This is a genomic window from Cohnella luojiensis (assembly GCF_004564235.1).
GTDB classification, from domain to species: Bacteria; Bacillota; Bacilli; order Paenibacillales; family Paenibacillaceae; genus Cohnella; species Cohnella luojiensis.
The window spans coordinates 1-162,937 of record NZ_SOMN01000007.1 but is presented as its reverse complement, the minus strand read 5'-3'; the positions used below and the strand labels follow the sequence as shown (position 1 = coordinate 162,937).

The 162,937-nt window shown below is 51.3% G+C and carries 154 protein-coding genes, 2 rRNA genes, 2 pseudogenes, 2 riboswitches and 1 other annotated feature; of the genes and pseudogenes, 129 read left to right on the top strand and 29 right to left on the bottom strand.

What is annotated here, in order from left to right; translation table 11 throughout:
- From E2980_RS08360 to E2980_RS08345, 4 genes are all read left to right on the top strand, one after another.
- Window positions 1-126, top strand: a 23S ribosomal RNA gene (locus E2980_RS08360); the annotation flags it as partial.
- Window positions 127-290: 164 nt separating this feature from the next.
- Window positions 291-407: ribosomal RNA gene (gene rrf, locus E2980_RS08355) — 5S ribosomal RNA — on the top strand.
- 184 nt (window positions 408-591) lie between these two features.
- Window positions 592-1,029 carry an NfeD family protein gene (locus tag E2980_RS08350; protein WP_135151717.1) on the top strand — a complete coding sequence of 146 codons (438 nt, stop codon included), beginning with the start codon at window positions 592-594 and terminating at the stop codon, window positions 1,027-1,029.
- Entirely contained in the window at window positions 1,026-1,955 is a 930-nt protein-coding gene (locus E2980_RS08345) for an SPFH domain-containing protein (protein ID WP_135151716.1), read from the top strand. Before E2980_RS08350 ends, E2980_RS08345 begins: the two co-directional genes overlap by 4 nt.
- 49 nt (window positions 1,956-2,004) lie before the next feature.
- Here the strand turns inward: E2980_RS08345 and E2980_RS08340 are convergent, their stop codons facing one another.
- A complete protein-coding gene (locus E2980_RS08340) occupies window positions 2,005-2,559 on the bottom strand; it encodes a C40 family peptidase (RefSeq protein WP_135151715.1) in 555 nt (184 codons plus the stop codon).
- Between the two features lie 288 nt (window positions 2,560-2,847).
- Between E2980_RS08340 and E2980_RS08335 the strand changes: the two genes are divergently transcribed.
- From E2980_RS08335 to E2980_RS08285, 11 genes are all read left to right on the top strand, one after another.
- Window positions 2,848-3,435 (top strand): guanylate kinase, encoded by a 588-nt coding sequence (locus tag E2980_RS08335; RefSeq protein WP_135151733.1) that lies wholly within the window; start codon window positions 2,848-2,850, stop codon window positions 3,433-3,435.
- Window positions 3,436-3,711: 276 nt separating this feature from the next.
- Window positions 3,712-4,854: a nucleotide-binding protein gene (locus E2980_RS08330; RefSeq protein WP_135151714.1), complete on the top strand. Its 1,143-nt coding sequence runs from the start codon at window positions 3,712-3,714 to the stop codon at window positions 4,852-4,854.
- Complete coding sequence (locus tag E2980_RS08325) at window positions 4,817-6,058, top strand: TadA family conjugal transfer-associated ATPase (RefSeq protein WP_135151713.1); 1,242 nt, start codon at window positions 4,817-4,819, stop codon at window positions 6,056-6,058. Before E2980_RS08330 ends, E2980_RS08325 begins: the two co-directional genes overlap by 38 nt.
- Window positions 6,055-6,795, top strand: coding sequence for a type II secretion system F family protein (locus E2980_RS08320; RefSeq protein WP_135151712.1), 741 nt, complete (start codon window positions 6,055-6,057; stop codon window positions 6,793-6,795). The genes E2980_RS08325 and E2980_RS08320 overlap by 4 nt, the downstream gene beginning before the upstream one ends.
- Window positions 6,792-7,634, top strand: coding sequence for a type II secretion system F family protein (locus E2980_RS08315; RefSeq protein ID WP_135151711.1), 843 nt, complete (start codon window positions 6,792-6,794; stop codon window positions 7,632-7,634). Before E2980_RS08320 ends, E2980_RS08315 begins: the two co-directional genes overlap by 4 nt.
- A gap of 33 nt (window positions 7,635-7,667) precedes the next feature.
- On the top strand, window positions 7,668-7,865 hold the full coding sequence (locus E2980_RS08310) for a Flp1 family type IVb pilin (protein ID WP_135151710.1): 198 nt from the start codon (window positions 7,668-7,670) through the stop codon (window positions 7,863-7,865).
- 14 nt (window positions 7,866-7,879) lie between these two features.
- Window positions 7,880-8,566 (top strand): pilus assembly protein, encoded by a 687-nt coding sequence (locus tag E2980_RS08305; RefSeq protein ID WP_167747032.1) that lies wholly within the window; start codon window positions 7,880-7,882, stop codon window positions 8,564-8,566.
- 31 nt (window positions 8,567-8,597) lie between these two features.
- Window positions 8,598-10,877, top strand: coding sequence for a hypothetical protein (locus tag E2980_RS08300; protein WP_135151708.1), 2,280 nt, complete (start codon window positions 8,598-8,600; stop codon window positions 10,875-10,877).
- Window positions 10,840-11,817, top strand: a complete 978-nt coding sequence (locus E2980_RS08295) for a TadE/TadG family type IV pilus assembly protein (RefSeq protein ID WP_135151707.1) — start codon at window positions 10,840-10,842, stop codon at window positions 11,815-11,817. Before E2980_RS08300 ends, E2980_RS08295 begins: the two co-directional genes overlap by 38 nt.
- On the top strand, window positions 11,814-12,299 hold the full coding sequence (locus E2980_RS08290) for an A24 family peptidase (protein WP_135151706.1): 486 nt from the start codon (window positions 11,814-11,816) through the stop codon (window positions 12,297-12,299). The genes E2980_RS08295 and E2980_RS08290 overlap by 4 nt, the downstream gene beginning before the upstream one ends.
- 54 nt (window positions 12,300-12,353) lie before the next feature.
- Complete coding sequence (locus E2980_RS08285) at window positions 12,354-13,895, top strand: DUF6382 domain-containing protein (RefSeq protein WP_167747031.1); 1,542 nt, start codon at window positions 12,354-12,356, stop codon at window positions 13,893-13,895.
- A 33-nt stretch (window positions 13,896-13,928) separates the two neighbouring features.
- Here E2980_RS08285 and E2980_RS08280 read toward each other — a convergent pair whose 3' ends face one another.
- From E2980_RS08280 to E2980_RS08270, 3 genes are all read right to left on the bottom strand, one after another.
- A complete protein-coding gene (locus E2980_RS08280; protein WP_135151704.1) occupies window positions 13,929-14,834 on the bottom strand; it encodes a TIGR01777 family oxidoreductase in 906 nt (301 codons plus the stop codon).
- 20 nt (window positions 14,835-14,854) lie between these two features.
- Window positions 14,855-15,277, bottom strand: coding sequence for a hypothetical protein (locus E2980_RS08275; RefSeq protein WP_135151703.1), 423 nt, complete (start codon window positions 15,275-15,277; stop codon window positions 14,855-14,857).
- Window positions 15,278-15,358: 81 nt separating this feature from the next.
- Window positions 15,359-15,793, bottom strand: coding sequence for a DUF2621 family protein (locus E2980_RS08270; RefSeq protein ID WP_135151702.1), 435 nt, complete (start codon window positions 15,791-15,793; stop codon window positions 15,359-15,361).
- Between the two features lie 137 nt (window positions 15,794-15,930).
- On the opposite strand from E2980_RS08270, the gene E2980_RS08265 reads away from it, so the two are divergent.
- From E2980_RS08265 to ppnP, 4 genes are all read left to right on the top strand, one after another.
- Complete coding sequence (locus tag E2980_RS08265) at window positions 15,931-17,061, top strand: deoxyribonuclease IV (protein WP_135151701.1); 1,131 nt, start codon at window positions 15,931-15,933, stop codon at window positions 17,059-17,061.
- Window positions 17,062-17,106: 45 nt separating this feature from the next.
- Window positions 17,107-18,006, top strand: a complete 900-nt coding sequence (gene purU / locus E2980_RS08260; RefSeq protein ID WP_135151700.1) for a formyltetrahydrofolate deformylase — start codon at window positions 17,107-17,109, stop codon at window positions 18,004-18,006.
- A gap of 240 nt (window positions 18,007-18,246) precedes the next feature.
- On the top strand, window positions 18,247-20,259 hold the full coding sequence (tkt, locus tag E2980_RS08255) for a transketolase (protein ID WP_135151699.1): 2,013 nt from the start codon (window positions 18,247-18,249) through the stop codon (window positions 20,257-20,259).
- A 27-nt stretch (window positions 20,260-20,286) separates the two neighbouring features.
- Window positions 20,287-20,601 (top strand): pyrimidine/purine nucleoside phosphorylase, encoded by a 315-nt coding sequence (ppnP, locus tag E2980_RS08250; protein ID WP_135151698.1) that lies wholly within the window; start codon window positions 20,287-20,289, stop codon window positions 20,599-20,601.
- 73 nt (window positions 20,602-20,674) lie between these two features.
- Here the strand turns inward: ppnP and E2980_RS24615 are convergent.
- Together E2980_RS24615 and E2980_RS08245 are read right to left on the bottom strand one after the other, a co-directional pair.
- Window positions 20,675-20,998, bottom strand: a pseudogene (locus E2980_RS24615) (PilZ domain-containing protein); the annotation flags it as partial.
- 51 nt (window positions 20,999-21,049) lie between these two features.
- A pseudogene (locus E2980_RS08245) lies at window positions 21,050-21,931 on the bottom strand (NAD(P)-dependent oxidoreductase); the annotation flags it as partial.
- Between the two features lie 396 nt (window positions 21,932-22,327).
- On the opposite strand from E2980_RS08245, the gene E2980_RS08240 reads away from it, so the two are divergent.
- From E2980_RS08240 to E2980_RS08140, 21 genes are all read left to right on the top strand, one after another.
- Window positions 22,328-23,677: a glucose-6-phosphate isomerase gene (locus E2980_RS08240; RefSeq protein WP_135151696.1), complete on the top strand. Its 1,350-nt coding sequence runs from the start codon at window positions 22,328-22,330 to the stop codon at window positions 23,675-23,677.
- Window positions 23,678-23,765: 88 nt separating this feature from the next.
- A complete protein-coding gene (locus tag E2980_RS08235; protein ID WP_135151695.1) occupies window positions 23,766-24,551 on the top strand; it encodes a tyrosine-protein phosphatase in 786 nt (261 codons plus the stop codon).
- 820 nt (window positions 24,552-25,371) lie between these two features.
- Window positions 25,372-25,668 (top strand): hypothetical protein, encoded by a 297-nt coding sequence (locus E2980_RS08230; protein ID WP_135151694.1) that lies wholly within the window; start codon window positions 25,372-25,374, stop codon window positions 25,666-25,668.
- Window positions 25,669-25,918: 250 nt separating this feature from the next.
- Window positions 25,919-26,677, top strand: a complete 759-nt coding sequence (locus E2980_RS08225) for a YveK family protein (protein WP_135151693.1) — start codon at window positions 25,919-25,921, stop codon at window positions 26,675-26,677.
- Window positions 26,658-27,350, top strand: coding sequence for a CpsD/CapB family tyrosine-protein kinase (locus tag E2980_RS08220; RefSeq protein WP_135151692.1), 693 nt, complete (start codon window positions 26,658-26,660; stop codon window positions 27,348-27,350). The genes E2980_RS08225 and E2980_RS08220 overlap by 20 nt, the downstream gene beginning before the upstream one ends.
- A 199-nt stretch (window positions 27,351-27,549) precedes the next feature.
- Complete coding sequence (gene galU, locus E2980_RS08215) at window positions 27,550-28,455, top strand: UTP--glucose-1-phosphate uridylyltransferase GalU (RefSeq protein ID WP_135151691.1); 906 nt, start codon at window positions 27,550-27,552, stop codon at window positions 28,453-28,455.
- Window positions 28,455-29,150, top strand: coding sequence for a sugar transferase (locus E2980_RS08210; protein WP_135151690.1), 696 nt, complete (start codon window positions 28,455-28,457; stop codon window positions 29,148-29,150). Before galU ends, E2980_RS08210 begins: the two co-directional genes overlap by 1 nt.
- Window positions 29,151-29,173: 23 nt before the next feature.
- Window positions 29,174-30,289 (top strand): glycosyltransferase family 4 protein, encoded by a 1,116-nt coding sequence (locus E2980_RS08205; RefSeq protein ID WP_135151689.1) that lies wholly within the window; start codon window positions 29,174-29,176, stop codon window positions 30,287-30,289.
- Entirely contained in the window at window positions 30,282-31,604 is a 1,323-nt protein-coding gene (locus E2980_RS08200) for a hypothetical protein (protein ID WP_135151688.1), read from the top strand. The genes E2980_RS08205 and E2980_RS08200 overlap by 8 nt, the downstream gene beginning before the upstream one ends.
- Window positions 31,601-32,770 (top strand): glycosyltransferase family 4 protein, encoded by a 1,170-nt coding sequence (locus E2980_RS08195; protein WP_135151687.1) that lies wholly within the window; start codon window positions 31,601-31,603, stop codon window positions 32,768-32,770. Before E2980_RS08200 ends, E2980_RS08195 begins: the two co-directional genes overlap by 4 nt.
- Window positions 32,771-33,889 (top strand): glycosyltransferase, encoded by a 1,119-nt coding sequence (locus E2980_RS08190; RefSeq protein WP_135151686.1) that lies wholly within the window; start codon window positions 32,771-32,773, stop codon window positions 33,887-33,889.
- A complete protein-coding gene (locus tag E2980_RS08185; RefSeq protein ID WP_135151685.1) occupies window positions 33,889-34,461 on the top strand; it encodes a DapH/DapD/GlmU-related protein in 573 nt (190 codons plus the stop codon). Before E2980_RS08190 ends, E2980_RS08185 begins: the two co-directional genes overlap by 1 nt.
- Before the next feature lie 33 nt (window positions 34,462-34,494).
- Entirely contained in the window at window positions 34,495-35,526 is a 1,032-nt protein-coding gene (locus E2980_RS08180; RefSeq protein WP_135151684.1) for a glycosyltransferase family 4 protein, read from the top strand.
- Between the two features lie 3 nt (window positions 35,527-35,529).
- Complete coding sequence (locus E2980_RS08175; RefSeq protein ID WP_135151683.1) at window positions 35,530-36,429, top strand: glycosyltransferase family 2 protein; 900 nt, start codon at window positions 35,530-35,532, stop codon at window positions 36,427-36,429.
- Window positions 36,430-36,438: 9 nt separating this feature from the next.
- Entirely contained in the window at window positions 36,439-37,812 is a 1,374-nt protein-coding gene (locus E2980_RS08170; protein WP_135151682.1) for a lipopolysaccharide biosynthesis protein, read from the top strand.
- On the top strand, window positions 37,796-38,782 hold the full coding sequence (locus E2980_RS08165) for a polysaccharide pyruvyl transferase family protein (protein ID WP_135151681.1): 987 nt from the start codon (window positions 37,796-37,798) through the stop codon (window positions 38,780-38,782). The genes E2980_RS08170 and E2980_RS08165 overlap by 17 nt, the downstream gene beginning before the upstream one ends.
- Before the next feature lie 40 nt (window positions 38,783-38,822).
- The gene (locus E2980_RS08160; protein WP_135151680.1) at window positions 38,823-40,193 is read left to right on the top strand and encodes a sugar phosphate nucleotidyltransferase; all 1,371 of its coding nucleotides are present in this window, start codon (window positions 38,823-38,825) and stop codon (window positions 40,191-40,193) included.
- A gap of 26 nt (window positions 40,194-40,219) precedes the next feature.
- Window positions 40,220-41,560 carry a UDP-glucose dehydrogenase family protein gene (locus E2980_RS08155; RefSeq protein ID WP_135151679.1) on the top strand — a complete coding sequence of 447 codons (1,341 nt, stop codon included), beginning with the start codon at window positions 40,220-40,222 and terminating at the stop codon, window positions 41,558-41,560.
- A 25-nt stretch (window positions 41,561-41,585) separates the two neighbouring features.
- Window positions 41,586-44,810, top strand: coding sequence for a hypothetical protein (locus E2980_RS08150; protein ID WP_135151678.1), 3,225 nt, complete (start codon window positions 41,586-41,588; stop codon window positions 44,808-44,810).
- 72 nt (window positions 44,811-44,882) lie between these two features.
- Complete coding sequence (locus E2980_RS08145; protein ID WP_135151677.1) at window positions 44,883-45,473, top strand: hypothetical protein; 591 nt, start codon at window positions 44,883-44,885, stop codon at window positions 45,471-45,473.
- Between the two features lie 35 nt (window positions 45,474-45,508).
- Window positions 45,509-46,354: a hypothetical protein gene (locus E2980_RS08140; protein WP_135151676.1), complete on the top strand. Its 846-nt coding sequence runs from the start codon at window positions 45,509-45,511 to the stop codon at window positions 46,352-46,354.
- Here E2980_RS08140 and E2980_RS08135 read toward each other — a convergent pair.
- The gene (locus E2980_RS08135) at window positions 46,340-46,711 is read right to left on the bottom strand and encodes a helix-turn-helix domain-containing protein (RefSeq protein ID WP_135151675.1); all 372 of its coding nucleotides are present in this window, start codon (window positions 46,709-46,711) and stop codon (window positions 46,340-46,342) included. The two genes, E2980_RS08140 and E2980_RS08135, sit on opposite strands and share 15 nt — an antisense overlap.
- A gap of 204 nt (window positions 46,712-46,915) precedes the next feature.
- Between E2980_RS08135 and E2980_RS08130 the strand changes: the two genes are divergently transcribed.
- From E2980_RS08130 to E2980_RS08105, 6 genes are all read left to right on the top strand, one after another.
- Window positions 46,916-47,827: a hypothetical protein gene (locus E2980_RS08130; protein ID WP_135151674.1), complete on the top strand. Its 912-nt coding sequence runs from the start codon at window positions 46,916-46,918 to the stop codon at window positions 47,825-47,827.
- 29 nt (window positions 47,828-47,856) lie between these two features.
- Window positions 47,857-48,489, top strand: coding sequence for a YigZ family protein (locus E2980_RS08125; RefSeq protein WP_135151673.1), 633 nt, complete (start codon window positions 47,857-47,859; stop codon window positions 48,487-48,489).
- Between the two features lie 280 nt (window positions 48,490-48,769).
- On the top strand, window positions 48,770-49,576 hold the full coding sequence (gene cysT / locus E2980_RS08120; protein WP_420808630.1) for a sulfate ABC transporter permease subunit CysT: 807 nt from the start codon (window positions 48,770-48,772) through the stop codon (window positions 49,574-49,576).
- A complete protein-coding gene (locus tag E2980_RS08115) occupies window positions 49,573-50,370 on the top strand; it encodes a sulfate ABC transporter permease subunit (protein ID WP_135151671.1) in 798 nt (265 codons plus the stop codon). Before cysT ends, E2980_RS08115 begins: the two co-directional genes overlap by 4 nt.
- Before the next feature lies 1 nt (window position 50,371).
- Entirely contained in the window at window positions 50,372-51,436 is a 1,065-nt protein-coding gene (locus E2980_RS08110) for a sulfate/molybdate ABC transporter ATP-binding protein (protein ID WP_135151670.1), read from the top strand.
- A 43-nt stretch (window positions 51,437-51,479) separates the two neighbouring features.
- Window positions 51,480-52,562 (top strand): sulfate ABC transporter substrate-binding protein, encoded by a 1,083-nt coding sequence (locus tag E2980_RS08105; protein ID WP_135151669.1) that lies wholly within the window; start codon window positions 51,480-51,482, stop codon window positions 52,560-52,562.
- Between the two features lie 81 nt (window positions 52,563-52,643).
- Here E2980_RS08105 and E2980_RS08100 read toward each other — a convergent pair whose 3' ends face one another.
- Window positions 52,644-53,372: a protein-glutamine gamma-glutamyltransferase gene (locus tag E2980_RS08100; protein WP_135151668.1), complete on the bottom strand. Its 729-nt coding sequence runs from the start codon at window positions 53,370-53,372 to the stop codon at window positions 52,644-52,646.
- A 203-nt stretch (window positions 53,373-53,575) separates the two neighbouring features.
- Between E2980_RS08100 and E2980_RS24610 the strand changes: the two genes are divergently transcribed.
- Complete coding sequence (locus E2980_RS24610; protein ID WP_240702934.1) at window positions 53,576-54,520, top strand: GNAT family N-acetyltransferase; 945 nt, start codon at window positions 53,576-53,578, stop codon at window positions 54,518-54,520.
- A gap of 225 nt (window positions 54,521-54,745) precedes the next feature.
- On the opposite strand, the gene E2980_RS08090 is transcribed toward E2980_RS24610, so the two are convergent.
- A complete protein-coding gene (locus E2980_RS08090) occupies window positions 54,746-56,620 on the bottom strand; it encodes an LTA synthase family protein (RefSeq protein WP_338080643.1) in 1,875 nt (624 codons plus the stop codon).
- 126 nt (window positions 56,621-56,746) lie between these two features.
- On the opposite strand from E2980_RS08090, the gene E2980_RS08085 reads away from it, so the two are divergent.
- A complete protein-coding gene (locus E2980_RS08085; RefSeq protein ID WP_135151667.1) occupies window positions 56,747-58,438 on the top strand; it encodes a DUF6044 family protein in 1,692 nt (563 codons plus the stop codon).
- 57 nt (window positions 58,439-58,495) lie between these two features.
- Here E2980_RS08085 and E2980_RS08080 read toward each other — a convergent pair whose 3' ends face one another.
- Window positions 58,496-59,299 carry a Cof-type HAD-IIB family hydrolase gene (locus E2980_RS08080; RefSeq protein ID WP_135151666.1) on the bottom strand — a complete coding sequence of 268 codons (804 nt, stop codon included), beginning with the start codon at window positions 59,297-59,299 and terminating at the stop codon, window positions 58,496-58,498.
- Window positions 59,300-59,436: 137 nt separating this feature from the next.
- On the opposite strand from E2980_RS08080, the gene E2980_RS08075 reads away from it, so the two are divergent.
- The 4 genes from E2980_RS08075 (at window position 59,437) to E2980_RS08060 (ending at window position 64,536) form a co-directional block, all read left to right on the top strand.
- On the top strand, window positions 59,437-60,429 hold the full coding sequence (locus tag E2980_RS08075) for a Gfo/Idh/MocA family protein (protein ID WP_135151665.1): 993 nt from the start codon (window positions 59,437-59,439) through the stop codon (window positions 60,427-60,429).
- Between the two features lie 90 nt (window positions 60,430-60,519).
- On the top strand, window positions 60,520-62,268 hold the full coding sequence (locus tag E2980_RS08070; RefSeq protein ID WP_135151664.1) for a B12-binding domain-containing radical SAM protein: 1,749 nt from the start codon (window positions 60,520-60,522) through the stop codon (window positions 62,266-62,268).
- Window positions 62,269-62,317: 49 nt separating this feature from the next.
- Window positions 62,318-63,307: an L-glyceraldehyde 3-phosphate reductase gene (gene mgrA / locus E2980_RS08065; RefSeq protein WP_135151663.1), complete on the top strand. Its 990-nt coding sequence runs from the start codon at window positions 62,318-62,320 to the stop codon at window positions 63,305-63,307.
- A 269-nt stretch (window positions 63,308-63,576) separates the two neighbouring features.
- Window positions 63,577-64,536, top strand: a complete 960-nt coding sequence (locus E2980_RS08060; RefSeq protein WP_135151662.1) for an acetylxylan esterase — start codon at window positions 63,577-63,579, stop codon at window positions 64,534-64,536.
- A gap of 131 nt (window positions 64,537-64,667) precedes the next feature.
- Here E2980_RS08060 and E2980_RS08055 read toward each other — a convergent pair whose 3' ends face one another.
- The 6 genes from E2980_RS08055 to mnmL form a co-directional block, all read right to left on the bottom strand.
- On the bottom strand, window positions 64,668-65,186 hold the full coding sequence (locus E2980_RS08055) for a MogA/MoaB family molybdenum cofactor biosynthesis protein (RefSeq protein ID WP_135151661.1): 519 nt from the start codon (window positions 65,184-65,186) through the stop codon (window positions 64,668-64,670).
- A gap of 65 nt (window positions 65,187-65,251) precedes the next feature.
- Complete coding sequence (locus E2980_RS08050; RefSeq protein WP_167747030.1) at window positions 65,252-65,740, bottom strand: hypothetical protein; 489 nt, start codon at window positions 65,738-65,740, stop codon at window positions 65,252-65,254.
- 76 nt (window positions 65,741-65,816) lie between these two features.
- The gene (locus E2980_RS08045) at window positions 65,817-66,788 is read right to left on the bottom strand and encodes a type I phosphomannose isomerase catalytic subunit (protein ID WP_135151659.1); all 972 of its coding nucleotides are present in this window, start codon (window positions 66,786-66,788) and stop codon (window positions 65,817-65,819) included.
- Between the two features lies 1 nt (window position 66,789).
- Entirely contained in the window at window positions 66,790-67,191 is a 402-nt protein-coding gene (locus E2980_RS08040) for a VOC family protein (RefSeq protein ID WP_135151658.1), read from the bottom strand.
- 15 nt (window positions 67,192-67,206) lie between these two features.
- Complete coding sequence (gene mnmM / locus E2980_RS08035; RefSeq protein ID WP_135151730.1) at window positions 67,207-67,791, bottom strand: tRNA 5-(aminomethyl)-2-thiouridylate-methyltransferase MnmM; 585 nt, start codon at window positions 67,789-67,791, stop codon at window positions 67,207-67,209.
- A gap of 1 nt (window position 67,792) precedes the next feature.
- The gene (gene mnmL, locus E2980_RS08030) at window positions 67,793-68,752 is read right to left on the bottom strand and encodes a tRNA modification radical SAM protein MnmL/YtqA (protein WP_135151657.1); all 960 of its coding nucleotides are present in this window, start codon (window positions 68,750-68,752) and stop codon (window positions 67,793-67,795) included.
- Between the two features lie 310 nt (window positions 68,753-69,062).
- Here mnmL and E2980_RS08025 point away from each other — a divergent pair, with 310 nt between their 5' ends.
- From E2980_RS08025 to trmB, 3 genes are all read left to right on the top strand, one after another.
- Window positions 69,063-69,248 carry a hypothetical protein gene (locus tag E2980_RS08025; protein ID WP_135151656.1) on the top strand — a complete coding sequence of 62 codons (186 nt, stop codon included), beginning with the start codon at window positions 69,063-69,065 and terminating at the stop codon, window positions 69,246-69,248.
- Window positions 69,249-69,377: 129 nt separating this feature from the next.
- The gene (locus E2980_RS08020; RefSeq protein ID WP_240702933.1) at window positions 69,378-70,019 is read left to right on the top strand and encodes a phosphatase PAP2 family protein; all 642 of its coding nucleotides are present in this window, start codon (window positions 69,378-69,380) and stop codon (window positions 70,017-70,019) included.
- A gap of 13 nt (window positions 70,020-70,032) precedes the next feature.
- On the top strand, window positions 70,033-70,797 hold the full coding sequence (trmB, locus tag E2980_RS08015) for a tRNA (guanosine(46)-N7)-methyltransferase TrmB (protein ID WP_135151655.1): 765 nt from the start codon (window positions 70,033-70,035) through the stop codon (window positions 70,795-70,797).
- Between the two features lie 99 nt (window positions 70,798-70,896).
- Here trmB and E2980_RS08010 read toward each other — a convergent pair whose 3' ends face one another.
- Entirely contained in the window at window positions 70,897-71,421 is a 525-nt protein-coding gene (locus E2980_RS08010; RefSeq protein ID WP_135151654.1) for a phosphatase PAP2 family protein, read from the bottom strand.
- Window positions 71,422-71,585: 164 nt separating this feature from the next.
- On the opposite strand from E2980_RS08010, the gene E2980_RS08005 reads away from it, so the two are divergent.
- The 6 genes from E2980_RS08005 (at window position 71,586) to E2980_RS07980 (ending at window position 76,271) form a co-directional block, all read left to right on the top strand.
- Window positions 71,586-72,746: a glycosyltransferase family 4 protein gene (locus tag E2980_RS08005; RefSeq protein WP_135151653.1), complete on the top strand. Its 1,161-nt coding sequence runs from the start codon at window positions 71,586-71,588 to the stop codon at window positions 72,744-72,746.
- Between the two features lie 320 nt (window positions 72,747-73,066).
- Window positions 73,067-74,305, top strand: coding sequence for a glycosyltransferase family 2 protein (locus E2980_RS08000; protein WP_135151652.1), 1,239 nt, complete (start codon window positions 73,067-73,069; stop codon window positions 74,303-74,305).
- A 256-nt stretch (window positions 74,306-74,561) separates the two neighbouring features.
- A complete protein-coding gene (infC, locus tag E2980_RS07995) occupies window positions 74,562-75,146 on the top strand; it encodes a translation initiation factor IF-3 (RefSeq protein WP_240702932.1) in 585 nt (194 codons plus the stop codon).
- A gap of 16 nt (window positions 75,147-75,162) precedes the next feature.
- The gene (gene rpmI, locus E2980_RS07990; RefSeq protein ID WP_135151651.1) at window positions 75,163-75,363 is read left to right on the top strand and encodes a 50S ribosomal protein L35; all 201 of its coding nucleotides are present in this window, start codon (window positions 75,163-75,165) and stop codon (window positions 75,361-75,363) included.
- Window positions 75,364-75,398: 35 nt separating this feature from the next.
- Window positions 75,399-75,758, top strand: coding sequence for a 50S ribosomal protein L20 (rplT, locus tag E2980_RS07985; protein ID WP_135151650.1), 360 nt, complete (start codon window positions 75,399-75,401; stop codon window positions 75,756-75,758).
- Window positions 75,759-75,971: 213 nt separating this feature from the next.
- The gene (locus tag E2980_RS07980) at window positions 75,972-76,271 is read left to right on the top strand and encodes a 50S ribosomal protein L33 (protein WP_135151649.1); all 300 of its coding nucleotides are present in this window, start codon (window positions 75,972-75,974) and stop codon (window positions 76,269-76,271) included.
- An 83-nt stretch (window positions 76,272-76,354) separates the two neighbouring features.
- On the opposite strand, the gene E2980_RS07975 is transcribed toward E2980_RS07980, so the two are convergent.
- Window positions 76,355-76,804, bottom strand: coding sequence for a GNAT family N-acetyltransferase (locus tag E2980_RS07975; protein WP_135151648.1), 450 nt, complete (start codon window positions 76,802-76,804; stop codon window positions 76,355-76,357).
- Between the two features lie 571 nt (window positions 76,805-77,375).
- Between E2980_RS07975 and ilvB the strand changes: the two genes are divergently transcribed.
- From ilvB to E2980_RS07880, 19 genes are all read left to right on the top strand, one after another.
- Window positions 77,376-79,121, top strand: coding sequence for a biosynthetic-type acetolactate synthase large subunit (gene ilvB, locus E2980_RS07970; protein WP_135151647.1), 1,746 nt, complete (start codon window positions 77,376-77,378; stop codon window positions 79,119-79,121).
- A complete protein-coding gene (ilvN, locus tag E2980_RS07965; RefSeq protein WP_135151646.1) occupies window positions 79,118-79,603 on the top strand; it encodes an acetolactate synthase small subunit in 486 nt (161 codons plus the stop codon). The genes ilvB and ilvN overlap by 4 nt, the downstream gene beginning before the upstream one ends.
- Window positions 79,604-79,775: 172 nt before the next feature.
- A complete protein-coding gene (gene ilvC / locus E2980_RS07960) occupies window positions 79,776-80,768 on the top strand; it encodes a ketol-acid reductoisomerase (protein ID WP_135151645.1) in 993 nt (330 codons plus the stop codon).
- A 132-nt stretch (window positions 80,769-80,900) separates the two neighbouring features.
- Window positions 80,901-81,923 carry a potassium channel family protein gene (locus E2980_RS07955; protein WP_135151727.1) on the top strand — a complete coding sequence of 341 codons (1,023 nt, stop codon included), beginning with the start codon at window positions 80,901-80,903 and terminating at the stop codon, window positions 81,921-81,923.
- An 8-nt stretch (window positions 81,924-81,931) separates the two neighbouring features.
- Window positions 81,932-82,408: a hypothetical protein gene (locus E2980_RS07950; protein ID WP_135151644.1), complete on the top strand. Its 477-nt coding sequence runs from the start codon at window positions 81,932-81,934 to the stop codon at window positions 82,406-82,408.
- Window positions 82,409-82,693: a hypothetical protein gene (locus E2980_RS07945; RefSeq protein ID WP_135151643.1), complete on the top strand. Its 285-nt coding sequence runs from the start codon at window positions 82,409-82,411 to the stop codon at window positions 82,691-82,693. It begins immediately after the preceding gene.
- 6 nt (window positions 82,694-82,699) lie between these two features.
- The gene (locus tag E2980_RS07940; RefSeq protein ID WP_338080642.1) at window positions 82,700-84,031 is read left to right on the top strand and encodes a glutathionylspermidine synthase family protein; all 1,332 of its coding nucleotides are present in this window, start codon (window positions 82,700-82,702) and stop codon (window positions 84,029-84,031) included.
- Window positions 84,019-84,423 carry a DUF350 domain-containing protein gene (locus E2980_RS07935; RefSeq protein ID WP_135151642.1) on the top strand — a complete coding sequence of 135 codons (405 nt, stop codon included), beginning with the start codon at window positions 84,019-84,021 and terminating at the stop codon, window positions 84,421-84,423. Before E2980_RS07940 ends, E2980_RS07935 begins: the two co-directional genes overlap by 13 nt.
- A gap of 148 nt (window positions 84,424-84,571) precedes the next feature.
- The gene (locus tag E2980_RS07930; RefSeq protein WP_135151641.1) at window positions 84,572-86,122 is read left to right on the top strand and encodes a 2-isopropylmalate synthase; all 1,551 of its coding nucleotides are present in this window, start codon (window positions 84,572-84,574) and stop codon (window positions 86,120-86,122) included.
- A gap of 17 nt (window positions 86,123-86,139) precedes the next feature.
- The gene (locus tag E2980_RS07925) at window positions 86,140-87,339 is read left to right on the top strand and encodes an aminotransferase-like domain-containing protein (RefSeq protein ID WP_135151640.1); all 1,200 of its coding nucleotides are present in this window, start codon (window positions 86,140-86,142) and stop codon (window positions 87,337-87,339) included.
- Between the two features lie 408 nt (window positions 87,340-87,747).
- Window positions 87,748-88,827, top strand: coding sequence for a 3-isopropylmalate dehydrogenase (gene leuB / locus E2980_RS07920; RefSeq protein WP_135151639.1), 1,080 nt, complete (start codon window positions 87,748-87,750; stop codon window positions 88,825-88,827).
- Window positions 88,828-88,955: 128 nt separating this feature from the next.
- Window positions 88,956-89,504, top strand: a complete 549-nt coding sequence (locus E2980_RS07915; RefSeq protein ID WP_135151638.1) for a peroxiredoxin — start codon at window positions 88,956-88,958, stop codon at window positions 89,502-89,504.
- Between the two features lie 208 nt (window positions 89,505-89,712).
- Complete coding sequence (locus tag E2980_RS07910; RefSeq protein WP_135151637.1) at window positions 89,713-90,138, top strand: hypothetical protein; 426 nt, start codon at window positions 89,713-89,715, stop codon at window positions 90,136-90,138.
- 149 nt (window positions 90,139-90,287) lie between these two features.
- Entirely contained in the window at window positions 90,288-91,091 is an 804-nt protein-coding gene (sigI, locus tag E2980_RS07905) for an RNA polymerase sigma-I factor (RefSeq protein WP_135151726.1), read from the top strand.
- A complete protein-coding gene (locus E2980_RS07900; RefSeq protein ID WP_135151636.1) occupies window positions 91,088-92,305 on the top strand; it encodes an anti-sigma factor domain-containing protein in 1,218 nt (405 codons plus the stop codon). The genes sigI and E2980_RS07900 overlap by 4 nt, the downstream gene beginning before the upstream one ends.
- Before the next feature lie 160 nt (window positions 92,306-92,465).
- The gene (locus E2980_RS07895; protein ID WP_135151635.1) at window positions 92,466-93,854 is read left to right on the top strand and encodes an ATP-binding protein; all 1,389 of its coding nucleotides are present in this window, start codon (window positions 92,466-92,468) and stop codon (window positions 93,852-93,854) included.
- Window positions 93,855-93,898: 44 nt separating this feature from the next.
- On the top strand, window positions 93,899-95,434 hold the full coding sequence (locus E2980_RS07890) for a leucyl aminopeptidase (protein ID WP_135151634.1): 1,536 nt from the start codon (window positions 93,899-93,901) through the stop codon (window positions 95,432-95,434).
- A gap of 44 nt (window positions 95,435-95,478) precedes the next feature.
- On the top strand, window positions 95,479-96,762 hold the full coding sequence (locus E2980_RS07885; protein WP_135151633.1) for an MFS transporter: 1,284 nt from the start codon (window positions 95,479-95,481) through the stop codon (window positions 96,760-96,762).
- A 34-nt stretch (window positions 96,763-96,796) separates the two neighbouring features.
- Window positions 96,797-97,381, top strand: a complete 585-nt coding sequence (locus tag E2980_RS07880) for a sulfite oxidase-like oxidoreductase (protein WP_135151632.1) — start codon at window positions 96,797-96,799, stop codon at window positions 97,379-97,381.
- A 171-nt stretch (window positions 97,382-97,552) separates the two neighbouring features.
- Here the strand turns inward: E2980_RS07880 and E2980_RS07875 are convergent, their stop codons facing one another.
- Complete coding sequence (locus tag E2980_RS07875; protein WP_135151631.1) at window positions 97,553-98,749, bottom strand: MFS transporter; 1,197 nt, start codon at window positions 98,747-98,749, stop codon at window positions 97,553-97,555.
- Window positions 98,750-98,938: 189 nt separating this feature from the next.
- Between E2980_RS07875 and E2980_RS07870 the strand changes: the two genes are divergently transcribed.
- The 6 genes from E2980_RS07870 to E2980_RS07845 all read left to right on the top strand — a co-directional run bounded on the left by E2980_RS07870 (window position 98,939) and on the right by E2980_RS07845 (window position 103,298).
- On the top strand, window positions 98,939-99,508 hold the full coding sequence (locus E2980_RS07870; RefSeq protein WP_135151630.1) for a TetR/AcrR family transcriptional regulator: 570 nt from the start codon (window positions 98,939-98,941) through the stop codon (window positions 99,506-99,508).
- Between the two features lie 205 nt (window positions 99,509-99,713).
- The gene (locus E2980_RS07865; RefSeq protein ID WP_135151629.1) at window positions 99,714-100,493 is read left to right on the top strand and encodes a sporulation protein; all 780 of its coding nucleotides are present in this window, start codon (window positions 99,714-99,716) and stop codon (window positions 100,491-100,493) included.
- Window positions 100,494-100,671: 178 nt separating this feature from the next.
- A complete protein-coding gene (locus E2980_RS07860) occupies window positions 100,672-101,040 on the top strand; it encodes a hypothetical protein (protein WP_135151628.1) in 369 nt (122 codons plus the stop codon).
- A 172-nt stretch (window positions 101,041-101,212) separates the two neighbouring features.
- Window positions 101,213-101,488, top strand: coding sequence for a HesB/YadR/YfhF family protein (locus E2980_RS07855; protein WP_135151627.1), 276 nt, complete (start codon window positions 101,213-101,215; stop codon window positions 101,486-101,488).
- A 68-nt stretch (window positions 101,489-101,556) separates the two neighbouring features.
- Window positions 101,557-102,525, top strand: coding sequence for an aldolase catalytic domain-containing protein (locus tag E2980_RS07850; protein ID WP_135151626.1), 969 nt, complete (start codon window positions 101,557-101,559; stop codon window positions 102,523-102,525).
- A 140-nt stretch (window positions 102,526-102,665) separates the two neighbouring features.
- Window positions 102,666-103,298 carry a hypothetical protein gene (locus E2980_RS07845; RefSeq protein WP_135151625.1) on the top strand — a complete coding sequence of 211 codons (633 nt, stop codon included), beginning with the start codon at window positions 102,666-102,668 and terminating at the stop codon, window positions 103,296-103,298.
- Between the two features lie 16 nt (window positions 103,299-103,314).
- Here the strand turns inward: E2980_RS07845 and E2980_RS07840 are convergent, their stop codons facing one another.
- On the bottom strand, window positions 103,315-105,780 hold the full coding sequence (locus E2980_RS07840) for an MMPL family transporter (protein WP_167747029.1): 2,466 nt from the start codon (window positions 105,778-105,780) through the stop codon (window positions 103,315-103,317).
- A 117-nt stretch (window positions 105,781-105,897) separates the two neighbouring features.
- Complete coding sequence (locus E2980_RS07835; RefSeq protein WP_135151623.1) at window positions 105,898-106,221, bottom strand: hypothetical protein; 324 nt, start codon at window positions 106,219-106,221, stop codon at window positions 105,898-105,900.
- An 89-nt stretch (window positions 106,222-106,310) separates the two neighbouring features.
- Between E2980_RS07835 and pxpB the strand changes: the two genes are divergently transcribed.
- From pxpB to E2980_RS07815, 4 genes are all read left to right on the top strand, one after another.
- Window positions 106,311-108,104, top strand: a complete 1,794-nt coding sequence (gene pxpB, locus E2980_RS24430) for a 5-oxoprolinase subunit PxpB (protein WP_135151622.1) — start codon at window positions 106,311-106,313, stop codon at window positions 108,102-108,104.
- Window positions 108,101-108,820 (top strand): LamB/YcsF family protein, encoded by a 720-nt coding sequence (locus E2980_RS07825; protein ID WP_135151621.1) that lies wholly within the window; start codon window positions 108,101-108,103, stop codon window positions 108,818-108,820. The genes pxpB and E2980_RS07825 overlap by 4 nt, the downstream gene beginning before the upstream one ends.
- A 129-nt stretch (window positions 108,821-108,949) precedes the next feature.
- A complete protein-coding gene (locus E2980_RS07820) occupies window positions 108,950-111,073 on the top strand; it encodes a putative bifunctional diguanylate cyclase/phosphodiesterase (RefSeq protein WP_135151620.1) in 2,124 nt (707 codons plus the stop codon).
- A 2-nt stretch (window positions 111,074-111,075) separates the two neighbouring features.
- Window positions 111,076-111,474, top strand: a complete 399-nt coding sequence (locus E2980_RS07815; protein ID WP_240702931.1) for a gamma-glutamylcyclotransferase family protein — start codon at window positions 111,076-111,078, stop codon at window positions 111,472-111,474.
- Window positions 111,475-111,545: 71 nt separating this feature from the next.
- Here the strand turns inward: E2980_RS07815 and E2980_RS07810 are convergent, their stop codons facing one another.
- Both E2980_RS07810 and E2980_RS07805 read right to left on the bottom strand, forming a co-directional pair.
- On the bottom strand, window positions 111,546-112,640 hold the full coding sequence (locus tag E2980_RS07810; RefSeq protein ID WP_135151724.1) for a ribonucleotide-diphosphate reductase subunit beta: 1,095 nt from the start codon (window positions 112,638-112,640) through the stop codon (window positions 111,546-111,548).
- Window positions 112,641-112,894: 254 nt separating this feature from the next.
- Window positions 112,895-115,120 carry a ribonucleoside-diphosphate reductase subunit alpha gene (locus E2980_RS07805; protein ID WP_135151619.1) on the bottom strand — a complete coding sequence of 742 codons (2,226 nt, stop codon included), beginning with the start codon at window positions 115,118-115,120 and terminating at the stop codon, window positions 112,895-112,897.
- 156 nt (window positions 115,121-115,276) lie between these two features.
- On the opposite strand from E2980_RS07805, the gene E2980_RS07800 reads away from it, so the two are divergent.
- The 13 genes from E2980_RS07800 to zapA all read left to right on the top strand — a co-directional run bounded on the left by E2980_RS07800 (window position 115,277) and on the right by zapA (window position 132,286).
- Window positions 115,277-116,947 carry a copper resistance CopC/CopD family protein gene (locus E2980_RS07800; RefSeq protein WP_135151618.1) on the top strand — a complete coding sequence of 557 codons (1,671 nt, stop codon included), beginning with the start codon at window positions 115,277-115,279 and terminating at the stop codon, window positions 116,945-116,947.
- A gap of 33 nt (window positions 116,948-116,980) precedes the next feature.
- Entirely contained in the window at window positions 116,981-117,829 is an 849-nt protein-coding gene (locus E2980_RS07795; protein ID WP_240702930.1) for a sensor histidine kinase, read from the top strand.
- Window positions 117,826-118,503, top strand: coding sequence for a response regulator (locus E2980_RS07790; RefSeq protein WP_135151617.1), 678 nt, complete (start codon window positions 117,826-117,828; stop codon window positions 118,501-118,503). The genes E2980_RS07795 and E2980_RS07790 overlap by 4 nt, the downstream gene beginning before the upstream one ends.
- A 144-nt stretch (window positions 118,504-118,647) precedes the next feature.
- Window positions 118,648-119,286: a YcnI family copper-binding membrane protein gene (locus E2980_RS07785; protein ID WP_135151616.1), complete on the top strand. Its 639-nt coding sequence runs from the start codon at window positions 118,648-118,650 to the stop codon at window positions 119,284-119,286.
- An 82-nt stretch (window positions 119,287-119,368) separates the two neighbouring features.
- Window positions 119,369-119,473, top strand: a riboswitch (TPP riboswitch).
- A gap of 258 nt (window positions 119,474-119,731) precedes the next feature.
- On the top strand, window positions 119,732-121,495 hold the full coding sequence (gene thiC / locus E2980_RS07780; RefSeq protein WP_135151615.1) for a phosphomethylpyrimidine synthase ThiC: 1,764 nt from the start codon (window positions 119,732-119,734) through the stop codon (window positions 121,493-121,495).
- Window positions 121,485-122,648 (top strand): ThiF family adenylyltransferase, encoded by a 1,164-nt coding sequence (locus tag E2980_RS07775; protein ID WP_135151614.1) that lies wholly within the window; start codon window positions 121,485-121,487, stop codon window positions 122,646-122,648. Before thiC ends, E2980_RS07775 begins: the two co-directional genes overlap by 11 nt.
- Entirely contained in the window at window positions 122,626-123,492 is an 867-nt protein-coding gene (gene thiE, locus E2980_RS07770) for a thiamine phosphate synthase (RefSeq protein ID WP_338080641.1), read from the top strand. Before E2980_RS07775 ends, thiE begins: the two co-directional genes overlap by 23 nt.
- A 9-nt stretch (window positions 123,493-123,501) precedes the next feature.
- Window positions 123,502-124,314: a thiazole synthase gene (locus E2980_RS07765; RefSeq protein ID WP_135151612.1), complete on the top strand. Its 813-nt coding sequence runs from the start codon at window positions 123,502-123,504 to the stop codon at window positions 124,312-124,314.
- 2 nt (window positions 124,315-124,316) lie between these two features.
- On the top strand, window positions 124,317-125,456 hold the full coding sequence (gene thiO, locus E2980_RS07760; protein WP_135151611.1) for a glycine oxidase ThiO: 1,140 nt from the start codon (window positions 124,317-124,319) through the stop codon (window positions 125,454-125,456).
- Window positions 125,456-126,298, top strand: a complete 843-nt coding sequence (gene thiD, locus E2980_RS07755) for a bifunctional hydroxymethylpyrimidine kinase/phosphomethylpyrimidine kinase (RefSeq protein ID WP_135151722.1) — start codon at window positions 125,456-125,458, stop codon at window positions 126,296-126,298. The genes thiO and thiD overlap by 1 nt, the downstream gene beginning before the upstream one ends.
- Before the next feature lie 63 nt (window positions 126,299-126,361).
- Window positions 126,362-126,635 (top strand) — a binding site (T-box leader).
- Between the two features lie 48 nt (window positions 126,636-126,683).
- Window positions 126,684-127,718, top strand: a complete 1,035-nt coding sequence (gene pheS / locus E2980_RS07750; protein ID WP_135151610.1) for a phenylalanine--tRNA ligase subunit alpha — start codon at window positions 126,684-126,686, stop codon at window positions 127,716-127,718.
- A 35-nt stretch (window positions 127,719-127,753) separates the two neighbouring features.
- On the top strand, window positions 127,754-130,201 hold the full coding sequence (pheT, locus tag E2980_RS07745; RefSeq protein WP_135151609.1) for a phenylalanine--tRNA ligase subunit beta: 2,448 nt from the start codon (window positions 127,754-127,756) through the stop codon (window positions 130,199-130,201).
- Window positions 130,202-130,450: 249 nt separating this feature from the next.
- The gene (zapA, locus tag E2980_RS07740; protein WP_135151608.1) at window positions 130,451-132,286 is read left to right on the top strand and encodes a cell division protein ZapA; all 1,836 of its coding nucleotides are present in this window, start codon (window positions 130,451-130,453) and stop codon (window positions 132,284-132,286) included.
- A 73-nt stretch (window positions 132,287-132,359) separates the two neighbouring features.
- Here the strand turns inward: zapA and E2980_RS07735 are convergent, their stop codons facing one another.
- Together E2980_RS07735 and E2980_RS07730 are read right to left on the bottom strand one after the other, a co-directional pair.
- Window positions 132,360-132,734, bottom strand: a complete 375-nt coding sequence (locus tag E2980_RS07735; protein WP_135151607.1) for a cupredoxin domain-containing protein — start codon at window positions 132,732-132,734, stop codon at window positions 132,360-132,362.
- 198 nt (window positions 132,735-132,932) lie between these two features.
- Window positions 132,933-133,292, bottom strand: a complete 360-nt coding sequence (locus E2980_RS07730) for a phage holin family protein (protein ID WP_135151606.1) — start codon at window positions 133,290-133,292, stop codon at window positions 132,933-132,935.
- Between the two features lie 113 nt (window positions 133,293-133,405).
- Between E2980_RS07730 and E2980_RS07725 the strand changes: the two genes are divergently transcribed.
- The 16 genes from E2980_RS07725 (at window position 133,406) to uxaC (ending at window position 147,111) form a co-directional block, all read left to right on the top strand.
- Window positions 133,406-135,769, top strand: a complete 2,364-nt coding sequence (locus tag E2980_RS07725) for an endonuclease MutS2 (RefSeq protein WP_135151605.1) — start codon at window positions 133,406-133,408, stop codon at window positions 135,767-135,769.
- Between the two features lie 25 nt (window positions 135,770-135,794).
- Entirely contained in the window at window positions 135,795-136,205 is a 411-nt protein-coding gene (locus E2980_RS07720; protein ID WP_420808629.1) for a DUF350 domain-containing protein, read from the top strand.
- Between the two features lie 106 nt (window positions 136,206-136,311).
- The gene (locus E2980_RS07715) at window positions 136,312-136,875 is read left to right on the top strand and encodes a hypothetical protein (RefSeq protein ID WP_135151603.1); all 564 of its coding nucleotides are present in this window, start codon (window positions 136,312-136,314) and stop codon (window positions 136,873-136,875) included.
- On the top strand, window positions 136,872-137,789 hold the full coding sequence (gene cysK / locus E2980_RS07710) for a cysteine synthase A (protein ID WP_135151602.1): 918 nt from the start codon (window positions 136,872-136,874) through the stop codon (window positions 137,787-137,789). The genes E2980_RS07715 and cysK overlap by 4 nt, the downstream gene beginning before the upstream one ends.
- 136 nt (window positions 137,790-137,925) lie before the next feature.
- Window positions 137,926-138,150, top strand: a complete 225-nt coding sequence (locus E2980_RS07705; protein WP_135151601.1) for a hypothetical protein — start codon at window positions 137,926-137,928, stop codon at window positions 138,148-138,150.
- A gap of 10 nt (window positions 138,151-138,160) precedes the next feature.
- Window positions 138,161-138,523, top strand: a complete 363-nt coding sequence (locus tag E2980_RS07700) for a spore coat protein (protein WP_135151600.1) — start codon at window positions 138,161-138,163, stop codon at window positions 138,521-138,523.
- Window positions 138,524-138,673: 150 nt separating this feature from the next.
- Entirely contained in the window at window positions 138,674-139,165 is a 492-nt protein-coding gene (locus E2980_RS07695) for an Lrp/AsnC family transcriptional regulator (protein ID WP_135151599.1), read from the top strand.
- 31 nt (window positions 139,166-139,196) lie between these two features.
- Entirely contained in the window at window positions 139,197-140,429 is a 1,233-nt protein-coding gene (locus E2980_RS07690; protein ID WP_135151598.1) for an aminotransferase class I/II-fold pyridoxal phosphate-dependent enzyme, read from the top strand.
- 122 nt (window positions 140,430-140,551) lie between these two features.
- Complete coding sequence (locus E2980_RS07685) at window positions 140,552-140,803, top strand: aspartyl-phosphate phosphatase Spo0E family protein (RefSeq protein ID WP_240702928.1); 252 nt, start codon at window positions 140,552-140,554, stop codon at window positions 140,801-140,803.
- Between the two features lie 83 nt (window positions 140,804-140,886).
- On the top strand, window positions 140,887-141,489 hold the full coding sequence (locus E2980_RS07680) for a bifunctional adenosylcobinamide kinase/adenosylcobinamide-phosphate guanylyltransferase (protein ID WP_135151597.1): 603 nt from the start codon (window positions 140,887-140,889) through the stop codon (window positions 141,487-141,489).
- Window positions 141,461-142,051 (top strand): cob(I)yrinic acid a,c-diamide adenosyltransferase, encoded by a 591-nt coding sequence (locus tag E2980_RS07675; RefSeq protein ID WP_135151596.1) that lies wholly within the window; start codon window positions 141,461-141,463, stop codon window positions 142,049-142,051. Before E2980_RS07680 ends, E2980_RS07675 begins: the two co-directional genes overlap by 29 nt.
- On the top strand, window positions 142,038-143,003 hold the full coding sequence (locus tag E2980_RS07670; protein ID WP_135151595.1) for an RluA family pseudouridine synthase: 966 nt from the start codon (window positions 142,038-142,040) through the stop codon (window positions 143,001-143,003). The genes E2980_RS07675 and E2980_RS07670 overlap by 14 nt, the downstream gene beginning before the upstream one ends.
- Window positions 143,004-143,039: 36 nt before the next feature.
- A complete protein-coding gene (locus E2980_RS07665; protein WP_420808627.1) occupies window positions 143,040-143,414 on the top strand; it encodes a Spx/MgsR family RNA polymerase-binding regulatory protein in 375 nt (124 codons plus the stop codon).
- Entirely contained in the window at window positions 143,411-144,598 is a 1,188-nt protein-coding gene (locus tag E2980_RS07660) for an aminotransferase class I/II-fold pyridoxal phosphate-dependent enzyme (RefSeq protein ID WP_135151594.1), read from the top strand. Before E2980_RS07665 ends, E2980_RS07660 begins: the two co-directional genes overlap by 4 nt.
- Before the next feature lie 10 nt (window positions 144,599-144,608).
- A complete protein-coding gene (locus E2980_RS07655; protein WP_135151593.1) occupies window positions 144,609-145,529 on the top strand; it encodes a 5'-3' exonuclease in 921 nt (306 codons plus the stop codon).
- 175 nt (window positions 145,530-145,704) lie between these two features.
- The gene (uxaC, locus tag E2980_RS07650; RefSeq protein ID WP_135151592.1) at window positions 145,705-147,111 is read left to right on the top strand and encodes a glucuronate isomerase; all 1,407 of its coding nucleotides are present in this window, start codon (window positions 145,705-145,707) and stop codon (window positions 147,109-147,111) included.
- Window positions 147,112-147,169: 58 nt separating this feature from the next.
- Here uxaC and E2980_RS07645 read toward each other — a convergent pair whose 3' ends face one another.
- Entirely contained in the window at window positions 147,170-147,445 is a 276-nt protein-coding gene (locus tag E2980_RS07645) for a hypothetical protein (RefSeq protein WP_135151591.1), read from the bottom strand.
- A 60-nt stretch (window positions 147,446-147,505) separates the two neighbouring features.
- Entirely contained in the window at window positions 147,506-147,802 is a 297-nt protein-coding gene (locus E2980_RS07640; RefSeq protein ID WP_205699943.1) for a DUF3055 domain-containing protein, read from the bottom strand.
- Between the two features lie 220 nt (window positions 147,803-148,022).
- Between E2980_RS07640 and E2980_RS07635 the strand changes: the two genes are divergently transcribed.
- Window positions 148,023-149,021: an HRDC domain-containing protein gene (locus E2980_RS07635; protein ID WP_135151590.1), complete on the top strand. Its 999-nt coding sequence runs from the start codon at window positions 148,023-148,025 to the stop codon at window positions 149,019-149,021.
- Window positions 149,022-149,106: 85 nt separating this feature from the next.
- On the opposite strand, the gene corA is transcribed toward E2980_RS07635, so the two are convergent.
- Window positions 149,107-150,042, bottom strand: coding sequence for a magnesium/cobalt transporter CorA (corA, locus tag E2980_RS07630; RefSeq protein ID WP_135151589.1), 936 nt, complete (start codon window positions 150,040-150,042; stop codon window positions 149,107-149,109).
- A 362-nt stretch (window positions 150,043-150,404) separates the two neighbouring features.
- A riboswitch (SAM riboswitch) is annotated at window positions 150,405-150,517 on the top strand.
- A gap of 93 nt (window positions 150,518-150,610) precedes the next feature.
- Between corA and metA the strand changes: the two genes are divergently transcribed.
- The 4 genes from metA to mqnC all read left to right on the top strand — a co-directional run bounded on the left by metA (window position 150,611) and on the right by mqnC (window position 155,164).
- Window positions 150,611-151,543 (top strand): homoserine O-acetyltransferase MetA, encoded by a 933-nt coding sequence (gene metA, locus E2980_RS07625; RefSeq protein ID WP_135151588.1) that lies wholly within the window; start codon window positions 150,611-150,613, stop codon window positions 151,541-151,543.
- A gap of 16 nt (window positions 151,544-151,559) precedes the next feature.
- Complete coding sequence (locus E2980_RS07620) at window positions 151,560-152,717, top strand: PLP-dependent transferase (protein ID WP_135151587.1); 1,158 nt, start codon at window positions 151,560-151,562, stop codon at window positions 152,715-152,717.
- A gap of 28 nt (window positions 152,718-152,745) precedes the next feature.
- Entirely contained in the window at window positions 152,746-153,924 is a 1,179-nt protein-coding gene (locus tag E2980_RS07615) for a MalY/PatB family protein (RefSeq protein ID WP_135151586.1), read from the top strand.
- Window positions 153,925-154,027: 103 nt separating this feature from the next.
- Window positions 154,028-155,164, top strand: a complete 1,137-nt coding sequence (gene mqnC, locus E2980_RS07610; protein ID WP_135151585.1) for a cyclic dehypoxanthinyl futalosine synthase — start codon at window positions 154,028-154,030, stop codon at window positions 155,162-155,164.
- 69 nt (window positions 155,165-155,233) lie between these two features.
- On the opposite strand, the gene E2980_RS07605 is transcribed toward mqnC, so the two are convergent.
- The gene (locus tag E2980_RS07605) at window positions 155,234-156,346 is read right to left on the bottom strand and encodes a GGDEF domain-containing protein (RefSeq protein WP_135151584.1); all 1,113 of its coding nucleotides are present in this window, start codon (window positions 156,344-156,346) and stop codon (window positions 155,234-155,236) included.
- 117 nt (window positions 156,347-156,463) lie between these two features.
- On the opposite strand from E2980_RS07605, the gene ytxC reads away from it, so the two are divergent.
- The 5 genes from ytxC (at window position 156,464) to E2980_RS07580 (ending at window position 162,582) form a co-directional block, all read left to right on the top strand.
- A complete protein-coding gene (ytxC, locus tag E2980_RS07600; RefSeq protein WP_167747028.1) occupies window positions 156,464-157,357 on the top strand; it encodes a putative sporulation protein YtxC in 894 nt (297 codons plus the stop codon).
- 379 nt (window positions 157,358-157,736) lie between these two features.
- The gene (thrS, locus tag E2980_RS07595) at window positions 157,737-159,677 is read left to right on the top strand and encodes a threonine--tRNA ligase (protein WP_135151582.1); all 1,941 of its coding nucleotides are present in this window, start codon (window positions 157,737-157,739) and stop codon (window positions 159,675-159,677) included.
- A gap of 181 nt (window positions 159,678-159,858) precedes the next feature.
- Complete coding sequence (locus E2980_RS07590) at window positions 159,859-160,380, top strand: RNA polymerase sigma factor (RefSeq protein ID WP_135151581.1); 522 nt, start codon at window positions 159,859-159,861, stop codon at window positions 160,378-160,380.
- A gap of 302 nt (window positions 160,381-160,682) precedes the next feature.
- Window positions 160,683-162,128 carry a methyl-accepting chemotaxis protein gene (locus E2980_RS07585; RefSeq protein ID WP_135151580.1) on the top strand — a complete coding sequence of 482 codons (1,446 nt, stop codon included), beginning with the start codon at window positions 160,683-160,685 and terminating at the stop codon, window positions 162,126-162,128.
- Window positions 162,129-162,225: 97 nt separating this feature from the next.
- Window positions 162,226-162,582 carry a hypothetical protein gene (locus tag E2980_RS07580; protein WP_240702927.1) on the top strand — a complete coding sequence of 119 codons (357 nt, stop codon included), beginning with the start codon at window positions 162,226-162,228 and terminating at the stop codon, window positions 162,580-162,582.
- Window positions 162,583-162,937: the final 355 nt, after the last annotated feature.

Here is a 162,937-nt window from a genome sequence, read left to right as displayed (position 1 = left end):
GCCTGCCTCAAGATGAGATTTCCCAATTCGTAAGACCCCTGGAAGAACACCAGGTTGATAGGCTCGGGGTGGAAGCGCGGCAACGTGTGCAGCTGACGAGTACTAATCGGTCGAGGGCTTATCCTAAACGAATGACACTGTAATGCAAATGATACTCACCAACTTCTTCTAAGCTTTGCTTCGCATCCAGTTTTCAAGGCGCAAGCCTTGTCTAACGCACATCTGCAACACGTTGTTTCACAACGTTGCCTGCAGACATGCGATTCGTGACGACTTCGTCGCACGACCGGTCTGGTAATAATGGCGGAGGGGTTCCACGCGTACCCATCCCGAACACGACCGTTAAGCCCTCCAGCGCCAATGGTACTTGGACCGCAGGGTCCTGGGAGAGTAGGACGTTGCCAGGCCGGATAACAGAGAAAGCACCCTCGCGGGTGCTTTTTTCGTGTCTGACGAATGTATACAGATGACTAAATACCAAGGAACGAAATACAGTATTAAACCTTTGCGAATAGCGAGGGTTTTTAGTGTTCACTGTGTAATGAGAGCGATCGAACAATCGTAGAATGTAGGAAGAGGCGGTGATACGTTATGGAGTGGTGGGCAATTTGGCTTATTGTTGGTGGAGCGTTGCTCATAGCCGAGATGCTTACGCTAACGTTCTATTTGCTCTGGCTTGGGATAGGAGCGGTAATCGCAGCGGCAGTCGCACTTATTTTTCCCGAATGGTTCATGGTTCATGCCTTGACGGGTGGTGTCGTTGCGCTTGCGCTTACCATTTTCACCAAGCCGCTAACTCGGAGGTTTAGGGAATCCAAGGGCTACCGAGACGCGATAAATGAGCTTGTGGGGAAAACGGGAATCGTGATGGAGGAGATTTCTCCTGGTAATCCCGGCATCGTGAAGGTAGGCAATGAATCTTGGAGCGCCATTTCCATCGACACCTTAAGCAAGGACGACCCTATAAGAGTCATTAGTCGGGGAACAACGGTGCTAGAAGTACAAAAATGGGGAGGTTCATCGGAATGATCTATGTCGTTTTTCTGATTTTGATCGTTATCGTCTTGATCGTGATGTTGTCCATCAAGATCGTCCCGCAGCAAAGGGTTGGCGTTGTTGAGCGGCTTGGCAAGTACAATCGCCTGTTGACGCCGGGAGTAAACGTTCTCGTTCCGTTCATCGACAATGTGCGCGTGTATCATGATTTGCGAATTCAGCAAGCGAACGTCCCTCCTCAAACCGTTATTACGAAAGATAACGTACAAGTACAGATCGACACGATTATTTTCTATCAGATCGTCGCTCCGGATCAAGCTACATACGGAATTTCCGATTATGTATACGGAGTTCGCAATATTACTACGGCTACCTTGCGGCAGATTATCGGGAACATGGAATTAGACGAGACGTTGTCCGGGCGGGAGAGAATTTCATCTAATATACGTTTAGCGCTAGATGAGGCGACAGAGAAATGGGGTGTTCGCATCGAGCGGGTGGAGGTGCTTGATATCAAGCCGCCATTGGACATCCAAGAGGCAATGGATAAGCAAATGAAGGCCGAGAGAAGCAAGAGGGCTATCGTTCTAGAAGCGGAAGCGGCAAAACAGGACGTGATTTTGAGATCCGAGGGAGACAAGCAGAGTAAAATCCTTAAGGCGGAAGGGGAGAAAGAGGCTCGTATTCGTCAAGCGGAAGGCTTACGTCAGGCACAAGAGCTGGAGGCGCTCGGGCAAGCGAAAGCGATACAGGCGGTAGCCGAGGCAGAGAAAATCAGGATTGAATTGCTTCGCGCGGCAGGTTTGGATGAGAACGTGTTAGCTTACCGGTCTTTCGAGGCATTAAGCGAGATCGCCAAGGGAGCCGCGAATAAGGTGTTTCTGCCGGTTAGTGCGGTGGATACATTAGGCAGCATCGGAGCGATTGGAGAAGTATTCAAAGCGAAAAAACCCGAATAGCGAAATAAGTAAAACCCCGCAATGTCGTCATTGCGGGGTTTGTTTATAACTAGCCTACGCGACGAGCGGTAATGTAACGCTTCGTGTAAGAGCTAGAGTTAATGTTGCTGATCAGAAGACCGTTATGGGAACTGCCAATCGTGTTGTGAATGAACAGGCCGCCGCCGATGTAGATGCCGACGTGATTGATTCTGCCGGGCTTGCTGACGCTGAGGAAGATCAGATCGCCCTTCTGCAGGTTTTTCCGGGCGACGAACGAGCCTTGTTTACTTTGAGCCACGGAGCCCCACTTCAGACTAATTCCTTGTTTTCCGAATACATATTTAGTGAAGGAGGAGCAATCGAACCAAAGCTTGCTTGGATTGTTAACTCCGAATTTGTAGCGTACTTTGCCGATTAAGCTTTTGGAGTGAGCGATAATGGCATTTTTCTTCTGAGCTGACGTCGAGCTTGCAGTTACCGCGTTTTCTTGAACAGCTGTATTTGCGGTTACCGTTGCAGCATGAGCGGATTGCTGTCCAGCGACAACGCCGCTTCCCGTAGCCATAATCATGAAGCATGCAGCACCGATAATGAATTTCTTGAATTGGATATTTTTAGTCATATTAACCCTCCTATAGGTGATCTAGGTGACAAATGGAAGTATAGCACGCGGCTTGTCCCCATGTAGGAAATTTGAGGGCTTCTTAATTAAGGGAAATTGTGGTCGATATTTTTTTTATGAAATAAGAAGACGGAAATGGGCGAATTCAGAAGCATTTTGGCGATAAACGTATCATTTCGGGCATTTTATTGACGTTCTGATCGCAGATCTCCTATACTAAGTAATAATCAGATAATTCTGCACATAGTGAGTATTACATCTTTTTTCATGAAGAGGGAGATGGTGCGGATGTACGAGCTGAACGACCGGAATAAGATTATCGTATTTACGGGACCCGACGGATCGGGACGGAAATCAGTAGCGGAGGCCGTAGGTCAAACCTTCGGGATGGAGAAGATCGTATCTTTCGTGACTCGTTCGCAAAGACCTGGAGAAGTAAACGGACAGGATTATCACTTTATTACGCATGAAGCTTACGACGAAATGGAGAAGCAAGGCGAATTTCTTGAGAGCGTCGAGATTGACGGTAATCATTACGGAATTCGTAGCTTGGATATTGAGAGCAAGCTGAACCATATCGACTCTGTATATCTCATTATGAATCATGAGGGCGCGAGCATTTTAAAGAAGATATACGGGGATAAAGTTATTCGATTATTCCTTTACACCGATCGAAGGACGGTGGAGGAACGGGAGCGCGCGCTTGGCCTACCGGAGGAAGTCATCGAAAAGCATCTCAGTCACTATGACTTAGAGATGGGTTATCGAGGCTCCTGCGAGCATGCATTCGAAAATTATGATTTAGGGCAAACCACTTACGAAATAACGAATACGTTGGAAACATACCTGCAGCGCGACTTGATCGATAAGGACTAATCTTTAAGCAATTCAGCATAAAAACCCGCAAATCCAGGACCTCAGCCTGGGTTTGCGGGTTTTTCGAATATTAACATTCATTATGGGACAGGCTATCGTTTATAGATTTATTCAGTGCAAACAAAAGAAAATTTTTAACGGCATCATTGACGAAAATGGTAACTCATGGTATCTTATCGATACACATTCACAAAAGCTATGCGGAAGCACCGCAAACTCTGACGTTAAGCGTCGGGGTTTGCGGTTTTTTGTATTTCCTGACAAGGAGGAATAGGGATGGCGAAAAGGGTTGTGCTGGCGATTTCGCATCGCGAATATGCAGCTAAGCTTGCGGAATATTTGCGTGAGGAAGAAACGGGATGGGACATTGGGGTCTACACGCATGGCAGCGCATTGAGAAAAGAGCTTCAGAATAACGCTATGGTCGACCTATTGATCGGGCAGGCGGATATGTTACTAGAGGCGGGTACATTGTGCGATCGGGCAGGGAAGGTCATATCGTTGGTTAAGCAGAAGGGGATGGTCGACGGGCGATGGCAAGAGATTGTTCAATACCAGCCGTTACCCAGCATCCTATCGGGAATTAGGTCTGGGATGGCCGCGAATCAGGGAGGCTCTACTTCCGGATGCCAGGTGGTAACCGTTTTCTCCGCTTCGGGTGGAGTTGGCAAAACAACCGTAGCTTTGAATTTAATCCGTCAAGCAGGAGAACGCGGATTGCGTACCTTCTACATGAATATGGAAGCCTTGAATGCGACTTCATTACTATTCGGCAAGGGTGAACCGGATAGCTTGTCTCGCTTGCTTTATGCGTTGCAGGCACACCCTGAACAATGGGATTCTTTGCTGGAGCAGCTCTGCCGTCACCAGCCGCAATTACGCACCGATTATGTCGATGCGCCTGATCATCCAGGAGAACGGTTAGCGCTGACTCCGGAATTAATGGAGGCACTATTAGAAAAATTCCGTAACATGGGCCGATATGACATGATCGTGATCGATCCCGATTCGGGAGCGGGTGAATGGCATCGCAGGCTTCTGGATTTAAGCGATCGGGTCGTATGGTTGATTGCCGATGATGCTCAAGGGCTCATGAAGTCGGAGAAGCTGCTTCGTTATTGGCAAGCCCATATTTCCGAGAAGATATCTAAGCTTTCGTTTGTATTGAACAAAGCTATCGGAGGAGGCTTAATCAATCAGTGGAATTTACCCGGGGAAGCTCCTAAGGTTGTACTTCCGTACATCCCGCAATGGAAAACGATAGATCAACCGGGGAGACTGCTCGCTTCTCCCGCTTTCTCAGGAGCGGTTGAGCAATTGCTTCTTGGATTGGAGATAGGAGGGAATTCACCAAGCGTAAGAAGAAGGAGGGAAGAAGGTCATGGAAATCAGCGGTCTCACGTTAGAGGAGCTGGCTGAGCTAAGGGAAGCCGTACGCTCGCGGTTATCGTGGGATAGCTCTCTGTCGGATGACCAGCTAGGGCAGTTGATCGAGAATGAGCTGTTCCGAAGGGAACGAACTCGCACGATGACCGCAGGAGAGCGTAAGTCAGCGGTCAAGAGGTTATTTCATTCCTTCCGCGGATTGGACGCGCTGCAGCCATTATTGGAAGATCAAGAGATCACGGAAATCATGATCAACTCGCACGATGAAATTTATATCGAGCGTCAAGGAGAACTGAAATCGGTAAATTTGGGCTTCGAAAGCCCCGAAAGGCTGGAGGATCTTATTCAAAGCATGGTGGGGCGGGTGAATCGGATCGTGAACGAGGCTTCGCCGATCGTCGATGCCCGTTTACCTGATGGCTCAAGGGTTCATGTGGTCTTGCCTCCGATTGCTTTGAAGGGGCCGACGGTTACGATACGACGGTTTCCGCATAGCCCGCTTGGAATGAAGGAACTGATAGAAAAGGAGACCTTGTCGCAAGAGGCCTCCGATTTCCTTCGCCAGATGGTTGAGGCCAAATATAACCTGTTCATTAGTGGTGGAACGGGCTCGGGAAAGACCACCTTTCTTAACGCGCTATCCCAATGGATACCGGCGGATGAACGGGTAATCACGATTGAGGATGCGGCGGAGCTGCAAATACGCGGCGTGCCAAACCTAGTATCTTTAGAAACGCGTAATGCTAATAGCGAGGGCAAGGGTCAGATCGGCATACGCGAGCTTATCCGAGCCTCCTTGCGAATGCGTCCTAACCGTATCATTGTCGGCGAGGTCAGGGGAGCGGAGGCGCTTGATATGCTTCAGGCCATGAATACTGGACATGAAGGCAGCTTATCGACCGGACACTCGAATGGAGCCAAGGATATGATCTCGAGACTTGAGACGATGGTGTTAAGCGGGGCGGAATTGCCCGTGCCGGTAGTCAGACAACAGATCGCTTCGGCAGTAGATGTGGTTATTCAACTAAGCCGATTCCGCGATTCTACGCGCAGGGTAACGGAGATTTGCGAAATCGCGGGTATCCGGGATGGGGAAGTCGAGCTGAGCGTATTATTCCGCTTCGAGGAAGAGGGTGAACATAATGGCCGTATCGTAGGAAGATTAAGGCGGGTTGAACCACTTCGTGATATTCGTAAGCTGCGTCATGCCGGACTTCTGGGAGGGGAAGCAGGATGACGGAGTACGGAACTTATCGTCTAAGTACTATCGAGAAGCTTTGGGCCAATGCCGTAGGTTGCGTATTGTGCTTCACGGTCATTTGGTTGATGTATCGTCATTCGATTATCGCGCTGGCGGCGACACCGGTCGGTTTGCTCTACCCCCGTTACTATGCGAAGGCTTTGTGCAGAAAGCGACGGGAAAAGCTAAGGTTGCAATTTAAGGATGCCTTGCACGCTCTATCTTCGTTGCTATCCGCGGGTAGATCGGTCGAAAATGCCTTTATGACATTGGAGAACGATCTGGTTCTTCTTATCGGAGATACACGGTCTGATTTAATAATCGAGCTAAAGGCGATTGCCAATCGGCTCAAGAACGGGGAGCAGTTGGAAGCATGCTTGCGAGATTTCGCGAAGCGTTCGGACTTGGAGGAGTTGAAGAGCTTCGCGGACGTCATCGGTATTTGCAAAAGGGCGGGGGGCGATTTGGTGGAGGTCGTTCGCAAGACCTCGCAGCTTATCGGGGAGAAGCTCGAGGTCGAGCTTGAAGTTTCCGTGCTGATCTCGCAAAAGAAATTCGAGTCGCGGATTATGATGGGGATGCCTTTCGCTTTCGTTGGCATTCTTGGATTTATGGCCGCCGATTATATGCAACCCCTGCATCAAGGAATGGGAATCGTGTTACTAACGGTATGCATTCTCCTATTAATGGGTTGTAGCTGGTGGATGTCTCGAATTATGGATATTAAGCTATGAGCGATTGGATGCCGAAGATGGTCAGCGCGTGCTTAATAGCGTTTTATGCGGGATTGGTTATTAAAGCTTGGAGGGTTCGCGAGGAGAACCGGTTTCTGATCCATATTGAGCCTTTCGTCGTCATGCTGCGGATACGTCCGGTCCACGAAAGATTGCACCCGTTGCTGCATAAACAGAGATTATCTTTGTCCTTGCTGAACGGGGGGGACAGCTCTCTTGGTCTATTGATCGCATGGACAGCCGAAAGTATCGGTCTTTCCTATATCGCTTTAACGATTACAAGCCTGTTAGCCTTGATGTCGGGTAACCCAGGTTTACTGCTTATGGGTTTCATAATCGCTTGCTGTTTGCCTGTGCTTCGGACGAAAGAGCTCTTCGGTAAAGTCAATAGAAGGCGCCAAGAGATCGTCATGGAATTACCCGAGCTGCTTAGCAAGCTGCTGCTCATGGTGAACGCCGGGGAGAACGTAATGCGGGCATTGACAAGAATCTTAGAACAGAAAAAGGGGAGCAAGCATCCCCTATACGTGGAATTAATGGCCGCAATCGAGATGATGAAGCGAGGGGAGAGCCTTTCGCTTGCCCTTGAAGAGATGGGGAGAAGATGCGCTGTGCCTGAGGTAAAGTTGTTCGCAACTACTTTGCTCATTAACGCGCGAAGAGGGGGAGATGACTTCGTGCCGGCCTTACGGGAACTAACGAGGCAAATGTGGGACAAGAGGAAGGCGATAGCCCGTACGCTTGGAGAGCAAGCTTCTTCGCGTTTGGCTTTTCCGCTGACGCTCGTATTTTTATTGATTATGGTGCTGGTAGGAGCTCCTGCGATGTTTATGATGTAAGATCCATTACTTGGGAGAAAGGATAATGATCGGATGGAAAACTTACTACGAATCGGAACGAAGTCGGTTTGCGCACTTTGGAGGGATGAGGAAGGACTAAGCACGTTAGAGCTCGTATTAATCGCGGCTGTTCTCATTATCGTTGCGATTTTGTTCAAGGATTGGATCCTGGAGTTTCTGGGCGAGCTAATGGAATCTGTAGAAGGCAAAGCCGATTCCGTATTCGAGTGAGCAGGGACTGCGGAATGATTCCGCTCACGAGATACAAATGCAAGGCAAATACGTCGGGATCGATCTCCTTGGAAGCGGCCTTGATATTTCCTTGGGTTGTTATGATTACCTTGATCCTTCTGTTGTTCGCCTTATTCGTTTCTCAGAAATCGCTTCTCTATTACAGTTCTACGGTGACAGCGGAGCGAACCGCTTTCGGTTGGTCAAACTCGGCTAAGGATACACATACCGGTGCATACCCGGAGGGGAAGTACGACGGATTATATTGGAGGTTGACCGAGGACAGCCTCGTCCAAGGCTTGTTCGGCTTAGTTTCGGAGAATCGGGAGGTTAGTGCCGGGATTAACTCTGAATCGGAGGGCAGCAATGGTTCTTCCGCAGTGGATAAGTTGAGGAAATATAGTGTCGAGCCGGCTTCTTCCCATAAGGTCGGAAACGGAGAAATGAGATACGAGAACATCGGAATTCAGCGTGAAGTTGCCGTGGAGCTATCTAGCTCATGGAATGTAAAGCCGCTTAATTGGCTTCGCGGGAGAGGCGAAGCTGAATCCGAGGTTTCTGCTCTGATTGTAGAACCCGCGGAGTTTCTTCGTACCTTTGATTTAGTGCGCTATTACGCAGCCAAGATGAAGGGGGCGAAGGAGGGGGAGTCGGAATATCGCGACAAAGCAGGAGGTGTTCTGCGAAAACGCAAGCCGTAATTTTACTTTCAGAAGAAAGGGGGTGAGTTGAATGGACGGTTCAAGCAATAGGGGAAAGTCCCCTAGTCGCGGCTTGCAGGCAAGCGTATGTACGACAGCGGGCTCGGCTTCCATTTATTTTATCGTGATTACCGCGGCTTTCGTATTGCTTACAGCTTTACTGATCGATTTCGCGAGGATAGCGGCATTCCGCAAACAGGCTGAATTATCTGTTAAGTCGGGCGTTCGTTCAACTCTGTCCTCCTTTGATCCGCTAATCTATGCAAAGTACGGACTGTTCATCCGGGGCGGGGAGTCGGCCAATGAGCTGTTTAGAAATACTTTGGAAGGGAATATCGCGCCGGAAGGAACAGGGGCATTTAGGTTCTTGGATACTCGGTGGGAGGAGACGGATGTCACGGAAAGCCGACCGCTGGGCGACCACGACGTTATTCGCAGGCAAATCCTCGAGGAAATGAAATATAAGGCCCCGATTGATTTGACTTTGGAGGTGGCGGATCGATTTCGAGGAGTATCCGTGGCCTTGAAAGAGGCAACGGAGACGGTAGACCTATTGGAGAAAATGCGGAAGGCATACGATAGGCGGGAATCTGCCTTTGATGAAGTTCTGAATGCTCAGAAAAGCGCGGGTGCGGGCATCCAACAGTTATTGGCTGAGGTTACTGCCAGTCAGTCTTCGGGCGATATCAGCACCATAGCCGATCTCGCGGCTCAATATGATGATTACGTAAACAAACGACAAGAGGATGAAGCGCGGGCGGAAGCTCAACGGATTCGCATGGAAGAGAAAAAGGGACGGGAGGAAAACGGTGAAGATACGGATGAGGAGCGTGCGGATGATGAGGTGGAAGGGCCGCGATATGGCGCTATTATCACAGCTTACGAGTCTGGAGCCATCTCATTATCGGCAGTCCTTTCCCAACGCTCGACTGCAATTCGTGCTAAATCCGAGAAATTCGGGGAACAAGCTAACGCAGCCTACCTTAGAGCTAAGTTAGTCAATGACGAGATGAGGGCAATTGTGGAACAAGCGAGAAGCACAGCAGAGGACTCCTCATCCGCCGAAGTATCGGCTGGGGAAGACAATAATGGGGTTGGCGATCAAATACAATCACTGGAGCAGCTTCGAGATATGGCTGATGATTTAGTGCTGGATTCGGTTTTCTTCGATCAATATGCGGCTGAGATCAGTCTTCAACAATCGCAAGGCCTGATTCTCGCGAACGAGGCGGCGTCTTTCTCTTCCTTGGCTGCATCCGTTCCGGGATCGACGGGGATGGGGGCGGCTTTACGAGGCGGAGCTGCTCGGTTGCAGAGCATGTTTTCAGACTTCGCGCAGGCATACGGCCCGAATGGTTCGATATGCTCCGAGCGTCTGATGAAGCTGCAAAGGCATCGTTCAAAGGATAGCGAACGCAAGCTAGAGGAGCAGAAAGCGAAAACGGAATGGTCTGGCGCGATGCATTTTTTGGGAACGTTAAGCGGCTTCTCCGGGTCCGAGGAGGAGAAAATAAGCTTTGAAAGGACTGAAGGCCTTTACGATAACAACAGGGAATGGAATCAAACCGAGGAGGAACAAGCTAAGTTGGAGAGAAACGGCAAACCCGCCGAGGCAAGGGACGAGGCGATGTCGGAATCCAGCGGATTGATGAATGCTTTAGAAGATTCCTTGCTTGGGACTCGGGATCAATTGTATTTCTCCGAATATTCGATTTCCCGGTTATCCCATTTCGATCCTTCACTCGCTAAGGAAATGCTGCATGGCGGAAAGCCGTCGCTTGATATTCATCTGCAAGAAGTAGAGTACATCTTGTACGGATTAAACAATCCGGCAGGGAATATCGCGGCTGCATATGGAGAAATATTCGCTTTTCGATTGGCTATCCGAACGATGGAGGGATTGATTGAAAGCCGAGCGCTGGGACACCCTCTCTTGGTTCTAGCAGCGGCGCTTGTTTATGGCATTCGCAATGCCATGCTCGATCTGAACCTCCTAATCGAGCATGGAAAAGTCCAACTGTCTAAATTTATTAAAGTGGATACGGTCTATACGGATTATCTAAGGCTTTTCTTGCTTGGGCACGGAGGCTCGGGCAACCAAATGGCTAGAACGATTTCCGTGATGGAACATGCATCGGGCTTGGACTTTCGCAGGACATATACTTATGCGAGCGGAGAAGGAAGCGCATCGGTCCGATTGTGGTTTTTTCCTGGGGTGCTTAAGGCGATGGGACGCCTCGGGGATCTTGGGGGGACGATAAAGGGGAACCGTTATGAAGCGACATATACCGCAGATATCTCTTATCAATAAGAAGAGAAGATCCTTCGCTGCCGATAGCGGCGGATTAACCTTGGAGACGGCGCTCGTGATGCCGGTGTTCCTGATGATTGTGATGTTCTTGATCTTCATGGTGCAGACGGCTGTCATATCCATGGCGTTGCACGGAGCGTTATCTCAAACAGCCAGGCAAGCAGCTTCGGCATGGTATCCTATTTCTCTTGCGTTGGAGCAAGCGCGGGCATCCGAACTTAACCAACAAATCGAGAGTTGGAACAGTAAGTGGTTGAATGTTGCGGAGATCTTGGACGAATATGGGGAGTGGTTGCCTTCTCCGATGACGGAGTGGGCAGAGCAAGCCTCGAAGGGCTCAGTATCCTTGGAACAAGGAGCTTCAAAGCTGGCATTCAGCCAGCTTATGAAGCAATTTTTAGACGATGATATATTGGATTCCGCAAGGCTTACCCTTACTGAAGTCGGACTGCCTGATGAAGTGGACAGGGGGAGCGCCTATTTAACCATTGAAGCGGAATATGAACTCCCTGTTCAAGTTCCGTTTTTAGGCCGGAAATTAATATTAAAAGAATCTGCCAGAGAGCGAGCGTGGATCGGAGGCAGTCCGTCAATGTCTCGGGTAGCAGAGGATGGGAAGGAAACCTTTAACGTCAGCTTTGTTTCCTTAGAGCCGAATCCGGTAAGACCGGGCCGCAAAGCGACGTTAGTCATCCGCACAACACCGGGAGCAGTGATTGACCTCACCATTATATACAAAAGCGGGTTAAGCCAAGCGAAACATCTGGGAAGTGCCACCGCAGATGCCTCCGGACTGGTTTCGTGGACTTGGCATGTATCGGGCAGGACGACGCCAGGTCAATGGAACTGGCAAGTCTCTAATGCGGAGGGGGGCATCTGGACGCAGTCGTTCGAAGTTGCGGGCAAAACCACTACCGATTTCAAGGAGGTTGAGCAGTGAGTATAGGGGTGTTGGTGATGGTCAGTATTCTGCTCGCTGCCGGGTGCTGGACGGATTTACGAACGATGCGGATCCCTAACGGTTTAACCGTAGCATTCGCGGTTGGAGGAATCGTCTATCAGCTTCTAGGGCATGGGATCGGCGGAGCGGGGTGGGGGCTGGCAGGCGCGTTGGCGGGCTTGGTTCCTCTGTACGTCATGAACCGCTTCGGCGGAATCGGAGGGGGAGACGTGAAATGGTTCGGAGCTTTCGGGATATGGGCAGGCCCTTATATCACGCTTAAATTGCTCGTTCTCTCGATCCTTTTTGCCGGAGGCATAGCGTGTTTGCTGCTCTTACTGCGCCTTCCTGGTATAAGAGCGATGGGGAGAAAGCTGAAATGGCCGTGGGGGGCGCATCCGTCGGCGGGAGGAAGAGCCGTGCAATTTCCGTTTATGCTCGCGGTTGCTCCAGGCTTTATTACCTTATTGGCGAGAGGATAGGGATGATTGATGGAACCTTTGATAGTTAGATTTGAGCAGAAGCGGGGACACCACATGATCATTGAACGCGATCCCCCTTTCTCCTGCGAAGAATTGAATGAGATACAGCTTCACATGCTGAAGCAGTGCGAGATTCCCGGGCTGCTCCCGATGGAGACGGAAGAATTCGATGGTCGCGTATCCTTGAGGTATTCCTTATCGGGTACACGCATGCTGACGGAAGCGACGCGAACGACCAATTGGTCTATGTCCGATATGATGGGGGCGTTGTGCAGGCTAGCCGAAGTGCTCGAGGAATGCAGGCTCTATCTGCTCGACGCTGATCGGGTTAGGCTCCAAGAGGAGTATATCTTCGTAGGGAATGACTGGCACGACTTAAATTTCACCTATCTCCCGATCGACATGCCTACCCTTCACCGGGCGGATGATCTGGAACGGCTAATCATAAAGTGGATGATGAAGGTCCAAGAACCGGATGGGCATGTTTTGCAAAATGTGCTGCGTCTTGTTGCATCGACCGGCTTTACGCCTATCGTCTTAAGTCGATATTGTAAACAATATTTGGCGAATGTGTTAAAGGGGGAAGGCGAAAGAAGGAACCAATCTCAAGCTCCTTCTGTATCGGACATTCCCATAGCGAACATGCCTTTAGCGGAAAGGAAACCGATCCCTGCAAAACCTTCTCGTTCTTGGGATCTTCTGCAGCCGATATCGGGCGAACTTCACTCCGTGTCCGAAATGTGGGGAGACATGGCAGAACCGGCGGTAAGGAGCATGCAACGTGCTTCATCAGAGGGAGGGCCGAATTCAGCAGATGATCAACGGGAAGAGGATTTGGATATCGGGAAATGGAGGATCATAGTCGTTTGCCTTATGATATTTCTTAATGCAATAATCTGGAGATTTTTGTATTTATCTCAGCCATCCGAACAAAAGTTTTTATTATGCCTGTGTTTGACTTTAGTGTCCGTTGCCGGAGGATTGCTACTGTGGAAAGGAAAGCCTGGATGGATGAGTAAGCGGGAACGAGTACGGGAATCTTCGAACAAAATGAAGATGGAAGCTTTTGAATCGTCATGGAGGGAGAGCGGGATGGAATACGGGGAGCGTGCCATACCCAGATTCCCCGCGCCGGAGTTGCGAGGATCTATGCTTTCCAACATGCCGGATCCCTTTCCCGCGAACGATTCACTTCTACAGGAGGACAATAATTCTGCTATAGCGGCAACCTCATGGTTATCGTCGGCGAATGATCGGACGACATTTCTGGAGCATACTCCGAAATCGGAAGCCGATACCTGTTTTTTGGTATGGAGCACTAAGGATGCCGGGTTCAGAATTCCCCTTCAAGGGAAATCATTGGTAATTGGCAGATCAGCGGATGCTGCTCAGCATGTCGACGATTCGATGGGGATTTCGCGAGCTCACGTTGAACTATTGAGGGTGTCTGAGCAATGGAAGGTCAAGGACCTTGGATCGAGGAACGGTACCCGGCTCAATGACAAACCGATGGCTCCCTATGAGCTATATGCCCTGCAAGCGGGTGATTGCTTGAAATTGGCCAACTCGCAATACCAATTCCAGCAGGCGGAATGAAATGGCGGTCTCGCTCTTAATAAAAAAGAAGCCTTAGCGGGTAATATCCCGCAAGGCTTCTTCAAGTTTAGGAAACGCGAACGTAAATCCGTGGTCAAGTAGCTTTCTTGGCATTGCCTTCTGACCGGTTAATACCAGAGTACTCATTTCGCCAAGAATAGATTTCAACAGGAATTCCGGAACGGGAAACCAATGGGGCCTTCTCGTCACGCGTCCTAGAACGCGTCCGAATTCATCGTTGGACACCGGATCGGGAGCGACGGCATTAACCGGACCCGATAGGGTGGGGTGATCTAAACAGAATAAAATGAGGGAAACCATATCCTGCAGGTGAATCCACGGCAAGCCTTGTTTTCCGCTGCCTATCCGACCGCCGCCGAACAGGCGATAAGGCAGCCGAATCAGGGGGAATGCGCCGCCTTCGCGGGCACAGACGAGACCGATTCGGAGCTTAACTAAACGTTTGACGGGAATCTGATCCGCGGCTTCTTCCCATTTGACTACGGTCGTCCCCAGAAAGTCTGCCGGCATAACCGGAAAGTTTTCGTCAAATACCTGTTTACCGGAGTGGCCATACAGAGAAATTCCAGAGGCGTTAACGACAACGCCGGGCGGCGAACTCATACGTTTAAGATTATCCGCGATCCGAGCAGCCGCTTCTATCCGGGAATTTACAATCCGTTCCTTAGACGACTTTGTCCATCTTTGATTAATGGATTCTCCGGTCAAGTTCACGATGCCGTCAACGTCACCTATAAGATCGGGATTCGCGCTCCATTCCGTCCAAGTTAAGTAATGGGGATGGGGGAGGGCGTCGTCGTAAGGGGATATCACAGGCTTCTTCCTCGTAATAATCCACACTGTATCCCCTCGGGATAACAGCGCGTGCGTCAGAGCTCTACCAATGAAACCCGTACCTCCGCACAACAACAGGCGCATTGCGCCCCTCCTCACATGGGTTACTGCTTATCGATCGATAAGATAGTAAGCTGGTCGACTTTCTCGCCGTTCGCTTCTAATATTTCGGATTTATATTGAAATTTAACGGGAGTTTCCTCTTCCCATGAGCCGACCTTCTCGGAGATTTCCGGGCTAACCTGGAAAGCGGTCGGTCCTTTGTCCGTCGTGATTTCAATTGTGTGGTTATCCTGCAACCCTGCGTATTTGCCGGTAGCATCAATGATTTCGGGTGAAGCGGACGGGCTGGCGACCTCCGATTCGGTCGGCGCGCTTGCGCTCGGACTTGGGCTAGCTGAAACGGAAGGACTAGCGGATGGCGAAGAGTTGGCGTTATTATTGGCGTTGTTACATGCTGTACCCATCAAGACTAGAGTAAGTACGGCAACGCTCATGGCCATCGCTGTTTTGTTGTTTTTTTTCATTATGACTTACACCTCCTAAGAGGTTAGACGAACAAATGCAACAAAGGTTTCGTTTTTCTTATGGCAGCCAATCGCCGTTCCTTATTTTAGGAGATGGCTATATGCGGAATAGTCAATATTATTTTTCTCCAGAAAGTCCTTCAGGCTGCGGTGGTCACGAGGGGGAGTAGCACGTATGTAGCCTTCGATGCAGTGCTCTTTCGTAACCTCGGAGGAGCCGCTTTCCACCGCGATTTGTCCGATCTTGGCGGCAATGGAATGGCTCGCTATGTCGCGGAAAGGACCGGGGACGGGAGATACGAGCTTATGGAGCATGTCCTTGGATTCTTCGGTCCAGAGCCCGCGGCTTTTCTCTACCCAATAATTTTGCCAATCGAGCTTTGATTTTCCGTCTTTTTGCGGCAATACCTTCAAGAATTTGCGGAACATGAAAAATCCGCCTACGCTCATGAACAAAACCAGCACGATGGTCCAAAACCCGATGAAATACATAAACCAATCGGGGGAGTTTTTCATCCCTATCACCTCAACTGAAATTATAGCTCATTTCTAGATTTATTTCGACGTTCGCGATACAATAAGGAAATGATTGCGAGAATAGGTCGCGGGAAAGGCTTCCGGGGCACGGATAAAAGGGCGAGAGGAGCAATATTATGTTGAAGATTGGATCGCATGTGTCATTTTCGGACAAGGGCTTGCTGACGGCGACTAAAGAGGCGAATTCCTATGGATCTAGCACTTTCATGATTTACACGGGGGCACCGCAGAATACGCGCAGGAAACCGGTCGAGGATCTTTATATTCCGGAAGGCAAAGAAATGATGGCCGCGAACGGTATCGAAGAGATTGTCGTTCACGCACCTTACATCGTTAATTTAGGCTCTTATAAGGAAGATACTTATCGGCTGGCCGTCGATTTCCTTCAGGAGGAAATTCGCCGAACGCACAAGATCGGAGTCAAGAATATCGTTTTGCATCCCGGCGCTTACACGGAGAAGGATGCGGAATACGGCATCGCCCGAATCGCCGAAGGCTTGAACGAAGTACTCGAGGCCACCAAAGAAACCGACGTGAATATCGCTCTCGAGACGATGGCGGGCAAGGGAACGGAGATCGGTCGCAGCTTCGAGGAGCTGGCTCAGATTATCGACAAGGTGCAGCTAAACAACCGTCTGACGGTATGCATGGATACTTGCCATATTCACGATGCGGGTTATGACATCGTAGGGGATATCGATGGCGTTCTTCGCAAGTTCGACGAGACCATCGGCTTGGACCGGATCGCCGTCGTTCACGTGAACGACAGCAAGAATCCCGTTGGGGCTGCCAAAGACCGCCATGCTCCGATCGGTTCGGGATGGATTGGTTACGAAGGAATCGCCGGAGTGGTCGGACACGAGCTTCTCAAGGGCAAGCCCTTCATTCTGGAAACGCCTTGGATCGGCAAAACGGAATCCAGCGAGCGACCGATGTACGAAGCGGAAATCGCGATGCTGCGTGGAGACATGGAAGCCCGTTTCGGAGGAGAGTTCTTGGAAGACGTTGAACGTCTGCATTACTTCTTCGACAAAGTAGGTATCGAACCTCGTTTATATGTCTTGAATACGTGGGAATTGATTAAATCCGATGCTAAAGCAAGGAAAGCGGATCCTCGGGAGCCGATGGAACGGTTATTCGATATGTTGATGGAACAACGCGTGCTATCCGGCGATTACAGCGAAGAAGCCGTGAATCAGCGCTTGCTCGGATTCCTTGCAGGCCGGGATTGGCTGGATAGTTTATAAGTTCTTTTGAATGGCAGCGTTATGCAGAGAGGAAGATAAACAACAATGAGTCACAGTTATCAGCCTCAGGAAAACAAGCGGCTGGAGGATAAGAGCATTCGCGCGCGGATGCTGATATCTTGCCCTGACCGGGCGGGAATCGTGGCCGCGGTATCGCAATTCTTGTATGAACAGGGAGCGAACATCGTTCAATCCGATCAATATACGATGGATCCGGAGGGCGGCATGTTCTTCATGCGGATCGAATTCGATTTGCAAGAGCTGGAGCAACGCTTGCCTTCCCTTCAAGAGGATTTCACTCGGGTGTCGGATCGCTTCTCCATGAGATGGAGCATCTTCCGCGCGGCTCGGCGGAAGAGAATCGCAATCTTCGTATCGAAGGAAGACCATTGCTTGGTAGAGCTTCTGTGGCAATGGCAAGCGGGTGATCTCGATGCGGAGATCAGCATGGTTATTAGCAACCACGAGGATATGAGAGGTCTTGTCGAGTCCTTCGGCATCCCGTATCACCATGTCCCGGTTACCGCGGACACGAAAGCGGAAGCAGAGCAAAAACAACGGGAGCTCACGGCCGGTAAAGTCGATCTTATCGTACTGGCTAGATACATGCAGATTATTTCCCCGAAATTCATCGAACAGTACCATAATCGCATCATTAATATTCATCACTCGTTCCTTCCGGCTTTCGTGGGAGGAAAACCTTACCAGCAAGCATACAATCGCGGAGTCAAGCTCATAGGGGCGACCGCGCACTACGTGACGGAAGAGCTGGACGGCGGACCGATTATCGAGCAGGACGTGCAGCGCGTGAGCCATCGGGATAACGTAACGGAGCTTAAGCGCATGGGACGTCATATCGAGAGAATCGTTCTTGCCCGCGCGGTCAAGTGGCACGTGGAAGACCGGCTGCTCGTCTATCAAAATAAAACCGTGGCGTTTGTATAACTTGGGCTACATGGACGGAAGAATGAACTAAGAAGCGGCGACGACGGTTAATGCGGGAAGGGTTGCTTAGGGCAGGCTGCTAAACATGAATAAATATGCACTTGTACGGACATGTGTAATGGAAATCGCAAAAAGACCATGATACAATGAACAAGATTTGTGAAAACGGGTTGGAACTGTACGATTCTTAGCGAAAGCATTCGGAACGTACGTGAATAGAATTAAGGAGGGTATTTGTTAATGACAGTCAGTACCAAAGAAATCGACCAGTTGTCTATTACGACGATCCGCACGCTTTCCATCGATGCCATCGAGAAGGCTAAATCCGGACATCCAGGTATGCCTATGGGCGCCGCTCCAATGGGTTACCAACTATTCGCGAAAACCATGAAGCATGATCCGTCCCAACCTCAGTGGATCGATCGCGACCGCTTTGTTCTATCCGCGGGACACGGCTCCATGCTTCTGTATTCTTTGCTTCATCTTAGCGGTTACAATCTTCCGCTCGAAGAGCTTAAAAGCTTCCGTCAATGGGGCTCGCTAACGCCAGGTCACCCGGAATTCGGACATACGGCCGGCGTTGACGCCACGACGGGACCGCTTGGACAAGGAATCGCAATGGCGGTGGGAATGGCTATGGCCGAGTCCCAATTGGCTTCGACATATAACCGCGAAGGTTACGACATCATTAACCACTTTACTTACTCCATCTGCGGAGACGGCGACTTGATGGAAGGGATTTCGCACGAAGCGGCTTCGATGGCCGGCCATATGGGACTCGGCAAACTCGTTGTACTGTATGATTCCAACGATATTTCGCTCGACGGCGAGCTTAGCCTTTCGTTTTCAGAGAGCGTCCTCAAACGCTTCGAAGGTTACGGCTGGCAATATCTTCGCGTAGAAGACGGCAACGATCTTGGCGCATTGGCGAAGGCAATCGAGCAAGCCCAAGCGGATCTCAGCAAACCGACGTTGATCGAGGTCAAGACGGTCATCGGCTTCGGTTCTCCGAACAAAGGCGGCAAAGGCGGTCACGCGGGTCCTCATGGATCTCCGCTTGGTATCGATGAAGCGAAATTGACCAAATCCTTCTATGAATGGCCGTATGAGGAATTCCATGTTCCCGAGGAGGTTCGCGCGCATTTCGCTAAAGTGAAAAAAGCGGGCGAACAAGCTCACGCGGCATGGGATGCCCTGTTTGCCAAGTATAAAGCCGCTCATCCTGAGCTAGCCGCGCAATTCGAAGGCGCGCTCGCCCGCGAATTGCCTAGCGATTGGGATGCGGACCTGCCGGTCTACTCAACTTCCGACAAGCCGCTATCTACTCGCGTGGCGTCGGGTAACGCACTGAACGGCTTAGCGAAGAACGTTCCTTTCCTCGTAGGCGGATCCGCCGACTTGGAAAGCTCCACGATGACTCACCTGAAAGGCCTTCCGCTTTTCAAGCCGGGAAGCTACGACGGCCGTAATATTTATTTCGGCGTTCGCGAGTTCGGCATGGCGGCAGCTATGAACGGAATTATGCTGCACGGCGGTCTGAAAGTATATGGCGGTACGTTCTTCGTATTCACCGATTACCTGCGTCCAGCCGTACGTTTGGCAGCGATCATGGGTCTTCCGGTTGTGTACGTATTGACGCATGACAGTATTGCGGTCGGCGAAGATGGCCCTACGCATGAACCGATCGAGCAGTTGGCTTCCATCCGCATTATCCCGAACCTGACGGTTATCCGTCCGGCAGACGGCAACGAGACGTCCGCGGCATGGGCATATGCGCTTCAAAACAACGGGAATCCGGTAGCGTTGGTGCTCACGCGCCAAAATTTGCCGATTCTCGAAGGAACGGCTAACGCGCGGGAAACGATTTCCAAAGGCGGTTACGTTGTGTCCGAAGCGGCTAACGGTCAGCCTCAAGGTATCCTGATCGCAACCGGCTCGGAGGTACAGCTTGCCGTCGCTTCCCAGAAGGCATTGGCGGAGCAAGGCGTTCACGTACGAGTTGTTAGCTTGCCGAGCTTCGACCTGTTCGAGAAGCAAGACGCCAGCTACAAAGAAAGCGTCCTTCCTAAAGCGATCAAAGCACGCCTGGCTATCGAAATGGCCCATCCGTTCGGTTGGGAGCGTTATGTCGGAGATAGCGGCGCGATTCTCGGAATCTCCACGTTCGGGGCTTCAGCTCCTGGAGATCGCGTTATTCAAGAATACGGCTTTACGGTGGATAACGTCGTAGCCCAATTCAAAAAGCTAGTGTAAACCAAACGGGGGAGCTGGGGAGAGACCATGTCGCAATACAACAACGTATCCGTAGTGAAGAAGGCCAACGTGTACTTTGAAGGCAAGGTAACAAGCCGCACGGTTTTGTTCGAGGATGGATCCAAGGTAACTCTTGGCATCATGCTTCCGGGCGAATACGAATTCGGTACCGCTCAGAAGGAAATCATGGACATACAAGCGGGAGAGCTCTCCGTCCTGCTGCCGGGCAACGACAAATGGCTGGAAATCAACGAGCCTGCGAAATTCGAAGTACCGGCTAACGCCAGCTTCAAGTTAAAGGTTAAGACGGTTACCGATTATATCTGCTCGTATATCGATTAATGACAACAGCGCAACAAACAAAAAGGGCAGGAAGCCGAATAGCGGCTCCTGCCTTTTTTTGCTTGTATTATAGTTACTCCGACTGTGTCGCGATATATTCTTGAAGCTGCAGGCGCTGGTACAAAGGCAAGGCAGTGAGCATGCAGCCGTATTTGAACGCGCCGTTATGGCGTTCAATGCGGATAATCTTCGCGGTCATCGGAGGGAGCTCCGATTCCTGGAGGAAGTGAATAACGATGAACATATCCTTCTCCAGCGGGAAATCGGACTCGATCTGAATGCCGTCCTCGGAGAGATCGCGAAGGGAACCATTGACGGATTGGCCGGTGAAGCCTCCACCGCCTGTCCATTGGTAAATGGACATCTTAAGCGGGATATCGAGCGGCAACCGGGTTTTCTTCCTTCGTTCGGCGCTTTTCTTATCCGTAACGACCGGTGCAACAGGCTCTCCGATTTTCTTGCCGATCCAATTCTCATAGATATGGGCGAGAGCGGCAAGATCGGACTCTCCGTATCCGGCGGATTGACCGAGCTGAAACAAGCTCTTCGCCGCCTCCAACATCGGAGTCGATACCCCAAGGGCATCCGTGAGAACGGAGGAGAGGCGGAGATCCTTCAACATGAGCGCCAAGGAAAACTGCACGCTGTAATCGCCATCGATAATCTTCTGTCCTTTAAGGTCCGCTTGCTTGCTTGCGGCGCCTCCGGATTGAACGACGCGCAAGAAGGAAGATCCGTCGATTCCGCTTTTGGCAGCAATCGCCATGCCTTCAATCAAGCCGGCCGCATTGATTCCGACGATCGTATTGTGAGCAAGCTTCGCGGTAGCGCCGCTTCCGCTTTCGCCCATATATATAATTTCCCGGCCCATGGCCAGAAGGATATCCTGATGCTCCATGATGGTCGTCTTATCCCCGCCGGCCATAAACAGAAGCGTCCCGTCAATAGCGGCAGGTTTGCTGCCGGTAACCGGCGCATCAATGAAATCGCAGAACCGATCCGCGACTTCCGCGGCGAGTTTCTTTGCCAAGGTCGGGGAAATCGTGCTGCTGTCAATGATGGTCGTGCCGGGCTTTAACTCCTTGAGAATGCCTTCCGCTCCGAAATAAACCTCTTCGATCGCTTGATCGTTGCTGATCATGGTGATGATGACATCCGCTCTTTTGGCAACTTCCAGCGGAGTTGCGGCCGTATCCGCGCCCAGTTCTACTAGCGGGTCCGCCTTGCCTGGCGTACGGTTATACACGAACACGGAATATCCCTTTCGCAACAAGTTGGCGGCCATCGGCTCGCCCATCGTTCCAAGACCTATAAATCCAATCGATTTCATCTGATCGTCTCCTTGTACGTCGTTTCATTATTCGCATTGATTCGAATCATGCCCGTACACTCTATTATCCGTTTCTTTCGCGAATTTCGGAAGGGTAACATTGGAATTGCTCCATAAATAATTTGGTCGGGCATTTGTTAAGTATTTGACAAAAGTTACTCCGTTCCTCCCGACGTACAGACGATTCCCGTCGCGCTCTCGGGATTCATAACGGAGCGGTTAAAGGTTAATACTTTCTATAAACAGGAGCCAGCGGAGATTATTCCGGCGGCTCCTATAGCCGTTCGGCACAATCTTCATCAAACCTTCATCGAGCCTTGCTTGTGTCGGAGAGGTTTATTCAGTATTCTATAGCTAATGTGTAGGACCGCCTGAGGTCCCGAAAGGGAGATGGAAATGAGTAAAAACATTCAATTCGATTATTCCAAAGCGCTGCAGTTCGTCGGACAGCACGAGATCGACAACTTGGCACCGGCAGTAAAGCTGGCGCATGAGCAATTACATAATGGAACTGGCGCAGGCTCCGACTATTTGGGCTGGATCAACCTGCCTTTCGATTACGACAAGCAAGAGTTCGCGCGTATACAGCAATCGGCTGCTAAAATCCAATCCGATTCGGACGCACTTATCGTTATCGGAATCGGCGGATCGTATCTTGGGGCGCGTGCCGCGATCGAAATGCTGCAGCATTCTTTCTACAACACCCTGTCGAAAGAACAGCGCAAAACCCCGCAAATTTTCTACGCGGGCAACAATATCAGTTCCACCTACGTGACGCATCTTCTGCAAGCCCTCGAAGGCAAGAACTGGTCCATCAACGTCATCTCGAAATCGGGAACGACGACAGAGCCTGCTATCGCCTTCCGTATTTTTCGCGAAGCGCTCGAGAATAAGTACGGCAAGGATGAAGCCCGTAAACGCATTTACGCCACGACCGATAAAGCGCGCGGAGCCTTGAAAGTACTCGCAACGGAAGAGGGCTATGAAACCTTCGTTATTCCGGACGACGTTGGCGGCCGTTATTCCGTATTGACTGCGGTAGGTTTACTTCCGATCGCAGCCGCAGGCATCGATATCGAGTCGATGATGAAAGGCGCACAGGATGCGGCGACCACGTACAACAATCCGAACCTGAGCGAGAACCAAGCCTATCAATACGCGGCTGTCCGCAACGCGTTGTACCGCAAAGGCAAAGCCGTTGAAATTCTCGTGAACTACGAGCCTGGCTTGCACTTCGTATCGGAATGGTGGAAGCAGCTGTACGGCGAGAGCGAAGGCAAGGATTACAAAGGGATATACCCATCCTCAGTCGACTTCTCCACGGATTTGCATTCGATGGGACAATTCGTTCAAGAGGGCAATCGGATTATCTTCGAAACGGTTTTGCAAGTCGGAGAGGTCAAAGAGCAAATTACGATTCAGAGCAGCCAAGACGACCTTGACGGACTGAACTTCCTTGCCGGCCAAACGCTTGATTTCGTCAATAAAAAAGCTTTCCTCGGTACGCTCTTGGCGCATACGGACGGCAACGTGCCTAACCTGATCGTCAACCTGCCCGACATGAGCCCCTATACGTTCGGGTACATGGTTTACTTCTTCGAGATCGCGTGCGGCGTAAGCGGATATCTGCTCGGCGTTAACCCGTTCGATCAACCCGGCGTGGAAGCGTACAAGAAGAACATGTTCGCGCTGCTGGGCAAACCGGGTTTCGAGGAGCAGAAGAAAGCACTGGAAGCCCGCCTTTAATCCCGATCGGCTTTCGTGATAGAATAGGGTCAAGTTGCCTCCGAGGCAGCTTGACCCTATTGTTCTATTCAAGGGAGTGAGAATCGACATGATTGACATCCATACGCATATTTTACCCGGGCTGGATGACGGTGCCGCCAATTGGGAGGAAACTTTGAATTTGGCCCGTGCAGCCGCAACCGAAGGGATATCAACCATCATTGCCACCCCTCATCATGCCAATGGTCGCTATACGAACAGAGCAATCGAAGTTGCGAAGCACGCCCTTCGCATTAACGAGCAGTTAAAAGCGGCGGGCGTGCCCGTTGTTATTAAGACTGGACAAGAGATACGGATTCACGACGATTTGCTGGATGCCTGGTACAGGGAAGAGTTGCTGACTTTAGCCGGCTCCAATTACGTGCTTATAGAACTTCCTTCCTCGCATATACCTAGCAAAATCCATGAGTTGATTCATGAATTCCATGTCATGAAGCTTAAGCTTATTATCGCTCATCCTGAGCGTAACGCGGAAATAGTGAAATACCCGGAGCGATTAGCTCAACTGGTCGATGAGGGTGCGTTCGCTCAAGTTACGACTCACTCGTTACTCGGCAGCTTCGGCAGGCAAATCGAACGTACTGCTTGGTCGCTTTGCAAGAGCGGTCTCATTCATATAGTCTCTTCGGATGCGCATCATCCGGACCGCAGGGGATTCCGGATGCGCGAAGCTCATGCGGTTATCCGTGAACGTATGGGAGAGCATTGGGAGAACTACTTTCTAAATAATGCGTTTTGTATTGTAGAAGACAAGCCTTTTGGCAGCCAACCTTCTGAAGCACCATCGTCCAAGAGGGCTCTGCATCGTTTTCTTTCCTATTTTTCCAGTAATTAGCTTATACAGGGCAGATTGTGTGAGAGCTAAGCCCTATGAGATGTAAATTTATCCCGACTCTTGGTAAAAAACTCCCGATAGCTGCTCATTTTAGGAGGAGAGGGACTGGAATTACGGTTATCGGATTGTTAAAAAGGCAGTATTTTTGAAACTGGGCAATCCCGCAATTCGTGGGAATGCCTGGTTTTTTTGCGTAAAAGAGAAGTGAAACGCTTACAATTTTCTGAAATCCTCCCCTATAAAAGTTAAGATAATCTCAGAATGGATTTATTTTGAAGATCATTTCTAGGACTCTGGCCGATAGTCCCTATTTGTCGACACATTTTGCAACGTGTCTATTAATATACAAATTGTATCACTGGAAGATATACTGATATCTATGCGTTCACAAAGGAAAAGGCATTCGATGTGCGTGGTCATAATCGGGTCTAAAGTCTGAATAATGATACAATTGAATTAAGCGCTTCCATCTGACATGGCAATCATCTCGGCAATAAAATGGAGTGAATTTCCGATTGAAAACCATTATGAAAATGAGTAGGAATGTCTAATCGAGACCATGTCTTTATTCCCTCATGAATTTCCGTTATCTATGTCATACTTATTTGCAAGAGGATGCAATGGCTGATGAGTCGCCTAATACTTGTAAGAAGAAAAATTAGAAAATTCTAAATTGTTAATTATAACTATGATTAAAACCTCCTAATATAGTTGAATTCTATGTCGAGTTGTAGCAAGCTAGACTTGTCAAAGAAGATATCTTAAGTCCCATAAAGCCATGCAATCGATGGGATGACTTGATGATTGGAGGAGATTACAGATGAACATTTCGAGTCAGAAGCAGAAGCAAGAAAGGCTGAAGCAATTTCTTAGAATGCTTTCCGAAGATCCTTCTCTATTAAATCAAGATTCAGTTGAGGAATCGTGGTCGCTATCCGAGCTTCTCATGTACACCGGCTATCTGCCAAAGAACGAACCCGTTGACATGTCCGAGCTGGTATCGATGCTGTTAAAGAAGATGGGACTTGACGCTTGTTCGGATGACATGATGAATTACGTCATGAATGGCGGAACGGTCGATGATTTTATGAACACTGGGAGACAAGAAGCTACATAAACTGCGCATAGGACATCATCGAGTGGATATTCGTATGGTAAACCACTACCCATATGGTCGCGAAATGAATAACTAAATGATCGTTATATTCACAAGGAGAATTCTGGCCTTGTGGTTTGATGCTTCTAATGTAAAACCATTGCCTTAAGGTCGCGAAATGAATATTATATTATACTCATATATTCAAGTTGAATAATAAATCCAGAAACATCGCAGAAGAGATGACTTTACAAGTAACGGAGGAGAAGATTTGGAACTCAAACAATATTGGAACATCATAAAAAGAAGGCTGGCATTGATAGCTTTGATCATTACCGTTAGCTGTCTGGCCGTCGGCATCTATTCCTACTATTTCATCCAACCGCAATATTCGGCTTCCGCCAAGCTAATCGTCAACGATTACAAGGGCAGCAGTTCGCTTCTTCCGAGTATAGACGTTGGCTCCATCAACTCCACGATCGGGCTCATCAAAACCTACAAAGAAATCATCAAAACCCCCCGAATCATGAAAAAAGTCGTCGAAGAGTACCCGGAGTTGAACATGTCGTACGGAGAGCTCATCGGCAAGGTAAGCGTAAGCTCTGTGAATGAAACCCAGGTCATGTCCGTATCCGTTAAGGATGATTCTTATGAGAAGGCGGCCAAGGCCGCGAACGCCGTTGCCGTCGTTTTTCAAAAAACGGTTCCCGGGTTGATGAAGGTAGACAATGTGTCCGTTCTGGACTTTTCCGATCCGAAAGAGCTTCGCGGACCGGTGGCTCCGAATCCGAAATTGAATATCGCCGTCGCATTCATGCTAGCCCTTATGTTTGGAGTGGGGTTTGCGTTTCTATTGGATTACTTGGATGACACGATCAAGTCCGAGGAGGATATCCATACGCTGCTTGGCGTTCCGGTATTAACCTCTATTCCAAGGTTTAAGGAAAGTGATTCCATTGAACGAGGCGGCAGCAGAGCCCCTTTAAAGAAAACGGCCGGGAGGGAAAGCCATGTCACGCTTGATGCCTAAATGGAACCTGATTACGGAAACGAATCCGAAATCGCCGATTTCCGAAGGGTACCGGATACTGAGGACGAATATCGAGTACTCGTCCATCGATCAATCGTTGCAAGTCATCATGGTTACCTCTTCCAAACCGAGCGAAGGAAAGAGTACCACATGCGCCAATATGGCGGTCGCCTTCGCCCAAACCAACAAACGGGTGTTGTTAATCGATGCCGATCTGAGGAAACCGACGCAGCATCATATCTTCGGCAAGTCCAACCGTTTTGGTATGACGACGGCTCTATTTAATCAAAAAGAATTGCAGGACGTGATCCAGCACACCAACACGGAGAACCTATCGATCATTCCCGCCGGTCCTACTCCGCCGAATCCTTCGGAGCTGCTTTCCTCTAAGAGAATGACGGCGATGCTGGAAGCGACGAAGGGGATGTACGACATGATCATCATCGACACTCCGCCCATTTTATTCGTAACGGACGCTCAAATCGTAGCGGCGCAGAGCGATGGCGTCGTTCTCGTCGTCGACTCCGGAAAAGTGAAGAAAGACGTCGCGCTCAAAGCGAAGGCATCTCTCGATCATGTGAAGGCCAAACTGCTCGGCGTCGTTCTCAATAATATCAACCGTAAACACGCCGACTCCTATTACTACTATTACGGAGAGAAGAACGAAGGTTAGCATCGGTCCTCCGAACGCGATAAGAGTCGAAACGTTAGGTAATGTCTCCTGCACCTCTATCACCGGAGGCACTCGGTCATGCTGTGGGTCAGCCGACCTTAGACGTTCATCGTCAAGGGTGTGACGTGAGGAAGGGTTCAATGCCCAACTTTTTGAACTTGATCTATATATAAAAAAAATAGGATAGGGTGAAATCAAAATGGTAAAAGTGAGAAAAGCGATTATCCCTGCAGCAGGTCTTGGTACCCGTTTTTTACCGGCAACAAAAGCGATGCCGAAAGAGATGCTTCCCATTCTTGATAAGCCTACCATTCAGTACATCGTGGAAGAAGCGATCGAATCCGGGGTTGAAGACATCATCGTCGTGACCGGTAAAGGCAAACGGGCGATCGAAGACCACTTTGATATCGCATTCGAGCTCGAACACATTTTAGAGGAAAAAGGGAAACTCGACATACTGGAAAAAGTCAGAAAATCGTCAAACGTCAATCTTCATTATATTAGGCAAAAAGAGGCGAAAGGGCTGGGACACGCCGTATGGTGCGCCCGCAATTTCATTGGCGACGAGCCGTTCGCCGTTCTGCTCGGAGACGATATCGTCGAAGCGGACGTTCCGTGCACGAGGCAGCTAATCGAACAGTACGAACGTACGGGCCGTTCGGTTATCGGCGTTCAGACGGTTGGCGTGGACCAGACGCACCGGTACGGTATCGTGGATCCGGGCGAAAGAATCGACAACCTGTACCAAGTCAATCGTTTCGTGGAGAAGCCGCCGAAAGGGCAGGCGCCTTCCAATCTGGCGATCATGGGCCGATATGTTCTGACTCCCGATATTTTCGAATATCTAGGACGGCACGAGCGCGGAGCGGGCGGAGAGATTCAACTCACCGACGCGATACAAAAGCTGAACGAGGATAAAGGCGTTTACGCATTCGACTTTCAAGGAATTCGCTACGACGTTGGCGAGCAGCTTGGTTTTATTATGACCACGATCGATTTTGCGCTTCGAAACAACGATCTAAAACATCAGTTAATGGCGGAATTGGGGGAAATCATGGATCGCGAGCTCGGCAAACAATTAATTGCAGGAAGGAGTGAGAGATAATGACTCCACAATATCGAGATGAAGCGGTGGTGGGCGTTTCTGAATATTATTCGAACGTAACGATAGAGCAAGATAAACCTCGCGTCTTTTCGTTGCATTCGCTGCTCAAACGGACGATCGACATTTTCGGGTCGCTATTCGGTTTAATCGTGCTTAGTCCTCTTTTCGTCATCGTCGCGATCATCATTAAATGGGAGGACCCCAAGGGGCCCGTCTTCTTCTCCCAAACGAGGGTCGGCAAGAACGAGAAGCCTTTCCGGATATACAAGTTCCGTTCGATGTGCACCGACGCGGAGGACAAGCTGAAGGACGTGCTGCACAAGAATTTCGTTAGCGGCGCGATGTTCAAAATCAAGGACGACCCGCGTATTACGAAGGTGGGAAAATTCATTCGGAAGACGAGCATCGACGAGCTGCCGCAATTTTTCAACGTTCTTAAGGGAGATATGTCGCTCGTCGGTCCTAGACCATCATCTCGGATGGAAGTGGACGGATATACGAATTACGACAAGAAGCGCTTGTCCGTAACGCCTGGCTGCACGGGGCTGTGGCAGGTCAGCGGAAGAAATAATATCGGCTTTAAGGAAATGGTCGAACTGGACATTGCTTATATCGAGAAAAAGTCGATTTGGTTCGACATTAAAATCATGTTGAAAACGGTGGTAACCGTTATAAGCTCCAGGGGCGCATCCTAAATTAAGCGAACGGAGGCGAGATCATGTCAAAGGTTCTTCATCTATCGGAGTTTACTAAGGGCGGGGTGGAAACCCATCTAAATGAAGTGTTGAAGTACCAATCGGATAACCATGACATCTATCTGATGGTATCCGAGCTGAACTCCAACCGGGATTCATTGCAGATCAGCCCCGACAGGTTGTTCATGTACCCTTACAAGAGGAAACCTTCCTACATTCTCAAAACGATGAAATCGATCAATAAGAAAATAAAGGAAATCAATCCGGATATCATTCACGTACATGGAACGTTCGCGGGTTTCTTCCTGCGAACGTTGCTTTTTTTTAAGAAACAGCGCCCCGTTGTCATTTATTGCTCGCACGGATGGGCTTTTCTAATGGACACTCAGATTTGGAAAAGAAAGCTGTACGCCAATGTGGAGAAGGTGCTGTCCCTCCGAACCGATTACATTATCAATATCTCGAACCATGAATATAACATGGCAATGGATTACGGCATGTCGCCCAAGAAATCGGTCGTCGTGTATAACGGGGTATCGGATTCCGCCCCTTCGGAGCTCGCGCCGTTCGCGGTCAAGAAGGAGAAAATCAACTTGCTTTACGTTGGCCGCTTCGACCGGCAGAAAGGCTTCGATCTCCTGCTCGAGGTATTCAACGAGAATAAGTTCGCGGAGATCAATCTTTACCTGGTCGGCGATTCCGTATTAAGCCGAAAAGAATATCAATTTCCGGATAACGCGGTCAAGGTCGGTTGGGTGGACAATTCGGAGATCGACCGGTACATGAAAGCCTGCGATGCCATCGTCGTGCCTTCTCGCTGGGAAGGTTTCGGCCTTGTTGCGATCGAAGCGCTTCGGAATAAGAAACCCGTTATCGCAAGCAACAGGGGCGCGCTGCCGGAAATCATCCAGCACGGAGTCAACGGTTATATTTTCGATTTCGACGACAAGGAAGAGTTGGTTAGCATCATGAGAGGGTTGGACAAAAGCAAGCTGGAAGAGATGGGACTGGCAGGCGAGAAGATTTTTAACGAGAAATTCCATTCGGATAAGATGAACCGTCAAATCGAAAGACTGTACGAAGCCGCCGCGAGCAAACCAACGGACCGGTACTCCGTCTCCGTGAAAAGATATGTCTAGGTTTTTGCCTCTATATCTGGTTCTCTTGCTGGTGCTTACCGTCTATCAAGATTTTCCGCTGGTGAACACGATCGGCGAAATAGGCAGGTCGCCTATGATCGTGCTGTTTCCACTCTTTATTTTTTGCGAAGCAGCGATGCTTGCCAAATACAAGAAAGTGATGCACGCTTCGAAGCTGCAGAAGTATTTGTTCGCTTTCATCCTTTATTTGAGTTTCGTTAGCATCGTTTACGTTTTCGTGCAATTCATGCAGGGCAGCTACAGCTTCGGCTCGGAAAATCTGCTAGGCAAAGCGATGAAGGTGCTAATCTATTTCATATTGATCTTATTCTACATCCGGCATATGCAGCTCGTTTTCTCGAAAATAAAAAGTTACAAAACGCTTTATGGCTGCTTCTTCGTCGTAGTTACGCTATTAATCATCATTATGATTCTAGAGCTCATGAGCATACCTAACGCGCTCGCTTCCCTTCATGCCGGCAGCCATCCTTATTGGAGGGTGAGGCTGCTGACTTCGGAAAGCAGTACGACGGGATCCATCATCGTCGTGTACGCTTCGATATTGGTCTATCTAACCCGGTATTTGAGCGGCTTTGCCAAGACGTTATCGATCGCGTACGTTTCCGGATTCTTTCTGTTTTACTTGTTGGTTACGGGATCCAAAGGATTCCTGATCGTAAGCTTGCTGACGCTCGTCGTCACGATGGTCAAATTCCTTGATTTCAGGAAGAAGAAAAACTTCATTCTGCTCTTGTCGGTAGTCTTGGCCATGTATTATTTCGTCGCTCATTTTTCGGCGGGGCTTGTCAGTTCGTTCAGCAACGATATCGAGAACTATACGTCGTCCTATACGAGAATGGGGACGATCATTATCTCGTTGGCTACGGTCCTTCACAACCCGCTGGGCGTTGGCACGGGAGCCTACTTGATGTATTTCGACAAGTACGTGAACGACTCGATCAACCTCATGTCGCAATTTTACTACCGTACGTTCGGCATCGGCCAGATCAATGCCGGCGAGCTCTTGCAATATTCGAATTCGGACGAAAATTTAGGCGTCAAATCGGGTTTTTTCCAGTGGGTTATGTTCGGGGGGATTTTCTCCGTCGCGTTCTTCTACCTAATGGCAAGAAATCTGATTGCCAAAGTGAAATCCAGCTCTATTTTGTTTCTGGCGCTCGTTTTTATTTTGCTTTCCCTGCTCTTCGTAGCGTTGGAGATCAAATACGAGGTATGGCTGCTCTTCGCCTTTATCAGCTTCTTTCTGGGTCAGAACGAAATCAATCATTCCAATAGACCGAGGGTGGCGAAATGAAAATACTTATTGTTTGCAGCGATTTCCCCTACCCTGCCGATCATGGCGCAAGGGTCGATACATGGGGAAGGATTAAGGTTTTGGCGGAGCTCGGTTGGAAGATCCACCTCGCCGTGTGCGGCAAAGAGAAGCCTTCCGAGGCGGATTTGGAAGCCGTTAGCGCCTACGTCGAGCAAGTTAAGCTTTGCGACCGCAGAAGCAAACTGGCGGATTTCATGCACGCCACTCCGATGCAGGCGCGGTCGAGAGACGAGTTAAGGCATGTCGACATCGACGGCGATTACGATTACGTGCTGCTTGAAGGCGATTATGTGTATCCGATCCTGGACAATCCGAAGATTAGGCACGACAGCGTCATATTACGGGTTCATAATGACGAGGCGGTTTACTTCAAAGCGCTTGCCAGAAGCACTAATAACGTGATTCACAAGCTCTATTACCGCATGGAAAGCGGCAAGTTCGCCCGGCTGCAGAAGAAAATGCTGGAGAAGGTCGATAAATACTTGTTTATCTCGAACAAAGAGTTCGAAACCTTCCAAAGACGGCATCCTTCGGCGCAAAGCCTATTTTTGCCGCCCCCGGTCGCGCTGGGTAATTTCAGTTCGGGTACTTTCCAGCGGAAGAACGTCGTGTTTATCGGATCGTTATTCATGCCGAATAACCGGGAAGCGATCCAGTGGTATCTCGCCAACGTTCATCCCTTAATGCTCAAGGAACCCGACTACAAATTCATAGTGGCCGGAAATAGCAGAAAGATGAGCTTAAGCTGGCTCGAGCAGTACGATCTGACTAACGTGATCGTTCACGATACGCCGAAGAGCCTGGACGATATTTATAAGAGCGGTTATCTGTTCGTCAACCCGATGCGTAACGGCGCCGGCGTAAAGCTGAAGACGATCGAGGCGATCCAGAACGGCTTGCCGGTCATCTCCACCTCGATCGGTTACGAAGGAACGGGGCTCGTGGACAACGAGCACATCCTGATCGCCGACGATCCGGAGGTATTTTATCGGAAAATCAAGCACCTGTTCGACAATCCTCATTCAGCCAAAGCGCTGGTGGATTCTTCGCAGAATTTCTTGCGCAAGCATTATAACCATAAAGAGGTGCTGAACGGTTTCATCCGTTCGTTGACTCCCATCTACCCGATAAAGCAGGTGCAGTAAATGGTTAATGGAAAAACGAACGTATTGTTTGTCACCCACGCGGATAAGAAAGGCGGCGCCGAGCAAAGCCTGATCCATCTGATCAACTACTTGGATACGTCGAAATACCGGATTTATTTGTTAAGCCCGGGCGACGCCGCTTATTTGAACGAAATCAAGACGGAGTACGAGCACTTTCCGCTCCGCCTGAACAGCATCAAGCAAAGACTCGGCCTTGGCTATCTGGAGACCTTGATGCGCATCCGGTCATTCGTGAAGAAAAACCGGATCGAGATCATTCATGCCAACGGATGGCGGGCGCCATGGTATACGGCTCCTCTCCGGTACATGGTGAAGAGCAAGCTGATCTGGCATCACAGGGACCATACGCACTTGCGGATGTTCAACCATGTGCTGCCAAGGTTTTTCGACCAAGTCATCTGTATCTCGAACTTCGTCGCGAATTCCATTCGAGGCGACAACAAAACGATCATCTATAACGGCGTCGATCCGGAACTGGGTTTAGCGGCGAAGAGCCGAACCTTGATGGACGACGATACGCTCGTAATCGGGACGTTCGGGCGAATAGTGGAATGGAAAAGATACGATCTTGTTATCGAAGCCGTCAAGAAGCTGGCGGATCACAAGAGGTATAACTGGAAGCTGCTTATCGTTGGCGATGCCTCCGTCGACGGGTCGGACGGGTACTACAACGACTTGATCGGAAAAGTGAAGGCTTACGGATTAGAAGAGAACGTCATCTTCTACGGCTATAGCGCCAAACCGCTCGAAGTCATGAAAGAGTGCGATCTCACGATTAATTTCTCGTTGAACGAGCCGTTCGGCAGAGTCATTATCGAATCGATGCTTATGCGGACGCCCGTTATCGTATCGGACTCGGGAGGCGCGCCGGAAATCATCCGCGAAACGAACGGAGGTTTTATCGTCAAAGACGGGGACGTCGACGAGTTATACCGGACGATCAGAAGCGTCTACGATAAAGCGGTCAACCATCAGGAGTTGTCGAACCAAGGCTACGCCAGCGTCATGAGGGACTTTAACATGAGGACGATCGCCGCGAAGGTGGAACAAACCTACCATTCGTTATTGACGCGGAACTTGAAGTCGGAGGCGGGATAATGAGTATCCAGCTCAACCAAATCAGCCTCGGCAAGCTGATTGCCGTTCTGAAGGGAGCGGCCATTCTGCCTTTGAAGGCCGATTCCGTCGGCAGGCTTGGCCGGATTTCGGGCAAATTGACGGTCAAGAACAAAGGAGAGTTTATCGTCGGGCGAAACGTCAGCTTCTATGCCAAGCAGTTCCCCTCCTGCATTTCGGTCGCCAAGAACGCCAAGCTGTGGGTCGGAGACAACGTGTTTTTCAACTATGGCCTCGATATCGGCTGCACGAAATCGATTCGGATCGGAAGCAATACCATCATCGGGCCCATGGTCAACATTATCGATACGAACTTTCACCCGGTAGATGCTGAGGACCGTTCCGTTAACAAGGAGATCGACATCTCCGCCAATGTCTGGATCGGCAGGGGAGCGGTGATCTTGCCCGGCGTCAGGATCGGGGAAAACTCCGTTATTGCGGCCGGGAGCATCGTAACGAGGGATATTCCGGACAACGTGCTGGCGGGCGGCACGCCGGCGAGAGTCATCCGCGAGATCCATGTACCGGAGGATTGGATTCGCAGAATCCATTGAAGAAACGCAGCGAGGAACGGGGAGTGAAATGCGATGAAAGTATGGATGTGGCCGAAATCGAGCGAGCTGAATTTCTACAATGATTTATTGTCGGATTCGCTATGCGGCGAGGGGCTGGACATCGTTGATTTGAAACATGGCAAGCTGATGCTGCGGGTCGGTCAAGCCAGATCGGGGGATATCGTCCACATTCACTGGATGCATCACGCTTACCAGAATCGGAACCCGCTGCTGTTCGTCGCGAAATCCTTTATTTTCGTACTGACGATGCTTTATTTAAAGCTGAGAAACGTGCAGCTAGTATGGACGATTCATAATCTGTACCCGCATCAAGCTAAGCATCGGAAGCTTGAACGGTTCATGCGAACGCTGATTTGCCGATTTTGCAGCAAGCTGATCGTAGCGTCCGAATCCATCAAGCGGAAGGTCATGTCGGAATTCGGCGTTCCGGCTGGCAAGCTGTTCGTCGTGAAGCACGGTCATTATTTGGGCGTGTACAAGCCGAAAGGAATCGAATTCAGGCGACGATACGGCATCGGCGAGGAAGCGGACGTCTATTTGTTCATGGGCGCGATCAAAGCCTACAAAGGCGTCGAGGATTTAATCCGATCCTTTAACGAAATCAAGACGAAACAATCCTACCTGATCATAGCCGGCAAAGCGGACCATGAGATGGAGGCTTACCTGCGGGAAGCGAAGGATACCGAGAATATCATCTTGGATGTACGCTTCGTTCCCAACGACGAGATAGCCGATCTGATCAGCTCGGTAGACGTCATGGTCATGCCTTATAAGGAGATCACGACCTCGGGCTCCGCGATACTCGGCTTGTCGTTCAAGAAGCTGATCGTAATGCCGGACAATGACTTCATCGATGAATATTTCAAGGAAGACATGGTTGTCCGCTACGATCCGACCGAAGCCAACGGGCTTACGAACGCGATGAAAACGGCCTTGAACGTGAAAAAAGAAGGAAGAGCCCCGAAATACGAAGAGGTGCTTAAGGAATTGGAATGGAGCGCGATCGCCCGGCGGATCAAGAGCGTCTATCAAGGAGGCGGATGAACGATGAAGGTAACGGTTGCTATCTGTACCCATAACCGGGCCAAGGATACGGGCGAGGCGATCGAGAGCGTCTTGACCCAAAGCTTCGACAAGAGGGAAATCGAGATCGTCGTCGTCGACAACCGGTCCACGGACAACACGCAGGAGATAGTAAACGGCTTGCGGGAACGGCATGGCCCAAGAGTTCGCTATATTCTCGAGAGCAAGCTCGGATTGTCGGTAGCGCGCAATAGGGCGATTAGGGAGGCGAACGGGGAATATATCCTTTTCCTGGACGACGATGCCCTAGCTTCAAGCCATTGGGTGCAGCATATCGTGGACGTATTCGAGAGAGACAAGGCGATCGGCTGCGTAGGCGGCAAAATCGATCCCATCTGGGAAGCCGGGGAACCGGATTGGATTCCGGCGGAATATCGCGCGGTATTCACCATTCTAGATTATACGAGCGGGGTGAAGGAAATGCCTTCTCCCGCGATTCCCTACGGCGCGAACGTTGCTTTCCGGAGGAGCGTATTCGATCATTTCGAGCCGTTTCGCGAGGATTTGGGGAGGGTGGGCAGCAATCTGCTGTCGAGCGAAGAAAGCGAATTGATTGCGAGACTTCGCCAAAAGTATAAGGTGTACTATTCCTCTTACGCCCTCGTCAAGCACAAAATCGGGAAAGAGCGGACGACGAAGAAGTGGTTCTTGAAACGGATTTTCTGGCAGGGGGTAAGCGACGCGGTAAGAATGCAGGATAAAGGCGCCGTGTCCATAGCGAAACATATGATCCGAATGCTGCAGGCGGTCGGAACGTCGCTGCTCTCGATTTTTCATTTCAATAAATTTATCCGGCAGATCGTCAAAATCTATTACCGCAACGGATCTCTCGTCGGAATCTTGCGTTACAACAGTAGGAGTTGAAAGTAAGCGATGGCACAGCTGGCAGCGATACATCGAGCGTGGAAAGGAAACGGCCTCCTTCAAACGATACTTCGAACGAGCGCGACTAACTTTCTGGTCATGGTGCTCAGCACTCTGACCTCTATCGTGACGGCGCGCATGTTCGGAGTCGTCGGCAAAGGGGAGTTCTCGGCCATCCTTTTCTGGCCGACGCTCCTCGCCGGGGTTGTCGGTTTCGGACTGCCGACCTCGCTTATTTACAACATGAAGCAAAACAAAGGCGGAGGAGGGGAATTCGTAAGAGCGGGTTTCCTTTTTCAAATATCGGTCAGCATCGTATCCGGTACCATAGCTTGGATATGGCTTCCGGTCTGGCTTGGGAATTACCCCTCGGACGTCATTCAAATCGCACGTTGGTATACGGTACTGATGATTCCGATATTGCTCGCCATCAATTTCATCTCGGCGCTGGCGCAGAGTACGGAACACTTCAGGATTTACAACGGCGTGCGGCTGTATGTTCCTCTGTGCAATCTGGCCGGATTGCTCGGACTTTGGGCGGCAGGCAATTTAAGCCTGCATTACGCGGTGCTCGTCGTTCTGGTGACCAGCGTGCTTGTCGTGACCTGGTCTGCGCGCAGTCTATGGGACGTCAATCGAATGAATAAGCTTAAACGCATAGGGAATCTCGCAGCGGCTAAGTTATTGCTCGGTTACGGCGGCAGGGTGTTCGGGGTTGAATTGCTCGGCACGCTGTCTTCCCAGTTCGACAAAATCATCATTCTATCGATGTTGTCCGCGAAGGAACTTGGCCTTTACACCGTCGTCTTTGCGCTGTCCCGCATGTTCAACGTCGTTCAAATGGCGATTACGAACGTTATTTTTCCGAAGGTAACCGGGATGGATAAGGACACAATCATCGCCACGGTAGGCCGTGCATTCCGATTATCGATGATCGTCATGACGATCGTCGTCATCCCGAGCATGTTCATCGGCAAATTCCTGATGGGAATTCTGTTCGGCGCGCCGTTTCTGGCGGCAAGCCAAGCGTTCTATCTCCTTTCCTTCGAATGCATTCTCGGAGGGGGCGCATGGATTCTGGCCTCTTCGTTTAACGCGATGGGGCGGCCCGGACTTGTGTTGATCCGGCAGGTGATCGCGCTCGCGATCACGATCGGTTTGTTATTCGTCTTTACCCCGATATACGGGTTGAACGGAATCGCCCTTGCTTTACTGATCGGCGCGGTCATTCGATTAATCGTGACCCTCGCATCGATGCGAATCGTCTTTCATGTGCGGCTATTCGGAATGCTGTACGATAAGAACGATTTTCGTTTCCTGATAGAGCGCATAAGGGAGAAAAAACAACGTAAGGGAGCTCGTGAACATGCAGATCATTCGTAACGTTCACCCGATGGACGGCCTAAAAAGCAAGCTTCGGCAAATTCTAAATGTCATTCCACGGGGTTCAAACATCTACTACCTTGATTATCCCGTTCATAGCAATGGCGGGGACTTGCTGATAATGAAAGGTACCGAGGCGTTCTTCAAGGACTATGATATTCGCGTCCGTGCCCGTTACAGCGTCCTTGATTTTCCCGAAACGCTGATCATTCCTAAAGACCACATTATCGTGCTGCACGGCGGAGGAAACTTCGGCGACCTTTATCCGGCTCATCAGAAGCTGCGCGAGAAAGTCATCACCCGATACCCGCACCATCGGATCGTGATGCTTCCGCAAACCATTTTTTACAAAAGCGAGTCGGAATTCGATCGGACGGCGCAAATTTTCAACGGTCACCGCGATGTCCATCTCTATGTTCGAGACACCTTGTCTTTGAAGATGGCAACCGAAAAATTTAATAAATGCGGCGTCTATCTCATGCCCGATATGGCTCACCAGCTGTGGCCGATCCAGTCCAAAAGCGCCCCGGGCAAAGATCTTCTCTGCTTCTTCCGTACGGACATCGAGAAAACCGGCGAGCAGGAACAGCTTGAAAGATACGGACGAGGCGATTATTTAGATTGGACCTCCCTGTATAACCGGTTAGAGAAGAAGTCGATCAACGCGATCGTCAGAATGATGAAAAAAGGCAACGGTCCGCTGCCCATGCAGGCGATCTGGGGCAAGTATACCGATTATCTGGTGGACAAAGCGATCAAACGGTTCAGCGGTTACCGGCATGTGCAGACCTCAAGGCTGCATGGCCATATCCTGTCCTGCTTGATGGACAAGCCTAACACGCTGCTCGATAACTCGTACGGTAAAAATTCCAACTACTATCATACTTGGACCAGCGGCATCCAAACCGCCCAATTAGCCGCAAATAACGAGGAACAGCAAGTCGATTCGAATGCCTCGCAAATCAGTTGATTGCCGGTATTCGCCGGATAAAGAAACGGAGGGAAACGCCATGAAAATCGTTCTGCTTTCGGGAGGCTCGGGCAAGCGCTTATGGCCCTTGTCGAACGAGTCGCGATCCAAGCAATTTCTGAAGGTGCTAAAGAATGCCGAGGGTGAGCGGGAGTCGATGGTGCAGCGGGTATGGAGGCAAATTACCAATGCCGGATTACGGCGGCATGCCTATATCGCGACCAGCAAGCCGCAGGTTGAAATGATTCATAGCCAGCTTGGAAGCGAAATCGAAGTCATCGTCGAACCGGAAAGAAGAGATACCTTTCCCGCTATCGCGCTGGCGGCAACCTATTTATATTCGGTGCAAGGCGTCAGCCTGAATGAGACTGTCGTCGTGATGCCGGTCGATCCTTTCGTTGACGAATCGTTCTTCCGCAAAACGAAAGAGCTTGAGCAAGTTCTAAACGAATCCGGCGCCGACTTGGCGCTCATGGGCGTAAAACCGACGTTTCCCTCGGAGAAATACGGATATATCGTACCGGATGGCGCTACCCAGGCGGATAAGCCATTCGTAAAGGTACATAGCTTCAAAGAAAAACCCCGCGAAGAAGAAGCGGCTGCCATGATCGAACAGGCTGCGCTTTGGAACTGCGGGGTTTTTGCGTTTAAGCTCGATTTTCTGATCAATATCCTGATCGCTCACGATTTTCCGATTCAATATGACGAGATGTCAAAGCAATACGGCAGGCTTCCCAAGATAAGCTTCGACTACGAAATCGTGGAAAGATCGAATCATATCGTTGCTTTGCCCTACGAGGGAGATTGGAAGGACCTCGGAACGTGGAATACGCTTACCGAGGAAATCGAAACCGCGGTGATCGGCAATGGAATCATTGCCGGCGACTCGAGCAATACGCACGTGATCAACGAGCTTGATATTCCGATCACGCTGCTGAATCTGCCTAACGTTATCGTAGCGGCAAGCCCGGACGGCATCCTGGTGTCTGATAAATCGTCAAGCCCGATGATCAAAGAGGTCATGAAGCATTCGGACCAGCGTCCGATGTACGAGGAACGGCGCTGGGGACGTTACCGGGTGCTCGATTATTTGAAGTATCCGGATGGAAAGGAAGTACTGACGAAAAGAATCTGCGTCGCGCCTGGCCATAATTTAAGCTACCAGTACCATCAGCTTAGGGACGAAGTATGGACGATCGTTTCCGGTCACGGGGTAATGGTCCTGAACGGCAGAAGCTTCTCCGTAAGGTCCGGCGATGTATGGGTGATTTCCAAAGAAAGCAGGCACAGCCTGCGGGCGGAGACGGAAATGGACATTATCGAGGTGCAGACAGGTACGGAGCTGATTGAAGAGGATATCGTCCGTCTCGCTTTCGATTGGAACGAGATTATGGAAATCTGCGCCGTATAAACGAAATGGATAGAGGAGGGTCGAGAATGAATATTACGGTTATCGGTACCGGTTACGTCGGACTTGTATCGGGCGTCTGCTTCGCCGAGCTGGGCAACCGGGTCATCTGCGTGGACAAGGATTCGGGTAAGATCGACACTTTGAATGCCGGCGGCATTCCGATTTACGAGCCGGGACTAAAGGAGATGGCGACGGCTAACCGGTTGGCCGGAAAGCTGTCGTTCACGACCGATTTGTCCGGCGCGGTGCGCCAATCGGACATTATTATTCTAGCGGTCGGGACGCCCCCGCTGCCAAGCGGCGAAGCGAATCTAGCCTATATCGATCAAGCGGCGATTGAAATCGCGGATGCGATGAACGGCTACAAAATCGTAGCCGTGAAAAGCACCGTGCCGGTCGGTACGAACGAAAGACTGGCCACCTTGATGCGAGCTCGTACGAACTATCGCTTCGACAGCATTTCGCTGCCGGAGTTTCTGCGTGAGGGCTCGGCGATTCAAGATACGCTGCATCCCGACCGCATCGTCATCGGAGCAGACAGCCAAAGCGCGGCGGACACGATGACCTTGTTGCACAAGCCTTTGACGCATCAGATCGTAGTGACCGATATCCGCAGCGCAGAGATGATTAAGTACGCGTCGAATGCGTTTCTGGCAACGAAGATTTCGTTTATTAACGAGATTGCCAACATCTGCGAGAAGGTCGGAGCGGATGTGACGCAGGTAGCGGAAGGAATGGGATACGACAGAAGGATAGGGCCGTCTTTCCTGAATGCCGGGATCGGTTATGGAGGCTCCTGCTTTCCGAAGGATACGCGAGCGCTTATTCAAATTGCGGGCCATGTGGATTACGAATTTAAGCTTCTGCGTTCCGTCGTGGAAGTGAATCAGGATCAGCGCTTCAACGTCATCCGGAAGCTGGAGACGATATTCGAAGGCGAGCTGCGGGGGAAAACAGTTGCGATATGGGGCTTGGCATTCAAGCCGAATACCGATGACGTGCGGGATTCACCGGCCATTGAAATCATTCAGCATCTCGTGGATAACGGGGTGAAAGTAAGAGCCTATGATCCCGTCGCCATGAGTAACTTTCAAGCCTTATTCGGGAAAGCTCGCGTCACGTGGTGCGAGAACCCGTTGGATACGGCGCAGGATGCGGATGCGTTATGCTTGCTGACGGAATGGGACGAGTTTTCCAAGATTGACCTCGGCAGGCTGCAAACGGTGTTGAAACGCCCGATCCTAATCGACGGACGTAACGTGTTCAACGAGGAAAATTTACTTGGCACCGAATTCGTTTATTACTCCGTCGGCCGTCCTAGCATGAATCAAGGCGTGAAACAGAAAATGCCCGTACTTCAATTCTAAGAAACTATGACCAGAGGTGAATCGAATGACAACGTTTAAAAAGAAGGCACTCGTATCCGCGCTAGCGGTTTCCATGCTTACAGCTTCATTCGGAGGATTACCGCTCAGCCCAAAAGGATGGGCGGAGAAACTCGGACTCTCCTACGTGGCGAACGCCGCGGAATCGGGTCTGCCGTCAAGCGTCTTTCTTGGAAGGTTGAATGAACTGTATGCCGCGCTTGCGGCTGGAGATCCTGCGGATATGCAAGACGTAAGGGATCTGCGCGATGAAATCGTCGGACTTGACGATACCGCTGACCAGCATCTTATCGATCCGGTATGGAACAAGATTAGCGACAATCTCCCGCCTTCCGTCGACCAGGCGGAGCTAAAGACCAACCTGTTCCGCCTCGTTAAGGCGGTCGGTTCGTTCCGGTACGACCCGCAGGCATCGGATTTGGAAGCGATTCGTACCAATCCGGAATTCCGCGCGACTCTGAAGACGATCGCGGCCGCCGGCGGCGACGAAAGCATCAGGATGGATGATTTCCTTGTGTTTCTGTTCGGCGACGGGGCCGGCAGGGCGGGCGTCGAGGGCACGATCGCGGGGCTTCTATCCAGTAAGTCCGCAATAGAGCTATTCCAGCTTCTTGGGGACAAGCAGGGGATTACGACAGTATTGCTTGAAGCGACGGAGAAGCTTCTTGGCGAAACGGGTTCCTACAAGTTCAGCTCGATTCTCGCTAACCTGGGCGTTACGCCGCAGGATGTGCGATCGACGGTGCTGGGACTCCAGCAGAAGCTGCAGCAGGACGTTCCTGCCATCAACGCGATGACGGTCGCTTATATTCGCTCGGCAGCTAAACCGAGCGTTAAAGTAAGCGAAGACGGCCGCAAGCACGAGTACGCTCTATCTGTGTTCGGAGTGGGAGTGCCGTCCATAGCGCTGCAATGGGCAAAAGTATCCGGAAGCGCCGACGTAACCGTGGCGCCGAACGGGGCCGTTACGATTCCGGAGGAAGTCGAAATCGCTTCGGCGGTCATTCAAGCGAAGCTTGTCAACCCATACGGAGGCTCGGCTAAAGTCATTTTCGAGCAGGAAGTGACGCTGAAGGCAGATGACGGGGAAGAAACCGAGTTCCCGGCCGCTCAGTTCCTGGAACGGATGAATAAAATTCATGCCGCGCTCCTGGCAGGGGATCCCGCCGACGTGCAGGACGTACGAGACCTGCGGGATGAAATAGCAGGGCTGGACGCTGCGGCAAACCAAGTATTACTTAATCCTATTTGGAACAAAATCGCCTCTCAACTGCCGGAATCCGCGGATCAGGCGAAGCTGAAGTTGAGCTTGTTCGAAATCTTTAAGGCCGTGGGCTCGTTCCAATACGATCCGCAGGCATCGGATTTGGAAGCGATACGAACCAATCCCGAATACCGGGCGACGCTGAAGACGATAGGAGCCGCCGGCGGAGTACCGAATCTGGTCATGGATGATATTCTCGTATTCCTGTTCGGAGACGGCGAATCCCGCAAAGGCGCCGATGGAATCATTCGCGAGCGGATCGCGAGCCTGTCTTCGGCGGAGTTGCTGGAATTGCTAGGAAACCCGCAGGCGATTGCCGCGTTGTCGCTTCAAGCGATGGAGCGGCTGCTCGGCGACACGGATTCTTACAAGATCAGCTCTGCCATCTCCAAGCTGGGCATTACTGCGCAGGATGTGGGTGCGACGGTACTCGGAATACAGCTTAAGCTGCAGAAAGATTTGCCTGCGACTTACGCGATGACCATTGCCTTGATCCGTTCCGAAACAGTGGCTTCGGCCATCATAAGCGAGGACGGACTTCAACACGAATACAGCCTTAAAACGTTCGGCGTCGATGTTCCGGCCGCGGCGATTCAGTGGGTCAAAGCGTCGGGCAGTCCGGACGTGAAAGTGTTGCCTAACGGTACCGTTACGATTCCGAGAGGCGTCGAGAGCGCCTCTGCCGTGATTCAGGCGAAGCTGGTAAACCCTGCCGGCGGTCCGGCCAAAGTCATTTTCGAGCAAGAAATTACGCTGAAGGCGGCGGAAGGCGATATTTTCCCTGCCGGGCCGTTCCTGGAACGGATGAAAAAACTGCGTGACGCGTTGCTTGCCGGCGACCCCGCGGATGCGGAAGCCGTGCGGAAGCTGAGGGATGAAATCGCGGGACTTGATGTTTCGAGAAACCAATCTCTGATTGATCCGGTATGGAAAGCGATAGAGTCCGATCTGCCTGCATCCGTCGATCAAGCTAAATTGAAAGCAGGCTTATTCGAGATCGTCAAAGCCGTTGGTTCTTTCCAGTACGATCCGACAGCTACCGAGTTGGAAGAGATACGGACCAATCCGGAATTCTTGGAGACGTTGAAGACGATCGCCGAAGTAAGCGGAGCGAAAAGCTTGACGATGGACGATTATCTCCTCTTCCTGTTCGGTGACGGGGAGGATCGTAAAGGCGTTGAAGGAACGGCCATAAGTCTCGTGGCTAATATGGAGCCGAAAGAACTAGCCGATCTAATAGGTGACAAAGAGGAAACGACAGACGTTTGGAACGAAGCGATGGCTAAGGTCTTATCCAATAAGGAGGACTACGCCTTAAGCGCCGCGCTGCAGCAATTCGGCGTTAGATCGTCCGATTTGCGTGCAACGGTCAAGAACTTCCAAGCCGAATTAAGAGAAGACGAGAACGCCATGAAGGCGCTGACCGTTGCGTTTATCCGCTCCGAAGCGGTTCCGAAGGTTAAGATTACCGATGACGGACGCAAGCATGAATACGAATTGACGGTCTTGGGCGTCGAGCTTCCTTCTTCCATCCTGAAATGGTCGAAAGTTTCCGGAAGCAAGGATGTCAAAGTAGAGCCTAACGGAAAAGTCTCGATTTCGAAAAAAGCCGCAAAAGGTACGGCGGTCATTCAAGCCGTTTTATCGAACAGGACTGGACTTTCCGGGAAAGTCGTCTTCCGGCAAGAGGTAACGCTCATTAACGGAGACGAAGCCGGCGACATTAAGGAAATCGTCAACGAGCTAAAAGAGAAGCTTGACGACATCGAAGCGAAGCTCGACTCCGCCACGAACGATCTGCAAAAGGTACGGTTGATCGCGGACGTCGCTCTCGCCGGTAAAGACGCAGTCAAAGAGATCAACGAAACCGTTGCCAAGAAATCGGAAAAGGAAAAAGCGATCAAGGACGTGCAAAATCAAGTCAGACGAACAATAAGCCTCATTATTGAGGATCTATTAGGTTTCTAAGCTCCCGCCAGCCTTCTTTCCCCCCGGGGAAAGAAGGCTGGTCTATTTCTTATATAGAAGGAGGAGTTGACCATGAGAGATAGACGATTAAAAAGAATAATCATGTGGTGCGTATGCATTGCATTGGCGATAGGTATTTGCGGAGTTATTTCGGCCGATTACGCGGTAAACGGGGTAATGGAATCTTTCGCGGAGGGGATGGAAACGGATATTCCCGAAGCAGCCGTCAAGGAGGAGCCTCGGACACCTGTCGTAAACGAAGGCCAACCATCGACACCGTCATCGGCGGAATCCGCCGCAGCGAATCCCGAGAAAGACGTAACCGGCGCGGAGAAGCCGACCGAGGAGCCGACTGGACAGCCGATCGGCAAGCGGACTGGCGATGTGACCGGCGAGAAGGTGAACAACGTGCGCGAGAGCTTGACCGTATCGGATAAAGCGACGGTTGTTTCCGTCGTATTGAAAAATTTAAGCCTAACGGATTTGAAAAAAATGCGGTCTATCGCCCAAGGCGGCCTGACGGTGGAAGAGAAGCGGGAAGCCAAACGAATGATGCTTTCCAAGTTATCGCCCGAGGAGTATAACAAGTTGTCCGCGCTGGCGAAGAAATACGGAATCAGCAGAGGAAAGACCTATGATGAAGCCAAACAAGAAAACCCGTAAGGGATAACATTAATAGGAAGGCGGTGCCAATCACGATGGGACAAAGACGCAGACGCAAGATAAGGCATCGCGGGTTCCGTAAACCGGATACCGCAATCGTTGCTTTAGCCTCCTTAGTTGTCGTTCTTCTGCTCGTATGGGGCGGATTGTACTGGGAGGAGTCATCGGAACGAGCGCTAATCGTACATGCCGGCGGAGAAGATCAGGTTGATCGGACATTGCGGGAGGAAGGCGGATTGCAAACGACGGACTCCGAAGATTTAAGCTCAGGGGTGGAGGAACAGCCTTCATCGGCGGTCGGGACGGACGCTCCCGTTGAACAATCCGATAATAAACCGGTCACGGAACCGGGAAAAGAAAACGATACGAAGACGGGGTCGCAAGGAACTGCGGAACCGCAAGGTACTCCGGAACCTGAATCTGAAGGGAATGCGGGACACGAATCGCCAAACGATAGTGTGCCCGAATCGCCAACCCTATCGAAACCTGACTCGCCGAGCCCATCGGAATCCGAATCGCCAAGCGCAACGCCAACGGATCCGCCGATAAGCAAAACGCAAAAATACGAACAAGAAATCACGCAGGTTCAAGCGATGTGCACGAAGGATATGAATGAGGCCTTAAGCGGGGCGGAATCGGGTATCCGACAGTTGGATCGTTCTGATCCTTACGCCGTTAAAGAATGGAACGATAAATGGACGAAGGAGATGGAGGCTGCCGAATCGAAATGCGATGGCGATTTCCAAGCGGTGACCAACAAAGCGGATAATGATTCCGTATCTCCGAATGTCATCGAGGGATGGAAAGAAACTTTCAGCGCAATGAAGGTGAAGCTTCAAGGAGAGTCTAAAGCGAAGCTGCAGCAATTAATGGGAGGGTAAGTCGGATTTCTCCGGCAGGGCGCGGTCGCGCAGGACTCGTTCAAGCAAATTGCGAATCAAATCCAGATCGTCCTTTTCCAAAGGAACTCCGTCCCAATGAAGCTGTTCGTAGTTTAGATATTCTTTCGCATTATGGTTCAGTTCGGTTGGCGGCTCCGAATAATCGGTTAGCCCTAGAAGATAATCCGCCGACGTGCGCAGCTTTTTGGATATCGTTTGGATGGATTCTATCGTTGGTTGCCGGTATCCGGATTCATATCCCGCATACGTGCTTTTTGCGACGCCAACGTAATCGGCCACTTCCTGCATGGTCAATTTTCGGTTTTTCCGCAGTTGCTTCAGTCGTTTGGAGAACATCTTCAACACCTCCCTAACCCATAAAATGCTTTCTTGCCGTAAGTAAACGCACTCATAATTATAGCATGTTTGCCATTTACTTGCACCCGATTGATCCGCGCCGGAAATTCGTACTTTGTGTTATCATAAAGTCGATTAAAGCCGTATAATTGTTTTAGCTTTGCGGTACTTATCATTTTCGATGCGAGAGAGTTGAGCGGGGCAGTGAAAGAACAAGCAGCTTTTAATAGTGGAAAAACGGTAGCGGTGTGGCTGCTCGTTGCCATACTCGTATCGGTAATCTGGAGTTCGTCTATGGCATTCTGGGCGGTAGGGTTGTGTAGCTGGGTCATCGTTGGCATGGCTTGGATTACGCGCCATAAGCTTCTCGGTAAGCTGAATCGGCTGGAATGCGCAAGCGCGTATACCGCCTATATCCTCATAGGAGGTTGCGGTCTTCTGGCAGGCTATTTGGTTTATAGATTCTCCTACCTTATTTTGAATCCGGCTCCCCAAAATGCACTGCTATTTTGCATAGCCGTATCAATCTGGCTATCCGTCTTGGCTACTCTATGGGCAATAGCGGCGTTAATCCCCTCCGAATCGAGAGGGACGAGAGCTGACCCTATCCAAGCGATAGCAAATTCGTGGCGCAGGCTCAAAAGCGATAACCGATTTTGGACTTCCGCGTTCTCGGTCGCCGGCATTCAGGTCATTGCGGTTCTCGTCGGCTATTCCGCCGGGGGGATATGGCAGGTCATTGCGGGGCTCACGAGCGCATTCGCTCAAGTCACCATGTTCAAACAGGCAGAATACGCGAAGATTGCTTCGGCGATTAGAGCGCCAGTATCGACGCAAGGTAATAATCTACACAGAAAAGCACTGATCGTTTTAATCGTACTGGAATCATTCGTCGTTCTCTTTTATATTTGCTTATCTTACCTATCTTCCTATTCGGCTGCTCCGTTATTCAAATATTTATCGGGTTTTGTCGTTGGAGGAGGTTTAGTGGCGATTTCATGGCTCTTCGGCCGGGTGAAAATTTTATATTATTTGCTCATGTCGGTCGTATTTCTGGCTTGCGCTTTGCTTCTTGGCATGATTGTGAGCCTGATTGGAATGAATATGCTTGATTAGAGTACGTGGAAAGGAAGCAATAGACGGCTATGCTCGCTAAATATTCAACAGTAAGAAATTACGGTTCGGAAGAAATCGTCATCAAGAAATCCCGTTTCATCGGACACGCGAAACCCGTGGAGTCCGAAGCAGAAGCGGTTGCCTTCATAGATGAGCTAAAGAAGAAATATTGGGACGCGACGCACAATTGCTCGGCTTACTTAATTGGAGAACGGGACCAATTCCAGAAGGCATTGGACGACGGCGAGCCGAGCGGAACGGCGGGTAAACCGATACTTGAAGTCATTAAACATCGCGGGCTGAAAAACGTCGTAGTCGTCGTAACCCGATATTTCGGCGGGATCATGCTGGGAGCGGGCGGTTTGGTCCGGGCATATACGGATGGCGCGATTGCCGGAATCGATGCGGCGCAGCCCATCGTAAAGGTTCTGCATCGCGAGGTGTTGGTCGATGTGGACTATACCTGGTACGGTAAGCTGGAGAACGAGCTGCGGGGAAGAGGCTTCCGGGTCGGGGAGGTTTCTTTCACCGATCGGGTTAAGGTGCAATGCCTTCCCGAAGTCGGCGAAGCGGATCGTTTCCAAGCATGGGTAACCGACGTTACGCAGGGACAGGCTTTGCTAGAGCTTGGCGCTAAGCATTATTATATAGAGGGCGAGTAGAATAAGTCTCGCCCTTCGTCATCCTCGAATGTACAACCCCTCTAATTATACTCCGCTAATCATAACATTTCCAAAATTCGCGTCATATGGACATTTCACCACTCATAAGCTTTTCGAATAAGTTACCTAAGATTTAATAATAAAAAGGCGAATGTCCAGTAGCTTTTTCATTGACGAGGGAAGCCGTTTTCTGGTAAAGTTGTAATACCCACTAATTTAATAGGAATTATTTTATATACAGCTCTCGAGGCTTCAGGAGGGACACGACAACGTGAGTTCCATGCTGCAGGGTCGCTGGTGGGGCTGGGGATTTCGCAGCGCCGTCATGCTCTATTTTATTTTACTGATTATTTTTCCTATTCTAGGGATCTATGGACAATCATTATCCGCCGGCTGGTCTGCCTTCGCCGAAAATATTACGGAACCGCTAGCTTGGAAGGCAGTTCTGCTGACAATCAAACTTGCGATCATAGCTACGGTCATCAACGTTTTTGTCGGAACGATGTCCGCGTGGGTGCTTATTCGTTACCGGTTTCCGGGAAGACGTTTATTGAACAGTCTGGTGGATCTGCCTTTTGCTCTTCCTACCGCGGTAGCCGGACTTATGATCTTGCTGTTGCTCGGTCCGCATAGCATCGTGGGAGAAATGGCGGAGAAGCTTGGTTTCACGATATTGTTTCATCAACCGGCCATCATTATCGCGATGGTATTCGTGACTTTTCCTTTCGTCATCCGTGCCGTCCAGCCTCTATTGGAGGAGATGGACGCGTCGGAGGAGGAAGCGGCGTATACGCTCGGCGCCACGAAAGCGGCAACCTTCTGGAAAGTCATCTTGCCGAACATGCTTCCGGGCATACTGAGCGGCGCGATGCTAGCCTTCTCCAGAGCATTGGCGGAATTCGGCGCGGTCGTGCTCGTCGCGGGTAATATCCCAGGTAAAACCTTGATCGCTTCGGTGTATATTTTCGGAGAGATCGAGAGCGACAATTCCATCGGGGCTACCGCCGTCAGCGTCTTGCTGTTGACGTTCTCCTTCATTATCTTATGGACGGTTAACTACGTTCAGATGAGGAGGAAAAACGGATGAGACGCTTATGGATCGGATTAACCGTTGCCGTATTCGGTTTGTTGCTCGTCGTGCCGGTGATACGAATCGCAATGGGTGCCATGAATGAAGGTTGGAGCGGGTTCGCGAAGGGATTGGCTAGACCGGAGACCCTGCATGCGTTATTCATGACTGGCGTGATTGTTGTAATCGTCACCGTCGTGAATACGATATTCGGAGTCATGTTGTCCCTCTATCTCGTTAGGGCGACTTGGTTAGGAAAACGTATTAAGCAATTACTTAACAGTATCGTTGATCTGCCGTTTGCCGTATCGCCCATCATCGGCGGTTTGATGATCGTGCTTCTCCTAGGACCGGAAACGGCTCTGGGAGCTCTGTTCAACAAGGCAGGGATAGATATCGTATATGCGTTGCCGGGAATGATTATCGCGACTTTGTTCGTGACTTTCCCGCTTGTGGTCCGCGAAGTGATGCCTGTGCTGCAGGAAATCGGAAACGCTCAGGAAGAAGCGGCATCGACGCTGGGTGCCAGTGCCTGGACGACTTTCTGGCGGGTCACATGGCCCTCCATTCAATGGAGCGTCGTCTACGGCGTAGTGCTTACGGTTGCTCGGGCATTGGGTGAATTCGGAGCCGTGCTAGTCGTGTCCGGCAATATTCTCTTCAAAACTCAAACGGCGACAACCCTGGTCTATCAGGATGTCGAAAACTTTAATCTCATCTCCGCAAACTCTATCGCGTTAGTGCTGGCAGCGGGATCGGTAACCCTATTGTTGATTATGGAATGGGCCAAATCGAGAAGGGAAGTGCATTGAGATGCATATCGAAGTCAGCGGTTTGAATAAGAAATTCGGCGATTTCCAAGCGGTTAAGGATGTCAATTTCCAGATCGAGAAAGGCCAGCTTATCGGTCTGCTAGGTCCTAGCGGCGGAGGCAAAACCTCCATTCTGCGCATGCTTGCCGGACTGGAATCCGTTGACGAAGGCGATATCCTCTTTCATGGCAAACGCGTCAATGATCTTCCTCCGCAGGAGAGAGGCATCGGGTTCGTTTTTCAGAACTATGCGCTATTCAAGCACATGACCGTCGAAGAGAACATTTCGTTCGGACTGGAAGTGAAGAAGTGGCCGAAGGCTAAAATCAAAGCCCGCGTCTCCGAGCTTGTCGAGCTGACGGGATTATCCGGACTCGAGAAACGTTATCCGCATCAGCTATCCGGAGGTCAGCGCCAGCGCGTCGCATTCGCCCGCGCATTGGCTCCCGAACCGCAGCTGCTCTTGCTGGACGAACCGTTCGCCGCGATCGACGCGAAGATTCGCCATGAGCTGCGTTCCTGGCTTCGAGACATGATCGACCGCCTGGGCATCACCTCCATTTTCGTCACGCATGACCAAGACGAAGCGATCGAGGTAGCGGATCAAATCATGATCATAAACAAAGGGTGCCTCGAGCAGAAGGGGACGCCTTGGGAAATCTATAAAAATCCGCAATCGCCGTTCGTTGCCGGGTTCATCGGGGAATCCACGATCGTGGAAGACGTATCGTGCTTGCGCGGCTTCGAGAACGCATCGGTTTGGCCGGGAACGAAAGCTTTGATCCGTCCGGAATATGTCGAAGTCGGCAAAGCGGGAGATTTCAAGCTGTTATCCGCTACGGAGGCCGGAAAAGTTCGCCATGTGCATTTCCGCGGAAGCGAATGGTTGGTGGAAGTGGAGATCGGGTCCGCGCGCTTAGTCACATACCGCTCCCTGGAGAAGGCAATCGTTCATCCGGGCGACGAAGTTCAGGTATTGATCCATCGCGCCTATTTGTTCAACGATAACGACAGCTGGGTCATGGAGAATAAGCTTAAGGAAGATCCGATGCCGGTTCATATTTAACGGGTTGGGCGGAAGCCTTCGAAGGCACCGCGGGAGGGCAGCAATGAAGACGGGAAACCGCAGACCATTATTCGGACGCAAATCCGGCGCAGCCATTACGCTATTGCTATTATCGCTTTTGTTACTTCTATCGGGCTGCGGCGATAATCATCCGCAGACCGCAACTTCCGATCCGCAGACGGCAGCGGGAGACGTAACGTTAGTGCTCGGAGCCTATTCCGTCGCCAAGGATGCTTTGCAGGAAATTTTGCCCGCGTTCAAAGCGGAGTGGAAGGCCAAGACGGGACAGGACGTTGCCTTTCAGGAATCTTATGAAGCTTCGGGTACGCAAGCCCGTTCTATCGCAGGAGGCTTCGAGGCTGACGTGGCGTTGCTCGCGCTCGAAGGCGATATGGAGAAGCTGGTTAAAGCAGGTCTCGTTGAATCGGAGTGGAACCGATCGACCTCTAAAGGCATGGTGACGCGTTCTATAGTCGTATTGGGGACGAGAGCCGGAAATCCGTTAGGAATCAAGGATTTCGAGGATCTCGCCCAGCCGGGCGTAAAGGTGCTGTATCCGAATCCGAAGACATCAGGCGGCGCACAGTGGGATATTAACGCGATCTATGGCGCGGGCCTGAAGAAATCCGAGTTGGTTAGCGGGTCCAAGGATCCGGTTGCGGCAAAGAAGTTCCTGGAGGACGTTCATCGGAATATCGAATCGATGGATAAGAGCGGCAGGGCTTCGATGGCCGCCTTCGAATACGGCGTCGGCGACGTCATCGTCACTTACGAGAACGAGCTGCTCGCAAGGATCGCGCAGGGCGTCGAGTACGATATCGTGGTGCCGCCAAGCACGATCCTGATCGAGAATCCGGCCGCCGTAATCAGCAGGAACGCGGATCGTCACGGCGTGCGCGAAGCGGCCGACGCTTTCGTGGAGTACCTATATTCCAAGACGGCGCAGAAGCTCTTCGCCAAACATGGCTTCCGGCCGGTCCAGGAAGAGCTGGCGGCACAGATGAAGGCTGATTTTCCTCAACCGCCGGAGCTGTTTACGATCGATTACCTTGGGGGTTGGGACGAGGTTCGAGAAACGCTGTATTCCAAACGGGGAATCTGGTACCAGGTGTTAGCCGGTCAATGACGAAGAACTCTTTAAATTTGACCCGAAGATGGACGCTTTGTTAATAAGCGCATTCCATCTTCGGGTCTTTGTCAAGGCGATTCAAGCGCGGATCCTGTTCCGTTTAATGTATCTTTGCGAGCCGATACGCGCGGAAATCGTGCCTGGAAAGCTCAGTCCGGATGGTTTTTGAGCCGTTTCGTAAGGTCGTATGTCGCTAGAGGCGAACTGCGATAAATATTGGTAATCGGGGTATATTACCTGGTCCAATAAGTAGGCGGATTGGGTGGCGCCCTGCCGACGTTGACGATTGAGCGCCGCGATAATCCCCTGCGCGGGTTTAATGCCGATCCCGTGCCCAAAGTATAGATTATCTTCCACCTTGATCACGTTTTCCCCCTGCCACTCCATTTTCTCCGGATTAACCTCGGGATTTTTGAAATACAGCACGTCGCCGGGCCGCGCATAATAGCTTTCTATGTCGTCCTGAGTGATTCCCAGATCGCTGTCGGAATTCCAGCTGTACAATAGCAAGCCGGGGAACAGCCTGTTGAATTCGGATTCGCCGATCGTGTCCAGTACCCCCTTATACAACAGGATAATGATAGCAGTTGCGCATTCGAAGCCGTATTTACGCCCATTAAGGAAAATATCCCGGATCGCCTCGGCCGGCGCGACTCCGCTCCTCAACAGGAAGCCGCCGTCGTTCGTTAAATGCCAATACTTCTCGTTGCAAAAAGAAGTCCTGAACGTTGCGAACCTCGATCCGCCCTTATTCATATCCCTGCTCGCCTCAACGATCTTCGACCTTAATATCGCTTCGAATTGCATGATTGCTTCCGCCCTTCTGCTCTTCTCGTAGTCTTAGCATTGTATGGGTATCGGATAGCTCATGTGCATTTGGCAAACAATGAAATCGGAGATAACACTTATGCCCCGCTGAGTTGTTTTTTTTGCTATAATTATGGATTATGACAAGAAACGCGCAGCATTTGACGAAATCATTGTCGCACAGCTAATAGGGAGGACTTACATTGTTAAAACCAACCAGTATTCGTGCCATGCGTTTCATTCTGTATTTCAAGCTCGCCATGTTCGTCGTGGTGATGGTAGCGTCCTTCGCCAATACGAAAAGTTATGATGATTTTACGGGAGGAAAAGTGGCGACGATCGCGTTCAATATCGCGGTATCGGTCTTGTCGATGGTTTCCATGCTATTATTGATAAACAAGAGAAAGCTGTTTCCTTCGCTTATCATGTCTTTTATCGTTCTTTGGTTTTCCATCGATACGATCCAGTTCGTTCTGGCGATCGTACTTGTGCTGCTGTTCTTCTTGCGTCAGACAAGGGAATATTTCCGCGGAGACAGCCTGATTGAACCGCGGCAAGATGAGCGGTCGAACGATGCCGAAGATGCAATCGATGGAGATAAACAGGCGAGCTCGACGGAAGATCCGTTAGAAAAGCCTGCCAAGCCGCAAGTTAAGCTGAAGAAGGATCCGGAAGTGTACATAAGAGAAGCGACGCCCGAGGACACGGACACGATTCATTCGTTGATGTTGATCGCATTCGAAGAATACAGAACCGCGATACCTCCTTCCAGCGCCTTGGAAGAAACGGACGAGTCGGTTTCGAAGGCTCTCCGAGAGGGATCGGAATCCGCTGCCATCTTATACGAGGACGATACGGCTGCGGCAATGGTAAGGTTTAAGTATATTGGCGACGCCATCTACTTCTTCCGATTGTCCGTCGTTCCTAATCGCCGCAGGAGAGGTTACGCAAGACAATTGGTAAAGTGGATCGAGAAGCAAGGGATATCCAAGGGGCTTAATATCAGCCGCTGCAAAGTCAGGCAATCGGTTCAGAACAATCTGGTGCTGTACCAGGACATGGGTTATGAGATCGTCGACACCGAGCTCGTCGTTCGCCCGCAGGGTACCGTTAAGGCGCTTACGATGGAGAAAAAGCTAGGGGTTTAAGGATTGAAAGGCTGGCCGATCACGGACTTGAAGTTAACCTTAGTTTGTAAAATTAAGGGCTAATCTCGAAAATGAATTGACGGAAATTGTCTTGGTCAAGAACATTGTCCTAAAACAAGTCGCGTAAATCGCGGCTTTTTTTTATGGGACAACGGCAACTTCCGAGTTCATAGTGGTTACAAGGCTTCGCCATTCCATGCCGCAATAATGCGGATCGAAACTACCCTACAGCTTCTTGGCGCGGTTCGCAAACCGCAATAGATCTCCATAAACGATAGAATCCGAATAAGTCAGCCGCTTGACCGCCTCCTCCTTAAACGGCTCGCAATCCGCCGGCTCGGTAACCATGCCGGTTGCTTTATCATAACAACGATTTTTGGTGAATACGTTTCGATCCGTAATAAAGCTTCCGTCCCGCAGCACTGCCAGTTCCGGCCGGTTGCCCGCGAACAGATCCAGCCCGAAGTTCAACTGCCCGTCCGTATTCACCCCAAGCAAATGCAATAGAGTAGGCTTCAGATCGACCTGCCCCGAAATGGTGCCCATCCGTTTCCCTTTCATTCCGGGAATGTGAATAATGAGAGGGACCCTCTGCAATTGCACATGATCGTACCAATTGATTTTTCCTTTCCCGAGCAGCTTGGCCATCGCTTTATGATGCTTATGGGAAATCCCGTAATGATCCCCGTACAGAACGAATATTGAATGCTCATATAATCCTGCCGACTTCATCTCCTCAAAAAATATCTTCAAGGCTTCATCCATATACCTTACAGTCGGTATGTACCGATTCAAGGTCATGGAACCGGACGCGTATTCGGGGATAAGCCGGTTTTTTTCGCTCAGGTTAAAGGGATAGTGGTTGGTTAGCGTAATGAACTTGCTGTAAAAGGGCTGCGGAAGTCCCCTCAATTTCTCCACGGACTGCCGAAAAAACGAAATATCGTTTAATCCCCACCCGATGGTGTTGTCTTCCGTAATGTTGTAATCCGACGAAGAGAAAAACCGTTCGTATCCCATCGTCGGGTACATGTTTCCGCGATTCCAGAACGATCGGTTATTGGCGTGAAACACGGCCGGATAATATCCGAGCTTCTTCAGGATGTTCGGGGTGGAGTCATAAACATTCTGAGCGTTCGAGAAGAAGACGGCTCCGCTAGGCAGCGGAAACAGCGATGTATCGATAATAAACTCGGCGTCGGACGTTTTGCCTTGTCCCGTCTGGTGGTAGAAGTTCTCAAAATAAAAGCTTTCCTTGATCAAACGGTTCAGATAAGGGGTAACCTCTTGCCCCTCAATGCGCCGATCGATGACAAAGCTTTGCAACGACTCCATCGATACCAGGACCACATTGTAACCTTTAGCAGCCCCGAACAGCTTCTTGTTGTTCTCGTCTTTGGGCAATTGCTTCACGAACGATTCGACCGTGGCCAAATCGTCGTTGCTGGCAAAAGCTTTTTTGTAACCTATCTGGGTGCTCGTAATGATGTCATACAAGTGATAATTATATGCGCCTATGCTTTTAACGACAATTTGGCGGTCAAACGTTCGATTCAATAACCCAGGGCGGATTTTATCCGCCATCGATAAATTAAAGAAAATAAGCAGCGAGGCTAGGGCCGTCGCCGCAACCAGTTGACTGGGATTCCAAGCGGTCTTTGGCATTTTTCTGTTATTTATCATCAATACCAAAAAGAAAGTATCAAGGAAAATAAGCAGATCCGAAGGGCGGAGGAGTGTGAACACGCTGCTCCACAATACGCTCATATTATCGGCGAGAAGCAGTACCGGGATGGTGATGAAATCGTTAAAAAAACGGTAATAAACAAGATCCGAGAGCAATAGCGCCGATGATAACAAGCTTAACGCCAAAATCGAAATATGTATTTTGCTTCGAAACCCTAACATAAAGAAGCTAAATAGGATAAGAACGGAACTCGAAGTGCCAATGAGAAGATTAATTTCCTGATAAAAGCCTTTAACCGGTAAATCAAAGCAATATCGTTGGACTAAGTAATTTTTTAACCAAAAGCACAACGCCATCGTATAAGTGAACCTATGTTTGCCGCAGTGCCGTTGAACGTATGTAAGCAAGCTCAAGTTCATCCCCTCCATAACATATGTATCGTTACCAAGAGTCGCCAATTTATTCACGGCTCGCGGTATAACGACAGCCCCGATTGGGATATTAACATGTAACTTCCTTAGAGGGATGGGGGGACCGACTTGCTAAACGCAAGCCAAGAAAGAAGATTACTTTGGATTAGCGTAGCTATGTTGGCGCTTTACCTTTCCCCTTTGTACCTATTAGGCGAGGAAGCTCATATCCGCGTTCATGACAACCTCGATTCGAATATCGCTTGGTATAAAGTATTGGTTAACAGCGGAGAGTGGTTCGGAAGCTATCGGTCGGTTATTCCGCAAGTCATGAACGGACTTGCGAGAAACGCTTACGGAACCGAATTTAGCGGGAACGTTTTATTGCATGCCTTTTTCCCGTCTATGGGGGCGTATGCGTTAAGCCAAACGGTGTCGAGGGTGTTTGCTTTTCTTGGGATGTATTTATTGTTAAAGGATCATTTTATCCCGGGATCGAACCATTCGTTCATCCGAGTCGGGGTAGCTCTGGCTTTTGCGCTTACGCCGTTCTGGCCGTCGGGCATGTTGAGCACGTTAGGGCAGCCGCTCGCCCTCTGGGCTATTTTGCACATTAGGCAAGGAAAGAGCGAAAAGAAACATTGGTTTACGATAATTTCGCTTCCGTTTTACTCCAGTTTCGTGCTCGGCTTTTTCTTTTTCCTAACGGCAGTAGGTTTGTTATGGCTATGGGATTTAGTCGTAAACAAACGATGGAATTTGCGGTTTCTCGGAAGCGTTGCGCTAATGGGGGCTATGTATTTGGCAGTTGAATACCGGTTGCTATTGTCCCTTGTCTTGTCCGACGAACCGACGAGCCGCGACGAGTTCGTGTCGTCCCGATTGGATTTGCGGCGCTGCCTGCGGCTGGCTATTAAGAACTTCGTGTTTGGACACAACCATGTGATGACTTTGCATACGATCGTTATTTTACCGGTTACGCTGATTGTACTTTATTTGATCCTAACGCGGTCCGAGTGGAAGCGTACGCGGATAGGGAGCATTTTAACATTTCTTACGGGGCTTAATTTGGCGTTGTCTGTTTGGTATGCTTTTTGGTTCCACAAGGGATGGCAACCGCTCAAACAACAATTCTCTCTGTTAAATACGTTTAATTTTGCGCGATTTCATTTTTTACGCCCTCTTATCATTTATTTGGGGTTTGCCCTGGCTTGTCGGCTGCTCGTTTTCATCGGGGGGAAAAAGGGGCTTCGGTTCGCCAAAGCAGCAATTATTGCGCAAGTTGCGGTGCTGTTCGCGAACAATGAGGAAATTGTATATCGGAACATGGATAAACCGTCGTTCCGCGAGTTTTACGCAGTTGAACAGTTCCGAGAGATCGAGCGGTTTATCGGACTCCCTAAGGAAACATACCGGGTGGCGAGCATCGGGCTTCATCCGGCGATCGCGCAGTATAACGGATTTTATACGCTGGATTCGTACGCTAATTATTATTCTTTGCAATATAAGCATGCATTTCGGCGCATTATCGAGAAGGAGCTCGATAAGAAGAAAAAGCTGCGGACGTACTTCGACACGTGGGGTGGAAGATGTTATCTATTCGTTGCGGAATTAGGGAGGAAATACGACTACCGGAAGACGTCGCGCAAAAAGATCCGAAATCTGGAGCTAAACGTCGGCGCGTTCAAGGGATTGGGCGGGCGCTTTATTTTTTCGGCGGTTCCGATTTTAAATGCGGAAGAGAACGGGTTGACGCTTCGGGGGGTATACGTCCATCCGAGATCCGTATGGAAAGTGCATGTGTATGAGGTAGGGCAGTAATTTTCAATACAAAAACCGTTCGGAAGTTTTAATTTCGAACGGTTTTTACTTAAAATGCTAGGCATTCAACACAAACTTCTTAAGAACATGTGCGACACCGTCGTCGTTGTTGCTTAGCGTGACGTAATCCGCGATTTCTTTTAATGCCGGAACGGCATTCTCCATCGCCACTCCAAGGCCGGCCGCCTCAACCATCTCGTGGTCGTTCATGGCGTCGCCCATCGCGATCGTCTCCTCCATCGGTATGCCGTAATGGGTGGCAAGGAAACGCAAGGCATGACCTTTCGTGCCTTCGGGATGCATGAACTCCAGATAGTTAGGCTTCGACTTGGTCAAGTGAACCTGGGAACCGAATAACTTCTTGAGCTCGGGAAGCAAGGCATCCAATTTCGCCGGTTCGTCGATGATCAGCAGCTTCGTTTGTTTCTCGTGGCTGATGATGCGGCTGAAATCCGGTTCGATCGTATAAGGAATGTTTGATTGTCTGGCGTAACCTTTAATCTTGTCGTTATCCTCGGAGACGTAAAGCTTATCTTCGATGTAGCTTTGGAGATGCAAGCCATGTTCCTGGCAATAATCGTATAATTTCTTGGCTGCTTCGACGGGAACGGAACGTTCGTAGAGGATTTCCTCGTCGAGCAGATTCTTGATGAGCGAGCCTTGGTAAGTAATGATCGGCACGTTGAGCCCAACTTGTCGGGCGATTTTCTGGGCCGAATCGAACATTCTTCCTGTAGCGATGGTAAGGTGAGCGCCTAGGGCAATCGCTTCGGTCATAGCCTTGCGGGTTGCGTCGGATACCGTTAGTTCGTCGGTTAGCAGCGTATCGTCAAGATCCATGGCAATAAGGCGGTAAGGCATCGGTTTCTCCCTTTCTGTCTAGAGCGTCTAATTATCGATTTATTATCGTACAATTGTAACCCATATCCGCTTGATCGAAAAGACGGACAGCCGTGCTATAATGGTGGAGAATTTCAAGGGAGAGGGAGATGTTTGCGATGAAACGTTTGCGATGGGGAATACTTGGCTGCGCGGCCATAGCGGATCGGGCGGTCATTCCGGCTATTCAAGCGTCCGAAACGGGCGAATTGCTCGGGATTGCCAGCCGGGACGAAACGAAAGCCCGGAACAAAGCGGAACAGTTTGGAATACCGAAGCATTACGGAAGCTATGAGGCTATGTTGACTGATCCGGATATCGATGCGGTTTATATTCCGTTGCCGAATCATTTGCACAAAGAATGGTCGATCGCGGCGGCTAAGGCCGGCAAACATATCCTATGCGAGAAGCCGCTGGCAATGGATGCCAAAGAAGCCCAAGAGATGGTTGATTTCTGTAAAGAAACCGGCGTTCATCTGGCCGAAGCGTTCATGTACAGGCATCACCCAAGAATCGCAAGAGTGAAAGAGATAATCGCAAGCGGAGAGATCGGGAAACTTAGGGGAATTCGCGGAGTGTTTACCTATAACGGCGCCGCGAACAAAGGAGATATCCGGCAAGTGAAAGAGTGGGGAGGCGGCGGATTATACGACGTGGGCGTCTACCCGTTGAGCGCAGCTCGCCTGATTATGGGAGTCGAACCCGAAGCTGTGACGGTTCAAGCCTTATTTTCTGCCGAGCACGATGATGTGGACATGATGGCTTCCGGGTTGGTCGAATTTCCGGGACATGTCGCGTTAACGTTCGATTGCGGGATGTGGGCGACTTTCCGCAATGAGCTGGAGATCGTAGGGACGGAAGGAACGATCGTTCTGAAACCTTCTTTCTTGCCGTCTAAAGAAACGGACGATATCGCGATTCATGTCGGAGACTCGGTCCGTCGCGAAGGGCCTTACGGAATCGACGCATACGCAGCGCAATCCGACCAATTCGCGCGAGTCGTTTGGGGAGAAGAGCCTCCGGCATATACCGCTCAGGATGCCGTAGCGAATATGAGATTGCTGGATGCCTGCTTGGCATCCGCGCGTACCCGTCAACGAGTCGTTTTGTAGCCTTGTGAACACGTGTTCGCCAATGGTTTCTTCCCCGGGCATTTTCCGTTACAATAGAGGAAATGCCTTACACCGAAAGAGGAATACGCCATGAACGTCGTCGTTGCGACGCTGAACGCCAAATACATTCATACCTCCCTCGCCTTAAGATATTTGAAATCCTTCGCTCAGGACGAGTTCGAGGTCGATATTGCCGAATATACGATCAAAGACCCATCGATGGGCATTGCGGCTGATTTGTTCTCGAAGAAGCCCGATGTGATCGGTTTTTCCTGTTACATCTGGAACATCGAAGAAACGATAATCGTCGTGGATATGCTTCGCAAGGTAATGCCCGACGTGAAAATCATGCTCGGAGGACCGGAAGTTTCTTATGATACGGAATACTGGATGAATCGCTTAAGCTCGGTTGACTTTATCGTCATGGGCGAGGGCGAGGAGACATTCAGGGACTTGTTGCGCCAAATCGCCGGAGAGCAGAAATATCACTTCGTATTCGGCATGGCTTATCGCAAGGACGGCAAGGCCGTGATTAATCCCCCGCGCCCGAAGCTGATCTTGAATGATATCCCGTCGCCGCATAGATTCGCTCAGGATTTAGTGCCGATGCGCAATCGGGTTGTCTATTTCGAGACGAGCCGGGGATGCCCGTTCAGTTGCCAATTCTGCCTATCCAGCATCGAGGTAGGGGTAAGATATTTCGATATCGAGTGGGTGAAGGCGGAACTGACCTATTTGATCGATAACGGCGCCAAGCTGATCAAATTCGTCGATCGGACCTTTAACATTAAACGAGACTACGCCATGGAAGTGTTCCGGTTCTTGATCGACAATCACCGGGGTTGCGTGTTTCAATTCGAGATTACCGCCGATATCATGCGCCCCGAAGTGCTGGATTTTCTTGCCGTGAACGCGCCTCCGGGCGTATTCCGGTTCGAGATCGGCGTCCAGTCGACGAACGATCCGACCAACATCGCGGTTCAACGCCGCCAGAACTTCGCCAAGCTGACCCGCACCGTCGTGAAGGTCAAGGAAAGCGGCAAAATCGATCAGCACTTGGACTTGATCGCGGGCTTGCCGCACGAGGATTACGACACGTTCCGCAAAACGTTCAACGACGTGTTCGCTTTGAGGCCGGAAGAGTTGCAGCTCGGTTTCTTGAAAATGCTGCGGGGTACGGGCTTGCGTATCGATGCGGAGAAATTCGGCTATGTCTATTCCGATCGCGCGCCCTACGAAATGTTGGCCAACGATCTGATGCCCTTCTCGGATATCGTGCGGATCAAGCGGGTCGAGGACGTTCTGGAGAAATTCTGGAATGCTCACCGGATGGACCGGACGATGGAATATTTGATCGAGAAAGCCTATCCTTCCCCGTTCGATTTCTTCCAAGCGTTCGGAGATTTCTGGGAAGCCAAGGGTTGGAGCCGAATCGGGCATCAGCTGGAGGACTTGTTCTCGCGTTTATGGGATTTCCTGGAGGCGGATGCGAGGCCGGAGCTTGACCGTGACGCGGCTTTCGGATTGTTGAAGATCGACTATTATTTGCAACACAAATACAAGCCGCGCAAGCTTTGGTGGGACGATCGTCTGGAGAAGAAGGATTGGACGACGGTTATGAAATACGCGGCCGAGAAGCTCGGGATGGACGAGCGCGAGCTGCAGAAAAAAGGCACGCTGGACCGGTTGCCGTTCGATTACGGAGCTTGGGTAGAGGAAGGGCGGGTGGATCTGTCCAATCCATCCGTTCTGGTTTTCTTGTACTCCGGGGAAGAAGCGGGACCTCAATTGGTGGCGCTGCCGCAGCCTGACGGGCAAGAGGTAGCTATGAAGAAATAAGCAGTTATTCCTAGAGATCAACAACAATTAGTGAGAGGTGGCGCAATCCATGGTTTACAAAGCTAGCTCAGATCGTTATGTAACGATGAAATACAATCGCGTGGGACGTTCCGGACTCAAAATTCCCGCGGTATCATTGGGACTATGGCATAATTTCGGCGGCATCGATAGTTTCGAGAATGGCCGGGCTTTAGTTCGGCATGCTTTCGATTTGGGAATTACCCACTTCGACTTGGCGAATAACTACGGACCGCCTCCGGGTTCCGCGGAGGAGAACTTCGGCCGTCTGCTCGCAACCGACATGAAGTCTTATCGCGACGAGATGATCATCTCCACTAAAGCTGGTTACGGCATGTGGGATGGTCCCTACGGAGACTTCGGTTCCCGCAAATATTTGATATCGAGTCTAGATCAAAGTCTCAAGCGAATGGGGCTTGATTACGTTGATATTTTCTACCACCACCGCCCGGATCCGGAGACTCCGCTCGAAGAAACGATGATGGCATTGGACCAGATCGTTCGTTCGGGCAAAGCTTTGTATGTAGGCGTGTCGAACTACCGCGCGCCTGAAGCGAAGGAAGCGATTCGAATTCTGAAGGAGCTCGGAACGCCGCTGTTGATTCATCAGCCGCGCTACAGCATGTTCGATCGTTGGATCGAGAATGGGTTGCAGGATGTGCTGGAAGAAGGCGGTGTCGGTTCCATCGTTTTCTCTCCGCTAGAGCAAGGCTTGCTTACGAACAAGTATCTTGGCGGAATTCCGAAAGACTCCCGCGCGGCTGGCGCCTCAGTTTTCTTGAACGAAGGCAGTCTGACGGCAGAGAAACTGGAAAAGGTTCGCCGTTTGAACGATATCGCGGCGGAACGCGGTCAGTCGCTCGCTCAGATGGCGCTGGCTTGGGTATTGCGCGGCGACCGCGTAACGAGCGTTCTGATCGGCGCGAGCAAGGTCAGCCAACTGGATGACAATGTCGCGATGCTTAAGCGCTTGGAGTTCTCTTCGGACGAGCTGGCTCGGATTGAAGCGATATTGAAGTAAGATAGGCTGCCGCGGCATTAGCTCCAGCTATCTAGTTACCGCGTGGCGGTGCTAAAAGACCAGGAAGATCACGAGGCTTATTGGCCTTGGAGTCTTCCTGGTCTTTATTTATTAATGCGAGATTGCAATGCATGATACTGATGCTCCGTTGGAGCAGGAAGAATAGCGATTGCTTTATCATTAGTTATCCCCCTATAATGAAAAGGATTTCATTGGAAATCTTATCTATATATTATGATAATACATGTGACGAAGGAGCTACCCTAGCTATGAGCAACGCGATTTCGAGACGGATTGAAGACCTGGAGAGACTAACTCCGCCGTTAACGGCTCAACCGGATATTGACGAGTATTGGGATCGGACGCTGAAGCAATTCGCAACCAAACCGTTAAACGCGAAGAGAACTCTCGTGGAAACGCCGTTTACATACATGGAAGTTTACAAGGTGGAATTCGAAGGCTTCGATGCTACCCCAATCTTCGGGTGGTATTTGTTGCCTAAGTTCCGGAGCGAGGGGAAGCTGCCTTGCGTCGTACTCTACCACGGCTATACGGGGAGTAAGGGGTATCCGGAGGATTACGCTTCATATCTCATGATGGGTATGGCCGTATTCGCCATCGACGTTCGGGGACAGGCGGGGGAAACGGGCAACTTGCTCGCTCAAGACTTCGGGACGACGAAAGGGTGGGTTACTCAAGGGATCTTGCATCGGGATACCTGTTACTATAAAGCGATTACGATCGACGCGATAAAAGCATTGGATTGGGCAAGCCAGCAACCGGAAGTCGACAATTCGCGCATCTGCGCATCTGGCGGAAGCCAAGGAGGCGGTCTCGCGATGATCGCGGCGGCTTTGTCCGACAAGCCGGCGATAGCGGTCCCGCATATTCCAAATATGTGCCATATGGATTTCGGAATCATCAATTCGAGCAGCTCCTTATCGGAGGCGGCATCCTTCGTTGAGCGGTTTCCCGAGCACCTCAGTACGGTGATCGAGACGCTCAGCTACTACGATAATATGAATCTGGCGCACCGGATTCGAATACCCATTTTCGTAACGGTTGGCTTGAAGGACCCAGTGACCATGCCCGAGACCATCTATGCCGCATACAACCGCGTAGAGTCGGAGAAAACGATCGTTCCTTACCCGTTCTCCGGACACGTGGTTACGGGCGATCACAATCGCAAGGCATTGGAATTCATCGCGAAGCATTTTCGAATAGAGTAATTAAAAAACAACCTCCATTACACCGCAATTTTGACGGGAATAGGAGGTTGTTTGATATAGTCCGAAGTTGGCTGTCGGTTCAAGGCTAATAAAGTACCTTGAGCAGGGTGAGGAGTTGGCCGCCTAAATATCTAATTATCCTTATAAAGCTCCCGCATGACATGCCCCAACTCGGGAATAATCAAGCGGGTCATGGCCAACTTTACCGCGCCCGTGGAACCGGGCATCGAGAAGACGGCGGTCGTTCCGATCGTGCCCGCGATCGCCCTCGATAAAATAGCTGCAGAGCCGATATCTTCCGTGAAACTAAGAAATCGAAAGATCTCGCCGAAGCCGGGCATCTCCTTATGCAACTGATCGCGTACCGCTTCATAAGTCGTATCTCTGCCCGCTATGCCCGTACCGCCATTCAAAAGCACGGCTTCCACGCGGGGATTGTCGGCGGCATCGCGCAACAATTTTCCAATGCCTTCATATTCATCCTTCACGATGGCGTATTCCGCTACCGAAAACCCATTCTCCTCAAGCAGCCGGCGAATGAGTTGACCGCTTTTGTCCGATTCGGGAGTGCGGGTATCCGACACGGTGATGATTGCGCATGATACGCTCTTGGGTGCTTCCCGTCGATGCTGCTCGGTTGAGGTTGTCATGTGGGTAAAGCCCTCCTAATCAAACGGCGAATCCAAATGGATTCGCCGCCTTTATTTCATTCATCTTAATCTGACGATGCCGGAAAATGCTCTTGCTCTTCCGAAGCTTGATCGGCGGCGGGTGTTTGGTTGGACGGTGATTCCACGATTTTCTCGGGTTCCTTAACCAATCTGTCCACGACGGCAGGCACCAGCAGCGTTAACGCATAAGCCAATGTCATCCAGACGGTATAGGCATGATGCTGGTCTTCGTTAAAGGCTGGGAAAACCGAATCCCGATACCATACCGAGAACGTATTGAGCAACAATCCAACGGCAGTCGCCACGAATCCGAATCGCGTAGCGGAACCGCGTTCAGGCAGCAGCCTTAGCCGAACGACCAGAGACATTCCGATGAGCAGCAGGAATGTCAGCATTTCTAGCAGGAAGAGAGACGATCCGAAGTACGGTTCTCCTATTCCGAGCACGACCCAATCTCCGAATAACAAGAAGAAGAGAGTAGGCACTGCCCATACGACGACTCCCAATCCCGTTAATATCATTCCTTGGCGCATGGCCATCCGTCCTTTCGGCGCAGCTTCATCTCGTATTCTGTTCAATTATTTCGACAAAGCTTGCCGATTTCCTCTGTTAAGGAACTAGGCTGCGCAGGACGGTCATCGAGCCGTCAAGGGTATACTGCCCAAGGTTGGCCGGAAGCAAGAAGCAATCTCCGGCTTTAGCATCTACGTGCCCGTTCGACCAACCGATACTTCCGGAGCCTTCGCATACGATGACGATAACGAAGCTGTCCGCGGAAGTGGACAAAGTCCACTGACCCCGAACGACGCCCTTATCCGTTTTGAAATACGGGGAAGTTGCCAATGTAAGCCATTCGCCCGGCTTCGCTCCATCCGTATCCATGCGGGCCGCGCCGGAGCCTTCGTACGCAGTCACGTTCAACGAGTCCTCGATATGTAATTCGCGCGGTTTGCCATCCAATCCAGGACGGTTGTAATCGTAGAGGCGGTATGTCGTATCCGAGTTTTGCTGGATTTCCGCTACAAGGACTCCCGCGCATAGGGCGTGCACCGTTCCGGCAGGAATGTAGAAAGTATCCCCGGCTTTAACCGACACCTCTTGAAGGCTGTCCATGATACGTCCTTCCTCGATCGCCTTAGCCATCTCCGCGCGATCGACTCCGGGCTTCAGCCCGTAGATAATCTTGGCGCCCGGTTTGGCGTCGAGCACGTACCACATTTCCGTCTTGCCGAGCTCACCCTTAGGAAGCCCTTCGTAATGATCGTTCGGATGCACTTGAATCGACAGATCGTCATTGCAATCCAATAGCTTGATCAACAACGGGAACCGTCCGTTGCCGGAGCCGCCGCCTTTCGTGCCGAACCAGGCTTCCCCGACCAACTCGCGGATCTCGTCCAATCCTTTGCCGGCCAAAGCCCCGTTCGTGACGTGCGATACGCCGTTCGGGTGATCCGCGATCATCCAGCCCTCTCCGATGACGCCAGCGGGGACGTCGAATCCGAATTTCTCGAGCGCGCGTCCGCCCCAGACTCTTTCTTTGAACTCCGGCTTAAAATGCAAAGGATAAGGTTGTAAACTCATATTATTTCGTGCCTCCTCGTGTAGTTTGAAAAAACTCGATCGCTTCGCCGTCCGGTCCATCGAAGAAAAAGTAACGGCTGCCGTTAGGCAAAGTTGTAAATGCTTCGTCTAGTCCGGCAACATCCGCGGCACGGATACGTTCAAACTCGGCTTCGATATCATCCACGGTAAAAGCCACGTGGTGTACGCGCCCCGCCTTAGCCAATTCCCCCGTAAAGCCTTCGATCAATTCCACTTCGGTTTCCGAAGAAGATTGGAACGATAGGAAGGCTAACCGGATGACGCCGTTCGCATGGGTAAGCGTCTCCGTGTGTTTGAGTCCGACGACATTCTCATAAAACGGGATGGAAACCTCTAAGGAACTAACCATAATGCCGACGTGCTCGATTTTTCTAACAGCCATGTTTGCCAACAACTCCTATCTTTTTATTAATGCGATTAAATAGGGCGAAACCGTCTTCTGGGGAAAACGGTATATGACCGTTTGGGCAACGGAAAGAGAGATACCTGAAGCCCAAGCTTGTACCGCATCCGCTTCGACCTGGCCTCCCTCGTGGCCGGGATAGACGACGGCGGTCAGCACGCCGCCTCCTCGAAGCAATCGCAAGGCGGAATCCAATGCGGATAAGGTGGTCGCTGGCTCGGTAATAACCGTAGAAGAAGCTCCTGGCAAATAACCGAGGTTGAACATAACCGCAGCTATTCGACCATGCAGATCGGAAGCGACCGCATCATCCATGGTCTCGTGCCCCGCATGAACTAGCGTCACCTCTGCCAGCCTGCCCGCCTCCGATACCTCGGCGGCATCCAAACGTCTCCGCGTATTCTCAAGCGCTTCGTTTTGAATATCGAAGGCGTAGACGATGCCGCCCGATCCTACCGTACGCGCAAGGAACAAAGTATCCGAACCGTTGCCGGCCGTAGCGTCCACGACGGCATCTCCCGGCTTAACTCGTTCTTTCACCCATCGCTGGGCTTGGCTTAAGACGGAGAGGAAGCCCATCTTAAACACCCTTCCATGCTTTACCCTGCCAGCTGTTGCGTCGTACAAGCGCGGCATCGATGGCATTCAGCACTTCCCACTTGCGCAAGCTCCACATCGGCCCGATCAGCAAATCCCTAGGCGCGTCTCCCGTCAGTCGATGAACGATCATCTCCGGAGGCAGCAACTCGAGCGAGTCGACCACCAGCTCAACGTATTCTTCTTGATCCAGAAAACGCAGCAAGCCTTCCCTCCATTGCCGTACCATCGGGGTTTTGCGCATTAGGTGGAGCAGGTGGATCTTGATGCCTTGCACGTCCATGGCGGCTACCGCCTTTACCGTCTCGAGCATCATCTCCCGCGTCTCCCCGGGTAATCCGTGAATGATATGCGCGCAGACGCGAATTCCTCGTGCTCTCAACCGAGTCACCGCATCAATGAAGCATTCCGTATCGTGCGCGCGATTGATGAGCTGCGAGGTGGATTCATGAATCGTTTGCAAGCCCATCTCGACCCAGAGATAAGTTCGTTGGTTGAACTCCGCGAGATAATCGACAACGTCATCCGGTAAGCAATCGGGCCGGGTCGCGATGGATAAGCCAACGACGCCAGGCTGCTCCAGAATGACCTCGTAATACTCGCGAAGCGTCTCGACCGGCGCATAAGTATTCGTATAAGCCTGAAAGTATCCGATATATTTCGCTTCCGGCCATTTCAGGTGCTGGCGATCCCTGATGTCATTAAACTGGGACACTAAATCCTGTCGCCGGCTTCCCGCGAAGTCCCCCGAGCCTCTTGCACTGCAGAAGGTGCAGCCGCCGGCCGCGATGCTCCCATCGCGGTTCGGGCAAGTGAATCCCGCGTCCAGCATGACCTTGAAGATTTTCCCGCCGAATGTTTCCCGCATTTCGTAGTTCCAGGTATGAAACCTTTTGTCCGCCCATAGATGAGGCGCTTGTAAGTCCGTTCCAATTGTTGCCATCGATGCATCCGTCCTTTGCAGAAGTCGCTATTATTGTAGCGAAAATTCGGCCAAAATGCGAGGGAAGGCACTCCCATCGCCGTAACCGATCGATTGCCCCTTGATCGATCCGATAATAACATCGGTAATCGGGCGATTTCATCGACGAAACAACTTGCAATACCTAACATGAAGTGTTATATTAAAAGTGCGCCAAATCAACAAAAAAATCTGACATGACGCCATTTTTCTCACAGCTATTTCATACTGAGATCCGATTTCGGGCAGACTAGGTGCACCATTAAAATATCCGATTGGAGAGGTGATTGTCATGAATACAAGCGTACGCATTCCTCAAGGGGATGATACGGTTAAGGTTGAATTGACGGTGAAGGAAGCAATGGCGTTGGCGGGCATCAAGTTCCATAATAACCACAATATCGAGATTTCGGCTAAGAAAAAGCTTAATCATATCATTGAAGATCATTACATCGAGGAACACAGAACGGTCAACTAAGCTAAATCATAATAACGATTGATCAAGGTCGAATTCCTATTTTGGGGCTTCGGCCTTTTTTGCGTTGACATGTAATCGGATCGTGCAATGTGATAAACTTTCCATTATCATTTAGTGGGAGTTGTTGTCGTGAACGGTATTAACCATCTAAGAAGAGCATATGTCTGGGGATTGCTTGCAATCGTATTCTTCTCCGTCGTCAGTCTGCTAGTACGGAATGAAGGGATTGCAGGCTTCGATACTAGCGTGATATCCGTCGTGCAAGGGTGGGAAAACCCGAAGCTTACCGAGGTCATGGAGTCGTTCACTTGGCTGGGCACGACGATAGTCGTAATCGTAATTGCCGTCTGTATCCTGTTATTCCTAGCCTTTGTCCTGGGTCACCGAATGGAGCTGCTCCTGTTCTTAGCCGTTGTAGGAGGAGCTCCTTTGCTGAACCGCTTATTGAAGGCGGCATTCCATCGGGAAAGGCCGGACATTCATCGACTCGTGGAAGAATTGGGTTATAGTTATCCAAGCGGTCATTCCATGGCGGCCTTTGCGCTATACGGCGTTCTGACATTCTTGCTGTGGAGACATGTGCGGCGTAGAACGGGTCGAATCATTCTCGTTGTATTAGGTTCGTCCATCGTCACATGCATCGGAATCAGCCGGATTTATTTAGGAGCGCATTATCCAAGCGATGTCTTAGGCGGATATTTGGCCAGCGGGGTATGGCTTGCTCTGATGATCGAGATTTTCCGGAGTAGAAAATTGGTAAAGCAACATTAGGAGGAATAACGGAATGCGATTGCGCGGCAGGAAAAATAATTTTCGGGAAGCCTTAGAGCAACAAAAAGATATCGTGGTCCTTGAGCCTCAGGAGTACAAGGGTCGCTGGCACGAGTTTTTCGGCAACGATAACCCGATTCATATCGAGTGCGGCATGGGCAAGGGGCAATTCATAAGCCGGATGAGCGGGAATAATCCGCACATCAATTACATCGGAATGGATATTTACGATGAATTGTTGATCCGGGGGAGCGAGAAAGCCCGGGCATTGTGGAAAAATGAAAAGGGCGTCGACGAGGTTCCTAACTTGGCGCTCGCACGGGGCAATGTCGAGTTTCTGGACAAGATGTTCGATCCGGGGGAATTGGAGCGCATCTATTTGAACTTCAGCGATCCTTGGCCGAAATCGAAGCATGGCAAACGAAGGCTGACCCATCCTCGATTCTTGATGAAGTATAAACAAGCATTAAACGACATCGGGGAAATCCATTTCAAGACGGATTCGCTTAGCTTGTTCGAGTTCTCGTTGAACAGCTTTTCCGCGATCGAATACCAGATGCGCAACATCTCCTTGGATCTTCACCGCAACGGAATCCGCGAGGATCTAGTTCTGACGGAATACGAGACGAAATTCGTCGGCCAAGGAATGCCGATCTATAGGCTCGAAGCGGTAATCGGCGAGAAAGTCCAGCAGGAGCACCGGCGTCTCGTGGCTGAAGACCTGGAAGAGCAATTCCGCAGAGGAACGACGAAGGATTACGAGTCCGAAGAAGACTAAAGCAAGCGGCCGTACCCGAGTGAGAGCCGGGTACGGCCGTTATTATGATCGTGCTTGCCGAAAGGCCAGTCACGGTATTTTTTTTATATGGAACGCGGTTTAAATCCAGATGGAGAGAAGCAGGGCAGTAGAGCTGCCTAACAAGGCGCCTGCTACCGTGTCGCTTGGGAAATGGAGACCGAAGTAAATACGCGACAGAGCCACGCCGATTCCGATGGGCAACAAAGCGGGGATAAGCAAAGGCTCGACGAGCATCCAAGGCGTTAGCATCGCGAACGCAGCCGTCGTGTGACCGGAGGGGAAAGAAGGATCTTTTAGAGGATGCCGGTTCGTATTGATCTGCGGGAATACCTGATAGGGACGAAGGCGCGGCGCGCTTCTCTTGGCGATAGCTACCGGAATATGGCTTACCACGACGGCGGCGAAAGACAGCCAACCGGCATGGCTCCATGGCTCCGGCGCGAATAATCCGGCAGCAAGCGAGATGCAAAGACTGAAGGTCGCTCCCGCTAGGAGCGATAAGGTATGGAAAAGCCAATTCAAAGCGGAACGGTTCCAGCGAATGTTGACATGCAGGAATAACGGACGCTCGACTTCCTGAAGCATGCGGTATATTCTGCTCATTGCTCCATCTCCTTATCGTTGGTAGCTGATTTGCATTTTGGATTGATTTCTCTCTCCCTATTTAGAATACCGCATGATTGTCACGCCAGTATTAACTCAGGTTTGACACCCCGTTAACGTCCGTTCCTTACAATGAAGAAAAGGACATGGAGAGGGGATTAACCATGGCGGATATTCGATTGGCTTTATTTACCGATACGTATTTTCCGGAGGTTAATGGCGTAGCCAAAACATTGGAAAGATGGATTGGGTATCTCCGAAGTCAAGGGATCGAATGCATGGTGTTCGCGCCTTCGCGGCCGCGCAAGGAAAAGACGGTTTCGGAGGTCGCCGAAAGGTTGGTCAGCCTGCCTTTCTTCCTCTATCCGGAATGCAGGCTTGCCGTGCCTCAGACGGGGAGCGTCGAGAAGAAGCTTCTTAGCTTCAAGCCTACGATTATTCACGTAGCGACACCGTTCGGCACCGGCGTAGCGGGTCGGCATTTGGCGATAAAGCACGGAATTCCTCTGGTCGCCTCTCATCATACGCATTTTGTGCGTTATTTGCCGTTTTACAATTTACAATGGATGGGCAAACTTTTATGGAGATATTTGCATTGGTTCCACCGACCATGCAGAACAATATACGTACCCTCGCAATCCGTTCTGGAGGAGTGCCGCAAGGATGGGTGGGAGGGGCTTGAAATCTGGAGCCGCGGAGTCGATACGGAGCGATTCCATCCCGGCGTAGATCGTGAAGGGCTGCTGCAAGAAAACGGAATTCCAAGCTCAAGGTTTGTCGTGTTGTATGCGGGACGAATGGCTCCGGAGAAGCAGACGGAAGTGGCAGTCGAAGCGGTTTCCTTATTCGCCTCGCGTACCGGAGCGGATGCGCAGCTTGTCATCGCCGGAGACGGGCCTGCAGCCCAAGATATTAAGGCATTGGCTTCGCGGAGAGGCGTCCAAGCTCGATTTCTTGGCGCGGTTACGCAGGCTGAACTTCAACGTTGGATGGCAGCCTCGGATGTGCTGCTCTTTCCTTCCGCGACCGAAACGTTCGGCAACGTCGTGGTGGAGGCTATGGCTTGCGGGTTGCCGGTGCTGGGAGCAGCGGGAGGAGCGGTGCCGGATACGATTCGGAATGGGGAGAATGGACTGCTCTGCCCTCCGGGAGACATCATGGCGTTCGCCGATCAGCTAGAGCATTTGCACAAGGATGCATCCTTGCGAGCAAGACTATCCGTAGCAGGCGTTCAGGAGGCAAAACATCGTTCCTGGGACGAGGTATTCCGGGGGTTAAGGGCAAGCATGGAGGATGCCGCGGGGATTTTAAGCGCAACTTTATAAAGTTTCCAATCGTTAACTTAATGTGAACGGGGAGTAGGTCTCAGGATAGAAAAAGATTGGAAATCGATGAAAATGCCGCTTAGGCGTAGCAATTTCTACTTCTTGCACGGCTTGAGTTCCGAGAACCGTCCATCTTGGCCGTAAGCCGCAAATATGGGGGCAATACCCTTTTGACAAATGGGTGTAAACGAAAGAAAATCAAGAATGTCTCTTTTCAGAGTCTGTAATTGCGGAAGTAAGGTAAAGTTTAAAGAGAGAAAACACAGAGAATAAACAAAAAAGAGAAAAAGAAAAAAGGGATCTAGGGGGTATAACTGAATATGTTTAACAATTTTCTTTTAGTCGTTCAGGTTTTGTTTTTCGTGGTCGGGGCGTATCAAGTGATTTTGTCTTTTTTCGGATGGTATCGGAAAAAAGAACGGATTACCCACAAGCCGACCAAGTCGTTTGCCTTATTGGTGGCCGCTCACAATGAGAAAGCCGTAGTCGGGGCATTGATTGAAAACTTGCTAAAAATGGACTATCCTCGCGAATTGTTCGATATTTTCGTTATTTGCGATAACTGCACGGATGGTACGGCGGACGTCGTACGCAAGTATCCGGGGGTTCATGCATGCGAGCGTACGAACCCTCATCAGCGGGGCAAAGGCTTCGCGATCGAATGGATGCTCAAGGAACTATGGAAGCATCCCAAACAATACGATTCAATCGTCATGTTCGATGCCGACAATCTGGTGGCAACCAACTTCTTGCAATACATGAACGAAGATCTTTGCAACGGATACCGGGTCATCCAAGGTTACTTGGACACGAAGAACCCGAACGACTCTTGGGTCAGCGCGGCTAACGGCATCAACTATTGGTTCTGTAACCGATTGTGGCAGATGCCGCGATATAACCTGGGTCTATCCAACTTTCTCGGCGGAACGGGTATGTGTTTCGAGACGAAGCTGCTGAAGGAAATGGGCTGGGGGGCAACGAGCCTGGTCGAGGATCTGGAATTTACGATTCGATGCATTCAGCGGGATATTTATCCGAAGTTCAACTATGATGCCCGCGTGTACGACGAGAAGCCGATTACGTTCAAGGCATCTTCGCGCCAACGGCTCCGTTGGATGCAAGGCCATTTCGACATTACGCGCCGCTACATGCTTCCGCTTTTGTGGCAGGGGATCAAGGAGCGCAGCATTGTTAAAGTGGACGCGGCGTTATATGTTTTTAACGCGTACAACTTCCTTCTCGGTTTCTTGATTACGGCAACGCTGTGGTTCGACTTGTTGCTTCCGGGCGATCCGCATTTCGATTCCATTTATTCGATCGCGCCGGCATGGCTAGCCATACCGATTTCGATTTATATCTACTTGCAAGTTCCGCTTGCCATGCTGTTGGAAAAAGTGAATTGGCGTATTTATCTCAAGTTGGTCATGTTTCCGGTTTTCTTCTTCACATGGTGGCCGATTACTTTCTATGCCTTCTTCACGCAGAACAACAAAACCTGGAGCCATACGCAGCATACTCGCGTGATCAGGTTGGAGGAAGTGCAAGGAAAACAAATGTAAGAGCAGGCGTTCCCTGGGCGCGATCCCGGGGAATTTCCTTTGTTACCGGATTATGCGTTGACATCCCGATGTTGCCGTGATATAGTGTTCGTTGTGACTGATTTATGAAAATTATTCAGCACGCACAAGCAGAAGCGCCCGCTTCTCACCTGATTGGCATTTGCTGACGGGTATGCGTAGCCGACGATATACGGGACTTGCGGAAACTTCGGTTTCGATGCAACGATCGATAACGTTAGGACTAGGATGCGGGTCAATGCGACTCGTATTTTTTTGTTTTTCACGACAAGAAAAATCACTCGAAAGTTTATTTCGGAGGTGGAACATTATTAGCAAGGATCATCAAATCAACGAGGAAATCCGGGCGAAGGAAGTCCGACTAGTCGGCCCCGAAGGCGAGCAAATCGGCATCAAACCTTTTCGTGAAGCTATGCAGATGGCCATTGACGCGAATCTTGATCTAGTTAACGTAGCGCCGCAGGCGAAACCGCCCGTGTGCCGCATCATGGACTATGGCAAATTCCGTTATGAGCAGCAGAAGAAAGAAAAGGAAGCTCGGAAGAATCAGAAAATCGTCGATCTCAAAGAAGTTTGGTTTCGTGCGAACATTGAAGAGCATGACTACCAGACGAAGTTTCGCAATGTTGTGAAATTCTTGAACGAAGGCGACAAGGTGAAATGCTCCGTGCGGTTCCGCGGTCGCGAAATCACGCATGCCAAGCTCGGCCAGAAGATCTTGGAGCGAGTGGCGAACGAAGTAGCAGATATTTGTGTTGTTGAGCGCATGCCTAAGCTGGAAGGCCGCAGCATGATTATGATTTTGGCTCCGAAAGCCCACTGACAGGAGGATACAAACCATGCCTAAGATGAAAACACATAGCAGCTTGAAAGATCGCTTCAAAATTACAGGAACCGGTAAAGTCAAACGTTTCAAAGCTTACAAAAACCACTTGCTGTCCCACAAATCGGGACGCGCTAAACGTGTATTGGCTACTCAACCGTTGATGGCTCAAGGCGACGTTCGCCGTATGAAGCAGCAACTTGGAAATCTGAAATAAATCGTCATACGAACACTCTCGGGAGGTAATGAATCATGGCAAGAGTCAAGGGCGGATTCGTAACGCGCCGTCGTCGCAATAGAATGTTGAAGTTGGCAAAAGGTTACTGGGGCGCGAAACATCGCCTGTTTAAGAAAGCGAAAGAGCAAGTAATGAAATCCCTTATGTACGCATACCGCGACCGTCGTCAGACGAAACGGAACTTCCGCAAATTGTGGATCGTGCGTATTAACGCTGCGGCTCGCCAGAACGGCTTGTCTTACAGCAAATTGATGTACGGCTTGAAATTGGCCGGTATCGAAGTTAACCGCAAAATGCTTGCCGACTTGGCAGTGAACGATATCAACGCGTTCAACTCGCTTGCCGGCGCGGCTAAAGAAAAAATCAACGCGTAGTATCGCGTACAGACAAGCCCCGGGCAACCGGGGTTTTTTTGCGACTATCGAAGGCTTTCCGTATCCCCCATTTTGTCCAATAAGTCGGACAGAGGTACAAGCACGACAAGCTCCCTGCACATAATCTAACAAGACAACGGAGATGACGATCGAGAAGGACGCAGATTGTTTCTTCGCCGTTCGTACCTGATGCACCCAGGGAGGAGTGTTAAGATGTCTCGAATAACACGTTCGCAGGCCGGCAAGCTCGTTGGCAAACAGATTTACGCGGTACGCAAGGATGGTTCCGTCGCATCGGGCAAGCTTGTCCGCATTAGCGGAAACCGATTGGTCCTGGAGCAACCGAAGGGCAAAGCGCAGACGAAAGCGATTATCCCGCTAGTCTTGTTTGATTTGCTGGCGATTGGCACGTTAGGTGGCGGCTACGGCTACGGCGGTGGCTACGGCTACGGCGGTGGCTACGGCCATGGCTACGGCGGATATGACGGCTTTGGTTACGGCGGTTGGTGGTAATCCCGGTAGTTCTGGTAGTCGTGAATAATAGTAAAAGCGACAGCGGACCGACATTGATCGGAACCGCTGTTTAGCTTCGTCGCCTATGCGTCGAATAAGGGTTTGGCTAACTCGATTACCTTCAAATCAGGAATCACTCGTACAGTGCGATAACCGAGGCGATGGTAAAAGCGGAGCGCGCGGTCATTGTTATCGTCCACGAAGACATGGGACATCATGCATCCTTTCTTGCGTCCGTACTGCTCTGCCCGGGCCATAAGCTCGGTACCCCAATGCATGTTCTGGTAACGGGAATCTACGGCGAGCAGATCAATGAAGAGCGTTTTGTAGCGAAATTCCATATGCAGGAAGCCGATAGGCTCGCTTCTGCGGGATTGGGCGACAACCAGAGTTGCGCCTTTTCGGATGCGTTGCGTAATCTGAGTATGCAGTCGACTATCCCGTGGATGCTGCCATGGGGATAGGGGAACCAATTGGGTTTTGACAAGTCGAACGATCCCATTATCGTCGCGTGGTTGTCTCCATCGAATCAAGTGGGGTGCCTCCCCGTTTTAAGTCGCTCGGAATGGCCCTAGCCCTTGGCGCATGCCGATCTTACAACGTATGAACAAGTTATTCGAACGGTAACGGCGAAGATGTGTATTGACGAATGCCTTGGCGAAGAATATAATAAGTCCTAAATCGACGGAAAAACAAATGGCCGTGATGAGGAAAAAGCGATGGGGCTCTTAAGCTCAGAGAGTATCGGATTAGCTGAGACCGATGCCTTAACCCCTGTACGCGAAGTCTCCTCGGAGCTGTTCGCCTGAACCGCCTGATCGGCGTATTAGGGTGAATCGGATTGGCGCTCGTTATTGCGCTTAAGGTATGGACGTTCCTTGGGGCAACCCGGTGGAATACATACTTTATAAGGCCGTCACCGTGAGGTGTGCGGCAAACTCGGGTGGTACCGCGGAAGCAACAGCCTTTCGTCCCAAGACAGCCATATTGGCGTTGGGATGAAGGGCTTTTTTGATTTGTTGTACGTTTAGAAAGCATAAGTGTTCAAACGTACAACCGTCCATAGGACGGTGAAGCGGTTTTACTTGAAAGGAGGAAAAAAAGATGAGTACACAAGGCGTTACATTGAAATCTAAAGAAGAATTGATCGAGAAGTGGAGCAAACCGGAAGTGATCACCGGGTCGGATGTGCTGCTTCGCAGTTTGTTGCTGGAGGGAGCGGAGTGCGTCTTCGGATACCCGGGCGGCGCGGTGTTGTACATCTACGATGCCATGCATGGCTTCACGGACTTCCAGCATCTTCTGACGCGCCATGAGCAAGGGGCCATTCATGCTGCCGACGGTTATGCGCGTTCTACTGGCAAGGTTGGCGTATGTATCGCAACATCGGGACCGGGGGCGACTAATCTGGTCACGGGAATTGCAACCGCATATATGGATTCCGTGCCTTTAGTTGTTATTACCGGGAATGTCGCGACCAGCTTTATCGGAACGGATGCGTTCCAGGAAGCGGATATCGTCGGCATTACGATGCCGATCACGAAGCACAGCTATCTGGTGCGCAAGGCGGAAGACTTGCCTCGCATCATCCATGAAGCTTTCCATATTGCCAACAGCGGACGCAAGGGTCCAGTGCTTATCGATATTCCGAAAGACGTATCCGCGGAGAAAACGTTGTTCCAACCGGTTAGCGAGGTGAACCTGCGCGGGTATAACCCGACGGTTCAACCGAATAAGATGCAGGTGGACAAAATGCTGCGCGCGATCGAGAAAGCCGAGAAGCCCGTCATTCTAGCCGGCGGCGGAGTCATCTACTCCGGCGCTCATGAAGAATTGTACGAATTCGTTACGAAGACGGGCATACCGACGACTACGACGTTACTGGGACTAGGCGGGTTCCCAAGCGGTAATGAACTGCACATGGGGATGCCCGGCATGCACGGTACTTACACGGCGAATACGGCCATCCAAAGCGCCGATCTACTCATCAACATCGGAGCGAGATTCGATGACCGCGTTACGATGAAGCTCAAAGGCTTCGCGCCTCATGCGAAAGTCGTGCACATCGATATCGATCCGGCGGAGATCGGCAAGAACGTTCCGACTGAAATTCCTATCGTGGGTGATGTCAAAGCGGTTCTGCAGCTAGCCAACGCTGGCGCGAAACGCGCGGATAAGGCAGACGCGTGGAGAGCGCAGGTTAGCCAATGGAAAGCGACTAAGCCGAACAAATACAAGGATTCCGATGTCGTATTGAAGCCGCAATGGGTCGTATCGATGATCCATGAAACGACCAAGGGCGATGCGATCGTGACGACGGACGTCGGCCAGCATCAGATGTGGGCGGCTCAGTACTATCCGTTGAATAAACCTCGTTCATGGGTGACTTCCGGCGGACTAGGCACGATGGGCTTTGGATTCCCTTCCGCGATCGGCGCCCAGATGGGCAATCCGGACCGGACGGTCGTCTCCATCAACGGAGACGGCGGAATGCAGATGTGCGCGCAGGAGCTTGCGATCTGCGCAATCAACAACATTCCGGTCAAAGTGGCCATTATCAACAATCAGGTGCTCGGTATGGTACGTCAGTGGCAGGAAATCATCCATGAAAACCGCTACAGCCATATCGATCTAGCCGGCAGCCCCGACTTCGTGAAGCTCTCCGAAGCATATGGAGTTAAAGCGTTTCGCGCTTCCAATAAGGAAGAGGCACGCAGCGCATGGCTAGAAGCTTTGGAGCATCCTGGTCCTGCGGTCGTGGAATTTGTTGTCCGCAAGGATGAGAACGTCTACCCAATGGTTACGGCAGGTTCGACTATTGGAGAGATGCTGATGGGGGATTCCGAATGAACCGTAAACATACGATAGCGATACTCGTAAACGACCAGCCGGGCGTGCTGCAACGGGTTTCCGGCCTGTTCGGCCGCCGTGGCTTCAATATTGAGAGCATTACCGTAGGCTCTTCCGAAGAGCCGGGACTCTCCCGCATGGTCATCGTAACTACCGGAGATGATCATACGCTGGAGCAGGTCCAGAAGCAATTGTACAAGCTAATCGATGTCATTAAAGTCATCGACGTAAGCGGAAATCCGATGGTCGGCCGGGAGCTCGGCTTGATCAAGATCGGAGCCGAGCCTTCCGCGCGACCGGAAATACTAGGTATCGTGGAAACGTTCCGCGCGGCGGTCGTCGATATCGGTCCTTCGACGTTGATCGTTCAGGTCGTCGGCGATTCCGAGAAAATCGACGCGATGATCGAATTGCTGAAGCCATACGGAATCCGCGAGTTATCGCGGACTGGCGTAACGGCGATGAACAGGGGTTTCAGATAAGTCGTAGCAGAGAATGTCCATAGAACGAAAGACCCGCTCGGAGCGGGGGTTCGAAGGGAGCGCCATGCTTTAGTGCGGAGGCGCGACGGTGCGGTAGCACAACCCTTGGAACGCCCGCTCCGAGGGTCGACAAATAATCATCTTTTATTACTTTAAGGAGGAATACAATCCAATGGCAGTTAATCTATTTCACGAGAAAGACGCCGATCTTGGCGTTCTCAAAGGCAAAACAATCGCGGTAATCGGCTACGGCAGCCAAGGTCACGCGCAAGCGCAGAACCTTCGCGACAGCGGTCTGAACGTTATTATCGGTCTTCGCCAAGGCAAGTCCGCGGACAGCGCTCGCAATGACGGCTTCGAAGTGCTTTCCGTCGGCGACGCAACTCGCAAAGCGGATGTCGTGCAAATCCTCATGCCGGATGAAACGCAAGCTAGCGTTTACAAGAACGAAATCGAGCCTAACCTGAAAAAAGGCGCTGCGCTCATGTTCTCGCACGGCTTTAACGTGCATTTCGGCCAAATCGTAGCTCCTGCCGATGCGGACGTCCTGTTGGTTGCTCCGAAATCCCCGGGTCACATGGTTCGTCGCACTTACGTTGAAGGTTTCGGCGTACCGGGATTGATCGCGATTCATCAGAACGGAACAGGCAAAGCATTCGACATCGGTATGGCTTACGCCAAAGGAATCGGCTGTACCCGCGCGGGAGTTATCGAAACTTCCTTCCGCGAAGAAACCGAAACCGACTTGTTCGGCGAGCAAGCCGTACTATGCGGCGGCGCTACCGCCCTCGTTAAAGCTGGTTTCGAGACGCTTGTCGAAGCAGGATACGCTCCCGAGATGGCTTACTTCGAGTGTTTGCACGAGTTGAAGCTGATCGTTGACATGATGTATGAAGGCGGCTTGTCTTCCATGCGAAGCTCCATTTCCAACACGGCGGAATACGGCGATTACGTTACCGGACCTCGCGTCGTAACGGATGAAACGAAAAAAGAAATGAAACGCGTTCTCGAAGATATCCAACAAGGTAAATTCGCTCGCGACTTCATTCTTGAGAACCAATCCGGACGCGCGTTCCTCACGGCTACTCGCCGCAACGAAGCCGAGCACCCGATCGAAGTTGTCGGCGCTCAATTGCGCAGCATGATGCATTGGATCAAGAAGTAAATTACTGCACTCCAGACCGAAGCCCCGGCAAAAACCGGGGCTTTTTTGTATTTTCGGATGCCATCAAGATCATGGATATGGACGACTCTAATGCAGCATAAGAATGTAGGAGTCCGGGAAGGGGTGAAACAGATGCACATCGTCCGTAAACTCTCGTTGAGATTGCTTCGGATGCAGAGCGGTATCCTATTGTCGGGAACCCTTCTATTCGTATTGGCGAGCGCCTCCTTGATTTACTTGATAGAGCCGGCCACGTTCAAAGATCGTTGGTTCAACGCGTTATATTGGGTAATGACGACGGTCGCGACGGTGGGCTACGGCGATTTTTATCCAACGACTGTTCCCGGCAAGACATTCGCCATGTTCCTTTACGTGTTCGGAATAGGATTGCTTAGCTTGGTCATTGGCAAAATCATCGATTATTTCGTGGAAATCCACCGCAAGAGGGGGGCCGGTCTATTGAAGTATCACGGGAAAGAGCACATCATTCTTATTAACTGGAGCAAGAAGGCGAAGTTGGCGATAGAAGAGATTCTTTCGACCGACGAGGACATAGAGATCGTGATTATCGACGAGTCCGACAAGCTTCCGTTCGACCATGCCAAGGTGCATTTTGTCAGCGGCGATCCAACTTCGGTGGACACTCTGGAGAACGCGGCCGTTCATCATGCGCGGGCAGCCATTATTTTCTCCGATTCGCGAATCGACGATTCCTCGTTGGTAGACGGCAAATCGCTGCTTATCGCATCCAGTATCGAGAAGCATGCCCCGGAAGTACATACAACCGTTGAAATCGTCATGGAAAAGCATATACAGAACTTCCGGCACGTAAAGGTCAACGAATTCGTTCTGTCCTACGACGCGGTGTCGCGACTGGCAGTAAGGGCAGCCCTGCACGAAGGCAACATTGAAATATTCACCCAGCTGTTAAGCCGTCAGGATGGCGATGATTTGTTCGAAATCAAAACCGACAGTGCTTGGGAAAGTTACGGAGATGCTTTCCAAGCACTGATTAATAAGGGAGCAACTTTAATCGCCGACGGCAACGACATGGGGATTAATCGCCGACTGAAAGACCCTATTCCGGACAACGCGAAACTGTACGTCATCTCGGATAAAAAAACGATCGCGGCACTTCGGCGCGAGGGGAGGTGAAGAGCCCGATGCTACCGCTCGCTTATTTGGAATGGTCCGAATCGTTAGGGCGCGTGGAGCAGCACCTGCTGGACGCGTACGTCTCCAGGGAGGAGCTATTTCTGCGAAAACTGGTGAACGCTACCGTCATCCGTAATCGGATGTTCGAGCATTCGTCCAACGAGTCCGAAAGCAACCGGCGGCACGCGGTGTACGTAAAGCCTTTCCGGGAATTCGACATAGCGACGTACGGGACGGCGATTTGGAAGCATGCATTCGAATTCTGCGATATATCCGATTCACTGGAGGCCGTATTCTGCATATGGCATAACGGCGATTTCGTCGCGGAACCCATGACTTTCGGCTTGTTGGAGCCTATGGATATCGCGCAATTGCTTTTAGACCATTACTTGATCGAAATGGGCAAGACGTATGAGGTCCTATACACGGTTCTGGACAACGAACGGAAAAAGGTGCTTTTTTTCTTAAAAGAGGTGATGGACTAGATGAAGCAAGCAGAGAAGACGCCTTTCGGAATAAAGTCCGGGAAGCTGGCGGCGCTGACGTTGCTATTAACCGTGCCTGTCATGATGACGGGCTGCAACCAAGTGTCCTCTAGCGAGGAGTGCAATCCGAATTACGACGAATGCGAGTACGACGATGACCATGGAGTATACGTTTACAGCAGTAAATCGAAGAAGTATAAAGCGAGCTCCGGCTACAAGAGTAACTCTTCTTCCAAATCCTACAGCGGATTCGGAAGCGGAGGGAAGAGCAGCACCGGAGGTTGATGAGTAATGCGCAGAATGTTCCACATGGGCCTTCCGCATGACGACGTTTTTCGGGGAGAAATCGCGGAGAACATTCCCTATCATCGAATGTACGGCAAAGAATATTGTCTGCCTTCCTTATTGCTGTATTCTCCGGATGAAGCAAGGAGGATTGCGGAAGCCGCGGAATGGGTGAACCGAATATACGACAAAACGCTTCGATTTGCCCAACGGTACTTGCCTGACGATTTTTTCTTAGAATATTTGGGGATACCGGCTTCTCTTATTCCGACGGCTCGCATAGAAGTTCCATTTCACGGCGTGTCGCGTCAGGATTGGATCGTGAACGGCGGTCGATTAAAATGCATCGAGAACAACAGCGATACTCCTTCGGGTATTCCGGAAGCGGCTTGGTTATCCGGGGCGTTGATCGAACAATACGCCGAGTTCTTCGGAAATCCGTCCCAAGGAATGCGTCGTTCGATTCAAGAGGCTTTCCGGCAATTGCTGGATCATTACCGCGAGCTGGGGTTAGACGATACGATTGCTTTGAGTTGTTACGATTGGCACATGGAAGACAAATATAACACTCGTTACCTTATGGAAGCTGTTCGCGAGTTGGGATATCGGGTGATCTATGTCCCCTTAGAGAGATTAGAGATCGTACCGGAAGACGGACTTTACGCCGATGGGGTGCGGATTGACGTGCTATACCGGCTCTATCCGCTGGAATATCTCGTATACGACCGGGAAGAGGCGTCTGATTTTCCGATCGGAGAGGAGCTTCTTCGGCTTGTCGGTCAAGGAAAACTGGGACTGATCAATCCGGCTCAAAGCATCATAACGCAAAGCAAAGGATTCATGGCTCTCGTATGGTCGTTATACGAACGGAACCGACTGACGGAAGAAGCGATCGGCTTTACGCTGTTCGGCAAGGAAGAGCTTACCGCGATCGAAAGCTATTTGCTTCCTACTTATTTCGAGAAATCCGTGTTCGAAGCGACCGGAGCGCCGTATGTGTCTAAAGGGTACTGGGGGCGCGAAGGCAAAGGAGTAACTCTTTTCGATTCCGCCGGGAACAAAGAGGTTCCGTCCGAGCCGAAGGGAGAAGAAGATCCGGAGGTTCTGGATTATTACGAGAATCAGCCGAAAGTGTATCAGCTTAGGTGCGAGATGGAAGCCGTGCGCGTGCCGACCGAGATGGGCGAATATTCCGGATACGTGTTAACGGGCGCTTATGTGATAGGTGGCCGTTTTGCCGGCTTGCTGCCTCGGATCGGGGAAGCCGTTACAGGGATATGGCGTATTATTGTCCCGCTGCTGTTGAGATTAAGGAGGAATCGTAAATGGAACATTTAGGAGAAGATTTGGCGAATGTCGCGATCGGTTTGGGCATTCTGCTCTTGGTGCTGGTCGTCGGCGCTTTCGTATTCAGCAAATTAACGCGTTTCAACGACGCGGATGAAATCAACAAAGGCAACCAGGCTGCGGGAATGTACTTCGGCAGCAAGCTTCTAGGCTTATGCATCATCGTCGGAATGGTTTCCTATAGCTCGGATTCATGGGTCTCGATGCTCATCTGGTCCGGAATCGGGATCCTCATTCTTTGCTTAGTGTATCTGCTGTTTGATTGGATGACGCCGAAGTTCAAGGTTTGCGAACAGATCGAGAGCGGAAACATGGCCATTGCGCAATTGCTTCGCTCGATCATTATCGGCGTGTCTATCGTCATCGGTACGTTCTTGATGTGATACGTCACGCTGCTAACCCGATCCAAGATCATATCTTGGGTCGGGTTTTTTGCGTTAGGCGACGAAACGTGGCTTTTCTCCCCATAGAATATGTTATAATCTTTAGAAAAGTCATGAAGTGTTATGGAGGTGCGGGCAAGGCCCTGTCATGAGAAAAATTTATGTTTTTGATACGACGTTGCGGGACGGGGAACAATCTCCCGGCGTTAACCTGAATACTCAGGAAAAGGTCGAAATCGCGCTGCAGTTGGAGAAATTGGGCGTTGATCGAATAGAAGCGGGTTTTCCGGCGGCATCGCCTGGAGATCTTGCAGCCGTTAACGCGGTCGCAAGGGCGGTAAAGAACGCCACCGTCATCGGGCTTGCACGTTCGCGCGAGCCGGATATCGACGCGGTAAGGGAAGCGCTGAAAGGCGCTCAGGATCCTGGCATTCATCTATTCCTGGCGACTTCTCCCATTCATCGCAAGCACAAGCTTCGCATGGATAAGGACCAAGTGCTGGAAGCGGCTGATAAAGCCATTCGCTATGCGAAACAATACTTCGATAAAATCGAATTTTCCCCAGAGGACGCCGGACGCACGGAGCTGGATTATCTCTGCCAAGTAACGGAGATGGCCATTAACGCCGGAGCGACGGTCGTTAATATTCCGGATACGGTTGGCTATATGACTCCTCAGGAATTCGGGAACATATTCAAAGTGTTAAAAGAAACGGTACCCGGAATCGAGCGCATTCAACTGTCTGCGCATTGCCATGACGATCTAGGCATGGCGACGGCGAACGCGCTCGCGGCCATCCTTAACGGAGCGGATCAAATAGAAGGCACGATCAACGGCATCGGAGAACGCGCAGGCAATACCGCGCTAGAAGAAGTCGCGCTCACGCTGGCAACCCGCGCCGAGTTCTTCCAAGCGACGACTTCCTTGAATCTGAAGGAAATCGCGCGTACGAGCCGCTTGGTTAGCAAGCTTACGGGCATGGTGGTACCGGGGAATAAAGCGATCGTCGGAGCTAACGCGTTCGCTCATGAGTCCGGAATCCATCAAGACGGGATGCTGAAGGAAAAAACAACGTACGAGATTATTTCTCCGGATACGATAGGGCTTCGGGACAGCAAGCTGGTACTTGGCAAGCACTCCGGGCGACATGCTTTCCGCGAGAAGCTGATCGACCTTGGCTACGAGCAATTGACGGAAGAGCAAGTGAACGCCGCATTCGGCAAATTCAAGGATTTGGCGGATCGCAAGAAAAACGTCAGCGACGAGGATATCCGCGCCCTGCTCGAAGAGAAAATCATCGAGACGCCCGAGGTATTCGCGTTGGAGCAGCTCGTCGTTTCCTTCGACAGCCATTCGACTCCTCTGGCAAAGGTCACGCTTAAAACTGCTCAAGGCATCGTCAAGAAAGAGTCCGGCGGGAATGGCTCGGTAGACGCCATCTATCAAGCCATCGATGCGCTGACAGGCGAGGCGGTCGAGCTAGACGATTATACGATTAAATCGGTAACGGACGGAACGGACGCGTTAGGCGAGGTTCATGTCGTTCTGAAGCAAGGCGAATCGTCCGCGCATGGCCGCGGAGTAAGTACGGATATACTCGAAGCAAGCGCGCGGGCTTACGTGGATGCGCTCAATAGACTGATCGACAAGCGTAACGCTCCGACTCGTAATCGCCGTGATAACGTCACGTTGATCTAAGAAATGAGGAACGCAGGATGAAATTACAATTTTCGAAGAGACTGGACACCTTCTCCTCTTCGGCGGTTCGCGAAATCCTTAAGCTGACTCAGAAGAAATCCATCATATCCTTCGCGGGCGGACTGCCTGCGGAGGAGCATTTTCCGGTCGCGGCGATCGGGGAAGCCTTCCAAAGAGTGCTGGCGGCTGGTAACAAAGCGCTGCAGTACGGCTTAACGGAAGGTTATCTGCCGCTTCGCGAGAGCATCTGCGAGTGGATGGGAAGTAAAGGCGTAACGGTCACTCCCGACGATATGCTCCTGACGACGGGGTCGCAACAAGCGATCGATCTTCTGACGCGGATCTACATCGATGCTGGCGACGTCATTCTGGTGGAGAAACCAACCTATTTGTCCGCACTGCAAGTGTTCCGTTCTTACGGCGCCGCATTGGTTTCCGTGGAAACGGACGCGGACGGAATGGACTTGGCCGATTTGGCTGCCAAGCTCAAGCAGCATAAGCCCAAAATGGTATACGTCATACCTACTTTCTCCAATCCGACGGGCAAGGCATGGAGCATGGAGCGCAGGCTGGGCGTGCTTAAGCAATGCAGGGAGAGCGATACGCTAATCCTGGAGGATGATCCCTACGGCGAGCTAAAGTTCGGCGATGCTTCCGTTAAGTATCCATCGCTTTTCTCCTTGGATCAGCACCCGACCGGCTCATGCGTCGTCTACACGAGCACCTTCTCCAAAACCGTGGCTCCTGCGCTTCGTACGGGGTGGGTCATGGCAGATCCGGAAATCATCCGCCACATGGCTCGTGCCAAGCAAGCGGCCGATCTGCATTCGAGCTCGCTGGATCAGCAGACCTTATATCAATTGATGGAGCACTTCGATCTAGACGGTCATATCGAGTTCGTTCGTAAGGAGTACGAGAGCAGGATGCGCCAGATGGCGGATTTGCTTCAAGAGCAAGAGTGGCCGGGCGTCACATGGATCGAGCCGAAGGGCGGGATGTTCTTCTGGCTCGAGTTGCCTGAATCGGTTGATACCGCGGAGTTGCTTAAGACTGCCGTCGACCTCGGCGTTGCGTTCGTGCCGGGAGTTTCCTTCTTCGCCGAGAATGATGCGCCGAAGAACACGATGCGCCTTAACTTCACGCATAACGACTTCGAAGGCACCATCAACGGAATGAAGCGTCTGAATCAAGCCATGGAGAGCGTATTGGTGAAATAGGGTGATGGAGCGTACGACACTTTTGTGTCGTACGCTTCTTTCAACTACGCCGTCTTCGGACCTCTGCCCATCCGTATGAAGTCTGCACCAAGGCGCTTTTTTAGCCTTCGCAGCCCCGCTTACCCGTATCAAGCCGTCACCAAGGTACTTTATTAGCCTTTGTGCCGCAGCATTTCAACGTCAAGCCTGCTCCAAGGCACTTTTTTGGCCTTCGCACCTTCGCCCATCCGTATCAAGCCTGCACCAAGGCACTTTTTTAGCCTTCGTGCTCCTGCGGAAATACACCTAATAGCCATCACCTATAGAAACCATAGTTATTATCTATTTTGCCAATGGGGCCAAATGTACTACAATTGAGAGAAGGTCTCATTGGACAACCTATAACCTAAATTGGAGTGAATCATAATCATGTCTGAAGTTAAAAAAATCGCCGTCATCGCCGGAGACGGAATTGGTCCCGAAGTCGTAGCGGAAGCGGAAAAGGTACTGAAGCGCACGGAGGAATTGTTCGGCTACAAATTCGAACTCGAGCGCGGCTTGTTCGGAGGAATCGCCATCGATGAAAGAGGCACTCCGCTGCCGCAAGATACTTTGGAAATGTGCCGCAACGCGGATGCCGTTCTTCTCGGAGCCGTTGGCGGACCGAAATGGGACAACAACCCGAAGGAGCTTCGACCGGAAACGGGATTGCTCGGCATCCGCAAAGCGCTCGGCTTGTTCTCCAACATTCGTCCCGCGGTCGTCTTCGATTGCCTGAAGGATGCCTCCACATTGAAGCCTGAAGTTCTTGAAGGAACCGACCTCATCGTCGTTCGCGAGCTCACCGGCGGTATTTACTTCGGCGAGAAGTTCCGCCGCGAAGGCCCTCAAGGCGAAGAAGCGGTGGATACTTGCGTATATAACGTAACGGAAATCGAGCGTATCGTGCGCCAAGCATTCGAAGTTGCCCAGAAGCGCAGCAAACGCTTAGCTTCGGTCGATAAAGCGAACGTTCTCGAAACCTCTCGCCTTTGGAGAGAAACGGTTAACCGCATCGCGCCTGAATATGCGGACGTCGAAGTCGAGCACGTTCTCGTAGATAACTGCGCCATGCAGTTGTTGCGTCGCCCATCCAGCTTTGACGTTATCGTTACGGAGAACATGTTCGGAGATATTCTGAGCGACGAAGCTGCAATGCTTACCGGTTCTATCGGTATGCTATCCTCCGCGTCGTTAGGAGAAGGCAGCTTTGGATTGTATGAGCCCGTGCACGGCTCCGCGCCCGATATCGCCGGTCAAGGCATCTCGAACCCGATCGCGACCATCTTGTCCGTAGCGCTTATGTTCCGCCTGACCTTCGGTTATGAAGAAGCGGCTGCCGCTATCGAGACGGCGGTTAAGAACGTGCTCGACGCCGGACATCGTACGGGCGACATCGCGGTAGATAAGAGCAAAGCGATCGGAACGACGGCAATGGGCGACCTGATCGTGGCGGCAATCGTACGTTAATTATAATAATTCTAAAAAAGGAATTGTTATCATCTTGACTAGCTTGTCCCGGAATGGTACGATTTTTGTCGAGAGATTTATAAGAAAGCACTGGCACTATGGCTGGGCTTATAGGAGGTAGTTCGAAGATGGCAGAGCGTTTGGTAGGTCGTCCGGCACCGGATTTCACGTTGGAAACGGCAAACGGAGACGGCAAAGAGTTCGGTAAAGTATCCTTGTCCGATTACCGTGGCAAATGGCTGGTATTGTATTTCTATCCGCTGGATTTCACTTTCGTATGCCCGACGGAAATTACGGCTCTTTCCGAAGCGAACGATGTATTCAAAGGGTTGAAAACCGAAGTTCTAGGCGTCAGCGTAGATAGCAAGCATAGCCACCGCGCGTGGATCAACACGCCTAAGAACGATAACGGTCTTGGTCAATTGAATCACCCGCTTGGCGCGGATATCACGAAACAAGTCGCTCGCGACTACGGCGTTCTAATCGAAGAAGAAGGAATCGCTTTGCGCGGTTTGTTCATCATCGACCCGGATGGCGAATTGAAATACCAAGTCGTTAACCACAACGATGTAGGCCGCAGCGTAGAAGAAACCCTTCGCGTTCTGCAAGCTTTGCAATCCGGCGGGCTGTGCCCGATGAACTGGAAAGCCGGCGACAAGCACCTCGTCGCTAAGTAATAAGCTTACAAAGGCGATAAGGCTCCTCGGATGGAACAATCCGGGGAGTTTTTTGCAACCTTACGGACAACCAATCCGTCTTACTAGGTTAAGGAAGGCTTCAGCCGTTTATTCTCGCAAAATGGAAAAAAATCGTGGCAGGAATTGTGTTTATGGGTAGAGAATATAGTGTGAAGAATAATGATACCGATTTGAAGGAGGGAAGGCGATGAGCTTTTGCTGTGGGGCTAGCATGATTGGAACGAAGGGGACGTTAAAGCATTATCGGACGAGGATCCACAACGTACCGATCTTGTTTTGCCCGGTATGTCACCGTATTGAAGTACACTATCTGGTCGAGAACGAGTACGAAATATTGGCCGAATATGCGCATGGCGACGGAGCATCTGAAGTCGACTTCCACGATTACGTAGATGAGTCCGACAAAGCCCTCCACGAGAATTGCGTAAACAACGAAGAGGAAGAACCGATGCTGATCGTTCAGAACCAGATCGATATGTCTCTCGATCTGCTGACCTTCGCCAAGGAGATCAACGATCAGGAATGGGAGCAGCAGTTGAAGAAACGCCTCATCGTCTTAAGCCAGAGGCGCCATAAGCTGAGATTGAAACGTACACCGGGCGGCACGATCTGAGCTGATCATGAACCCGGTTAAGCATAGAACGTAACCGAGGACGGCCTTTAAGTAGAGTTCATCTGCTTAAGGCGTCCTTTTATTTATTATGCAGCTACCCCCTCAAAACCGGGTCAAGCTTCGAATGATTATGAATGTGGGGTGAGCGAGTGCTTCTCGTACTTTTCAAAAAATGGCTGAGCTCAAATAGCAGAGTTTCCGGAACGACTCGAGAAGGGGATCTGCCGGAAATCTTAGTGGAGCAAATCCAGAACGGAAGCCATGAGCTTCGCAATCATCTGATACGTCAGTATCATCCATACATATTAAAGACGACCAGCCGTTTCTTTCGCCGTTATATCGATCCGAAGCAGGATGATGCGTATAGCGTGGCTTTGTCAGCTTTCGACGAGGCGATTACCGGTTTTTCGCGGGAGGGCGGCAAGTTGTTTTTGGGTTTCGCGGAAACGGTCATTCAACGAAGACTAATCGACTACGTTAGGCAGGAAAGCAAACATGCCGCCGTTGTTCCCTTCAGCTCTTTCGATACGGAGATCGAAGAGGATCAAAGCACGATGAACCGCGTTGAGGTCGCTCAAGCGATGGAGGCTTTCCGTCAAGAACGGTCTGTCGACGAGCGGAAAACGGAGATTGCGGCTTTAACGGAGGAGTTAGCTTTGTATGATATTACGTTCGGCGATTTAGTTCATCTTTCCCCTAAGCATCAAGATTCCAGACAGATGCTCCTGAGGCTGGGAAGAAGGTTGGCGAGCGATGAGAATATGTTCCGTCGACTTCGCGATAAGAAGCAGTTGCCCATTAAAGAAATATGCGAAGCGGAGTCCGTGTCGCGTAAGACCGCCGAACGCCATCGAAAATACTTGATTGCCGTTAGCTTGATCGCCTATGGCACTTATCCATTTTTACAGGAATACATCGGCATGGATCGTGAAGGGGAGGTGGGGACATCATGAATCGCGGAACGATAATGGAAATATCCAAAAGAACGGCTGTCGTGCTTTCGCCGGATGGACGATTTTTACGCGTTAAAAGACGGGCGGGGTTCGAAGTTGGACAAGAAATCGATAACTTCATGGAAATTCGTTCCGTTCCCCGGGTTCGGCAACGGCTGCTGCAAGCAGGTTCGTTAGTCTCTGCTATATTGATTGTATTGATCGGAATGCTGCTTTTACGCACGCCACCCGTAGTAGCTTACGTAACGATGGATATTAACCCAAGCTTAGAGCTAGGGTTGGATGACGAAATGAGGGTTCGGGAGCTTCGCGGCGTCAACGAGGAAGCCGAAGATTTAATTAAAGGGTTAAAATATCGCGGCCGCGACCTAGAGACGGTTATGAACGAACTGGCGCATAGGCTAGTCGATGGGCGGTTCCTCACGATGGATGACAAGGAAATCGTTATCGCAAGCGTACCCGTAAAGGCCATTAAGTCCCAATGGGAAAAGCAAATGGTGAAAAAGATAACGAAAATTTTAAATGAAGCCGCGAATGAGGACAATACAGGGCTAACGACTGAATTGGATGTCACGACGGTGTCGTTGCCTATCGAGGTAAGAAATCAAGCTGAAGATAACGGGATCTCATCGGGAAAGATGGCCTTCTGGCTCGTTTCGAAAAAAGAGGGGCACGAGGTGCCGCTGGAGACGATTAAAAAGGAATCTTTAAAGGATATTGCCGCTTCATGGGGAGGCGTCAATAAAACGATGAGCAAATACGAGCAGATGCAAGAATCGAAGAGTGATAAAGAAGACAAAGGCGACAAAGACGACGACAAAGACGACAAAGACGTCAAAGACGACAAAGACGTCAACGGCAGCAAAGACGACGATAACGACAAAGATGACAAAGACGTCAAAGGCAGCAAAGAAGTCAAAGGCAGCAAAGAAGACAAAGACATCAAAGACGTCAAAGACGACAAAGAAGACAAAGACGTCAAAGACGTCAAAGAAGTCAAAGAAGTCAAAGGCAGCAAAGACGACGATGACGACAAAGACGACAAAGGCAATACAGACGCCAAAGGTAATAAAAACGACAAAGGAAAAATAGACGATAATAACGAAGACGACGATGACGGTGAAGACGATGACGATGATGACAACAATGAACGCGATAGGGACCACCGTGATAAAGACGATGATCGCCAGGAAAAGGACCGCAATAACCGCTAATCGTTCTACTTCGGATGGAAGGCCTAGTCCGTTTGAGAACCATCGCCATAGTTCGCCATAGCTCGACAACTTCTCCCGTTGACAGTATCGATCATATATAGATATGATTTGATTAATTTACACTTTGTCAATGTGACAGCTCTAGATGGGAGATGCTCGAATGGACGGATGGCGAGCACGTTATTTTCCGATTCTTGCGGAATTTGTTCGAAGCGGCGGGGAAATCGTCCGTCCTGAGATAAAGGAACTTTGGCGCGAGCTATGCGATTTGCCTACAGACGACATCCTAGAGCATCACGAAGAGTGCGTGAAGTTCTTGCTTTCCTATGCGGAGCCCGAGGACCGGATGACGTTCGTTCATCGGTCTCTTTTGTTTATTACCGAATTGCTCGTCTCCTTGCGTATTCCGGAGGGGGCGGCCGCAAGAGAAGAAGCCGAAACGGAACGGATATTGTTAAGTGCCAGCGCGATACATACGGCCCCGATGGGGGATGAACAACCGAATAAATTCGAGACCGTTCTCCAGCACATGGATAGCGGTATTGCCTTATTCGACGGGGCGGGCAATTTGCGATTTCTTAATGTCCAGATGTCGAGAATGCTACAGGCACCCAGGAGGTCGCTGATCGGCTGCACGCTGCATCAGCTTTTTTTCCATGGCAATCTTCAGCTGTCGATTCGTAAAAACATGGTGAGGATTTACAAGGAAATGGTGCTGTATCGTCGCTATCATGGGGAATTCCAGGATGTAAACGGACGATTCCTGCTTGTTAGCATTTCGCTAATCGAGGAGCTGGACGGAGATTATCTGGTTAGCGTGAAAGACGTCTCGGCATATAAACAGATTGAACAGACAGCGTTCCAGAACGACAAGCTGGCCATGCTCGGCAAGATTGCCGCGGCAATCGCACATGAGATTCGGAACCCTCTTACCTCAATACGCGGTTTCATTCAATTGCTAAATCCTTTTCTTAAAGATATCGGGAAACAAGAATACGGCCGTATCATTCTGTCGGAGATTGATCGGGCTAACGACATTATTTATGAATTCCTCAATTCCTCCAAGCCATCCGCCCCTATGAAACAGAAGATTCTCGTAGGGGTATTGCTCAAAGAAACGATCATGCTATCGGAAAGCGAAGCGCTGATGAAGGGGTGCGAGATCCATCACGAGATCTTCGACCCCTATCTGAACATCTCCGTGGACGTGAAGCAAATCAAGCAGGTGCTGCTTAACATTATCAAGAACGCAATGGATGCCATTTACGAAGTGAAGGAAGATCGTAAAGGCATAATAGATATCACGGCTAGGCAGGAAGGCAAATATGCTCTGATCTCCATTAGGGATAACGGAAAAGGAATGCAGCGGGCGACGCTGAGTCGGTTGTTCGATCCTTTTTTTACGACAAAAGAAGAGGGGACGGGCCTAGGGCTTTCCGTTAGCTATCGTATCATCTGCAATCACGGCGGGACGATTCACGTTGATAGCCAAATTAACGAGGGAACGGAATTTTTAATTTATTTGCCTTATGTCGAGTGGAAAGAGTAGAATCTGGTATGAATACTAGATTAACTTAGGGTGGGACATCAGGCATGTTATGGACGCAATGGCCTTTGTCATGGATAACGACGAGATCGAGTTTACGCAAAGCGCAGGATACCGCGGATATGATCATCGTATTCACGGACAGGGATTCGTTAGAAGGCAATCGGCAGCTATTGGAGCCGCGATTGGACGCAGCTCTTCGGGATAGCTTTAGCCGCGGTCAATTCCTAGGGAAATCAGGAGAGACGTCGGTGCTTTCCACGCTCGGGTTGATTCCCGAGAAGTACGCTTTGTTCGTCGGATGCAACAAGGCTCCTTATTCGACTAAAGCTCTTCGGGAAGCCGCAGGGGGATTAGGACAACGATTATTGGAATATCAAATAAAGAAAGCCGTTCTTGTCGTACCCGCAGGTTTGTCCGAATTCATGGCGGAGAAAGATTACGGATTGGCGTCTAGTGAGATAATGGAAGGTTTGCTGCTTGGATTGTATCGCCGCAATAGCCGCTCGTTGGCGGGGAGGAATCAATCCTCGCTCGAACAAATCGAATTTATAGTCGACGAGAAGACGGATATAGATCAATGGAACGAGGGGCTGTTACGCGGTTATCGGCAAGGAAACGCGGTTTGTTATGCTCGCGAGCTTACGAATGAACCGGCAAACCTCCTTACTCCCGATCGACTTGCGGAGGAAGCAAGATCGTTGGCTATCCAGTACGGGCTGAACTATCGAATCTATGACGAGAAGGAAGCCGCCATCGAAGGAATGGGCGGTTTACTGGCCGTTGGCCAAGGCAGCGTAAATCCGCCTCGAATGATCGTCATTCATCATAGAGGATTGCCGGATTCGAAGGCGACGCTAGGAATTATCGGCAAAGGCGTAACTTTTGATACTGGCGGAATTTCCATCAAGAACGCCGCGGGGATGGAGGAGATGATCTCCGACATGGGCGGGGCCGCAGCCATTATGGGCGTAATGAGGGCGATCGGGGAATGGAAGCCGGCGATTAACGTCGTGGCGGTCATCCCCGCGGCGGAGAATATGCCTTCCGGCAGCGCGTTCAAACCTGGCGATGTCATCCGTACTTATAGCGGCAAAACCGTAGAGGTCTTGAACACCGACGCGGAAGGCCGGATCGTCTTGGCGGATGGTCTTACGACGGCGATTCGCCAAGGCGCCACGAAGCTGATCGATGTGGCGACCTTAACGGGAGCGGTAATGCATGCTCTTGGGGATCTGACGACTGGCGCGTTTACGAATGAAGAGACTATGCTTCAAAGCTTACTTCAGTCGGCACGCCGCTCCGGTGAATACGTATGGCCGCTTCCAACCCACCCGGAGTATAAGAGCTTGCTTAAAAGCGATGTGGCCGACATGAAGAATCACGGCGGTACTTGGGCCGGGGCCATAGCCGGAGCGATGTTCGTGGGAGCTTTCGCCGAAGAGCATCCTTGGATTCATCTGGATATCGGGGGAACGACCTGGATGTGGAGCGACAGAGGCTTCGAGAGCAAAGGCGGAACGGGTGTCATGGTACGCACTTTGCTGGAATACATCCGGAGCGAATCGAGCGGCGAGGACTAGGAGATATGGGATATCCGTAGTCGTAACAACATGGGGGAACCACGATGAGTAGATGGATTAGGGGATTCAAGCAGTCATTGGCCATCCGTACGAGCGAATCGGAGAATCGAAGAGGCTTGCGGATATCGCTAATCGAAGGAATACCCGCGAATATATTGGCTAACTTACTAGGCGGTCCGCTGCAGACCGTCTATTTGACTTATCTCGGTTTTACGGCTTTCCATATTGGTTTGGTATTGGCCATCCCGCCTTTTGCATTGCTCGTCCAAATATTCATTGCTTTCGCTATGCAGAAATGGCAGAATCGGAGATTATTCGCGACGCTGTTCGGCGTCATCCACCGATTGATGTGGCTGGGGACAGGGCTTATTCCTCTCGCTTTTACGGAGGATAGTTGGATTCCGGTATACATTGCCTTATGGCTGACTTCCATGATAGCCGGTCAAGCCGGAGGGGTCATCTGGACCTCCTTGATGGCGGATGTCGTTCCCGCCGCGGTCAGGGGGAAGTACTTCGGCATACGCAATACGATCCATTGGGCGGTCGTATGCGTTACGCTGCTCGTAGGCGGTCAGATCATGGAATGGTTGCCTGGACCGAAAGGGTTCACCGTACTATTCGCGGTTAGCGCGTTGTGCGTGGTTTGGAACGGTTGGGCCTTGTCCCGTTATCCGAATCCGCCATTCCAGCCGTCCGAGAACGGCAGGTCATTGAAGATGTTCGTTCGGCCGTTCGCCGATCGACGGTTCCTCTCTGCGACGTTATTCATCTCCGCTTTTATTTTACTGCAGAATATCGTAATCCCGCTCTTTTCCTACGTCATGTTGGAGATTATGGATTTAAGCACGAGTGAAGTCACCTTGATTATTATGCTTCAGAATATCGTCATGATGGTCAGCTACTATTATTGGGGCGTGCTAAACAGCAAATATTCTACCAATACGCTGCTTCTGTGGACGTTTCCGCTTATCGCCGGATCCTGCGCGGTGTGGTTGGGGATGGCCATATTACCGGTTATGCTGATCTTGATCGTCGTGCATGTGCTGCTCGGCTTCGGGTTCGCGGGGTATAATTTACTCGTGTTCAATTTTCTGATTGGGGATTCTCCTAAGTCGGAGAGACCGATGTACGTGGCCGTATTCTCGGCTTTAACAGGGATTGCGGGATTCATAGGTCCGGTTGCGGGCGGATGGTTATACGACGAGGCATCGTCCGGACCGATGTGGTTGCAGATTTACGGGTTGACCACGTTCGCGGGATTGGCTTTATTGGCGCTTTCCCTGGTGATTGCCCCATTTGTATTCAAGTCTCGCGAGGGTCATAATTAAGATCATAGTTACAATCGAGAGGAGTTGCAGCCTAATGAACAATAATGCTTCTATCCAAGACCGCGTGCCGCCGGGACAGCGCCTGACGGACGGTTTTCCGGTATTGCATCATGGAGACGTGCCTCATTACCGTGATCTAAGCAAATGGGATTTGAAAATATTCGGCCTGGTGGAGGAGCAAGCGGAATTCTCCTACGAGGAATTCATGAAATTGCCGCGTCGCGAGTTCGGCAACGATATTCACTGCGTGACGACTTGGTCGAAGCTGGATAACGTGTGGGAAGGCGTGGCCGTATCCACGGTCATGGAGCGGGTGAAGCTGAAGCCCGAAGCCAAGTACGTCATGCTTCACGCGGAGCAAGGATGGACGACGAACTTGCCTCTGGAGGATTTCCTGCGGGATACTTCCTTCTTCGGAATCAAGCACAACGGAGAGGAACTGACGCCCGATCATGGGTACCCATTGCGTATGGTCGTCCCGCATCTCTACTTCTGGAAGAGCGCCAAGTGGCTTCGCGGCATCGAGTTCATGGCCAAAGACAAGCCCGGCTTCTGGGAGCGGAACGGGTACCATATGTACGGCGATCCTTTCAAAGAGCAGCGTTACGATTTCGATTAATTGAATATAAGAGATAACTAAAGAGCGCTAAATGTGCTCTTTTTTTTGAATCATGAGTCAGGTATCAACCGATCGAAGGGATAGTCGGATATACGTCGGAGTAGTATCGCTATACGAAACCGGCGTCTTGCGTATAGAATGGCAAGTGAATCTTTTTTCCGATCACTAGTATTAATTCTCGGATTTGAATTCGGTTAAAAAATAAAGAAAAGCTAGGAAGGGGAAGAGAACGCCAATCCAAGATGACATAATCCAACCTCCATAAGCATAGGACAACCCGCCGAGGAACGATCCGACAGCACCGCCAATAAAGAAGATAGCCATAAAAATACCGTTTAGTCGCCCCCTTGTTTCATTACCCAAGGAGTAAATAACTCTTTGACCGACAACAAGATTCCCGGATACTGCCATATCCAGTGCAATAGCCGCAATGAAAAGTAATACCAATGAAAAATCCGATTTGCCGTGAACAAGTGCGATTAACATAAAAGACAAGGTTGCGATGACTATTGCCCCCATCGTCAAATGCTTCGTCCAGTTTCTGTCCGCCAACCTTCCTGCGACAGGTGCTGCAATAGCTCCGGCCACTCCGACGAATGCAAACAAGGCTATGCCTTGTTGAGTCATTCCGTATTCATCCGCTAATCTCAATGGAGCAGTCGTCCAGAAAAGGCTAAAGGCCCCGAAAAGGCAGGCTTGATAAAAGGAACGACGTCTTAATAGAGGGGATTTCTTAAATAATTTCAGTAAGGAAACTACAAGTTCTCCGTAGGTTAAGGTTTTATTGGGATGTCGTTCCGGTAGAACACGCGACAACAGAATTGCTAGCAATACCATTAGAATCGCGGATATAACAAAAATGGTTTGCCAACCCCAGATGCCGGTAATTAAGCTTGCTATAGGTCGCGCTAACATGATTCCAAGTAAAAGTCCACTCATTACATTCCCCACTACACGGCCTCGTTGCTCTTCGGTTGACAAAAAAGCGGCTAGCGGCACAAGAATTTGTGCAACCACGGAACTCGCTCCAATCAACAGAGATGCCGCCAAAAACAATACAGATCCGGTTGAGAATGCAGCTCCAAACAATGCAAGTACCACAATAGCGAGAAAAGAAACGACAAGGCGACGGTTTTCCAGCATATCGCTTAGCGGGACGATAAACAGAAGACCAGCAACATAACCAATTTGAGTTAATGTTACAATAAGCCCTGCCGTTCCCGATGGGAGTCCCAGATCAGAGCTAATCGGACCTACAAGGGTTTGGGAATAATATAGATTGGCAACGATAAGACCGCATGCGGCAGCTAATAGCACCGTTATTCCATTTGATATTTTTTGTTTCTTTTCGCTAATTGGTTCGTGCATGTCCTTTAACTCCCTCGTTATTTAAAATAGATTTAATATAACAAATAATCGCTTTTAACTGAACGCTTCGTACACTTAATCCATAGGTTTAGGATATACTGAACGCAACGTTTTGTAAATAGCTCCTTTTTATTATTAAGGAAAGTTTATATACTTATACAATATGTTCTAAAAAGAGGGGGCAGTTTAATGCCTAAAAGAGGACGTCCACGCAATCCAATCACTCAAAAATCCATCCTTACGGCTTCTTACGAACTACTTTTGGAAAAAGGGTTCGACGATGTAACGGTAGAGAAAATCGCCGAACGAGCCGGTGTTAGTAAAGTAACGATTTATAAATGGTGGCCCAATAAGGCTGCTGTTGTTATGGATGGTTTTTTTTCAGCGGCCAAGGACAGGTTGCCGATTCCAGAAACAGGTACGGTATTGGAAGACTTATTGATTCATGCGACAAACTTATCAAGATTTATGACCAGCCCGGAAGGAAAAATCATAGCTGCTTTGATTGGGCAGGGGCAATTGGATTCCGCAATAATTGAAGCATTCCGGACTCACTATATTCATCCGCGTAGGGCTGAAGCTATGTTGCTTTTGAATCGAGGAGTTCAGCGGGGGGAACTGAAAGGTAACCTTGATCTGGCTTTAGGTGTTGACTTACTTTACGGCCCCCTTTTTTATCGCATGCTTGTCACGGGGGAGTCTTTGAATGATCACCATGTAAAGCAAATTATCGTGACCGTATTTAACGGGTTGAAATAAATAAACACTTATAATGCATCAAGTTATAGAGCTGGGTGCAGCCGCATGCGCATGCGGGGCACTTGCCACTCGCAGGATCGGCGGGAGGCGGCGAATTTCCCGCCTTATCTTTTTATTTTCTTAAGATTACGGAGAATGAATCCTTTGGAAGACCGTAACGTATATCCTAGCGAGTATTAATTTTTGTGAAGGGTTGGGATGCAAAGTGTCATTTTTCGGAAGAGTGTTGGCTAGCATCGGGATCGGATCGGCGAAAGTAGATACCGTACTCGAGAAATCATCCTATTTTCCCGGAGAAGAAATCCGCGGAGTCGTCCGAATTCAGGGCGGGTCGGTCGAGCAGCAATTGGACGGCATCCAGTTATCTGTAATGACTACTTATCTTCGCGAGGTGAACGATTCGAAGATTCACCAGAATGCGGAAATATCCGTTATCCGGATCACGCAACCTCAATCCATCGCCATTCAGGAATTCAAGGAAATTCCGTTTTCTTTCTTACTTCCGAGAAATACGCCGCTAACGCTTGGACGCGTATCGGTCTGGATTAAAACGGCGGCGGATATTCAATCCGCGGTAGATCCGTCCGACGAGGATCGCATTCAAGTAGCGCCCTCCGCGTTGCAGAAAACCGTATTGGATGCCGTGGATAGCTTAGGGTTTCGATTGAGGGATGCCGAATCGGTATACGCTCCGCGTATGCGGGCTTCGTTGCCCTTCGTTCAAGAGTTCGAATGGGTACCTGCCGGGGGGCGATACCGCGGCAGATTGGATGAGTTAGAACTCATATTCCTGGACATTCGACCTGATGGGGTGGAGCTGCTGCTGCAGATCGATCGCAAGGCGTCCGGCATGCTAGGCATGTTCGCCGAAGCTCTGGATGCCGACGAGCGGTTTGTTCGTTTGACATTAAACGCTAACGAATTGAACGCCGGTTACTCCAGGGTAGCGGATATCCTGGATTCCGTCATCTCGAGGCACTCCTAGACTTTAAGCTGCGTTCATGAACTTGACAAAATAAACTGTAAGATATATTATTACAGAACAAAGGTTACGAATAGACGATGAGCAGAGTTAGCGGGCGAATCGTCGATTTTTTAACTGAAATGTAATGAACTTTGTTACAGTTGAATGCATATCATATTTCGGATAGGTGGTGTAGAAGATGAAGGTTGAGATCAGCGATTGGGTACATGCGAAAACGCGAAACGGGGAATTGATTCACGGTTTTGTCGATGGCTTGGATGAAGAGCAAAGAATGGCGAACGTATTCGTGGTCAAGTCGGATAACGATGAATCCGTGGGCAAATCCATCCTTGTGCGGGAACAGTGGGTAAGAAAGCTGCCCACGTATGCCTTGGAGGATGCGGAAGCTATTCAAAGTCTGATCGACATTGCTTTGTCGACTAAGGATGATCAATGGTTTGAAGAGTTAACCCTTAAGTTGCAGTCGGTATCCAAAGCCGAGGGCACGAACAAAGGGCAGTCGCTCTCTCGGACATCTTTTACGAATCGATTAAGATATAAGGTCTAAAAAGATAAGTAAAACCGCTGGTCTCACGTAGATCATGCGGTTTTTTTTGTGTTTTTGGTTACTTAGAACGGTAAAGTATACTTCTTTTACGCACTTCAGGGCTCATTTCTTTATTTCGCGATTGGATGTAAAATGTAAGAGTACCCAAAATTGAAAGATGAGGTGTTGGACTGTGGAGTTGATCGTCACGCCATCCGCGCTGTCATGCTTCAAAGGGGAATGGGGATTTAGCGACGGAGAGATGATTCGAGTATTCGTACGTTACGTAAGCGGAGGAGAAACACCCTTTGCGTTTGGCATAACAAGAGACACGCCACTTGACGCGGCAGTCACGACGGTCGCGGATCTCATCACCTTTTACATGGAAAGCAAGGACGTTTGGTTTTTGGAAGGCAGAAGCCTGAAGATCGACATACAAGGCGAGGATATCGTATTTCATTTCGATTGAGTTTGATGTAAACTAATAATCATTATCCAGATTCGCGAATGCATCGTAGAAAAGGAGATTTTACGGAAATGACGGTACATAGCAAGACGAATCACTGCAAAATCGTGGATTGTACGGTCCGCGACGGAGGGCTTGTCAACAATTGGGATTTCAGCGTGGAGTTCGTGCAGGATTTGTACGAATCGTTAAACGCCGCTGGCGTAGAGTACATGGAGATCGGATACAAGAACTCCCCTAAATTGCTCAAGAGCGAAGGCACCGAGGGACCATGGAGATTCCTGGACGACGATTTTCTGCGCAAAGTCATTAAGGAAAAGAAAAACACGAAGCTATCCGCTCTAGTCGACGTAGGTCGGGTAGACGAAGCGGACGTGCTTATGCGCAGCGATTCCTTATTAGACTTAATTCGCGTCGCTTGTTATGCCCGCGATACGGCAAAAGCAATCGAGCTTGCGACATTATTCCACGAGCGCGGTTATGAGACAACGATTAACATCATGGCGCTGTCCGGCGTAATGGACAACGAGCTGAACGAAGCATTGTCGATGATTAATGAGAGCCCGATCGATGTCGTCTACATCGTGGATTCTTTCGGAAGCTTGGATCCGGATGACATTCGTTTCTTGGTGGAGAAATTCCGCCGCGCCTTGAAGAACAAACGCCTAGGCGTCCACACCCATAACAACCTTCAGCTGGCGTTCGCAAACACGTTGACCGCGGCCCAGTTAGGCGTTGAATTGCTGGACGCATCCGTATACGGAATGGGTCGTGCAGCAGGCAATACGCCTACCGAGCTTTTGTTAGCGAAGCTGACTCGTCCGGAATACAGCCTGCGTCCGGTGCTTGGAATGATCGAGAAGCATATGATCAAGCTGCGGGAGAAGGAAGAGTGGGGTTACTTAATCCCAGACATGATTACGGGTACGTTGGATGAGCATCCGCGTTCGGCCATGGGCTGGCGCGCTTCGGAGAAACGGGATCTATACACCGATTTCTATGATAAGATGACGACTCCGGAAATTTTCATCGGTAAATAAGCATCAAGAATTAGAGGAGCTAACCTGGATCAAATGACCGGGGTAGCTCCTTTTGTTGTCTTTGGAAAATAAAACTCGACAAATTTCGTACTTTCGGCTATTGTTTTGTCAAAAGATGGTATTTCGGGGGAGGGAAACTCATGCATAAAGCCCTGCGCGAAGAACACGCCGAGCAAACCGTACGTCAGCATGGATTCATCAACCGAATGTTGGGCCGCAAACGTAATTCGCCCCTAACGCCCGAGCACGTATGGCATCCGGGATTGGACGAGAAGATTGCGGCATTATCGGAGTCGCAGCTGGGAGAAGGCCATCCCGACGGCTTGTTGTCGGCTAGGGCTTGGAAAGCGGCGCTTCATCTATGGAATGATAGCTTGCACGCTGCCCATGAGTTAGTCGAGCATTTGAACACGCCGACTGGGGCGGCCCTTCATGGCATCATGCACAGGAGAGAGGGGGATTTCGACAATGCGAAATACTGGTTTCACCTGGCGGGCAATCATCCTTCGTTTCATGGGCTCCAAGCAAGAGCGGCGGGTTTCCTTATGCAGCAGACGATTCCCCATGGACCGCTTCGGGATCCGTTAAACAAAATCGCCACGCAAGGGAGCTGGAATCCTTATTTGTTCCTCAATGCCATCGCGATTCAAGAAAACCACGTCAGGGAAGAGGAGTCGCGCGTTTTTCTTGAGCACCTCCAACAGCTGGAGCTTGAAGCTTTTATGCGTTTTTTGGAAGGCAGAATTACTTGGTTTGTTGAGGTAATCGATTAGAATAGCCACGGGTCAATCACTTCTTGTTCTCTTTCTGCCTAGAGTATGGCCACCAATTCGCATCGCCCAGCAAGAACGAGAATGCGGGTACGATAAAGCCCATAAACAGCGTGGCGTACAACAATAACCCTATGAGCGTGCCGACCCCGATCTGAACGAGCGTGTCCACGCCCGAGAAGCTAAGGGCGCCGAATGTCGCTGCCATCATGATGGCAGCGGAACCGATGATACCGCCCGTTGTCTTCATGGCTTTCGTCATGGCGAGAACGGCTTCCCCAGGGCGATACTCCTCCTTGAATCGCGACATAAGAAATATGCTGTAGTCGACCCCAAGCGCCACGATGACGAGGAAGATAAAGAACGAAACCGTCCACGACAACCCCGAAAACCCCATGACTTTGACGAACAGAAACTCTACGATCCCCATCGTAATCAAGTAATTAAACCCGAGCGATAGAAGAACGTATAAAGGCGCGGCTACCGACCTTAGCAATAGCATAAGAACTATAGCGATACCCGCGAGTACGAGAATACCGGTTCGGAGGAAGTCTCGATAAGAAATCTCGCGCAGCTCTTGGTATTTAGCCGTTACACCGGTCACGTAAACTTTAGGATTGGTCAGGGCGGTAGCCCGCAAGCTTTCCCTTAGTTGGTTCGCTATCATTGGCATGGCGTCCATGGCTTGATCGGAGTACGGGTTAATATCCAAAATGAGTTCAAACTTCGTCGTGAAACCGTCCGGCGAGATGTAATAATCCATGGCTTGTTGTTTCAAGCGCGCCTTCTCTGCTTTTTTATCCTCAGACTCCTTCGAATCTCCGTCTCCGGAATCGGTAACCCGTTTTAATCCCCCAAGCTGCGAGGCGATCAGCTTGCTTAAGCCTGACTCCAGTTGCCGAATAGCCGGTACGATTCCAATGAGTCCTTGGCTTAACGGGGCAGCCCCTAACGAGATAGCCTTTAGCCCGTCGATTAAAAGCTGCTGATCCTTAATGATGGATTTGACGATATCGCCGACATTCGGTTTCCGAAGCTGACCGGGAACGGTCAGCTCTTCAGGCTTGCGCCCGAGAGGACGCACCGCGCTTCGCACCTCTCCGACATGATCCGTTCGGGTCAGCGCAGAGCTTGCCTGTTCCAGAGCCGCAAGCCCCGATGTCGTTCGCATCGATTCCGTAGAAGTCACGACAACCGTAACCGGAAACACCTCTCCGGAGCTGAATGCTTTCTCCACTTGGCGAAAGCCGACAACCGAACCGAGATGAGGATTGATTTCCGAAATATCGTCAAAAGAACGATTTCCTTGAAACAAGAAGGCGAGGGGCGTTAGACAGATCACGGCTGCCAGAAGCACAATACCCGACCGTCTCGCCGTTAGGGATGCGAGCCTGCTCCAAATTCGGGACTCACGGTGCCCTTCGGAGCCGCTAAACCCTAGAGGCCAGAACAACGATCTTCCGAATATAAGCAGCAAGGCAGGGGCAAGCGTCAAAGCCGCGGCGACCGTAACCAGCATGCCTATGGCAACGCCTACCGCAGAACGATATAAGCCGAATTCGGCGAAACCGATGAGTAGAAAGGCGGTAAAGACGGTACTAGCGGAGAAGAGAACGGTCTTCCCCACGCCGGTCATCATCCGGGACATTGCCGCGAGAGGATTTCCATCTTCTACGTGACGTAGTTCCTCCCGATATCGCAGGATCATGAGGATGCAATAATCCGTTCCGGCACCAAAAAGGACGGCGATCAAGAACGATTCCGTGAAGTGCGAGACGGGTACGCCAAGTGACGCGAACGTCGCGACTAGGCCTCTCGAGATGATGAAGCTTACTCCGATCGTAAGCAGAGGGATGATTGAGGTGACCGGCGATCGGAACACGAATAACAGAATTAGGAGAACCAGGCCGATTGTTATCAGCTCCGTGCGCCGTAAACCGTTCTCCGACGATTGTTGAAAATCTTGGGAGAGCGGAGCGCTTCCCGTCAATACGGCTAACGCTCCCTTTGGAGCGCTTTCCAGCATCCGCTTCAGCTTATCCAGAGTGATTCTCGTTGCGTCCTCGAAGTCGGCTTTGGGCAGGCTGACGATCGCGAGCTGCGTGGAGTCGTCCTTGCTTAGTAATCGATCCGCTAGTTCCGGCTGAGTCTCGGCAGAGAGCACGCTCGTAATGCCAAGCTCTCTCTTGCGGGAGTCTATTTCCTTGAGTAGTTCGGTCAGCCAGCTTCTATCCGCATCCGTCAAGCCCTTCTCTCGAGATAACACGATTACCGCGCTGGAGAGAGAATGTGCGGTTGGATTGATTTGCTGCAATAGCCGAGTCGCTTGCACGGATTCGGCATCGAGCGGCAGAAATCTTTGCTCCGTCTTCCGGACGATGTCCTGCAGATCCGGCATGACAATAAAGGAAAGGGAAGCCGTCAATAGCCAGCCCGTTACGATGAACCAGCGGAGCCGCGCGACCCAATCGATGTATTTTTCCAAGATGCTCCTCCAATTTAATGAATGCATATTTTATGGAGAAAGGCTGATTCCGAATGGGCAACTTACAACTTGCCGGCCGGGAACAGCCTTTCTTGTCGATACCGATCGAACCAATCGTCAGGCAGAGCCTTGAGGGATCACGTAACCTTCCAATTGTCCATTCCCTCGAATGGCTGCGGCATGATGCTGCGGGTTAGGGTGGAAAAATCCTTCGCCTTCCATCAGGCGTCCCCCGATCGTCGTGAATCTCGCGTCGACTCCTATTTCTTCCGAATCCGCGAACCTGTTCAGAAGCTCGGCGTCCGTGATGCCGTCCACGTCTATGTACCAAAGCCTTGTACCGTACTCGGACACGATCATGAGTTTAGCGCGAGCGAATGCAAGATTCCAAGATTGCGGGCCTTGCGTGATGACGAGTTCCGCCAAGTCGTACGTTTCCACTTTTGAACCAATCCTCCCTTGCCGATATTATAATTGTACCGTTTTATTCGAAAAGGTTGCAAACGGAAGTTGCGAAAGGAGGCAGTTCGATGCAACAATCGGATATTACCGTCCAACGCCTCGGAGACCGGGCGTTCTCTCTCCGCTGGAATGAGCCTACAACCGCCTTGTATCTTGCCTCTATGGCTCGAGCAATTTCTCGGTTATCGATTCCATGGCTTCAAGAGACGGTCGCGGCGTACCGAACGATTACTTTTCATATAATAGATACTGCTGCCTCCGTAGAGCGTGCTTCGCTTCAGCTTCTCAGACTGCTCGATTTATTGGAGGAACAACAGTTGCCGCATCCGCGGCACACGAATATACCCGTTGTCTATGGCGGCGAATATGGCCCTGATCTGGCGGAATGCGCCAGGAGAAGCGGGATGACGGAACGCCAATTCGCGGAGCGGCATTCCGAGGCCGCATATACAGTCGCGATGATGGGCTTCGCGCCGGGTTTTCCGTATTTAAGCGGCTTGAATGAAGCATTAGCGCAGCCTCGTCACGATACTCCTCGAATGAAGGTGCTTGCGGGTTCGGTTGGAGTTGCCGGCGGCCAAACCGGGATATATCCGGTAACTTCGCCCGGCGGTTGGCAAATTATCGGCAGGACGGCTATCCCGTTATTTCGTCCAGAGGAAGATGAGCCGTTCCTGCTTGCGCAAGGGGATATCGTGCGATTTATTCCCGTAATCGAAGCTGATTTCGATGGGTTGGATTTGGCATTGGCAGGAGGTCGGGAGAAAACGATCGTAACGGGAGCCGGCAGTGGTTACTCGCCCATGCTCCAGGTGCAGAAGCCCGGACTGCTCACGACGATTCAAGACTGTGGAAGGAAGGGATGGCAAGCTTACGGCGTTTCCGTCGGAGGCGCCATGGACGAAGTATCACTGAGGAAGGCAAACTTGCTCATAGGCAACGATGAAGATGCCGCGGCGTTGGAAATAACATTGCTTGGCGGGAGCTATTCCGTTCTCGAAGATGTGCTTCTTGCGATTTGCGGTGCCGATCTCAGTGCCACTGTAGATGGGACTGCTATTCCAATGAACAGGCCTGTATGGTTGAGCAAGGGATCGACGCTTTCGTTTGGTCCGGCGCAATCCGGCTGCCGTGCTTACCTCGCGATCGCTGGAGGAATTAACGTGCCGTTCGTATTAGGGAGCCGCAGTACGGACCCAAGAGCACGAATAGGCGGCGGCTGCGGGAGAGCGCTGGCTGCTGGGGATACCATCGCCTCACTGCCGCCTGGAGAGTGGACGGATTCTCTAAAGACATCGCTTAGCCGCAAGGCTGCGGAAAGCAATGAGCGCTGGATCGCGGCCAATTGGAGCGTGGACGGGTGGATCGATGGCGCATCCTATATTGCGAGGCAATCCCGTAAGCCTCGCGTGTTTACGTTGCGATTGCTTGCAGGCTCGGAGTGGGATGCTTTCACCTCGGAATCTAGAGAGCTGCTATTCGAGGAGCTCTATCGAGTGGAAGCTTCCTCGGACCGGATGGGCATCCGGCTGTCCGGCGAAGGGTTGGTAAGGGAAAGCCGCCATGAGCTTGAATCTCATGGAGTCACGCCAGGAACGATCCAAGTTCCGCCGAGCGGACAGCCGATCATTCTAGCCGCAGGCTGTCAGCCGACGGGAGGCTACCCCAAGATCGCGCACGTGATTAGCGCGGACCTTCCATCGCTGGCTCAGGCAGTACCGGGAGATTTGCTTGCATTCGAGCTAACTGATGAATCGACCGCTGAACAGGCGCTTAAAGAACGCGAAAGAGAAATCGCGATTCTGAAGGCGGGAATGCTCGCTCGATCTCGCCAATGGGCAAGAGGAGGAATAGAACGATGACGACGATCGATTTGAACGCGGATATGGGTGAGGGATTCGGTCCCTATCATTGGGGGGCGGACGAAATCTTGCTGGAATACGTATCATCAGCCAACATTGCATGCGGGTTTCATGCGGGGGATCCGCATACGATGCGCATCGCCGTTGAGAGCTGCCTAAATCGTAACGTTGCGATAGGAGCGCATCCTGGCTTGCCGGATCGTCTGGGTTTCGGACGCCGCGAGATAGCGGTCACGCCCGAAGAAGCAAGCGATTTCGTCATTTACCAGGTGGGAGCTCTTCAGGCTTTCGTTCAAGCGACGGGCGGCACGCTGCGACATGTGAAATTACATGGGGCTTTGTATCATATGGCTGCGAAGGACGAACGATTATCCAGCTCGATCGTAAGCGCCATTCAACGATTAAATCCAGAGCTTATGCTATATGGTCCGCCTGGGAGCCAACTGCAATATGCGGCAAGCGCCAAGGGGGTTCGATACGTAGCCGAAGGTTTTGCGGATCGCGCCTATTTGCCGGACGGCAGCCTGGTAGAGAGGCACATGCCCGGGGCCGTAATCGAGCAACCGGAAATGGCGGCGCGGCAGGCAATAACCCTAACAGATGAAGGCCGATTCCAATCCCTTTGCCTTCATGGGGATACGCCCAAAGCCGCTGAACATGCCAAGCATATTGCTCAACGTTTGAAAGCTGCAGGAATATCCATCCAATCCCCATAAACATGAACATTGTCGAATAATTGTCGAATTAATCACCTATCAGCAGGAAACGGAGTGTACATGTGGAAAATATAGAGAGGATCATAGAGTCTTTCTACCTAGAATAGGTATTTTGTCGGAGGCAATGAGATGTCGATTAATCGCGCCGAGCTGAAAACCGTGTGGATGGTTATTGCTGCCGCTACGGTATTCAGTTGCATACAATGGGGAAATGGTTGGTTGGAACAAGTATTCGCGCTTACTAATCGGGCAGCGGCTCTTATGTTAATAGAGTCTGTATCCTTCTCGATTTGCATTGTCCTTTTGATTCTTGGCTGGATGGTTTTCGTTCCTACTCTTTGCAGGCAGCGATTGATTACGGCCGCTTTGTTCACGGCAATCGGGTTATTGGATTTACTTCACGCAGTTAGCAGTCCGGGACTGCCGTTATACGATTCTACCGTCGGAGATACACCGAGTATCATGTTGAGTTGGATTTCGCAAGGGGTCGGGGCGATGGGTATCCTTATCGTTTTCTCCTTAAAGAATCCGACCGTTAAGCCCTCGACCCGTATTTACGCGATTATTCCCGTCATCGTCACCGTTGCGGTCGTTTCCTGGATCGTCTTTAAGGTGGACCACTGGAATCAGGCATTTATCGACAAGCTGGCTCCCATTCAACAAACGACTACCTTGCTGCTCTATGCGGCTGCGATATGTATCATCTTATACCGTAATCGCGTCGAAAGGCCCGAATCGATGCTTACGATCGTACAAGCCCTAATCTGGTTGTTCATGGCTAAAGTCGAAGAATCGATCGGATCGGGCGCGGGTTCGCTGGAAAGCCTGTTCGGAGACGGGTTTAAGCTGGTCGGATACTATTATTTGTTAAAAGGGATTTATTTCGTTCTTATCGAAGAGCCGCATAAGCGCCAGAAGAAAACGGAAGCGCGGATCAATTATTTGGCCTACCATGACGAGCTTACGGCATTGCCTAACCGTCGTTTGTTCGCGGACCGGGTTAGGGCGGAGATGGGTCGCGCTCATCATGGACAACGCCGATTTGCGTTGCTATGGTTGGACGTGGATCGGTTCAAAACGATTAACGATTCCATGGGGCATGCTTTCGGCGATCGGTTACTCGTAGCTGTTGCGGAGCGCCTAACCAAGTTCGCGGATAAACCCGAGAACGTCTTCCGGCTTGGCGGGGATGAGTTCACGGTACTCCTAAGCGACATTAACGAAGCGGCGGAAGCCGAAAAGGCAGCCCAACGGCTGGTGGATACGTTCGAACAACCGGTTAAAGTAGGGCCTTCCGCTTTTCATATTACGAGCAGCGTCGGGATGGCGATCTACCCGGATGACGGGAATACTCTAGATATTTTGCTGCAGAATGCGGATACCGCGATGTACAGCGCCAAAGAAACGCGTAATAGTTGGAAAAGATACGAGATTCAGATGAATTTCAAAGCGAAAGAAAAGTTATTGCTGGAGAACGACTTGCGCATCGCCTTGGAGCTTGGGCAGTTCCATCTTGCTTATCAGCCGTTGGTCGATCTGGAGCATGAAGTCCTTGTCGGTGCCGAAGCTTTGCTTAGATGGAGCCATCCGCAAAAAGGGGAAATTCCGCCCTCGGAATTCATTCCTCTCTGCGAGGAGAACGGATTTATTTTGCCTCTAGGCGAATGGGTGTTATGGAACGCTTGCAGGCAGATGAAAGCATGGCAGGACAATGGCCATCCTCTTATCATTCTATCGGTGAATCTCTCGATCCGACAATTCCGTCAGCACGATCTATGCGCACGAATTGCAAAAGTGTTGGAAGAGACGGGGTTATCCCCGCAGTGGCTGGAGCTTGAGATCACGGAGAGCATTATGGCGGACGTCGCATACGCGACCGAAATGCTTGAGCAACTCAAAGAGCTCGGGGTACGAATCAGCATTGATGATTTCGGTACCGGGTACAGCTCCTTGTATTATTTGAAAAGGTTTCCGATCGACAAGCTGAAGATTGACCGTTCGTTCGTGAACGACGTGCTGACCGACCGCAACGATGCGGCAATCGTATCCGGGATATCGGCCATGGCGAGGAACCTGAATCTGACGGTTACGGCAGAAGGGGTGGAGAGCGCAGGGCAAGTCGAGTTCCTCAAGGAGCTGAAATGCCAAGAAGCGCAGGGGTATTTCTTCTCCAGCCCCGTATCGCCGGATAAGTTTTCTTCATTGTTCGAATTAAATAAAAGCAAGCGAGAGCAAAAGGAAGCAACGGTGTAACGATGAGAAATTCGGATGGTATGGAAAACGCCGGCATTCGAGTGTTCGTGTACGGTTCCCTATTGCCAGGATTAAGCAATCACGGCGTAATTGCGCCTTATCTAAAAACGGTTACCGCGGGTAGAATACGAGGCCGGCTTGTGGATTATGGTCCTTATCCGGCGTTGCTGCTGGGTTCCGGCGGTTTCGTTCGGGGCATGTGGATGGAAGTAGCTCCGGAAGGTTTACCCGCGCTCGATGAGTTGGAAGGATTCATCGGCATCGAGGAGGAGAACGACTACGAGCGGGTTTGGGTAACGGATGAAGACGATCCGAGTCTGTTCGGCTGGGTATATATTTGGACGGATCATCGAGGTTGTCCATTCGTGGACGGGGATTGGTGGCCGGATGTTACAAAATAAGGGGCTGTCCCTCTGGTCATTTAAGACCAATGAGACAACCCCTATTTTTTATGCGTTACGTGCGGATGGTCTTACAGATCGCCCCAGTTGAGGTTGGAGGATTTGCTGTAGTTGGTGACCTTCTGTTCGAAGAAGTCGGTTTTCATGCTGTTCATGTTGCTGAAGCTTTCGACCCAGCGCATCGGGTGCTCGGTGATTTCAGGGTAGAGGATCTCGAGGCCAAGCATTTTCAAGCGCTCATTCGAGAGGTACTTGATATAGCTGTCGATGATATCCGCGGAAAGTCCGGGAATTTCGTTGTTCGTGATCGATTGACCCCATGAGATTTCAGTTTCGACGGCGGTTTTCATCATCTGGCGCAGCTCTTCGACGAGTTCCGGCGTGAACAGGTCCGGATTTTCCTTGCGGATTTCGCGGAAAATGTTCTGGAACAATGCCAAATGAGTCAGTTCATCGCGTTGAATGTACTTGATCTCGGATACGGTACCGAGCATCTTGCCTTGGCGACCGAGCGCGTAGAAGAAGCTGAAGCCGCTGTAGAAATAAATCCCTTCGAGAATGTAGTTCGCCATAATCGTCTTGAGCAGGTTCTTATGGGAAGAATCCGCGATGAAGTTCTCATACAGGTCCGTGATGAACCGGTTGCGGGCCAGCAGACGCTCGTCGTTGCGCCATAGATTATAAATCTCGTCGCGGGCTTCCGCGGAGCAGACGCTATCGAGAATGTAGCTGTAGCTTTGGCTGTGAACGGCTTCCTGGAAGGTCTGAACGGTCAGGCACAAATTAACTTCGGGAGCCGTCACGTATTCGTTTACGTTCGGCAGGTTTGCCGTTTGCAAGGAGTCCAGAAAGATCAGGAAGCTGATGATGCGATCGTAGCTCTTGCGCTCAGACTCCGACAATAGCTTATAGTCCTTGGCGTCCTGAGCGAGCGGAATCTCCTCGGGAATCCAGAAGTTGTTCATCATGGTACGGTACATCTTCGTTGCCCATTCGTATTTGACGTTATTGAGCTCGATCAGGTTGGTAGTGTTTCCTCCGATGATCCGGCGTTTTCCCCAGTCCTGCTCTCCGTGCTCGTTAAACAGTTTTTTTCGGGTTAATTGCTCATCCACTTCTTTTTTCCTCCTATAGTTGGGTCGCCGGCTAGGCGCTGCAATAATCATTTCTCCTTCCGGCCGTTGTTGAAATCCGCTTGTTTTGATTACCTCTACAAGGTAACAAGCGGATTTCAAAGACGGCACGTAAACTCTCCAGGAGAAACGATTCTTTCCGCTGATGCGGCGACCCCTTAAAATTGCAAACCATTCGCGTCTTGAGCAAGTTCAAACCCGATAAAAAGCGGGTTAACTCGCTATTAAACTTAACCCCGACACTCCGCCCCGGATTATAAATCTAAGTGTAAGAAAGACACTATTATTTAAGCCGAGCAGCTTACGCAGTCTTCGACTTCCAGGGACTTGTTGCGGCAGTAGTAGACGGTTTTGAGTCCGTTCTCCCATGCGGCCATATAGAGGTCCAGGAATTCCTTCGCGCTGATCGTCGGAGTGACGTATAGGTTGAAGGATTGCGATTGATCGATGTGGCGCTGGCGACGGCCGGCTGCCTTGATGCTCCACAATTGGTCGATGTGGTGAGCTTCCTTGTAGAACCACGTGTTCTCCGGCGACAGGTTCGGAGCGGTTTGCGGGATGACCGCGTTTTTCTTCTCCTCGACCCAGAACTTCGCGAAGATCGGGTCGATGCCCGCAGTGGAACCGCTGATGAGCGACGTGGAACCGGTAGGCGCGATTGCGAATAGCCATGCGTTGCGTAGGCCCTTGGACGCCACGTCGGATTGAAGCTGTTTCCATTCCTCGCTTACGTATTCGCGGCGGGTGAAGTATTCGCCCGTTTGCCATTCGCTGCCCTCGAATTGGGAGTAGGAGCCTTTCTCTTCGGCCAATTCCATGCTCGCTTTGATCGCGCAGTAGTTGATCCACTCGTACAATTCGTCCGCTGCCGTAAGATGCTCATCCGTCTCCCAAGCGATACGGTGATGGGCAAGCCATTGGTGATAACCGCTGGAGCCGAGACCGACGGCGCGGTATTTCTGGTTCGTGATTTCCGCTTGCTTGCTCGGATAGTGGTTCAGGTCGATGACGTTGTCCATCATGCGCATCTGAACGGCTACCGTCTCGGCGATTTCTTCCTTGGTCAAGTTGCGGCCCAGGTTGATGGAAGAGAGGTTGCACACGACGAAATCTCCGGCTTTCACTTGCGAGGTGATGATGCCGTCGTCGGACGTGACCGAAACGAGCTCGGCCGCGCTCATGTTCTGGCAGATCTCCGTGCATAAGTTGGAGCAATAGATCGTGCCTTTGTGTTTGTTCGGGTTGGCGCGGTTCACCGTATCGCGGTAGAACACGAACGGGGTCCCCGTCTCGAAGCTGCTGGCAAGCAGCTTTTTCATAATATCGATCGCGGGAACCTCGTCCCTGGACAATGCCGGGTTGTTCACGCATTCCGCGTAGCGGCGTTCGAATTCCTCGCCGTAGGAATCTTCGATGGAGAAGCCCATCGTCGTGCGGATCTCATGCGGATCGAACAGGTACCAGGAGCCGCGCTCCTGAACGGTTTTCATGAACAAATCAGGGATGCAGACGCCCGGGAAAATATCGTGGGCTTTCATGCGGTCGTCCCCGTTGTTTGTTTTCAAATTAAGGAAGTCGAAAATATCTTTGTGCCATACGTCCAGGTAAACGGCTACCGCGCCGGAACGAACGCCAAGCTGATCCACCGCGATTGCGGTGTTGTTATAGTTTTTGATCCAAGGAATGACGCCGCCTGCAGCGCCTTTATAACCGCGGATCGCGGATCCGCGGGATCTTACCTTGCCGACGTAGATGCCCATGCCGCCGCCGAATTTGGATACTTGAGCGAAGCTCATATCCGTGTTGTAAATTCCCCATAGATTGTCCGGAACCGTATCGATAAAACAGCTGGACAGTTGGTGGAATGGTTTGCGGGCGTTAGCCAGCGTAGGAGTCGCAACCGTCATGCGAAGGGAGCTAAGCGCATCATAGAACTTGCGTGCCCAATGAAGCTTGTCTTTTTCCTTCATTGCCAAGTGCATAGCCACGCCCATGAACAACTCTTGCGGAAGCTCCAAGGTCTCGCCTTGCAAGCCGCGGATGATATAGCGATCCGATAGCGTCTTAATTCCTATATAGTTGAAGAGATAGTCCCGTTCAGGTACGATGTAATTGCCTAACTCGCGAATTTCCTCGCGGGTATAATGTTCGAGTATGTATTTTCCATACAAGCCCTTGTCCGTCAAATAAGTAATGAGGGAGTAGAAGTCGCCATATCCGAAATATCCGTATTTGCGGTGAACGGCGGCTTCTTTATATAGATCGTAAACGTGGAGCTTGGCGGCAACGAATTGCCAGTCCGGCTCCTCGGCGGTTGTTTTCTCAACGGATACGCGAATGAGCGTCGATTGGATTTCTTTAGTGGAAATGTTGTTGCGGAAATGGGGCAGAAGCGCCGTTTCCAGCTCCAGCGAATCGCATTGCGGATACCCTACGCACGCGAAATCGATGACTTTCTTCAATTTGGAGAAAATGAGTTCCTCGACCTGTCCATTACGTTTAACGATGTTCAACTTACTAAGCCCTCCATCCATGGATAACACAAGATATTGTTTCTGTATGAAGAAGTTATAACAATATATAGCGTGTGTCAAGAGCTTGAGAAGCTGTGGTTCCAGAGTCCCAATCATGAAGAAATCGGTTGAAAGAATGAGCAGGAGGCCGTTTTAATGACATTGTTCGGTAAGATTCGCGTATTTTCGCACTCCAATTTTCACAGAAATTTTTTTCATATTCTCACAATGTTTATCATGGGCATATTCTACCTATTGTGCCAATTCGGACAAGCCGAAGCGCACGCCGTGCTGGAGCAAACCAGCCCTTCCGCGAACTCTCGCGTGGAAGTCAGTCCTCCTGTCATCGAAATCTCGTTTAACGAAAGATTAGACATCGGGGGGGCAAAGCTTCAAGTGCTGAACGAGCTCTCCCGCGACGTCGCGAAAGGGAATCCGGAGTCGATCAACGATGGCAAGGGAATCCGAATCGCACTGCCGAAGCTGGGTGAAGGACATTATACCGTTTCCTACTCCGTCATTTCCGCGGATGGCCATCCGATATCCGGGGCATACGTGTTTACGGTTGGCAATCCCGCTCCGCTCCCCGATGCGAGCGAACTGGATCCCCATCGGCAAGTCGGACATTCCAACCATGGGAGCGCGGGTCTCGGCCAGCAATCCTTCCTTCTCTACAGCGCCAGAATCCTCTATTATGCAGGGCTTCTCGCAGTCGCGGGGCTTGCGTTCTGGAGCTTGCTGCTCAAGGTTTCCACCACCATTCACGAGGTGCGTAACCAGTCGCTGTCGCTCGCGGGGAAATTCGCGCTTATTGCGACCCTGACCTACGTATTCTTCAGCCTTCAAGATTTAGGGCAAGGAGAGCCCCTCTCCGAGTGGGGGCGAATATTAACGGAGACGACGATCGGAAAGCTTTACATCGCCCAACTGCTGCTCGCCCTTGCCGCACCGTTGCTTCCTTCGCTTGCCGCGCCTGCCAGACTCGGCTGGGCCGCGGTTGCTTTGTTCGCCGAAGCCTGGTCCGGCCACGCCGCTGCGTTCAATCCTCTTGCTTATACGATCGGCCTAGACTTAGCCCATCTCGCAGCGGCTTCCCTTTGGGGCGGCGGATTGGTTTTGCTGTTGGCCATTTGGTATAAAGAAAGACCTGAAGCGGGAAGGTTCGCTCTCGTCTTCTCGAAGTGGGCGCTCCTGTCCTTCCTTGTGCTCTGGGTGACGGGTATTCTATCCACGCTAACTTTCCTTCCGTCCCTTGAGTATTTGAACTATACGGCTTGGGGGAAATGGCTAATCGTCAAGGCGGCGATCTCTCTTTTAGTCGCGGTTACGGCGTTCCTGATTCGAAGGCGTCTCAAGAAAGGGGATCTTCCTCACGGAAATCTGCTCAAGATAGACGTCGGATTGCTGGCGGCCATCGTGCTAAGCGTCGGGGTGTTAACTTATCAAACTCCGCTTCCCGCGAATAAAGCCCTGAGCTTTCACAGGATGGGAACCGAAATGCATGTCACGCTGCGAGTTTCGCCTAATTCGCCTGGGGATAACGAGTTTAAGCTGAAAATATGGCTTCCGGAGGCCACCGGGCAGGGTGACCCGAAGAAGGTACAACTGCGGATGATACCGCTAGGCCGAGAAGGAATGGGCGCTATCGATGTTCCGTTGGAAGTATACGAGGATGAAGAATTGGATGCGTTCCCCGACTTCAAGAAAACGACTTATACCGCGCAGGGTCCTTTTCTGCCATTCGCCGGGGAATGGACAGCGCAAGTCCGGGTAACCGACTCCAAGGATACGGAGCGCGTCGTGGAAACAACCTACCGGATCTATTAATACGACAAACCGCTGGACGAGGGGGCAATGGAAATGATGAGAAACGACCGGACGATTAAATGGCTCATCCTGCTCATCCCCACTCTCACCATCGGGCTTTGGGAATACATCCGCCATGCCTTCCTGCTGCCCTATCTATCCATGGAGCTCGGAAATCTGCTCGCTCCTTTTATCGTGCTTGCCGTTACGCTGACTCTGGTTAGAAGCTTATTCGCCCGTTTAGAGCAATCTCAGCAAGCCTTGCAGCGGGAAAAGGGAACCAATGCAGCGCTGGAGGAGAGGGAACGCTTGGCCCGAGAGCTTCACGATGGCATCTCGCAATCCTTGTTTCTGCTTGCGGTCAAGCTCGATGTGTTAGATGAAATGAAAATCGACGGTCCCGTGAAGGAGCTGGCGACGGGCTTAAGAGAAACCGTCAGGGTCATGCATGAAGACGTAAGGCAAGCGATCGCGAATCTCCGGCTGCCGCCGTCCCCGGCAGCCGCGGCATGGGTCGTGCCGTTAAGGGAACTGCTAGGCGAGACTGCGGAGATGTCGGAAGCGCAGGCGGATTTCAGTTGGAGCATTCCGGACGTTAGCTTGAGCGATAAGGAAAAGGTAGAGCTTCATGCCTGCTTAAGGGAAGCGCTGATCAACGTGCGGAAACACGCGAATGCAACGAAAGTACTCGTCGTGGGAGAAGCGGACGGATTCGGAGGTTTCCGATGCGCGGTAGAGGATGACGGAAAGGGTTTCAGCGGGGATCCGTTGCAGTCCCCTGGACGATTCGGGTTACGTATGGTTCGCGATCGCGCGACTGCCATGGGATGGAACTTCCTTGCTGAGCGAAGGGGAGACTGGACGATCGTCGAATTGAGGAAACAAGGAGGGGCTGCCTCTTGAGCACGCCGATACGAATTCTGCTCGCCGACGATCATCGGCATGCCCGCGAAGGCATGCGCACCATCGTGTCCTCGGTTCCCGACTTCGCCGTCGTGGGAGAGGCGGCTAGCGGGGAGGAAGCGGTGGTTCTGACCGAAAAGTTGAGCCCCGATCTTATACTCATGGACATCAACATGCCCGGTATGGGCGGACTCGAAGCGGTCAAGGTAATAAAGAGCGCTCATCCAAGAGTCAAAATCATTATGGTCACCGTTTCCGACGACGTATCTCATCTGTTCGAAGCGCTCAAAAAGGGGGCGCAGGGCTACCTCCTTAAGAACCTCAACCCATCCGCGTGGCGAGATTATCTGCGAGCCGTTGCCGTTGACGAAGCTCCGCTCAACCCCGAGCTGGCCATGTCTATTTTACGGGAGTTCGCGGATCGCAAGTCTGTTCCAACTTCACCAACCAGGGAAAAGGAGCGGGATAGCGCCGGAGGATTGACGCCGAGGGAGAAGGAAATTCTGCAAGAGGTGGCGAGGGGGAGTACGAATCGCGAGGTCGCGGCTTCCTTGGGGTTATCGGAGCATACGGTGAAAAATCACCTCAAGAACATTTTGCAGAAGCTGCATCTGGATAATCGGGTTCAGTTAACGCGTTATGCCTTCGAGAAGGGCATTGTAGAATCGGATTAGCTTCCGATAGTTAAGCACGAGCGACAATAAATCGTCACAATAGTAGCAAGCATATGACTCTTTCGAGTCATGTGCAAGCGAATGGAACAAGCTATACTTGGGGATATCATCAACTTAAGGACGAGAAGGGTCGGTAATTATCCCATGAAAAGAAGTATGACGCTTGTGCTCTTATTTATATTGACGTTTGGATTCGCAAGCTTGGCTAGCGCTCACGTGACCGTGCAGCCTAAGGAAGTACCCGCCGGTTCTTATCAGGTGTTCACCGTTCGCGTACCTACGGAGAAGGAAGTTGCGACAACCCAAGTCAAAGTCGCTATTCCGGATGACGTGAACGTTAGCCGCTTCGAGCCCAAGGCGGATTGGACTTACGAGATCGAGAAGGGCGCCGACGACAAAATCGTTAGCGTGACATGGAAAGCTGCGGGCAGCGGGCTCGGAGCAACGGAATTCGGCGAATTCCGCATGCAAGGCAAAGTGGCCGACGATGCCCAAAAGCTCGTATGGAAGGCTTACCAAACTTACTCGGACGGCGAGGTTGTGGAATGGACGGGTGCTGCGGATGCGGACAAGCCGGCTTCCGTAACAACGGTCACGGCGGCGACGGGCGACGGACACGGGGATGGACATGGCGCTGCAGCTTCGGCATCGGAAGAAGCCGCAGACGATGCCGCAGCAAACGATGCAGGACGTGATACATTGACGTTGTCTCTGGCTATCGCGGGATTGGCTGCAGGCTTGTTGGCATTGTTGATCTCTCTTTTCCGAAAGCGGGCCAAATGACCGGGTAATCTCTTAAAAGCTTTATCCAGATTCTAACAACAGGGTTGACACAAACACCTGCTTAGCTGTACAGTTTGACTATGAATTCCACTAGGGGCGCCCGCAAGGGCTGAGATAAGGCAATTGCCTTGGTCCCTTTGAACCTGATCTGGGTCATGCCAGCGTAGGAAAGTGGGCAATGTGCGTCAGACTTGTGCGGTTTGCGCCGCATATGAACGTGACACATTTCAGCCGCTCCCGCCGGGGCGGCTTTTCTTGTTCTGCGGGTCAAACCGCAGGCAAGCGCCAACGGTAAGAGTTGCTGCTATTGCGCAAAGCTAAACGCGTTATAGCAGGTGCTAATTACAATGTGATTCGCGTCATGCCGGTCTTCAGCCATTTAACCCTTTTTCATAGCGGCCTCCTAGGGGAATTTCACAATTATCCCAATAGGAGGTTTTTTATTATGCCGATTTTGACAACGCCGCTGCCAGGCAGCCGTAAAGTGTATGTTACCGGTTCACGGGACGATATCCGGGTGCCCATGCGTGAGATCTCTTTGGAGCCGAGTAAGGGGAGGAGCGGGGATGAACCGAATGCTCCGGTCCGGGTTTATGATGCGAGCGGCCCCAATACCGAAGATGGTTTTACCGCTGACGTAAGGCAGGGACTTCCTCCCCTGCGTACCCGTTGGATAACGGAGCGCGAAGATGTTTTGGAGTACGAGGGACGTCTGGTACAGCCCGAGGACAATGGGTTCGCTACGACCCAATCGGCAGAAGAAAAGGGAGCGGAAGTATTCCCGAAGCTGAATAGCCGCTGTCTTCGCTCGGGAGCAGGCCGCAACGTGACGCAGCTTCACTACGCGCGGCAAGGCCGCATTACTCCCGAAATGGAGTTCATTGCGATCCGCGAAGGATTGAGCGCGGAGTTCGTCCGGGCAGAGGTGGCCGCCGGGCGCGCGGTCATACCAGCGAACATCAATCATCCGGAAAGCGAGCCGATGATCATCGGTAGGAATTTCCACGTGAAAATCAATGCCAACATAGGCAACTCAGCCGTTGCTTCTTCCATCGAGGAAGAGGTGGAGAAGATGACGTGGGCGACCCGTTGGGGCGCCGATACGATCATGGATTTGTCCACCGGCAAAAACATTCATACAACAAGGGAATGGATCATACGCAACTCCCCGGTTCCGGTCGGTACGGTTCCGATCTATCAGGCGCTCGAAAAGGTTGGCGGAAAAGCGGAAGACCTCAGTTGGGAAGTGTTCCGCGATACGCTCATCGAGCAGGCGGAGCAAGGCGTCGATTATTTCACGATTCATGCCGGCGTGCGGCTTCGACACATTCCGATGACGGCCAAGCGAGTGACCGGAATCGTCTCCCGCGGCGGATCCATCATGGCCGCTTGGTGTCTCGCTCATCACAAGGAGAACTTCCTGTATACGCATTTTGAAGATATTTGCGAAATTATGAAGTCGTACGATGTGTCCTTTTCTCTGGGGGACGGCCTTAGACCCGGTTCCATTGCGGACGCTAACGACGAGGCGCAATTCGCAGAGCTTGATACGCTTGGCGAATTGACGGACATCGCTTGGAAGCATGATGTGCAGGTCATGATTGAAGGTCCCGGTCACGTGCCGATGCATCTGATCAAAGAGAATGTCGATCGGCAAATGGAAGTTTGCAAGGAAGCGCCCTTCTACACGCTGGGGCCGCTTACAACGGACATTGCCCCGGGATACGACCATATTACATCCGCGATTGGGGCGGCGATGATCGGTTGGTTCGGCACGGCAATGCTTTGTTACGTGACACCCAAGGAGCATTTGGGATTGCCGAATAAAGAGGATGTCAAAGACGGCGTTATTGCCTACAAAATCGCCGCCCACGCCGCCGACCTTGCGAAAGGACACGCTCAGGCGCGATTACGCGACGATGCTCTGTCCAAAGCGAGATTCGAATTTCGTTGGCGGGATCAGTTTCATCTGTCCCTGGACCCTGAACGCGCAATGGCCTATCACGACGAGACGCTGCCGGCGGAAGCCGCGAAATCCGCGCATTTTTGCTCCATGTGCGGACCGAAGTTTTGCAGCATGCGCATTACGCAGGATATCCGGGACTATGCGCATCAGCACGGTATGGAAGCAGAGGATGCCATTGAAGCGGGCATGAAGGAGAAGGCGGAAGGATTCATAGCCGCCGGAAGCCGGTTATATGCGCAATAAAACGGATGGAATAGAGCGCTACTCCAGACAAATTCGCTTCGCTCCGATCGGAATATCGGGTCAGCAACGACTTGGCGAAGCCAGTATCCTCGTTGTAGGTTCGGGTGCTCTCGGCGCGTCGCTCTCCCAACATATGGTCAGGGCGGGAGTCGGCAATATTCGTCTTGTCGACAGGGATTACGTGGAGCTGAGCAATTTGCATAGGCAAACGCTTTTCGACGAGGAAGACGCACGCTCCGCGCTGCCTAAGTCGGTTGCGGCCGTATCCAAGCTGCGCCGCATGAACGGAGCCGTAAGAATGGAAGCACTCGTGGCGGACGTCAATAAACGCAATGTGGAAGCCTTGCTTATGGGAGTCGATTTGGTTCTTGACGGCACGGATAATACCGAGACGCGCCTTCTGCTCAGCGACGCTTGCTTCACGCACGGCATTCCTCTTATCTATGGCGGTGTCGCCGGCTCCGGCGGGATGAGCGCGATGTTTGTTCCAGGCGACAACTGCTGCCTGCGCTGCTTGCTCGGGGAAAGGGAACCGACCGAAGATCAAGAAGCAGCTCCAACCTGCGAAACGCTTGGCGTTATTTCGCCCGCGGTGGAGCTGGTAGCGGCACTGCAAGCGGCGGAAGCTCTCAAATGGTTGACGGGCAACCGGAATGCACTGCGCAGGACATGGCTAACTGCCGATGTATGGGAGTTTTCGCTCAAGGAATGGACCCTTCCGCCCGGTCGGGAAAGCTGTCCCTTTTGCGGGTGGTCTGAGATGGAGGACACGACCGTGGTGGATCGGTTCGATGCGCAGAATGGGAATCTTCGGCTGCAGGCCGGTTTAGTTCCCGATTATGCTCCTCCTTCTTCCGAAGAGGGGTATCCCGTTGTTTTATGCGGAAGGGATACCGTGCAGGTGACGCTGAATCAGGCTTTTGCTCTGCCGGAGTGGAAGGCGCGGCTGGAAGCTTGCGGTTGTGAAATAACGGCTAATAACGGTTACTTGCTTCGCGCCTCTACGCCGGAGGGGGAGCGGATTATTGTATTTCAGGACGGTCGGGCTCTCATACAGGGGGCTGGCGAAATGGATCGTGCAGTAGAGGTATGCCGACTTTATTTAAACGATCATGAAAGGAGTCATCCTATTGCGCCGAAAACTGGATTTTAAGTTGTATGTCATTACCGGAGAAAGTTATCATTCCAGTCGGGATATGCTGGAGGTCATGGAAGCGGCGCTCAGAGGCGGCGCGGACATCGTGCAGCTCCGCGACAAGAAGATTTCAAAGCGTGAATTATTGGAAAAGGCAAGATCCTTGAGGGATTTGACCTCTAGGTACGGAGTGCCGCTTATCATTAACGATCATCCGGATGTCGCCCTTGCCGTTAATGCTGACGGGGTTCATTTAGGCCAGGATGATTTGCCGTTGTCGGTTGCCCGCAGCGTCTTGGGCCCTCATCGTTTGATCGGCATATCTACGCATACCATCGAACAAGCTCGCGTGGCCGAACGCGCCGGAGCCGATTATATCGGCGTTGGGCCGGTTTACCCTACCGGGACGAAGCCCGGGCGTCAAGCCGTAACAACCTCTTATGTTTCCCAAGCGGCTGCCGAAATCCAGATTCCTTTCGTGGCAATCGGCGGTATTACGACCGACAATGCAGAAGAGGTATTGAAGGCAGGAGCCAGGAGGCTATGCGCAGTATCCGCCATTGTCGGAAGTAATGATCCCGAAGGGGTTTGCCGTAATCTCTTGGAACAAATAACAGGTTGGAAATCTGGCTCGTCTGCCGAAATACCTGCCGAAGAGCGAGAGATGGTCGTTACCGTAAACGGCCGACAAGAGCGGACCAAAGCGACGACGATGCTGGAATTGGCGGAGCATTACAAGCTTGCGGATAAACATATCGTTGCCGAGCTGGACGGGGATATCGTCCCGCGTCAAAGCTGGAGGGAAACGCCTCTTCGTATTGGAGCTTCCGTTGAATTCGTCCATTTTGTCGGGGGAGGGTGAACTTTTGTTATGAATACAAGGTTGAATGACCCTTTCGTGATTGGCGGGCACACACTTCAATCCCGTTTTTTTCTTGGAACGGGTCGGTTTCCGAGCCCAGCCGTGCTCCAGCAGGCGTTAGAGGCTTCGGGCACCCAAGTGATTACCTTTGCGGTTCGCCGGATCAACTTGGACGATCTAGCGGACGATAACGTCCTGCAGCATGTTGCGAATCGAGGATTCGTCTACTTACCGAACACGTCGGGTGCAAGCAATGCCGATGAAGCGGTCCGCATTGCGCGACTGGCGCGTTCCGCAGGGCTTGGCAACTGGATCAAAGTGGAAATCAGCGCGCATCACCGAACTCTTCTTCCGGATCCGATAGAAACGCTTCGGGCAACCGAACGTCTGGTCAAGGAACAATTTATCGTGCTCCCCTATACTTCAGACGATCCCGTTCTTTGCCATAGGCTAGAGGAAGCCGGAGCGGCGGCGGTCATGCCGGGAGGTGCCCCTATCGGAACGGGGCTCGGAATCCTCAATCCCTATAATCTCGGTCTTATTGTAGAAGAAGCCCGAGTTCCCATCATCGTGGATGCGGGAATCGGGTCGGCACAAGATGTTGTGCAGGCAATGGAGCTCGGCGCAGACGGCATTCTTGCTAATACTCCGATCGCAAAGGCGCAAGATCCCGTTTTCATGGCGCTTGCGATGAAGCTGGCAGTGGAAGCGGGCCGATTGTCCCGTCGGGCTGGACGCATTCCAAAGAAGCGGTACGCTTCTGCCAGCAGTGAGCTGAAAGGCCGACTGTTCGAATTTGCTGGCACGGAAGGGGAGGGCTGACTATGGCGGAGTCTGTGCTTGTCATCGGTGGAGGAATCATCGGCTTGTCCTGCGCTTGGGAAGCGGCGAAGCGCGGATTCCGGGTAACCATACTGGAAAAGGATACGTTCGGCGGTCAGGCTTCCGGAGCGGCCGCGGGAATGTTGGCACCCTTCTCGGAAAATACGGAGAGTCCCGATCCTTTCTTCCGTCTTTGTCTGGATAGTTTCTTTCTCTATCCCTCCTGGGTTCATGAAGTTGAAGAAGCGTCGGGTCGCAGGGTGGAATTGTGTCGCAGCGGAAGTTTGAATGTGGCCTTTCATGAGGCGGATCTCTTGCCGATGCACACACGGCTCGCTTGGCAGCAGACTTATGGTGTACCTTGCGAAATGCTGAGCGAACTAGAGCTGCGTCGCCTGGAGCCGGAGTTGTCTCAGCAGGCAATCGGGGCTTTGTATTGCCCCGGCGAGAGTCATGTATTTGCTCCGTTGCTGGTGGATGCATTGATGGAAGTATGCTCTAAGGTTGGAGTGCGGCTGATTCCGCATGCTGGGCAATTAACGAAGCTGGAGGCAGGCGCGAGCTCTGGGGTATCCGTTACGATGACCGATGCGGGGAGTTGGCATGCTGATCGGGTTGTTGTGTGCACCGGTGCATGGAGCGGATTACTTGAAAAGTGGTTTCCTTTAACGCTGCCGGTTCATCCCATTAGGGGACAGATTTGTTCTTTCGATGGTACATTAGGGGACATCAGGCACATGGTATTTTCCAGCCAGGCCTATTGGGTTGGTAAAAATGACGGAAGTCTCGTATGCGGAGCGTCGGAAGATGTGGCGGGTTTTGATCGAAGCGTAACGGAGCGGGGCATTAATCGCTTAACAAAGTGGAGCGGCCGCGTGTTTCCTTTTCTCCAAGGGAGTCCGCCGCAGCGCAGCTGGGCTGGGCTTCGGCCGGCAACCCGCGACGGTTGGCCGCTTATCGGCTGCGTTCCCGGAATTACGGAAGTCATACTGGCTTCCGGTCACTACCGCAACGGAATTCTGCTTAGTCCGGTTACGGCGGCGATGGTCGGGGATTTATTGGAGGGGAAAGCCGAATCGTATAATAATGCGTTTAGAGTCGACCGATTTTCAAGAACTGCGGAGAGGACGGGATCAGGATGATGGAAACCGTCTACCCGTCCCGCCATCCGTTGGCATTAACCATAGCAGGCTCCGACTCGGGCGGAGGTGCAGGCATTCAAGCGGATTTGAAAACCTTTCAGGAACTCGGGGTATACGGGATGAGCGTCATCACCGCCATAACGGCGCAGAACAGCTTAGGGGTTCAGAGAATAGAACCCCTCTCTCCCGCCATGGTGGAAGAACAGTTGGAAAGCGTACTGTCTGATATCGGGACGGATGCCGTTAAAACCGGAATGCTTCCGACCCGTGCGCATGTAGAAACGGTGGCAGCGTCGTTTCGTCGTCATAAGGTCAAGAATCTCGTCATTGATCCGGTCTGGTCTGCTAAAGACGGCACAACGCTGATGGGCAATGATGCTTTTAACGCCATGAAGGAGCTTCTTCTGCCTATGGCGGATATCGTCACGCCCAACTTGCCGGAAGCCTGCTTGCTGCTGAGTTTGCATGAGGCTGATGTACGAACGGTAGGAGATATGGAGCAAATGGTCCGGGCATTGCTGGCTCTTGGCCCCCGGCATGTATTTCTGAAAGGCGGACATTTGGACGGAGCAAAAGCTATTGATGTATTTGTCGGAGCGGACTGGTCTGATGAAACACGATTGTTAAGCGGACCGCGGTACTCAACCGCTCATACCCATGGTACGGGTTGCACGACTGCATCGGCCGTTGCGGCTATGCTTGCGAAAGGACATTCGGCGGAGGCGGCTTGCCGCTTCGCCAAAACGTTCGTTTCCACCGCTATTGCCGCTGCCTTTCCGTTGGGCGGAGGTACGGGATCCCTCTGGCATGCGGCTCACCGGGAGACTGGAAGGGACTCTTGATCTGATTTAAGGTGAGAGCAACTTGCGAGCTAGCTGGATTTAACCTATAATAATCTGTAAATGTAAAATGCATCGATGGAGAAAAGTAAGCAGTGCCTTCTTTCAGGGAGGGAGCGCCGTAGACTGGGAGCGTTCCTAAGAAATCAGGCTGCCGAAGTTCGCTCCGGAGCAGTCCTTTGAACGGTCGGCGCCGCCGATAAGTAGAAGGAACCGGCTGACGGCCCGTTACGCCGTATGAAGAGGGAATGTCCAAGACGCGTCAGCGTTTTCCGAAGCTCGAATGAGCCTCGGGCGGCATTTCAACAAAGGGTGGTACCACGGTCTTTTCGTCCCTTACGGGAGAGAAGGCCTTTTTCTATTTCAATGCGATAAGGAGAGAAGCGGGATGAAAGAACGATTAGAGGCTCTGAGGAAAGAGGCGTTGGAGCAGCTTCAAGGCGTTGCGGACGCAGCGACTTTGAACGACCTTCGTGTTCAATACCTGGGCAAGAAAGGTCAGTTAACGGAGATCTTGCGCGGTATGGGGGCGCTTAGCGCCGAAGAGCGTCCGGTCATCGGACAAGTGGGCAACGAGGTTCGCGCGGCGATCGAAGCCGTCATTGCCGAAAAACAAGAGGGATTTGACCGTGCAGCTACCGCTCATCGATTGCAGGCCGAGACGATCGACGTTACTTTGCCTGGCAAGGCGGTTAACGTTGGTTCCGTTCATCCTTTGAACAAGGTTGCTCAGGAGATCGAAGATATTTTCATCGGGATGGGTTACACTATCGCCGAAGGCCCCGAGGTAGAAACCGACTTCTTCAACTTCGAAGCGCTGAACCTGCCCAAAAACCATCCCGCGCGCGACATGCAGGATTCCTTCTATATTACGGACGAAATATTGCTTCGCACGCATACTTCTCCGGTGCAAATCCGGACGATGAAGGCCATGAACGGCAAAACGCCGGTCAAGGTAATATGCCCGGGCAAAGTATACCGCCGCGACGACGACGATGCGACGCATTCGTTCATGTTCCACCAGATAGAAGGCTTAGTCATCGGACCGAACATCCGGATGAGCGATCTGAAGGGAACGCTGCTGCAATTCGTGCAGGAAATGTACGGCCCGCAAATGCAAATCCGGCTTCGTCCGAGTTTCTTCCCGTTCACCGAGCCAAGCGCGGAAGTCGACGTCACCTGCGCGCAATGCGGCGGCAGCGGCTGCAGAATGTGCAAGCACACCGGATGGATCGAGATTCTCGGCTGCGGCATGGTTCATCCGAAAGTGCTAGAGCACGGGGGTTACGATCCGAAAGAAGTAACCGGATTCGCGTTCGGAATGGGCGTTGAGCGCATTGCTTTGCTTAAATACGACATCGATGACATTCGCCATTTCTACGCGAACGACACGAAGTTCTTGAGTCAATTCGCCAAGATATAAATAAAAAACTTTATGATAATCGAGGGGAGTATCCCATGAACGTATCTTATCGGTGGTTATCCGATTATATCGACCTGAGCGGCCTTAGCGCGCAGGATTTAGCGGAGATGATGACGCGCGGGGGGATCGAGATCGATTCCGTTCCGTCGCGCAACGCGGGAGTGAACGGTGTCGTCGTCGGTTATGTGAAAACGCGGGAGAAGCATCCCGATGCGGATAAGCTGAGCGTCTGCACGATCGATGCGGGCACGGGAGAGGATCTGCAGATCGTCTGCGGCGCAGCGAATATCGGCGCAGACATGAAGGTTCCGGTAGCCTTGGTCGGCGCCAAGCTGCCTGGCGGGTTGGATATTAAACGTGCGAAGCTTCGCGGCGTCGAATCGCAGGGGATGATCTGCTCGGCGAAGGAGCTAGGCATCAACGACAAGCTGCTACCTAAGGAGCAGCAGGAAGGCATTCTGATTCTTCCTCCGGATACGGAGATCGGACGCGACATCCTGGACGTGCTCGCGCTTAACGATTCCATCCTCGAATTGGATCTGACGCCGAACCGTTCGGATTGCCTGAGCATGCTGGGAGTCGCTTATGAAGTAGCCGCTTTGACGGGCAGGCCTTTGGAGCTTCCGGATCCGGGTAAAGACCTTTATCCGACGACGGATCGGACTTCGGATCACTTAAGCGTATCTATTAGCGCTACCGAGCAATGTTCGCTCTACTCGGCGCGTTATATTAAAGGCGTGAAGGTTGCTTCGGCTCCTCAATGGATCCAGAATCGACTGATCGCGGCTGGCATTCGCCCGATCAACAATGTCGTGGACATCACCAACTATGTCATGCTGGAATACGGACAACCGCTTCACGCTTTCGATGCCGCAAAGGTTGCCGGCGGTCGCATTGACGTTCGTCTGGCGAAGCCAGGAGAAGTGCTTGTAACGTTAGACGGTCAAGAGCGCAAGCTCGAGCCGCAAATGTTGGTTATCGTGGACGCCGATAAGGCGATCGCGCTAGCTGGCGTTATGGGCGGAGCGAATTCGGAAGTGACGCTGGAGACGACGGATATTATTCTGGAATCCGCCAAGTTCGACGGGGGTACGGTTCGTCGTACATCTCGTCAATTGGGCTTGCGGTCCGAAGCATCCGTTCGCTTCGAGAAAGAAGTGGATCCGAATCGCGTGAGAGCTGCTTTGGATCGTGCTGCGGGGTTGATCGCGCGTTATGGCAATGGGCTTGTAACGGAAGGAATCGCGGAAGCGGCAGTTTCCTCTCCAGAGCCGGTTATCGTTGAACTGTCGCTAGACCGAATTAACGGGATGCTCGGAACGGAGCTTTCGTCACTGGAAATCAAGACAATCCTTTCGCGTCTGCAATTCGCATCGGAAGTCAATGGGGATGGACGGTGGACCGTGACGATTCCTTCGCGGCGCCCCGATATTACCCGCGATGTCGACTTGGTCGAAGAGTTCGCTCGCTTGCACGGCTACGATGAAATTCCGACCACTTTAATTGAGGGACCTACTACCGCGGGAACTTTGACAAAGCCGCAGGCGATACGCAGGGAATTGCGCTCGATCCTAACGGGGGCGGGTTTGCACGAAGCGATTTGCTACTCCGTTACCTCGGTGCAACGGACGGCTCTATTCAAGGAGCTTTCCGGCGGATCGAACGCCATTTCGCTAGCGATGCCGATGAGCGAGGAACGCAGCGTGCTGCGCACGACGTTGCTTCCTAGCTTGCTCGAGGCGGCAGCTTATAACCTCACCCGGAAAAACAACGATCTGGCATTGTTCGAGATCGGCAACGTCTATCATACCGATGAAGTCGCACTCTCGCGCCTTCCTCAGGAAAAGCCGCGAGCGGCTCTTCTATTAAGCGGAAACCGTCGCTCGGCAAGCTGGAACCGCTCCGCTGAGCCAGTCGATTTCTACGATGCCAAAGGGGCTTTGGAGAAGGTGTTCGAACGGTTGGGGCTGGCAGGACGAATCGCTTTCGTAGCGGCTCAGCCTGAAGGTTTCCATCCCGGCAGGACGGCGGCTATCGCCATTCACACAGAACATGGCACCGAAACGGTCGGATACGTCGGACAACTGCACCCGGAGCTGCAGCGGGATTTCGACCTTCCGGACACGTACGTGGCAGAGATCGAACTGGCGCTTATCTATGAATACTCGGATAGCCATATTGAATATCGCGCGCTGCCGCGTTATCCTTCCATGGAACGGGATATCGCCGTAGTGGTGGATCGCGGCGTGGCCGGCGGTGCGTTAACTGAGGCGATCGTCGCATCGGCGGGCGAATTGCTGGAGTCCGTCAAAGTGTTCGACGTATATACCGGCGATCGGATCGGCAGCGACAAGAAAAGTGTGGCATTGGCGCTCGTATACAGACATGGGGAACGCACGTTGACCGATGAGGAAGTTACCGAAACCCATGCCCGGGTTTTGGCTCAATTGGAACAATCTTTCGGAGCGGAACTTCGGAAATAGGCAGGAAACAGTAAGGGAGGCAGCGAATACATCAAGACGCCGATTGGCGCGAGATGGATCGCTGCCTTTATTGCTTACATAGCTTGCTCGAAAAAGGCACCTTGGGTGGAAATAAGCGCGTGTGGCGGTCTTATTTGCTTGGAAAAGGCACCTTAGGTGGAAATAAGCGCGTGTGGCGGTCTTATTTGCTTGGAAAAGGCATCTTGTAACACGGGTACATAACTATGAACGCAATGGGAGGATCACGCTGTGAATACAAACGACAAAACGCGTGTGACCGTTGACATATATGGAACACAATATACGCTAACGGGTCATACCAGCACGGACTACATGAAACGGGTTGCCGCACTGGTCAACGAGCAGATGAGCAAGGTGAACAGCGGGTCGCCGCGGTTGGATTTACCGAAACTAGCCGTGCTAGCCGCGGTGAATATCGGCGATGAGCTGTTGCGATTGCGCAGAGAGAATGAACAGCTGCTAAAGGAAGAAACGGAATATAAGCGTTACATCGAGAAGATGGAGGCCCTGCAGGAGGAAACGGCTCAGGAGCTGGATCTTGCGAGGTCAAGCTTGACCGAGGAGTTAGAGAGCGTTAGGCAACAAGCTGCGGAAGAGTTGGAGAAAGTCAGAACCCGATCCGCCGATGAGTTGGAGAGCGCGCGGGCTAAAGCTTCTGAGGAGCTGGAGAGCGTTAGAACGCAATCCACGGAAGAGCTGGGAAGCGTGAGAAGGCAACTGACCGACGAACTGGAGAACATTAAGAAGCAATCGGCGGAAGAGATCGAAAGCGCAAAGGCATTAGCGGCGAAGGAATGCGAAAGCTTAAGGGTGGACTCTGAGATTCGACTGGAAAACGTCAAGGAGCAAGCTGCGAATGAACTCCAGAAGGTAAGGTCGGAAGCCGGACAAGCCTATCAAAGGCTGAAGTCACAAGCAGCTCAGGAGCTTGAAGCCGTGAAGGTCCAAGCCGCGGCAGAGATTGAAGACGCAAAACTAAGCGTTGTCCAGGAGATCGAGAACGCAAGGGCGGAAGCGGTCACTCTGGCAAACCAGCTTGCTACCGAGAAGGCAGCTTGGTTTACGAAACAGAACGAGCTCAAGAACGGTTTCGCGACCGAATTAGAAACGATGAGGAAAAGCTATTCTTCCGAGATCGAAAAACTAAAGGAAACGCATGCTAGCGAGCTTAATCATCTAATCTCGACACATGCGTCCGAAATAGAGCGTTCGGAGCTTGCCAGAATCGCCGAGATCGAAGCTTTGGAGAGCAGAAGGAATGCCGAAGTCGAAGCAATCGAGAGCAAGAGAATCGCCGAGATCAGGTCTGCTGAAAATGCGAAGGAAACGGAGATCCAGGCGATCAAGGAGAGAGCGGCTTCCGAGATTAGGGATATCGAAGCGATCTATTCCGAAGAGCTGGAGATGGTTAAGGCGGAGCTAAATGCAATGACTGCCGAGCGAGACAATTGGCAGGGTAAAGAACGCGAGGGGCAGCAAGCTCGCGTCCAATTGGAAAGCGATGTCGAACATTGGGCTAGGGAAGCTGAGGATCAGCGCAGAACCGTCATGGAGCAGCAGGAAATGCTGCAAGAGGTGGAGGCGCAGACAGCCGAAAGGCAACGTTCTCATGCTTCCGCGCTGGAGAAGGCGGTGCAAGAGCGAGATGAGCTCGCTCGCCAGCTAAGCGAGCGGGATGATTGGGAGAAAGCTTGGAGCGATTCGATGCAAGATTTGCAAGCGCGCCTAGCATCGGTGCAGCAAGAATCGCGCGCCGCCACCGAGCGTGCGGCGGAGCTGGAAGCCCGCATCGCCAAGCTCGGCGAGGCGGAAGAGGGCTTGCGCGAAGCTGCGCTGCGGGCTGAGCGCGAGCTGGAAGCGGCGCGTGCGGAGGCCGCGGCTGCGCCCTCTCGCGAGGCGGATATTGCCGCCTCGCAGGATGAGCTGCGCGAGCATGCGGAGCGCGGCGAGCTTTTGCAGGCGGAGCTGGACAAGCTGAAGCGGGAGCATGCCGCGCTGAACAGCGAGTACGCGAAGCTCCAGAACGAGTACAACGAGTGGATCGACCTTCTCGAGCACACTTAAGTAAGTTTAAGAACGACAAAAAAGGCTATCCATCCGTCATTCGACAGGAGGATAGCCTTACTTCTGTTTAACATTAACTTACGACAAGTTTCGCTGTCATCTTGGTATGGCCGGTACCGCATTGTATGTTGCACTTAATCTCATAAGTACCTGCAGGTAAAGTGACGACTTCCGACTTGCCGCCTCTGATCTCGATATCTTGTCCGATAATTTCGATGCCGTGAGCGCCGCTTAAGTTTTCAACGGTCAATTGAACGGGAGTATCCTTAGGAATGGCGTATTCCGCTTCATCGAACTCCCAGCTTGCTGCCTTGATGACGACTTCCGTAGAAGCAGATTCAGCCGCGGGAGCGCTGTTTCCGGATTCTTTATTGTCGTTGCCGCCGCATGCGGAGAGAGCTAGCACTAATGCCGTCAAAGTTAGAAAATAAGCGATTTTGCGTTGCATATGGTTACCTCCGTACCTGAATGAAGTGCAGAGGGCATTGTCTATTTTTATCCAACCCCTGCCCGAATTTATTGTATCATATCCTGGCATTACCTGATCGCGCAATCCATGGCGGAAACATGACATTATGAGCCCCGAAAGAAAAACCCACCTCTTGGCTAAGAGGTGGGTTCTTTGGTTCCCATTCGGTACGTCGCCCTAACTGCGATTGCGATGCGTGGCTTCGTACGGAGTGGCAACGGGAATAAACAGATCGATAATCCCGATGACCAATGCCGCCAGCAACGCTCCGATGATCGTCACGTCGACGTTGCCGATTACGAACTGAGCTAACCAGATGACGAGGGCGCTGGATAGGAAACCAACGATACCTCGTCCGAACGGAGTAACTTTCTTGCCGAAAATCCCTTCGATTATCCAGCCCAGAACCGCGATGACGACGGCGAGCATAAGAGCGCTCCAGAAGCCGCCTACGGAGAACTGGGGAACCAAAAAGCCTACCACCATCAATACGATGGCGGAGACGATAAAGCGAACGACCGTTCCAAGAAAATTCATCTTATCGACCTCCTTGGTGATAGTGTGTCCCGAGTTTTCTTTCGTATGAGTGGAAGGTTTCGCAAGATCAACCTATTCGGCTATAATAAAAGGCGAAGGAGTTGAATTTCGCCGTGAACGACAAGGCCTTACATACATTGGAATACGATAAAATCATTAATCGCCTTACGGGGCTAACTTCTACAATCCTCGGCAGGGAGGAAGCGGAGAAACTTGCCCCCTCTCGCGAGCTGCTCGTCGTGGAGCGTCGCTTGGCGGGAACAGATGAAGCGGTACGCGCCGTAATGCTCAAAGGAACGCCGCCATTCGGCGGAATTGCGGATATCCGTTCTTCGCTGTATAGAGCTAAGCTGCAAGGTATCCTGCAACCGCCGGAGCTAATGGAGGTCGCGCAGTTCATCATGGGCTCCAGGCGTTTAAGCCGGTTTATTTCCTCGGCCGGAGAAGAAACCGAACTTCCGCTGCTAAGCGATTTATGCGAACCTTTAACCGATTTTAAGCCGCTCGAGGATGAAATCCGCAAATGCATCGACGAGCAAGGCGAAGTATTGGATTCGGCGAGTCCGGAACTTGCTTCGGTGCGTCGCGATATTCGAATCAATGCTGGACGCGCCAAGGAGAAGCTTGAAAGTCTTATCCGCTCCAGTTCGGTTCAGAAGATGCTGCAGGATGCTCTAATCACGATGCGCAACGACCGGTACGTTATTCCGGTCAAACAAGAATACCGTTCGCACTTCGGCGGTATCGTGCATGATCAATCCGGAAGCGGCGCTACCCTCTTCATTGAACCGGAAGCGGTCGTCCAAATGAACAACAAGCTAAGGGAATTGAAGATCAAGGAGCAGAACGAGATCGAGCGAATCCTGCGCAAGCTTAGCGAACAGACGGGAGAACGCGCGGACTTATTAACGGGCGATGCCGAGATTCTAGGGGTGATCGATTTTATTTTCGCCAAGGCGGCATTAGCCCATGCGTTCTCCGCCACTTTGCCGGAGATGAACAATGAAGGACGGCTTCACCTCCGGAAAGCGCGTCATCCGTTAATCGACATCAAGCATGCGGTGCCAATCGATATCGAGTTGGGAGAAGCATATTCTTCCGTAATCGTCACGGGACCGAATACCGGCGGGAAAACCGTATCGTTGAAGACGATCGGCTTGTTGAGCTTAATGGCGATGTCCGGTTTGTTCATCCCTGCCGAGGATGGAAGCCGGTTGTGCGTTTTCGACGGGATCTATGCCGATATCGGCGACGAGCAAAGCATTGAACAAAGCTTGAGTACGTTCTCCAGCCATATGACCAATCTGATCTCCATGCTCGGCCAAGTTACTCATCGAAGCCTGGTGCTCCTCGACGAATTAGGCGCGGGCACGGATCCGGCGGAGGGCTCCGCGCTAGCTATCGCCATTCTGGAACATCTTCAGAAGCTCGGTTGCAGGCTAATCGCCACTACGCATTATAGCGAGCTTAAGGCGTATGCCTACAATCGGGAAGGAATAATCAATGCCAGCATGGAATTCGACGTTGCGACTCTTCGGCCCACATACCGGTTGCTCATAGGCGTTCCTGGCCGTAGTAATGCCTTTGCTATCGCGGAGAGATTGGGACTGCCGAAAAGCATTATCGACCATGCGCGCGGAGAAGTCAGCGAGGAAGAGCTCAAGGTCGATTCCATGATCGCATCCCTAGAGCAGGACCGGCTCCTCGCTCAGTCCGAACGGCAAACGGCGGAAAGGCTCCGTCGCGAAGCGGAAAAGCTGCAGCACGACATCCAGGATGAGCGGCATAAGCTTCAAGAGCAGAAAGCGAAGCTTTTGGAAGGAGCGCGCGAAGAAGCCCGTCATGCCATCGCCAAAGCCAAAAGGGAAGCCGAGGAGATTATCTCCGATCTCCGTCGCCTCGCGATGGAAGAAGGAGCCTCGGTCAAGGAGCATAAGCTGATCGAAGCGCGCCGCAGATTAGAGGACGCGGTGCCGTCTCCCGCCAACAAACAAAATCGGGCCGCAGGCGCCAAACCGGCGAAAATCGAGGTAGGCGACGACGTGAAGGTCCATAGCTTGAACGGGCAGAAGGGCCATGTCGTAGAGCTCACCGGAAGCTCCGAAGCCGTCGTCCAACTCGGCATATTAAAAATGAAGGTTCCGGTAGCAGAATTGGAGCCGATTCGCAAAAGCGCGGCCAATAAAGCTCCGCTGGCGCAGGCAACCATCGTGAAACGTTCCAGAGACGAGAATATACGCACCGAGTTGGATTTGCGAGGCATGATGTTAGAGGAAGCGATCATGGAAGTGGATCGGTTTCTCGATGAGGCATTTCTATCTAATCTAGGTCAAGTGTATATCATTCACGGTAAAGGAACGGGAGCGTTGCGCACGGGAGTTCAGGATTTCCTGCGACGCCATAAACATGTAAAGAGTTATCGGTTAGGCCAATTCGGGGAAGGCGGCGCGGGCGTTTCCGTAGCCGAGCTTCATTAACGGGAGGTCGTTAGTCGTGCAGGATATGGTCGATTCTATTATGTCTCATCCTTTTCCGGCTGCATTAGCTTACTTTTCCGTAGGGATATTGGCGCTCATCGTATTTCTTTCCTGCTTCGAATGGGTCACGAAATATGACGGCTGGAGCGAGATTCGCAAAGGAAACCTGTCGGCCGCTATGGCTACGGGGGGTAAAATATTCGGAATCTGCAACATTTTCCGATTTTCTATCGAAGCTAACGATACGATTTACCAAAGTCTCTTATGGGCAGCGGTCGGTTTCGTGCTCTTGCTTGTCGCCTATTTCTTGTTCGAGTTTCTGACGCCGGTGTTTCGGATCGATGAAGAAATCGAGCGGGATAACCGCGCCGTCGGTTTTCTCGCGCTCGTCTTATCGGTTTCTCTGTCTTATATCATTGGAGCCGCTGTTATTTAAACGGAGGGAATGAATCGTGAAGTATTTGTGGGGAACGCTTCTTGCATTGGCGATATTATTTGTTTTAATCGGTGTTTTTTATATGATGAAGGAGGCTTAACCTAATATGGCCGTAGTGATCTGTCCTTGGTGTCAAAGCGAAATCATGCAAGAAGAAGGCCAGGAGCCTGATAAAATATGCCCGGTATGCGACAATGAGTTGGATGGGTACCGGACGTTGAAGCTGAATATCGGCGAAGATGAAGAAGAGGACGAGGAACAGTTCGAAGATGATTCCGAACAAGACGAGGATACCGCCATGGTGTCCATCGACGAGGATATAAGCTGGGTCGATGAAGAGAACATGATCGAGCAGGATGATGAGCTGCAACGATTCGAGGAAACGGTGGAACAGCTTCTTAATGAGCAAGAGCTTGTTCCGGAGTGCCCGGTTTGCCGTGAATACATGGTAGAATCCGGGGAACAACTCATTTCCGCCAATCAGTTTCGTCCGAGGATACCGGAAGCATTGGGGGAAGCGGTTATTGAAGCTCCATTTACATTAACGATGTACGTTTGTCCTTCCTGCTTCACGGTGCAGTCTTTCCTCGGAGATGCTCATCGCCATCAAGTCGTTCGCAGATTGAGTCAAGAAACTTCCGAAGACAGAATGACGGGCTCAGACTCATGACGCGCATGGTGAATTCCGTAATCGAATTAATCGGGAATACTCCAGCCGTCCAGTTGCAACGATTAACGGGACCCGAGGATGCGGATGTGTTCGTGAAGCTGGAGAAAATGAATCCAAGCGGCAGCGTTAAGGATCGAGCTGCATCGGGACTGCTAATCGATGCGGAAGCTCGCGGGCTCATAAGTCCTGGGAGCACGATCATTGAGCCTACCAGCGGCAACACGGGGATCGGACTAGCGATGTATGCCGCGGCCAAGGGCTACCGGCTAATCCTGGTCATGCCGGATAATATGACGGCCGAACGTATCTTGCTGCTGCGGGCGTACGGTGCCGAGGTGGTGCTGACCCCGGCTGCCGAGAGAATGCCGGGGGCTATAGCCAAGGCGCGACAATTGCTTGACGAGAACCCTGGCAGTTACATGCCGAATCAATTCGAGAACCGCGCGAACCCGGACATTCACCGTACGACGACCGCGATCGAGATTCTCGAGCAAACCGACGGAAGATTGGACGCATTCGTCGCGACGTCAGGTACAGGCGGTACGGTAACGGGAACAGGCGAAGCCTTGAAGTCGGCACTTCCGCGACTCCACGTTGCCGTGGTCGAGCCTGCGGGCTCGCCGGTATTGTCCGGCGGACAACCGGGTCCCCACAAGCTGGTAGGAACCAGCCCGGGATTCGTTCCGCAAATCCTGAATACGTCCGTATACGATGAGATCATCCAGGTCACGGACGAGGACGCTCTCGAAACGACCAGGCAGCTGGCGCGCCAAGAAGGATTATTGGTCGGCCCATCCTCCGGGGCGTCCGTGTGGGCGGCATTGCGGATCGCGCGCCGATTAGGACCCGGAAAACGGGTGCTGTGTATCGCCCCCGATACAGGCGAAAGGTATCTCAGCATGGATATTTTCTAAAGCTAATCCTATCCTTAATAATACGGTCGAAACATCCGTGAATCCCTGCGGATGTTTCTTTGCGTGAATAACCTTCATTATATCAAGACAGACTACTTCCTGATGTCTAAAAGACTGTTTAGGAGGAAATCTGCTCATGATGCAAGCGTTGACCGCCAAAGAATTGGAATACATCGTAGACTCTATGTCCAATGAAGAGTTGTTTATCAAGCAGTGCGCGGTGGCGGCGGCTACGATGACTAACGTTCAGCTCCAGCAATCCTGCTCCCACATGGTTGACGTACACACGCAACAATACGGTACGCTTTTAAGCGCTCTTCAGCAGCATCAGCCATTGGCGCCGACACAACCCCAATCCTAGGAGGGAAAGCATGCTTAACAAACCGACTCTAACCGACGAAGATATGGCTTACACAATTCTCTCGGATCTCAAGAGGGTAACGCGCGAATACGCTACCGCGGCGACGGAATCCGTATGTCCGGAAGTTCGCCAAATGTTCACCCAATTGCTAAATAACACCCTTACCATGCAGGGCGAGCTGTATACCGCCATGCAACAAAACAATATGTATAATGCATCTTCTTCCGCTTTGAAGCAGGAAGTCGATAAACAGATCAAGCAATACCAGCAGACGCAGCAAAAAACCGCCCAATTCGTGCAACAAACGCAGGCTGCTCAAAGCCAGATACCTCCTGCTTCTACGGGTAACAACCCGATTCCTGCATACCAATAATCGATCTAAACATCCCCTATCGCTCAAGGCCCGCGATCCCCTTATTGGCACGGTTTGCCGATACGGGGATTTTTTCGAAGTTCCCCTTTTTTAACTTTTCATGCAGCCTGTATTTGATGTATGATGAAGAGTAACTCAGGAGGGATCACGATGAACGAATTCAAATTAAGCATCTTGGATCTGCTCAAGGAAGACGCCCGCTTGTCCGCAGCCACGATCGCTACTATGCTTGGCGCTAAGCAAGAGGACGTTTCCGCGGCGATAGCGGAGATGGAGCAGGATCACGTCATTGTTAAATACGCGACGGTCGTTAACTGGAGCAAGGTAGACGATGAGAAGGTGACGGCGCTTATCGAGGTTGAATGCACGCCCGAAAGAGGTCGCGGTTTCGAGAACATAGCGGAGCGCATCTATCTGTACCCGGAAGTGAAATCGGTTTACTTGATGTCCGGAGCCTATGACTTGCTCGTTGAGATCGAAGGGAAAAATCTGAAAGAGGTTGCCTCGTTCGTCTCCAACAAGCTCTCCACCATCGAATCCGTTATTTCGACCAAAAGCTTCTTCATTCTTAAGAAATATAAACAGGACGGCATTATTTTCGAAGAGTTCGAGGATGATCACCGTTTACTCGTGTCCCCATAAATAGCAGTCCATCGCAAAGGAAGAATGCCACATGATAAAAGATGAGGAAAAGCCGCAAATCCAGCAGATTGAACGGTCTCGGAGCGGCGGAATGCAACACCATCTTGCCGCGCACGCGCGCGCGATTCCGCCTTCTGGAATCCGGCGTTTTTTCGATCTGGTCAGCGCGAGCAAGGATAAGGATATCATTACGCTCGGTGTCGGCGAACCGGATTTCGTCACTCCATGGCGAGTTAGGGATGCCGCGGTGTATTCCCTCGAGAAGGGGAAGACGCAATATACTCCGAATGCGGGTATGCCCGAGCTGCGGGAAGCTATCGGACAATACTTAAACAATCAATTTCACCTGACTTACGACCCGGCTAAGGAAATGATCGTCACGGTCGGAGGCAGCGAAGGAATCGATCTCGCGCTGCGCGCTCTTATCGAGCCTGGCGACGAAATTCTCGTACCGGAACCGTGTTATATTTCTTATTCGCCGATTACGTCTCTCAGCGGAGGCGTGGCGGTAGGCATCGAGACGTTCGCGGAGGATCAGTTCAAGCTGACGGCCGCTAGCTTGAAAGCCGCGATCACGCCAAGATCGAAAATACTTATCCTCTGTTACCCGAGCAATCCGACGGGCGCCATCATGACGTACGAAGAAATGCTGCCGATTGCCAAGATCGTAGAAGAGAACGATTTGATCGTGATTTCCGATGAAATCTACGCGGAGCTTACCTTCAATGGAGGTCGCCACGCGAGCTTCGCGTCATTGCCGGGCATGAAGGACCGTACGATTCTGGTCAGCGGATTCTCCAAGGCATTCGCGATGACGGGTTGGAGGATGGGCTATGCTTGCGGCCATCCGGATCTTATCAGCGCCATGCTTAAGATTCATCAGTATACGATCATGTGCGCTCCCACGATGGGGCAAGTTGCTGCGCTCGAGGCGTTGACCAAGGGCGGTTTGGAAGAGAAGGATCGCATGATGGAATCCTATAACCAGAGACGTCGCCTTGTCGTGCAAGGCTTCCGGGATATGGGATTGGAATGCCACGAACCGCATGGAGCGTTCTATGCGTTCCCATCGGTTAAATCCACGGGTCTCACCTCCGAGCAGTTTGCAGAGAGATTGCTTCTGGAAGCTAAAGTAGCGGCTGTGCCAGGCCATGTATTCGGCAAAGGCGGAGAAGGATTTCTCCGATGCTGCTATGCGACTTCCGTTACGCAATTGACGGAAGCCTTGGAACGGATTAACCTATTTCTTAGAAGTTTGGAATAAAAAAGTACTTTTTATGGATTATTTTCAAAAAAGATGTTCTTTTTTATCTTATTTTGCTATAATAACCATGGTTTTCAACCTGCTGATATTCGGGATTTTCGTCATGAGAAGGGGGAATGTACATGGCTACGGCAGAGAATAAATCCATATCTATGTCGTCTTTACGCGCCCATGCACCCATCATCTCTCATTACCCAAGCCAGGTGACGGATTTAGCGGAAGAAATCGATCGGCTGCGCAGGGAAATGACGGATACCTTCTTGCAAGAGCATTCTTTAATCGCCGATTCGGTCATGGAGCTTAGCCGGAAGCTGGATCTTAAGATCAATGAATATATGAAACAAGTTCTCTTAAGTCGGGAGGAGGTTCGGTGATCAATTCGCCGGCCTCTTTTTTCTTTTTAGCGAAAATGCGTTTATGCTATAGTGAGATTACGCAAGGATAAGGGGGACGGGCGATGCTGTGGTTAATAATCGGAGGAATCGGAAGCGGGAAAACCGCATTCGCCGAGGAATTGGCTCTTACGGTCGGGCGTGAAGGAATCCGCTTGTTCTGTCCTCCTTTTCCTGATAACGACAATACAACAACGCAACGTTACGAAGAGACGAATGCCGATTTTCCTTGGGAATATTCCGCCGCGGACGAAACTCTTGCCCACAAGCTGAATGCGATTAATCTCGAATCCAACTTTTACAGGGCGGATCGTCGCGTGATCGTCGTGGATAGCTTGTCGGGCTGGCTGCGATCGGTATTCAATCGTATTGAGCCGGATTATCCTGACGCGCAAGCTCGGATCGATGCCGAGTGGCAAGAAGTTCTAACGGCTATCGTTGCTTTCCAAGGTAAAATCATCGTCGTTACCGAAGACGTTGCCGCGGGATTATTTCTAGGTTCAAGGGAACGGGATTTTCTCTATAAATTGGCAGCCGCCAATCGCAGATTAGTGGAAACGAGCAAAGTCCTGTACCGAATAACGTCGGGGATTGCCGCGGAAGTGAAGGGTTACCGATTGAAAAGGAGGCATTTAACGAATGAAAATATATACACGGACCGGCGATGAAGGAAAGACGTCGGTTATCGGCGGCCGAGTTAAGAAAGACGATACCAGAGTAGAGGCTTATGGGACGATCGACGAGTTGAACAGCTTCGTGGGGCTTGCGGCTTCCGTACTGGCTAAGGATGAAGGTGCCGATTGGCAGGATCTTCTCGAGCATCTAACGTTAATACAGCACGAGCTCTTCGATTGCGGATCGGATCTCTCTTACGCGGTGCCGGACCCCCTGAAGATGAAGGTCACGCCGGCCATGACGGAACGGCTGGAGGGCTGGATCGATCTTTATGAAGCGCAGACGCCGCCGATAACAAGGTTCATTCTTCCTGGAGGCAGCGAGGTTGCCTCTTCCTTGCACGTTTGCCGTACCGTTTGCCGCCGCGCGGAAAGACGGGTAGTCACGCTGTCAGACGAGCAAGACTGTCCCGTGGAGGTACGTAAATACTTGAACCGGCTATCGGACTTCTTCTTTACCGCGGCGAGAGCTTCCAATGCCCGGCTAGGACTCCTCGACGTGGAGTACGAGCGGGGAGCGCAAGTGTTTCGTCGGAGGTCTGATGGAACAAAATAATAGCGCGGAGTACTATGCCCCGATCGAGATCATCGCGAATGCCTCGGACGAAGGACGCAACCTAAGGGATGTCCTCCGCAAACGAATCGGAATATCCCGCAGGCTGATGGTGCGGCTTAAGACATCCGAGGAAGGATTGTCCGTGAACGGGCAGAAGGTTTGGCCGAACCACAAGGTGAGCGAGGGGGATGTCATTAGCCTGCGCATGGAGGCGGAATCGTCCGAAACGATACTGCCCCAACCGATGGAGCTGGATATCGTCTTCGAGGATAGCCATTTGCTGGTACTGAACAAACCGGCGGGAATCATCGTACATCCCACTACGGGACACTATCTCAACACGCTCGCGAACGGAGTGATGCATTATTGGCAGGAACGCGGGGAACGTATCCGGTTCCGGCCCGTGCATCGGTTGGACGAGCATACGTCCGGCTTAGTCGTCATCGCAAAGCACCCCTTGGCGCAACTACAATTATCCGCGCAGATGATGGAAGGAACGGTGACGAAGGAATACCGGACATTCGTCTATGGTCGTCCTCCAGAGAATGAAGGCGAGATCAATGCGCCTATCGGAAGACAGACGGAAGATCCCCATCGGCGCGTCGTTCGCGAAGACGGAGCACCGTCGCAAACGTTCTACAAAGTTGCGGAGACCTATTCCGATCAAGCCAGCGCTCTGGAAATTCGGCTTGGGACGGGGAGGACGCATCAGATAAGAGTCCATATGACTTCGATCGGCTGCCCGATCATCGGGGATAGCTATTATACGGAGGAGAAATGGACGACATCTTCTATCGGCACCAAACTCTCGGCGATCATAGACAGGCAAGCGCTTCATGCGGCAAGATTGGGTTTCCGTCATCCGGTCACGGGCGAGGAGATGAAGCTTGAAGCGACGCTCCCAGTTGATATGCTGCGGCTTCAGCAAGAGTTAAGAACGATAGATCGATAAGTGGTTGTTACTTGATCGATAAAGGGGTTTTCCGACGTGCCTAAGGCAAAAGTACTGAAAATGTATCACTTACCGACTTGCAGTACCTGCAAGAGCGCGATTAAAGCATTAAAGCATCAAGGATACGAGCTTGACCTTCATGATATTAAAGCGATACCGCCTGCTGCGGATGAGCTTATCGAACTTATAGCCATGAGCGGGTTGCCGATCTCCAAGTGGTTTAACGTATCCGGCGAAGTTTATCGGGAAATGGGACTAAAGGATAAGTTATCCGCGATGACCGACGAGGAGAAAATAAAGCTGCTTTCCTCGAACGGGATGCTGATTAAACGTCCGATCGTCAGCGACGGGAGCAAAGTAACCATTGGTTTCCGTGAGCAAGATTTCGGGCCGGTTTGGTACCGCTCATGAAGAACGTCCATTTTAGATCGAAGCGTCTTAACCTGCTTGGCTCCGCCATTTTCGCGGAGGTCGCGGAGTGGAAGCAGGAAGCGCGGCGCAATGGACTATCCGTCATCAGCCTGGATATCGGCAGCCCGGATCAACCGCCTCAGGAACAGATCCGCGCCGCGTTAGCGGCAGCAAGCTTACGGCCCGATACTTACCGTTATCCAGGAACGGAGGGTACGCTTGCCTTCAGGGAAACGGTCGCCAAGTGGTTCCGGCATCGGTTCCGGGTGGAGCTTGATCCCGGGAAAGAAGTGTTGTCGCTGATGGGGACTCAGGACGGACTGGCGCACTTGCCTCTCGCGATTAGCGATCCCGGGGACGCAGCGTTGTTGCCGGATCCGGGTTATCCGGTATATGGCGCTGGATTAGCGGTTGCCGGAGTCGATGCGATTCCGTTACCTTTGCTTCCGGAGAACGGCTATTTGCCCGATTTCGATGCGATTCCCCAAGCCGTCTGGGATAAAGTCAAATTCATGATTCTGAACTACCCGAGCAATCCGTTGTCCGTAACGGCGGACTTGGCTTTCTTCGAATGGGCGGTTTATACGGCTCGCAGACAGCAAGTGCTTCTCGTTCATGACAATGCCTATAGCGAGATGGCATTCGACGGATTGCGGCCTCCAAGCGTCCTAGAGATACCAGGTGCTTCCGATGTTGCGATAGAGTTCCATTCTCTCTCCAAATCCTATCATTTGGCCGGAACGCGTCTAGGTTTCGCGGTAGGAAACCGCGACGTTCTGGCAGCCTTGCGCGCGTTGAAGAACAATATCGACTTCGGCGTGTTTCTAGGTGCACAGGAAGCCGGAATAGCCGCGCTTGAGATGGATATGCGAGAACCCAAGCCGATAGCCGGCTTATACGAGAGACGCAGGGATGCTTTCGTTCATGCGCTTCGCGAGCAGGGCTGGAACGTTCCTTCGCCCCGGGCTACGATGTTCTTGTGGGCTCCGGTGCCGGAAGGGTGGACTTCCCGTTCTTTCTCGCAAGAATTGTTAACGTCGACGGGTGTTGCGTCCATCCCCGGAAATGCATTCGGCGGGCTTGGGGAAGGTTACGTTAGACTGGCTCTGGTAGAACCGGAGGATTGCCTGCTAGAGGCAGCCAAACGGATTGGCGGGTTTATTAAAACCAAGCACCCATGCTAGAATAGAGTAGATGAGAAGAGATAATACGATAGACTTACGGGGAGAGAACAACGTGCAAAGCAATCCTAATCTTAATAAAGTACTGCTCGTCGATGGAATGGCCGTTCTATTCAGAGCCTTCTTCGCTACGTCTTATTCCGGATATATTAGAAAAACGAAGGCTGGTTTGCCAACGAACGCGGTGTACGGCTTCGTCCAATACTTCTTCGACGCAATAAATACCTTTCAGCCTACGCATGTGGTCTGTTGCTGGGATATGGGAAGCACCACGTTCAGGACGGAGCAATTCGCGGATTATAAAGGCAATCGGCCCGAGGCTCCGCTAGAGTTGATCCCGCAGTTCGAGTTGGTTAAAGAAGTCGTCGCCGAGATGGGCGTCCCGAATATCGGGATCAGCGGTTTCGAAGCGGATGATTGCATCGGAACGCTGGCCAACCAGCTCAGCTTGGACTCGGAAGTCTATATTTTGACCGGCGACCACGATATGCTTCAATTGGTGAACGATCGGGTAAAGGTCGCCATCATGAAAAAAGGAAAATTGAATTACATGGTCTACGATCTGGAAACCTTGTTCGCGGAAAAACAATTGACTCCGCTGCAGGTAATCGATATCAAGGGCTTCATGGGCGATACGAGCGACAATTACCCCGGAGTTAAGGGGATCGGCGAGAAGATCGCATTGAAATTGCTTCAAGAATACAAAACCGTCGAAGGCGTACTGGAAAACTTGGACTTGCTCCCCAAAGGCGTGAAGGCCAAGATAGAGGCTAATTTGGATATGCTCCATCTCTCTAGGGATTTGGCGAGAATCCGATTGGACGTTCCCATCGCGTGCGCTTTGGAGGAATGCCATTGGAACCTGCGCAAGGAAGCGGCTGCCCTGAAGTTCGAAGAGTTGGAATTCGGCGGATTGGTTAAGCTTCTTGGATAACGTCCCCCATTCTAATTTCCACGATCAAATGGAAACCGAATCCGAGGAATACAAGTAAAGCAATCTCATAACGAAGAGTGCTACAGTTAAGGGGAAACGCGGCAGCTCTTACGATAATCCCGGGCGGAAGTCCGGGTTATTTTTTTGAACGATTTGAAGGGAGAGGGATAGGAAAGTGAAAAACTTCATGGACGACAACTTTTTGCTTCAGAATTCCGTATCGGAACGGCTGTACCATGACTTTGCTGCGCCTCAGCCGATCATAGATTATCATTGCCACTTAAATCCGCAGGAGATTTACGAGGACAAGCGCTTTAATAACTTAGCGGAGATATGGCTTTACGGTGACCATTACAAATGGAGGGCCATGCGGGCGAACGGGATACCCGAATCGCTCGTTACCGGAGGACCCGGGGTGAGCGATTACGATCGCTTCATGGCTTGGGTCAAGACGGTACCTGCGACGATTGGCAACCCTCTGTATCATTGGTCTCATCTGGAGCTACGCCGATATTTCGGCATCGAGGAAACGATTAACGAGAAGAATGGACCTTTGATATGGGAAAAGGCAAACGCGATATTGCGGACGGACGGATTTTCCGTTAGGCGGATCATTCGCGATCAGCGGGTTCACGTCATTTGTACGACGGACGATCCGACGGATACGCTCGAATATCATGAGGGTATCCAATCGCTGGAAGATTTCGACTGCCTAGTGCTCCCCTCGTTCCGTCCCGACAAAGGCTTGGAAATACGGAGGAACACGTTCTTACCGTGGGTCAAGAAACTGGGTCATGCTGCGGCAATGCCGGTGAATACATATGAGCAATTTCTAGAGGCATTGGAAAACAGGATCGATCATTTCGCCAAGGTCGGGTGCAAGGTTTCGGATCATGCGCTGGATCAAGTTTATTATGCCGAAACAAGCTTAGAGGAAGTATCGGTGATTTTCGCCAAGGCCTTGAACGGGAAAACGCTCAGCTTAGAGGAAGAACAGAAGCACAAAACATTTACGTTGATCCACCTAGGCTCGCAATACGCCAAGCGCGGTTGGACGATGCAACTGCATATTCATGCCTCGCGTAATAACAATAGCCGCATTTTTAACAAGCTAGGTCCAGATACGGGGTTCGACTCCATTCATGACGGCCAGCTCGCCTATCCGCTAATGAAAATTCTGGATGGAATCGAAGCCAGAGACGGCTTGCCTCAGACGATACTTTATTCTTTGAATCCGAAGGACTATTACGTTCTGGGCACGGTGATGGGAAGTTTCCAGGACGGCAATGTCCCAGGAAAAATTCAACTAGGTTCCGCATGGTGGTTTAACGATACGAAGGATGGCATGCTGGAGCAGATGAACGTGCTGGCCAACCTTGGGCTCTTGAGCCGCTTTGTCGGGATGCTTACCGATTCCCGCAGCTTTCTTTCCTATCCGCGGCACGAATATTTCAGGAGAATTCTTTGCAATATGCTTGGAGAGTGGGTTGTTCGGGGCGAAGTACCTTACGATCCGGAGCTTCTGGGCGGCATGGTGGAAAATATCTGTTATAAAAACGCGAAAAACTACTTTGGGTTTTAAGTTGAACTCTTATCGCGAAAAAACCGTCAGGGATCTCCTGACGGTTTTCTGTGATAGGCTAATGTAATCCCGGTTCGTCGCTCTCGCTATGGACGTCGTGGTCGCCAGGGTAATCGCGATCCATCCCCGCGTGGAGCTCCCGGTTCTCATAGCTGAATGAGTTAGGCGAACGTTGATCGTCTCGCCACGGGGTGCTTTTGCCTAAAGTCGCCGATAGGTTGTCGGAGCCGTAAGGACCTTCGGGAAATTCCTCCGCGGTCAAGTCGTTGCGTTGCGATTCTACCGTGGCTAAATCGGCTTTCGGTTGCTTTTTCTCCGAGCGAAACGGGAACATGACGGAAACCTCCTAACGGAATAGGGTAATTTTCATTAGAATATCCGTTTGTCCCGCCCGCTAGTCCGTAAAGTTCACGGCGCCCAGGACAAGGCTGAGGAATTGGGAGAGCTCGGCTGCTTCCTCCTCGTTAATGCGGAATACCGACTCCAGCACGCCTTCTTCCTCCAGGTCGTCGGGGCCGAGAATGGCGCTTCGGCCGAACATTAAATCCGTAACGAGTTTCTTGCCGTAAAACCGGTTCGTCGACAGGATCGCTAAGTCGAAGCGTTTCAAGCCGGGCGTAACGAACGTAACGAAGCGAGTCGTCGTCTGTTCCGTCGAATCCGACAAGAAATCGAAATCCTTCATATTCATCGTATAAGTCCTCCTTGGCGTTGCTGCTTTCCCCATTATAAATGATCGAAGAGGTCTTGCCTAACTTGGATAATTTTGATAATCTATAGCTGTTCATGTTTGCACGAAGAGGAAGCACCTCATCGCCGACCGGCGGGAGGTGCTTTTTTGCGTTCCAACGCCGGCTTTGCTGCTGAACAGACCATTATTACGCCGCTGAAGCGGCTAAGGAGGATTCAGGATGCAGGTCGTGTTTTTGAATCAATTCGAACGGGTAACAGGTCAGTCGGAGGAAAGAGCGCATGTGTTCATCGGGGAGCTTCAAGGGATTTGGAGCGCAGGCTGGCGCGTGATTGACCAGCAACAATCCGCCGTAGAAGACTTATGGTACGAGGGCATGAGTTGGGAAGAGTTGCTCGCCGCCTTCCGTCATGGCGTGGCGCTTAAGATGAAGCTGGGCTTTCGTCCCTTGCTGGACGGAATGCTGGAGGAAACTCCGTTCTGGGAGCGTCGCCCGGCCCTTCCGCAATTGCTTCAGTGCTATGCGGACTCGCAAGAGGCCGAAGAGATCGCCGCGGGTCTTCGGGTATGGAGAAGAGCCAAAGCCGTTGAAGAGAAGAAATCCGCTTACCTGATCTCGACCAATCGCGAACTGCAGATGCTGGCGGTATACTTGCCGCATACGCTCGAAGAGTTAGGACAAATTCCGGGATTCGGCAAAGTCAAAGTCGAACGCTACGGGAATGAAATCATTGAATTGCTTAAGACTGCCGAGCGGAAACACGCTTATCCGCTTGACGCTTGGATAGCAAGCGCCGTAAGCGATGACCAATTATCTTCCTGGATGTTCCAGCAGAAGGAAGAGAAATACGGCAAAGCATTGGCCACGGTGAAAGAAAAGAGGTCGCTGCTGCACGGTATCCGAGAAGGGCGGAACCTCGAACAACTCGAGGGCGAACTGAACTGCCCGCGCCGTAAGCTGCTGGAGCGCATCGAGAGGTTGGACGAAGAAGGTTACGATGTGTTGCCCGTAGTGGACAAGGAGCTGCTCGAGTTAACCCCGGAAGAATCCATCCAAATCGAATCGGCCATGCAGCAGCTAGGCGACCGCTATTTAAAGCCGTTGCTGCGCAAGGTGTATGGGGAAGCAAGCGCCAGCGAAGATGAGGTGGAAAGGCAGTACGAGAAGCTGCGGATGATGCGGATCCGGCATCGCCGCGTGAGCAGGGCGGTTGTCTGAGGCGATCAACGCCGACTTAAGAATAAGCCCGTCTCCGAGGAGGAGGCGGGCTTAAGTCAAGTATTCAGTCAATAATTTCATGGCGTTATAGCCAATCTTTCTTGCGGAAGAAGTAGAACATGCCGAAACCGATCGCACCCATGCAGATGATTAATACAACCGACCCAAAGCTGAAATGCATGCCGGGAATATAATCGAAATTCATTCCGTATATCCCGGTAATGAACGTTAAAGGCATGAAGATGGTCGTTAGAGCGGTAAAGACGCGCATGATTTCATTCGCGCGGTTGGCGAGACTGGACTGGTAAGCTTCCCGTAAGTTGCCCATGAGATCGCGGTACGTTTCAAAGGTTTCGTAGATTTTTACCGCATTCTCGTGTATATCGCCGAAATACTTCTGCAGTTCGTTATCGATAAGCCGCAAATCCTTCTTGTTCAAGGTCGCTATTAATTCGCGTTGCGGGCCTAACACCTTCTTGAGCCATAGAATTTCGCTTCGGAGACCGATAATTTCAGTCAGATGCGATTTCTTCGTATGCATGAGAATATCTTCCTCAAGGCTCTCGATTCTAGCCTCGATCCGGTCTCCGACGGAAATATAATTGTCGACTACGATGTCGACAAGGTGATAGAGGAACCGGTCGGACGTATTGACCTCTTGCTCCCAGAGGATAGGCTTAACGCTGCGGAGCTCGTTGATCTTCTGGCGGGTAACCGTAATGAGATAATGTCGGCCAAGGAAAATGTTCAACGCCCGAAGGAAGATTTCCTCGTCATCGAAGCGGATGCTGTTAATGACGAGGAAATATTGGTTCTCGTAAATTTCAAGCTTTGGACGCTGTTCCTCCTCCACAAGGCAATCCTCGACCGCTAAGTCATGGAGGCCGAACAAAGGCTGCAAGATGATAAGGTCGTCGACGTCCGCGTCGATCCAATAAAAGCCGTTCTTAGGCGGAATCAGCGTTTCGTTAATATCCTCGATGGTCGTAAATACGCCATTATTTACTAATCTAATTTTCATGGGATTCGCTCCTTTGCATGTCCAGAACAGGTTCATGCAGGACGGACGCTCTCCACTGGAAAGTGAAATCTTAGCCGAAGAGTCCGGACAAAGAAATAGTCCCAGATGCGGAATTCCATCCTGCATGCTTTATTATATTGTCGTTGGGCCTGGGATTATCGCCTTCCATGTCCGGCTCCCCCCCTTTGTAGTCGAATAGTTGATGTCGATTCGTCGCTATGGACGTGTTAAGTATAATCCTCACCCCTCGAACCTTTCAAGGAGAAAATTTGACAAGAGCAATGGGAAAACGGCACCTTGACTGCTATCGGATTTTCGGGTACATTAAGGGTAGTTTTCCCTACAACCGAATAGAGTTTGCCATCTTATCAAGAGCAGGCGGAGGGACTAGCCCTATGAAGCCCGGCAACCGACGTAGTCATTAGACGCACGGTGCTAAATCTTGCGGAAACGTAAAGTTTCTGACAGATGAGAGGGGCGCGCGTACGATCTGCTACACGACCCTATCTCATTTGGGGTCGTTTTTTTGTTTGTCTCATTACCCGCAACATGACAGGAGGATAAGAACATGCCAATTAAAGTGCCAGACCATTTGCCGGCTAAGGAAGTGCTGGCGGGAGAGAATATTTTCGTCATGGACGAAAGCGTTGCTTACCATCAGGATATTCGCCCGCTGCGAATTGCGATCTTGAATTTAATGCCGACCAAAGAAACGACGGAAACACAATTGCTTCGCCTGATCGGGAATACCCCGCTGCAGCTGGAAGCCGTGCTCATTCACCCGAAGACGCATATGTCCAAGAACACTTCCGCCGAGCATTTGGCCAGCTTTTATAAAACGTTCGAAGATATCAAAGACGAGCAATACGACGGCTTCATCATCACGGGAGCTCCCGTAGAGCACCTTCCTTTCGAAGATGTGACCTACTGGGACGAGTTGAAAGAAATCATGGACTGGACGGTAAGCAACGTCACCTCTACGCTTCACATCTGTTGGGGCGCCCAAGCGGGATTGTACCACCACTTCGGGGTTCCGAAATATTCTATGCCTGAGAAAATTTTCGGAGTGTACCCGCATGGCATATCGAAGCCGAACACGCCGCTATTGCGCGGATTCGACGAAATGTTCTATGTGCCGCAATCCCGCCACACGGATGTGCTTCGCGAAGATATCGATAAAATCCCGGAGCTGGAAGTCTGGTCAGAGTCCGAGGAAGCGGGCGTATACATCGCCGCTGCTTCCGACGGCAAACAAATCTTCGTGACCGGGCACTCCGAATACGATCCGCAATCCTTGAAATGGGAATACGACCGGGATAAAGCGAAAGGGCTTCGCATCGACGTGCCCAAGAATTATTTCCCGAACAACGATCCATCTCGAGTACCGGTATCGACTTGGCGGGCGCATGCCAACTTGCTGTTCTCCAACTGGTTGAACTATTACGTTTACCAAGCCACGCCGTTCGAGCTTGGCAAAGCGAACCAATATACGTTGCGATAGGAGGCCGCTTACTATTATGAAAATCGAAAGCCGTTTGGCCCAAATCGGATCGCAGAACGATCCGCAAACCGGTGCAGTCAGTTATCCCATTTATCATTCAACGGCTTTCCGTCATCCCCGCCTCGGTCAGAGCACGGGATTCGACTATTCCCGCACCAAGAGCCCGACGCGTTCCGTTCTCGAAGACGCTGCCGCGGATTTGGAGAGCGGAGACGCGGGTTTTGCCTGCAGCTCGGGCATGGCTGCGTTGCAAACCATCTTCGCCCTCTTCGGCCAGGGAGACCATCTGTTGGTCTCGCTGGATCTCTACGGCGGTACATACCGTCTGCTGGAGAAAATCATGTCCCGTTTCGGCGTGACGGCTTCCTATATCGATACTAACGATCTCGATGCGCTGGAATCCCGGCGGACGCCGAATACGAAAGCGATTCTGATCGAGACGCCGACGAACCCGCTCATGATGGTAACCGATATCGCAAAGGTAGCGGCATGGGGGAAACAAAAAGGGCTGCTCACCATCGTAGACAACACCTTGCTGACGCCTTATTTCCAACGTCCGCTTGAGCTGGGCGCGGATATTATCGTCCATAGCGCGACGAAATACTTAGGCGGGCATAACGACGTTCTCGCGGGGCTTATCGTCACGAAAGGCGAGAAGCTGTCCGCGGACGTAGCCTTCCTGCACAATTCGATCGGAGCGGTGCTCGGTCCGCAGGATTCCTGGCTGCTCATGCGGGGCATGAAAACGTTGGCGCTTCGCATGGAGCGCCATCAATATAACGCGACGCGCATAGCCGAGTGGCTGAAGACTCATCCATCCGTCGAAGAGGTGTATTATCCGGCGCTTCCGCATCATCCCGGGCATGCTATTCAGAAAACCCAATCTTCCGGCAATACGGGAATATTTTCCTTCAAGATGAAGAATGCCAGGACGATCGAACCGATTCTTCGCCACATTCGATTAATTGCGTTCGCGGAAAGCTTAGGCGGCGCGGAATCCCTTATGACTTATCCAGCCGTTCAGACGCATGCCGATATTCCCGAGGAAATTCGCCGTGCCGTCGGAGTAGATGACCGTTTACTGAGGTTCTCCGTCGGGATCGAACATGTGGACGATATCATGAATGACCTGAATCAAGCGATTGAAGCCGCGGAGCGGGAAATTAACGGATAACGAGGTGCGATCGGAGGGAAGCTGCCATATGAGATACGATTTCGATAAAATCATTGACCGGACCGATACGGCCTCTTATAAATGGGATCAATGCGAGAAGCTGTTCGGCCGGCCGGACATCCTGCCTTTATGGGTCGCGGACATGGATTTCGAAGCTCCGAAGGAAGTCGTGGAAGCGATCACGCGCCGAGCGGAGCAAGGAATATATGGATACACGGTTCGTACGCAAGCTTTCTACGATGCGATTGTAGGGTGGTTATCCAAACGGCACGGATGGACGATCAACCAAGAGTGGATCTCCTCCAGCCCCGGCGTCGTTCCGGCTTTAAGCATCATGGTGCTGGCTTTCACGGAGCCCGGGGACGGTATCATCCTGCAATCCCCCGTATATTATCCGTTCTATGACGTAATCAAGATGAACGGACGAACCGTCGTCGACAACCCGTTGATCCTCGAGGACGGACGATATTCGATCGACTTTGAGTTGCTGGAGGAGCAAGCGAAGGCTGGCGCCAAAATGTTGCTCCTGTGCTCTCCGCACAATCCGGGCGGACGCGTATGGAAGCAAGAGGAATTGGAGCGAATTGGCGACATTTGCTCGAGATACAACGTGCTAGTCGTAGCGGATGAGATTCATCAAGATCTTGTATTCTCCGGACATAAGCATGTTCCATACGCCTCATTATCTGAAACGTTCGCGCAGCATTCGGTCACTTGTATCACGCCGAGCAAAACCTTTAACTTGGCAGGCCTCCAAGCTGCGTCGGTAATTATCCCGAACGGGGAGATCCGGCGCAAATATAATGCCCTGCTGAAAACATTATCCATTCACATGGAGAGCTATTTCGGGCTGACCGCGATCGAGAGCAGCTACACGCACGGCGAAGAGTGGCTCGATCAGTTGTTGGATTACTTGGAAGGTAACCTGAACGCGTTGCTATCGTTCGCGGAGCAGCATCTTCCGCAAGTGAAGATCATAAAGCCTGATGGAACCTACTTGGTATGGATGGATTGCACTGCCGTTTCGAACAAGGCTCAAGAGCTTAAGCAACTCATGTTCGACAAGGCAGGCGTCGCGTTCAGCGAAGGCTCCGTCTTCGGTAAACAAGGAGAGGGATTCTTGCGCGTGAATATCGCATGCAGGCGATCCTTGCTGATGGAAGCTTTAGAGAAATTCGCCTCAGCCGTTAAAGAAACGAATAAATAGTCAAAAGCCCGCGGGTGACTGCCGCGGTGTTTTTGTGTTACGATGAGGTAATCGATGCAGCATAGCACAAGGACTATAGTCCCGTAAGAAGGAGGGTCCGGATATGAACCAAGTGGACCGGATTTTAGAAGGAGCTTTACAAGGGAAGAGATTGCGGTTAGAAGATATCGTTGCCTTATTCGAGAGCGATGAGATAGAGAAGATGGGACATACGGCGAACCAACTGATGCTAAGGAAGCATCCGGAGCCGATTACGACGTTCGTGGTAGGGCGTAACGTGAATTATACGAACGTATGCGACGTATATTGCAGGTTCTGCGCTTTCTACCGTGCGCCAGGCTCCAAGGAAGGGTACGTTTTGCCGGACGAGCTCATCTTCCGGAAGATTCAGGAGACGATCGATGTAGGCGGAACTGAAATCCTGATGCAGGGCGGTACGAACCCGGATTTACCGTTTAGTTATTACTTGGATTTGCTGCGTGCGATTAAGCAGCGTTTCCCCGAAATTACGATGCATTCCTTCTCGCCTGCGGAAATCCGCAAGATGCAGGTGGTGGCTGGCAATATTCCGCTTGAGGATGTCGTCCGCCAGCTTCATGAAGCCGGCCTTGACTCGCTGCCAGGCGGAGGAGCGGAAATCCTGGATGATAGGACCCGCCAAAAAATCAGTCGCCTGAAGGGCACGTGGCGCGATTGGATGGACGTCATGACAACAGCTCACAAAGCGGGCATGAACACAACTGCTACGATGGTTATCGGTTTCGGCGAGTCCATGGAGGAACGGGCGCTGCATCTTATGCGCGTTCGTGACGCTCAAGACGAGTGCCTAAACAACAACTATCCGTCGCCGGGATTCTTGGCGTTCATTCCTTGGACCTTCCAACCCGAGAACACCAATATGAAGCGCGTCAAGGCTACGCCGGAGGAATACCTGAAGACGCTGGCGATTAGCCGGATTGCGCTCGATAATATCGATAATTTCCAATCTTCGTGGGTAACGATGGGGCCTGATGTAGGGAAGTTGTCGCTTTCCTACGGCTGCAACGACTTCGGAAGCACGATGATCGAAGAAAACGTGGTTTCCGCGGCGGGTACGACGCATAAGGTCAATATCGAACTTATCCTTAAATTGATCCGCGAAGCTGGGAAAATACCCGCGCAACGCAACACGAAGTACCAGACCATCAAGATTTACAACGAGAACGATACGGTTACGAAGGATTACGTGATGCAGAATTAATTCTTGCCGTTACAAAAGCAAAAACTCCGCCCCTGCTTGAAGGGCGGAGTTTTTTACATTTTCGAAAAGCTAACTCGATATCGATTGATCCGTTAGCGCAGCCGTAGCCAGCACCGTACGGTTCTTGCCGGAATGCTTGGCTTCGTACAGGGCGGCATCCGCCCCTAGGAATAATTCTTCCCTGCCCATTCCTGGGAAATAAGGATTCAATCCGATGCTGACCGTTACGTTCGAATGCTGAAGCGCAGCATGTGTAGTCGATGCGATTGAGTTCCGTATATCCTCCACGAGATCGAATACCTCTTGAAAGCTTTTTTCAGTAAACAGGATAACGAATTCTTCCCCGCCATACCGCGCGACAATATCGTTGCTTCCCGTCTTTGAACGAGCGATTGAAGCGACTTCCTTAAGAACCTCGTCCCCGGCTTTATGCCCATAGGTATCATTGACCATCTTGAAATTGTCGATGTCCATGATCGCTAAATGCAATAACATCCCGCCTTTGTCGGCTTGCTCTACAAGATGATCCTTATATTCATGATATGCCATATGGTTATAGGTATCGGTTAAGGCATCCGTCTTGGCGAGCTTGTCCATCAAGATCGTTCGGACGAGCAGTTCTTGATTGGATTCGTATGAAGTGCGGAGATGAATTAACACTTCTCTGCCCCGTGCCAATACAACGAACGCGATACCGCTGTATATCAGAAGAATACTCGCCATAGCCATAAGTCCAACGAAGGTAACATTGCGATTGATATCCGGATCAAAGATGTATATGCAGAGCAACGCAATTCCCGTATTCAAGATAGCGAAAAGCAATTTCTTATATTGGAAATAAAATATGCTGATCATGATGGGGAAAAAGAGGAAGAACAGGAGATACTCCAATGAGGAGTGAATTGTCGTTATCGTTACGGTCATCAAAGTGGCGGCGGAAATGAGAACGTAGTCGTGATGTTTAGATAAATATCGTACGCCGAGTTCTGCAAGCAATACGACAATAGCAAGGATAACCGTAGGCCTAATGATGTATGCATGAATGAATTCTACGGTAGGAACCTTAGTGCCGATCAAAAAAAGGCATTCGACGAGGATCGAGATTAGCAATGCCGCCCAATAACTCTTGATGAGCATACGATTCCAGCGTTCTTGATTAATTTCCAACGAAGGCAAAGACATATGGACTTCCTTTCACGATCAAACTTCATAAAATATACCATAACCAACAACCCATCGTATATCCCTTTTTGGGCCACCATATAGTAAGTAACAAGCATGGAGGATGGAGGTGTAGATTTGAAGAAGGCACAATTCGTTGTAGAGTACGGGAATGATCATCCTTCGTTGGAACGTCTAGCCGGTATGCTGAATCGTACTTTAGTCGGCACGGAAAATCCCGTGGGCAGCGTGGAATGGGAACTGTGCCGGGAAGACGGGTATATCCGTTGCCAATTTCCTTTAGGGCCTGGCCCCCAAGATAAAAAGAAATATTGCGATCGGGTGGGGCGGGTGCTTGCGGAATATATGCTGTCCGATCAGGAGCCTTCATTGCTCCGAAGCCTGTATCAGACGCGCTTAGGGCTTAAAGACGAGGTTGAGACCGATTTATTGATCGCGGAAGCCGTTTCCTTGTTGGATGGCGAGCCGGAGATCGGAGAAGTTTGGATGGGGCGAGGCAGAGAAAGACGGCTGCAGAAGCTGGCGTCCCGTTTTTCCCTTTACTTAGAGGATCACGAGCGTTTGCATCTGGATGGTTTTTTGAGATTTCGACTAAGCGATTACCGTGCCGAAGTCCAGGAGGCAGCGGAAACGGCGATAGAAGAAAGGCTAATGGAGAGGCAGTATCAGGAATTCATGACGCTTCTCAAATCGATGGTGGAATGGCAGGAGACAAGAACATCCACCGTGCACGTTCTGCATTCCGGAGGGCACGCTTTTCGATTGCTGGATGAGGAGATGCGCCCGCTTGAACAGGAGAATCCGGATTTGAATGGGTCCGAGAAGAGGGGTCATCTAGAGGTGCGCGAGGAGGAGCAGGAGGAAGAAAGCCGTGTCGTAAGTCGATTGCTTGCGGCATCCCCTCGCCAATTGTATATTCACACGAAGGAGCCGGAATCGCAGGTCATTCGCACCATTATCGGGATTTTCGGGGATAGAGCCGCTTTTTATCCCGATTTGCCGGCCCATTAACCGATCATTAACTGTTGACCCTTGACTGGAACACCTTCAAGTAGTTATAATGTTCGATATCAATCCACATTCAGAAGCGATGAGAAAGCCAACAATGCTAGTACTGGACGGCACAGAGAGAGGAACCTAGGCTGCAAGTTCCTTCCGATACCGACTGGCGTTGACCCCTTTCGAGCTGCCGGGATGAATGCGCGGATCACCATGGTGATGGCGCTAGTATTCCCTGCCGGGTCATGACCGTTATCTACATGCCAGAGTATCGGTAGTTCGCAATTGCCGGTTAATGGAGGGTGGAACCACGGGCCGCATTCAGAGCACCCGTCCCTTTCGGGACGAGGTGTTTTTTTGTTTCCCAAAAAAACAAAGGAGGTATTCGAATATGTCGGTTCAAGTGAAATTGCCCGATGGAGCGATCCGATCCTACGATGCGGGCGTTACTGTCGAGGATGTCGCTTTCTCGATCAGCCCCGGGCTAAAGAAGGTCGCGGTTGCGGGTAAAGTAGATGGTAAAGTGGTGGATTTGAATACTACGCTTTCCCAAGACGTTGCTCTTGAGATTGTAACCCTCGATAATGCGGAAGGGCTGGAAGTGATGCGCCACAGCACGGCTCACTTGCTAGCGCAAGCCATTAAACGGATTTACGGCGCGGATAAAGTAAAGCTGGGCATTGGTCCTGTCATTGAAGACGGCTTCTATTACGATATCGATATGGAACAGCCTATTTCCTCGGAGGATCTCTCCCTTATCGAAAAGGAAATGGAGAAAATCGTAAAGGAAAACCTGCCCATCGTAAGGCGGGAGGTTAGCCGGGACGAGGCGCTTCGTATTTTCGAGGAAATCTCCGATCCGTTAAAGCTTGAGCTGATTCGAGACTTGCCGGAAGGAGTCGCGATCACCCTCTATGACCAGGGCGAGTTCTTCGACCTCTGCCGCGGGCCTCACCTTCCGTCGACTGGACGGATCAAATCGTTCAAGCTGCTCAGCGTTGCCGGTGCTTACTGGCGCGGCGACAGCAAGAACAAGATGCTGCAAAGGATATACGGAACGGCATTCGCGAAGAAAGCCGAGCTGGACGATCACCTTCACTTCCTTGAGGAAGCCAAGAAACGGGATCACCGTAAGCTAGGCCGCGAGTTGAAGATGTTCACTTTCTCGCGCGAGGTTGGCCAGGGATTGCCGTTATGGCTGCCGTACGGAGCGAAGCTTCGTCAAACTTTGGAGCGATATATCGTGGATCTGGAGGAAAGACTAGGGTATTCCCATGTGTACACTCCGGTTCTCGCGAATGTGGATCTTTATAAGACTTCGGGACACTGGGAGCATTATCAAGAAGATATGTTCCCTAAAATGATTCTGGACAACGAAGAACTGGTTCTTCGGCCGATGAACTGTCCGCACCATATGATGGTATATAAGAGCGAAATGCGCAGCTATCGCGACTTGCCGGTTCGGGTTGCCGAGCTCGGCACTATGCATCGTTACGAGATGTCCGGGGCTTTGACAGGTTTGCATCGGGTGCGCGCCATGACGTTGAACGATGCGCACATTTTCTGCAGGTTCGATCAAATCAAGGATGAATTTACCCGGGTCGTGAATCTTATTCGCGAAGTTTACGAAGATTTCGGAATTAAGGATTATCGTTTCCGTTTGTCGTACAGGGACCCTAAGGATACCGAGAAGTACTGGCCTGACGACGAGATGTGGGAAACTTCCCAGCGTATGCTGCGCGAAGTCGTGGAGGAGCTCGACCTGCCGTTCTTCGAAGCGGAGGGCGAAGCGGCATTCTACGGTCCGAAGCTCGACGTTCAAATCAAAACGGCGTTAGGCAAGGAAGAGACGCTGTCGACCGTGCAATTAGACGTTCTCCTTCCGGAGCGATTCCAACTTGAATATACCGGGGATGACGGCAAGAAGCACAGGCCAGTCGTTATTCACAGAGGCATCATCAGTACGATGGAGCGCATGACCGCATTCCTATTGGAGAATTTCGCGGGGGCGTTGCCGCTCTGGCTGTCGCCCGTTCAAGCGAAGCTGATTCCCGTCAATCCGATCTACGAGCCTTATGTCAGAGAGGTCGAAGAGAAGCTGCAACGTGCCGGCGTTCGCGTGGAATCGGATTTGCGCAACGAGAAGCTCGGATATAAGATCCGCGAAGCCCAGTTGGAGAAAATTCCATACATGCTCGTTATCGGGGAGAATGAGTCCTTGAACGGCACCGTATCCGTCCGCCGCCGCGGCGAAGGGGATTTGGGTGCGCAGTCTGTCGACGAGTTCGTAGCAAGGATTTCCGGAGAAATCGCTTCTAAACGCATTGATTGAAGTTGAATATTAATAGGATAAGAGAAGGAGCCCATGAGCGAATTTGCTTGCGGGCTCTTCTTCCGGGCGAGGATGGGATTGTCGCGTATTTCCTATTAAATGGAAAATATTCTCTTTTTATTGCGTTTATGATAGAATAAGATTACTTCAAATATGCGTCCTTTTAGGAGTGGCTGGAAACATGGACTTCCTCCGTGATTCTCAATTACCGGAAGCGTTCTGGTCAGAAGAAGAAGTACTAGGCGAGCTTTATACCCAGATGTTGAAGGTCGTTCGCCATAAGCTGTGGCATAAGAACGATGCGGGTGACGTGGTACAAGAAGCCTGGGTGCGTATTTTAGAGAAGAGATCGACATTGCGGCACAAGGAAAAGTTAATTCCTTGGGCCAAGGCGATCGCCTCTAACCTTGCTTCGAATGCTAATCGCGCAAGGCGTCACGAGCGAATCGACGATTATCTGGAGCATGAGATCGCGGGTATCAAATCTGTTTTTGATCCGGAGTCGATGATGGAACTGTCCGATTTATTGGGGCGGTTGGATCCTGTTACAAGAACGCTTCTTCTGTATAAGTTCTATTACGGTCTGAAGGATGCCGAAATCGCGACGGCGCTGCAATTGCCCGTTGGTACCGTAAAAGCCCGGATTCATCGCGGCAAGGCGAGGTTGAAAACCCAAGTCGAGGACGTAGATCGATATACATAATCCATTTCTTCTCTGTCCATGCTATGGTGTGGAGGTGAGGATGACAGTGGCAAAGAATAAGAAACAAAAAATGGGAAACGCAAATGCCTACCAAGCGGAATTTGCATCTGAATCGAATGTTAGCAACAGCACGGCTAACAAAGCCTCTCAAAAAAATTCAAATCAGTCCAATCGCTAGTTACTAAGTGTCGGATTTGCGCGAAAGAGACCCCTAACGGTCTCTTTCTTTTTGTCAATAATCGGTATATAATGTTAGAAAAACTAACATAATTTCGATAATTGAATGGTTGGAGTGGTGCGAGATGGCGCAATGGCAACGGTGGTTAAAGGGCAGTGGCAAGGGATCGAACCAAATTCGAATTGCTCGGCCAGATCATACAAGCGTTGCCGCTACGGAGGAGAATACCTCTGATGAGACGAAGCCAGAAGCCCTTCGACATATGATAGAGGAAGCCGTTGTTATCGCGGATCGTCTTCAGGCGGCGGTTTCCGAAGTAGACTCCAGCATGAGCCAGCTGGATGGCATAGCCGATCGGGCTGCGGAACAAGAGGAGAAGCTGCGCCAGCACAGTAAAACGGCAATGATTCGCTTGGAAGAGGCATTCTCCTCGTTGCAGGAGGTATCCGCGGCCTCTCAAGAAATTCGCGGAGTTACGGAGGAATTGAGCTCCCAAAGCCAGAAGACGAGAGAAGTCGTCGTTGAGGTATGCCGCTCCCTGAACCATACCGATGAGGTCATGAACGACCTATCCCATAATCACGGATCGATGGAGGAGCGCGTAAACGGCTTGATCGCGCAGGCTTCCAAGATTAGCGAGATCAACGAGCTGATTCAAGAAATCGTCACGCAAACCTCCTTGCTTGCATTGAATGCCGCGATTGAAGCCGCTCATGCGGGAGAGCATGGGCGCGGATTCTCGATCGTTGCCCAAGAGATCAGGAAGCTGGCGGAGCAAAGCGGACAAGCAGTCAAGCGTTCGACGAGCATCGTACAGAATATCGAGTCGGGTATTCGCCAGGTGGTAAGTTCGGTTGAGCAAGAGAAGAAATCAGTATCCCTCGGGCTAGTCGAAATGAGCAAGACTCGGGAGAAAATGGACGTCATCTTCAATTCGTTCTTAAAGGTAGACGAGCACGTTGGTAAAACGCTTGAATTCGCGGTTGAGCAAGCGGATCGAACGACAGCCGCAAACGCTATGCTCGTGGATGTAGTCGAATCCGTTAGCTTGACGTTAGGCAGCGTAGATGACACGTTGGCCCAGAATAAGCGACAAAGGGCGGAAATCAATAACTTAGGACGCGTATCCGAAGAGCTTAAAGAATCGGCGGATGAATTGGTATCAGCGGTGCAGAACGCGGGCGGGCGCGCGTGGGAAGGCGCAGTCGCTTCCGATACAGCCCGTTGGTCAGATCTGCTGCGTACCTTGGCGTCTGATCCTACTCTTGCCGGAATGTCGGAGGACAATCATCGCGAGGTGCTCGGAGGATGGCTGAAGAGAACGGCGGGAATGGAAGCGATCTGGTCTAATAGAAGCGATGGTTCCTTTGTCTATTCCGAGCCGGAAGCCGGATTATTGAACGCTAGAGGCCGGGAATGGTGGAAGAGGGCCATGGAAGGGGAAACCTTCGTATCCGAGGTGTACATCTCCGCCATCACGAAGAGGCCCTGCATGACAGTTTCTATGCCGCTGAGAAGGATCGATGGGACGGCTTTCGGGGTAATCGGAATCGATATTGTGGTTTCTTAACAAATAAATCGGCAAAAACAGTTCTCAAATGGAGAAATTTCCGGTATGATAGTGATAATGTGATGAAAGTTAACAAGAATTAGGCAGGTGATCTATCATGATGGAACCTTCGGTATCGATTCCGCTCTCATCCGCTCCTCGACGCAAAACCGCGGAGGTACATTCCTTGCTGGAAGCATTAATTTCCAAGCGGGAGCAGGAGATTACTGAGATTGAACAGATGGTGGAACGCTACGAGCGGAGACTAAGGCTGGAGGAACAGGCTTATCGGTCGATGTCTACGCTTCGCCGCATGTTATCCGGCAAGAAGCCTGACCATCATTTGGCGCTTGAATATATTCATTATGTTAAAAAACCGATCGAAAAGGCGAGAGCGCTTCGTATCGAGATTGCCGGATATCGCGAAATGTTGAACGGCTCCGTGCCTGCGGTACTTCCGGATCTATTACCCTAATTGACGAAGACATGAAAAAAGGTTGGGCTGCTGCCCAATGTCATTAAGTTAAGGCGCAGGGCCAAAATTAAGAACAAGAGCAGGTTATCTAAAAGATAGCCCGCTCTTTTTTTTGCATGAAAAAATGAAAACAGGACTTGACAAGTAGATGAAAAAGTGTGGCGAAGCCCCTTGAAAAAACGAGGAGGTTACGCCAATGAATGCCTATGCGAATTCGCTAAAAGAAACGCTGACATCCCTCATACGAGAAATGTCAGCATCACCAGCACCTTATGTCAAAAACCCTAGAAAAGATTTTACCCGAAAGAAAAAGTTGCCCTTTGAAACGGTTATGCAACTCTTAATCTCAATGGGC

Coding starts and splice junctions, on each gene's coding strand:
- E2980_RS08350 (WP_135151717.1), top strand. CDS start 592: ATGGAGTGGTGGGCAATTTGGCTTATTGTTGGTGGAGCGTTGCTCATA.
- E2980_RS08345 (WP_135151716.1), top strand. CDS start 1,026: ATGATCTATGTCGTTTTTCTGATTTTGATCGTTATCGTCTTGATCGTG.
- E2980_RS08340 (WP_135151715.1), bottom strand. CDS start 2,559: ATGACTAAAAATATCCAATTCAAGAAATTCATTATCGGTGCTGCATGC.
- E2980_RS08335 (WP_135151733.1), top strand. CDS start 2,848: ATGTACGAGCTGAACGACCGGAATAAGATTATCGTATTTACGGGACCC.
- E2980_RS08330 (WP_135151714.1), top strand. CDS start 3,712: ATGGCGAAAAGGGTTGTGCTGGCGATTTCGCATCGCGAATATGCAGCT.
- E2980_RS08325 (WP_135151713.1), top strand. CDS start 4,817: ATGGAAATCAGCGGTCTCACGTTAGAGGAGCTGGCTGAGCTAAGGGAA.
- E2980_RS08320 (WP_135151712.1), top strand. CDS start 6,055: ATGACGGAGTACGGAACTTATCGTCTAAGTACTATCGAGAAGCTTTGG.
- E2980_RS08315 (WP_135151711.1), top strand. CDS start 6,792: ATGAGCGATTGGATGCCGAAGATGGTCAGCGCGTGCTTAATAGCGTTT.
- E2980_RS08310 (WP_135151710.1), top strand. CDS start 7,668: ATGGAAAACTTACTACGAATCGGAACGAAGTCGGTTTGCGCACTTTGG.
- E2980_RS08305 (WP_167747032.1), top strand. CDS start 7,880: ATGATTCCGCTCACGAGATACAAATGCAAGGCAAATACGTCGGGATCG.
- E2980_RS08300 (WP_135151708.1), top strand. CDS start 8,598: ATGGACGGTTCAAGCAATAGGGGAAAGTCCCCTAGTCGCGGCTTGCAG.
- E2980_RS08295 (WP_135151707.1), top strand. CDS start 10,840: ATGAAGCGACATATACCGCAGATATCTCTTATCAATAAGAAGAGAAGA.
- E2980_RS08285 (WP_167747031.1), top strand. CDS start 12,354: ATGATCATTGAACGCGATCCCCCTTTCTCCTGCGAAGAATTGAATGAG.
- E2980_RS08280 (WP_135151704.1), bottom strand. CDS start 14,834: ATGCGCCTGTTGTTGTGCGGAGGTACGGGTTTCATTGGTAGAGCTCTG.
- E2980_RS08275 (WP_135151703.1), bottom strand. CDS start 15,277: ATGAAAAAAAACAACAAAACAGCGATGGCCATGAGCGTTGCCGTACTT.
- E2980_RS08270 (WP_135151702.1), bottom strand. CDS start 15,793: ATGAAAAACTCCCCCGATTGGTTTATGTATTTCATCGGGTTTTGGACC.
- E2980_RS08265 (WP_135151701.1), top strand. CDS start 15,931: ATGTTGAAGATTGGATCGCATGTGTCATTTTCGGACAAGGGCTTGCTG.
- purU (WP_135151700.1), top strand. CDS start 17,107: ATGAGTCACAGTTATCAGCCTCAGGAAAACAAGCGGCTGGAGGATAAG.
- tkt (WP_135151699.1), top strand. CDS start 18,247: ATGACAGTCAGTACCAAAGAAATCGACCAGTTGTCTATTACGACGATC.
- ppnP (WP_135151698.1), top strand. CDS start 20,287: ATGTCGCAATACAACAACGTATCCGTAGTGAAGAAGGCCAACGTGTAC.
- E2980_RS08240 (WP_135151696.1), top strand. CDS start 22,328: ATGAGTAAAAACATTCAATTCGATTATTCCAAAGCGCTGCAGTTCGTC.
- E2980_RS08235 (WP_135151695.1), top strand. CDS start 23,766: ATGATTGACATCCATACGCATATTTTACCCGGGCTGGATGACGGTGCC.
- E2980_RS08230 (WP_135151694.1), top strand. CDS start 25,372: ATGAACATTTCGAGTCAGAAGCAGAAGCAAGAAAGGCTGAAGCAATTT.
- E2980_RS08220 (WP_135151692.1), top strand. CDS start 26,658: ATGTCACGCTTGATGCCTAAATGGAACCTGATTACGGAAACGAATCCG.
- galU (WP_135151691.1), top strand. CDS start 27,550: ATGGTAAAAGTGAGAAAAGCGATTATCCCTGCAGCAGGTCTTGGTACC.
- E2980_RS08210 (WP_135151690.1), top strand. CDS start 28,455: ATGACTCCACAATATCGAGATGAAGCGGTGGTGGGCGTTTCTGAATAT.
- E2980_RS08205 (WP_135151689.1), top strand. CDS start 29,174: ATGTCAAAGGTTCTTCATCTATCGGAGTTTACTAAGGGCGGGGTGGAA.
- E2980_RS08200 (WP_135151688.1), top strand. CDS start 30,282: ATGTCTAGGTTTTTGCCTCTATATCTGGTTCTCTTGCTGGTGCTTACC.
- E2980_RS08195 (WP_135151687.1), top strand. CDS start 31,601: ATGAAAATACTTATTGTTTGCAGCGATTTCCCCTACCCTGCCGATCAT.
- E2980_RS08190 (WP_135151686.1), top strand. CDS start 32,771: ATGGTTAATGGAAAAACGAACGTATTGTTTGTCACCCACGCGGATAAG.
- E2980_RS08185 (WP_135151685.1), top strand. CDS start 33,889: ATGAGTATCCAGCTCAACCAAATCAGCCTCGGCAAGCTGATTGCCGTT.
- E2980_RS08180 (WP_135151684.1), top strand. CDS start 34,495: ATGAAAGTATGGATGTGGCCGAAATCGAGCGAGCTGAATTTCTACAAT.
- E2980_RS08175 (WP_135151683.1), top strand. CDS start 35,530: ATGAAGGTAACGGTTGCTATCTGTACCCATAACCGGGCCAAGGATACG.
- E2980_RS08170 (WP_135151682.1), top strand. CDS start 36,439: ATGGCACAGCTGGCAGCGATACATCGAGCGTGGAAAGGAAACGGCCTC.
- E2980_RS08165 (WP_135151681.1), top strand. CDS start 37,796: ATGCAGATCATTCGTAACGTTCACCCGATGGACGGCCTAAAAAGCAAG.
- E2980_RS08160 (WP_135151680.1), top strand. CDS start 38,823: ATGAAAATCGTTCTGCTTTCGGGAGGCTCGGGCAAGCGCTTATGGCCC.
- E2980_RS08155 (WP_135151679.1), top strand. CDS start 40,220: ATGAATATTACGGTTATCGGTACCGGTTACGTCGGACTTGTATCGGGC.
- E2980_RS08150 (WP_135151678.1), top strand. CDS start 41,586: ATGACAACGTTTAAAAAGAAGGCACTCGTATCCGCGCTAGCGGTTTCC.
- E2980_RS08145 (WP_135151677.1), top strand. CDS start 44,883: ATGAGAGATAGACGATTAAAAAGAATAATCATGTGGTGCGTATGCATT.
- E2980_RS08140 (WP_135151676.1), top strand. CDS start 45,509: ATGGGACAAAGACGCAGACGCAAGATAAGGCATCGCGGGTTCCGTAAA.
- E2980_RS08135 (WP_135151675.1), bottom strand. CDS start 46,711: ATGTTCTCCAAACGACTGAAGCAACTGCGGAAAAACCGAAAATTGACC.
- E2980_RS08125 (WP_135151673.1), top strand. CDS start 47,857: ATGCTCGCTAAATATTCAACAGTAAGAAATTACGGTTCGGAAGAAATC.
- cysT (WP_420808630.1), top strand. CDS start 48,770: ATGCTGCAGGGTCGCTGGTGGGGCTGGGGATTTCGCAGCGCCGTCATG.
- E2980_RS08115 (WP_135151671.1), top strand. CDS start 49,573: ATGAGACGCTTATGGATCGGATTAACCGTTGCCGTATTCGGTTTGTTG.
- E2980_RS08110 (WP_135151670.1), top strand. CDS start 50,372: ATGCATATCGAAGTCAGCGGTTTGAATAAGAAATTCGGCGATTTCCAA.
- E2980_RS08105 (WP_135151669.1), top strand. CDS start 51,480: ATGAAGACGGGAAACCGCAGACCATTATTCGGACGCAAATCCGGCGCA.
- E2980_RS08100 (WP_135151668.1), bottom strand. CDS start 53,372: ATGCAATTCGAAGCGATATTAAGGTCGAAGATCGTTGAGGCGAGCAGG.
- E2980_RS08080 (WP_135151666.1), bottom strand. CDS start 59,299: ATGCCTTACCGCCTTATTGCCATGGATCTTGACGATACGCTGCTAACC.
- E2980_RS08075 (WP_135151665.1), top strand. CDS start 59,437: ATGAAACGTTTGCGATGGGGAATACTTGGCTGCGCGGCCATAGCGGAT.
- E2980_RS08070 (WP_135151664.1), top strand. CDS start 60,520: ATGAACGTCGTCGTTGCGACGCTGAACGCCAAATACATTCATACCTCC.
- mgrA (WP_135151663.1), top strand. CDS start 62,318: ATGGTTTACAAAGCTAGCTCAGATCGTTATGTAACGATGAAATACAAT.
- E2980_RS08060 (WP_135151662.1), top strand. CDS start 63,577: ATGAGCAACGCGATTTCGAGACGGATTGAAGACCTGGAGAGACTAACT.
- E2980_RS08055 (WP_135151661.1), bottom strand. CDS start 65,186: ATGACAACCTCAACCGAGCAGCATCGACGGGAAGCACCCAAGAGCGTA.
- E2980_RS08050 (WP_167747030.1), bottom strand. CDS start 65,740: ATGCGCCAAGGAATGATATTAACGGGATTGGGAGTCGTCGTATGGGCA.
- E2980_RS08045 (WP_135151659.1), bottom strand. CDS start 66,788: ATGAGTTTACAACCTTATCCTTTGCATTTTAAGCCGGAGTTCAAAGAA.
- E2980_RS08040 (WP_135151658.1), bottom strand. CDS start 67,191: ATGGCTGTTAGAAAAATCGAGCACGTCGGCATTATGGTTAGTTCCTTA.
- mnmM (WP_135151730.1), bottom strand. CDS start 67,791: ATGGGCTTCCTCTCCGTCTTAAGCCAAGCCCAGCGATGGGTGAAAGAA.
- mnmL (WP_135151657.1), bottom strand. CDS start 68,752: ATGGCAACAATTGGAACGGACTTACAAGCGCCTCATCTATGGGCGGAC.
- E2980_RS08025 (WP_135151656.1), top strand. CDS start 69,063: ATGAATACAAGCGTACGCATTCCTCAAGGGGATGATACGGTTAAGGTT.
- trmB (WP_135151655.1), top strand. CDS start 70,033: ATGCGATTGCGCGGCAGGAAAAATAATTTTCGGGAAGCCTTAGAGCAA.
- E2980_RS08010 (WP_135151654.1), bottom strand. CDS start 71,421: ATGAGCAGAATATACCGCATGCTTCAGGAAGTCGAGCGTCCGTTATTC.
- E2980_RS08005 (WP_135151653.1), top strand. CDS start 71,586: ATGGCGGATATTCGATTGGCTTTATTTACCGATACGTATTTTCCGGAG.
- E2980_RS08000 (WP_135151652.1), top strand. CDS start 73,067: ATGTTTAACAATTTTCTTTTAGTCGTTCAGGTTTTGTTTTTCGTGGTC.
- infC (WP_240702932.1), top strand. CDS start 74,562: ATGCGACTCGTATTTTTTTGTTTTTCACGACAAGAAAAATCACTCGAA.
- rpmI (WP_135151651.1), top strand. CDS start 75,163: ATGCCTAAGATGAAAACACATAGCAGCTTGAAAGATCGCTTCAAAATT.
- rplT (WP_135151650.1), top strand. CDS start 75,399: ATGGCAAGAGTCAAGGGCGGATTCGTAACGCGCCGTCGTCGCAATAGA.
- E2980_RS07980 (WP_135151649.1), top strand. CDS start 75,972: ATGTCTCGAATAACACGTTCGCAGGCCGGCAAGCTCGTTGGCAAACAG.
- ilvB (WP_135151647.1), top strand. CDS start 77,376: ATGAGTACACAAGGCGTTACATTGAAATCTAAAGAAGAATTGATCGAG.
- ilvN (WP_135151646.1), top strand. CDS start 79,118: ATGAACCGTAAACATACGATAGCGATACTCGTAAACGACCAGCCGGGC.
- ilvC (WP_135151645.1), top strand. CDS start 79,776: ATGGCAGTTAATCTATTTCACGAGAAAGACGCCGATCTTGGCGTTCTC.
- E2980_RS07955 (WP_135151727.1), top strand. CDS start 80,901: ATGCACATCGTCCGTAAACTCTCGTTGAGATTGCTTCGGATGCAGAGC.
- E2980_RS07950 (WP_135151644.1), top strand. CDS start 81,932: ATGCTACCGCTCGCTTATTTGGAATGGTCCGAATCGTTAGGGCGCGTG.
- E2980_RS07945 (WP_135151643.1), top strand. CDS start 82,409: ATGAAGCAAGCAGAGAAGACGCCTTTCGGAATAAAGTCCGGGAAGCTG.
- E2980_RS07940 (WP_338080642.1), top strand. CDS start 82,700: ATGCGCAGAATGTTCCACATGGGCCTTCCGCATGACGACGTTTTTCGG.
- E2980_RS07935 (WP_135151642.1), top strand. CDS start 84,019: ATGGAACATTTAGGAGAAGATTTGGCGAATGTCGCGATCGGTTTGGGC.
- E2980_RS07930 (WP_135151641.1), top strand. CDS start 84,572: ATGAGAAAAATTTATGTTTTTGATACGACGTTGCGGGACGGGGAACAA.
- E2980_RS07925 (WP_135151640.1), top strand. CDS start 86,140: ATGAAATTACAATTTTCGAAGAGACTGGACACCTTCTCCTCTTCGGCG.
- leuB (WP_135151639.1), top strand. CDS start 87,748: ATGTCTGAAGTTAAAAAAATCGCCGTCATCGCCGGAGACGGAATTGGT.
- E2980_RS07915 (WP_135151638.1), top strand. CDS start 88,956: ATGGCAGAGCGTTTGGTAGGTCGTCCGGCACCGGATTTCACGTTGGAA.
- E2980_RS07910 (WP_135151637.1), top strand. CDS start 89,713: ATGAGCTTTTGCTGTGGGGCTAGCATGATTGGAACGAAGGGGACGTTA.
- E2980_RS07900 (WP_135151636.1), top strand. CDS start 91,088: ATGAATCGCGGAACGATAATGGAAATATCCAAAAGAACGGCTGTCGTG.
- E2980_RS07895 (WP_135151635.1), top strand. CDS start 92,466: ATGGACGGATGGCGAGCACGTTATTTTCCGATTCTTGCGGAATTTGTT.
- E2980_RS07890 (WP_135151634.1), top strand. CDS start 93,899: ATGTTATGGACGCAATGGCCTTTGTCATGGATAACGACGAGATCGAGT.
- E2980_RS07885 (WP_135151633.1), top strand. CDS start 95,479: ATGAGTAGATGGATTAGGGGATTCAAGCAGTCATTGGCCATCCGTACG.
- E2980_RS07880 (WP_135151632.1), top strand. CDS start 96,797: ATGAACAATAATGCTTCTATCCAAGACCGCGTGCCGCCGGGACAGCGC.
- E2980_RS07875 (WP_135151631.1), bottom strand. CDS start 98,749: ATGCACGAACCAATTAGCGAAAAGAAACAAAAAATATCAAATGGAATA.
- E2980_RS07870 (WP_135151630.1), top strand. CDS start 98,939: ATGCCTAAAAGAGGACGTCCACGCAATCCAATCACTCAAAAATCCATC.
- E2980_RS07860 (WP_135151628.1), top strand. CDS start 100,672: ATGAAGGTTGAGATCAGCGATTGGGTACATGCGAAAACGCGAAACGGG.
- E2980_RS07850 (WP_135151626.1), top strand. CDS start 101,557: ATGACGGTACATAGCAAGACGAATCACTGCAAAATCGTGGATTGTACG.
- E2980_RS07845 (WP_135151625.1), top strand. CDS start 102,666: ATGCATAAAGCCCTGCGCGAAGAACACGCCGAGCAAACCGTACGTCAG.
- pxpB (WP_135151622.1), top strand. CDS start 106,311: ATGCAACAATCGGATATTACCGTCCAACGCCTCGGAGACCGGGCGTTC.
- E2980_RS07825 (WP_135151621.1), top strand. CDS start 108,101: ATGACGACGATCGATTTGAACGCGGATATGGGTGAGGGATTCGGTCCC.
- E2980_RS07820 (WP_135151620.1), top strand. CDS start 108,950: ATGTCGATTAATCGCGCCGAGCTGAAAACCGTGTGGATGGTTATTGCT.
- E2980_RS07815 (WP_240702931.1), top strand. CDS start 111,076: ATGAGAAATTCGGATGGTATGGAAAACGCCGGCATTCGAGTGTTCGTG.
- E2980_RS07810 (WP_135151724.1), bottom strand. CDS start 112,640: ATGATTATTGCAGCGCCTAGCCGGCGACCCAACTATAGGAGGAAAAAA.
- E2980_RS07800 (WP_135151618.1), top strand. CDS start 115,277: ATGACATTGTTCGGTAAGATTCGCGTATTTTCGCACTCCAATTTTCAC.
- E2980_RS07795 (WP_240702930.1), top strand. CDS start 116,981: ATGATGAGAAACGACCGGACGATTAAATGGCTCATCCTGCTCATCCCC.
- E2980_RS07785 (WP_135151616.1), top strand. CDS start 118,648: ATGAAAAGAAGTATGACGCTTGTGCTCTTATTTATATTGACGTTTGGA.
- thiC (WP_135151615.1), top strand. CDS start 119,732: ATGCCGATTTTGACAACGCCGCTGCCAGGCAGCCGTAAAGTGTATGTT.
- E2980_RS07775 (WP_135151614.1), top strand. CDS start 121,485: ATGCGCAATAAAACGGATGGAATAGAGCGCTACTCCAGACAAATTCGC.
- E2980_RS07765 (WP_135151612.1), top strand. CDS start 123,502: ATGAATACAAGGTTGAATGACCCTTTCGTGATTGGCGGGCACACACTT.
- thiO (WP_135151611.1), top strand. CDS start 124,317: ATGGCGGAGTCTGTGCTTGTCATCGGTGGAGGAATCATCGGCTTGTCC.
- thiD (WP_135151722.1), top strand. CDS start 125,456: ATGGAAACCGTCTACCCGTCCCGCCATCCGTTGGCATTAACCATAGCA.
- pheS (WP_135151610.1), top strand. CDS start 126,684: ATGAAAGAACGATTAGAGGCTCTGAGGAAAGAGGCGTTGGAGCAGCTT.
- pheT (WP_135151609.1), top strand. CDS start 127,754: ATGAACGTATCTTATCGGTGGTTATCCGATTATATCGACCTGAGCGGC.
- E2980_RS07735 (WP_135151607.1), bottom strand. CDS start 132,734: ATGCAACGCAAAATCGCTTATTTTCTAACTTTGACGGCATTAGTGCTA.
- E2980_RS07730 (WP_135151606.1), bottom strand. CDS start 133,292: ATGAATTTTCTTGGAACGGTCGTTCGCTTTATCGTCTCCGCCATCGTA.
- E2980_RS07720 (WP_420808629.1), top strand. CDS start 135,795: ATGGTCGATTCTATTATGTCTCATCCTTTTCCGGCTGCATTAGCTTAC.
- E2980_RS07715 (WP_135151603.1), top strand. CDS start 136,312: ATGGCCGTAGTGATCTGTCCTTGGTGTCAAAGCGAAATCATGCAAGAA.
- cysK (WP_135151602.1), top strand. CDS start 136,872: ATGACGCGCATGGTGAATTCCGTAATCGAATTAATCGGGAATACTCCA.
- E2980_RS07705 (WP_135151601.1), top strand. CDS start 137,926: ATGATGCAAGCGTTGACCGCCAAAGAATTGGAATACATCGTAGACTCT.
- E2980_RS07700 (WP_135151600.1), top strand. CDS start 138,161: ATGCTTAACAAACCGACTCTAACCGACGAAGATATGGCTTACACAATT.
- E2980_RS07695 (WP_135151599.1), top strand. CDS start 138,674: ATGAACGAATTCAAATTAAGCATCTTGGATCTGCTCAAGGAAGACGCC.
- E2980_RS07690 (WP_135151598.1), top strand. CDS start 139,197: ATGATAAAAGATGAGGAAAAGCCGCAAATCCAGCAGATTGAACGGTCT.
- E2980_RS07685 (WP_240702928.1), top strand. CDS start 140,552: ATGGCTACGGCAGAGAATAAATCCATATCTATGTCGTCTTTACGCGCC.
- E2980_RS07680 (WP_135151597.1), top strand. CDS start 140,887: ATGCTGTGGTTAATAATCGGAGGAATCGGAAGCGGGAAAACCGCATTC.
- E2980_RS07675 (WP_135151596.1), top strand. CDS start 141,461: ATGAAAATATATACACGGACCGGCGATGAAGGAAAGACGTCGGTTATC.
- E2980_RS07670 (WP_135151595.1), top strand. CDS start 142,038: ATGGAACAAAATAATAGCGCGGAGTACTATGCCCCGATCGAGATCATC.
- E2980_RS07660 (WP_135151594.1), top strand. CDS start 143,411: ATGAAGAACGTCCATTTTAGATCGAAGCGTCTTAACCTGCTTGGCTCC.
- E2980_RS07655 (WP_135151593.1), top strand. CDS start 144,609: ATGAGAAGAGATAATACGATAGACTTACGGGGAGAGAACAACGTGCAA.
- E2980_RS07645 (WP_135151591.1), bottom strand. CDS start 147,445: ATGTTCCCGTTTCGCTCGGAGAAAAAGCAACCGAAAGCCGATTTAGCC.
- E2980_RS07640 (WP_205699943.1), bottom strand. CDS start 147,802: ATGAATATGAAGGATTTCGATTTCTTGTCGGATTCGACGGAACAGACG.
- E2980_RS07635 (WP_135151590.1), top strand. CDS start 148,023: ATGCAGGTCGTGTTTTTGAATCAATTCGAACGGGTAACAGGTCAGTCG.
- corA (WP_135151589.1), bottom strand. CDS start 150,042: ATGAAAATTAGATTAGTAAATAATGGCGTATTTACGACCATCGAGGAT.
- metA (WP_135151588.1), top strand. CDS start 150,611: ATGCCAATTAAAGTGCCAGACCATTTGCCGGCTAAGGAAGTGCTGGCG.
- E2980_RS07620 (WP_135151587.1), top strand. CDS start 151,560: ATGAAAATCGAAAGCCGTTTGGCCCAAATCGGATCGCAGAACGATCCG.
- E2980_RS07615 (WP_135151586.1), top strand. CDS start 152,746: ATGAGATACGATTTCGATAAAATCATTGACCGGACCGATACGGCCTCT.
- mqnC (WP_135151585.1), top strand. CDS start 154,028: ATGAACCAAGTGGACCGGATTTTAGAAGGAGCTTTACAAGGGAAGAGA.
- E2980_RS07605 (WP_135151584.1), bottom strand. CDS start 156,346: ATGTCTTTGCCTTCGTTGGAAATTAATCAAGAACGCTGGAATCGTATG.
- thrS (WP_135151582.1), top strand. CDS start 157,737: ATGTCGGTTCAAGTGAAATTGCCCGATGGAGCGATCCGATCCTACGAT.
- E2980_RS07590 (WP_135151581.1), top strand. CDS start 159,859: ATGGACTTCCTCCGTGATTCTCAATTACCGGAAGCGTTCTGGTCAGAA.
- E2980_RS07585 (WP_135151580.1), top strand. CDS start 160,683: ATGGCGCAATGGCAACGGTGGTTAAAGGGCAGTGGCAAGGGATCGAAC.
- E2980_RS07580 (WP_240702927.1), top strand. CDS start 162,226: ATGATGGAACCTTCGGTATCGATTCCGCTCTCATCCGCTCCTCGACGC.